Annotated in this window: 200 protein-coding genes, 6 tRNA genes and 2 pseudogenes (2 of these 208 cut by a window edge); 99 read left to right on the top strand and 109 right to left on the bottom strand. The window is 63.4% G+C overall.

From position 1 onward, the window contains the following. The 5 genes from M1R55_RS06130 to M1R55_RS06110 all read right to left on the bottom strand — a co-directional run. On the bottom strand, nt 1-843 hold the 5' portion of the coding sequence (locus M1R55_RS06130) for an ABC transporter ATP-binding protein (protein WP_249393811.1). The gene continues 117 nt to the left of window position 1, outside the view; the window shows 843 of its 960 coding nt (coding positions 1-843); its start codon is at nt 841-843; its stop codon lies beyond the left edge, outside the window. A 57-nt stretch (nt 844-900) separates the two neighbouring features. Then, nucleotides 901-2,106, bottom strand: a complete 1,206-nt coding sequence (locus tag M1R55_RS06125) for an ABC transporter permease (protein WP_371827162.1) — start codon at nt 2,104-2,106, stop codon at nt 901-903. A 73-nt stretch (nt 2,107-2,179) separates the two neighbouring features. Further along, nucleotides 2,180-3,094: a glycine betaine ABC transporter substrate-binding protein gene (locus M1R55_RS06120; RefSeq protein WP_249393810.1), complete on the bottom strand. Its 915-nt coding sequence runs from the start codon at nt 3,092-3,094 to the stop codon at nt 2,180-2,182. A gap of 281 nt (nt 3,095-3,375) precedes the next feature. Next, a complete protein-coding gene (locus tag M1R55_RS06115; RefSeq protein ID WP_249393809.1) occupies nt 3,376-3,756 on the bottom strand; it encodes an HU family DNA-binding protein in 381 nt (126 codons plus the stop codon). Between the two features lie 208 nt (nt 3,757-3,964). Then, a complete protein-coding gene (locus tag M1R55_RS06110) occupies nt 3,965-4,741 on the bottom strand; it encodes a HesA/MoeB/ThiF family protein (protein WP_249393808.1) in 777 nt (258 codons plus the stop codon). A gap of 114 nt (nt 4,742-4,855) precedes the next feature. Here M1R55_RS06110 and M1R55_RS06105 point away from each other — a divergent pair, with 114 nt between their 5' ends. Then, nucleotides 4,856-6,550, top strand: a complete 1,695-nt coding sequence (locus M1R55_RS06105; protein WP_249393807.1) for a dynamin family protein — start codon at nt 4,856-4,858, stop codon at nt 6,548-6,550. A 31-nt stretch (nt 6,551-6,581) separates the two neighbouring features. Here M1R55_RS06105 and M1R55_RS06100 read toward each other — a convergent pair whose 3' ends face one another. Then, nucleotides 6,582-7,184, bottom strand: coding sequence for a GNAT family N-acetyltransferase (locus tag M1R55_RS06100; RefSeq protein ID WP_249393806.1), 603 nt, complete (start codon nt 7,182-7,184; stop codon nt 6,582-6,584). A gap of 5 nt (nt 7,185-7,189) precedes the next feature. Next, a complete protein-coding gene (locus M1R55_RS06095; RefSeq protein WP_249393805.1) occupies nt 7,190-7,621 on the bottom strand; it encodes a ketosteroid isomerase-related protein in 432 nt (143 codons plus the stop codon). A gap of 293 nt (nt 7,622-7,914) precedes the next feature. On the opposite strand from M1R55_RS06095, the gene M1R55_RS06090 reads away from it, so the two are divergent. Then, nucleotides 7,915-9,459 (top strand): hypothetical protein, encoded by a 1,545-nt coding sequence (locus M1R55_RS06090; protein ID WP_249393804.1) that lies wholly within the window; start codon nt 7,915-7,917, stop codon nt 9,457-9,459. A gap of 81 nt (nt 9,460-9,540) precedes the next feature. On the opposite strand, the gene M1R55_RS06085 is transcribed toward M1R55_RS06090, so the two are convergent. Both M1R55_RS06085 and M1R55_RS06080 read right to left on the bottom strand, forming a co-directional pair. Beyond that, entirely contained in the window at nt 9,541-10,248 is a 708-nt protein-coding gene (locus M1R55_RS06085) for a hypothetical protein (protein ID WP_249393803.1), read from the bottom strand. Between the two features lie 73 nt (nt 10,249-10,321). After that, a complete protein-coding gene (locus M1R55_RS06080) occupies nt 10,322-11,413 on the bottom strand; it encodes a hypothetical protein (RefSeq protein ID WP_249393802.1) in 1,092 nt (363 codons plus the stop codon). Between the two features lie 306 nt (nt 11,414-11,719). Here M1R55_RS06080 and M1R55_RS06075 point away from each other — a divergent pair, with 306 nt between their 5' ends. The 3 genes from M1R55_RS06075 to recA all read left to right on the top strand — a co-directional run bounded on the left by M1R55_RS06075 (nt 11,720) and on the right by recA (nt 14,841). Further along, complete coding sequence (locus tag M1R55_RS06075; protein ID WP_249393801.1) at nt 11,720-12,976, top strand: CinA family nicotinamide mononucleotide deamidase-related protein; 1,257 nt, start codon at nt 11,720-11,722, stop codon at nt 12,974-12,976. Beyond that, on the top strand, nt 12,973-13,692 hold the full coding sequence (gene thpR, locus M1R55_RS06070) for an RNA 2',3'-cyclic phosphodiesterase (protein ID WP_249393800.1): 720 nt from the start codon (nt 12,973-12,975) through the stop codon (nt 13,690-13,692). The genes M1R55_RS06075 and thpR overlap by 4 nt, the downstream gene beginning before the upstream one ends. Nucleotides 13,693-13,758: 66 nt before the next feature. After that, nucleotides 13,759-14,841 (top strand): recombinase RecA, encoded by a 1,083-nt coding sequence (gene recA / locus M1R55_RS06065; RefSeq protein WP_249393799.1) that lies wholly within the window; start codon nt 13,759-13,761, stop codon nt 14,839-14,841. Between the two features lie 257 nt (nt 14,842-15,098). Here the strand turns inward: recA and M1R55_RS06060 are convergent, their stop codons facing one another. Both M1R55_RS06060 and M1R55_RS06055 read right to left on the bottom strand, forming a co-directional pair. Next, complete coding sequence (locus M1R55_RS06060) at nt 15,099-15,689, bottom strand: biotin transporter BioY (protein WP_249393798.1); 591 nt, start codon at nt 15,687-15,689, stop codon at nt 15,099-15,101. A gap of 62 nt (nt 15,690-15,751) precedes the next feature. Then, a complete protein-coding gene (locus M1R55_RS06055) occupies nt 15,752-16,687 on the bottom strand; it encodes a biotin--[acetyl-CoA-carboxylase] ligase (protein ID WP_249393797.1) in 936 nt (311 codons plus the stop codon). A gap of 178 nt (nt 16,688-16,865) precedes the next feature. On the opposite strand from M1R55_RS06055, the gene M1R55_RS06050 reads away from it, so the two are divergent. Continuing rightward, a complete protein-coding gene (locus M1R55_RS06050) occupies nt 16,866-17,753 on the top strand; it encodes a metalloenzyme domain protein (RefSeq protein ID WP_249393796.1) in 888 nt (295 codons plus the stop codon). Nucleotides 17,754-17,925: 172 nt separating this feature from the next. Here M1R55_RS06050 and M1R55_RS06045 read toward each other — a convergent pair whose 3' ends face one another. The 8 genes from M1R55_RS06045 to M1R55_RS06010 form a co-directional block, all read right to left on the bottom strand. Further along, a complete protein-coding gene (locus M1R55_RS06045; RefSeq protein ID WP_249393795.1) occupies nt 17,926-18,588 on the bottom strand; it encodes a phosphoribosylanthranilate isomerase in 663 nt (220 codons plus the stop codon). Then, complete coding sequence (locus tag M1R55_RS06040; RefSeq protein WP_249393794.1) at nt 18,585-18,836, bottom strand: hypothetical protein; 252 nt, start codon at nt 18,834-18,836, stop codon at nt 18,585-18,587. The genes M1R55_RS06045 and M1R55_RS06040 overlap by 4 nt, the downstream gene beginning before the upstream one ends. Nucleotides 18,837-19,129: 293 nt before the next feature. Then, nucleotides 19,130-20,242 carry a nicotinate-nucleotide--dimethylbenzimidazole phosphoribosyltransferase gene (gene cobT, locus M1R55_RS06035; protein ID WP_249393793.1) on the bottom strand — a complete coding sequence of 371 codons (1,113 nt, stop codon included), beginning with the start codon at nt 20,240-20,242 and terminating at the stop codon, nt 19,130-19,132. A 141-nt stretch (nt 20,243-20,383) separates the two neighbouring features. Continuing rightward, nucleotides 20,384-20,896 (bottom strand): bifunctional adenosylcobinamide kinase/adenosylcobinamide-phosphate guanylyltransferase, encoded by a 513-nt coding sequence (gene cobU, locus M1R55_RS06030; protein ID WP_249393792.1) that lies wholly within the window; start codon nt 20,894-20,896, stop codon nt 20,384-20,386. Continuing rightward, a complete protein-coding gene (locus M1R55_RS06025) occupies nt 20,893-21,693 on the bottom strand; it encodes an SDR family oxidoreductase (RefSeq protein WP_249393791.1) in 801 nt (266 codons plus the stop codon). Before M1R55_RS06025 ends, cobU begins: the two co-directional genes overlap by 4 nt. A 9-nt stretch (nt 21,694-21,702) precedes the next feature. After that, nucleotides 21,703-22,329: a histidine phosphatase family protein gene (locus M1R55_RS06020; RefSeq protein WP_249393790.1), complete on the bottom strand. Its 627-nt coding sequence runs from the start codon at nt 22,327-22,329 to the stop codon at nt 21,703-21,705. Continuing rightward, entirely contained in the window at nt 22,326-23,069 is a 744-nt protein-coding gene (locus M1R55_RS06015; protein WP_249393789.1) for an adenosylcobinamide-GDP ribazoletransferase, read from the bottom strand. Before M1R55_RS06015 ends, M1R55_RS06020 begins: the two co-directional genes overlap by 4 nt. Continuing rightward, entirely contained in the window at nt 23,066-23,797 is a 732-nt protein-coding gene (locus M1R55_RS06010; RefSeq protein WP_249393788.1) for a metal-dependent transcriptional regulator, read from the bottom strand. Before M1R55_RS06010 ends, M1R55_RS06015 begins: the two co-directional genes overlap by 4 nt. Before the next feature lie 164 nt (nt 23,798-23,961). Between M1R55_RS06010 and M1R55_RS06005 the strand changes: the two genes are divergently transcribed. The 6 genes from M1R55_RS06005 to M1R55_RS05980 all read left to right on the top strand — a co-directional run bounded on the left by M1R55_RS06005 (nt 23,962) and on the right by M1R55_RS05980 (nt 28,775). Then, the gene (locus tag M1R55_RS06005; RefSeq protein ID WP_249393787.1) at nt 23,962-24,549 is read left to right on the top strand and encodes an RNA polymerase sigma factor; all 588 of its coding nucleotides are present in this window, start codon (nt 23,962-23,964) and stop codon (nt 24,547-24,549) included. After that, a complete protein-coding gene (locus tag M1R55_RS06000; protein WP_249393786.1) occupies nt 24,546-24,908 on the top strand; it encodes a hypothetical protein in 363 nt (120 codons plus the stop codon). Before M1R55_RS06005 ends, M1R55_RS06000 begins: the two co-directional genes overlap by 4 nt. Beyond that, nucleotides 24,902-25,702: a transcriptional regulator gene (locus tag M1R55_RS05995; protein WP_249393785.1), complete on the top strand. Its 801-nt coding sequence runs from the start codon at nt 24,902-24,904 to the stop codon at nt 25,700-25,702. Before M1R55_RS06000 ends, M1R55_RS05995 begins: the two co-directional genes overlap by 7 nt. A 52-nt stretch (nt 25,703-25,754) precedes the next feature. Continuing rightward, nucleotides 25,755-27,035 (top strand): DUF1800 family protein, encoded by a 1,281-nt coding sequence (locus tag M1R55_RS05990; protein ID WP_249393784.1) that lies wholly within the window; start codon nt 25,755-25,757, stop codon nt 27,033-27,035. 64 nt (nt 27,036-27,099) lie between these two features. Further along, entirely contained in the window at nt 27,100-28,275 is a 1,176-nt protein-coding gene (locus M1R55_RS05985; protein WP_249393783.1) for a DUF1501 domain-containing protein, read from the top strand. Continuing rightward, a complete protein-coding gene (locus tag M1R55_RS05980; RefSeq protein WP_249393782.1) occupies nt 28,263-28,775 on the top strand; it encodes a hypothetical protein in 513 nt (170 codons plus the stop codon). Before M1R55_RS05985 ends, M1R55_RS05980 begins: the two co-directional genes overlap by 13 nt. An 83-nt stretch (nt 28,776-28,858) precedes the next feature. Here M1R55_RS05980 and M1R55_RS05975 read toward each other — a convergent pair whose 3' ends face one another. Next, nucleotides 28,859-29,053, bottom strand: a complete 195-nt coding sequence (locus M1R55_RS05975; protein WP_249393781.1) for a hypothetical protein — start codon at nt 29,051-29,053, stop codon at nt 28,859-28,861. A gap of 116 nt (nt 29,054-29,169) precedes the next feature. Between M1R55_RS05975 and M1R55_RS05970 the strand changes: the two genes are divergently transcribed. The 7 genes from M1R55_RS05970 to M1R55_RS05940 all read left to right on the top strand — a co-directional run bounded on the left by M1R55_RS05970 (nt 29,170) and on the right by M1R55_RS05940 (nt 39,234). Next, the gene (locus M1R55_RS05970) at nt 29,170-29,754 is read left to right on the top strand and encodes a TetR/AcrR family transcriptional regulator (RefSeq protein ID WP_249393780.1); all 585 of its coding nucleotides are present in this window, start codon (nt 29,170-29,172) and stop codon (nt 29,752-29,754) included. 147 nt (nt 29,755-29,901) lie between these two features. Further along, the gene (locus M1R55_RS05965; protein WP_249393779.1) at nt 29,902-31,398 is read left to right on the top strand and encodes a TolC family protein; all 1,497 of its coding nucleotides are present in this window, start codon (nt 29,902-29,904) and stop codon (nt 31,396-31,398) included. Beyond that, nucleotides 31,395-32,462 carry a TolC family protein gene (locus M1R55_RS05960; protein ID WP_249393778.1) on the top strand — a complete coding sequence of 356 codons (1,068 nt, stop codon included), beginning with the start codon at nt 31,395-31,397 and terminating at the stop codon, nt 32,460-32,462. The genes M1R55_RS05965 and M1R55_RS05960 overlap by 4 nt, the downstream gene beginning before the upstream one ends. Before the next feature lie 5 nt (nt 32,463-32,467). Then, nucleotides 32,468-33,781: an efflux RND transporter periplasmic adaptor subunit gene (locus M1R55_RS05955; protein ID WP_249393777.1), complete on the top strand. Its 1,314-nt coding sequence runs from the start codon at nt 32,468-32,470 to the stop codon at nt 33,779-33,781. Then, nucleotides 33,778-37,218, top strand: coding sequence for an efflux RND transporter permease subunit (locus tag M1R55_RS05950; protein WP_249393776.1), 3,441 nt, complete (start codon nt 33,778-33,780; stop codon nt 37,216-37,218). Before M1R55_RS05955 ends, M1R55_RS05950 begins: the two co-directional genes overlap by 4 nt. A gap of 388 nt (nt 37,219-37,606) precedes the next feature. After that, nucleotides 37,607-38,467, top strand: coding sequence for a neutral zinc metallopeptidase (locus M1R55_RS05945; protein ID WP_249393775.1), 861 nt, complete (start codon nt 37,607-37,609; stop codon nt 38,465-38,467). A gap of 119 nt (nt 38,468-38,586) precedes the next feature. Continuing rightward, nucleotides 38,587-39,234, top strand: coding sequence for an SRPBCC family protein (locus tag M1R55_RS05940; RefSeq protein ID WP_249393774.1), 648 nt, complete (start codon nt 38,587-38,589; stop codon nt 39,232-39,234). A gap of 52 nt (nt 39,235-39,286) precedes the next feature. Here M1R55_RS05940 and M1R55_RS05935 read toward each other — a convergent pair whose 3' ends face one another. Together M1R55_RS05935 and M1R55_RS05930 are read right to left on the bottom strand one after the other, a co-directional pair. Beyond that, complete coding sequence (locus M1R55_RS05935; RefSeq protein ID WP_249393773.1) at nt 39,287-39,601, bottom strand: hypothetical protein; 315 nt, start codon at nt 39,599-39,601, stop codon at nt 39,287-39,289. A 133-nt stretch (nt 39,602-39,734) separates the two neighbouring features. After that, nucleotides 39,735-40,403, bottom strand: a complete 669-nt coding sequence (locus tag M1R55_RS05930; RefSeq protein WP_249393772.1) for a TetR/AcrR family transcriptional regulator — start codon at nt 40,401-40,403, stop codon at nt 39,735-39,737. Nucleotides 40,404-40,537: 134 nt separating this feature from the next. On the opposite strand from M1R55_RS05930, the gene M1R55_RS05925 reads away from it, so the two are divergent. Continuing rightward, nucleotides 40,538-41,653: a histidinol-phosphate transaminase gene (locus M1R55_RS05925; RefSeq protein ID WP_249393771.1), complete on the top strand. Its 1,116-nt coding sequence runs from the start codon at nt 40,538-40,540 to the stop codon at nt 41,651-41,653. Between the two features lie 113 nt (nt 41,654-41,766). After that, nucleotides 41,767-42,102 (top strand): YkgJ family cysteine cluster protein, encoded by a 336-nt coding sequence (locus M1R55_RS05920; RefSeq protein ID WP_249393770.1) that lies wholly within the window; start codon nt 41,767-41,769, stop codon nt 42,100-42,102. On the opposite strand, the gene M1R55_RS05915 is transcribed toward M1R55_RS05920, so the two are convergent. From M1R55_RS05915 to M1R55_RS05905, 3 genes are all read right to left on the bottom strand, one after another. Continuing rightward, nucleotides 42,051-43,061, bottom strand: coding sequence for a hypothetical protein (locus M1R55_RS05915; RefSeq protein WP_249393769.1), 1,011 nt, complete (start codon nt 43,059-43,061; stop codon nt 42,051-42,053). The genes M1R55_RS05920 and M1R55_RS05915 overlap by 52 nt on opposite strands. A gap of 3 nt (nt 43,062-43,064) precedes the next feature. After that, complete coding sequence (locus M1R55_RS05910; RefSeq protein WP_249393768.1) at nt 43,065-44,471, bottom strand: 3' terminal RNA ribose 2'-O-methyltransferase Hen1; 1,407 nt, start codon at nt 44,469-44,471, stop codon at nt 43,065-43,067. A 409-nt stretch (nt 44,472-44,880) separates the two neighbouring features. Further along, the gene (locus M1R55_RS05905; protein ID WP_249393767.1) at nt 44,881-45,258 is read right to left on the bottom strand and encodes a hypothetical protein; all 378 of its coding nucleotides are present in this window, start codon (nt 45,256-45,258) and stop codon (nt 44,881-44,883) included. Between the two features lie 185 nt (nt 45,259-45,443). Between M1R55_RS05905 and M1R55_RS05900 the strand changes: the two genes are divergently transcribed. Next, nucleotides 45,444-46,619, top strand: a complete 1,176-nt coding sequence (locus M1R55_RS05900) for an MFS transporter (RefSeq protein WP_249393766.1) — start codon at nt 45,444-45,446, stop codon at nt 46,617-46,619. A 53-nt stretch (nt 46,620-46,672) separates the two neighbouring features. On the opposite strand, the gene bshB1 is transcribed toward M1R55_RS05900, so the two are convergent. The 8 genes from bshB1 to M1R55_RS05860 form a co-directional block, all read right to left on the bottom strand. Next, on the bottom strand, nt 46,673-47,401 hold the full coding sequence (gene bshB1 / locus M1R55_RS05895; protein WP_249393765.1) for a bacillithiol biosynthesis deacetylase BshB1: 729 nt from the start codon (nt 47,399-47,401) through the stop codon (nt 46,673-46,675). Beyond that, on the bottom strand, nt 47,398-47,943 hold the full coding sequence (locus M1R55_RS05890; protein ID WP_249393764.1) for a GrpB family protein: 546 nt from the start codon (nt 47,941-47,943) through the stop codon (nt 47,398-47,400). Before M1R55_RS05890 ends, bshB1 begins: the two co-directional genes overlap by 4 nt. 146 nt (nt 47,944-48,089) lie before the next feature. Beyond that, nucleotides 48,090-49,265 (bottom strand): cytochrome P450, encoded by a 1,176-nt coding sequence (locus tag M1R55_RS05885; protein ID WP_249393763.1) that lies wholly within the window; start codon nt 49,263-49,265, stop codon nt 48,090-48,092. Beyond that, nucleotides 49,255-50,673, bottom strand: coding sequence for an NAD(P)/FAD-dependent oxidoreductase (locus tag M1R55_RS05880; RefSeq protein ID WP_249393762.1), 1,419 nt, complete (start codon nt 50,671-50,673; stop codon nt 49,255-49,257). Before M1R55_RS05880 ends, M1R55_RS05885 begins: the two co-directional genes overlap by 11 nt. A gap of 73 nt (nt 50,674-50,746) precedes the next feature. Beyond that, nucleotides 50,747-51,859, bottom strand: a complete 1,113-nt coding sequence (locus M1R55_RS05875; RefSeq protein ID WP_249393761.1) for a glycosyltransferase family 2 protein — start codon at nt 51,857-51,859, stop codon at nt 50,747-50,749. Continuing rightward, entirely contained in the window at nt 51,856-52,536 is a 681-nt protein-coding gene (locus tag M1R55_RS05870; protein ID WP_371827161.1) for a lysophospholipid acyltransferase family protein, read from the bottom strand. Before M1R55_RS05870 ends, M1R55_RS05875 begins: the two co-directional genes overlap by 4 nt. After that, complete coding sequence (locus M1R55_RS05865) at nt 52,529-53,473, bottom strand: carotenoid biosynthesis protein (RefSeq protein WP_249393760.1); 945 nt, start codon at nt 53,471-53,473, stop codon at nt 52,529-52,531. Before M1R55_RS05865 ends, M1R55_RS05870 begins: the two co-directional genes overlap by 8 nt. Further along, on the bottom strand, nt 53,470-55,032 hold the full coding sequence (locus tag M1R55_RS05860) for an NAD(P)/FAD-dependent oxidoreductase (protein ID WP_249393759.1): 1,563 nt from the start codon (nt 55,030-55,032) through the stop codon (nt 53,470-53,472). The genes M1R55_RS05865 and M1R55_RS05860 overlap by 4 nt, the downstream gene beginning before the upstream one ends. Before the next feature lie 119 nt (nt 55,033-55,151). Here M1R55_RS05860 and M1R55_RS05855 point away from each other — a divergent pair, with 119 nt between their 5' ends. The 4 genes from M1R55_RS05855 to M1R55_RS05840 all read left to right on the top strand — a co-directional run bounded on the left by M1R55_RS05855 (nt 55,152) and on the right by M1R55_RS05840 (nt 59,966). Further along, complete coding sequence (locus M1R55_RS05855; RefSeq protein WP_249393758.1) at nt 55,152-55,355, top strand: hypothetical protein; 204 nt, start codon at nt 55,152-55,154, stop codon at nt 55,353-55,355. 76 nt (nt 55,356-55,431) lie between these two features. Beyond that, nucleotides 55,432-56,955 carry a uroporphyrinogen-III C-methyltransferase gene (gene cobA / locus M1R55_RS05850; protein ID WP_249393757.1) on the top strand — a complete coding sequence of 508 codons (1,524 nt, stop codon included), beginning with the start codon at nt 55,432-55,434 and terminating at the stop codon, nt 56,953-56,955. 242 nt (nt 56,956-57,197) lie between these two features. Continuing rightward, complete coding sequence (locus tag M1R55_RS05845) at nt 57,198-58,367, top strand: HD-GYP domain-containing protein (protein ID WP_249393756.1); 1,170 nt, start codon at nt 57,198-57,200, stop codon at nt 58,365-58,367. Between the two features lie 441 nt (nt 58,368-58,808). Then, entirely contained in the window at nt 58,809-59,966 is a 1,158-nt protein-coding gene (locus M1R55_RS05840) for a tetratricopeptide repeat protein (protein WP_249393755.1), read from the top strand. A 56-nt stretch (nt 59,967-60,022) separates the two neighbouring features. Here the strand turns inward: M1R55_RS05840 and ispD are convergent, their stop codons facing one another. Both ispD and M1R55_RS05830 read right to left on the bottom strand, forming a co-directional pair. Next, a complete protein-coding gene (ispD, locus tag M1R55_RS05835) occupies nt 60,023-60,700 on the bottom strand; it encodes a 2-C-methyl-D-erythritol 4-phosphate cytidylyltransferase (RefSeq protein ID WP_249393754.1) in 678 nt (225 codons plus the stop codon). Beyond that, nucleotides 60,697-61,251, bottom strand: coding sequence for a UbiX family flavin prenyltransferase (locus M1R55_RS05830; protein ID WP_249393753.1), 555 nt, complete (start codon nt 61,249-61,251; stop codon nt 60,697-60,699). Before M1R55_RS05830 ends, ispD begins: the two co-directional genes overlap by 4 nt. A 41-nt stretch (nt 61,252-61,292) precedes the next feature. On the opposite strand from M1R55_RS05830, the gene M1R55_RS05825 reads away from it, so the two are divergent. After that, complete coding sequence (locus M1R55_RS05825) at nt 61,293-62,549, top strand: cytochrome P450 (protein ID WP_249393752.1); 1,257 nt, start codon at nt 61,293-61,295, stop codon at nt 62,547-62,549. A 417-nt stretch (nt 62,550-62,966) separates the two neighbouring features. Here M1R55_RS05825 and M1R55_RS31985 read toward each other — a convergent pair whose 3' ends face one another. After that, the gene (locus tag M1R55_RS31985; protein WP_305880274.1) at nt 62,967-64,718 is read right to left on the bottom strand and encodes a S8 family serine peptidase; all 1,752 of its coding nucleotides are present in this window, start codon (nt 64,716-64,718) and stop codon (nt 62,967-62,969) included. An 80-nt stretch (nt 64,719-64,798) separates the two neighbouring features. On the opposite strand from M1R55_RS31985, the gene M1R55_RS05805 reads away from it, so the two are divergent. From M1R55_RS05805 to M1R55_RS05780, 7 genes are all read left to right on the top strand, one after another. Next, entirely contained in the window at nt 64,799-64,939 is a 141-nt protein-coding gene (locus tag M1R55_RS05805) for a hypothetical protein (protein WP_249393751.1), read from the top strand. 1,453 nt (nt 64,940-66,392) lie between these two features. Continuing rightward, nucleotides 66,393-66,683, top strand: a complete 291-nt coding sequence (locus M1R55_RS05800) for a hypothetical protein (protein ID WP_249393750.1) — start codon at nt 66,393-66,395, stop codon at nt 66,681-66,683. 433 nt (nt 66,684-67,116) lie between these two features. Beyond that, nucleotides 67,117-69,792 (top strand): DUF3987 domain-containing protein, encoded by a 2,676-nt coding sequence (locus M1R55_RS05795; protein WP_249393749.1) that lies wholly within the window; start codon nt 67,117-67,119, stop codon nt 69,790-69,792. After that, nucleotides 69,789-70,370: a hypothetical protein gene (locus M1R55_RS05790; protein ID WP_249393748.1), complete on the top strand. Its 582-nt coding sequence runs from the start codon at nt 69,789-69,791 to the stop codon at nt 70,368-70,370. Before M1R55_RS05795 ends, M1R55_RS05790 begins: the two co-directional genes overlap by 4 nt. Beyond that, entirely contained in the window at nt 70,367-70,597 is a 231-nt protein-coding gene (locus M1R55_RS05785; protein ID WP_249393747.1) for a hypothetical protein, read from the top strand. The genes M1R55_RS05790 and M1R55_RS05785 overlap by 4 nt, the downstream gene beginning before the upstream one ends. Next, a complete protein-coding gene (locus M1R55_RS31735; RefSeq protein ID WP_256566011.1) occupies nt 70,594-70,725 on the top strand; it encodes a hypothetical protein in 132 nt (43 codons plus the stop codon). Before M1R55_RS05785 ends, M1R55_RS31735 begins: the two co-directional genes overlap by 4 nt. Continuing rightward, complete coding sequence (locus M1R55_RS05780) at nt 70,722-71,102, top strand: helix-turn-helix transcriptional regulator (protein WP_249393746.1); 381 nt, start codon at nt 70,722-70,724, stop codon at nt 71,100-71,102. The genes M1R55_RS31735 and M1R55_RS05780 overlap by 4 nt, the downstream gene beginning before the upstream one ends. A gap of 1,458 nt (nt 71,103-72,560) precedes the next feature. On the opposite strand, the gene M1R55_RS05775 is transcribed toward M1R55_RS05780, so the two are convergent. The 3 genes from M1R55_RS05775 to M1R55_RS05765 form a co-directional block, all read right to left on the bottom strand. Continuing rightward, nucleotides 72,561-73,235, bottom strand: a complete 675-nt coding sequence (locus M1R55_RS05775; RefSeq protein ID WP_249393745.1) for a hypothetical protein — start codon at nt 73,233-73,235, stop codon at nt 72,561-72,563. Then, nucleotides 73,232-73,417 carry a hypothetical protein gene (locus M1R55_RS05770; RefSeq protein ID WP_249393744.1) on the bottom strand — a complete coding sequence of 62 codons (186 nt, stop codon included), beginning with the start codon at nt 73,415-73,417 and terminating at the stop codon, nt 73,232-73,234. Before M1R55_RS05770 ends, M1R55_RS05775 begins: the two co-directional genes overlap by 4 nt. Nucleotides 73,418-73,624: 207 nt before the next feature. After that, entirely contained in the window at nt 73,625-74,050 is a 426-nt protein-coding gene (locus M1R55_RS05765; protein WP_249393743.1) for a hypothetical protein, read from the bottom strand. A gap of 194 nt (nt 74,051-74,244) precedes the next feature. On the opposite strand from M1R55_RS05765, the gene M1R55_RS05760 reads away from it, so the two are divergent. The 3 genes from M1R55_RS05760 (at nt 74,245) to M1R55_RS05750 (ending at nt 77,091) form a co-directional block, all read left to right on the top strand. Next, nucleotides 74,245-74,409 (top strand): hypothetical protein, encoded by a 165-nt coding sequence (locus M1R55_RS05760; protein WP_249393742.1) that lies wholly within the window; start codon nt 74,245-74,247, stop codon nt 74,407-74,409. Nucleotides 74,410-74,671: 262 nt separating this feature from the next. Next, entirely contained in the window at nt 74,672-74,941 is a 270-nt protein-coding gene (locus M1R55_RS05755; RefSeq protein ID WP_249393741.1) for a hypothetical protein, read from the top strand. 926 nt (nt 74,942-75,867) lie between these two features. Next, on the top strand, nt 75,868-77,091 hold the full coding sequence (locus M1R55_RS05750) for a tyrosine-type recombinase/integrase (RefSeq protein WP_249393740.1): 1,224 nt from the start codon (nt 75,868-75,870) through the stop codon (nt 77,089-77,091). A 104-nt stretch (nt 77,092-77,195) separates the two neighbouring features. Here M1R55_RS05750 and M1R55_RS05745 read toward each other — a convergent pair. The 6 genes from M1R55_RS05745 to M1R55_RS05720 form a co-directional block, all read right to left on the bottom strand. Next, nucleotides 77,196-77,270: transfer RNA gene (locus tag M1R55_RS05745), tRNA-Thr, on the bottom strand. A 305-nt stretch (nt 77,271-77,575) separates the two neighbouring features. Then, nucleotides 77,576-77,651, bottom strand: a tRNA-Phe gene (locus M1R55_RS05740). A gap of 24 nt (nt 77,652-77,675) precedes the next feature. Further along, a tRNA-Asp gene (locus M1R55_RS05735) sits at nt 77,676-77,751 on the bottom strand. Between the two features lie 135 nt (nt 77,752-77,886). Then, a complete protein-coding gene (locus M1R55_RS05730) occupies nt 77,887-78,660 on the bottom strand; it encodes a metallophosphoesterase (RefSeq protein WP_249393739.1) in 774 nt (257 codons plus the stop codon). Nucleotides 78,661-78,742: 82 nt separating this feature from the next. Continuing rightward, nucleotides 78,743-79,348: a single-stranded DNA-binding protein gene (locus M1R55_RS05725; protein ID WP_249393738.1), complete on the bottom strand. Its 606-nt coding sequence runs from the start codon at nt 79,346-79,348 to the stop codon at nt 78,743-78,745. Nucleotides 79,349-79,816: 468 nt separating this feature from the next. Beyond that, nucleotides 79,817-80,728 carry an alpha/beta fold hydrolase gene (locus M1R55_RS05720; protein WP_249393737.1) on the bottom strand — a complete coding sequence of 304 codons (912 nt, stop codon included), beginning with the start codon at nt 80,726-80,728 and terminating at the stop codon, nt 79,817-79,819. 167 nt (nt 80,729-80,895) lie between these two features. Here M1R55_RS05720 and M1R55_RS05715 point away from each other — a divergent pair, with 167 nt between their 5' ends. After that, the gene (locus M1R55_RS05715; protein ID WP_249393736.1) at nt 80,896-81,141 is read left to right on the top strand and encodes a hypothetical protein; all 246 of its coding nucleotides are present in this window, start codon (nt 80,896-80,898) and stop codon (nt 81,139-81,141) included. 46 nt (nt 81,142-81,187) lie between these two features. Continuing rightward, a complete protein-coding gene (locus tag M1R55_RS05710) occupies nt 81,188-81,430 on the top strand; it encodes a hypothetical protein (RefSeq protein WP_249393735.1) in 243 nt (80 codons plus the stop codon). A 10-nt stretch (nt 81,431-81,440) separates the two neighbouring features. On the opposite strand, the gene purF is transcribed toward M1R55_RS05710, so the two are convergent. The 16 genes from purF to M1R55_RS05630 all read right to left on the bottom strand — a co-directional run bounded on the left by purF (nt 81,441) and on the right by M1R55_RS05630 (nt 96,078). Further along, complete coding sequence (gene purF / locus M1R55_RS05705) at nt 81,441-82,898, bottom strand: amidophosphoribosyltransferase (RefSeq protein WP_249394144.1); 1,458 nt, start codon at nt 82,896-82,898, stop codon at nt 81,441-81,443. Next, on the bottom strand, nt 82,898-85,129 hold the full coding sequence (gene purL, locus M1R55_RS05700) for a phosphoribosylformylglycinamidine synthase subunit PurL (protein ID WP_249393734.1): 2,232 nt from the start codon (nt 85,127-85,129) through the stop codon (nt 82,898-82,900). Before purL ends, purF begins: the two co-directional genes overlap by 1 nt. Next, nucleotides 85,126-85,602: a DinB family protein gene (locus M1R55_RS05695; RefSeq protein WP_249393733.1), complete on the bottom strand. Its 477-nt coding sequence runs from the start codon at nt 85,600-85,602 to the stop codon at nt 85,126-85,128. Before M1R55_RS05695 ends, purL begins: the two co-directional genes overlap by 4 nt. Beyond that, nucleotides 85,599-86,267, bottom strand: a complete 669-nt coding sequence (gene purQ, locus M1R55_RS05690; RefSeq protein ID WP_249393732.1) for a phosphoribosylformylglycinamidine synthase subunit PurQ — start codon at nt 86,265-86,267, stop codon at nt 85,599-85,601. Before purQ ends, M1R55_RS05695 begins: the two co-directional genes overlap by 4 nt. After that, complete coding sequence (gene purS / locus M1R55_RS05685) at nt 86,264-86,551, bottom strand: phosphoribosylformylglycinamidine synthase subunit PurS (protein WP_249393731.1); 288 nt, start codon at nt 86,549-86,551, stop codon at nt 86,264-86,266. The genes purQ and purS overlap by 4 nt, the downstream gene beginning before the upstream one ends. A gap of 142 nt (nt 86,552-86,693) precedes the next feature. Further along, nucleotides 86,694-87,437, bottom strand: coding sequence for a phosphoribosylaminoimidazolesuccinocarboxamide synthase (gene purC / locus M1R55_RS05680; protein WP_249393730.1), 744 nt, complete (start codon nt 87,435-87,437; stop codon nt 86,694-86,696). A gap of 511 nt (nt 87,438-87,948) precedes the next feature. After that, nucleotides 87,949-88,800: a peptide chain release factor N(5)-glutamine methyltransferase gene (prmC, locus tag M1R55_RS05675; RefSeq protein ID WP_249393729.1), complete on the bottom strand. Its 852-nt coding sequence runs from the start codon at nt 88,798-88,800 to the stop codon at nt 87,949-87,951. An 18-nt stretch (nt 88,801-88,818) separates the two neighbouring features. Continuing rightward, entirely contained in the window at nt 88,819-89,409 is a 591-nt protein-coding gene (locus M1R55_RS05670) for a R3H domain-containing nucleic acid-binding protein (RefSeq protein WP_249393728.1), read from the bottom strand. 42 nt (nt 89,410-89,451) lie between these two features. Beyond that, nucleotides 89,452-89,955 (bottom strand): low molecular weight protein-tyrosine-phosphatase, encoded by a 504-nt coding sequence (locus M1R55_RS05665; protein WP_249393727.1) that lies wholly within the window; start codon nt 89,953-89,955, stop codon nt 89,452-89,454. Nucleotides 89,956-90,100: 145 nt separating this feature from the next. Further along, nucleotides 90,101-90,682 carry a peptidylprolyl isomerase gene (locus M1R55_RS05660; RefSeq protein ID WP_249393726.1) on the bottom strand — a complete coding sequence of 194 codons (582 nt, stop codon included), beginning with the start codon at nt 90,680-90,682 and terminating at the stop codon, nt 90,101-90,103. Nucleotides 90,683-90,778: 96 nt separating this feature from the next. Next, entirely contained in the window at nt 90,779-92,044 is a 1,266-nt protein-coding gene (locus tag M1R55_RS05655; RefSeq protein ID WP_249393725.1) for an aminopeptidase, read from the bottom strand. A gap of 172 nt (nt 92,045-92,216) precedes the next feature. After that, on the bottom strand, nt 92,217-92,693 hold the full coding sequence (locus M1R55_RS05650; RefSeq protein WP_249393724.1) for a tRNA (cytidine(34)-2'-O)-methyltransferase: 477 nt from the start codon (nt 92,691-92,693) through the stop codon (nt 92,217-92,219). A 178-nt stretch (nt 92,694-92,871) separates the two neighbouring features. Then, a complete protein-coding gene (gene ispF, locus M1R55_RS05645; protein WP_249393723.1) occupies nt 92,872-93,381 on the bottom strand; it encodes a 2-C-methyl-D-erythritol 2,4-cyclodiphosphate synthase in 510 nt (169 codons plus the stop codon). A gap of 161 nt (nt 93,382-93,542) precedes the next feature. Beyond that, the gene (locus M1R55_RS05640) at nt 93,543-94,169 is read right to left on the bottom strand and encodes a YigZ family protein (protein ID WP_249393722.1); all 627 of its coding nucleotides are present in this window, start codon (nt 94,167-94,169) and stop codon (nt 93,543-93,545) included. 2 nt (nt 94,170-94,171) lie between these two features. Further along, nucleotides 94,172-94,789 (bottom strand): NUDIX hydrolase, encoded by a 618-nt coding sequence (locus M1R55_RS05635; RefSeq protein ID WP_249393721.1) that lies wholly within the window; start codon nt 94,787-94,789, stop codon nt 94,172-94,174. Between the two features lie 50 nt (nt 94,790-94,839). Continuing rightward, the gene (locus tag M1R55_RS05630; RefSeq protein ID WP_249393720.1) at nt 94,840-96,078 is read right to left on the bottom strand and encodes a BTAD domain-containing putative transcriptional regulator; all 1,239 of its coding nucleotides are present in this window, start codon (nt 96,076-96,078) and stop codon (nt 94,840-94,842) included. 693 nt (nt 96,079-96,771) lie between these two features. Here M1R55_RS05630 and M1R55_RS05625 point away from each other — a divergent pair. The 5 genes from M1R55_RS05625 to M1R55_RS05605 all read left to right on the top strand — a co-directional run bounded on the left by M1R55_RS05625 (nt 96,772) and on the right by M1R55_RS05605 (nt 99,659). Then, on the top strand, nt 96,772-96,999 hold the full coding sequence (locus M1R55_RS05625) for a hypothetical protein (RefSeq protein WP_249393719.1): 228 nt from the start codon (nt 96,772-96,774) through the stop codon (nt 96,997-96,999). A 1-nt stretch (nt 97,000) separates the two neighbouring features. Then, nucleotides 97,001-97,138 carry a hypothetical protein gene (locus tag M1R55_RS05620; RefSeq protein ID WP_249393718.1) on the top strand — a complete coding sequence of 46 codons (138 nt, stop codon included), beginning with the start codon at nt 97,001-97,003 and terminating at the stop codon, nt 97,136-97,138. A 214-nt stretch (nt 97,139-97,352) separates the two neighbouring features. Further along, the gene (gene def / locus M1R55_RS05615; protein ID WP_249393717.1) at nt 97,353-98,003 is read left to right on the top strand and encodes a peptide deformylase; all 651 of its coding nucleotides are present in this window, start codon (nt 97,353-97,355) and stop codon (nt 98,001-98,003) included. Between the two features lie 8 nt (nt 98,004-98,011). Next, nucleotides 98,012-99,016 (top strand): methionyl-tRNA formyltransferase, encoded by a 1,005-nt coding sequence (gene fmt / locus M1R55_RS05610; protein WP_249393716.1) that lies wholly within the window; start codon nt 98,012-98,014, stop codon nt 99,014-99,016. A gap of 25 nt (nt 99,017-99,041) precedes the next feature. Next, nucleotides 99,042-99,659, top strand: coding sequence for a hypothetical protein (locus tag M1R55_RS05605; protein ID WP_249394143.1), 618 nt, complete (start codon nt 99,042-99,044; stop codon nt 99,657-99,659). A gap of 80 nt (nt 99,660-99,739) precedes the next feature. Here the strand turns inward: M1R55_RS05605 and M1R55_RS05600 are convergent, their stop codons facing one another. Together M1R55_RS05600 and rpoZ are read right to left on the bottom strand one after the other, a co-directional pair. Beyond that, nucleotides 99,740-101,008 carry a sodium:proton antiporter gene (locus M1R55_RS05600; RefSeq protein ID WP_249393715.1) on the bottom strand — a complete coding sequence of 423 codons (1,269 nt, stop codon included), beginning with the start codon at nt 101,006-101,008 and terminating at the stop codon, nt 99,740-99,742. A gap of 180 nt (nt 101,009-101,188) precedes the next feature. Beyond that, on the bottom strand, nt 101,189-101,488 hold the full coding sequence (gene rpoZ, locus M1R55_RS05595) for a DNA-directed RNA polymerase subunit omega (RefSeq protein WP_019009125.1): 300 nt from the start codon (nt 101,486-101,488) through the stop codon (nt 101,189-101,191). A gap of 289 nt (nt 101,489-101,777) precedes the next feature. Between rpoZ and M1R55_RS05590 the strand changes: the two genes are divergently transcribed. Further along, nucleotides 101,778-102,323, top strand: a complete 546-nt coding sequence (locus tag M1R55_RS05590; protein WP_249393714.1) for a DinB family protein — start codon at nt 101,778-101,780, stop codon at nt 102,321-102,323. A gap of 73 nt (nt 102,324-102,396) precedes the next feature. Here M1R55_RS05590 and surE read toward each other — a convergent pair whose 3' ends face one another. Continuing rightward, entirely contained in the window at nt 102,397-103,191 is a 795-nt protein-coding gene (gene surE, locus M1R55_RS05585) for a 5'/3'-nucleotidase SurE (protein WP_249393713.1), read from the bottom strand. A gap of 379 nt (nt 103,192-103,570) precedes the next feature. Here surE and M1R55_RS05580 point away from each other — a divergent pair, with 379 nt between their 5' ends. Then, nucleotides 103,571-104,776: an NPCBM/NEW2 domain-containing protein gene (locus M1R55_RS05580; RefSeq protein WP_249393712.1), complete on the top strand. Its 1,206-nt coding sequence runs from the start codon at nt 103,571-103,573 to the stop codon at nt 104,774-104,776. A 93-nt stretch (nt 104,777-104,869) separates the two neighbouring features. Here M1R55_RS05580 and M1R55_RS05575 read toward each other — a convergent pair whose 3' ends face one another. Next, on the bottom strand, nt 104,870-105,118 hold the full coding sequence (locus M1R55_RS05575) for a hypothetical protein (RefSeq protein ID WP_249393711.1): 249 nt from the start codon (nt 105,116-105,118) through the stop codon (nt 104,870-104,872). Between the two features lie 320 nt (nt 105,119-105,438). Here M1R55_RS05575 and M1R55_RS05570 point away from each other — a divergent pair, with 320 nt between their 5' ends. Continuing rightward, nucleotides 105,439-107,316 carry an N-acetylmuramoyl-L-alanine amidase gene (locus M1R55_RS05570; protein ID WP_249393710.1) on the top strand — a complete coding sequence of 626 codons (1,878 nt, stop codon included), beginning with the start codon at nt 105,439-105,441 and terminating at the stop codon, nt 107,314-107,316. A gap of 146 nt (nt 107,317-107,462) precedes the next feature. Here the strand turns inward: M1R55_RS05570 and nth (M1R55_RS05565) are convergent, their stop codons facing one another. Further along, nucleotides 107,463-108,224 carry an endonuclease III gene (gene nth, locus M1R55_RS05565; RefSeq protein WP_249393709.1) on the bottom strand — a complete coding sequence of 254 codons (762 nt, stop codon included), beginning with the start codon at nt 108,222-108,224 and terminating at the stop codon, nt 107,463-107,465. Between the two features lie 10 nt (nt 108,225-108,234). Continuing rightward, nucleotides 108,235-108,450 carry a hypothetical protein gene (locus M1R55_RS05560; protein ID WP_249393708.1) on the bottom strand — a complete coding sequence of 72 codons (216 nt, stop codon included), beginning with the start codon at nt 108,448-108,450 and terminating at the stop codon, nt 108,235-108,237. Nucleotides 108,451-108,672: 222 nt separating this feature from the next. Here M1R55_RS05560 and M1R55_RS05555 point away from each other — a divergent pair, with 222 nt between their 5' ends. Further along, nucleotides 108,673-109,437 carry a transporter substrate-binding domain-containing protein gene (locus tag M1R55_RS05555; protein ID WP_249393707.1) on the top strand — a complete coding sequence of 255 codons (765 nt, stop codon included), beginning with the start codon at nt 108,673-108,675 and terminating at the stop codon, nt 109,435-109,437. Nucleotides 109,438-109,573: 136 nt separating this feature from the next. Further along, nucleotides 109,574-110,239 carry an amino acid ABC transporter permease gene (locus M1R55_RS05550; RefSeq protein WP_249393706.1) on the top strand — a complete coding sequence of 222 codons (666 nt, stop codon included), beginning with the start codon at nt 109,574-109,576 and terminating at the stop codon, nt 110,237-110,239. A gap of 75 nt (nt 110,240-110,314) precedes the next feature. Here M1R55_RS05550 and M1R55_RS05545 read toward each other — a convergent pair whose 3' ends face one another. Beyond that, nucleotides 110,315-110,752, bottom strand: a complete 438-nt coding sequence (locus tag M1R55_RS05545; protein WP_249393705.1) for a cytochrome c — start codon at nt 110,750-110,752, stop codon at nt 110,315-110,317. A gap of 130 nt (nt 110,753-110,882) precedes the next feature. Between M1R55_RS05545 and M1R55_RS05540 the strand changes: the two genes are divergently transcribed. Both M1R55_RS05540 and M1R55_RS05535 read left to right on the top strand, forming a co-directional pair. Next, nucleotides 110,883-111,587, top strand: coding sequence for an IclR family transcriptional regulator (locus M1R55_RS05540; RefSeq protein ID WP_249393704.1), 705 nt, complete (start codon nt 110,883-110,885; stop codon nt 111,585-111,587). Between the two features lie 75 nt (nt 111,588-111,662). Next, on the top strand, nt 111,663-112,301 hold the full coding sequence (locus tag M1R55_RS05535) for a hypothetical protein (RefSeq protein WP_249393703.1): 639 nt from the start codon (nt 111,663-111,665) through the stop codon (nt 112,299-112,301). 4 nt (nt 112,302-112,305) lie between these two features. Here the strand turns inward: M1R55_RS05535 and M1R55_RS05530 are convergent. The 6 genes and pseudogenes from M1R55_RS05530 to M1R55_RS05505 form a co-directional block, all read right to left on the bottom strand. After that, nucleotides 112,306-112,679, bottom strand: a pseudogene (locus M1R55_RS05530) (P1 family peptidase); the annotation flags it as partial. A 499-nt stretch (nt 112,680-113,178) separates the two neighbouring features. Next, the gene (locus M1R55_RS05525; RefSeq protein ID WP_019009140.1) at nt 113,179-113,847 is read right to left on the bottom strand and encodes a response regulator transcription factor; all 669 of its coding nucleotides are present in this window, start codon (nt 113,845-113,847) and stop codon (nt 113,179-113,181) included. 156 nt (nt 113,848-114,003) lie between these two features. Further along, the gene (locus tag M1R55_RS05520) at nt 114,004-114,318 is read right to left on the bottom strand and encodes a hypothetical protein (RefSeq protein ID WP_249393702.1); all 315 of its coding nucleotides are present in this window, start codon (nt 114,316-114,318) and stop codon (nt 114,004-114,006) included. Between the two features lie 138 nt (nt 114,319-114,456). Further along, nucleotides 114,457-117,012 (bottom strand): bifunctional diguanylate cyclase/phosphodiesterase, encoded by a 2,556-nt coding sequence (locus M1R55_RS05515; RefSeq protein WP_249393701.1) that lies wholly within the window; start codon nt 117,010-117,012, stop codon nt 114,457-114,459. Nucleotides 117,013-117,021: 9 nt separating this feature from the next. Next, on the bottom strand, nt 117,022-117,171 hold the full coding sequence (locus tag M1R55_RS05510) for a hypothetical protein (protein WP_249393700.1): 150 nt from the start codon (nt 117,169-117,171) through the stop codon (nt 117,022-117,024). Between the two features lie 61 nt (nt 117,172-117,232). Continuing rightward, nucleotides 117,233-117,538: a hypothetical protein gene (locus M1R55_RS05505; RefSeq protein ID WP_249393699.1), complete on the bottom strand. Its 306-nt coding sequence runs from the start codon at nt 117,536-117,538 to the stop codon at nt 117,233-117,235. 732 nt (nt 117,539-118,270) lie between these two features. Between M1R55_RS05505 and M1R55_RS05500 the strand changes: the two genes are divergently transcribed. After that, on the top strand, nt 118,271-121,114 hold the full coding sequence (locus M1R55_RS05500) for a 2-oxoglutarate dehydrogenase E1 component (RefSeq protein ID WP_249393698.1): 2,844 nt from the start codon (nt 118,271-118,273) through the stop codon (nt 121,112-121,114). Between the two features lie 626 nt (nt 121,115-121,740). Here M1R55_RS05500 and M1R55_RS05495 read toward each other — a convergent pair. Continuing rightward, the gene (locus M1R55_RS05495) at nt 121,741-122,475 is read right to left on the bottom strand and encodes a hypothetical protein (RefSeq protein ID WP_064013686.1); all 735 of its coding nucleotides are present in this window, start codon (nt 122,473-122,475) and stop codon (nt 121,741-121,743) included. A 370-nt stretch (nt 122,476-122,845) separates the two neighbouring features. Between M1R55_RS05495 and odhB the strand changes: the two genes are divergently transcribed. Together odhB and M1R55_RS05485 are read left to right on the top strand one after the other, a co-directional pair. Next, nucleotides 122,846-124,120, top strand: coding sequence for a 2-oxoglutarate dehydrogenase complex dihydrolipoyllysine-residue succinyltransferase (gene odhB, locus M1R55_RS05490; RefSeq protein ID WP_371827160.1), 1,275 nt, complete (start codon nt 122,846-122,848; stop codon nt 124,118-124,120). A gap of 242 nt (nt 124,121-124,362) precedes the next feature. Then, on the top strand, nt 124,363-126,141 hold the full coding sequence (locus M1R55_RS05485) for a C1 family peptidase (protein WP_249393697.1): 1,779 nt from the start codon (nt 124,363-124,365) through the stop codon (nt 126,139-126,141). A gap of 57 nt (nt 126,142-126,198) precedes the next feature. Here M1R55_RS05485 and M1R55_RS05480 read toward each other — a convergent pair whose 3' ends face one another. The 4 genes from M1R55_RS05480 to M1R55_RS05465 form a co-directional block, all read right to left on the bottom strand. Continuing rightward, nucleotides 126,199-127,281, bottom strand: a complete 1,083-nt coding sequence (locus M1R55_RS05480; RefSeq protein ID WP_249393696.1) for an ABC transporter ATP-binding protein — start codon at nt 127,279-127,281, stop codon at nt 126,199-126,201. After that, nucleotides 127,278-128,960 (bottom strand): iron ABC transporter permease, encoded by a 1,683-nt coding sequence (locus M1R55_RS05475; protein WP_249393695.1) that lies wholly within the window; start codon nt 128,958-128,960, stop codon nt 127,278-127,280. Before M1R55_RS05475 ends, M1R55_RS05480 begins: the two co-directional genes overlap by 4 nt. Nucleotides 128,961-129,117: 157 nt before the next feature. Beyond that, on the bottom strand, nt 129,118-130,116 hold the full coding sequence (locus tag M1R55_RS05470) for an extracellular solute-binding protein (RefSeq protein ID WP_249393694.1): 999 nt from the start codon (nt 130,114-130,116) through the stop codon (nt 129,118-129,120). A 149-nt stretch (nt 130,117-130,265) separates the two neighbouring features. Beyond that, entirely contained in the window at nt 130,266-131,285 is a 1,020-nt protein-coding gene (locus M1R55_RS05465; protein ID WP_249393693.1) for a D-alanine--D-alanine ligase family protein, read from the bottom strand. A gap of 262 nt (nt 131,286-131,547) precedes the next feature. Here M1R55_RS05465 and M1R55_RS05460 point away from each other — a divergent pair, with 262 nt between their 5' ends. From M1R55_RS05460 to M1R55_RS05450, 3 genes are all read left to right on the top strand, one after another. Then, nucleotides 131,548-133,266, top strand: coding sequence for an ABC transporter substrate-binding protein (locus M1R55_RS05460; protein ID WP_249393692.1), 1,719 nt, complete (start codon nt 131,548-131,550; stop codon nt 133,264-133,266). A 133-nt stretch (nt 133,267-133,399) separates the two neighbouring features. Beyond that, nucleotides 133,400-134,422 (top strand): ABC transporter permease, encoded by a 1,023-nt coding sequence (locus M1R55_RS05455; protein ID WP_249393691.1) that lies wholly within the window; start codon nt 133,400-133,402, stop codon nt 134,420-134,422. Between the two features lie 64 nt (nt 134,423-134,486). Continuing rightward, nucleotides 134,487-135,506 (top strand): ABC transporter permease, encoded by a 1,020-nt coding sequence (locus M1R55_RS05450; RefSeq protein ID WP_249393690.1) that lies wholly within the window; start codon nt 134,487-134,489, stop codon nt 135,504-135,506. 78 nt (nt 135,507-135,584) lie between these two features. On the opposite strand, the gene M1R55_RS05445 is transcribed toward M1R55_RS05450, so the two are convergent. The 4 genes from M1R55_RS05445 to M1R55_RS05430 all read right to left on the bottom strand — a co-directional run bounded on the left by M1R55_RS05445 (nt 135,585) and on the right by M1R55_RS05430 (nt 138,780). After that, entirely contained in the window at nt 135,585-136,040 is a 456-nt protein-coding gene (locus M1R55_RS05445) for a hypothetical protein (RefSeq protein WP_249393689.1), read from the bottom strand. Continuing rightward, nucleotides 136,040-136,918, bottom strand: a complete 879-nt coding sequence (locus tag M1R55_RS05440; protein WP_249393688.1) for a folate-binding protein YgfZ — start codon at nt 136,916-136,918, stop codon at nt 136,040-136,042. The genes M1R55_RS05445 and M1R55_RS05440 overlap by 1 nt, the downstream gene beginning before the upstream one ends. 114 nt (nt 136,919-137,032) lie before the next feature. Beyond that, a complete protein-coding gene (gene hemA, locus M1R55_RS05435) occupies nt 137,033-138,151 on the bottom strand; it encodes a glutamyl-tRNA reductase (RefSeq protein ID WP_249393687.1) in 1,119 nt (372 codons plus the stop codon). Then, complete coding sequence (locus tag M1R55_RS05430; protein ID WP_249393686.1) at nt 138,148-138,780, bottom strand: bifunctional precorrin-2 dehydrogenase/sirohydrochlorin ferrochelatase; 633 nt, start codon at nt 138,778-138,780, stop codon at nt 138,148-138,150. The genes hemA and M1R55_RS05430 overlap by 4 nt, the downstream gene beginning before the upstream one ends. Nucleotides 138,781-138,929: 149 nt before the next feature. Between M1R55_RS05430 and M1R55_RS05425 the strand changes: the two genes are divergently transcribed. Both M1R55_RS05425 and M1R55_RS05420 read left to right on the top strand, forming a co-directional pair. Next, nucleotides 138,930-139,151, top strand: a complete 222-nt coding sequence (locus tag M1R55_RS05425) for a hypothetical protein (RefSeq protein WP_249393685.1) — start codon at nt 138,930-138,932, stop codon at nt 139,149-139,151. Between the two features lie 127 nt (nt 139,152-139,278). Continuing rightward, a tRNA-Trp gene (locus M1R55_RS05420) sits at nt 139,279-139,354 on the top strand. 81 nt (nt 139,355-139,435) lie between these two features. Here M1R55_RS05420 and cutA read toward each other — a convergent pair. Together cutA and M1R55_RS05410 are read right to left on the bottom strand one after the other, a co-directional pair. Further along, on the bottom strand, nt 139,436-139,756 hold the full coding sequence (gene cutA / locus M1R55_RS05415) for a divalent-cation tolerance protein CutA (protein ID WP_249393684.1): 321 nt from the start codon (nt 139,754-139,756) through the stop codon (nt 139,436-139,438). A 116-nt stretch (nt 139,757-139,872) separates the two neighbouring features. Continuing rightward, complete coding sequence (locus tag M1R55_RS05410; RefSeq protein ID WP_249393683.1) at nt 139,873-140,352, bottom strand: cell division protein FtsB; 480 nt, start codon at nt 140,350-140,352, stop codon at nt 139,873-139,875. A 145-nt stretch (nt 140,353-140,497) separates the two neighbouring features. Between M1R55_RS05410 and M1R55_RS05405 the strand changes: the two genes are divergently transcribed. The 3 genes from M1R55_RS05405 to M1R55_RS05395 all read left to right on the top strand — a co-directional run bounded on the left by M1R55_RS05405 (nt 140,498) and on the right by M1R55_RS05395 (nt 142,315). Further along, nucleotides 140,498-141,025 (top strand): thioesterase family protein, encoded by a 528-nt coding sequence (locus M1R55_RS05405; protein ID WP_249393682.1) that lies wholly within the window; start codon nt 140,498-140,500, stop codon nt 141,023-141,025. After that, nucleotides 141,022-141,321, top strand: coding sequence for a hypothetical protein (locus M1R55_RS05400; RefSeq protein ID WP_249393681.1), 300 nt, complete (start codon nt 141,022-141,024; stop codon nt 141,319-141,321). Before M1R55_RS05405 ends, M1R55_RS05400 begins: the two co-directional genes overlap by 4 nt. A 97-nt stretch (nt 141,322-141,418) precedes the next feature. Continuing rightward, nucleotides 141,419-142,315: an ROK family protein gene (locus M1R55_RS05395; protein WP_249393680.1), complete on the top strand. Its 897-nt coding sequence runs from the start codon at nt 141,419-141,421 to the stop codon at nt 142,313-142,315. Nucleotides 142,316-142,427: 112 nt separating this feature from the next. On the opposite strand, the gene M1R55_RS05390 is transcribed toward M1R55_RS05395, so the two are convergent. Then, the gene (locus M1R55_RS05390; protein ID WP_249393679.1) at nt 142,428-143,690 is read right to left on the bottom strand and encodes an aminopeptidase; all 1,263 of its coding nucleotides are present in this window, start codon (nt 143,688-143,690) and stop codon (nt 142,428-142,430) included. A gap of 132 nt (nt 143,691-143,822) precedes the next feature. Between M1R55_RS05390 and M1R55_RS05385 the strand changes: the two genes are divergently transcribed. From M1R55_RS05385 to M1R55_RS05355, 7 genes are all read left to right on the top strand, one after another. Beyond that, nucleotides 143,823-143,899, top strand: a tRNA-Pro gene (locus M1R55_RS05385). A 227-nt stretch (nt 143,900-144,126) separates the two neighbouring features. Further along, on the top strand, nt 144,127-145,020 hold the full coding sequence (locus M1R55_RS05380) for an alpha/beta fold hydrolase (RefSeq protein ID WP_249393678.1): 894 nt from the start codon (nt 144,127-144,129) through the stop codon (nt 145,018-145,020). Beyond that, nucleotides 145,017-145,667 carry an NAD(P)/FAD-dependent oxidoreductase gene (locus M1R55_RS05375; RefSeq protein ID WP_249393677.1) on the top strand — a complete coding sequence of 217 codons (651 nt, stop codon included), beginning with the start codon at nt 145,017-145,019 and terminating at the stop codon, nt 145,665-145,667. Before M1R55_RS05380 ends, M1R55_RS05375 begins: the two co-directional genes overlap by 4 nt. 27 nt (nt 145,668-145,694) lie before the next feature. Then, nucleotides 145,695-146,519: an NAD(P)/FAD-dependent oxidoreductase gene (locus tag M1R55_RS05370; protein ID WP_249393676.1), complete on the top strand. Its 825-nt coding sequence runs from the start codon at nt 145,695-145,697 to the stop codon at nt 146,517-146,519. Continuing rightward, entirely contained in the window at nt 146,516-147,379 is an 864-nt protein-coding gene (locus tag M1R55_RS05365) for an SDR family oxidoreductase (RefSeq protein WP_249393675.1), read from the top strand. The genes M1R55_RS05370 and M1R55_RS05365 overlap by 4 nt, the downstream gene beginning before the upstream one ends. Before the next feature lie 344 nt (nt 147,380-147,723). After that, nucleotides 147,724-148,485 (top strand): AIM24 family protein, encoded by a 762-nt coding sequence (locus M1R55_RS05360; protein WP_249393674.1) that lies wholly within the window; start codon nt 147,724-147,726, stop codon nt 148,483-148,485. A 165-nt stretch (nt 148,486-148,650) separates the two neighbouring features. Then, on the top strand, nt 148,651-149,673 hold the full coding sequence (locus M1R55_RS05355; RefSeq protein ID WP_249393673.1) for a hypothetical protein: 1,023 nt from the start codon (nt 148,651-148,653) through the stop codon (nt 149,671-149,673). Between the two features lie 44 nt (nt 149,674-149,717). On the opposite strand, the gene M1R55_RS05350 is transcribed toward M1R55_RS05355, so the two are convergent. Then, the gene (locus M1R55_RS05350; RefSeq protein ID WP_249393672.1) at nt 149,718-150,656 is read right to left on the bottom strand and encodes a pseudouridine-5'-phosphate glycosidase; all 939 of its coding nucleotides are present in this window, start codon (nt 150,654-150,656) and stop codon (nt 149,718-149,720) included. Nucleotides 150,657-150,885: 229 nt separating this feature from the next. Then, on the bottom strand, nt 150,886-151,584 hold the full coding sequence (locus M1R55_RS05345) for a flavin reductase family protein (RefSeq protein ID WP_249393671.1): 699 nt from the start codon (nt 151,582-151,584) through the stop codon (nt 150,886-150,888). 40 nt (nt 151,585-151,624) lie between these two features. Here M1R55_RS05345 and xseB point away from each other — a divergent pair, with 40 nt between their 5' ends. The 3 genes from xseB to M1R55_RS05330 all read left to right on the top strand — a co-directional run bounded on the left by xseB (nt 151,625) and on the right by M1R55_RS05330 (nt 153,068). Continuing rightward, complete coding sequence (gene xseB / locus M1R55_RS05340) at nt 151,625-151,912, top strand: exodeoxyribonuclease VII small subunit (RefSeq protein WP_249393670.1); 288 nt, start codon at nt 151,625-151,627, stop codon at nt 151,910-151,912. Nucleotides 151,913-152,065: 153 nt separating this feature from the next. Continuing rightward, entirely contained in the window at nt 152,066-152,740 is a 675-nt protein-coding gene (locus M1R55_RS05335) for a 1-acyl-sn-glycerol-3-phosphate acyltransferase (RefSeq protein ID WP_249393669.1), read from the top strand. Nucleotides 152,741-152,992: 252 nt separating this feature from the next. Beyond that, nucleotides 152,993-153,068: transfer RNA gene (locus M1R55_RS05330), tRNA-Lys, on the top strand. Between the two features lie 43 nt (nt 153,069-153,111). On the opposite strand, the gene M1R55_RS05325 is transcribed toward M1R55_RS05330, so the two are convergent. Next, nucleotides 153,112-153,843 (bottom strand): HD domain-containing protein, encoded by a 732-nt coding sequence (locus M1R55_RS05325; RefSeq protein ID WP_249393668.1) that lies wholly within the window; start codon nt 153,841-153,843, stop codon nt 153,112-153,114. Nucleotides 153,844-153,914: 71 nt separating this feature from the next. Between M1R55_RS05325 and M1R55_RS05320 the strand changes: the two genes are divergently transcribed. The 3 genes from M1R55_RS05320 to M1R55_RS05310 all read left to right on the top strand — a co-directional run bounded on the left by M1R55_RS05320 (nt 153,915) and on the right by M1R55_RS05310 (nt 156,300). Beyond that, nucleotides 153,915-154,520 (top strand): 5-formyltetrahydrofolate cyclo-ligase, encoded by a 606-nt coding sequence (locus M1R55_RS05320; RefSeq protein WP_249393667.1) that lies wholly within the window; start codon nt 153,915-153,917, stop codon nt 154,518-154,520. A gap of 5 nt (nt 154,521-154,525) precedes the next feature. Further along, on the top strand, nt 154,526-155,116 hold the full coding sequence (locus tag M1R55_RS05315; RefSeq protein WP_249393666.1) for a DinB family protein: 591 nt from the start codon (nt 154,526-154,528) through the stop codon (nt 155,114-155,116). Between the two features lie 104 nt (nt 155,117-155,220). After that, nucleotides 155,221-156,300: a type IV pilus twitching motility protein PilT gene (locus tag M1R55_RS05310; RefSeq protein ID WP_249393665.1), complete on the top strand. Its 1,080-nt coding sequence runs from the start codon at nt 155,221-155,223 to the stop codon at nt 156,298-156,300. Between the two features lie 200 nt (nt 156,301-156,500). On the opposite strand, the gene M1R55_RS05305 is transcribed toward M1R55_RS05310, so the two are convergent. Together M1R55_RS05305 and dnaE are read right to left on the bottom strand one after the other, a co-directional pair. After that, a complete protein-coding gene (locus M1R55_RS05305; RefSeq protein ID WP_249393664.1) occupies nt 156,501-157,010 on the bottom strand; it encodes a hypothetical protein in 510 nt (169 codons plus the stop codon). Continuing rightward, nucleotides 157,007-161,017, bottom strand: a complete 4,011-nt coding sequence (gene dnaE / locus M1R55_RS05300) for a DNA polymerase III subunit alpha (protein ID WP_249393663.1) — start codon at nt 161,015-161,017, stop codon at nt 157,007-157,009. Before dnaE ends, M1R55_RS05305 begins: the two co-directional genes overlap by 4 nt. Nucleotides 161,018-161,146: 129 nt before the next feature. On the opposite strand from dnaE, the gene M1R55_RS05295 reads away from it, so the two are divergent. Continuing rightward, the gene (locus M1R55_RS05295; RefSeq protein WP_249393662.1) at nt 161,147-161,338 is read left to right on the top strand and encodes a hypothetical protein; all 192 of its coding nucleotides are present in this window, start codon (nt 161,147-161,149) and stop codon (nt 161,336-161,338) included. A 94-nt stretch (nt 161,339-161,432) separates the two neighbouring features. Here M1R55_RS05295 and tmpR read toward each other — a convergent pair whose 3' ends face one another. The 4 genes from tmpR to M1R55_RS05275 all read right to left on the bottom strand — a co-directional run bounded on the left by tmpR (nt 161,433) and on the right by M1R55_RS05275 (nt 165,360). After that, a complete protein-coding gene (gene tmpR, locus M1R55_RS05290; protein ID WP_249393661.1) occupies nt 161,433-162,179 on the bottom strand; it encodes a bifunctional dihydropteridine reductase/dihydrofolate reductase TmpR in 747 nt (248 codons plus the stop codon). A 2-nt stretch (nt 162,180-162,181) separates the two neighbouring features. Next, nucleotides 162,182-162,592: an NUDIX domain-containing protein gene (locus M1R55_RS05285; protein WP_249393660.1), complete on the bottom strand. Its 411-nt coding sequence runs from the start codon at nt 162,590-162,592 to the stop codon at nt 162,182-162,184. A 330-nt stretch (nt 162,593-162,922) separates the two neighbouring features. After that, the gene (locus tag M1R55_RS05280; RefSeq protein WP_249393659.1) at nt 162,923-164,446 is read right to left on the bottom strand and encodes an ABC transporter permease subunit; all 1,524 of its coding nucleotides are present in this window, start codon (nt 164,444-164,446) and stop codon (nt 162,923-162,925) included. Further along, nucleotides 164,443-165,360: a DMT family transporter gene (locus M1R55_RS05275; protein ID WP_249393658.1), complete on the bottom strand. Its 918-nt coding sequence runs from the start codon at nt 165,358-165,360 to the stop codon at nt 164,443-164,445. The genes M1R55_RS05280 and M1R55_RS05275 overlap by 4 nt, the downstream gene beginning before the upstream one ends. Before the next feature lie 205 nt (nt 165,361-165,565). On the opposite strand from M1R55_RS05275, the gene M1R55_RS05270 reads away from it, so the two are divergent. Next, a complete protein-coding gene (locus tag M1R55_RS05270) occupies nt 165,566-165,892 on the top strand; it encodes a hypothetical protein (RefSeq protein ID WP_249393657.1) in 327 nt (108 codons plus the stop codon). A 134-nt stretch (nt 165,893-166,026) separates the two neighbouring features. After that, nucleotides 166,027-166,881 carry an isoprenyl transferase gene (locus M1R55_RS05265; RefSeq protein ID WP_249393656.1) on the top strand — a complete coding sequence of 285 codons (855 nt, stop codon included), beginning with the start codon at nt 166,027-166,029 and terminating at the stop codon, nt 166,879-166,881. A 35-nt stretch (nt 166,882-166,916) separates the two neighbouring features. Here M1R55_RS05265 and M1R55_RS05260 read toward each other — a convergent pair whose 3' ends face one another. The 3 genes from M1R55_RS05260 to M1R55_RS05250 form a co-directional block, all read right to left on the bottom strand. Then, entirely contained in the window at nt 166,917-168,158 is a 1,242-nt protein-coding gene (locus tag M1R55_RS05260) for an MFS transporter (RefSeq protein WP_249393655.1), read from the bottom strand. Continuing rightward, on the bottom strand, nt 168,155-168,865 hold the full coding sequence (nth, locus tag M1R55_RS05255) for an endonuclease III (protein ID WP_249393654.1): 711 nt from the start codon (nt 168,863-168,865) through the stop codon (nt 168,155-168,157). Before nth (M1R55_RS05255) ends, M1R55_RS05260 begins: the two co-directional genes overlap by 4 nt. A 166-nt stretch (nt 168,866-169,031) precedes the next feature. Further along, nucleotides 169,032-170,228, bottom strand: coding sequence for a glutamate ligase domain-containing protein (locus M1R55_RS05250; protein WP_249393653.1), 1,197 nt, complete (start codon nt 170,226-170,228; stop codon nt 169,032-169,034). 213 nt (nt 170,229-170,441) lie between these two features. Here M1R55_RS05250 and purE point away from each other — a divergent pair, with 213 nt between their 5' ends. The 3 genes from purE to M1R55_RS05235 all read left to right on the top strand — a co-directional run bounded on the left by purE (nt 170,442) and on the right by M1R55_RS05235 (nt 173,308). Beyond that, complete coding sequence (gene purE / locus M1R55_RS05245; protein ID WP_249394141.1) at nt 170,442-170,927, top strand: 5-(carboxyamino)imidazole ribonucleotide mutase; 486 nt, start codon at nt 170,442-170,444, stop codon at nt 170,925-170,927. 47 nt (nt 170,928-170,974) lie between these two features. After that, nucleotides 170,975-172,045, top strand: coding sequence for a 5-(carboxyamino)imidazole ribonucleotide synthase (gene purK / locus M1R55_RS05240; protein ID WP_249394140.1), 1,071 nt, complete (start codon nt 170,975-170,977; stop codon nt 172,043-172,045). A gap of 87 nt (nt 172,046-172,132) precedes the next feature. Beyond that, a complete protein-coding gene (locus M1R55_RS05235) occupies nt 172,133-173,308 on the top strand; it encodes a VanW family protein (protein ID WP_249393652.1) in 1,176 nt (391 codons plus the stop codon). A 77-nt stretch (nt 173,309-173,385) separates the two neighbouring features. On the opposite strand, the gene M1R55_RS05230 is transcribed toward M1R55_RS05235, so the two are convergent. Beyond that, complete coding sequence (locus tag M1R55_RS05230; protein ID WP_305880273.1) at nt 173,386-174,642, bottom strand: PLP-dependent aminotransferase family protein; 1,257 nt, start codon at nt 174,640-174,642, stop codon at nt 173,386-173,388. Nucleotides 174,643-174,942: 300 nt separating this feature from the next. On the opposite strand from M1R55_RS05230, the gene fba reads away from it, so the two are divergent. The 4 genes from fba (at nt 174,943) to M1R55_RS05210 (ending at nt 180,320) form a co-directional block, all read left to right on the top strand. Then, the gene (gene fba / locus M1R55_RS05225; protein ID WP_249393651.1) at nt 174,943-175,860 is read left to right on the top strand and encodes a class II fructose-1,6-bisphosphate aldolase; all 918 of its coding nucleotides are present in this window, start codon (nt 174,943-174,945) and stop codon (nt 175,858-175,860) included. 247 nt (nt 175,861-176,107) lie between these two features. Continuing rightward, nucleotides 176,108-176,827, top strand: a complete 720-nt coding sequence (locus M1R55_RS05220; protein ID WP_249393650.1) for a hypothetical protein — start codon at nt 176,108-176,110, stop codon at nt 176,825-176,827. Between the two features lie 255 nt (nt 176,828-177,082). Continuing rightward, a complete protein-coding gene (locus M1R55_RS05215; protein ID WP_249393649.1) occupies nt 177,083-179,590 on the top strand; it encodes a S8 family serine peptidase in 2,508 nt (835 codons plus the stop codon). Between the two features lie 307 nt (nt 179,591-179,897). Beyond that, nucleotides 179,898-180,320, top strand: a complete 423-nt coding sequence (locus M1R55_RS05210; protein ID WP_249393648.1) for a CBS domain-containing protein — start codon at nt 179,898-179,900, stop codon at nt 180,318-180,320. A gap of 59 nt (nt 180,321-180,379) precedes the next feature. On the opposite strand, the gene M1R55_RS05205 is transcribed toward M1R55_RS05210, so the two are convergent. The 5 genes from M1R55_RS05205 to dnaK all read right to left on the bottom strand — a co-directional run bounded on the left by M1R55_RS05205 (nt 180,380) and on the right by dnaK (nt 185,211). Beyond that, nucleotides 180,380-181,015: a LysE family translocator gene (locus M1R55_RS05205; protein WP_249393647.1), complete on the bottom strand. Its 636-nt coding sequence runs from the start codon at nt 181,013-181,015 to the stop codon at nt 180,380-180,382. Nucleotides 181,016-181,067: 52 nt separating this feature from the next. Then, on the bottom strand, nt 181,068-181,997 hold the full coding sequence (locus tag M1R55_RS05200; protein WP_249393646.1) for a DnaJ C-terminal domain-containing protein: 930 nt from the start codon (nt 181,995-181,997) through the stop codon (nt 181,068-181,070). A gap of 159 nt (nt 181,998-182,156) precedes the next feature. Continuing rightward, nucleotides 182,157-182,405: a VF530 family DNA-binding protein gene (locus tag M1R55_RS05195; RefSeq protein WP_064013758.1), complete on the bottom strand. Its 249-nt coding sequence runs from the start codon at nt 182,403-182,405 to the stop codon at nt 182,157-182,159. A gap of 8 nt (nt 182,406-182,413) precedes the next feature. Beyond that, a complete protein-coding gene (locus tag M1R55_RS05190) occupies nt 182,414-183,073 on the bottom strand; it encodes a nucleotide exchange factor GrpE (RefSeq protein ID WP_249393645.1) in 660 nt (219 codons plus the stop codon). Between the two features lie 248 nt (nt 183,074-183,321). Next, nucleotides 183,322-185,211: a molecular chaperone DnaK gene (dnaK, locus tag M1R55_RS05185; protein WP_249393644.1), complete on the bottom strand. Its 1,890-nt coding sequence runs from the start codon at nt 185,209-185,211 to the stop codon at nt 183,322-183,324. 261 nt (nt 185,212-185,472) lie between these two features. On the opposite strand from dnaK, the gene ftsH reads away from it, so the two are divergent. The 3 genes from ftsH (at nt 185,473) to M1R55_RS05170 (ending at nt 188,400) form a co-directional block, all read left to right on the top strand. Next, on the top strand, nt 185,473-187,341 hold the full coding sequence (ftsH, locus tag M1R55_RS05180; protein ID WP_249393643.1) for an ATP-dependent zinc metalloprotease FtsH: 1,869 nt from the start codon (nt 185,473-185,475) through the stop codon (nt 187,339-187,341). A gap of 94 nt (nt 187,342-187,435) precedes the next feature. Further along, on the top strand, nt 187,436-187,909 hold the full coding sequence (locus M1R55_RS05175) for a helix-turn-helix domain-containing protein (protein ID WP_249393642.1): 474 nt from the start codon (nt 187,436-187,438) through the stop codon (nt 187,907-187,909). Beyond that, nucleotides 187,807-188,400, top strand: coding sequence for an IS630 family transposase (locus tag M1R55_RS05170; RefSeq protein WP_371827180.1), 594 nt, complete (start codon nt 187,807-187,809; stop codon nt 188,398-188,400). Before M1R55_RS05175 ends, M1R55_RS05170 begins: the two co-directional genes overlap by 103 nt. A gap of 182 nt (nt 188,401-188,582) precedes the next feature. Here M1R55_RS05170 and M1R55_RS05165 read toward each other — a convergent pair whose 3' ends face one another. Continuing rightward, nucleotides 188,583-189,356 (bottom strand): DsbA family oxidoreductase, encoded by a 774-nt coding sequence (locus M1R55_RS05165; RefSeq protein ID WP_249393641.1) that lies wholly within the window; start codon nt 189,354-189,356, stop codon nt 188,583-188,585. Nucleotides 189,357-189,438: 82 nt separating this feature from the next. On the opposite strand from M1R55_RS05165, the gene msrB reads away from it, so the two are divergent. Then, nucleotides 189,439-189,885, top strand: coding sequence for a peptide-methionine (R)-S-oxide reductase MsrB (msrB, locus tag M1R55_RS05160; protein ID WP_249393640.1), 447 nt, complete (start codon nt 189,439-189,441; stop codon nt 189,883-189,885). 55 nt (nt 189,886-189,940) lie between these two features. Here the strand turns inward: msrB and M1R55_RS05155 are convergent, their stop codons facing one another. The 3 genes and pseudogenes from M1R55_RS05155 to carB all read right to left on the bottom strand — a co-directional run bounded on the left by M1R55_RS05155 (nt 189,941) and on the right by carB (nt 194,835). Further along, the gene (locus M1R55_RS05155; RefSeq protein WP_249393639.1) at nt 189,941-190,342 is read right to left on the bottom strand and encodes an excalibur calcium-binding domain-containing protein; all 402 of its coding nucleotides are present in this window, start codon (nt 190,340-190,342) and stop codon (nt 189,941-189,943) included. Between the two features lie 103 nt (nt 190,343-190,445). Continuing rightward, nucleotides 190,446-191,297: pseudogene (locus M1R55_RS05150) on the bottom strand (DNA cytosine methyltransferase); the annotation flags it as partial. A 451-nt stretch (nt 191,298-191,748) separates the two neighbouring features. Continuing rightward, nucleotides 191,749-194,835: a carbamoyl-phosphate synthase large subunit gene (gene carB, locus M1R55_RS05145; RefSeq protein WP_249393638.1), complete on the bottom strand. Its 3,087-nt coding sequence runs from the start codon at nt 194,833-194,835 to the stop codon at nt 191,749-191,751. Between the two features lie 313 nt (nt 194,836-195,148). Here carB and M1R55_RS05140 point away from each other — a divergent pair, with 313 nt between their 5' ends. From M1R55_RS05140 to M1R55_RS05125, 4 genes are all read left to right on the top strand, one after another. Next, nucleotides 195,149-195,451: a hypothetical protein gene (locus M1R55_RS05140; RefSeq protein WP_249393637.1), complete on the top strand. Its 303-nt coding sequence runs from the start codon at nt 195,149-195,151 to the stop codon at nt 195,449-195,451. A 104-nt stretch (nt 195,452-195,555) separates the two neighbouring features. Further along, nucleotides 195,556-195,693: a hypothetical protein gene (locus tag M1R55_RS05135; protein ID WP_249393636.1), complete on the top strand. Its 138-nt coding sequence runs from the start codon at nt 195,556-195,558 to the stop codon at nt 195,691-195,693. A 14-nt stretch (nt 195,694-195,707) separates the two neighbouring features. Then, nucleotides 195,708-195,890, top strand: coding sequence for a diguanylate cyclase domain-containing protein (locus tag M1R55_RS31980; protein WP_305880272.1), 183 nt, complete (start codon nt 195,708-195,710; stop codon nt 195,888-195,890). Nucleotides 195,891-195,934: 44 nt separating this feature from the next. After that, nucleotides 195,935-196,075, top strand: coding sequence for a hypothetical protein (locus tag M1R55_RS05125; RefSeq protein WP_249393635.1), 141 nt, complete (start codon nt 195,935-195,937; stop codon nt 196,073-196,075). A gap of 128 nt (nt 196,076-196,203) precedes the next feature. Here the strand turns inward: M1R55_RS05125 and M1R55_RS05120 are convergent, their stop codons facing one another. Next, nucleotides 196,204-196,818 carry a LysE/ArgO family amino acid transporter gene (locus tag M1R55_RS05120; RefSeq protein WP_249393634.1) on the bottom strand — a complete coding sequence of 205 codons (615 nt, stop codon included), beginning with the start codon at nt 196,816-196,818 and terminating at the stop codon, nt 196,204-196,206. A 94-nt stretch (nt 196,819-196,912) separates the two neighbouring features. Between M1R55_RS05120 and M1R55_RS05115 the strand changes: the two genes are divergently transcribed. From M1R55_RS05115 to M1R55_RS05090, 6 genes are all read left to right on the top strand, one after another. Continuing rightward, nucleotides 196,913-198,043, top strand: a complete 1,131-nt coding sequence (locus M1R55_RS05115; protein ID WP_249393633.1) for a pyridoxal phosphate-dependent aminotransferase — start codon at nt 196,913-196,915, stop codon at nt 198,041-198,043. Between the two features lie 90 nt (nt 198,044-198,133). Next, nucleotides 198,134-198,604, top strand: a complete 471-nt coding sequence (locus M1R55_RS05110) for a hypothetical protein (RefSeq protein ID WP_249393632.1) — start codon at nt 198,134-198,136, stop codon at nt 198,602-198,604. A gap of 176 nt (nt 198,605-198,780) precedes the next feature. Next, the gene (locus M1R55_RS05105; protein ID WP_249393631.1) at nt 198,781-199,230 is read left to right on the top strand and encodes a hypothetical protein; all 450 of its coding nucleotides are present in this window, start codon (nt 198,781-198,783) and stop codon (nt 199,228-199,230) included. Between the two features lie 273 nt (nt 199,231-199,503). After that, the gene (locus M1R55_RS05100) at nt 199,504-200,748 is read left to right on the top strand and encodes an argininosuccinate synthase (RefSeq protein ID WP_249393630.1); all 1,245 of its coding nucleotides are present in this window, start codon (nt 199,504-199,506) and stop codon (nt 200,746-200,748) included. 3 nt (nt 200,749-200,751) lie between these two features. After that, the gene (locus tag M1R55_RS05095) at nt 200,752-201,189 is read left to right on the top strand and encodes a DinB family protein (RefSeq protein WP_249393629.1); all 438 of its coding nucleotides are present in this window, start codon (nt 200,752-200,754) and stop codon (nt 201,187-201,189) included. Then, nucleotides 201,186-201,428, top strand: the 5' portion of a protein-coding gene (locus M1R55_RS05090; protein WP_249393628.1) for a GNAT family N-acetyltransferase. Its footprint extends 228 nt past the window's final position; the window shows 243 of its 471 coding nt (coding positions 1-243); its start codon is at nt 201,186-201,188; its stop codon lies beyond the right edge, outside the window. The genes M1R55_RS05095 and M1R55_RS05090 overlap by 4 nt, the downstream gene beginning before the upstream one ends.

The raw sequence follows: 201,428 nt of genomic DNA, 5'->3' as shown, positions 1-201,428 counted from the left end.
TTCGCGCAGCATGATGCCCAGGGCGCTGCGGGCGTTGAGGTCGGCCTCGACGGTGGGCAGGCCAGTCGGATCGCCGGGGTAGGCAAAGTCGGCGGCGCGGCGGCCTGCCAGTTGGCGCAGGGCGGCATCCTCGCCCAGAAATTGCCGCACGAAGTCGGAGGCCGGGCGGTGAATCAGTTCGTCCGGCGTGCCGAATTGGGCCAGTTCTCCGGCAGTCATCAGGGCAATCCGGTCAGCCAGCCTCAACGCCTCGTCTATGTCGTGCGTCACCATAATTACGGTCTTTTTCAGGCGGCGCTGAATGTCGCGGAAGGCGTCCTGCAACTTGTCGCGGGCCAGTGGGTCGAGTGCGCCGAAGGGCTCGTCCATCAGCAGAACGGGCGGGTCGGCGGCGAGGGCGCGGGCTACGCCCACCCGCTGCGCCTGTCCGCCCGACAGTTCGGCGGGCTTTTTATGGCGGTACTCTTCCGGTTTCAGGCCCACCAAGTCCAGTAGTTCATCCACGCGGCGCTGGGTATCGCGTGTGGGGCGGCCCAACAGGTCGGGCACCGTCGCCACGTTCTGCGCCACGTTCAGATGGGGAAACAGCCCGATTTGCTGAATCACGTACCCGATGCCGCGCCGCAGGGTCTCCGGCTTCAGCGTGTGCGTATCTTGCCCGCCCAGCAGCACCCTCCCGCCCGTCGGCTCAATCAGACGGTTGATCATTCGGAGCGTGGTTGTTTTCCCGCAGCCCGAAGGCCCTAAGAGTGCGGTCAGTTCGCCCTCGGCAAACACCAGATTCAGGTCGCGCACGGCGAAACTGCCGCCGTAACGTTTCTCTAAGCCCTGCAACTCGATCATAAAAAACTCTGATTCTTCATGGAAACTCCGGGGGCGGGAAAGAACGGAACACGGGGATCAGCCCACGCGCCCGAAACGGCGGCCCAGCCAGCCTTCCAGCCTGCGCAGGGTTGCGTCTACGCCTATGGCCAGCAGCGCGGCGGGCACCGCTCCCAGCAAAATCAGGTCGGCGGCGGCACTTTGCAGGCCCTTAAAAATGTAGGTGCCCAGCCCGCCCGCGCCGATCAGGGCGGCCACCGACGCCACGCCCACCAGCAGCACAGCGGCCTGCCGAACCCCACTTAGCCAGACTGGGAGGGCCAGCGGCACCTGCACGCGCCAGAAGATCTGGCGGCCCGTCATGCCCATGCCGCGTGCGGCGTCCACCGTGCCCGCCGGAACGCCCCGCAGCGCCACCACGCCGTTCCGCAGGATCGGCAGCAGGGCGTACAGGGTCATGGCCGTCAGCGCCGGAGCCACCCCGATGCCCGAAATACCCGCCGCGCGCAAGGCCGGGAATGCATTGGAGAGGGCGGAAAGTGGCGCGATCAGCAAGCCCAGGAGGGCCAAGCTGGGGAGTGTTTGAATGGCGTTGGCGAGGCCCAGCACCGCCACAGCGACCCGCTCACGCCCCGCCGCCCAAACCGCCAACGGCACGCCGATCAGGGTAGACAGGCCCAGCGCCGTGCCCACCAGCCACAGATGTTGCGCCAGCTCCTGCACCCAGCGCGGGCCTTCGTTGCGGGCTTCGACCAGCACCGACCAGCCCGACAGGTGGCCCGCCAGCACCAGCGCCAAGACAACGGGCAACCATGCCCACGCCAGCACCCCTTGCCTCCCCGCCAACAACAGCCCCGCCCCGTAAACGGCGATCAGTGCGCCCAATCCGCTGAGCCACACGCCCGCCGCCGCACTGGCCCGCGCAAATTCGGCCTGACCTTGCAGAGCGCTGCGGGTTTGCAGGCCCAGCACCCAGAACACAACTACCACTGCCAGTCCAGTCACCAACCACGTCAGGCGCGGCACAAATCGGGCGGCCAGCAGGGGTAGCAGCGCCAGCACCACCATCAGAGCCAACAGCGCAGGGGGCAGCCGCAGATATTCGCCCGGTGCAAGGCGGTTGGGCCGCAGCAGCACCCAGGGCAACGCCGCGCCCGCCAGCATCGGCAGCGCGGCGAGGGCCAGCACTTGCAGCACGTCTCCTCTGGCCGCATTTTTGGCCGCCGACAGCAGAGGGGCGGAAGGCCGATCCACCCCCGCCCCTGCTGGATTGAGCTTGGTCACGCGGCGGCCTGAAGGCGCGGCTGATCCCAAGTCGGGAAAAAGCCACGCAACCTGCTGCCGCCAGTTTGCATGCTTACTTGATCAGCCCTTTGCTCTTGAGATACGTCTGAGCCACACTCTGCGCCGTGCGGCCTTCCAGCGCCACCTGCGCGTTCAGCCCTTGCAAGGTGGCCTGCGTCAGCGTGGCAAAGGTTTTGTTCAGTAGCGCCTCGATTTGAGGGTTGGCCTTCAGGATCGCCGTGCGCATGATGGGCGCGGGCTGGTACACGGCCTGTGCGCCTTTGGGGTCTTTGAGGGCCACCAGTTTCAGGGCCGACAGACTGCCATCGGTGCCGTAAGCCATCGCCGCATTCACGCTGTTGGTGCCGCTGGCCGCAGCCTGCTGCGTCTGGGGCGGGGTCGCGCCCGCCAGCGTCAGCTTCTGTTCGGCCTTCAGCTTAAAGCCGTACACCTGTTCGAAGGCGGGCATGGTGTCGGGGCGATTAAAGAATTCGGGGCTACCCGCGATCTTAAATTTGCCGCCGCCGTTCAGGTATTTGGCGAGGTCGGTGACGCTCGCGAGTTTCTGGGCACTGGCAAAAGCCTGCGGCACGGCAATGACCCAGGTGTTGTTCACATTGGCGGGCTTCAGCCAGGAAATGCCGTTCTTCACGTCGAGCTGGCGGGCAAAGCCGTAGATCACGCCGGGGCTACCTGCCTGCTTGGCCGTGATTTTGGCAGCGGGAAACAGGTATACGGCGTTCCCGGTGTACTCCGGATACACGTCGATTTCTCCGGCCAGGATCGCCTTACGGTTCACACCCGTATCGCCCAGATTGGTCTTATCGGTCACTTCCAGGCCCGCATTTTTAAGGGTCAGCACGATCATCTGGCCCAAGATTTGTGCTTCTGGATCAAGCTTGCTGCCCACGACAATTGGTTTGGCGGCGGCTGTAGTAGCGAGGGTGCTGGCTAACAAACTCAGGGAAAGGAGCAGGAACGTCTTCATGGGTGAGCCTCCGGTTTAAGTCACCGTACTGGGCAGTACAGGGCAGGGCATGTAGGACGAATGACAAAAGGGCCAGAAGTTGCGTCCAGATGAAGTCTGCATAAAGTTTCGGTCACGGTGCAAAGGTCTCCGTACTGGAACCTGAGTAGTATACAAGTTTTATAAACTGCTTTGTTAAACCCATCAGGGTGGAAGCAACTACAGTGGAGGTCGCCAAGAAGCAACAAAAAAATCACCCCCAAATGCTGAGGATGACTGAAGCGCAGGAAGAATGGTAAAGGTTAGAGTGTGCCCTTGAGCGTGCTGGCCACTTTAAAGCGTACTTTCTTACCTGCAGGAATGGTGATTTTGTCGCTGGTACCGGGGCGCACGCCCTGACGCTCGGCGGTCGCAGCCACGCTGAGGGTGCCTAAACCGGGGAGGCCTACGCTTTTGCCGTCTTTCAGGGCAGCAACGACCAGATCAAGCATGCTGGATACGGCTTCGGCAGCCTGCTTCTTGCTAAGGCTCGTGGCATCGGCGACCAGATCGATGATCTGTGTCTTAGCGACTTTGGAGGCGTCGGCAGGTGCTGTGGCCGTATTAGAAGCCTTGCCTGTCCCTTTGGGGGCAGTCTTGCTGGCAGCAGGTTTCTTGGCGGCAGGTTTGGTGCTTTTGGTCATGGGTAGGCCTCCGGAGGATGAATTGTGAGCAGTTGTTCAGCTCAAATGGACAGTAACACACGTTTGGGCTTAAGCAAATTCGGAAAGGTGCGCTGGCGGAGGTATTTCACGGTATTTACCTGCTGTTCCCGTGGCGACAAAAGCAGTGATAATGTGAAAAATCTCCCTTAAACTGGGAAATATAAGTGAGCAAAGAATGAGTAGATGATTAAGTCTTGGTTGCCCCCATCACGGAGGCGGCAGGGCGCAATTTCAGCACTCGCACGTCTGCGGAGAGGGCATCGAACGTCCAGATTCGCCCCCATAGCCTTTCGCCGATTCCACCCAGCACCTTCAGCGCCTCTAACGCCATCATTCCGCCCACGATCGTGGGCAGTGGCCCCAGCACTCCAGCTTCAGCGCAGGATTCGGCCCCTTCGGGTATGGGGAAGACGTCGCGGAGCCCCAGTGCTGCCCGACTTCTGATTGGATCAGGCCCGAATACACTGACCAGCCCAGTGCTGCCGCTGGCCGCCCCCCACACCGAGGTTTTCCCGGCCCGCGTGCAGGCATCTGCGATGGCATAGCGGGCCTCGAAATTGTCGGTGGCGTCCATGATCAAATCCACGTCGGCAATCAGGGCGTCGGCGTTGTCTTCGGTCAGCATGGGCGCAGTAGCTACCCGGACAAACGGGTTGATGGCCTGTGCCCGCGCCGCCGCTACCGCTGCTTTGCTGCGCCCCACGTCGGCCAACTCAAAGTGGGTCTGGCGGTGCAGATTGCTCACGTCTACAGTGTCGGCATCGGCCACCACGAGCCGCCCCACACCCGCTCCCGCCAGTTGCAGCGCCACTGGGCCGCCCAGTCCGCCCGCGCCCACTACCAGTACCGAGGCCGCCCTCAGCCGCTCCTGTGCGCCCGCTTCCTGCCATTCTGGAACCAGCAGGGGCCGGGAATAGCGGCGCAGTTCGGCGCGGGAAAGGGGAGAGGAGGCGTCGGGCGACATAGCAGGAGTCTAGCGGTGTGCCACCTCTGGTTTTGCAGAACGGAACCCCGTTTCATTCCCAATTCCCAACCTCCGGTCAGCTTTGCCCACCACCCTACGGCGTACCCTGTAGTCATGCTGGTTTCCGACCGGGTTCAAGACATCCTCACGCGAGAGCGCACGTTGCTGGCCGATCTTCAGGCGTTTCTGGAAACGCAGGGCGCACCGCCGGAAGCCGTGGACTACGCCCGCACCGCTACACGATCACTGGATGAGGTGTTTTTGCTGGTGGTGGTCGGCGAGTTCAATGCGGGCAAAAGCAGTTTCGTGAATGCCCTGCTGGGCGCGTCGGTGCTGCCTGAAGGCGTGACGCCCACCACAGACCGGATTTATGTGCTGGTACACGGCGAAAAACCCGGCGCGATGGAGCCTACCCGTGATCCGTTCGTGAGCCGCCTGACCTATCCGCTGCCCAGTCTGGAGGGCGTGGCGTTGGTGGACACCCCCGGTACCAACGCGATTATTCGGCAGCATCAGGCGCTCACGGAAGGGTTTTTGCCGCGTGCCGACCTGGTGCTGTTTCTGACCAGTGCCGACCGCCCCTTTACCGAGTCCGAACGCCAGTTCCTCAGTCTGGCTGCCCGCTGGGGCCGGAGCGTGATCATGGTGGTCAACAAGTCCGACCTGCTGGAAACGCAGGCCCAGAAAGCACAGGTGCGCGAGTTTGTAGAAGCGGGCGCACGCGGCGTGCTGGGCCTCACGCCGCCCGTGCTGCTGATCAGTGCGCGGGGGGAGCAGCGCGGCGGCGATCCGGGCTTTCATGCCCTGCGCGAAGTGCTGAAGCTGCGGCTCTCGGATACCGAGCGAACCCGATTAAAACTGGCTTCTCCGCTGGGCACCGCCGCCGAAATCCTGAGCGGCGAGGAAACCCGCGCCCACGCCGCCCGCCAGACCTTAGGCGAAGATGTGGCGATTTTGCGTGATCTGGAGGGCCAGCGCGAACGCCACCGCGAGACCATGCTGGGCGAACTGGACGGCCAACTGAACCGCATGGGCCGCCTGCTCAGCGAATTCGAGGTGCGGGCCGACAAATTCATAGATTCTAAGCTGACCTTCCGCAATCTGCGCGGCCTGATCAACAGCCGGGACATAGAAGACGCCTTCCGGCGCGAGGCTGTAGCTGACCTGCCTGACGCCATTGACCGCCAGTTCGGCACCATGATCGACCGCTTTGTCGAAGCCAATCTGCACTTCTGGGAAGACGTGCAGGCCTTCCTGATTCGCCGCCAGCCCAGCAACGAGGTGGCCCGCACGCGCTTCAGCTATGACCGGGGAGCCTTGCTGGAAGGGATTGCTGGAAGCGCCCGTGACCATCTGGAGACCACCACAGAGCACGAACTGGGCCGCCAACTTTCCCGCGACGCCGAAGACGCCCTGAAGGGTGCGGTGGGCGGCCTGGCGGGGGGCATCGGCATCGGCGCGGGAATCGGCGCACTCATTGGAGCCAGCGCCCTCGATTTTACGGGCGGCATCCTGGCGGGCCTGACGCTGGGCAGCCTCGGCCTGTTCGTGTTGCCCAACAAGCGTGTACAGGCCCAGCGGGGTCTGCGCCAAAAAATCGCCACCCTGCGTGCCGCCCTAGAACAGATCGTGCGCCGCGAATACGAGCGAGAGCAGGAACGCGCCGACGCGAGGTTGCGTGACGCTATCAGCCCCTACACTCGCTTCACCGAGCAGGAGCAGGCGAGGTTGGCAGGCGCGGAAGTTCGGGCCGCCCAACTGCGGGCCACGTTGGAGGGGCTGCAAACAGAGGTCAAAGCTCTGGGTTGAGGCAGAGTGCTGGACGCAACTGCCGTCCCCTCTACAACCGCTTCACCCAAAACCGCATTTCCTTCGCCGTCTCCTGCTCCTGCCCCACATCCCGCCACGTCATCTGCGTGTGCAGATCAGGCCGTTCGGTGTAGCCGCGTGCCGTCCAGAACGCATTCAGTGGGCGGTCATCGGCAGGGCGGGCCGGGTGAAACTGAGGGCGCTGCACCGCGCAGAACGCCGTCACGCCGAGGCCCAGAGCGCGGGCATGGGCTTCTCGCACTTCAAAAAACTGATGGCCTAGCCCGCGCCCCCTGAACTCTGGCAGCAGCACGCTTTCGCCCAGATACAGCACGTCTGCCGGGTCAAACTCCGGGGCCGTAAAGGGAGCCTGAATCTCTGGCGTTTCTTGCTGCAACGGGAGGGCGGTGCTGGCCCCCACCACTCGCCCGCCGGGTTCCCGCGCCAAGGCCACCACTGCGCCCGGCGCGTTCAGGTAGGTTCGCAGGTAGGTTTCTTCGTACTCCGCGTCGCCCTCGTACAGGTAGGGGAAGGCCCGGAAGACCTCTTGCCGCAGCCGCGCAAGTTCTGGCAGCGCGGCCCGCAAATCCTCACCTGTAGCGGGAAGAACCGTGATGGGTTGCTCAGAAAGCACAGGCCTCAGCCGCCCACCTGCCGTGTCCAGTCGGCCAGATTGTAGTAGTTAGTCACGCGGGAAATCCGGGGGCCATGCCCGCTGTCTCGCACCTCGAAAAACGCGCCCACAGGCAGCATGTAGCGTTGCCCGGCGGCCTGGGGAAGGCCCGCATCGGTCTTCAGGTATTCCCCGTGAATGATGAATTCGGCGGCGGCGCGGGTGCCGTCTGCGCTCGCCATGACCACCAGATCGGCGGCCTGCTCGCGGTAATGGGCGTCCATTTTGGCCAGGAAGGCCCGGAAGGTGTCGCAGCCAATCTGCGTCTCGCCCTCGTTGATGTCGTGGCGCACGTCCTCGCTCAGTAGCGCCAGCATTCCCGCTGGGTCGGCGGCATTGAAGGCGGCGTAGTACTGCTGCACCAAACTGAGGGCCGTCGCTTGTGGGTTGGCAGTCATGTGCCTACCATATCCGTTCCATATTCATTCTGTGCGTCTGTGGCAGCGTTTTTGGGGCCGTGAAGGAAGAAGGATGCCTGTACAGGGCCAGACTTCATGTACTTCATCTGAACTTGAGCTTAGATCTGTTCTAGAGGTCATGAGCAAAACCTCTCAACAGATTGCCCTGACTTACTGACAAACCCTGCTTCTGCGCTTGACAGGGCCATTCTTCTGCTAGTTTAAGAACAAATTAAATTGCATGATCTGCGACTCCGAGTCAATCGGGGCCGCTTGTAACGGAGGAACTCCGCATGAAATCAATGCGTTACATCATTACCCGGCCCTGTTTGCAAGAAGGCAGCTTACGCCTTGCCAAGTACATCGAAGGCCATTTTCCTCAGAGTGGCCCGGCGCAATTTGTAGATGACCGGGGCCAGGAACACGCGGTGCAGATTGACCGCGAGCGGGGCCGGGTATGGGGGTTGGGCGGCCTGTACCACGCCCAGCATCTGGGTGTAAACGACGTGCTGATGCTCACTGCCCTCGCGCCCTCGCGCTATCAGGTGGAAACCATCGTGAAGCCCCACGCCGCGCAGCCGCCACCACGCACGCTGCCCAAAACCCCCGAATCGCGCCGGGTGGTCGTGTCCTCTACGCCCCATGTGCGGGAAGTGCGCATGGAGCGAATCGACGCCGAAGCGGACGCGGCCAAACTGGAACAGGTCAAGACTGAGCAGGCCCGGACGGAAAGCCGCAGCGAAAGCTCTGAAGCCAGAACCGAGAGCCCCAGAACTGAGGCCAGGGGCGAAGCGAAAGCGGCAGCACAGCCAGAGTCGCGGGCAGACTTCAGAGAAGGGGCTGCCCCGGTGCAGCTTCCGGCCACCGAACGCCTGACCGCCCAATTGGTCACGGCCCAAGTTGGACAGGCACAGGCTGGACAGATGCAGGCCCAAGCGGTACAGGCCCAGGCCAGCAACACGGTCAGAATCACCCCCACCCGCAGCGGTCTGAACGGCGCGGTCATCGGCAGCAATGGCAGCGGGAACAACGGATACACGAACGGGTACGTCAACGGAAACGGCGTGCAGAGCAGCACCGACTCCAGCCCGATCCAGATCAAAGCGGCTCCAGCGGTGCAGCAGCCCGCGCCCTCCAGCTTGCCGCCCCTGCCCACCACTCCCGAAGGCATGGTCACGGAACTCGCCCGCCTGACCGGATACCGCCTTGATCATCCGGGCGGCGGCCTGTTGCGCCTGACGGCAGATTTGGGGCCGCAGCACAGCTACACGGTACTGATTGCACCTACGCTGGCGGCCATGGCTCAGGCCACCTGGAAGGAAGCAGCGAGGGTAACCGACCTGCACCGCGCCCTGCTGACCACCGAACAGGAACGCCCTCCCGCAGGTGTTCCCCGCTTGACCGAAGAAGCGTTGGCCGCCTTGGTCGAACACGCCCGCCTTGCGCCTATCAGCGCCATCGACCTGCGCGGCTACTGGCGTGCGGGCAATATGGATCTGGAAAGTGCCGCCAGCATTGCGGAACTGGTCAGCGCCCACCTCGCCCAGCGCGGCGCGTTTACCTTCGTGTTGCTCACGCTGTCTCAGCAGCCCCCGCACAGCATCGTCAGCATGAACCGCCTGGCCGAACGCCTCGGCAGCGGCGTGAATACCGCCGAACTGACCAGCATTCTGGACACGTTGACCCGCGCTCCCTTCCTAGCATTGGCCCCGTTGCCCGGTGGTCAGTACCTCTTGCGCGTAGGCGTCAGCGATTTGCTGAGTGATCTGACCGACTATTCGCAGGGCGTGCGCCGCCGCGTGCGTGCGCCTGCCCAGATCGATATCATCACGGCCTGAGTTCAAGTATTTAAATATAAGCCTGCCCGCTTTCCCTGAGAGGAGAGAGCGGGCAGGCTTATATTTCTGAACGCTGTTCTCCTAGCGCAACGTCGCGTAGGCCAGCGTCCACAGGGCGTCTCGGCGGCTGGGCAAGGTGCAGCTTTGACCGGGTGGGCAGCCCTGAAAGGGATTGGGAACGTCTACCGTGCCCGGAACCAAACTTCCCGTAATGGACAGTGTATTGCCCGCCTTACTGATCAGGGTCAGTTCGCTCAGCGGTTGCAGGGTATTCAGGGTCATCGGCACGGTGGGCACTCCACTTTGGCGCAGGCCAGTGGTTACGCTGATCGGGCCAGCATAGATTTTCACGCCGGGCGTGGTGCGGGCCGTAATTTCGTTCAGGGCGCTGCGCCAGCCTGCGCCGTTGGGGTTCCCGGTGCCTGCGCCGCCGTAAATGGTCGCCACCCGCGCCGCCGGATTCCAGCCGATGCGCTGGCCCGCCAATTGCACCAGAGAGGCCAGGGGCGTCATGAGTGCGCCGCCCACACGGGTCAGAGAGATGGCTTGGCCCGCAGCGGTCAGGGTCATGGCCTGCGTGGTGCAGGTCAGCGCCAGCAGGTCGCAGGCTTCGGCAGGCGGCACCAGCACGCGCCCGTTTTGCAGGGTGGGCAGCGCAGTCAGGGCGTTGACCCACGCCAGATTTTCAAAGCGCACGACGACAGGAGCCTGATTGAGGGGCAAGGGCGTGGCCTGCGCCGTTCCAGCCAAAGCGAGGGCAAGAACAGCAAAAAAAGGGTGTGCAGTCATTGGGGCACCTCGGAGAGAACAAAAGAAATGTGGTGTTCATGGCCTATAGCTCAGAGCCAGCTTGACCCTGCCCCTACTTCAGGAAAATACTGCCGGTTTCATTGCCCGCATCCTGAAACTGAATAGACCACTTCGGCCCCTGCCCGTCGCTGCGGAGGCTTTCTTCGGCCCCGGCATCGTTACTCGGAAAGGTGCAGTAGCCGCCGGTCTGCTCGGCCACCCAGGCCCCGGCGTCGGCTTCCGTTTGCCCGATTCGGCTGTCCTGCCAGCGCACGCCTTTCATGTAGCTGCCGGTGCTCAGGTTTTGCTGCCCGTACTTCTGCCCGATGGTGGTCATGCGCTTGAGGATATTTGCGCCGCCCTCGGCGCTCCAGCCGAATCGGGCATCTATCGGCGCACGCAGCGTCAGGGTGGCCGGCGCGCGGTCTTTGCTGGTCTCGCCCTGCATGCTCATGCTCAGCACGGTCAGGTCGGCATCCTGTGTGACCCAGAAGGTCAGTTGCGCTTCCTGGCCTGCCAGCAGCCGCCACGGTGCGCCCCCGGCCTGCTTTTCGTCCGACAGGGTAATGGCGCTGGGGCCGCCCATCTGCTGCACCAGAAAGAACGGTGCCCAGTCGTCCTGCGGCCCGCCCAGATAGCGCCCGTGCTGAAATCCGGCGTCCACCGCGCCGCCCTTGCTGCCCCAGCCGCCCACATAAATAAACGCCGTGTCGCCGTGCCCGGCCTCTTTTTCCTCTTTCATCTCGCCCTTCACGTCGCTGGGCAGGTACATCGTGCTGTCCTGGTAGGCATAACCAGGCTTGGAATACACGCGGCGGTACGGCCCACTCTTCTCGTCGCGGCAGTGGACGGCCACGCCTTTTTTGCCCGCTGCGTCGTCTTTGCCGGGGGTCAGGGAACGCACCAACCCGCCCAATAATCCAGACAAGCCGCCGTCGTCTGCCGCCTGCATGGGGAGCCCCGTTACTGGGTGCAGCGGGAAGCGGTGAAAGCGCAGGGCTCCGGCCAGCGCCGCGCTGTTGGCCGTGATGCCCTGCGGCGTCAGGATCGCCAGATGCTGCGCCCGCGTGGGCGTCAGGTCGCGGGTCAGGCGGTGCAGCAGGGCCGGGTCGGGGCCGAAAGCAGGCCAAAACGGTGGCGCGGGCGGCGGCGTCCAGAGGGTCATGGCGTATAGCCTAGAGCATCGGCCAAAGCGGGGGCGTGTTGCCGAGTGTGGCGAGTGGAAGAGAAGTCTAAGGGTCAAGGGTCAAGGGTCTAAGGGCAGGGCAACTGCTCTGGCCGCCTCAGTCCTTCATCGCCAGCTTTTCCTTGCTCGCCTGAACCCACAGCACAGGCACCAGCAACCTGCCCCGGCCTACACTCGTCGGGTGAGTCCTTGTTTCCCCCCCATTCCGTCTACCCTTGCTCCCTCATTGCAGGTGGCAGCACTGGCATCTCGTTTCGTTTTGACCTATACTTGCGTGAGGTGGTTATGCTGCTAGCAGAAATTATCAGTGTCGGAACAGAGCTGTTGCTGGGCGAAATCGTCGACAGCAATGCCGCGTTCCTGGCCCGCGAACTGGCGGAAAGGGGGGTCACTTTGCACCGCAAAACTGTGTTGGGAGACAACCTTGGCCGCGTGACGGACGCCATTACGTTGGCGTTGTCGCGGGCCGATCTGGTGATTCTGGGCGGCGGCCTCGGCCCCACCGACGACGACCTGACCCGCGAGGCTATTGCCGCCGCGCTGGGCGAGACTCCCACCGAAGATCCAGAGCAGATGGCGCACCTGCGCGGCCTGTACGAAAGCCGGGGCCGCGCTATGCCCGAAGTGAACCGCAAGCAGGCGTGGCTGATTCCCAGCGCGGAAGCGTTGGCAAATCCGGTGGGAACGGCTCCCGGCTGGTTTGTCCGGGTGCTGCCCGTGGGGGTCGGGGCCGCCCCCGACTCTCCGAGCGGAGCGAGTACGGGCAAACTGATCGTCGCCCTCCCCGGCCCACCCTTCGAGATGCACCGCATGTGGCGCGAGCAAGTCTTGCCGCGTCTGCCCTTGCCCGCCCGCGCCTTCCATGCCGTAACGCTGCACACGCAGGGCATCGGGGAAAGTAACGTGGCGGAACTGTTGGGGGCGCTGACCCGGCAGGCCAACCCCAGCGTCGCCACCTACGCCCGCAAAACGGGTGTGGATGTACGTGTGGCGGCCAGTGCGCCCACCCCGCAGGAAGCTGAAGCGTTGGCTGCTCCCGTGCTGGAACAGGTACGCGGCCTCCTGGCCCGCTGGACTTGGGGCGAGGACGGCGACACCTTGGCCTCGGTGCTCACCAGGGCATTAGGAACCCGCACCCTCGGCGTCATAGAGGCAGGCAGTGGCGGCACGGTCTGTGCAGCTTTGGCCGATGCCCCCAACTTCTTGGACGCTGCCGTGACCGTAGACCATGCCCGCCTGATTACGCTGGGTCTGACTCCGGTCACGCTGAATGCATACGGCGTGGTCAGTGAGCAGGCGGCCCGCGAACTGGCTGCCGGTGCGCGTGAGTATCTGGGGGCGGCGGTGGGCTTGGCGGTGGTCACAGCCACGGCAGGCGCACTGGCCGGACAAACTTACATTGCGCTGGACACGGGTGAACTGCAAAAAACAGCTCACCTGAACTGGCCTGGCGACGCCCCCCAGGTGCGCGAACGGGCAGCAATGGCGGCGCTGGCGTTGGCCCTCCGCAGTCTGCAAACCCGTGACGAGGTACAGGCATGACCCGGCCTGCTCCCAAGCGGGGGCCGCAAGCTTCCGCAGCCGTCAAGCCGCAATCTCAGAAACCGCAATCCCAGAATAAGAACCAACCCCGTCCAGACAGTCCTGCACGCATAGAGACTCCTGCGCCCGAACCCAGCCTGCGCCTGTTCTATGCGCTCACTCTGCCCCGCGAGATTTCTACCCCGCTGGCCGAAACGCAGGCCCTCCTGAAGGGCAACTGGCGGGCGGTGCGGGCCGACCAGATGCACGTCACGCTGGCGTATCTGCCTGCAGTGCCGCCCGAACGCCTGGGCGACCTGCGCAAGTTGGGGGCCGACCTGACGCTGAATGTGCCCACGCTGGACGTGCGGTTGCGCGGCACAGGCTACTTTCCCAATGAGGGCAGCCCCCGCGTGTGGTTCGTAAAAGTGGAAGCCGAGGGGCTGGCAGAACTGGCCGCGCAACTGCGCGAAGGCATTGCTGCGCTGGGCCTCGCCACCGACGAGCAACCCTTCAAGGCGCACATCACGCTGGCCCGCAAGAAAGGCCCGGCTCCGCGTGTGCCGCCCAAAACCTTCGATCTCGGCTGGCAGGCGAGCAGCGCAGTCTTGGCACGCTCGATTCTCCGTAAGACCGGGCCGCTGTACCAGACAGAAAGCACCTTCCGCTTCCGTGCTGGCGCGGCAGAAACAGAGCCGCCCCTGCCGGACGCACCCGATCAATCCGCCGAATTCTGATCCCATCCGTTAAATACCGCCCTTCCGCCCGCGCCCTTATCAGACGCAGCTCCCAAGGAGTACACCATGAGCAAGGACAGCAATAAAGACACCGTTTTGCACCTCCCCAACGACGCCAAAGAGCGCGCCAAGGCCATCGAAAATGCCATGACCCAGATCGAGAAAACGTTTGGCAAGGGCAGCATCATGAAGCTGGGCGCGGAAACCAAGCTGGACATCCAGACCATCAGCACGGGCAGCCTGAGCCTTGACCTGGCGCTCGGCGTGGGCGGGATTCCCCGTGGCCGCGTGACCGAAATCTACGGCCCCGAGTCGGGCGGCAAGACCACGCTGGCCCTCAGCATCCTTGCTCAGGCCCAGAAAGCGGGCGGCACCTGCGCCTTCATCGACGCCGAGCACGCGCTTGACCCCGTGTACGCCCGTGCGCTGGGCGTGAACACCGACGAACTGCTGGTGTCTCAGCCCGACAACGGCGAGCAGGCGCTGGAAATCATGGAACTGCTGGTTCGCAGCGGCGCCATTGACGTGGTCGTCGTGGATTCCGTGGCCGCCCTGACGCCCCGCGCCGAAATTGAGGGCGACATGGGCGACAGCCTGCCCGGTTTGCAGGCCCGCCTGATGTCGCAGGCTCTCCGCAAACTAACCGCGATTCTGAGCAAGACCGGAACCGCCGCCATTTTCATCAACCAGGTTCGCGAAAAGATCGGCGTGATGTACGGCAACCCCGAAACCACCACCGGGGGCCGCGCCCTGAAGTTCTATTCCTCGGTGCGCCTGGACGTGCGTAAGATTGGCCAGCCCATCAAGGTCGGCAACGACGCCGTGGCCAACACGGTCAAGATCAAGACCGTGAAGAACAAGGTCGCTGCGCCCTTCAAGGAAGTGGAATTGGCCCTCGTGTACGGCAAGGGCTTTGACCAGGTGGCCGATCTGGTGGGCCTCGCTGCCGACATGGACATCATCAAGAAGGCGGGCAGCTTCTATTCCTACGGCGAGGAGCGCATCGGGCAGGGCAAGGAAAAAGCCATCGCCTACATCTCCGAGCGCCCCGAAATGGAAGAAGAAATCCGCGCCCGCGTGATGGCCGCCATCAAGAACGGTGGCGTCAGTGCGCCGACGGTGGCGACTGTCGCTGCCGTAGCCGAGTAATTTCGAACTTTTAGCCCGCGCCTCTGCCCACCCTGGGTGGGGGCGCTTTTCGCCGCTGTATCACGTACCCTCTCCGCCTTTTGACGGATGCGCGGGCGGGGGGCCGCCACCTAAGCTGTACCCATGCTCGCGCTGGGGCACTCCCCACAACGGAAGGCATCGACAACCTAGCGCGAGACGCCCCCGCCTGCAATGCACAAGCGGGGGCTTTTTGGTGGTGGTTGCATGGGCTGAAACTGATGGCCCAACGCTTAGTTTTAGCCCTCTTTGCGCCCCGCAAAGGCCCAAGCCGCAGGCAGCAGCAACGCGGCCAGCAGCAGCTTGATGCCGTCTCCGATCAGGAAGGGCGTCAGACCGTATTCAAGGGCCTTGGTCGCCGATACGTTCAGCACGTTGCCCAGCCACAGCAGGCCGGGAATGTAAATCACAACGTTGCCCACCAGCATCGCCAACGCCGTGCCTGCAAATTTGCGATCCAGGGCGTAGCGCTCGGCCAGCCATCCCACCAACCCGGCAGCCAGGATGAAGCCCAGCAGGTAGCCGCCCGTCGGCCCCATGACCTTAGCCAGTCCTGCCCCGCCACCGCTCAGGATGGGCAGGCCAGCGGCTCCGGCGGCCATGTAGAGGGCCAGTGCCGCCGCGCCGCGCTTGCTGCCCAGCACCGCGCCCACCAGCAACACCGCGAGGGTTTGCAGAGTCAGGGGGACGGGCTGCATGGGAATTTCGACCTGGGCGGCGAGGGCCACCACCGCCGCGCCACCCACGACCAACAAGACATTGCGAATCAGGCTGTGGTGGGGGGCGAGGGTCTGGGCCAAGGTGGGATAACCGGGTGCAACGTGCGTCATAAGAACTCCTGTGAATCTGTCTGATGAATCCGAGAGAGGCTGAATTGGGGTGTAGATGAATCTTAACCGGGTGCGGGGGCAGGGGAGGCCAGTTGCCCAACCAACTGCACGTCGCCCGCGCTGATGGTCACGACCTCGCCGCCAGACACCTGCACCAACAGGCTCCCCTGCGCATCTATATCCAGCGCCGTGCCTGCTACCGGGCCACGCGGCGTCTGCACCTGCACGGGCCGCCCCAGCGTCACACTGGTCTGCCGCCAAGCCGTCAAAATCTGCGCGAGCGGTTGCGCCAGCCAATGCTCCAGCGCGGCCAACAGGTCGGCCAACAGGCGGTCGCGGGTCAGGTCGGGCCGCCATTCGGTCAGAAAAGCGGCCCCGCCTGGCGCGGCAGACACGTTGATTCCGATGCCCAGCACGGCCCGCCGGACTTCTTCGCCCCGTAGATCGGCCTCCAGCAGAATGCCTGCCAGTTTGCGGCCATCGGCAGCCAAAAGGTCGTTGGGCCATTTCAGACCACCTATTCGGGACGCCGCCTGCACCGCCACGCCCGCTGCCAACGGAATCAGTGCCAGTTCGGGCAAGGTCAGGCCATGCAGCAGCACACTAAAAACCAGCGTACCGTGCGTGGTGTCCCAGGCCCGGCCACGCCTGCCCCGGCCTGCGCTCTGCCGTTCGGCCACCACGACTGCGCCGTGTGCGGCTGGTGCAGCGGCGTCATCGGCCCAGGCGCGGGCCACATCCTGTGTGCTGGTGACAGTTCCGGCGTAGCGCAGGGCCTGCCCGAAGGTGTGGGTGGCCAGCAGCGGGGCCACCAGCATCGGCGCAGGCGTGCCCGCCGCCAGGGCGTACCCCTCGCGAGAAATGACCACGGGCACGCCGTCTGCTTCCAGCCGCCGCGCCAGCGTATTCACGGTGACGCGCCCCACGCCCAGCCGCGCCCCCAACGCCTCCCCAGATTGAGGAAGGTCGGAGAGCAGCGGCAACAGACGGTCAGGCACGTTCAGAGTTTTAGACTAAATGCTGAACGAAGGCAATGAACCCGGTTCAGTGTCGGTGTGGTAAGGCGGTGGCGGGCTGAGGAGAGACAGCCTGAGGTGCGTGAAGAGGTCAACTCAGCCTCTCGCTGTTTTCTCACCTTCTACAATCCACCCTCCACAATCCCTCTACACTTCCTCCATGCCCTCTGCCCTCCTCTGGCTCGCCCTGGACGGCGTGGGCCATCCTCTAGACGCAGTGGGGCCGGATTCCATCTGGGATCAGCCGTTGCCTGCGCTGCGGCCCCTGATCGACGCCGGGCAGGCGCTCGATACCACCTTGGGCGTGCTGGGACTGCCGCAATCGGGGACAGGGCAGGCGTGCTGGCTGACCGGGCAGGACGCCGTGCGCGTGATGGGCGAGCATTTTGGGCCGCATCCGGGGCCGACCTTGCAGCGCCTTCTGCGTGAATCGGCGCTTCCGGTGCGGCTGGCACAGGCAGGCGCAAGGGTGGCCCTCGCCAACCATTACCCACCGCCCTACTTTGAAGCGCAGGCGCGGCGACCCCGTATGGGCTGTTTTCCGTTCTCGTTTCTGGCCGCCGGAAGCCCACTGAACCCGCCCGGCGTGCCGCCTGTGCCTGCCACACTGGGCCTCAGTTACACCGAACCTTGGCAGCCCGTGCGCCCACTGGACGAGGTTTCTCGCCTGGGCGAGAGCCTGGCAACCAGCGCCCAAACCCATGATTTGTTGGTGGCAGACCTCTGGTTCAGCGACCCACTGGGCCATCTGGGGAGCCTGCCCACCCGTCCGGCGGTGGCAGCGGCGGCGCGGGCGTACCTTGTGCGGGTAGACGCGTTGCTGGCCGGAGCCTTGCAGGCCGGGGCACAGGTGCTGCTCACCTCCGATCATGGGAACGCCGAAAACTTGACCGTCAAGGCCCATACGCTGGCCCGCGTGCCCTTCGCGGCATCAGGTCTGAGCCTGCCAAACGCGAGCAATGTGGTGGAAGCTGGACAGGCCCTTGCCCACTGGTTTGGCTTACCGCCGCAGACGGCAAAATCTGACATTGACCACACGAGAGACTGAAAGTTATCCACAATTTTATCCACAGGCCTTGTGGACAACCTATGGATAGACCTGTGAAACACCCCCTGCAAAGAGGGGATTTTGACTGTGTGGGACGGCCTGCAAGCGGGTTTCCGAAAGGTCTCTGAAAAGTCCGAAAGTTATCCACAGTGAAACGCATGCCTGTGGATAACTATGCTCCGTCAGCAGAGGAGCCAGAACGTGCGGCCACAACGAAAGACCACACCAAATCATGATTTTTCACACCCGCAGAACTCTCTAGGCGGCTCACGGCGTCCACTCCCACCGGGTTCAGTGCCCGGATCGCGGCAGCCACGTTCTGCGGCCCCAATCCACCCGCCAGCCAGGCCCCTGCCGGAAAGATCGGGCGCAGGGCTTCCCAGTCCAGCGGCACGCCACCGCCCGGTTCCGGGGCGTCCAGCATCAGGGTCACGCCGGGGACTTCCGCAACCTCTTTCGCGGCTTCTAGCGCGTCTGCACCTGCCAGCAAATCGGCGGGGCGCAACACACGCAGAACGGGATGATAGCGGGCCACCTCGCTCACGTAAAGGCTTGACAAATCGCCGTGAAGCTGCACGGCACTCATCCGCGCCCGCTCTGCCGTTCTGAGTACCTCGTCTAACCCCTGATCCAAAAACACGCCGACACGCGCCACGACTGGCCCCACGCTCAGGCTGGCGGCCCGCGCCACTTCTGCCGATACCAGCCGTTTGCTGATCGGCGCGAAGATGAACCCAAGGGCATCGGCCCCAGCCTCAGCGGCCTGTACGGCGTCGGTAACAGACGTGGTGCCGCAGACTTTCACGCGGATACGGGGTGCAGTCGGGGCGGTCATTCGTCCTGCTGGCCCTGTTGGGCTTCCAGAATTGCCACCCGGTCTTCCAAACTCCGGGTGCGGCGGATCAGGGCCAGCAGCAGCAGGGCGTAATGGTCATACAGCTTTGGCCGTTCCATGCGGGCCTCACCCGACATCCAGTCGCCCAGGAGCCGCTCGGCCTGTGCCAGCACTTCATCGTCGGGCACGTCGCGGTAATTGCGCGAGCCTAGGATTTCGCGGGCAAAGTTCAGTTCGTGGTCGGACATAGAGCCATTTTGCGGGATAGCGGGGCAAACGTTTGGGCGAGGAGCGTCTAAGGGTCGAGGATCTTTAAGGTGCTGGGGCAGGAATGCGTCCGACTCTCCCCCTCACCCCACTGCTCATGCAGCGCCCCTCTCTGCTGCGCAGCTCTGCGAGTCCCACAGGGGCGAGGGCAACAGAACAAGGGCCGGAATAGGGGGCCGTGAGCCTCGTGACCCTTGAGGGGATGCGGGGAGGGGTAAATGAGCGTCAGCGATTGCCCTTCTTAGACCCTCAGACCCTCGACCCTGAGGCGCCCTCACGCCCCACCCGGAACCCCAGCCTCGGCAAAGGTCTGCATTTCCCGCAGGGTGGCCGCCGCTGCCAGCAACATAGGCGCGGCCAGCACGCCCCCCGTGCCCTCGCCCAGGCGCAGGCCTAGACGGAACATCGGTTTCAGATTCAGGTGCGCCAGTTGCGCCGCGTGCCCGATTTCGGCGCATTCTCCGGCGGCAAACAGGAAGTCGGCCAGGGCGGGGGCCAGCGCCACAGCCAGCAGGGCCGCGCTGCCTTCTACAAACCCGTCCAGAATGACGACCTTACCCAGCGCCACCGACTGAAGCATCATGCCCAGCATCGCCGCGATCTCGAAGCCGCCCAGATCGGCCAGCACGCCCAATGGGTCTGCAAGAGTGCTGCCGCCGCGTGCCAACGCCTCCCGCACGGCGGCCACTTTGCGCTCCAGCGTGGCGTCGTCTACGCCCGTGCCCCGTCCGGTTACGGCGACAGCGTCCTGCCCCAGCATCCGGGCAGTCAGGGCCGCAGCAGGCGTGGTGTTGCCGATGCCCATTTCTCCGGGCACGATCAGGTCTGCGCCGTCCTGCACAGCTTGGCGGGCCAGTGCCGCGCCTGCCAGAATCAGGGCCACTGCTTCATCCCGGCTCATGGCAGGCCCGGTTCTCAGGTCGGATGTACCGCGACGCCCCAGTCCCCCCAAGTCCGCTGCTCTCACCAACGCCGGGTGCTGCGGCAGGTCGGCATTCACGCCCGCATCCATCACGTACACCCGCGCTCCCACACTGCGCGCAATCGCGTTCACAGCGGCTCCGCCCAGTCCGGCGGGGGTGTCGGCCAAAAAGTTGGCGACCATGGCGGGCGTGACTTCGGGCGGGTAGGCGCTGACGGGGTGCGGGCCTGCCGCGACGCCGTGATCTGCCGCCGCCACCAGCACCGCCACGCCGCGTGGATGGGGTCGGTCTGACCCGAACACGCCCGCCAGCCGCACACTCACCTCTTCCAGATCGCCCAGCGCCCCGTGCGGTTTGGTCAGTTGGGCTTGGCGCGTGCGGGCAGCGGCCACCGCCCCGGCGTGGGCAGGCTGCACGGCGGCAATCAGGGCGGCAAGTTCGGTGGGCAGGGAAGGAGTGGGCATAGTGGGAGCTTAGGGTAGGGCAGGGGAAGGTGTGGCTTAAGCTTAAATCTGGCTTGGAAGGTGAACCCCCTCCGTTGCTGGCGCAATGCCCCCCTTGACTTCAAAAGCTCCGTAGGAGAGGGGAGGACAAGTGCGCCTTTTCTACTTCAGCTGCAGCGGCAGCCCGCTTGCCAGCAGATACGCTTCGGCTGACGCGGCGGCAAAACGCTGGTTGACCCGGCCCAGAATGTCGCGGTAGCTGCGGGCCAACGCATTGTCGGGCACGATGCCGCTGCCGACTTCGTTGGTCACGGCGATCAGCAGGCCGCCGCGCACGGTCTGAGCGTGGAGTACGGCGTCGGTACGCGCCAGAATCACCTCTTCATCCAGACCCGACAGCAGCAGATTGCTGACCCACAAACTCAGGCAGTCCAGCAGCACGGTGGGCGTGGGCGCGGCTTGCAGGGCGACCAGCACGTCCAGCGGCTCCTCTACGGTGTGCCACTCGGCGGGGCGGTCTGTGCGGTGGCGGGCAATACGGTCTTCCATCTCGGTGTCGAAAGCCTGTGCAGTGGCGAGGTAAGTCACGCTGCTTTCTGCCCGCTCCTGCGCGATCTTCTCTGCAAAACTGCTTTTGCCGCTGCGTGCGCCGCCTGTGACAAATATAAGGGTCATAGGATGGATTCGCGCAGGAAGTCGGCCCAACTGCGCCCCTGGTAAGCCGCCTGCGGTGCCGTGAGAACGCCGCGTCTCACCGCCTGCAAAAAGGGGTGAGGGGGCGCGAAGGGCAGTGGCAGCAACAGCTTGTGCTGGTGGTGAGCGGCCAGCCACGTCCGGGTCAGCTCGTGCAGGGTGATGATCTCTGGCCCGGCCAAGACCGCTTCGCCGCGTGTGCCGTGCAGGGCGTGGTCGGCCAGCACAGCGCCTACATCCGCGACAGCCACAGGTTGCAATTGACCCGGCAGCAGCGGCACCAGCGGCCAGCGCGTCAATCCGGTCAATATTTCGGCCACAAATTCCTGAAACTGGGTGGCCTGGAAGATCAGGTAAGGGAGGCCGCTGCTCTGTACCAGTGCTTCACCGCGCACTTTGCCCGCGTAATAGCCAAAAGCAGTGGCCTGAGCCGCGCCCACGATAGACACGTACAGCACCGCAGGGGGCGGGGTTGCGGTATCGCGGCAGGCTTGCAGCAGATTGCGGGTGGCGGTGACGTCCCGCATGGGGTCGGTGGGGTCGTGGGCAGCATGAATCACGGTGCCCACGCCGCGCAAAGCTCCGGTCAAGCCTTCACCGGTTGTGAGGTCGCCCGCGACGTAGGTCAGGCCCGCAGGGGGCGCGGCAGCGGGTATACGGCGCGTCAGCACCCGCACCTCGGCCCCATGCCGCAACAGTTCGGCCACGAGGGGGCGGCCCAATTGCCCCGTACCACCTGTGACCAAGAAGGGGGCCTGTAGAGTTTGTGTGGAATTCACTTTCTCAGCTTAGCCAGTGGGCGGGGCCAGATGCGAGAGCCACCAGTCCCCGCCCGCTGAAGTGGGATGTGCGGCGGCCCGGTGCAGCACCGCCCTGCCCCCCGGCGCAATTTCAGCAGCCCGCAAACCCACAGTCAGGCGCAGCAGGGCCAGCAGCGGGCCAGCATGGGTGAAGGCCACCACGGTTCCCGCGTGTGGCAGGGCGTCTAACCACTTCTGAAGGCGGGCATGGAAGGTGCGCCCCGTTTCGCCGCCCGGTGGCCCAGAGTCCGAACCAGGGTCGGAGAGGGCGTCTATCCATTCCCGTGGGGCAACACCATATTCGTCTTCCAGTTCGGCCCAGGTGTGGCCTGCCATCACGCCAAAACGGGCTTCTTGCAGGGCCGGCGCAGCCTGTGCGTGCGGAAACCCTGCCAGCGCCGCCGTTTCGCGTGCCCGCCGCGCCGGAGAGGTATAAGCCAACAGATAAGCGAGTGGCGAGGCTGGAAGTGTGCCCGCCAATCCTGCCGCCAATATCCGCCCCGCATCCGATAGGGAGGCGTCCTCGCCGCTGTGCGGATACCGCCGCTGGGCGTTGGGCAGCGTGGGCGCGTGCCGGATCAGGTACAGGGTCAGTGGCAGAGAAGTTTGGCTCAACCCTTCCCCCACGCAAACGCGCCCAGCGCCACCAGTTCGGCCACCACCACAATCATGCCGTAGATGTCGCCGCTGATGCCGCCGCCCAAGCGCCCCGACGCGAACCGGGCCACCAGCAGCGCCGCGATCAGGGCCGCTAAAAAGGCCAAGCCCGCTCCCGGCAGCAGCAGCGCGGGCACGGCCAGCAGCAACGCCAGCCCCCAGCGTCCCTCGCGTGAGCGTGCGCCCAGCGATTCCTGCCGCGCCGCCGGAAACAGGTTCATGGGGGCCAGCAGCACCAGCCGCGCTGCCACCGCTGCCACCACCACTGCATAGGCCGGAATATCCGAGGCCAGCAGGCTCCACAGTGTCAGCAGGCTCAGTGCCCCGGTCGCCAGCCCGAACGCGCCCACATGCACGTCATGGATGATTTCCAGACGGCGTTCCGGGCTTTTCATGGCGAACAGGGCGTCGGCGCTGTCCACCAGACCGTCAAAGTGCAGCATTCCGGTCACGAGCAGCCACGCGCCCACCGCCAGCGCCGCCCGCACGCCGTCTGGCAGCGGCAGGGGCAGCCACAGCGTCAGCGCCACCACGCCGCCCACCGCGTACCCGGCCAGCGGGTAATAGGCACTGGCCCGCGCAAAATCGCCATCTTCCACCTTCTGCACATGCGGCAGCGGCAGCGTGGTCAGGAAAGTCAGGGCGAGGTGGGCGGCGGCCAGTTGCTGCCGAAGGTGTTGCCCTAAAACCGTCTTCAAGCGGTGGCCTTTTCTGAGGCAAGACTGGTTCCGGCATAACTGGTGCCAGCATGAACGTGAACCTGTGCCGCTACGGCGAGGGCCAGCGTCAGGACATGATCTGCTGTGGGGCCAATCTCAACAGTCAGCGTTCCCAGCGCGGCGTCTACCACCCGCACGCGCAGGGCCGCGCCGGGGGTCAGGCCCGCCGCCACCAGTGCCCGCAACTGCTCGGCGTCGCCGTCTGGCACGCGGGCCACCATGCCGCCGTCGCCCACCGCCAGCTGGGACAGCCGCCGCTCGGCCCGTGCAGGCACCTCGCCCGCCAGCGTGGGAATCGGGTCGCCGTGCGGGTCGTGGGTGGGGTCGCCCAGCCACGCGGCAATGCGGGCCTCTAGGCGCTCGCTCAGGGCGTGTTCCAGCCGCTCGGCTTCCTCGTGTACCTCGTCCAGTGGCACGCCCAGCGCCCGGTGCAAAAACAGTTCCAGCAGGCGGTGATGCCGCAGCACTTCCAGCGCCACCCGCTCGCCCTCGGCGGTCAGGCGTGCGCCCTGATACGGCGCGTGAGACACCAACCCCTGCTCGCTGAGCTTGCGGAGCATTCCGGTTACGCTGGCCGGAGCCACGCCCAGCGCGTCGGCCAACGCCTGCGTACTGACTTTGCCGCCGCCTTTTTGCCCGCTCAGGCCAAGGGCGTACAGCTGTTTGACGTAATCCTCGGCAGAGGGAGAGAGCGTGCGGGCGGTCATGGCCCTATGGTAACGGCGGAAGGGGGGATTGGGGTGGAAGGTGCAGGGTGGATCGTGGTTTGGCTGTTTCCACGTCCTCCGATCCACGATCCGCTTTCCCCATATCGCACACCCCATAACGCAGTGCGGAACTTTTCCCCCGCCTCCCGCCTCTAACCTATGAGGTGACTTTGAATGACTCTGCTGACCTACATACGTGGCCCCAGTCTGACTGGACAGACGAGGCGCTGGTGCAGGCCTTCCGGCAGCCGGGGCCGCGCAGCGAGGGGGCGTTCGAGGTGCTAGTCACGCGCCACGCGCCGCGCATTCATCGCCTCGCCGCCAGCATGGTCGGCCCCGGCGCGGCAGACGACGTGGTGCAGGACGTGTTTATCGCGGTTCACGGCGGCCTGAACAACTTCCGGGCAGAGGCCGCCTTCTCCACCTGGCTGCACCGAATCGCCCTGAATGCCTGCACGCGGGCGCTGAAGGCCAGCCAGCCTGTGCCGCTGGAATCGGTAGCCGAACCCGCCGCGCCGCACGATCTGGTGTTGTCGGGAGAAAATACTGACTTACGCGAACGCTTGGCCCGCGCCATGCACACGCTGCCGCCCGATCAGCGCGAGGCGTTGGCCCTGCGCGAACTGTCGGGACTGGACTACGCCGAAATTGCCGAAATTACGGGCGCGGAACTGGGCACCGTGAAGAGCCGAATCAATCGGGCGCGGGCCGCGTTGCGCGTGCTGCTCACCAGAACAGGAGTCACCCCATGAGTCAGTTTGAGCCGGACATGTTTGAGTCAGGAATGGAAGCCAGCGACGCCGAACTGGACGCGCTCTTTGCGGCGGTCAGAGAGCCGAACGAGGCTGACGCGGGGGCGGCGGAGCGGTTTTTGGCAGGCCACCGCACGAGGCTGGCCGAAGCAAGGTCGCTCCAGGCTCAGCCGGTTGCCACTGCTGCGCGTCCGCTTTGGCCCACACGCGCTAAACCCACGAAATGGATTGCCGCCGCCCTCGCCTCAGCCGCCGTCATCGCTGGAGTCAGCGTGTTGCGGCCCGCGCTGATGTCCGCTGATCTGCCCGCCAGTGCCGCTTACGCCGTGTATCAGGATGCGTTGGGGGAAGGATGGTAAAGCTCCTTCCAGCGCTGGGCCTGCTGCTCCTGAGTTCTGCCCACGCTACCGACTCCACCTCTGCCGCCCACGATCTGTCCGCCGCCCTCAAAAAAGCCCGCCAGTGGACGGCACGCGGGCAGGTGGAAGTCAGCGTCTTTTTTCCGCCCCGAACCACACCCACGCGCACCGCGAACGCCCTGCCCGCCGTCCCGTTCCGTCCCGCGCTGTTGGCCCGCAATTTTACGGTCACGCGGGGCGACTCGGAGGCCGTTGCAGGCCGCCCCAGCACGCGCTTTGACCTGATGCCCAGACGGGGTGTGGCGGCCCGCTGGAGTCTGTGGATAGACCAGGCGTGGAAGGTGCCGTTGGCCTTCGAGGAACGCATGCCAGACGGCACGCTGGCCCGCCGCGCCGCGTTCGTGAAGGTGAATGGGGCGTTGGCCCGCGTCCCTGTGCAGCCACTCTCTTCTGGCATCGGCCTCGGCGCGGTTCTGAAAGCCGCCTTGCCGGGCCTGCGCCTGCCTGCTGGCTTTACGCCCGTCGCTGCCAGAGCCCGTGCCGAGGGTCAGGGCGGCACCGAAATCACGTTGTCGGACGGCGTGAATGTGCTGGCCCTGATCGTGGCTCCACGCAATGTGCGCCCAGCGGTGGGCGTGGCCTCGGTGCGCGTGGCGGGAGCGGGCGGCGTGCGCTTTGTGTGGCTGGTCGGCAACCTGCCCGAATCCGCGTTGAAAACGGCACTGGCGAACGTGCGGCAGGTAGATGAGGCGGGGCTGGGAACTTTTGCCGCTCCGGTTGACTCCAACAGATAAGAACCGTCCGTGTTGCCCTTCTCACCGCCCTTCACCTTCAGGAGCCACCTTCATGACCCTTGCCCCGTATTCCCGCCCGCTGACCGCCGAAGACGCCGCGCACCTGCTGAGGCGCACCGCGTTCGGGGCCACCGATGCCCAGATTCGGGCGCTGGTGGGAAGTGACGCCCGCACGGTGGCCCGCGACCTGCTCAGTTTTGACGGCGCTGTGGCCCCCGGCAATCCCTTCGACCCCATGCAGGCGGCCACCCCCGGCGCGGGCCTGCAACTGATTCGCGCCCGCTGGCTGTTCGAGATGCTGTACGGCCCTCACCCCCTGCGCGAACGCCTGACGCTGCTGTGGAGCAACCATTTTGTGGTGGGCACCGACAAGGTGAAAAACGTGCCTGCACTGACCGAATACCTGTCGCTGCTGCGGCGGCACGCGGCCACGCCCAGTTTCTCGGCCCTCGCGCTGGACATAGCCCGCACGCCCGCCATGCTGCGTTACCTCGACAACGATCAGAACCGCAACGGCAAGCCCAACGAGAATTTCAGCCGGGAAGTGTTAGAACTGTTCACCACTGGAATCGGCTCCCCAACTCAACCAAACTATTCGGAAGAGGACGTGCGGGAAGGGGCGCGGGCGCTGAGTGGCTGGACGTTTGTGGGCGGGCGCGGCAACCAGAAGTATCTGGAAACGCCCAAATTTGTGTTCAACCCCAAGCAGCACGACGGGGGCCGCAAAACGTACCTCGGCAAAACGGGCAATCTGACGGGTGAAGACGTGATCGGGCTGGCGGCGGGGCATCCGGCCACCGCCCTTTTTGTGGCCCGCAAGCTGCACCGCGCCTTTGTCGCCGATGCACCCGCAGAGGCTGCCGTACAAGGCAGCGCCGAAACCTTTGCCCGCACGGGCGGCAACATCCGCGCCGTGCTGGAAGAACTGCTGTCCAGCGAGGCTTTTTATGCCAGCCGCGCCAGCTTAATTCGTAGCCCGGTGGAGTTCATCGCCGCTGCCCTCCGCAGCTTTGGGAGCCCGAAAATGGAACCCAAGCAACTGCTGAATCTGGTTCAGACCGCCGGACGAATGGGCCAATTGCTGCTGCAACCCGACACCGTGAAGGGCTGGGACGGGGGCCGCGAATGGATCAACGACACCACCCTGCTGGGGCGGATGCAACTGGCCGCCGCCCTGAGCCTCGGCGGGAGCGCCCCCAAGCTGGACATGCCGCCCACACCGTTGGCCCTACTTGGAACAGAGCGTGCAGCAACAGCGGCGGCCTTGAAGGGCCTGAGCGCTAAACAGCGCACTTATTTGATGCTGATCAGCCCGGAATTTCAACTTGCCTAAAAGCTAACCCCTCCGTCCCTCCGGGCTACCTTCCATCTCAGTTCCACTCACAGAGGTTTCCCCCATGCCCCTACACCGCCGCGATTTTCTTAAATATTCGGCCCTTGCCGTCGCCGCCACCAGCGGCATGCCCGGTTTCTTGGCGCGGGCGGCTACGCAAGCCACCGGTCAGAAGACCCTCGTGGTCATTCAGCTCACGGGCGGCAACGACGGCCTGAACACCCTGATTCCCTACAGTAACGGCGCGTACTACGCGGCCCGGCCCACTATCGCCATCCCCAAAAAAGACGTGCTGACCCTCGGCCCCGACCTCGGAATGCACCCTAGCCTGAAACCGCTGATGGGCCTCTGGGACGCGGGCCAACTGGCCTGGATGGAAAACATCGGCTACCCGAATCCCAACCGCTCGCACTTTGCCAGTATGGCGATCTGGCACACCGCCGACCCCACGCAGGCGCACTCGGATGGCTGGATCGGGCGCATTGCCGAACAGATCGGCGACCCCTTCTGTGCCAGCAATATTGGCAGCAGCACGCCGCAGGCCCTCCGCGCCGCCGAGTTCAGTCTGCCCAGCATTGACGCCGTAGACAATTTTCAGGTCAAGCTGCCCGCCGGACTGGAGGGAGCGTTCGGGGCCATGCTGGACGCACCCCGAGGCGGCGAGGCCGACTATCTGGCGCGGGCCACCCGCCAGATGATGAGCAATACCCAGAAAGTGCAGGCCAATGTGGGCAAATACAGGGCCGGGGCCACCTACCCGGAAGGCAAATTTGCCACCCAACTGAAGGATGTGGCCCGCCTGATCGCGTCTGGCACGGGTCAGCGCATTCTGTATGTCAGTTTAGGCGGCTTCGATACCCACGCGGGTCAGCGCGGCGAGCAAGATGAATTGCTGGCAACTCTAGCAGCGGGCCTCGCCGCCTTCCAGACCGATCTGGAGCGGCAGGGCGTGGCTGAGCGTGTGGTGGTCATGGGCTTTTCGGAGTTTGGGCGGCGCGTGGCCGAAAACGACTCTGCTGGAACCGATCACGGGCAGGGGAGTGTGATGTTTGCGCTGGGCAAGGGCGTCAAGGGCGGCATTCACGGCGACAGTCCCGATCTGGAAGACCTCTCGCTGGGCGACATCAAATACAAGCAGGATTTCCGGGGCGTGTACGCGGGCGCACTGATCAAGTGGCTGGGCTTGAATGCCCGCGACATTTTGGGCGGAGACTTCACGGGGCCGCAGTGGCTGGCGTAAAGAAACCTGGCCTGAAGGTGCAGGAGAAGCACGTTCTGGGCGGCATTCTCACCTTCCTTGTCCTGGCGACTCCCGCCGCACTGGCCCTGCCCAAATACCGCTTACAGGCTATTGCCCAGTTTCATTTGGATGATGGCAGCGGTTTGGCGGCCCTGGATCGCCGCGTGATGTCGTGCAGCTATTGCCATGTGAAGGAGTCGGGCGGCGCACCCTGGAACCCCTTTGGCGAGGCGATTCGCGCCACATTCAAGGCCAACGCCGAGGCGGGGGGCAAAGCAAAATTCCCCGAAATCCTAGCCATCTTGCTGGAATCGGGTGCCGATGCCGACGGCGACACCTACCCCGACGCGCTGGAAGTCTGGGCCAAAACGTTGCCGGGAGACGCGGCCAGCACGCCGACAGAGCCGCTAGAGACCGTGCAGGCCGGGTTTCAGGCGGCGGGCGGAATGGAGCAGTTTGGGCCGGGGAAAGAAGCGCCGAGGAAAGCAGAGAGGAAATAGCGCAAGTATTAGAGCGTGGATCGTAGATCGTGGTTTGGCTGTTCCCACGATCCACGTTCCACGCTCTGCTGTCCTACAGCCTCTTACCCGTCCTCATCCTCCGGTTCCTGTGCCGGGTGCGCCAACGGTTGAAAGCGGGCGTGATCCTCGGTGGGCGTCCGGTTTTCGCGCTCGGCATCGGCGGGGCCGGTATCTACGCCGCTGATCAACACCTCACTGATAACAGCCTCGCCCTGCTGGGATTCGCCAGAGTGCGCCTTGCCGCTGGGTTGTGTCATGCCCCACAGTCTAGACCCGTTTTACCCGTGCTAGGTGTGCGCCCGCTCAAGGCCTTTGCCGCAATTGTCATTCTCCCTACGGTCAGGTCTGCCTATTAGCGAGTAAACACTCACTTATGGCCCGCCCCCGCATTATCAGCGACGAACAAATCACGGCGGCGGCCCGTGAAGTGTTTCTAGAACATGGTTTTTCGGCGACAACTGCCGAAATTGCGCGGCGTGCCGGGATTTCTGAAGGCACGCTCTTTAAACGATTTCCCAGTAAGGAGGACATTTTTGAGGAAGTGGTGGGGCTGCGGGAAGCTCCCCAATGGCGAGAACATCTGAATGCACAGGTCGGCTGCGGCGATGTGCGGCGCAATCTGGAACGCGCCGCGCTGGAACTTCTGGAGGCTGCCGCCCGCCTGTTGCCCAACCTGATGCTCATGTTTTCTCGCGGTCAGGCCAACCCGATGCTGATGAAACTCGACAACCCGATGCGCGAGGATACGCAGGCGGTGGCCTCTTACTTGCGGGCAGAAGTGGCGCTGGGACGCATTCGCCCGGTAGATGCCGATGTGACGGCGCTGCTGTGGATGGGCGCGCTGACGCAGTACTTGCATCTCGAACACCTGATGCCCGACCCCCACCGCCCGCCAATGGACAGCGGGCGGCTGGTGCGCGGCGTGATGGATGTGCTGTGGCCGGGGCTGGAGCCGTGACCCGCTGGGCCACTCCTGCGGAGGGTGAGGTGGGAACCTTTTGACCACCTTTCCCGTAAACTCTGCATGTAAGTGAGTCGGCACTCGTTAACTGTCCAGTCATCCCAGTTTTCCTCCTCCCTGTCCCCCTTGAGGTTGCCTGTTTCTATGCGATTTTCTCTAACTGTTTTGTTGTCTGTGACGCTGCTGGTGGGTCTGCCCGACGCGCATGCCCAGATCGCCCCTCCTCCTGCCCCGACTGAAGCTGCCCCCGCTGCTGCTCCAACCGCTCCCACTGGCCCCACGGCTCCGACTGCCCCCACGCTGACCCTCGCGCAAACGCTGACGCTGGTGCGGGCTTCTCCGGGCTGGCGCAGCGCCGATTTGCAGTACCGCTCGGCGCAACTGGCCCTCGACAGCGCCCGCGCCCGTGCCGGTTTGAGTGTTACGGTGGGCACCGACGCCAGTCTGGTCAAGGTGCCTTTTGATTCGGGAAGCTGGCTGAGCAATGCCACCCTGACGGCACAGATATCGGCCAGTGTGCTGCCCTGGTCGGCCACCTTCGAGGGCGTGCGCATTGCCGAACGCGCGCTGAACCGCGCCGGGGCCGACCTGCGCGACGCCCGTGTTTCGCTGATGGTGCAGGCAGTTCGGGCCTACGGTTCGGCGCGGGAAGCCACCGCTGGTGCGGCTTTGGCCGAGGTTCAGGCCGCGCTTGCCGCCCGCCAACTGGAAGTGGCCCGTGCCCAGCGTGCCGCCACCCTGATTCCAGAACTGGCCCTACAGGAGCGCGAAGGAGGCCTGCAAAGTGCCCAGAATGCGGTGGCACAGGCCCGGACTGCCGTAAATCTGGCGGCGCGTGGGCTGGCAAACCTGTTGGGCCAGAGCGTGACCCTGCCCAGTACGGCTGCCGCCTTCGATGCTGTGCCGCCCGTACCTGCCGCCCCCGCCGATGTCGATGTCCTCGTGACCCGCGCCCTGCTGGCCCGCCCCGAAGTGATCCGTGCCGCCGCGCAACTGGCCGATGCCGGAGCACAGAAACGCGCCGCGCAACTGGATATTTCCTTGCCTGACGTTTCCACTGGTGTGCAGTACGGCCAATTGGGAAGTACGACGGGCAGCGCGGGGCGCACAGTGGGCGGCAGCCTGAACGTCAAATCGGGCGTGGCGGCGGCGCAGGTCAGCTTTCCTTTGCGCGAACCTGCCACCGCGTTGCCGACAGGATTGGCCCTCAGCCTCAGTGCCAGCCTGCCTGTGTTTGGCAGCGGCAAAGGCACGGCCCTGACCAGTGCCGATGTGGGCCAGCAAGCCGCAGCCCTGGCACTGGAATCGGCCCGTCAAAGCGTTGACTTGGATGTGCGCCAGAAGGCCGCCGATCTGCTGACTGCCCTTGACCGGGTAGAGGAAGCAGCCTCGGCTTTGGCGCGCGCCCAGGCCAACCTGACCAGCACCCGCGCCCGCCTGGACGCCGGACTGGTGACCCCGCTGGATGTGGCGCAGGCCGAACTGAGCGCCGCGCAGGCCCAGAACGCGCTGAACGCTGCCACCTCCAACGCTTACGTTTCTTCGCTGCTGCTGGCACAGGCCAGTACCGAGCTTGATCCCACCCTACTCAATCCAAACCAGCCCAACCCACTTGCCCTGCCCACCGGAGGCCGCCCATGACCCGTACCATCAACACCCGCATCTCTTCCCTTCCCGCCCTGCTGCTGACCCTCGGCCTCTCGCTGGCGGCTTCCGCCTCTGCCCAGGCCGTCAGCCTGACGTTGCAGAGTGCCGTGACCCGTGCGCTGGCCAGCGGCCCCGACGTGACCACCGCCCGCGCCAACTTGCAAAAGGCTCAGGCCAACCTGAAAGCGGTGCAGGCCGATCCCACATCCATCATCACCACGCTGACGCAGGCCCAGCAGGACGCGGCGGCGCAGGCCGTGACGCTGGACGGCACCAAGCTGAACATTGCTCAGACGGTACTGGGGCAGTATGTGGGCGCGTTTGAAGCTGCCGGACGGGTCACACTGAACGCTTCCCAGGTGGCGCTGGATGAGCGCAATTTGGCGATTGCCCGCGCCCGGTTGCAGGCCCGCGTGGCCACCCAACTGGACGTGAACCGCGCCCAGACCAGCCTGAACCAGAACCGTCAGGAGTTGGCCGATGCCCGCGCCCAGCAACCCGTACTGGAATCGCAATTGGCCCGCACCCTCGGCCTGCCCACCGGCACCGACCTGACGCTCACCGCCCCGCCCGCGCCGCCCAAGCCCTCGCTGACACTGGCCAGCCTGCAATCGGGCCTGGAGAAACGCCTGCCCTCCTTGGTGCAGGCCGCTCAGGGCGTGGCTTTCGCCAACCTTCAGGTCAGCATTGCCAACAACGATTACACCCCGGTTCGCACCCTGCAAGACGCCCGAACTGCCCTCGCCAACGCGCAGCGCAGCCTGGACGACGCCACCCGCGCTGCCAATACGCAGGTGCGCGACGCCTACCGCAGCTTTCAGGACGCGCAGGAACGGGTAGACCTGGCCCGCCAGAGCGCCGCCAACGCCCAGACCAGCCTGACGCAGGCGCAGGCCCGCCTGAAAGCCGGAACCGCCGCCGCCGTAGAAGTGCAGCAGGCACAGGTGCAAAGCTCTCAATCGGCCTTTGCCGTCATTCAGGCCCAGAACAACCTGTGGCGGGCGCTGGCGGCGCTGTCTACGGCGTCGGGCAACGATGTCACCGGACTGGTGAGGTGAGCCGGATGGCAGAGAAGCGTCTTCCCCTTGCCCTGACCTTGCTGACCCTGACGCTGCTGGTGGCCTGCACGCCCCCCGGCGGCAACACGGCAGCGGCGGAAGGGGAAGCCAAACCCGCCGCCGCAACGACCAGCAACGATCTGGACGCCGCGCCCGCCAAAACCACCACCCTCAGTGTGCGCGTGGTGGCGGCCAAAACCGGAACCCTGAGTGTGCAGCGCACCTCCAGCGCCACCATTCAGGCTGACCGCGACAGCAAGGTGGCGGCCCAGAGCGGCGGCAACGTGGTGCGCGTGCTGGTCACCGAGGGCGAGGAGGTTCGCGCCGGACAGGTCGTGGTGCAACTCGACGATTCTCAGCAGCGGCAGGCCCTGGAAAATGCCCGACTTCAGGTGCAGCAGGCCCAGATCAACCTGAACCAGACCCGCACCACCACCGGGCAGGCCACCACGTCGCTGAATGCGGCGGTGCAGGCGGCTCAGGCCACGCTGTCTCAGGCGCAGCAAAATGCCCAGAGCAGCGAAAGCCTGTACGCACTCGGCGGGATCAGCTTGGCCGATTTGCAGAGTGCGCGGGCGCAGTTGGCCACCGCCCAGAGCCAGTTGGCGCAGGCCCGCAATTCTCTATCCCAGAACGGCCAGAATGCTCAGGGCAGCGTGCCGCTTCAGCAGGCGCAACTGAGCAGCGCACAGGCCGGAGTGCGTCAGGCCGAGGAAAATCTGGCCCGCACGGCGGTTCGCGCTCCCTTTGCAGGCACGGTGGCCAGCCTGAATGTGCAGGTCGGAGAGTTTGCGGGACAGGGCAGCACCGTGTTCAGGCTGGTTGACCCCGGCTCCATCAAAGTGCAGTTCAATGCCACCACCGCCGACGCCGCCGCCCTGACCGCCGGAACCAAACTGAATCTCGGCTATGGGGGCGTCAATTATGTTGCCACCGTGCAGGACAGCCCCCGAATCGCCGGAGCAGACCGACTCGTGCCTATTACGGCGCGGGTGCAGGGCGGCGCGGCCCTTCCGGTGGGGGCCAGCGCACAGGCCCGCTACCGCGCCACGTTGGGGCAGGGCGTCCTGATTCCCAGCGGGGCCGTGCAGGTCGATGGGGGAGAAAACGCCGTGTACCTCGCGGCGGGCACAGCGGCCCAGCGGCAGACGGTCACGGTGGTGGCCGAATCCGGCGGTCAGGTGGCGGTGCGCGGGCTGGACGCGGGCGCACAGGTCATTTCTCCGGTGCCGCCCAGCCTGCAAGACGGCGCGAGCATCCGCGTAGAAACGGCCCCGGCTGCAACTGGAGGAGCTGCAACCGGAGGAGACGCCCCATGAGCACGCACGACCCCGACGGCGCAGATTTGGCCTCACGCGGCACCCTCCCCGACGGCACGCCCGAACCGGCCATCAATCCGATCATCCGTTTCAGCGTCCGAAATTACGTTTTTTCTATCGGCATTTTTGTGATGCTGGTGCTGTTCGGGCTGGTGGCGACCCTGCGCCTGGGCGTGGAACTCCTGCCCAATTTCGAGGTGCCGATTCTGGCGGTCAGTACGGCCTATCCGGGGGCCAACCCCGACCAGGTCGACCGTGAAGTCAGCCGCCGCGTGGAGGACGCCGTGAGTACCATCGCGGGCGTCATCGACATCAACACGACCAGCGTCAGCAACCAGTCGGCGGTTGTTATCACCTTTGCCGACAGTGTGGACATCGACAGCGCCGCCAACTCGGTGTCTCAGGCGGTGGCAGCCATTCGCGGCATCTTGCCCGACGGCACCGAAGCGCCTGTGGTGCAAAAATTCGACCCCAACGCTACGCCGATTCTGACGCTGGCCCTGCTGGGTGGCTCGGCCCGCCCCAGTGAGGTGACCACCTTTGCCGAAGATACGCTGGTGCCGCGCCTGGAGCGTGTAGAAGGCGTGGCCGACGTGGGCCTGTCGGGTGGCCCGCAACGCCAGATTCAGGTGCTGCTCGACCCGGCCCGCCTGCAAAACTACAACCTCACGCCCGCCCGGATTACGGGGGCCATCAGTGCCTCGGCCCTCGATTTGCCCGCTGGAACAGTTACTCAGGGCGGCAGCACCACCCAGTTTTCCACCCGCAATACCCCCACCAGCGTCGGTGACGTGAGCCGGATCATCGTCGATCCGTCTACGGGCCTGCGTGTGGCCGATGTCGCCAGTATCCGCGACGGGGCGGCCGCCAGCACCAGCTTTGCCCGTGTAAACGGTCAGCCCGCCGTGCTGCTCGACGTTCGCAAGGCCAGCGGCACCAACAGTGTGGCCGTGACCGACAACGTGCGGGCCGCCATGCAGGCCCAGCCACTCCCCGCTGGCTACAGCCTCAGCCTCGCCAACGACACCACCCTGGAAACGCGTGGCAGTATCAAGGACACCTTCAAGGAGTTCCTGATCGCTGTCGGCGCGGTGGGCGTCATCTGCCTGCTGTTCCTGGGCCGCCTCAACGCCGCGTTTGCGGTCATTCTGGCGATTCCTATTTCCATCAGCGCCGCGCCGCTGCTGTTCAGCTTGCTGGGCTTCACCTTCAATATCATTTCGCTGCTGGCCATTATTGTCGCCATCGGCATCGTCGTGGACGACTCCATCGTGGTGGCCGAGAACGTGCAGCGCTACCGCGACATGGGCTATGACCGCGTGAAATCGGTGTTGCTGGGCGGCTCGGAAGTGTTCAGCGCCGTGACGGCTGCCAGCTTTTCGCTGCTGGCCGTGCTGATTCCGCTCAGCTTTATGCCCGGCATCATCGGCCAGTTTTTTAGCCAGTTTGCATTGGGCATTGCCGCCGCCATCGTGCTCAGTTGGCTGGAAAGTCTGCTGTTTCTGACCGTGCGAATGGCCTACACCGAAGAAACCAAGGCCGTGTCCTGGCGCGACCTGCCGCGTGTGCTGGCCCGCCTGCCCGAACTGTTCCGCCGCGCCTTGCTGGGTATTCGCAGCGTGGGGGGCTGGATTGGTCTGCTGCTGGCGGGTGCGGCGGCGGGCGCGGGTCTGGCCCAGGTGCTTCCGGTTCCGGTGGCGCTGGGCCTGTCGGTGCTGCTGGCTCCGGTGGTACTGGCCGTCGTCCGCTACATCCTGACCGTGCTGTACGCCGTGCTGGAAGCCCTCACGGGCACGCTGCACGGCATCACCAACCGCGCCGTCACTGGGGTGGCCCGCGCCTATGCCCGCAGTGTGGAGCACGTGCTAGACCGTTCCTGGATCGTGATGCTGGTGGCCGCCCTGTTCCTGTTCAGTGTGCCGCTCGCCATGCGCAACGTGGGCTTTGCCTTCACGCCTGCCAGCGACAGCGGCATTCTGACCGTGGATCTGGAGTTGCCTGTCGGCACCGATCTGACCACCACCAACAACCTCACCCGCCGGATAGAAGAGAACCTGCTGGCCCGCCCCGAAGTGCGGCTGGTGCAGACCAGTGTGGGCAGCGGCGGGGCGCTGGGCGGCAGCAACGCCAATTCCTCCAGCCTCACGATTACCCTGATTCCCAAGGCCGAGCGCGAGAACATCGAAATTCTCAGCGCCCGCTACCTGAAAGACCTCCAGCCCACGGTCAGCACCCTCCCCGGAGCAGAACTGCGTGCGGCGGCTGCACAGGGCGGCCCCGGCGGAAGCTCCGATATTCCGCTGGCCCTGACTGCACCCACACAGGCCCTGCTGATTCAGCGCAACCGCGACGTCGTGCGCCTGCTGTCTCAGGATCCCAATATTTCGACCCTCAAAAGCAGCCTGAGCGCCACCCGGCAGGAGCGGACTTTCGTGCCCGATCCGGCGCGTCTGGCGGGCAGCGGCCTGAGTGCCAGCGACGTGGCACAGGCCCTGCGGACCTACAACGACGGCTCCACCGCTGGAAGCCTGCGCGACGGAGACCGTTCTATAGACATCGTGGTGCGCCTTGACCCCGCCCTCGTGCAGGATGAACAGAGCCTCCTGTCTCAGACGGTGTATTCGCAGGCGCTGAACGCCAATCTGCCGCTGTCTCAACTCGGCGCGTTCCAGTTGTCGCAGGCTCCGGCCACCCTCAGCCGCCTGAACAAGGCCTACACCGCCACCATCGACATCGACCTGATCGAGAACGGCCCAAACGCCTTCGGCTACCAGCAGACCATCATCGACAACGTGACGAAAGCGGGCCTGCTCACGGGCGGCGTCACGCTGGGCAACGCCAGTGCGTTCGGCAGCGCGGGCCTGACCGGAGACCTGGTGTTTTACGGCCCCATCGTCCTGATCCTGGCCATTTTGCTCACGTACCTCGTGCTGGGCAGCCAGTTCAACTCGTTCCGTTACCCCATCTATCTGCTGCTGCCTGTGCCCATCGCCATCGTGGGCGCACTCTGGACGCTCAGCCTGTTCCGGGTCAATCTGGACGTGATCACGGTGCTGGGCATGGTCATCTTGCTGGGCCTGTCTACCAAGAACTCCATCCTGTACCTGGAATTCGTGACCGAGCGCGTGCGTACCATGCCGCTGCGGGAAGCCCTGGTGGAAGCCGCCGAACTGCGTTTCCGCCCGATTCTGATGACCACGCTGACCGTGTTGGTGATCAGTATTCCCCTGATCTTGGGCACGGGCGACGGCGCAGAATTCCGCAAGGGCCTCGGCATCGTGATTCTGGGCGGCGTGATTACCTCCACCCTGCTCACCTTCTTTGTCGTGCCGACCGTCTTCTGGACATTCGAGCGCAAGCGGATCAAGCCGCCGCAACCCAGAGTGCAGCAGCCCAAGCCTGATCTGGGCGGAGGCGTGCTCCCTGCGGGCGACTGACCATTCAAGCTCTCTGGCCCCCTTTCCTGTGTGGAGAGGGGGTTTTGCTTTCGAGCTTGTGTGTAGACCCCCCAGTCTGCTTCGCAGCCAGCCCCCCTTGACTTGCAAAGCTCCGCAGGACGGGGGAGCGCAAAAGCGTAGTTGTCCTCCCCTCAAGGGGGGGGCGTTGCGGAGCAATGGGGGTTCACCTTCCAACTCTGCCGTCCAACACTTCCACCCCACCGCTCCCCAGCTCAATCCAAAAGGCCAACCTAAAGGCGCGGTCAGCGTTTTCTTCCGCCCCCCGGCCTAGAATGCCGCTCATAGAGCCGCGCGGTGTCCCGGCCCCGCCGTCAGCGTGCGTGCAGGGACTTGGGTGCGCGGCAACCAGATCAAGGAGAACGCCGTTATGGACTGGAAAAATCTTCCGAGCAGTGGGGGCGGAGTGCAGGATCGGCGGGGCGGCGGTGGCCTGCCGGGGGGCGGCATCGCGGTGGGCGGCATCGGGGGTCTGGTCATTGCCCTGATCGCCATGTTCTTTGGCGTAGACCCCAGTGTCATTCTGGGCGGCGGCTCGCAAACTGCACCCACGCAGCAATCTCAGACTCAAAGTTCTGCGCCTGCCGACGATGAAAGCTTCCAGTTCGTAGACCGGATTCTGGGCAGCACCAATCAGGTCTGGACGGGAGTATTTCAGCAATCGGGCCGGGTGTATACCAAGCCCACGCTCGTGCTGTTCAGCGGCGGCACCACCAGTGGATGCGGCAACGCCGACAGCAGCGTGGGGCCATTTTATTGCCCGCTGGACAACAAGATTTATCTGGACACCAGCTTTTTTGCCACTATGCAGAAGCGGCTCGGTGGCGGCGGCGAGTTCGCGTACTCCTACGTGATCGCGCATGAGGTCGGCCACCACGTTCAGAACGAACTCGGCATCGCCGATCAGGTGGAACGCGCCCAGCGTCAGGCCCGCAGCGAGGCCGAATCTAACCGATACAGCGTGGCGCTGGAGTTGCAGGCCGACTGCTTTGCGGGCGTGTGGGCCAACAAGGTACGCGGCACTGAAGCCGCCAACCTGACCGACGCCGACATCATGCAGGCGCTGAATACTGCTGCTGCCATCGGCGACGACGCCTTGCAGCGCCAAGGCCGAGGCTACGTGGTACCTGACAGCTTTACGCACGGCAGCAGCCAGCAGCGCGTGACCTGGTTCAAGCGCGGCTTTACTGGCGGCGATGCGGCGCAGTGCGACACCTTCAAGGCCAGTTGAGCGTCTACTTACCTGACCGCACTGCCTCTCGCCCGACTTGGCCTTAATCTGTGTTGGGCAAGACTTCACCCGCCCCAATAGGCGGCGCACCTAGACTGCAACCCACGGAGGATTTACACATGACAAAAACTGAAGGCATGGATCAAGGCCGCATGATCAGCGGCGCGGCAGGCGGGGCACTCCTGCTGATGGGCCTTAAAAAACGCGGCGTACTCGGCCTGGGTATGGCCGCAGTGGGCGGTTACCTCGCCTACCGCGCCGCCACCGGCAACGATCCCGTGATGGCCGCCGCAGGCCTGAGCGGCAACGCCAGCGCCGCCAAGCCCATTTTCGTGGAGCACAGTGTGGTCATTGACCGCCCCGCCCAGCAGGTCTACGACTACTGGCGCAAACTGGACAACCTGCCCCACATCATGAGCCACCTGGAAACCGTGACCGTGCTGGACGACAAGCGCAGCCGTTGGGTCGCCAAGGCACCTCTGGGCACGCACGTCGAGTGGGAAGCCGAAATCGTGAACGACAAGCCCGGCGAGCGCATCGGCTGGCACAGCCTGCCCGGAGCCACCGTGGACAACGCAGGCAGCGTGCAGTTTGAGAGCATGCCCACTGGTGGCACGCGCATTCACGTGGCCCTCAGCTACCGCCCGCCCGCTGGCCCTCTCGGTGCAGCCGTCGCCAAGCTGTTTGGTGAGGAACCCAGCCAGCAGATTGCCGAAGACTTGCAGAAGTTCAAGGCCGCGTTTGAAGGCAGCAACCCTAAAAACTAAGGTTTGAAGTTGAAACAGGGCAGGCATTTCGGTGCTTGCCCTATTTTGTTATCTACTCTTCCGTCTCCGCCGCTTCCGCTACCACTTCCGACCCAGCCTCTACCACTGTCAGCGAGCGCAACGTGGCCCCCTGATGCCAGCCGTACTGCGGGTCTTTCAGGCCAAGTGTGGCGGCAATGGCGCGGGCGTTGGCCCCATCCGGTTCACCGTCAAGGCAAAACAGCAGAAAGCGCCGCCCACCGGGGGCAATGCGGATAAACAGATCAGTGCCGATTTCCAGTTGCTGGGTGCGGCTGAATTTCTCGGCGCGGGCCTGTGCGTACTTCAGGGCGTCGCGGATTTTGACGGTGACGGTGGGGTTGCTCATCGTTGCTCCGGTAGAGGTTGGGTGCCCTTCCGAACGCTGACGGGGTGGAGCGAGAGGGAGAAAAACTGGATTCCGCCGCATTCCTGCCCTGCATCAATCCCACACACAGGGCATCCACTCCGCGAAATCCAGTTCATGGACGCTCCAGTTTGGCCGGCGCTGTGTCAACCACCATCGGCGCGGCTTGCAGGCCCGTCAGCAGCATATCGGCGTACTGCTCAGCCACGTCACGCGGGGTCATGCTGCCGCCTGGGCGATACCACGTGTAGGCCCAGTTTACCGCCGACAGGATCAGGTTGGCCGTCATTTTGGGGTCGAGGTCGGGGCGCAGGCTGCCTTCGCGGATGCCCTCAATCACCAGATCGCGGTAAAAAGCGTCAATGGTGTCGCGCCAGTTGGTCACGCGGGTATAGGCTTCGGGCGACAGGTGCTTCCATTCATGAAAAAACACGGTGGCGCTCTCCATATTGTCGGCCACCACACGAATATGGCGGTGCATGGCTTCCCGGATTTTCTCGGGGGCGGGCAGGGGGTCGCCGCGCAGGGTAAACAGTGCGCCGTCAAATTGCCGGGCGGCACGGTCTACAATCCCGATCAACAGTTCATCTTTGGAAGCAATATGAGCGTACAGACTCCCCCCCTGCATCCCCAACTGGCCCGCAAGATCGCGCATAGAGGTCGCGTGATAGCCGCGCTCCGAAAACAGGCGGCTGGCGACCTCGTGAATCTGCTCGCGGCGCGGTTTGTTGGGCGCGGCGGGCAGTGGCGCGGGGGCTGGTGGGGGGCTGGAAGAATCCGTCATGGCATCTGTGAACGCGGCGGGCGCATTGGGAGCAGGGTAGCACGGCGCCGCGTTACCTAACGGGCGTTAGGTCTGCATCTACCCTGGCAGGACAGTTCACGGCAAAGCGGGGCGCAGGATGGTAAAACCCGTGTATGACTTCCACGCCTCTCCTGTCTCAAACCGGGACAACTCAGACCGACCTGACGCCGCCCGAATCTACCAGCGGCGTGCGGGCGGCGGTGCGTAACGTGCCCGCTTACCCGTTTACGCCCATCGACGCGCCCATCAAACTGGATCAGAACGAGAGCGCCTACGATTTCCCCTCCGAACTGAAAGCGCAGGCCCTGGAACGGATGCTGGCCCGCCCCTGGAACCGCTATCCCGACCTGCACGCCGACACGTTGCAGGCTGCCATTGCCGCCTACGAGGGCTGGGACGCGGCGGGTGTGGTGGTCACGCCGGGCAGCAACGTACTGATCAAGCTCCTGACCGAACTCGCGGGCATCGACCAGACCGTGCTGACCGTCAGCCCGACGTTTAGCGTGTATACCCTGGAAGCCCAGTTGTTGGGAGCCACGCTGGTACAGGTGCCGCTGAACCCCGATTTTTCGCTGCCCGTAGAAGGACTGAAGGCTGCCCTGAAAGCCAACCCGCCCGGCGTGCTGTACGTGACCCAGCCGCACGCGCCCACCGGATACGCGGACGCGGGGGCCGATGTGCGGGCTGTGGTGGAGGCCGCCGAGGGCTGGGTCGTCGTGATAGATGAGGCCTACCACCAGTACAGCGGCACCGATTACCGGGGTCTGGTGCAGGAGGGCGGCAACCGCCTGAGCCTGCGCACCTTCAGCAAAGCGTGGGGATTGGCCGGGGTGCGGCTGGGCTACGCGCTGACTTCCCCGCAACTGGCGACCCAACTGCAAAAACTGGTGTCGGCCTTCAATGTCAATGGCCTGACGCAAGCCGCGCTGGAAGTGGCGCTGGAGAACCCGGAATACGTGCAGCACCGCGCCGCTGAGGTGGTGCAGGAGCGCGGGCGGATGCTGGCGGCGTTGTCGACTCACCCCACCTGCACGCCGATTCCCAGTCAGGCCAACTTCTTCCTGCTGCGCACGCCCGACGCCGACGCCGCCTACCGTCATTTGCTGGAACGCGGAATAGTCGTTCGCCGCCAAGACCGCCTGCCCGGACTGCAAGGCTGCCTGCGCGTGGCAGTAGGCACTCCGGCAGAGAACGACGCGCTGATCGCGGCAGTGGGAGAAATTCAGTAAGTGGTGAGTGGGCCGTGGTGAGTGGGAATGACAAAAAGCAACAGAGCTGAAGCTTGGGCCAGGTTGTTCCTTTTGTTCCACTGACCACTCACTCCTGACCACTTACGGTTTTTATGGACGCTTTCACCGCGCCCCCCCCCTACCCCGCCCGCTCCGTGCTGGTGCGGGAATGCAGCGCGTGTGGGGCCTGCTGCGCCGCGCCGGATATTCACGCGCTGGGCAAGCCGTTGGGCGTGCCGTGCGTGAATCTGGGGGCCGAGAGCCTGGGGAGAGGCTGCCTGTGCGCCGTCTACGCCACGCGTCCCGCCGTGTGCCGCAACTACGCGCCCGATTGGGTCTGCGGTGAAGTTGCGCCGCTGCCGACATTGGCCGCCCGAACCCGCCGTTTTCTGCAAATCTACGGATTAGAGGCGGAAGCAGAAGCAGTTAACGCGACTCTTTTGCCCTGAAAACTCAGGCGCAGGGCGGGCCGGGCGTTCAGGGGCAGGCCCACGAACCCGCCCCCCGCCCCGCTGGCCGACGCTCCAGCCTGCAACTCCTCGGCCAAACGGAGCAGGGCCTGGGCCTGTGCTGCGCGGCGTCCCCGGTAAGCCTGTTGTTTCAGCACGCTCAGCCACACCACGCCGCGCAGGGGGTAGGCCCCAACTTCGCTGGCGGGTGGCAGGGGCCGAAAAGGGGCAACCGGCAGGGGAGAGCCAGACCCCGGATAGGGCGGCGGCACGTTGCCTAGGCCAAGACTCAAGGTCAGAGCTTCCGGCCCCACGAAGGCACCCCCCGGTGAGCGTAGTTGGGCCAGCTGTGCGCCGTCTGGCACGTCTCTCGGCCCCAGCAGCATCAGTACTCCGGGAATGATCAGGTCGGCCCGCTGCGGGGCCAGCGCCGCCCGCGTAAAGCTTGCGCCCGCGACCCAGTTGGATTTCAGCCACTGGGCAGGCCACACGCCTGCCTTCACGCAGGCTCCGGCGGCGGCCCAACTCACCCCGTTGCGGGTCACCCGCGCACTGACCAGCACGGGTAAATTGGGCAGGGCCGCCCCCGGATTCAGCGCCCGCACTCGCGCATGGTTCCAGACCTGCACCCGCCCCGACAGCATCAGGCACAGGGTCGGCAGGTCTAGCCGCAGGGCCACTTCCGGCAGGCTGTACACCACCGATACGGGAAACAGCCCCACCGGAATGCTGACCAGTTCACCCACACCTGCTGGGGGCCGGGGGCCGGGCAAGGTGCCCAGCACGCCGTCTACCCGCCCGCCGTACAACTCGCGGAAGGCGGCTTCGGGCAGTAAGGCCGTGAACGATGCGCCCGCAACCCAGGGCGGTGTGCTGCCCGCCAGTTTCAGTGGAGGGAGAGGTTGGGCCAAGGCTGAAGCTGCCGTCAGCATCGCTACCACCGTCGCATGGCGCAGCATCTTCTACCCCTTCTGGCGCACGAATATGGCCGCCTGCGTGATCGGCCCGTAGTCGGGATGCGTGTCGCTCAAACCGTGCAGCGTCAGTGTGTAGCCGTGCGCCTCGGCTGCCGCCCCTGCCCAAGCGCCAAATTCGGCCCGCGTCCATTCGAAGCGGTGATCGGCGTGTCGCATGCCCTTGTCTGCATCCTCGAACACAGCGTTGTACTCGCGGTTGGGCGTGGTCACGATGACGGTGCCAGGGTGGGCGTCCCCAAACACATGCCGGGTCAGCGGGCCGATCTGGTGTGGTTCCAGATGCTCTATCACTTCGACCAACGTGGCGGCGTCAAACCCCTTCAGGCGCGAATCGGGGTAAGAGAGGCTGCCGTGCAGAAGTGTCACGCGGGCAGCGAGTTCCGGGCGTTCGCGCAGATTCAGGCGGCGGGCAGCGATCTCCAGGGCGCGGGCGCTGACATCCATGCCCAGCAGTTGCCGAAATTGAGCCCTTTCCAGCAACAGACGCAGCAGTTTGCCTTCGCCGCAGCCAAGGTCAAGGACAGTGCTCGCGCCACTGGTCGCCACCTGTTCGGCCACCCACTGCAGGCGTTCGTCGTGCAGGCGAGGGCGGGGCAGAGCTGCGGTGGTTTCTCCTGATTCTGCCGTGTGGCTCTCCGAATACCCCTCTTCGGCCTGCCGCACCAGCGCCGCAAAGCGAAGATAGCGCCGGGTAATCAGGTCGCGTTCCGGGTGCGAGTCCAGCCAGCCCGTGCCGTGCCGTGCCAGTTTGTCCACTTCGGCTTCGTTCAGGAAGTAGTGGCGTTTGCCGTCCAGCACAGGCAGCAGCACATATAGGTGGGCCAGCAGATCGCGCAGCCTGATCTGCCCTGACAACCTCAACTCCACGTAAGGCCGCTCGCCCCATTCGGGATACAGCGGGTCGAGGGGAATGGGCGTGGCCTGCACCGCGTAGCCCAGCGGCCCAAACAGACGTTCTGGCAAGCCTTCCGGCCCGCGTGCGGTCACGCAGGGCAGATGCACCGAGAAGGCCAATGCCCTATCTGCCAGCGCTTGCCGATCCTTGCTGCGGCCTGTAAACGCCGTGCCGAACGCATCGCGCAGGGCCACCGCCAGAAAGCTTCCCGACGCATACGGGCGGTCATTCACATACGGTTCGAGTGGGGCACCTTCGCCGGGGCGGGCCGTGCGGGACAGGGCCACCGGATCGACTTCCAGCAACAGGGCCGCCGTGGTGCACTGGGCCGACACCTGCGGATAGAACACCGACGCCGTACCAAACGACAGCGTTTGCGTTTGCACGCGCTCCGGGTGCTTGTGCAGCAGGAATCCGAGGTCGGAAGCGGGCTGGAGGGGATCGGCTTGGGCAGCGTCAGATACAGCGGGTTGGGTCAGCGTCAGGGTCAGCAGCACGGCGGGGTCGATTCTCCTCTGCGGGTCAGCCTAACAGTCTGCTGCGGCCTGCGCCTCTGCCAAGCGGCTGATGCGTTCGTATGTTGTGGAGTTGCTGCTAGGTCTTCCCCCACCCCCCGCTCCCAAAGGGGTCAGGGGAGTTTGTCGCTCCGCTGAGGAGGATTGATCTTGTCGCGTCCATACTCGGCTAGATCGTTCATTTGAAGCGGAATCGCCAGTCATCTTTAAGATGGAATTGGCCCGCCCACTGCGTGGACGACGGCCTCACACGGATGTGGGCGGGAACGGTTTGAGGCGGCGGTGTGGTGGCTTTTAGCTCCTCCACCTTGAGGGGGAGGTTGGGAGGGGGTGAATGAGCGCAGCAATTGCCCCAGCCTTCCTTAGACCCTTAGACCGCCCTACATTGCCCCTAAAAAACTTCAGCCAGCAGCGACATTTGCGCCTGCAACAGGGCCGGGTGGCTGGGCAACTGTTCGGCCTGCACCAACAACTGCGCCACCGCTTCATGCGACAGGCCCGGCAATACGCTGGCGGCTACCGGTGTGCAGAAGGTGGGCTCGGGCGGCTGCTGCGTGCAGTCCAGCACACACAGTTCAAAGGCGTCGGCCAGCGTATAGCCGCTTAGGCGCACCACCAGTGCCCCGTAACCGTTGGCAAAACAGAAGGTATACAGTTCGCCTTCCGGTACGTATTCATGTGTGGGCAGCGCCAAGACCTGCGGAAAGACCACGGATTCCATAAGCAGAAACGATTGGTAATCGGAATCGATGGGATCGAACAAACTCATAGGCGGGGCAACTCCTTGACGCAGGGAATCTAGAGGGTGTGGGAAACGGCTGGCATAAACAACCGCTGCTCAGTGCACTGGCAGCTTTCTTGGCCTCAGCCTAACGAGATGGTCATTACTATTCCCTTACCGGAGGTCTGCCGTTTATCTGCCTGCTGCGGTGGATGCCGCTACAATCGCCCCTGATGCTCTGGACGCGCCCCCTGACTGTGTGGAGACTTTTGGCGCTGCTGCTGGCGTCCGAACTGGTACGCACAGGCTTCGTGGTGTCGGTGCTGCCTGTGGCTAGCCCCAGCCTCGGTTTTTCTACGGCCCTGATCGGGCTGATGGTGGGCATGCACTATCTGGCCGACGCCCTCGCCAAAGGCCCGCTGGGACTGGTCACCGAACGTTGGGGCCTGGGGCGCTTGCTGACCTTGGGCGCGGTGCTGGGCCTGGCGGTCATCGCGGGCACGCACTTTGCGCCTTCTCCGGCGTGGCTGGTGCTGGGCGGGGTCTTGTGGGGTGTGGCGTATGCAGCGCTCTGGCCGGGCGTCATGGGCGCGTCTCAGGCGTTTGCGCGGCCAGAACGCATGGCGCGGGCGTTATCGGTCAGCAATCTGGTGGCGACTCCGGCTATCCTGGCGGGTATTTTGCTGGTCGGCCCGCTGATGCAAACCCGCCCTGAGACCGCGTGGACGGTGCTGCTGGGCGTTCAGGTGGCCGCCCTGCTGTTGGCTCTCTCCCTCTGGCCGCTGCATCTGCCCCGGCAAGAAGGCGCGGAAACGGCCCGGAACCCCTGGGCGGGCTGGTCGCGGGTGGGGGTGCTCCTGCCTGCCGCTTTTGCCCAGACCCTCGCGCCAGGGCTGGTCATCACGCTGATTTATCCGTTGCTGGCTCGGCTGGAGTTGCCGCTGCCCGCTCTGATTCTGCCCGGAATCCTCTTCGGCGTAACTTTGGGGCTGAGCCTGTGGTTAGCCGGACGCCTCGCAGACCGCAGCCACCCCCGCCGCGCCCTCGCCCCCGGATTATTGCTGTTGGCACTGGCTTTTGCTTTGGCCGCGCTGCCCGGTCTGCCGCAGCGGTTGCCCTTGGTGGCCCTGATCTTGGGCGTGGGCTACGGCGCATTTATAGCGGGTTGGAATGGATTGGTGGCCCGCACCCTGCCCACCGGACACCGCGCCGCCGCGTGGGGCACCGTCATGGCGACCGAAAGTTTGGGCAATGCCATTGGCCCCATTCTGGGCGGCGTGGCGTGGCAACTGGCCGGCCCAGCCGGAGTGTTTGGCCTCGGCGCGGTGGTATTCGTGCTGACCGAGGCGTACTACCTGTGGCCGGGGCGCAAGTTGGGGGCCAAGGCGGAAGCAAGGAGTGGGTTGTAGGGCGTAAGAACAGCAGGAGTGTGTCTTTAAGCCTGCTTCCCCACACCCTCCAGCTATAGCCTCTCCGGGTCGACCAACAGCGGCTCCTCCGTCTCGAAGGCCTCAGCGTAGCGCACCCGCAGCAGGGTTCCCCAGTAGGTCAGGCGTCCTTTGCGGCGCTCGATGATTTCGGGCGTCACCGTTTCCGAGATGTACGCCCCGCTGAATTGGCTGGTGTGGGCGCGGATGGCGGCTTCCCAGTCGGCGATCACAGCGCCCACGTCGACCAGCAGATTGGCCCGAATATCGGCGTTGCCCTGATACAGCAGCACACGGGACACGCGGTGGGGGTCGCCCGCTACATTGGCTTTTTTCAGCGCAGCCAGATGCACGGCGCGTTTGGCAAGCGAATAGGTGCCGAAGTGGTCGGGGTGGCGGTCAGCGTGGTGCGGCACCACCAGCACGCGGGGCCGCACTGCCCGCAAGGTGGCGGCCAACGCCTGCGCTCCGGCGGGGGTATCGGCCAATCCGCCGTCAGGCAGGCCCAGTTGCCCACGCCAGGCCAGCCCCATGATTTCGGCGGCAGCCACGCACTCTGCCGCCCGCTCCTGCGGTGTGCCCTGCGTGCCGCTCTCGCCCCGCGACAGTTCCAGCACGCCCACCGCCTGCCCGGCCCGCGCCAACCGAATCAGCGTGCCGCCCGCGCCAATTTCGGCGTCGTCGGGGTGAGGGGCGAGGCACAGCCAATCGAGGGGCTGCACCGCGCCGTACACGGTTTCAAAAGGAGAGGTGGAAGGGGTCATGGGCGCAGGCTAGCAGGCGCAGTGGGGCCAAACTCTGCCAACACGCGCTGCACGAAAATTCCCTTTTGGGCTGTGTACTGTCTGCGGTTGTTTCCGTGTGCCTCAGCCAGCGCCGCTTTGATCTGATTGTATTTGTCGCGCAGGTCGGGCTGCCGCCGCAACACATCCCGAAACAGTAGATATTCTGCCCATTTCGGGTGACTGATGGGCAGCAGATGGATGTAATGCGTGCGGGCCTCGTCGTCACCCTTGGCAAAAAAGTATTCGCCCCAGCCTTCCCGGTCATCAAAAGACGTGTAGCCGATGGCTTGTAGGGGCGAAATGCAGGCGTCCATCTGCGCTGTGTTCTGGATGCCCACCGCGAGGTCGAGAATGGGTTTGCCTGCCAGGCCAGGAATGCTGGTGCTGCCCACATGCTGAATGTCTAAAGCCAACGCACCAAGCGCCTGCCGGACTCTGGCCCGTTCTTCTTCAAACAGCGCGGGATACTCGGCTGATGAGGGCTGCAGAGCAACAGTTCCGCGCTTGAGTCCGAGTGTCATGGGGGCAGTGTAGGGGTGGTCTAAGGGTCGAGGGTCTCAGAAAAGCAATCGCTTCGCTCACTTCGTCACGCTCACCATCAATAAAGAGAGCGCCCCGAAGGACGCTGATAGGGGGAAATATAGCGCGGTATGCAGGGTAAGTCAAATTATGCAGACCGATGCTTCAGCCGCTCCCGTACCACCAGCGGGCCTGCTGGCCCCAAAGTCACACCGGGGCGGGGGGTAGCTTTGCCGCGCACAGGTTCCAGCGCGGGCAGGGTCGCCAAGGCTTCCAGGATCATCAGGTGCGCCAGATGCATGCCCAGACAGATGCGCTCGCCGCCGCCAAAGGGCAGATATGCCCACGCGGGCGGCGCGGCCTGCCACCGCTGGGGCCGGAATTCGCCTGCATGGGGCCAGAGTGCCACGTCCCGGCCACTCAGGTAGGGGCTGTACAGCGCCAGCGTGCCGCGTGGCAGGCGCACGCTCTGACCGTCCGAGGTTGTCCAGCGCAGATCGCGCGACAGGCGGCGGCTGCCCATCCAGCCGGGGGGATACAGGCGCAGGACTTCTTTGAGGACGGCGGGGTGGTCGGCGGGTGTGTGCCATTCGGGGCTGTACGCCAGGTGCCACACCGCCCAGGCCAGCGCGTGCGTGGTGGTGTCGTGGCCCGCCGCGAGGCTGACCCGCGTTTCTTCCAGCCCGCCGGGAAGGGGGGCCAGCAACGCCAACAGATCATCGCCACCGCCAGTGGTCAGGCGCTTGTGGGCCAGCCGCCGCAGTTCCGCATCTACACGCGCAAACAGCAGCGGGCGCGGCAGGGCCGGAATAGGAAAAGGGTGGCGCAGCGGGGCCAGAAACGCGTGCAACAACTGGGAATCGAACTCGCCGCTGAAGTACGCCGCGTTGAGCATGTTCAGCGCGGCGGCATCGGCCCAGGCCAGCGCGTCCCATTCTCCGCTGGGGATCGCGGGCAGGACGGACCGCACCCGTTCGCGCAAGGTTTCCATGTGGCGTTTGCCGAAGCCCGGATTTACCATGCCGCGCCGGGGGGCGTGGGCGGGCGCGTCGGTAAGGATCACGCCGCCTGCCAGATAGGGCACCACTTTGGAGAAGCTTCCGGCGCTGCGAAAGGTGTGCAGATCGGTCAGGAGCGCCCGGTTCCACGCTGGACTGAACCCCACCACCGCCGGGATGCCCAGCCGCAACCGGAATAGGCCGCCCGCTGCGCTCCTTGTCGCGCCGTCTTCGATCAGGGCCAGCGGGTGCAGCGCCCAGTCTTGCAGGTGACCGTTGCCGGGGCGGGTGGGCGGTTCGGGCAACGCCGAGAGGTCAGTCCTCATCCAGCGCCGCCTTTCCACCAAGGTCGTCGTAAGGCAGGCCCAGCAGGTCGCCCGCACCGTTCCAGCCGCTCAGGACAGATAAAGGCACACCGCCGCCGGGATGCACCGTGCCGCCCACCTGCCGCAAGTTGCGGGCCTGCGGCAATGTCCAGCCGGGGCGCAGGCTGCCCGTCAGCCCGTGTGGGGCGCGGCCATACAGTGCGCCGCCCACGGCAGTCCGGGCGTAATCGGCAGGGGAGAGGGGCAGCCATTCGTCCACCTCCAGCGGGGGCAGGTGGGCCGGAAAACGCGGCCCAAGCTGTTGCAGCAGGAACGCGCCGTAGCCGTGTGGGTCGGTGGCAATCTCTGGGCGCGGTGGGGCATTCACCAGCAAGAAGGCCTGCCTGCCATCGGTGTGAAGGTACAACGTGGGGTCGGTGGGCAGCCGTCCAGCGCGGATGTCGGCCCACTCGCGGGCGTAGCGTTCCGGAAAAAAGACGTGGTGAGACTGGCCCGCGTGGGCCTTCAGGCGCAGTTGCAGGGCAAATCCGCTGACGCCGCGTGCGGTGGTTTCGGCCCCCAGCCCCAGCCATTGCCGCGTCAGTGCGCGGTCTGCGGCGCTGATCCAGCCGTCGGCAGCCACCGCGCCCCGGTTGGTATGTGCGCCCAGCACCCGCCCGCCGTGCTTGATCAGGTGAGTGACGGTGGTGCCGTACTCGAACTGCACGCCCAGCGCCTCTGCTTTGTCGCGTAACGTCTCGGCCAACTGGCCCAGCCCACCTTCCAGATGCCAGACGCCGTAACCCAGTTCTACCCAGGCGATGTTGTGCAGCACAGCAGGAGCGCGGTACGGGTCGGCCCCAAGGTAAGTGGCAAAGCGCAACCAGAACGGCGTTAGCAGCGGCCCACTCCTCACGTACTGCGCCAGTTTCGCCCAGGGTGCGGCCCGCGCTCCACGGGTCAGGGCGTAGCGGCCCAGCGCCAGTTTGCCCGGTGGCGGCCCAAAAATGAAGGTGGGCGCGGCGTCCTCGTACATCTGCCGGGACGCTTTCAGCAGACGCTTGTAGCTGTGTGCCTCGCGCTTGCTCAGTTGCTCCAACGTGGAGTCCAGGCCCGCCACGCGGACGGCTTCGGGGGCAAAGGTACGGCCCTTTACCGTACCGCTGTCGTAGTGGTAGGTGGTGGTGGGCCGCGCTGCAGTCAGCCCCGGCAGGGGCAACTCCACGCGCTCGTGCAGTGCCCGGAACAAGTGCGGCATGGTGACCACCGTTGGCCCGCTGGAAAACTCCCGATAGCCCAGTGCCGCCTTGCCACCGGGACGGTCTAGGCTGTCCAGCACGGTCACGCGCACGCCCGCACCCGCCAGGCGCAGGGCAGCGGCCAGGCCCGAGAAGCCGGAACCGATGACGATGACGTGTTTGGGCGTCATGGCCGCCTGGAACGCGGATCGTGGGGGGGAGAGGGAAGTGTTGTTGCCTTCCGATTACGATGAAAGGTGTACCTCATTGCCTGTACGCCCGTCCCTTCCAAGTCACCCGCCGCCGCATAGCGCGAAGATACACGGGCACGGCCAACAGCGGCGTCACTGGCCCCAGCAAGCCTTCGGCCAAATCTGCAGGCTTGCGTCGGCCTGTGAGCAGGTTGGTCAGCGGGCGTTCCAGCAGGCCCGCGAACCGGAGCAGGCGCAGAGCGGCCAATCCAGATGAACTTGATGGCAGCAGCCAGGGCAGCGTGTACACCGCCAGATGTCCGGCGAGGGCCACCGTCATCAGGGCGCGGGAGTTGAGGTGCAGCGGCAGCGAATTCTTACCGAAGCCGCGCACCGATTCCGGGTACGAGGAATACATCCGCACGCCGATGCAGTCGCCGCCCAGCGCCATAGCGAGCCTCCCCCCCTGCGCCTTGAGGCGGGAGGCCAGCAGGGTATCTTCCAGCACCTCGTTTTTGACCAGACGGTAGCCGCCCGCCCGCTCGAAGGTATCTCGCCGGAAGGCCATCAGTTGCCCGTTGGCCGCACTCGCAGCCGGAAAAGGCAGGCTCAGCACCGGGTAGGGCAGATACGACAGCACCACCAGATCCACCAACGGCGTCAGCAGGCGCTCGCCGGGCGTCTGGTTGTCCTGCTTGGGCAGGGCACTGAGCAGGTCGGCCCCGCTGGCTTCCAGTTGATGCACCACCGCGCCCAGCGCCCCCGGCCCCCAGGTCACGTCGGCGTCGGTAAAAATCAGGATGTCGCCCGTGGCAGCGCGGGCCAGTTGGTCGCAGGCCCAGGGTTTGCCGAACCAGCCTTCCGGCAAATCCTCGCCCCGAATGACCCGCGCCCCCAGTCGGCACGCCAGTTCGCCCGTGCCGTCGGTGCTGTGGTCATCCAGAATCAGGACTTCGTGTGCGCCCTGCGCCACCACACCGGGCAGCGTGCGCGGCAGGTTGTGGGCCTCGTTGCGTGCCGGAATCAGAATAGAGACGCGGGGGCCGCCCGCAGGCAGGGATCGGGGCCGCAGGCGCGGAAAGGTCACGGCATTGACCGCCATCACCACCAGTTTGCTCACGATGAATCCCAGGGCTACCGAACGATAAACCCGCGCCCAGTCCCGCTTTGAATGGGCAGCCTTCATCGGTCACCTGTGATCAGCGTCAGCATCCGCGCAGGCAGGCTCACCGGATCGTCCGGGGTCACGCGCCGCCCACACACGCGCAGGTATCCGGCCAAGGGTTGTTCGGGGTCAGCGTCGGCCAGTTCGGCGTCCAGCAGGGCCAATTCCCGCATCATCGCTTGGGGCAACAACGCTTCGGAAACAGGCGAGCCGAAGCGCAGGTAGGCTTCGGGCTGCTGGCCGCCGCGCATCAGCACGCGCAGGGCCACTGGAACCAGCGGCACGCGGGCGGTGCGGGCCACCCACGCCGCGCCTGCCCGGACGTCTTGCAGCGGGCCAGCGGGCCGAACCGCGCCTTCGGGGAACACCACCATCCAGCTTCCGGCGCGGGCAAAGCGGGCGGCCTCCCGCACTTGCCCGGCGGCCAACGCCCCCGCCCGCCGCAGAAAAGGAAACCGGCCCAATTGATGCGCTGTCATGAGTACCCGGAAGTCTGCCCCAGCCCACGCCGCCACTTCAAGCACGACATACCCGTCCCACCAAGAATGATGGTTGGGAGCCAGCACCGCACCGCCTGTGGGGCCAAAAGCAGGAAGAGTGCCGCGCACCCACACCCCCGCCAACTGGCCCTGCACGCTGCGCCTAATACTGTGCCTGACCATCCACGTCGCCCAAGCATGGGTTTCCCGCTCAGGCACGCTGCCCGCCCGCCGCCTGCCTGCCCTCTTGCCGCAGTAAACGGGCCAAACCCAACCCCAGCAGCATCGCCAGCAACGTCACGCCGGCCTCCAGATACCTGCCCACCAGCACCAGGCCACCCGGCAAAAAGAAGGTTTCGATGGGGTAGGCGAGGCCAAACGTGGATTTGTGTTCCTGCCGGCGGAACAGTGCAGGGGCGATGCGCGTAAATCCCCAGGCGATCCCCGTACCCACTGCCCACCAGCCGATGAAATTCTGAATGGGCGCTCCGGCCCACACGGGCGCGGGATCGTTCCAGAGCCAGTAACGCTGCGCGGTCATCAGCGGCTCAAGTCCCACGTCCCAGAGGGCCAGCAGCACCCCCGCCAGCCAGGGACGGCCTCCAGCCAGCAACGTTCCCGCCAGCGTAAAAGCGAACCAGCCCAGCGGCACGATCAGCGGCACCGTCAGCAGCGTGGGCGCAGGCGCAGTGGCGTAGGAATACACCCCGAACGGAACCCCGGTGCGGCTGCCCAGCACCTCCACGCCGAGGCCCACCGCGAAGGCCAGCGCTGCCATTGCCACTGCTTTGGCCGCGTTTTCCTTCTCCTGCACGTACAGCAACGCCGAAATAAACAGCGCCCCGGTACTCAGCAGGCCCAACAAAGAAAAGCCTTCGGGCCACAGTGGAACCGGCACTTTCAGCAGCACGTAGAGGGCGAGGAAGGCCATCCACGGGCGAGTTTGAGCGGCCAGTTCAGCGGCACGGGTTCGCAATGTCGGCCCAAACGTTGGCCCCAACTGATCGCCTGCCAATGCCAGCACGCCCGCCAGTGGCACGCCCAGTGCAATGCCCGCCCAGCCGCCCACGTATCCGGCCATGACTGCCAGCGCCCCGGCAAAAGCCACGCCCAGTGCGGCAAAAGCAAGCAGTCCGCGCCGAAGCAGCGGGGTCATTTTGAGGACAACCTCGCTCCCAGGTTCTGCCATTTGCGCTGCGTCAGATCCTTGACCACGATGCGGGCGGCATTGCGCCCCGACGCGCCCATAATGCCGCCGCCCGGATGGGTGCTGGCTCCGGTCAGATACAGCCCCTTCACGCCCGGCCAGCGGTACTGGCTGGCCTGCATCCACGGCCTGAACGAGAACATCTGGTCAAAGCTCATTTCCAGATGCATCACGTTGCCCCGGTGCAGGCCCAGGTTGGTTTCCAGCCACTGCGGGGTCTGCACCAGCTCGCCCACGATGGTGTCGCGGGTGCCGGGCGCGTAATGCTCGAAGGCGTTCAGAATGTTCTCGCGGGCCTCGGCGGTGCGCGTTTCCCAGCTACCGCTGGACAGTTGGTAGGGGTAATACTGCGCCCACAGCCACAACGCCTCGCCGCCCGGAGGGGCTAAACTGTCGTCCACAGCGCTAAAACTCATGGCGATCAGCGGCGGATCGGTGGTGGGTTCTCCGGCCAGATATTCGCCGTAGCCCTTCATCAGTTGCTGCTGGTTTTTGATGAGCAGGCCCAGCCCCACGCGGCTGTCGGGTTCGGTGTGGTTGCGGTATTTCACCTTCTCGCTGAGGGCGAGGCGCAGCACCATGCCGAAGCCGTTGCCCACGCGCACCTGCCGCGCCGCTGCGGGAACGTGTTCGTCGGGCAGGGCGGCGGCGGTGGTCAGAATGTGCGCGCCCGACACCACCGCGTTGGCCGTGTACATATCGCCGTTTTCCAGCTCAATGCCCTGCGCTTTGCCGCCCTTCACCACGATCCGCTTCACGGGAGCGTTCACGAACACCTGACCGCCCTCGGCTTCGATGGCCCGTCGCAGCGCTTTGGTCAGGCCACCGCTGCCGCCTTTGGGCCGGGCTACGCCGCCCTCGTGATACAGCGGGTGCCACAGTAAAAAGGGCGCACTGAGGGGGTCAGTCGGCGGCGGGCCACTCTGGGCGGCCATCCACACCAGCGGCGCACGCACCCGCTCCTCCGTGAAGTATTCGGCGGCCACATCGCCGTAGGGCCGCAGAATCCGCGAGAGCTGCGCCTGCCAGTCGCGCCCCTTGCCGCTGCTGACCATCATCTTGCCCATGTCCAGCGGCCCCGGCGCAGAGTTGAACAGGTCGGCCACGGAGCGGGCAAAGGGCGTCCATTCCTCTAAAAAGTGGCTGTAGGCCTCGCCCTGTCCCGGAAACAGATTCTCCAGTTCCCGCGCCGTGCGTTCGGGGTCGCGGTGAATAAACCACGGCGTTTCTCCATCCGAGGCGTGAAACATCGGGTCAACTTCGAGGTAATGCAGCCCGTGGCGGGTCAGCTCCAGCTCGCGCACCACGGGCGTCATGCGAATCAGGATGTGGGCGCTGCCGCCGTAGTCGAACTGGTAGCCGGGCACCAGTTCTTCGGTACTCACGGCCCCGCCCACGATATGCCGCCGCTCGAACACGCCCACGCGCAGGCCCGCTTTGGCCGCATACGCCGCCGTCACCAGCGCATTGTGTCCGGCTCCCATCACGATTACGTCAAAGTCAGGCATCTTTCGCGTCAGTTTGGCACGGCGGGCGGGGCCGAACGGTCAGGAATCTCTCAGCCACCAGAGGGCTGCTGCCCTAGCCAGACAGAGCACCGTGACAGTTGGCGCGGTACGCTGTCCCCATGTTCGGACGCCGCGTGCCGCCCCACCTTGTGTTGCTGTTCAGTGTGCTGCTGGCGCTCGCTTGCGCGATAGCAGCCTTCTTTGCCCTGCGTGCTGAAAGCTGGGTCACGGGCGCGATTGGCCTGATTCTGGCCGTGTGGTTCGCGGTAGACGCCGTGCGGGCGTATGGCTGGCAGAAGGCGAAGGAAGCGCAGAAGAAGTAAGCGGAATAAGTGGAGATAGAGCAGGCCCGCCCCACCCCGCATTTGTCCCGCCCCCACTCCTTTAGCCTGTAGGGATATGACTGCTCCCGCTCCCGCTGCTTCCGCCCGCGCCTTCGTGTCCCTGATCGGGGCCGGGCCGGGCGATCCGGGGCTGCTGACCATCCGGGGCATGCAGGCGTTGCAGGACGCCGATGTGGTGCTGTTCGACTACCTCGCCAACCCGGAGTTGCTGAACTACGCACCGCACGCCCACACCATCTACGTGGGTAAAAAGGGCTTTTCGGAGTACATCAGTCAGGAGCAGATCAATGCCCTGATCGTGGCGCAGGCGCAGGCAAACGGCGGGCAACGGGTGGCGCGGCTGAAGGGCGGCGACGTGTTCGTGTTTGGGCGCGGCGGCGAGGAAGCCGAAGCCTGTGCACGGGCGGGCGTGCCCTTCGAGATCGTGCCGGGCATCAGCAGCTCTATCGCGGCCCCGGCCTACGCGGGCATTCCGGTCACGCACCGAGAAGTGGCCCGCAGTTTTGCCGTGCTGACGGGCAATACCCAGGAAGGCGGGGCACACTACGCCACCCTGTCGGGGGCCGATACGCTGGTGCTGCTGATGGGTGTGCGGAATCTGGATCAGATTGCTGCTGACCTGATCGCTGCGGGCCGCCCCCCCGAAACGCCCGCTGCCACCGTGCAGTGGGGAACCACGTCCCGGCAGCGAGTGGCGGTGGGCACGCTGGCGACCATTGCCGCCGAGGTGAAGGCCGCTGGACTGGAAGCCCCTGCCGTGACCGTGGTGGGTGAGGTGGTGCGCCTGCGGGACAGCCTGAACTGGTTCACGCCGCCTGCCGAAACTGAACATTCAGAGCGCCCACTGGCCGGGCGGCAAGTGGTGGTCACGCGCACGCGGGAAGGGGCCAGTGCCCTGAGCGGTGTATTGCGGGCACGCGGGGCCAGCGTGCTGGAAGTGCCGCTGATCCGTTTTGCCGACACTGCCGATGAAGGAGGTCTGCACGCCCAACTGCGCGACCTGTCGGGCGTGTCGTGGCTGCTGCTGACCAGCAATCAGGCGGTGTCGGCCTTGTTTGAACACCTGGAGCAGTTGGGGCTGGACGGACGGCATCTGGCGGGCGTGCGCGTGGCGGCGGTTGGCCCCAGCACGGCGCGGGCGTTGGTCTTGCGGGGCATCCGGGCCGATTTCGTGCCCAGTACGCCGGGGGCGCGTCATCTGGGCGCAGAATTGCCGACCCAAGCCGGAGAAACCGCCCTGCATCTGACCTCGCACCTGGCCGAAGCCGACCTGCAGCACGCCCTGGAAGCACGCGGCCTGAGCTACACGCGGGCCGAGCTGTACCGCACCGAACCCGCCCCGCTGACGCCCAGAGCGCAGCAAGCCTTACTCCGGGCCGATGTGGTCACGCTGGCCTCGGGCAGTGCGGCGCGGTTTCTGGCAGAGGTAGCGGGCACCGACTTCCGGGTGGCGGCGATGGGGCCACAAACCGCCGATGCCGCCCGTGCTGCCGGATTTCTGCACGTCACGGTAGCGCACGAAGCCACGCTGGAAGCTCTGGCCGATGCCGCAGTCCAGGCCATTCTGACCGGAAGCTGATTTGATAGGTTAATGGTTTGGCCACCATGTCCGGACAACTGCTCATCAATGGGGGGTAAACCGTGCTGTACACCAAATTTCTCGCATTCAATCTGTAGCATTTCTGCCAAGCTCAGGCTTATGCAGCGGCTTGTTCTGCCTGGTTTTACGTGTGGGCAGGTGGAGCCAAAAGAGTTCTGTGAGTGGATTCAAGGCAGAGGTCACTCCCAATGACGTCCAATTTCTCTTCAGGAAGAACCCCAGTGAATGCGGATGCCTACGAGGTGCCGCCGTCTGCCGCTGCTGAACACGCGGCCCTGAGTGCGTTGCTGGAGCTGAACGCGGCCCTGTTGGTGGCCCGCACGCCGCCGCAGGTAGAGGAAGCGTTGACGCTGGGCGTGGTGGAACTGATGGCTGCCCGCTACGCCTATTTCCTGCGCTTCGACCCCCAGGCCGATACCCTGACCATTACCACCGTGTCCAGAGAACAATTCACCGATCCGGGAGCAACAGCGCTGGGCTGGGTGCTGCGGCGCGGCGCGGGACTGTCCTGGCAGGCCATAGAGCAGGCCGAGCGCCTGGCGACGGAAACGGCTGCGGTCGCGGCTGGCGAGCGGGCCAGGTACTTGGGCCGCGCCGTGCTCCACATTCCCGCATCAGACTTGCCTTCCTACGCCGTGCGGGTGGGCAATGCCCCCGATCAGGACGTGATGTTTGCGCCGCTGCTGACCCAAGACCGGCAAGTGTTGGGCGTGCTGACCTTGGGCCGCATCTCGCCGGGTTTTACCCCCCAGGACCGTGCACTGTTGGCCGCTTTTGCCAATGCTGGAACGCTGGCGCTGGAACGTGCCCACGAGGAACGCCGCGCCGCCGAGTCCCGCGAAGGCGCGATGCTGGCGCTGGGAATGGCGCTGGAAGCCCGCGACTTCGAGACGCAGGGCCACACCGAACGCACGGTGGCGTTGGCCGAACGCCTCGGCGCGGCCCTGAACCTGAGCGCCGCCAATCAGGATGCCCTGCGCCAGGGCGCGTATCTGCACGACCTGGGCAAACTGAGCGTGCCAGACGGCGTGCTGCTAAAACCCGGCCCCCTGTCGCCCGAAGAACGTGCCCTGATTTGTACCCACACCGTCATGGGTGAGGCGCTGGCCCGCCGCCTGCCCACCCTGCCCGCCGGGGCGCTGGCGATCGTGCGCTCTCACCACGAACGCTGGGACGGCAGCGGCTACCCAGACCGGCTGTGCGGCACTCAAATTCCACTGCTGGCCCGAATCTTTGCCGTAGTAGACGTGTACGATGCCCTGACGCATGACCGTCCTTACCGCCCCGCCTTCTCGTTGCTTCAGGCCAGAGCCATGTTGGAAGAGGGCGTGGGTACGCATTTTGACCCAGAAATCTTGCGGGCGTTTTTGGGGCTGCTGGACGGCCTTTGACAGGGCAATGTCTAACAGTTTAGGGGGCAGGTCTGAGGGTTTAAGGAAGGGCAGAAGGGCAACAACCGCCCCCTCACATCGTCCCCGCCCCTCTACGTGTGAGGCCGTCGTGCGTGCAATGCGCGGGCCAATTCCATCTCAAAGACGACTGGCGATTCTGCTTCAGATGAACGAGCCAGCCGAGTCTGGGCGCAACAAGATCAATCCTGCCGAGCGCAGCGACAAACTCTCCTGACCCCGTTGGGGGCGGGGCCTGGGGGAGTCCAACGTGGGAGAAGACCAACACCCCCAAGGCCCGGCAATCCTGACCGCAATTCCACCACAACCCCAAGGCCGCCTGAAGCTGAAGCATGGGCGGCCTCATCTGCGCTGCCTATGCTGACTAAAACAGTGCTGACCCGACTTTCATCCTCATCCCCTCAACGTTACGCAGGAGAACCCATGACCCCTACCCGAACCACACTGATTCTGACTGCCCTGCTGCTCGGCGGCGCACAGGCCCAAACCGCCACGCCCACTGCAACCCAATCCAGCACTTCCCAACCGACTCAAACGGCGGCCCAGGCTGCGGCAGAAGCCAGCGATCTGGTAGCCAAAGCACGCGCCACTTATCCCAGGGGCAGCGCCAGCATCGACCAAGACCTCTGGAAACGGGCCGCCGCTGCCGCCGAACGCGCAGTGGCCGCCGCGCCAAACAACCCGGACTATTTGCGTCTGCGTGCCCAAATCTATACCGAAGTGGGCTTCTGGCGTCAGGCCGAACTGGGCTGGGAAGCGTACTTCCGGGCCGCGCCGAACGGGGCCGGAGCGGCAGAGACGGCCAGTGCTGCCACCGTGCAGTACAACCTCGGATACTCGGCCTACACGCGCAATCAGCCCAGTCAGGCGGCGGCCTTTTTTGCCAACTGCCTGAAGCTAGACCCGGCCAGCGTGCCCTGCACCACCTGGGCCGCACGCACGGCGCTGGAAGCGGGGAATTATGCCCAGGCCCAGACCCTCTATGACCGGGCGTTGGTACTTCAGCCCGCCGATAAAACCCTGAACTATTTCCGGGCGCTGGCGCAGAGTGCCGGACGATATGGCCCCGCGGCCACACGTGCTTTTAGCCGCGCTTACGGGGAACTGGACGCGGGCCGTAAAGCCCAAGCCTTGGCCGGATTTCAGCAGGCCGCCGCCGCCGCCCCCAACTTTGCCGAAGCCTGGCGCGAGTCGGGCAAACTGGCCCTGGAACTCGGAGACGCGCAGGCGGCGTTGGCGGCCTACACGGGCGCGGCGGCTCTGCCCAATGCCACCGCCGCGGACCGTTACAACCTCTCGGTGGCGCAGGAAGGCGTGAGTGTGGGCCTGAAAGCAGTGCAGGCTTTCCGCGCGGCCTATGCCCGCTACACCGCAGGCGATAAAACGGCGGCTGAGGCGGGATTTCTGGGGGCCACCACCCTCAGTCCCAGGTACGCCAAAGCGTGGGCCTGGCTGGGCCGCACCCGCTACGAAGCCCGCAACTTTGTCGGCGCGGCAGAGGCCTATGCACAGGCCGTGCAGCTTGACCCGAACGACAAGAGCAGCGCCTACTTTTTGCGGCTGGCACAGCAAGGGAAGTAGGTTGGGGGATGCAGGCAATGCTGGTCGGTTTTCTCCACCAAACCTACCCCCGCTTCCTACAGCCTTTTCCCGTCCCACACCGCCGCCACTGCTTCTGCCAGCGCCAGATCCCCCGGCGTTGTCACCTTAAACAGGCGGGCGTCACCGGGAATCAGGGCCACACGTTGTCCCAAGCGGGCAATCAGTCCGGCGTCGTCGGTGGCGGCGTGGCCCTCTTGTTGCGCAGATTCGTGGGCGGCCAGCAGCGCTGCGCGGCGGAAGCCCTGTGGCGTTTGCACGGCCCAGAGACCCTCGCGGGGAATGAGGGTTCCCCAGTCGTTCCCTTCTTTGGCCTGCACCAATGTATCGGCCACGGGCAGGGCAGCGGTGGAGGCTCCCACGTCCCACGCAGCGGCGGCTACCCCATGAATTACGCGGGCGGGCAAGAAGGGGCGGGCGGCGTCGTGGATCAACACCACATCGGCGTCGGTGGCTTGCAGGAGGGCCAATACGCTGGCTTGGCGGGTGTCGCCGCCCACGATGGCCCGCGCCTGTATGCCGTCTGGAAGCGACATTCCGGTGGGCAGTGCCACCAAGACTTCATCCACATACGGGTGTAAGCAAGCCACACTGCGGGCCAGCAAACTGATGCCGCCGACTTCTACAAACGCCTTCGGCCCCCGCCCCAGCCGTGTGCCCGACCCCGCCGCCGGAATCAGGGCGGCTATTTTGGGTCTGTGTTCCTGTTCGGTCACTCTTTCCACCGCTTGAACCCCGGCACATCCAGCCGGAACTGATCCAGCACGCGGGCCGTTACAAAGTGCAGCAACTCCTCTACACTTCCCGGCGCGTGATAGAAGCCGGGGCTGGCGGTCATCACGGTGGCTCCGGCGTCGTGGACGGCCAGCAAATTTTGCAGCATGGGGCGCGGCAACGGGTCTTCGCGCACCACCAGCACCAGCGGGCGGCGTTCCTTGAGGGTCACGTGGGCGGCCCGTGACACCAGATTGTCGGCAAATCCGTGGGCGACTTTGGCCAGCGTTCCCGCGCTGCACGGCACGATCAGCATTCCATCGGTGCGGTAACTGCCGCTGGCGACGCTGGCCGCCAGATCGCGGTCTTCATGCACATGGGTCGCCAGCGCGGTCAGGTCAGGCAGTTGTGGCCCGCCTTCCGCACTCATGACCCGTTTTGCGCCGCTGGACACCACCAGATGCGTTTCGACGCCCAGTTCGTTCAGGGCACGCAACACGCCCACCGCATACGGAATGCCGCTGCCACCACTGACTCCTACCACCAAGCGCATGCGGTCAGGCTAGCAGGCGGGCGCGGGGGTAGCCTGTAGGCATGACTGCAACTCCTGACGGTGCAGAGAACGGTGCAGAGGAACTGATCGGCGCGTACTGGCAGGGCGCACACCTGCAAGACCCCCTGTTTTTAGAGAAAATGCGGGCCGTGAATCCGGTGCTGCTGTCGCCCACACACGGGCTGGCCGTGCTGACCGGACACGCCGAGATTACGGCGGCGCTGCGCCATCCCGATGTCCGTACCACCAAATTCGAGGGCGGCGAGGGCTTTAGCCATACCGCCAGTTACGCGGTCATGAGTCCCATGATGCTGTTCCATGACGGCGGCAGCCATACGCGCCTGCGTTCGCTGGCCCAGCGGGCTTTTACACCGCGTGTGCTGGAAGAAAGCCGGGACTTTATTGCCTCCCTGACCGACGATCTGTTGACCGAAGCTGCCGCTGCCAGCCGGAATTCGGATGGGGTAGACAAAAGTGGTGTAGATATCGTGCAGGCCGTCGCCTACCCCTTGCCCGTCACCGTCATCGTGAGGATGCTGGGCCTCACCGGAACCGACGCCGAACGCTTCCGGGTCTGGTCTGAAAGTGTGGCCGACTTGCTGGGCGGCGTGAACTTGCCCCCCGAACGCTGGGCGCAGATAGAAGCCGATGCCCAACAGATGCGCGAGTATTTCCGGACGCTGGCCGACGACTTGCGGGCCGAGCCGCAACCGGGCCTGCTGAGTGCGCTGGCCGCCGCCGAAGCCGAGGGAGGTGGGGGCCGCCTGAGCAGCGCCGAACTGCTGGCAAACGCCGTGCTGCTGCTGGTGGCAGGCCACGAAACCACCAGCAACCTGATCGCCGGAAGCTTTCACGCGCTGGCCGAATACCCGGAGCAGCGGGCGTGGTTGGCCGCCGATCCTGGGGGCCGCGCCGCCAACGCCACCGAGGAACTGTTGCGCTTCCTGTCGCCGGTGCGCGGCAGTGGCCGCCTCGCCACCGCGCCCCTCACGCTGGGCGACGTCAAGTTGCCCGCCGGAATCTTTCTGAGCCTCAGTTACGCCAGTGGCAGCCGCGATCCCCGGGTATATGCCGATCCACATGCGCTAGACCTGAGCCGGGCCAATGCCCGCACGCATCTGGCCTTTGCGGGCGGCCCGCATTACTGTCTCGGCGCAACGCTGGCGCGGCTGGAATCCACCACCTTCCTGACCCGTCTGATGACCCGTTTTCCTGAATATATGGTGCCGGAACAGGCCATTTCCCACCGGCCTAATTTTGCGCTGCAAGGGCTGGAGCGGCTGCGGGTAGTGTTCTAGGGCTTTTGCTTCTGCGGTTTGCTGAAGTGGGATTTTGGCGCTTGTCCCACAGTTTGCCCCACCCCCAGCTCCCTCTCCTGCGCAGCTCTGCAAGTACTCCACCGGGTAGGGGAGCGGCGCTGCGCTCAGCAGAATTCCTCATCAGAAGTGGAATCGCCAGTCGTCTTGACAGTGAAATTGGTTCGCGCGTTGCACGCACCTTGGAGCCTCATACGGATTCGGGCGGTGACGACTTGAGGTGGCGGTGAGTCGTGGTGTGCCCCCTCAGGTCAACGCCAACCAATAAGCCCGACTTGCCGCCAGGCAGGTGTCATCAAGCCACCTAGTGTTCCTAGCCCTTAGCTTGCGGCCCAGAGCCAAAAAGAGGCGCGACCACACCGGGCCGCGCCTCCGTTTAACCTAAATCTTGTTGCTGACTTACTTTTTGCCCGCTGCAGCAATGGCGGCGGTGGGGTTGACCAACCCGTAACCAAAGAAGTTGTCGCGGCCATTGGCTCCCAGGTCGGTGGCCGTCGCGTTCAGGAGGCTGCGGAGTTCGGCGTTGCTGAGGTTGGGCTTGGCGCTCCAGACCAGCGCGGCTGCACCGGCCACGTGGGGCGTCGCCATGCTGGTGCCGTTGTAGTACTCGTAATCGGCTGCATAGATCGATACGCTGCCCAGAACGGGCGAGGGAGAGGCGGCCTGCACAGCGGCCAGGGTAGCCAGACCGTCGGCCATGGGAATCCCCACGACCGCGATGCTCATATCGGCGCCCAGAGTGACGCTGTTCAGAGGGCCAGCAACGTTGTTGTACAGAATGACGGCAACAGCGCCGTTGTCCACTGCATTGGAGGCTTTTTCGCCAAAGGTACAGCCGCCACGCGAAATCAGGGCAATCTTGCCTGCCAGTTGCGCGTTGACCGCCGTGCCACCTGTTCCGCAGAATTGGTTGCCCGTGCCGCCTGCCTCCACGATGGCCGTTCCTATCACCGTCTGTTTGGCGCCTCCCTGGACTGCGTCTACACTCTGGTAGGCAGGCACGCCTGCTGCGCTTGCTTTGGCGGCCAATCCCTGACCCACAGGAACGCTAGAGAGAACCGCAACGCCCGGAGCCACGAGTTCCTGCTGAGCGTTGTAGTTGGAAAAATCGGCGAGGTTGCCGAGGTTGTCCACGGCCCCGACTTTCACGACGCTGGGGTAGTCGGAAGGGTAGTGGGGCAGTTTGTTGCCGTCGTTTCCGGCGGCGGCCACAGTCAATGCTCCGGCATCATACGCAGCCTGGAAGGCCCGTTTTTCGGTCTTGCTGCCTTCGCTCGAACCCAGGGACAGGCTCACCACGATGCGCTTTTCGGTGCCGCCTTTGTTCTGGCTGCTCAGCTGGTCTACGCACCACTGCACGCCCGCGACCACGCCTTCATCACTGCCGGTGCCGTCGTCGCCCAGCACACGGGCCACATACAGGTTCACGCCCGGAGACACGCCACCCACACCATTGGGATCCATGTCGCTGGGTTGGCTCGGCGCGCCCGTGCCTGCACCGTACTGGGCGAAAATGGTGCCCGAAACGTGGGTGCCGTGATGATTGACATCATTGAGGAGGGTCGCCGAGTCACGCCCATCGCCCATAAAGTTCTTGTAACCGGCCAGTTTGCCTGCAAATTCGGGGTGATTGGCATCGATGCCCGTGTCGCCTACACACACCGCGATTCCTGTGCCGGTACGGCCCGCAGCGTGCAGGGCAGGGACTTGGAGTGCCACGTCGCCGTAAGTAAACTCGCCCTGAGGTTGCCAGTTCACGGCTAGATTGCCCAGTGCGCCACCGGGTTTGCCCAAAGCATCGCCGTCGCCGACCACGTAGTTGGCCGCTCGCCTCGGTACGGTGGCCTCGACATATTCCACGCTGGAGTCAGCTGCCAACTTGGCCGCCTGGGCGCTGGTCAGGCTGGCAGAAGCCGCCTCGATCGTTGCAAAAGTTCGGCGCAGTTGCCCTCCGACCTTCCCAATGGCTGCTGCGTTGACGCCCTGACCGGATTTAAATCCGACCATGTAGGTTTTCTTGCCCCCTGCGCTCGCCGTGGCCTGAGCATTCAGGCTGCTCTGGGCCGCGAGGTCGCTCTGCGTCGGCTGCTGACCACAGGCTGCCAGAGTAAGAGACAGGACAATCAAGGAAAGAGTACGGGTATGCGACATAAGTTCCTCCAGAGGGAAATATACTTCCGGCCCTCGTGTTAAGACGGCGTGGATCTGACTTTATAGTCGGAAATCTGTAGATGAACCCGGCGAATATAGAGCGCTATCAAGGCATTCAGATGAGAGAAAAGATGAGCGACAGTGAAATTATTAAAGAATATGCTCTGGAACGGGTAAGCCTGGGGCCTTGCCGCGGTGTGAACCAGGCGCAACAGACGTGAATATATTGAGATGAATGTCCTCTGCGCCTCGCAAGTCACCTGATCTACAGCCGGACGCAGCGCCAGCCCTTTGCTGAAGCCAGCTGTTCAACCTCCTTACTGGTCGCCTGCTAACTCTGAACCGAATGCCTGGCTCAGCTGTAAATATTCGCTAACCCAAAAGCAAAAGCCCCGCGCGAGGCGGGGATTTTCCTTGGAGCCAGTGATCCGGGTCGAACGGACGACCTACTGATTACGAACACAATGCGCGGGCATCCGGGCGGAGGGTGAGGGGTACTCCCCTTAGGTTACTTTTAAGCGCTAGGCGAGCGTTTTTCCTATTTTCCTCTTACGCCCCAGACCGGGCGGCTCAGGGTCATTCTGCCCCATGCGTTTGACACCCGTTTGACACTCCGCCCCGCTGCACTGTTCAGGGCCGTAGCAGGGCGTAAGATAGGGGTATGAGTGCCCCCCTACTTCTTACCTCCTCACGGCTGAACACTCTGCCGTACCGGGTAACGGTGAGGGGGGAACTCTTGGGGAGGAGGCCAGGGGGGATACCTGAGCGGATTGAGCCGCTGCCCTCTGATGTACTCGCAAACCTTGATTTTTGGATGACTACTCCATATGTCGAATTTCTTCGCGTGGATAGACCGGGCACCGTCAGCTCTAACGGCTCGCTGAGCGTTGAGCGTGAATCCTGGCAGACACACCACTACCGCCGCGCTGTCATGGGCGGCGCTGGTGTGTACCGGTTGGGCCTGTGGGCGTTTCTGGCAGCTCGACGCCCAGCCGCTCAACCATCGCAGACCGGGGCCGCTCTGGGGGGGATGAACGGAGCCGCTCAGCTTAACGCGCTCAGCCGTGCCGCTCATGGGCGGGTCAAGCACTCCTTACGTTGGAAAACACCCCATAGGCGGTATGAGAGAGGTTTGGCCTCAGAGAGTGTCATAAGGCGGGCATTCTCTGAGGCCTTTACATCCTCGGCTGGATTCTCGTTCAGTGGCGTTGCTGACAACGTAGGCCGCTGGCTCAGTTTGTTCAGTCATCTTGAGGAACGGCCCCGCCCTCAATACACCGGCACCCCTGAAAGTCTCGCCCAGGTGCTCGCAGCGGCCCGTGAAGAGCTTCGATGGCTAGCTTTAAGGGATGAAGGGCAGAAGACAGAACATGAACGGGCTGCCCGTCAACTTCGACGCGCTCTGCGGCGCATGATCGCCCGCCGCGTCACCCCCCAGCGCTCAGCCGCCCGCCTACCCCTGCCCCTTCACGCTCAACCGAAACCCCCAGCGGCCCCACTCGCGCCCCCTCTCCTGGCCTGAGCTGGCAGCACTCGCCCTCACCGGCTGAGTCCATGCAGGCAGTCTGAGGCGCCCCCCCAGCGGTGCCCCGCCTTTCAGACCTCGCCTAGCTCTACCCCAGCCCCCCGCCTGACTTGGGGTGCGGCTGGGGTGTACCGCGAGGGCATGACCACATGACTATCCCCAGCATTCATGCTGAACCCCTAACCCGCTCGCCCAGAACCACGAACGGGCGGCAACGTACCACCCTCACCCCCCAGCAACTCGACACCCTGACCGTGTTGGATGTGGTCGAAACGGCGGCCCTGCTCCGCATCGGTCAAGACCTGGTAAGAAAAGAAATCCGGGCGGGCCGCCTGATTGCTGAGAACTACGGCACCCCGTCCCGCCCCATTTATCGCATTTACCGCCCCCAGCTCGACGCATGGCGAGCGGTGCGCTCGACGGCGGCGGGGGCTAAATGACGCCGCCCCGTGATACAGGCACGGGGCGGAATGAGCAGGCGGGCGGGCCTGTCCATATCCTACCAGCGAAGGCGATCAAGAACGCCGGTGCATTTTCACCCACTCTCAAAACGCCGCTAAAACCCCTAGAACCTCTGGGCTACTCACAAACACCGTCCAGCACGGCAAAAAAGAGTAGGAGTTTTGAAAAACCTTTCTACCCCCATAACCCCCTGATACTCCTGCCCTACTCCGCTACTCCCTCTGGCAGCGCTGGGGTGGGAGTCGAAAACCTCGCGCCCAGCGCACCAAAACCCCTCACCCTGCCCGTGCTGGGAGTAGAGAGTAGAGCGGGGGGTTATGGGGGGGTAGCTTCTTCCCTTCTTCTACTCACGCCCTCGCCTCAGCATCACACCCTGAGCGAGCAGAGGGCGGGCCGTGCTGGGGGTCAGGCATGACCGCTGTGATTGCTGACCGCACCGCTGCCCGTATCGCCCAAGTAGAAGCACTCGCGACGGGGGGATTTGTGCTGGTGCCGGTGCCTCACGGTACGAAAGGCCCCCGCGTGCCGGGCTGGAACACCGACCCTGCCCAGTGGATTACCACCCCAAGCGCGGCCCGTGAATATCTGAGGGCACACCCTGGGGCGGGTGTGGGCTTATTGCATTCTCAAAGTCAGACCGCCACGCTTGACCTTGACCATGAGGGCGCACGCCTCGCACTCGCGGCGGTGGGGGTTGATCTCGCGGCCCTGATCGCGTCGAACCCCTACCGGATCAACGGCAAGCGCCCAGATAAAACCCTCTGGCGCGTCCCTGACGGGCTAAGCCTGAAGAATGAGGCGCTGAGCTGGCCCGACCCTAACGGTAAGAAAGGCCCCGGCGGGCGGCCCGCCCCCGTGACTGTGTTTGAGTTGCGCGGTGGCCCCGTTCAGGACGTGCTTCCCCCCAGCATTCACCCCGGTACCGGGCAGCCGTACACCTGGGCGGCGGCAGTGCCTGAGCGCGTCGAAGACCTACCGGAACTGCCCGCTGAACTGTTGAGCCTCTGGCAGCGCTGGGGGGTACTCGTGCCGGTCATGCGTGCCGCGTGCCCCTGGGCCGCTGCTGAGTCGCCCGCCCCAGCCCCGCGTGACCTTGCCCGCCTGGGCGGGGCTACCTCGCGGGGCGGTGAGGGTGAGGGCGGGTCAGTCATTGACGCATTCAACGCGGCTAAAACGCTCGCTGAGGTATTGGGCGAGCAGGGCTACCGGGGGGGCGAGCGTGGCCCCTGGGTTTACCCCCATTCCTCAAGTGGGCAGGCGGGCGTGAGGTTACGCCCTGAGCGCACGCCTAGAGGGGCAGAGGTGGTGATGAGCTGGCACGCGGTTGACCCGCTGGGGGACGGCCTACCCCGTGACGCTTTCGGAGTGTGGGCGCTACTCGCTGAGGATGTGAACGTATACACGGCAACCCCGGAACAGCGGCGCGAGCTGGTGAAGAAAGCAGCCCGCGTGCTGGGGCTGCCTGAAACACGGGGCAGCGCTGGGGGGGCTGGGGCGGCCCCCGCCTTGAGCCTTCCTCCGGTGGTCTGGGGTGACGTGCGCCCCCTGCCCACACTGACTGAGCCGGTGCCCCCGCTGCCCGCTGAGCTGCTGCCCCAGCCCCTCAGCGAGTGGATACAGGCAGAGGCGCGGGCGGCGGGGTTGCCCCTGGAAATGATCGCGGCCCCCGTCTTGATCGGGGCGGGCGGGATGCTCGCGGCGGGGGTCAAGCTCAGGAACGCCCCCAACACCCCAGCGCTGCCCGCTAACCTCTGGGGCGCGGTGTGCGGCCCGCCCAGCGTCAAGAAAACACACGCGGTCAACCTGGGCGCGGCCCCGCTGAACCGTGCCCAGCGCCTCGCATTTGAACAGCTCGACGCCCAGCGCTCAGCCCTGGAAACGGAACAGGGTAAAGCGGCGGCGGTACTTGAGGCCCTTGAGGGGCAGCTTAAACGGGCCTTGAAGGGCGGGGCGCGTGCCCCGGAGATGCCCAGTGATGAGGAACTGACCGGGGCACGCGAGGCGCTACGCGAGGCTGAGCAGGCCCTCAAACCCGTGCGGCATGTGGTTAATGACCCAACGGTAGAGAAGCTGGGCGAGATTCTGAGAGACAACCCTCAGGGCGTCACAGTGGTACGGGATGAGCTGACGGGCTGGCTGGCCGGATTCGATAAGGCGGGCCGCGAGCAGGAACGGGCCTTTTATCTTGAGGCGGCAAACGGCACCGGCTCCTATACGTTTGACCGGCTCGCACGCGGCACCGTGCATATTCCCCTGATCTGTGCGGGGGTGCTGGGCGGCATTCAACCGGGGCCGCTCGCTGACCTGCTCGACGCCCAGCGCGGGGCGGGGGACGGCCTATTACAGCGCTTTCAGGTGTTCATCTGGCCTGACGCCTTTCCCGCGTTTGACCAAGCGGCCCAGCGCGAGCCGATTAGCGGGGCAGCGCGTGAGGGGGCGGCGGCGGTGCTCGACGCGCTGACCACGTTCACCCCTGAAAGTCTGGGCAGCACCTACCCCAGCGGTGGGGCGGCCCCACTGACCTACACCTCAGCGGCTCAGGCTGTGTATGACGCCTGGGAAGTGGAGCACGCCGCCCAGGTGCGGGACATGGGCAAGGGCGAGGCGTACCGGGCACATCTGGGCAAACTGCCGGGAACGTTTGCACGGCTCGCCCTGATTTTTCACGCCCTCGATGTGGCAGCGCTGGGTGGGGAGCACTCTTACCCCAGCAAGGTAGGGCAGGAATCTGCTTCGCTCGCTTGGCTGTGGTGCGATTACCTGACCACACATGCCCGCAAACTGTGGCGCGAGGGGCGGCGTATGGACGTGCTCGACGCCCGCGCCGTGCTGCGTTTTGTCGAACGGGGGCGCGTGTGCGATGGTCAGAAAGTGGCAGAGGTGAGGCGGGCACTCAGCGAGGCACGCGAGGCCATGACCGGCCCCAGGCTTGAGGCAGCCCTGAGGGTGCTTGAGGAATGCGGGGCGGTGCGGGTAGAGGTCAGCACGCCCCCAGCGGGCAAGGGCGGTGGGCGGCCTATCAAGACTCTGAGGCTTCACCCTGACGCGCTCACAGCGCTCGACGGCTCAGAAGGTGGTGAGGCATGAGCTTTACTTCGCCGGCTTTCGCCCTGCTTAGGGCTGCCCGCGCCCAGGCTAAATCTACCCCCGCCCCAGATACTGCCGAGCCTGCCTTACTCGAGGCCTTAAGCGGTGGGCAAAGTGCCGGGCACACGGCAAGCAACCATCTTACCCACACGGTTAACATGGTCATGCCTTCGCAGGAAGCGCGGCCCCCTAAGGGTGTGAGCGAAAGTCACACCCCAGGGGACTTAGCGGCTGCGCCCCCTGTTCCCGTTTCGGCAGATGAGGTGAGTGTCATTCACCCCACACGCCAGGACGCGGCGAAGGAAGATGCCCGGCCTGACTGGGCAACGCTGGGGGGGCAGCCGGGCCACTGTGGAAGCTGTACCCGCTGGGGAGACGCGCCGGACTGGGGGCCACTGATGGGGGAATGCATGGCAGGCAGGCGGGCGCACGGCTGGCCGGACGGCAACCCTTCCGCCCCCGTAGTCATTCACATGGGCCACAGATGCGCGGCTTATGACGGCACGGCCTACCGCTCGAAGACCGGGGGCAAGCGGGGCGGGTCACGTCTGCCCACTGCCGCACAGGTGGCCCCATGACAGGCGTTCAATGGGCGGTGCTGTCTGCCTATGCCCGCACACTTCCAGCCGGGCCGGAACGCCGGGCGCTGCGTGCTCTGATCTTGCAGCACACCCCGGCCCGGCAGGGGGTGGCCCTCGTGACGGCGGCAGGGCTGGGCTTCCTGAAGGCGGGCGAGTTGACCCCAGCAGGTGAAGTAGAAGCCCGCGCCTTTCTTCGCCGCCGAAGTGGGGGGCAGTGGACATGAACGCCGCTGCATACACGCGGGCGCTTACCCTCACCCGGCCTAAAGGCGCGGCCCCCTTGCCCGTCCGGGTGGGGTGGGTCACGCTGGGCTGCCTTGCCCGTGTAATGCTCGACGAGAGGAACCTATGAAAACGGCGAAGGACGGGGCAGCGCTGGGGGTCTTCACAGGTCGGGCCTCCCATCTGGGCTACCAGACGCCCGGCCCCACGCCTTACGCGGCCCGTGTAACGGTGCGGGAAGCGTGCGAAGCGCGGGGCCTCAGCGTGTATCAGGTCGCCATGAGCGGCTATGCACAGGGCACAGTTGACCCCGGCACGGTGTACAGGCTGGCCCGTGGGGACACCTCACGCATAGACCTGTACACGCTGGCAACCATTGCGGGCATTCTGCACACCCTGACCGGGCAGCGGGTGGACGTGGGCGAGTTGCTGGCCCTCGAAGTAGACGGAAAAGCGGTGCAGTCTTTCGAGATGGCAGACCTTTACGCCTGGAAAGAGGGGCGCTGATTTCCCGGTTTTCCCCGGTGTGACCTTAAAAGCCGTGCGCCGGGTGAGTAACGATCTGTTACGCAGTCATGCGCTCTCACACGCGCTCGAAGCCCTGTAGGTGGGCGTTTTCCCGTTCCTCTGCCCGGCCCGCTTGCTTAAAACTATAGTTTTTTTAAGTTGAACTAGCGCCCACTGTACCCATTAGATGCTGTGTGGGTGCGGTTTTTTTCTTTTCGCCTGTGTCCATTTTGTCCGGCGAAGGCAAACCGCACACGGGGATGATCTGAGGTTTAATTAGGGTGAATAAGCGCCCACTATGCCCTGTTTTGATCGTGTGGGCGCGGCTTTTCTGCCTTGCATTCATGGGGTGCAAGGTTAAGTGCTGGGCAGGTTGCTGGTTCTCAGCATGGACTAGCGCCTACCCTGCCCGCTCGAAGCCGTGTGGGTGGGCTTTCCCGGTTGTTTTCCCGTTTAGGGGGTATGCCAGCAAAAGAGGGTACGCATAGGGTGTGCCAGTCTGAGCGAGCCGAGCCAGTTTGAGAGCGGCGAAGGAAGGCCGTGTGGGTGGTTTCCTGTGGCCTTCGCCTGTCTTGGGTATCCGGTGAGAAAGGATGTCCACAGGGTTTCCCTTTTAGGGGGTTTCCCACGGATTGGGGGGCGGCATAGGGTTTCCCACGGTTGAGCGCAGGGGCCAGCCTCACAGCGGCGAAGAAAAGCCGTGTGGGTGGGCCATAGACCCTAACAGCCCCTAACACCTCAGAGCGTGGCCCCAGCGAAGGCATAGGCCGCGCTCTTCGCCCTGGTGTCTGAGGTTGTAGCACCCTCGAAGCCTTGCCCGCCGGACTGGGGAAGGGTAGCTAAGCGTGACCAATAGTCACGCCGGACTGGGGAAGACCCGCTAAGCGTTAGTCATACTCACGCCGGGCATGTAGAGATAAGTTGATAGTTGAGCCGGGCTGGGCAGGGCAACCGTCACCATATGGCGGCGTTGGGAATACCAACGGTGGGGCCACTGTGACAAAGAGTCACGCTGCTGTTGGCGCTGCCATAGGGCAACAGATGGGAAGAGTACGGGGAGGGGGTGAGCGGCGGCAGTCAAACCCTTTACTGCACAACCCAGGCACAGGGAAGACGTAGGCCAGTGCAGCGCCGTGGTTCTACTCAAATCTGAGTACAAGTCAGGGCACTCTCGTTTGAAACGGAAGTGTGTACCAGCGGGCTTATTTCTGGCGCTATGGCGTAAGTCAGACTTACCTCAGCACTGTTAGTTTTCCAAACAGTGCGGGTCAGACACGAGCGTGAAGCCCGGCGCAACTGAACAGCGGGGCCGGGCTTCATGCTGTAGGGCTTACTTTCTAGGTCGTTGCGCTTTCAGGCTGGGCAACTTCGCCCGGTGGGGGCGTACAGGTGGCAAGCGGTCAGGGGCGGGCCTGTGGGGTGAGCGCTCCGGCGTGCCCTGTCGGAAGGTGCGGGCCTTCATGCCGCGCCCGGTGCCGTTACGCCACTCAGAACCGCGTGCATGTGGGGCACAAGATGGGCCGGGATGTGGAAGCCGCACGGCAGGTAGGACAGGGCGTGAAAGTCAGTCTGTCCCTGATGCCCGGTGAAGAGAAACAGTGCGCCCCCACTGGGCAGGCTGACGGTCACTGTGTCCAGCCCCGCCGGAATGGTGCGGGCCTTGCCTGCACTGTCCAGAAAATAGGGGCCACAGTCTGCCGTGGCCGCATGAAAAGAGGTCAGGGTAGGCAGGTCTGCCGCGCTCAGATTCACATGGGAGACAGGGGGCGGGGCCACTTCCTCGAAGGTAGGCGCGGCGTATTGATCGCGCAAGACTTGAAGGGCGCGGGTGCGGTACTCCTGCCCGGCTTCCAGATACATCCATGCGCCGGACAAGTGGCTTGTAATCTCTTCCAGCTCGTCGAGGGGCAAGCCTGCCGCTGTCCACTGCGAAGCCCACGCGCCAATCATGGGGGCGGTCAGGTCTTTGAGGTGCGTTTCAGCAGTATTCCAGAGGGCTTCGCGGGCGGCGCATTTGGCGCAGTGATGCATGGGGGGCAGGTGGGCAGCACGTCCGGGGATCGGCAAGCCTGCCACTTCGCCGCACATTTCGCAGAGTTCCCACGGGGCGGGCAGGGGACGGGGCGAAGTCATGCGCTGGCCCCCCCTGCTTCCAGGGCGGCGCGGTGGCCCGCTTCGAGGGCTTCGAGCGTGTGCAGTTCTGCGGTGAGTTCTTCCTTTCGCCGGGCGATGTTTCGGAGGGCTTCGCGGCGCTCGGCTGCGTACAGGTCAGCGGCGCGGGTGTCTTCTGTGATCTGGGCAGGGGTGCGGTTCATGGGCGGGCCTCACGGTGGGTCAAGAGATACAGGGCGCGGGCAAGGGCAAAGCATCCACATAAGACGCCACAGACGGCGAAAGTCAGCGCGTGGGGGCTGTCCGTTCCAGTGAAGTGCAGGCAGACAAAGTACGCGGGGACAAGGAAACGCATGGGCGGGCCTCTCTTCGAGCCGGGCAAGGGGGCCGGGTGTGGCCCCCAGTGGGTCTTATGCGGCGAAGGAAGGCGCGTGGGTCTGGCACAGGAAGCGCCACACGTTCCGGGCGTCCGGCTCAGAGAGCAGCGCGAGGCTGTATACCGGGGCGTCTAAGGCAGCGCTGGCGAAGGCGTAATGCTCTTTGGTGGGCACGCCGTAACGGGCCATGAGGCGGTGCAACTTAGAGGCGCGGGCCTTGCCGATGGGGGCGAGTTCCAGCGTTTCAGCGGTGAGGGTCAGGGCGTCAGCGGCCCCCAGGATACGGACAGCGCGGGCCAGCTCCGATGCTTCGCCGTCTACGGTGGCTTCGAGTCCGGCAGGCGTGCGGGTCAGCGTAACGGTGTGGGTGGCCGTGCCAGTGATGACGCTGCACTCACGGTAGGTCAGGTGGGCTTCCCAAGTGCGGGTGATGGCGCGGGGTGCGGTGCTATCGTTCATGGCGATTCCTTCGATGCGGGGGAGTCAGGCGGGGGCGCTACTTTTCGACGGGAAGCGCCCTCTCTGCTGTCTGTAATACTAACAGAATCTGTTAGGTGTGTCAACAGTTACCGTTAGCTAACGGTATATGTTAACGTGGCCCTATGAATGATGAAATTAGGACAGCGGTAAACACTCGGCTAAGTGAGCGGCACATGTCACGGGCAGACTTAGCGCGGGCCATTGGCAAGCATCCAAATGCGGTTACACGCGCCCTAAACGGGTTAAAAGACGGTGGAAGCGTGCCGCCCATGTGGGCCTCTATCCTCGAAGCCTTAGACCTGGAACTGACGGCACAACCCCGGCAAGGCAAGGTTTGACAGGCAAGCAATCTCCCCTGACAAGTCGGGTGTTGTTGTGTCTCTCGTTAGAGGTTCAGGAGATCAACTACATTGACGACCGTGTGTTGAAGGCGGGCACACCCATTGACCGGGATACGCTCAAGAGCATTCTCAAGAAATTGGTGAGGCAAGGGCTTGCCCACAGGGAACAGCGAGGCCGCTTCCTCTACTTCCGCCTGGCTGTCGGGCCAGCCGTTGACCTGGCGCTCGATGAAGCGTGGGCAGCAATGGAAGCGAGCACATGACAGGCAAGCAATCTCCTCCGACAAATCGGGTGTTGCTGTACCTCTCATTGGAGGACCAGACCGTCAGTGACATTCAGTGGCGAGCGCGAAAGTCGGGCGGGCCAATTAGCCGGGAATGGCTGAAGAAAATTCTCAAGAAACTGGTGAGCCAAAACCTTGCCCACATGGGGCAAAAAGGCGATGCTCTTTCCTTCCGTTTGGCGGTTGGGCCAGCCGTCGAAGCCGCTTTAGATCAGGCCCGGGCAGCAGTGCAGGCCAGCGCATGAACCTTCCGGAAGGCGTGCCCTCATTTTTTGCGTCGGAAAAGGTCGGTATTTGTCGGTGAGAGGGCGGCGGTGGCCTGTGCTTCTTCTTCGCCGTGGAGTCTCCATGGGGTTTGCGGTCTTGTGGAGTCTCCATGGGGTTACAGCGGCCCGGCCCTTCGCCCGGCCCACGGCGTCACAGGTTGAGACAGTCTGGCGATCATCTTCCTGCTGTCAGGAAAGAGGTACAGCGGAGAGGGAAGCGGGGGAGTTGCTGGCCTGATTGACCTTTTTGCTGCTGTCAGCAAAATGCTATTTTTGCCGTGCTAGACGGTTCGCCCATTTTGGCGTAAGGGGTAGCGTTTGAAACGCGGCCCTTTCAGACTGCCGGGCACCTGGCGCTCTAAGGGTGTCCACCTGCCGGACGCCCTCAGCCTGACTTAGACCGTAGCAACTCGTGAGGGGAGCGGCACGCCTCAGCCGTTCCCTTTCGCCGGAACATTCTGCAAGGGGTTTCCCAGTGGGAAGATTCTGCAAGGGGTTCCCAGTTACAGCCCTCTCAGAGTGGCGAAGAAAGACGCGCCTTACTCCGGCAGGGGTGTGTGTTTGGGGCAGCGCTGGGGGTGAGTAGCCCAGAGGTTCTAGGAGGTATGTGTTTGGAGTAGGCCAAACATAACCCCCTACTGTTTTTCCCGTGCTGGACGACTTCCAGAGTAGCTCAGAGGTTTTAGGGGTTTTGGAGTGCTCCTCAGTGTAAATGTGTTTTACTCGTACCCCGTAGGGTTGAGATATGCCGTCTAGGATTGTCTAAATAGATAGATAGATAGGTTAAAAAAATGCCTTTAAGAAAGTACCCCCCCAGAACCCCCTAGAACTACTGGCCTACTCCCTCCACCCCCCCAGCGCTGCCCCAGTCTCTTACGCCCCAGCGGGGGGCGGTACGCTGGGATATGTCAAACGGTGAACCGGTGCGGGCCAAGCGGGGGCAGGGTGAGGGTAGCTTTACGCGGCTTCCCTCTGGGCGGGTCAGATGGCGGGTCATGGTGACCACTGAGGCGGGCGAGCGGCGGCACTTTAACGGCACGGCCCGGAACATGACAGAGGCGCGTCAGGCGGTCAGCGAGGCGAAGAAGTTCAAGGATTACGGCAACTTGCCCCCGCGTGACGTGCTGACGGTTGAGCAACTGCTGAGCGAGTACATAGACACCCGCGAGAGAAGCGGTGGGCTAAAACAGAAAACCGCGTTTGACTACCGCTACTCGCTCGCCCATTACGTCATGCCCAGCCTGGGGCCGCTCAAGGCCCAGAAAGTCAGCGCCCAGCGGCTCAAGGACTTTTACACAGCCCTGGGCGAGGGGCCGCGTGGTGAGCGCACGCGGGGCAAAATACACGCCCTGCTCAGGGCCGCGTACCGCTGGGGGATGCGTGAAGGTCTGATAGATGCTGACCCGACACTGAGGGGCCGCCCTGAACGGATGACCACACGCGGCCCCGCTCGGCCTCAAGCACTGACCCCAGAGGAAGCGGTGAAGTTCTATGAAGCGGCCCGCGCTGACCGCTGGGGCTGGCCTCTGGCCTTCATGCTGGCAACCGGTACGCGCCCAGGTGAGACACTCGCGCTCAGGTGGCCTGCTGTGTCCTTTCAGCTGGACGGCTCAGCGGTGGTCAAGATCGAGCAGACACGCGGGACAATGGGGGGGACAGTCTATGAAGACACCCCAAAAACAGCGAGCGGGCTAAGGGCGGTGAAGGTCACGGGCAGCGCTGCCCAGGTGCTCAGGGATTCTCAGGCCCAGCAAGTGAGAGAAAGTCAGGCACGGCTCAGGCATAACGGGCGAGAGTACACCGTGACGCCCTACGTGTTCACCTCGCGGGCGGGGACGCCCTGGCATCCTGACAACCTCCGGCGGCCTATGCGGAGACTCTGTGAAGCGGCGGGCGTGACGGTGCTTTCACCGCACAAGCTCCGGCACTCTTACGCCTCAGTTATGGCAGCGCGGGGGGTGCCGGTGGAAGTGCTGAGCGCTCAACTGGGGCACAGTAAGGCGAGCGTGACCCGTGACGTGTACCGGCATGTGTATGACGCTGAGCGCGAGGGGATGACGTTTGACCCCGCACCCCCAGCGCCCCGCGAGGTGAGGCGGATAACCCTCAAGGTCAAGCGGCCAAAGTAAAGCGGGCGGGGGGAGTTTGCAAGGCGTTTGCAATTTTGCCCTGTACCCTCTATCAGTGAGTCAAGGCGAAAACGAAAAACCCCGCGCTGGGCGGGGCGTTTTCTTGGAGCCAGTGATCCGGGTCGAACGGACGACCTACTGATTACGAATCAGTTGCTCTACCACTGAGCTACACTGGCCCGCTGTTTGCAGGCTCAAAAAGTATATGGATGTTTTCATGCGGTGTCAACACGGTTTTTTGCCAACTGCCGTGCGCCAACCCCTTTCCCAGCGCAGCGGCCAGATTCAGCGCTGGGACTTAACACCCTCATCCCAGTTGATGCAAGGGAGAAATCTCCCAAAAAGCAGCCATCCTCTTTACTCTGTGATGTTCTAGTGAACCGTGTGCAGTTTTGCCCAGAGCACACGATTCGCCCCATCTCATCTCACTCATGTACCCAGTACAAACACAAAAAACCCCGTACTAGACGGGGTTAAGAGTCCTTGGTGGCAAAGGCCGGATTTGAACCGGCGACCCAACGATTTTCAGTCGTTTGCTCTACCAGCTGAGCTACTTTGCCAAAATTCCCAAAGAGGGAAAAGGGTGGCGGTCCGGACGGGATTTGAACCCGCGACCTTCTGCGTGACAGGCAGATATGCTAACCGCTACACTACCGGACCAATCCTTAAACTGTACGCCGTTTCAGCCTCCTTCGGAAGAAGGCACTGAAAAGCAGCGGGGTTAAGGATAGCCGCGCCTCTGCGCCTTGTCAACCGGACTGTCGGTTGCCGCCCCCAAATCATCGTGGTGTGGGCCTAAAACGGCACAGCCCGGACACTCTGAACCGGCGTGCGAGCGTTCGCATCCAGCATCAGTTCTAAGTATTCGCGGCTTTGCAGGGCGTCAATCATGGCAAAGTCGGGGCGTTTGCCTCCCTCTGCATGGATATAAATGCCTTTTTCCAGCTGGGTGTGGCCGTACACGCCGAAGGCCAAGCCCGCCATCTGCACGTATTCCGGCGAGTCGCGGAACCAGCGTTTGGTGGAGTGGTCGGCATAAAACAGGTCGTCGTAGTAGGTGTGGGCGGGCATGGGGCTCACGTGCGCGAACTGCACCCCCGCCAAGCGCACCTCACGTGGGAAGCCTTGCATCCAGGTACTGAGGTGGTGCGGCAGATGGATGCCGCCGTGGGCTGGGTCGAATTCCACATGCACCATGCCCCCGGTTGTGCCCAACACATATGAGGTATTCAGTACGGCGTCATCATGGTTGCCCAAAATAATATGCACTGCGTGTGGCGCAGCCTCCTGATAGGCCTTGAGGCGCTCTAGCTGTTTGACCTGTTCCCGTGCGGCCAAAAACAAATGGTCGTGGTCGCGGGGATCAAAGTCCAGCAGCCCAGTGAGGCGGGCGTATTCATGCAGATTTTTGGGATGCACGAGGTCGCCGATCAGAATGACCTGATACCGGCCCATCCGCACGGGCGGCGTCGGCAGTCCTTCCATATCCACGCAACTCGCCGCCCGGAGTGCCCCCCACAGGCCGTCCCAGTCGGCGTGAACGTCTCCTATGGCAATAAACTTCTGCACGCGTCTGGCCTCCTCTCTGCTGGCTTATGCCGCTGCCCCTATTCTGCCCCAAGCCCAGGCGGCCCGCCGGAGAAATGCCAGATTAGCCCTTCAGAATCCCCTGAAGTTCCTTATAAATAGCCCGGCTCTCATCCACCGTTTCGCCGTAGCCGCGCAACACCACCCGCGCCGCCGCGCCGCCCTTGCCTGCTGCCTTCAGTTGCTCCATCAGGTCTTCTATATGCCGCCGCGCCTTTTCCATCTGGGGGTCGCGGGGCGGTTCAGGCGGCAGCGGCATTGTTCCGGACATGGTCACGCCCTCGCCGTCAGCCTCTACATCCAGATCAGAGGTGTTGGCTCCATCTTCGGCGTCGTATTCCACCCACTGCCCTTCGCTGCTGCTGCCCACCCCAAACAGGCGGCCCGCGTCGGCCAGGGCGGCCAGTTTGGCATCCGCCAGAGAGTGTGCCTGCGCCAGCCCTTCTCGCTGCACGCCCAACACGGTCAGGCGGGCACGCACCACAGGCGGCGTCATGGAGTCGCAGCCCCAGCCGATGCCCCAGGTCGGGTCTACCCGGTCAAGCAGCGCGGCCAGGGCATCGGGGTCGGGGGCGGGCGTCACGCGGGCCTGATCGCCCCGGACTTCCAACGTTGCCCAAGCGGTCATGCTGGCACGCAGCGCCTCACGTACACGGTCTAGGTCGGCCATAGGCCCTGAGTCTAGCGGCTGGGGTGCGGGTGTGCAGCCACAGGTTGGGGAAAGATGCAGATGGCGTTTGGGCTGCTGCCACGAATTGAAAAGCGCCCAAGCTTAGGGCCAAGCCTAGGGAGTTGCCCTTGCCTCTTGCCGGATTGGGAGAGCTTTTTGGTCAGAACAGACCCCTGACCGGTGCGGAGTGGGTTGCCGGGACAGCTTATCCGCCCCTACAAACAATTCGTTCCCCCTTCTTGCCTTCTCCCACGTTGGATTCCCCCACCCCCAAAGGGTGCAGGGGAGTTGGCGCTCTGCTTCGCAGCTCTGCGAGTCCGCTCAGGAGGATTGATCTTGTCGATACTTGGCCGGCGGTGGGGGTTTGGGTCTGCCAGACAGAAAAATGGAGCGCCGTATTTGCCCCAGCGCCCCGCTTTTCCCACGTTCCACGATCTACTTTCTACGATCTCGCCAACATTTGCCCACTTACCGCGTCAACGCCTCCTCCAACGCCTCTGCAAAAGCTTCTTCGTCGTCTATCCACGGGTAGTGTCCGGCGTCCAGCACGGTCACGTCGGCGTCGGCCAGGTCGGCCAGCCAGCCCACCTGTTCGGGGTAACTGGTACGGTCGTGTGCGCCCGCGATCACGAAAATGGGGCGGCGAACTTCTTGCAAAAAGGGCGTGTATTCAAACTCCCACATACCCTGGTACACCAACGCTTCCTGCACCTCGCCGCCGCCTGCCAACTGGCCCCCGGCATCGGCAAATTCAAGGTGCATGCGGCTGGGGGCGTCTTTAAACTGCATGGCGTTCAGCAGGTCGCGCCCGTTCAGCAGTTCGAAGGCGGCTTCTACGCGGGCGTTGCCTACCGCCGCGTACTCTCCTTCGGGCGTGTTGGTCCGCAGGTCGGCGGCGGGATCGTTCAGGGCTACTTTGCGGCGGGCGCTCGCCTCGGCCAACAGGGTCAGGGCCAATTCGGGAAAATGTACCCACGGATTGACCACCACCACCCGCGCCGTCGTTTGAGGATGCCGCCGCGCATATTCCAGCGCCACCAACGCTCCAAAACCGTGCCCCAGAGGGATAATTGGCCCCAAGTCCAAGTGATCGCGCAGGGCTTCCACATCGGCCACCAACGTATCCAGATCCAGTGCGGTGTCGCCCTGCTCGGTGTCTTCCAGCGGCCCGCTGCGCCCCGACCCCCGCTGATCCAGATAGATCACCCGGCGATGTTCCAGGCGTTCTCCAAATAGTGCCCGGAAGGAATAGCTGTTGTAGCCGGGGCCGCCGTGCAAATAGATCAGGGCGGGAGCATCGGTGTCTTCCGGGCCAGTCACCTCGAAATACAAATCCGCACCGTTCAGGCGCTGTTCAAAGGCATCGTCAGACCACGTCATGCGGCCATTCTAGGGCAGGGGCGAGCATTCAAAAGCGTCAGAGGGTCGGGGGCTGAGGGGCTGAGAAAGGAGTTGAGTTCAGAGCCTGCTGCCCTCTGTACCGATTCCCAGCGAACCTTTAGCCTGCCGTCACGCATAAGCCAGAGGCGGACGCTATGACTGGAGGCATGACCAAGAGCGATGACGGCACTCTGGGCGGCCTGCCCAACGATGCGGGCAACGGCATGAGCGAACGCGCCGGATACACAGACGAGTCGGGGAGCGGCATGACCGACACGCCCACCGTCACGGGCGGCCCCACGCACACCCGCGACCCCGATGGAGCCGTACCCCAGCAACCCGGCCAGTCGGACAGCGCAGCCAACACAGACACCAGCTTCGGCACCACTCCGGGCGACGACAAGGGACTGTAGAGTCGCTTCACTGCCGCCACTGGCCTAAGAGTCCTATCATGTCGCTATGAATCTTCTTCCCCGTCTGATGGGTGTGCTGGGCGTCCTGCTGATCGTGGGCGCACTGGTGCTGCTGTTTGCCAACGTGATTTCCATTAACCAGTTGCACGCGGTGGCTTCGGCCCTGCGGAACAACACCACCGCCAACCCCGGCCTCAGCGTCATGCTCACTGTTGGCTTGGCGGCCATCGGCGGGCTGCTGGCGGGCGCGGGCAGCGTACTGGCCTTGCGCGGGCGGCACAACAAGTAGCAGGGGGCGTTTAGACCTCCAGCGCCAGCTTATCCACATCGTTCAGCAGCGGCGTCCCCGCCGGATAGTTGCCGTTGAAACAGGCCAGGCACAGGCCGGGCCCGCTGACGGCTTCGGCTAGCCCGCGCTCGCTGATGAAGGCGAGTGTATCGGCCCCGATCAGTTGCCGGATTTGCTCCAGGCTGTGCGTGCTGGCCACCAGTTCCTTGCGGGCAGCGGTGTCGATGCCGTAAAAACAAGGGTGCTTGATCGGCGGGCTGGACACCCGGAAATGCACTTCTGTGGCCCCGGCGTCGCGCAGCAGGTTCACGATCAGGCTGGAAGTGGTGCCGCGCACGATGGAGTCGTCTACCAAAATCACCCGTTTGCCGCGCACGGCGCTGGTGGGCGAGAGCTTCATCCGCACTTTCAGGTCACGGGCTTCCTGTGTGGGCGCAATAAAGGTGCGGCCCGCGTACGGATTCTTGGAAAGGCCGTAGTCGAAGGGCAAGCCACTTTCGCGGGCGTACCCGATGGCTGCGCCGATGCCGGAATCGGGTACAGGCACCACCACGTCGGCCTCGACTGGGTGTTCGCGGGCCAGTTGCATGCCCATGCGAATGCGGCTGGCATAGGTGTCCACGCCGTCCAGTTCTCCGTCGCTGCGGGCAAAATAGATCCACTCGAAGGCGCAGGGAGTCGGCGCGGCGGGATGCACCATCAGGCTGTGTAGGCCACCCTCGTCTACCCAGACCAGTTCTCCGGGCAGCACGTCACGCAGGAGCCTCGCGCCCACCGTGTACAGGGCGCAGGGTTCAGAGGCGATCACGTATGCGCCGTCATCGCGCTGCCCGATCACCAGAGGGCGCACGCCGTTGGGGTCGCGGAATCCGATCAGGGCCGTGCGGCTCATCAGCACACAGGCATAGCCGCCTTTCAGTTGCTGCATGGCCCCGGCGGTGGCTTCCACCAAGTCCATGTGCGACTCGCGGGCGATCAGGTTCAGCATCACTTCAGAGTCGTTGGTGGTGGCGAACAGTGCACCTTCCATCAACATCTGGTTGCGAACCTCGCGGGCATTCACAAAATTGCCGTTGTGTGCCAAGCCCAGAATGCCCTTGTTGGTGCGGGTCGTGAGGGGCTGGGCATTGAAGCGTAGATTGCTGCCGGTCGTGGAGTAGCGCACATGTCCGATGCTGACGCGGGCATTGGGGAGCCGTACCCGCTCCAGCCGCCGCTCGTCGAAGACCTGCGTGACCAGTCCGAGGTCTTTTTCCACGTGGAACTTGTCGCCGTCGCTGACGCACATGCCCGCCGCCTCCTGCCCCCGGTGCTGCAGGGCAAAGATGCCGAGGTAGGTCAGCCACGCCAGATCAAGGGCGTGCGGCGAGTACATGCCGAACACGCCGCATTCCTCGCGCGGCTTGTCGAGGGCGGGGTCGAAGTCGGCGTCCATGTCCGGGCTATCCGTCCAGTTGTCGCCCACCATCATCCCAAGATCTCCCGCAGGGGCGCGTCGTAGGCTGCTTTCAATTCCGAGAGCTTCACGCTCAACTGTAAATCTTGCGCGGGCAGCGAAATGGTCACGCTGTTACCGCCGCTGGTGCCGAGGCGGGTAAACGGCACGTTCATTTCCGTGAGGGTACGTTCGGCGGCGTCCGTGTCTGTTACCGCAACGATGACGCGGCTGTGGGCTTCCCCATACAACAGGGCGTCGGCGCGGGCGCTTCCGGGCAGGGTCACCTGTAACCCCACGCCACTTGCCATGCCCATTTCGGCCAGTGCCACGGCCAAACCACCCTCGGCGCAGTCGTGGGCGGTATCGGTCAGGTGCGTGCGGATCAGGGCCAATGTTCCGGCGATCACGCGGGCTTCCAGATCAAGGTCTAGGGCAGGTACACGGCCCGCTTCCAGCCCATGCACGGTTTCCAGATACTGGCTGGCTCCTATGGAATCTCCGACCTCGCCCAGCAGATACAGCGTCTGGCCCTCCGCCTTAAGGTTCAGCGTGGCCCGCACCCTCACGTCGGGCAGCACGCCCACCATGCCAATCGTGGGGGTGGGATGAATGGCAACGGTGCGGCCTGTGGTCTGGTCTACGTACTGGTTGTACAGGCTCACGTTGCCGCCCGTGACCGGGGTATTCAGGGCGCGGCAGGCGTCGGCGATGCCCTGCACAGCCTGTTGAAGCTGGTAATACACCTCGGGGCGGTGCGGGTTACCAAAGTTCAGGTTGTCGGTAATGGCGAGCGGTGTCGCGCCCACGCAGGCCAGGTTGCGGGCAGCCTCGGCCACAGCGGCGGCGGCCCCGGTATACGGATCTAGTTGCACAAAACGCGGGTTGCAGTCCGAGGTGGCGGCCACACCCTTATCTGACCCCTTCACGCGCATGACGGCGGCGTCGGCGGCTCCGGGCACGACGACGGTGTTGGTCATCACCTGATGGTCGAAACGCTCGTGAATAGGGCGTTTGCTGGCAATGGTGGGGTGGGCCAGCAGTTGCAGGAGCACGCTTCCCAGATCGGCAGGCACGGGCAGGCCCGTCAGGTCGCGCTCGCGGGCCGCCTTGATGTCTTCCGATTCCACGCCCTCGCGGGTGTATTTCGGCGCTTCGTTCAGCAGGGCGACGGGCAGGTCGCACACCACCTCGCCGCGCCAGGTCAGGCGGTAGCGGTCATGGGCTTCCACCTGTCCTATGTCGATCACGTCCAGTTCCCACTTGTCCAGCAGGGCGTGCATCTCGTCCTCGCGCCCCGGCACCGGCACCAGAATCATGCGCTCCTGAGACTCACTCAGGCACAGTTCCATCGGTACCATGCCCGATTCGCGGGTGGGCACGCGGTCTAAATCCATCGTGATGCCGAGGCCTGCGCGGTAGGCCATTTCGCAGGTCGAACTGACCAAGCCCGCCGCGCCCATGTCCTGCACGCCCGCCACTACGCCCGCGTTGATCACGTCCAGCGTGGCTTCCAGCAGCAGTTTTTCCATGAAGGGATCGCCCACCTGCACGGCAGGGCGGTCAGCCTGGCTGGCGTCGCTCAGGTCGGCAGAGGCGAACACCGCGCCGCCCAGCCCGTCGCGCCCGGTTTTGCTGCCTACGTACACGATCCGGTTGCCCACTTCGCCCATCGTGCCCTTCGCCAAGTCTTCGTGCCGCAGCAGGCCAAGGGCCATCACGTTCACCAGCGGGTTTTCCTGATAGCTGGGGTGAAACGTGACCTCGCCGCCCACGGTGGGCACGCCAATCGCGTTGCCGTAATGGGCAATGCCGTCTACCACGCCGTTGACCAGGAAGCGGGTGCGGGGGCTGTCGGGGTCGCCGAAGCGCAGGCTGTCCAGCACCGCAAAGGGCCGAGCGCCCATGGCAAAGATGTCGCGCAGGATGCCGCCCACGCCCGTCGCTGCGCCCTGCACGGGTTCCACGGCGCTGGGGTGGTTGTGAGATTCCATCTTGAACGCCACACCCCAGCCGTCGCCGATGTCCACCACGCCCGCATTCTCGCCGGGGCCTTGCAGCACCTGCGGCCCGGTGGTGGGGAAAGCGCTGAACAGCGGCCGGGAGTTTTTGTAACCGCAGTGTTCAGACCACATCGCGCCTACGATGGCGGCTTCCAGGGCGTTCGGCTCGCGGCCAATGCCTTCGACGAGCAGGTCATATTCGCTTTCGCTGAGGCCAAAAGTTCCGGCCCGGTCGCGCAGGGATGGAACGCTTGCGGTCATGCTTGCTCCTTGCGGCTCAGCGCCACTTGCCCTCGGTGGTACGCGATGTGCCGCAGATGCAGCCCCACCGCGGCGAGGCGGGGACGCTCTCCAGTCGGGGCGCTGGGGGAAAAGGTCATGCCCTGTAGGTCAGCGTCACTTGCGGCGGCCAGATAAGCCACGGCTTTTGCGCCTGTATCGTCCAGGTGGGCCAGGATCTCGGCCTTGGCTGCGGTTTCGGCCAGAGGCGCGGCGTCGGTACCCATCGGCGCGACCCAGGGCTTGTCTTCCCAGCCCAGAAAATGATAATTCGGCGTGCGGTCTTGCAACACGGTCAGGCGCACCCATTCGGCGATGTGGAGGGCGTGCCAGGCGGGGCTGTGGCCCAGGCCAGGGGTAGCAAAATTCCCTTCGGGCACCGCGTCCAGTACAGCTCGGAAGGCCGCGATTTCGGCGGTGTACTGCTCAGCCAAGAATGTTTGCAGATTCGTCATTTGACCAACACTCCCTTCAGGGATTCGAACAGCCCGCGTCCGTCTTCGCTGCCCAGCAGGGCTTCCACGGCGCGTTCGGGATGCGGCATCATGCCCAGCACATTGCCTGAGTCGCTCAGAATCCCAGCGATGTCGTTGAGAGAACCGTTGGGGTTGTCCACGTACCGAAAGACCACGCGCCCATCGCCTTCCAGCCGCGCCACGGTTTCGGGGTCGGCGTAGTAGTTGCCCTCGCCATGTGCAATCGGAATTTCTATGATCTGGCCCGCTGTGTACGCGCCCGTGAAGGCGGTGTCGGCGGTTTCGACGCGCAGATGCACCGGGCGGCACAGGAAGTGCAGATCGGTGTTGCGGCTCAGCGCTCCCGGCAGCAGGCCCGATTCGGTCAGCACCTGAAAACCGTTGCAGACGCCCAGCACGTAGCCGCCGCGTTCGGCGTGGGCCTTGACCGCATTCATGATCGGGCTGCGGGCCGCCACTGCGCCGCTTCTCAGGTGGTCGCCGTAGGAGAATCCGCCGGGCAAAAAGACCAGATCGGTTCCGGCGGGCAGGCCCTCATCGGTGTGCCACACGAACTGAGCGTCTGGGTCAAGGGTCAGGCGGGCCGCGTGCAGGGCGTCGCCGTCGCAGTTGGAGCCGGGAAACTGGATGACGGCAACGTTCACGCGCCCGCCACCGCCTGCACGGGGGCTTCTTCCAGCTCCCAGCGCACGTCTTCCATCACGGGGTTGCTCAGCACGTTCACGGCCATGTCTTGCAGGCGGGTTTCCACCTCGCCGCGCTCGCCTTCCAGTTGCAGTTCGATCAGTTTGCCCACGCGCACGCTGCTGGCCTGCTGCCCCAGATGAGACAGGGCGCGTTCAACGGTGCGCCCCTGCGGATCGAGGATGGACGGCTTGAGGGTCACGAACACTTTGGCCTGGTACGTCTTGGTGGATTCGGGGGACATGGTGGCTCCTAACAGGTTCAGGGGGCGGGGAGTCTAAAGGTCGAGGGAAGGGTCTAAGAACGGCAAAAAGAAGGCTGTGGGTGGGTTGGGGTCAGAGGCAAGGCCAGCGGCATTTCGGCCCATTACCTTAGACTCTTGATCCTCAGACGCCTTGTGTCACGCGCTTCAGCATCTCGGCATAGGCATCTTCCACGCCGCCCAGATCGCGCCGGAAGCGGTCTTTGTCCATCTTTTCGTTTGTTTCGGCGTCCCAGAAGCGGCAGGTGTCGGGGCTGATTTCATCGGCCAGCACGATGGTTCCGTCGGCCAGCTTGCCAAATTCCAGCTTAAAGTCGATCAGTTTGATGCCGCGTGCCAGGAAAAAAGGCGTCAGGAACTCGCGAACCTGCAGGGCCAGTTCACGGATGCGGGCCAATTCGGTTTCGGTGGCCCAGCCGAGGCTGATGGCGGTATCCGTGTTGATCAGCGGGTCGCCCAGCGCGTCGGATTTGTAGCAGTACTCCACCACGGGCCGGGGCAGGGGCGTGCCTTCCTCTATGTTCAGCCGCTTGGAAAAACTGCCCGCCGCCACGTTCCGCACGATCACTTCTACGGGTACGATCTCCACGGCTTTCACGCGCTGCTCGCGCTCGCTCAGCTTTTCTATGAAGTGGGTGGGAATGCCCGCTGCCTCCAACTGCGGATAAATGGCCGCCGTGATCGCGTTGTTGATGGCTCCCTTGCCGCCAATCTGGGCCTTTTTCACGCCGTTGAAGGCGGTGGCGTCGTCCTTGTATTCCACGATGTACACGGCGGGGTCGGGTGTGGCATACACGCGTTTGGCCTTGCCTTCGTAGCGCAGTTCACCGAGGTCGGGATGGGGCTGAAAGTGGGCAGGCTGGGTCATGGTTGCTCTCCTGATAGGGCTGTTACTTTGGCGGCAGTTGGTTTGGCGGCTAAGCACCGGGGCATCAAAGTAGAACGGGCGTCTCCCCAGGCCTGACCGGGGCAACGCTCGAAGGTTGCAGTGCTCAACATGTGTGGAACCCCCATCACCGTCTCTCGGACAGGCTTACCAACCCGTGCATCAGGTTGGGGCGTCTCGCGGGACGCAACTGGAAGAACTGCCTGAGGCAGCGGGAATGTACAGAAACGCGCCGAAAACGCGCACTGCCGTACACCACCTTAACACCCCTAGCCGGGGCCGGGGCAGGGTTGTTCATGCGGGCTGGACGGGAAGGGAAGTGGGGCGAAATCGCACACCTGCCAACGCCGCCGCACTCTATTTAAGCTGCGTCTCGTTTGTCTCATTCGGTGAGAAGCTTGCATCAACCGTTTCAGTCCCGCCCGGCTGACTTACAGACTGGGGCCGTGATACAGCCGCAGTTCGGTGTCGAAAACGCGAAGGCAGTATCAGCTCAAGTGGTCAGGACATCGGGCGGCCAGCTGGCCTGCACAAAGCGTTCACGGCCTGCCAGATCGGGCAACACCTCCGTCACCGCGCCCAGACTTCTGGCTTCGGCGGCCAGCGTGGGCGCATTGCGGGGGTCGAGTTCCAGCAGCAACACGCCGCCTGCCACAAGTGCCGCCCGCGCCTGCGCTAAGAGGGGCCGCGCCACGCTGAGGCCATCGGCTCCGGCGTACAGGGCCAGGTGGGGATCGTGGCGCACCTCCGGGTCGGCACTGTGCTGGTCGGCGTCGGGCAAGTAGGGCGGATTGCTGACGATCAGATCGTAGGGGCCAGATAAACCGTGCAGCAAGTCGGCCTGCACAAACTGCACGTTCAGCTCGTTCAGCGCGGCGTTCTCCTGTGCCAATGCCAAAGCATCCGCGCTGATATCGGAGGCGGTCACGGCGGCGTCGGGTCGGGCAACTTTGATGCCGAGTGCCAGTGCACCTGTGCCTGTGCCCACGTCCAGCACGCGGGGGTTGGCTGTGCCGCGCAGGGTTTCCAGTGCCAGATGCAGCAGCCATTCGGTTTCGGGCCGGGGAATCAGCGCCCGCCCGTCCGCTTTCAGGCGCACGCCGCCCCATTCCACTTCACCCAACAGGTGTTGCAGCGGAATGCGGGCGGCTCTGGCGTCTATCAGGGCCGACAGTTGCGCCGCCTGAGCCTCCGGAACTTCCCGGTCAGACGACAAAAACAGGGCCGTATCGTCCAATCTCAAAACGAATTTAAGCAGTTCCCGCGCATCGGTTTTGGAGGAAGGCAGGCCCACCTCTACAAAACGCGAGATGGCCCGAATTTCCCAAATTTTGACGGTGGACAAAGGCAATGCTAAAGCGCCCTAGCCGTGCCGGGGCCGAATCATCAGGCGGCGGGAAGCGCCTTCGCCCACAGATTCGCTCATCACGTCCGGGTGTTCCTTAAGGGCAATGTGAATCACGCGGCGCTCGGAGGCGGGCATGGGCTGAAGCTCGTGCGCCTCGCCGCTTTTGGCCACCTGAATGGCGAGGCGTTCGGCCAATTTGGTCAGGGTGTCAGCCTGCCGTTTGCGGAAGCCGCCCACATCTATTCGCACGCGCAGGTCACTGCGGCCAGCCTGTTTCGCCAGCACCGTATAGGCGATCACTTCAATTGCTCCCAGCAAGCGCCCGTCGCGGCCTGCCAGCTTGGAAGCGTTTTCACCCGTAATTTCGGCTTCCAGCGCGTCTTCGGCCTGCTGCACCGAGACGCTGAGGGTGTCGTCCATCCGGCTGGTCAGGGCGTTCAGGAAGCGTTCCAGCACCTCTTTGGGGTCTTCGTTGGGGGTGCTCTCGGCGGGCAAAGCGTCTGCCGAGGCGTCCGGGGCAGGCGGCGGCGGCGTGACCTCGTCCTCGTCCGCCTCGCTGATCCCTAAGCCCGCGAGATAGTCGTCGAGGTTCGTGCGGTTGTCCATACGATCAGTTTACTGCGGAATTCTCACGATTCCCTCTCAGATTCAGATTGGATCAGCTTGGGCTGTGTTTTGTGGCTGGGCGGCCTGTCTCGCAAATTCTCTGGCGCTGCGTTCCAGCATCTTGAACATGCTCTCAAAGCCTTCTTTACCGCCCATGTACGGGTCGGGAACATCCGCACCGGGGGCCAGTGGGTCAAAGTCACGCATCAGGCGCACGCGGGCGGCGGCTCCGGGTGATCCAGCCAGAGCGCGGGCTTCCGCTGCATTCTGGGAATCCATCGCCAGAATCACGTCATAGTCGGCAAAATCGCGCCGGATCAGTTGCCGGGCCTTGCCCCCCAGCCTCAGCCCGTGCCGCCGCGCCACGTCTACGCTGCGTGGGTCGGCGGGCCTGCCCACATGCCAGTCGCCGGTGCCCGCGCTGTCTATTACGGCGTCTACTCCAGCCGCCGCCAATTCCCGCCGCAGCAACGCCTCGGCCACCGGAGAACGGCAGATATTGCCGAGGCACAGCGCCAGCACGCGCAGGGGGACAGGGTTGGTCATGAGAGTATTGTGCCCGAATCACTTCTCTACAAACAAAGCCCACAAACCCACCAAAAAAGTGAACCGTAGCCGCAGTTGCCCACGCGCCACGATCCACCTTCTTTTGGTCAACCGTTCAGGTTGTTCAGCTGGGTAAGTGCCGTGATTACTGGCTGCGCTCGATCAAAAACGCCTTCTCAATGATGTCGGGCGTGCCGGGGTAGCCGGGCTGAATGCGGGTCAGGCGATCCAGCACGTCCAGCCCTTCCACGATGCGGCCAAACACGGTGTGCTTGCCGTTCAGGTGGGGCGTGGCAGTGAAGGTGACGAAGAACTGACTGCCGTTGGTGCCGGGGCCACGGTTGGCCATGCTCAGCACGCCTTTGCCGTCGTGGCGGTGGTCGCTGCCGAATTCGTCTTCAAAGTCGTAGCCGGGGCCGCCGCTGCCCGTGCCGGTGGGGTCGCCCGCCTGCGCCATGAAGCCGTCGATGACGCGGTGAAACTTGATGCCGTCGTAGTAGTGATGACGCAGCAGGTAGGCGAAGGAGTTGACCGTCACGGGGGCGTCGTCGGCAAACAGATCGACGATCAGGCGGCCTTTGCTTGTGTCCAGCACGGCGCGGTAGTCCTTGCCGGGCTCGATGCCGTCGCCGAGTTCGGGGGCAGCGGTGAACTTGATCTGGCGCTCGGCGCTGAGTTCGGGTGTTGCGGTAAAGCCTTGGGGCAGGTCGGTGTAAGCGTCGCTCATAGGGGCATTGTAGCGGGCGTATTCACACAGTCGGCTTTCAGGATGATGAAGAAAACCGGGGGTTTGACATTTGAGGCCAGCAGGTTTAATCGCTTCTCAAATCACCCATTCGCCGTCCCGCATCAGCGCCTCGCGGCTGCCGTCCCCGCGCACGCCGTCCACGTTCATGCCGGGGCTGCCGATCATCCAGTCCACGTGAATCAGACTGTGGTTGCCGCCCAGATCGGCAAAAGAGGTCGGAGATTCAGTACCCCCGATCAGGTCAGGCCGAACGGTGGTGGGGTAGGCGCGGCCCAGCGCGATGTGGCTGGCGGCGTTCTCATCGAACAGAGTGTTCAGAAATAAAGTTCCGGTGCGGGACACAGGCGCACTGGCGGGCACCAGCGCCACTTCGCCCAGGCGGGCCGCGCCCTCGTCGGTGGCGATCAGTTGGCGCAGGGTATCTTCGCCGCGTGTGGCCGTCACTTCTACGGCGCGGCCTGCCTCGAACCTCACCCGGATGCCTTCGACCAGTTGCCCGCGCACGCTCAAGGGCTTGCTGGCCACGGCCACACCGTCTACACGGTCACGGTGCGGGGCCGTAAAGACCTCATCGGTAGGGAAGTTCGGCACGCCCACCACGCCGTTTTTGGCCCGTTCTGCCCCACCCTGCCAGAAGTGTCCGTCGGCCAAGCCCACCGTCAGGTCGGTGCCCAGTTCGCCCTGAAAGTGGAGGGAAGTAAATCGCTGCTGATTCAGGCGATCCGTGCGGGCTTGCAGACCTGCGAGATGCGCTTGCCACGCGCCCACCGGATCGGGGGTATCTACACGGGTCACGGTGAAAATGTCGTCCCAGAGGCGGGCTACGGCGTCGGCTTCCGGCAGGCCGGGGAAGATGGCCCGCGCCCAAGCTGGGGTCGCAATGGCCGCCACCGTCCAGCTCACCTCAAAGTTGCCCGACGCCTCGCTGACCTTCTGGAAGGCCTGCGCCATTGCCTTGCTGCGCCGCGCTACCCGGCCACCGTCCACGCCTGCCAGGAGGGAAGGGTCTTCTCCCAGAATGCCGATAAAGGCGTACCCATCGGCCACCATCGCCTCACGCTCCTGCGCCTGCCACGCGGGAAGGAAGGCGACGGCCTCATCGGAGCCTTCATCGTAGAGGGCCAAATCGGTGTGGGCGTCGACGTAGTTGACGCGGGCGTCCAGCGCCCCGGCGCGGAAGGCGGCCCGCTGCACCAAACGGGCAAACGGGGCAGCCTCGACGGGCGCAACAATCCGTACTTTGCCGCCAGCCGTCAGGCCCACGCCCACACGCACCAGCAGGTCAGCGTAGCGGGCAAGCTTGGCCTCAAAGTCGGGGGTAGCTGGGGTAGGAGAAGACATGTACAGACTTTATGCGTTTTGGGCTGCACTGGGGGAGGGTCTGAGGGTCTAAAGGTCTAGGGTCTAAGGTGCTGGGGCGGTGGTGATTCAGGGTGTGGTCGAAAGTTGAAAGCGCTGCACCCAATGCCCTCTCTTAGACCCTTAGACGCCTTTCCTACGCCCCACACCCCCATCACCATCCCTCAATCTGCCGCCCCGCCTCGAACACTGCCACACCCGCTGCCACCGCCAGATTCAGGCTGCGGCCCCCACCGGGTTGCGGTAGCCTCAGCCGGGGCAGGGCGTCACGCAGCCACACGGGTAGGCCGCGCGATTCGGGGCCAAACAGCAGATGATCGCCGCGCTGAAAGCCTGCCTGGGTGTGTAGTTGCGTGCCGTGCGTGGTAAAGGCCCACACCCGCGCCGTGGGGGAGAGGGTAGCCGCAAACGCCGTCCAGCTCGCGTGTTCGTGCAGGGTCACGCCTTCCATATAGTCCATCACGGCCCGCCTGAATTCGCGGTCATGCAGGTGGAAGCCGAAGGGCCGGATCAGGTGCAACTCGGCCCCCAACACCGAACAGGTGCGGGCCACGTTGCCCACGTTTCCAGCCTTCTCGGGCTCGAACAGGACGACGTGCAGGAGCGGGGGGGAGGGAAGTTCTGTGGTCATACGGACTTGCTCCGATTCCCGTTCATCCGGCCCATGCTACTCAACAAGGCCGCCGGATGCCCGTCCATCTCTGCCAGCCCGTACTTTTTGTTACTCGCTCTCCTGCGGAGCTTTACAAGTCTGCTCTGCTGCGCAGCTTTGCAAGTCGGATGCGTCTTCGACTCATCGCAGTTCCTTCTCATGGAGAGCGCACCAGCAGCAGCGTGACCCGCGTTTGCACATGCTCGGGGGCCAAGCCTTCCGAGGTCTTGAAGCTCACGCCCACCTCCGCCTCTGGCAGTCCCAGCAGCGCCGCCACATTCTGCGCGATGGCGGCCCGCAGTGGCCCCAGCTTGGGCCGATCTAGCGTGACTACCAGCGCTACATTTGCAGGCACGTAGCCGCGCTCCCCGACCAATTCCAGCGCCCGCGCCACGATCACCGCCGAATCCAGCCCCCTGTGTGCCGCGTCGGTATCGGGAAAATACTGGCCGATGTCGCCCAGCGCGAGGCCGGAGAGCAGCGCGTCGGCCACGGCGTGCAGCACGGCGTCTCCATCACTGTGGGCCACCGCGCCCTTTTCGGCGTTGGGAATCGGCACACCGCCCAGAATCAGCGGGCGGCCCCCGGACAGTCGGTGGGCATCTTCTCCAAATCCGACGCGGTAGGGCAGCGGAGGGGAATGGGTCAGGTGGGCGGGAACGGTCATGGGGGGAGTGTAGAGCGTGCCGGAGCAGAGTCAGAGTGACAATTCGTGTCAACCCCTCCGTCGCTCCGGGCCGTCTCCCCTCCGAGAGGAGACAAACAGGAGTGCTTCTCCATCTCTGAGGGAAAGGGCATCGCGTGAGCAACGGGGGTTCACCTTCCAACTCAATCCTCCACCACCTCCAGCGTCGCCGCGCCGCTCGTGGCGTCCGTTATCGCCTGTGCAAAGGCGGGCGCGTCTTCTGGATAGAGGCTGACCGGCAACAGCACGCCCGCCGCCGTGAATTCTTCCTCGCCGCGCACGGCGTCCACGCTGCCCAGCAGGTGATATAGGGCGCTGAGGTGGCCGAAGCCTACGCCCACGCGCAATGTGACGCGCCCGCGCACCAGCACACGCGGCGCGGTTCTGAGGCACTCTGCCGCCGCGCCCCCGTAGGCCCGCACCAGCCCGCCCGTGCCCAGTTTGGTGCCCCCGTAATAGCGGACAACCACCACCATCACGCGGTCTACGCCCTGCCCGCCCACAGCCCGCAAGATGGGCGCGCCCGCCGTGCCGCCCGGTTCGCCGTCATCGCTGAAGCGGTACAGCGGGCCGATCTGGTAGGCCCAGCAGTGGTGCGTGGCGTCGGAATACTTGGCCCGCAACGCCGCCGACTGCGCCAACGCTTCCGGCGGCGAGTCGGCGCGTTCAGCAAAGGCCAGGAATTCACTGCCCTCTATGACGGCGCTGTGGCGGTGCGGGGCGGCCAGTGTGGTAAACGGGGGCGGCAGTTCGGGCAGTTCCAGCGGCATGCTTACAACATTCCCCGCTCCATAAGTAGCCGCCGTGAGTGCCACAGCGTCAGGCTGCTGGGGCCGTCCAGAATCTGGCCCGCGTCCAGCAGAGCGTAGATGTCGGGCAGGGGCAGCACCACACGCTCGATCACTTCGGTTTCTTCGTGTGCCATGTCACCTAATGTCACCCCCAGCGCCAGAAACGGATAGAACACCACGCCGCTGATACTGGGTTGAGGATAAAACCCCGGCAGGGCCACCCACTCGGCAGCCACGCCGCCCACCTCTTCGCGCAGTTCGCGCACGGCTGCCGAGTGCAATTCCTCGCCTCGCTCCACGCCGCCCGCGACCACTTCCCATACGGTGGCCCGCAGCGGGTAGCGGTACTGCCGGATCAGCACGCCCTCACCCTCGGCGGTAATAGGCAGCACGAAAATGGCGCGTGGGCCGCGTGGCCGGTACTGATACTGGCCTTCCAGCCCGCCGCCCATATCGACCCGGTCAAGCACCACCGAGCGCGGCCCCGGCACCAATTCCCGCGATTCCAGCGTTTGCCAGGGCTGAGCCTCATCGGGCACCAGCTTGGGCCAGTTGGCGTGCATGGTCGTGCCGTTGTTGTCTTCGGGGTTGCCCGTCATAGGCTCAGGCTACGCGGTTTCGGGGCCGGGGTTTGGAAGTGGGGCGCGGCTTAGGCCCCCATGCGCTGCATTTCCACCACATAGCGGGCTATTTCTTGGGGCGAGGCCACCCCGCGGGCCACTTCCACGCGCTCCACCAGCACTTCGGGGTCATACGGGTCTACGCGTAACAGTTGATTTGCCAGCAGCAGGGCGCGTTTCAGGTCGCCTGCATCCCGCGCCCGGCGCATTTGTGTGCGAATGGCCCCCGTGACCGCCCGTTGCAGTTGTTCACGCAAATCGTCGGCCCACTCGCTGTCGGTCACAGTTTTCAGAAACGGCCCCCGGTACAGCGCCAGCATCCGGGCCATATCACCGCGCTCCAGGGCCTGCGCTACTTCCTGCACGTCTATGGTCAGGCTGATGCCCGGCCCCAGCGAGTAGCGCGGCATATTGTGCGGCCCCGCGTGAACCACAGCGCCCTTGCCCAGCGCCTCACGCAGTTCCCGAATCACGCTGCGGATGTAGTTCGATCCGGCCACCGGGTCTTTGTCGGGGTACAGATCCAGCTGGATTTCTTGGCGGGTACGCCCCGGATGCCGCGCCAGATACACCAGCATCAGGGCGCTGCCGTGCAGGGTTAGCGCCACGGGCTGCCCGTCGCGTACCACGCGGGTTCGCCCCAGCGTTTCCACCTGAGCATGAATCAGGCGTTCTTCATCCAGCGGGACACTTCCGGTCAGAGCCGCAATTTTTTCGATGACCGCTTCCATAAACGGGGCCACGTGGGGTTCCAGCATGGCGCTGTGCGTCAGCTCGCTCAGTTCCTCCAAGTCAGGCCGGAAGCGGGCCTTGTCTTTGTCTTGCAGCAATCTCTCCAGCCCTTCACGCAGCACTTCTACGGACTCCTGCCCTCTTCCTGCACGCCGCAACGAATCCGATAGGTGCAGCAGCGCCCGCGTCAGTAGATGCGAGTCGCCCGATTCGCGCACGCCGGGGAGGGCAGCCTCGAAATCCAGCAGGGCCAGTTCTATCTGCCCGCGCCGCCGGAACACCACGCCACGTGTGACCAGCAGAGCAGCGGGCAATTCCTCGCCTGCGTCTACACCCGCATGCAAGGCTTCTAGCGCCTGTGCAAATTGGCCTTGCTCGCTGTGAAACTCGGCCAAGCGGGACGCCACCCAAATACGGGCTTCGTATTCGCTCGAATCATCAACCAATTCACGTAGTTCTAAAAGTGCCCGGAGTGTACGGGGACGATCTTCCTTCAAGCGATAGATGTCAGCCTCATTGGTAAGTACCGGAATCATCCATTGAAGGGAGTAGTATTCTGAGTTTTTTAGAATTTGCCGGGACTCTCTTACATAGACCTCCGCTTCCTCAAACAGACGTGCTTCAATATAAATTGCAGCAATGCTCTGCAATGTAGAGAGGCGTGGATAAGGAACTGGATCCACGCTCAGTACACGCAAGGCTTCTTTATTAAGCTGTAGAGCACGTGACACATTTCCTAAAACGCTATACATTTGTGCCAAGGTTTGGGTTATTCGGCCGGTCAGTTCGTCATCACCCAATGAAATATAGCCATGCCAAGCCTTTTCACATCGCGCTAGGCCAGATTCCACTTGCCCCATTTGGAATTCTGTCGTGCCCCACCACCGCTGTAACCGGAGGCTCAGTTCCCCGGCAGGCATCGGCCCCAAGTGTGCAAAATGTTGAGCTGCATCTTCAAAACGTCCCATCAGACGCATCAAATTTCCCAGTTCAACCATTGCTTCATGGTCGCCCAAAATTGAAGCTCGGGTTAACGGCGTCTCAGCAATTTCGAATTCGCGTAAGCGAAGATGTGACAATCCCAACATTCGCCAAGTAGCAGCATTCATCTGCTGCAACTCGGTAGCAAGTGTGATGACAGTCCGGTAATTTCCCGTCTCAAAAGCGGTTTCTATTTGATTTGGGGGGTTCATCGGGTCACCTCACGGCCTCCTCATTACTCTTTGGTCATGAACTTCAGCCATAGCACAGACGATCTGACAAACCTCTTACAAGACACTGTGATCATTTTCACTCCAATCACAGCTAAAACTATGCAGGCTGGAATGCGGGACTACGGCGTGATGCAGGCTGGAATGCGGGACTACGGCGTGATGCAGGCTGGAATGCGGGACTACGGCGTGATGCAGGCTGGAATGCGGGACTACGGTGTGATGACCACCGGAAAGGCGGCTTGAGATGACACACGAAAAAGTAACGCCCGCCCCCGCTCCTAAACCCGCCCCTGTGGTCAACACTGCCCCACGCAACGACAAGCCACGCGAAGTGAACTTGCCCGTCATGCGGGGAGCAGCAGCGGATTTCGGAGTCATCTGAATGAGGATGAATATAGTGCAAAACGTTTTCAAAGAAGAAGTCACCTAGTCGGTGGCTTCTTCCTTTTGGTTCGTCTGACAAGACGCCTCTGGCCCTCTGCCACTCTTCCGGCCCGCAGCTTTGGAAAGCACACACCGTTTATGGGCCTGGCGTCTGGTAAAACTAGCCATTGTGAAGGTGCCCCGATGAACGTATTGCTCTGGCAGGTGTTTCTATGACTGCCCCCCGTATCTATCCTATGCGTCTTTACGGCGATCCCGTACTCAGGCGCAAAGCCCGCGTGCTGAAGCCGGATGAGCGCCTGACGGTGCCGGGATTCGATTCCCAGTCGCTGCGCGAGGTGGCCGACCAGATGTTGGAAACCATGTTCGAGCAGCGGGGTGTGGGATTGGCTGCGCCGCAAGTGGGCCTGTCGGTGCGGATGTTTGTGGCCGTGGAGTATGAGGACGACGAGGAAGAAAACGAGGGCGGCGAGGAAAATCTGCGGTCAAGGGTGCTGCGCGACTTCGTGATGATCAACCCCGTCATGAGTGTGATCGACAAGAAGAAAGACCGCTCGTATCAGGAAGGTTGCCTGAGCATTCCCGGCATCTACGAGGAAGGCGTGCCACGTGCCCGTGCCGTGCAGGTGCGTTACACCGACCTGGACGGCAAAGACCGCACTATAGAGGCCGACGATTACCTGGCGCGGGTCTTCCAGCACGAAATAGACCATTTGGACGGCGTACTGTTCCTTGATCACCTGCCCACCGACATTATGGAAGACCACCGCAAGGCACTCACGGGGTTGCAGCGGCAATCCAAAACCTTCCTGAGCGATCTGGCGGAACACGAGCGGCGCAGGCAATTGGAGCGCCAGGGTTGACTGGGCAGTTGACGGGTTCCGGCGATCTGGCCCGGCCCCGCGTGGCCTTCTTCGGATCGCCCGCCTTTGCGCTGCCGGTGCTGGACGCCATTCGTGCCGAATTTGAAGTGGTGCTGGTGGTGGCCCAACCCGACAAACCGGTGGGGCGCGGCCTGAGGCTGACGCCGCCGCCGGTGGCTGCACACGCCGCCGCACTTGGTTTGCCGCTGGCGCAACCCCGCAAGTTGCGCGGCAACGCGGCCTTTGAAGCCCAACTGCGCGGGTGCGGGGCCGATGTGGCCGTGACCTGCGCTTACGGCAAAATCCTGCCGGGATCGCTGCTGGCCGTGCCTCGTTTCGGGTTCCTGAACACGCACACCAGTCTGCTGCCCGCCTACCGGGGCGCGGCTCCGATCCAGTGGGCGCTGATCCGGGGCGAGACGGTCACGGGAACCACCATCATGCAGACCGATGAGGGCATGGATACCGGGCCGCTGCTGGTGCAAGAAGCCCTGCCTATTGCGCCCCACTGGACGGCATTGGAACTGGCGGGCGCACTGGCAACGCAGGCCGCCCGCCTGATCGTGTCGGCGCTGCATAGTCTTCCAGACCTTGTTCCCACCGTTCAGGATGAAAGTCAGGCCACCCACGCGCCCCTGTTGGTCAAAGAAGACGGCTTCGTGCGCTGGCAGGAGTCGGCGCAGGCTGTGGTGAACCGCTACCGGGGCGTGGCCGCGTGGCCGCAGACCACCGCATTTGTGGGCGGCAACCGCCTGAAACTGGCGGGCCTGAGCGTAGCGGTGGGAGAAAACGCGCGAGAAGCGGGCCAAATAGAGGCAGGCCAGATCCTACGGGCCGATGGCGACGCCCTGATCGTGGCCTGCGGCACGGGCGCGGTGCGAATAGAAACGGTACAGCCCGAAGCCCGTAAACCTCAGGCGGCGGCGCAGTGGTGGCAGGCGCAATCAGCACAGGCGCAATCTGGGCAGAGCCAGCCTTCACACTTTGGTCTCTGGGAACCCGCGCCGGGCTAAGACCGTAGTAGAGAACGTGACTTCCTTGCCCTCCGCGCAGTATCCGCTCACTCTGCAATTCAAGTTCAGCCTCTTTACCGAACTGCGCGTGACTGACGCGGGCGGGCAACTCGTGGCGGTGGTGAAGGAGAAAACCTTCAGTATCCGCGACGAGGTGAAAGTGTTTGCCGACGAGGGCCGCACCCGCCAGATTTACGGCATGCGGGCGCAGGGGCTGATGGCCGGGGCGCTGGACTGGCGGGCCAAGCGCCTGATTCGCCGCGTGGACGGCAGCGATGTGGGTGCGCTGCAAGCTCAGGGTATGCGAACCTTGTGGGCCGCCAGTTACGAGTTACTGGACGCACCGGGCCATGTGCGCTTCACCATCCGCGACGATCAGCCGTGGATGGGCATCATCGAGGGCGTCATCGGGGCCATTCCGTTCATCGGCGACCTGATCGCTATGGGCTTCGATTACCTGATCAATCCCACCTACACCGTCACCGATGCGGGCAGCGAGCCTACCCTGCGCGTTCGCAAACGCCGTAGCCTGTTTTCGCGCCGCTTTGTGGTCGAGGCGTTGCGCCCGGTGCAACCAGAGGAAGAAGAATTGCTGACGCTGGGGCTGGTGCAATTGGTGTTGCGCGAGCGCGAGCGGGGGTAAAGGGACTGTAGGACGTAGGGTGTAGGGCAAACAGAAGGCCAGCCAAACGTTATGAATGGCTGGCCTTATTTTCTTATTGCCTACACCTCACTGCCCAGATCCTTTTCCCCGCTGCCTGCCACCGCCCGGCGCACCACCGGCATAATCGTCAGCCCCTGCACGGCAATCGTAAACAGCACCACCGCATAGGTCGCCGTGACCAGCAGCGAGCGGTCAGGGGTATCGGGCAGGCCGAGGACGAGACTGATGGCAATGCCTCCGCGCAGGCCACCCCAGGTGAGCAAACGCGCTGTGTACGCGCCGTAGCCATCGCGCCGCCGCACAAAATGGAACGGAATGACCACGCTGATCCAGCGGGCCGCCAACGATACCCCGATCAGCAGCAGGCTAGCGAGGAGTTGCACGCCCGTCACGTCGGTCAGCAGCACATCCAGTCCGATAAAGGCGAACAGCACGATATTCAAGACCTGATCCAGTGTTTCCCAGAAGCCCTCCACGTACTCAAAGGTGTGGGCGGTAAAAATGTCGTGTTTGAAGGCAGAGATGATCAGTCCGGCCACCACCATCGCCAGTGGCCCGCTGATGCCCAAGGACGCGGCCAGCACGTAGCCGCCGATCACGAGGGCCAGTGTCAGCAGCACCTCCACGGCGTGAGATTCGATGGTTTTGAGCATGGCGTAGCCGAGCCCGCCCAGCGCCGCTCCCAGCAGCACGCCGCCGCCCGCTTCTTTCACAAACAGGGTCAGCGCCCCCAGTGCAGTCGGGGCGGTGTGGGAATCACCGATTCCGGCCAGCCCGGCAATCACCAGAAAAATAACCACACCCACGCCGTCGTTAAACAGGCTTTCTCCGGCGATCAGGGTTTCGATGCGTTTGGGCACCTTGGCCCGCTTGAGCAGATCCAGCACCGCCACCGGGTCGGTGGGGCTGATGAGTGCGCCGAACAGCAAGGCCCACAGCAGCGGCACGCCGAGGCCCAGCGCCCCAAAAATGCCGTAGGCGGCAAAGCCGATCAGGAAGGTGCTGATGATGGTGCTGACCACCGCCAGCGTCAGGATGCTGCTCCGCTGCTTCAGCATCTGGCGGGCGTCCAAGCCCAGTGCCCCGGCAAACAACAGAATGCTCAGAATGCCGTTCAGCACGAACTCTGTAAAGTTCAGCGTCTCTAGGAGTTCGGAAGCCCAACTGCGTGCCCCGCCGATGCCCGCTGCGTCCAGCGCGATCAGAATAATGCTCGCCAAAGCGCCTGCCAGAGTGACGCCTACCGTCGTCGGGAATTTGAAAAACCGTTCGTTGAGGTAGGCCAGTACCGCCGTGACGCTCAGCAACACCGCAAACGCCGTCAACATAGAACCGCCAAAATCGCTGAACGCGGGAGAGCTTGCTGAGTCATAGAGGCCACTGTAGAGGACGCACCCACTGACTATCCCGCCCCCATCTGAACCGCTGTTTCCCCAACAACCAAAAGTGGGCCTGCCAGAAGATTTGGCAGGCCCACTCTTTTATTTTTTTCCGCTCACCAAAGGGGTTTAGTCCCGCTCCCGCTCGCGTTCGGCGTTCAGCATGGCCTGAAGCTGTGCCTGCCGCTGGCGCACGTAATCCTGATGAAACCGGGCCTCATCCATCAGTTCGGTGCCCACGATCAGCTTGCCGGTGGCGAGTTCACGCATGGCCTGAGTCACGAGATTATGCGTTTTCACGCGCTGCTCGGTCGGCAATACGCTGGGCGCACCCGAACGCAGTTGCAGGGCGCGTTTTGCCGTCACTACCGACAACCGGTACTTGCTGTCGGTCATCGAAAGCAATTTATCAATGTCTTTTTCTGCCATACTCCACACCCCTTTTGTCACTTGCTCCGCGCCTTTCTGGCCTACATAGGCGCGGCAGCCAGACACTCAGCCAGTCAGTCTAGCCCGCCGCAGCCAGGGAGGGCAATCTGTGAAGGCACGTTTGGGGCGGGGCGTTGTTTGCGGCGTGGTGGGTGGTCTAAGGGTCAAGCGTCGAAGAACGGAGTTTGGCACTGGCTTTTGCTGTTGCCCTTGACCTGCCTTAGACATTGACAGCCTCAACACTTAGACCGCCCTTCCCCCGGCTTGAACTCGGTCTAAACTGGCAGCCATGACCGACAATTCAGCCAGCCTTCAAGACCAGCAGGCCGAGCAACGCCAATTGCTGCGGGCTTTTGCCCCCACGCCCGCTGAGGTACAAGTTCGGCTAGCGCGCGAGCTTGACGCCTTTGAACGGGTTGTGGAGGCCGTGCAGCCGCACTGGAACACCACGTTGCCGGGGCGGGAGTGGACGGCGGCGCAGGAAAGCGATCACATCATCCGCGTGAATGCGGGCACGGCCCGGATTGCGGCCCTGTTGCTGTCTGACAAGCCGCTGCGTCCCACCGACCAGACCCCTGGCGTCATGGTAGACGGCAAACGTAAGGCTCCCGCTGGACTGGAACCCGGCCCCGATCAGGCCTGGGCCGACCTGAGCGCCGTGCACGCCCAGACCCGTGCTGCGCTACTGCACGCCGCCGCTCACGCCCCCGAAACCTCTGAGCGCACCTTCTTTCACCCGTATATGGGCCAACTCACGGCGCTGGAATGGCTGAAAATGGCCGCCCTGCACATGCGCCAGCACCGCAAGCAACTGGAAGCGTTGGCACGGGGCTAAGGCTTTTGTCCTCACCTCTAAGGGGGGGCATTGCGTGAGCAACGGGGGGGTTTACACGCGACTCAAATGTCCCTTACCTCCCAATCACCTCGGCTCCCAGCGCGGGCAAATACCCCTCCACTTCGCCCATCAGGTCGCGCGCAGTGAGGTCTAGGCGCACCGGCGTTACGCTGATGCACCCGGCCTGTACCGCGCCGTAGTCGGTGGTGATGTCGGCGGCGTCGGCGGCGCGGCTGATTCCGGCCACCCAGTGATACTCGCGGCCTTCGGGATCGGTGCGGGTCACGATACTGTCTTCCCAGCGGTGGTCGCCTACCCGCGTCACGCGCACACCCTCGAAAGCGCGGGCCGGAAAATTGACATTCAGCAGAGTGCGGGGCGGCAGTCCACGGGACAGGACTTCGCGGGCGAGGCGGGCGGCATAGGCGGCGCTGGCGGCGAAATCGTACTCGCCCTGCGCCGTGGCCTGCTGGCTGAAGGCAATCGCGGGCAGGCCCAACGCCATCGCTTCTATCGCCGCCGCCACCGTGCCGGAATGGGTCAGGTCGTCGCCTAAATTGGGGCCAAGATTGATTCCGCTGACCACCAGATCGGGCCGCCCGCGCAGGTGGACGCCGAGCACCACGCAGTCGGCGGGGGTGCCGTCGACCCGGTAGGCCGGAATATCGCCAAAGCCCGCCGAAGCCGTGTGCTTGAAGCGCAGCGGGCGGCGAATGGTGATGCCGTGCCCCACCGCCGACTGTTCTACATCGGGCGCGACAACGGTTACATCGCCCAATTCGGCCATTGCCAGAGCCAGCGCCTTGATGCCGGGCGAGAAAATGCCGTCGTCGTTGGCGACCAGAATAGATTTGCGTCCAGAAGTCATGGCAGGCAGTCTAGCCGCCCTTTGAATGGGCACGGTCACAGAAATCCCACTTGAACGGCTTGGCCTGTTGCTTGCGTGATACACGGCCGCTCCATTCCGCCGCCCTCCCAAGACGAAGCTTAGACCCCAAACTAAAGACTGGCTCAACCTTCATGAATGCTGTGTCTGACGGCAAATTTACGTTTGTCTCCCGGCGGGTCAACTACAATTGACTCTCTGTCCAAAGTGCGTTTTCGCCTGTGGAGGAACATCTATGAACCGATGGTGGTGGCGGCCCCCGCTGATGCTCTTGACCCTTTCTCTCGCCGCCTGCGGGCAAGCCCCGGACTCTGCCTCAGAAGCAGAGTTGAATGCAGACCCAGACCAAAGCAATAGGGCCTTGACCTCCCCTTTAGAACCCCAAGCCCTGATGCCCGACGGAATCAATTCGCTGGCCCACGAGCGGGCGTTGGTGGCGGCCAACGGCTGGGGGCCGGTAGAAACAGACCGCAGCAATGGACAGCAAGCGGGCGGTGACGGCAAGCCACTGACCCTCAACGGCGTCAAGTATGCCAAGGGATACGGCGTTCATGCGCCCAGCGAACTGAAATACAACCTCGCCGGGCAAGACCGGGCCAAATGTGTGCGCTTCAAGGCCCAGATTGGTTTAGACGATGAAGTGGGTAGGCAGGGCAGCGCCGTATTCCAGGTGTGGGGCGATACAGACAAACTCTTCGACAGCGGCCTGATGACCGGGGCCAGTGCCACCCAGCAGGTCAGCGTGGACTTGCGCGGGCAATCCAGCTTCCGGATGGTCGTGACCGATGGCGGCAACGGCAACAATCTGGATCATGCCAACTGGATCAATCCGGCGTTGGTGTGTGTGCCCGACATGACGATCAGCGCCCCCGCCGAGGTCAGCATTTATCAGGATACGCACGGCACAGTGCCGCTGACCATGACCAACAACAGCCGGTCATTTCGGGGAAGCGTGACCTATACGGTGCAGGCCAGATTCGACACCGATCCCTACTTTCAGCTCAAAACAGGCGCGACCCGCCTGACCGGAGCGGCCCAGCAGACAGAGAAGTTGAGTGTGTACATGGATCGCCAGTACACCGACGACTCCTTTGCCGCCGAGTTGGTGGCGTGGTACGCCGGAGAAGAAGTGGCCCGCACGCCCCTGAACCTGGTGCCGCTGGAGCAGCAGATCACCATGCACTTCCCCGATCTGCCCCTGGAGTTGAAGGTCGGGAAATCTGTGGTTGTCAGTGTGCCGGTTTCTGTGGAACCGGGGGGCGAAACCACAGGGGCCAGATTTTTGTTGGGGCCAAATATCGGACAAACCCCCGACTGGCTGACCGCCGAGGTCGTTGGCCGTGGAGAAACCCCCAAGCGGGGTGGGCAGATTCAGGTCAAGTTTACGGCCCTCCGCAACGCATTTGCAGACGAACTGACCGAAACCGACGCGCAATTCCGGCTCTATGAACAGAACTTCGTCCACCATCATCCCATTCAGATCGGCACAGTTCCGGTGCGCCTGATTCCCGACGATGTGTGGGTCGGCGTTCCGGTGCCGACGCCACTTCAGGCCAGATTGCCCTGACCAGCCTGGGGAGGCAGCGGCGTCAGGTGCCGAAGAGAGCGACATGAACGCAGCCCCCAGTTTGATCTTGGGGGGCGCGTTCATGACAACTCTTTAGTCGCTAGAGCGCGATATTTCGGAGTTGCCCGCAGGCTGATCGGTGCCGCTCTGCACGTGTTCCTCTATGTATTCATCCGAGGCCTCTGCGCCCGGGTCGCTTCTGGCTCCGCGCCGTGCCCCTGCGCCCATCTGCTGCGCTTCGGCACTGCTGAGGCTCTCGGCCTCTGCGTTCATATCTCCGGTGTCCGCGTTGGATTGATCTCCGTTGACTTGGTCATTGCTGTCGCCGCTGCGGTCAGTCATGGTCGCACCTCAATTCGTCCCAGCAGGATGTCCGCTTTGGCCGTTCCTCGCGGTACATCCGGCGGTGGCTGAAGAACTGAAGCATACGCGGGGGCAAGAGCTACTCCCTATGTGGTTACGAAAGCCTCAACTTCAAATGCAAGTTTTCTGAAGGCCGGGCGATAGTTGTGGAAATGTGTGCGAAGTCATTCATTACCCGGCATAGTGTGAGGCGTACTTCACACCCAGAGGCACACCCACTTCATGAACATGCATCAGATGGGCTTAATGAGCGCCATGACAGTGTTTCTCACGCCCCTGCCGTTAAAGTGGGTGAATCCATGAAGAAGCCTGCCATCTTCCTCTCATTTGCCTTAGCGTGCGGCGGAGCGGCGGCCCAAGGGGTTTCCCCGGCTGACCCCTTTTTGCGGCAGGCTCCGGCCCAAACCTCACCCACTCTGCGCGGCCTGACTCCCGCGCCCCCAAGTGCCCCCACCAACAGCCTGAACCTGACTGGGGTGCAAAACGCAACCTTCGGTAACCCGCGCACCAGCAACAGCGGCTCGCAAACCCGCGTGGTCTTTGACCTTGCGCCGGGCGTGACCTATACGCTGATGCCCACGTTTACGGGGCTCAGAGTGGATGTGCAGGGCGCACGGGTTCTGCCCGCCGTGACTGCAGCGTTGGGAAGCAGCGTCAGCGAATACCGGGCAGGTGGCGGCCAGGTCACGGTGGGCACGCCGTTTCCACTGTCGTTTACCGAAGGTTGGCGGGCCAGTGAAGCCACCTTGGCCACCGGAGGACGCGTACTGATTCTGGAGTTCGGCGCGGTGGTCACGGGCGGCGCCAGCGAGTCTTTGCGGGCAATGGTACGCAACTCTGCACCTGCCGCGAGTGCCACCACTGCCGAGGCCAACGCGGTTCTGAATGCCCCGCTGGGCCTGAAGGCAGCGACTGGAAGCGCCGCACCTGCGCCTGTCTCGGTCACGTCTAGCGCTCCCAACCGCACCACCCCGGCATCTGGCCCGGCGGCCAACACGCGGCCTACTGCTGCCAATCCCGACCAATTGCCCCCCGGCGACATGGTGCAGCCCAGCAGGCAGTTTCCGCCCGCGCCCGCGCTGCCCGACGCCAATGCTGCCCGCCCCAGCGCCCTGACAGGCCGTGTGGCTGGGCAGGCGCAGCCCGGCGCCCTGCTCACGGCTCCCCGAATTGGCAAGAACCCTGGAATGACCCGCGTGGTTCTGGATCTGCCGCCCGGCAGCAGCTACACGATTCAGCCTACTGCGCTTGGCCTCCGCATAGAACTGACTGGTCTCGGCGTGGTGCCGCAGAGTGGTCAGAACGTCAGTCCCGAAGTGCGAACTTGGCGCTTTGAAGCGACCAACGAGGGTGTAGAGGTCACTCTGGTCACGGCCACACCGACCACGGCCCGCAGTGGGTGGCGTGCCCAGGTATTGCCGCCTACCTCTGGCAGCGACCGCGCCCGGCTGGCTCTTGACCTCTCGCCCGCGCTGGCCAACCTGACGCCGCTGGCCCCCAGTGAGCGCCTGATCGCCGCCGTACCGCCTATTCCGGCCACGCGGGGCACTGCAATTCTGGCCCTGAGTGCCAACTACGTGCAGCCGCGTGTGGTGCTTGATCCGGGGCACGGTGGACGTGATCCGGGCGCAGTGGGCAGCGTCATAGAAAAAGAAGTGACGCTGGGCGTGGCCCTGCGTGTGCGCGATCTGTTGCGGGCGGCAGGCGTAGACGTGGTACTGACCCGTGACAGCGACCGCGCCCTGAACAGCGTCAAGAACACCGATTTGCAGATGCGGGCACAGATGGGCAGCCCCGGTACGCAGCTGTTTGTCAGTATTCATGTGAACGCGATGGAAGCCAACACTGCTCTGCGCGGCTACGGCGTAGAAACGTGGTGGAACCCCAACCACCCGATGTCGAACAGCCTCGCCACCATTTTGCAGCGGCAACTCGTAGAGACCACCGGGGCTTTCTCGCGGGGCCTGAAATCCAACCAATCCTTGTCTGTTCTTAGGAACAGCCGGATTCCTGCCGCACTCGTGGAAATCGGCTATGCCAGCCACCCGGTTGACGGCCTGAATCTTCAAGACGCCAACTACCTAGACCGCGTGGCGGTGGGCATCGCGCAGGGCATTCAGCAGGCGCTGACAACGGGCGTCACGGCGGGCAATGCGGTGGGCGGTGGTGGGAAGTAAGGCGCAAACTGGAAACCGGCATTGGTGGGGTGCTATCTAAGGTGCTGGGGCGGTGGTGTTCTGGGGTGTGTAATACAGCCTAAAAATGCCCCGCCCAACGCCTTTTTAGTTCCTTCGACCCTCGCCCCTTAGACTTCCCGCCGCCGCTACTTCCCAAAGCTGGGAACCCGGTCGCCGTAAATCGCGTGGGCGTCGCAGCGGTCCTTGAGGATGCACACCGGACACTTGGGCGCTGTCCAGTGACACACCTTTTGCCCGTGCCGCAGCAGGTTTACATGCAGTTCGTACAGGTGCGGGGCGTCGGGTGGCAGCAACGACAGCAGGGCGCGGTGGGCCGCCTGCTCGCCCATGCGCGGAATAGCCCCGACGCGGGTGGTGACGCGGTGAACGTGCGTATCTACGGGAAACACGGGCCGCGCGAAATTGAATAAAAGCACCAGAGAAGCTGTTTTCACCCCGACGCCCGGCAAGTTGGTGAGCCATTTCAGGGCGTCGGCCACCGGCAATTCGGCCAGAAAGTCCAGATCGTAGCTCCCGCGTTCGGCCTTAATGGCGCTGAGCGTGGCCTGAATGCGCGGCGCTTTGCTTTCGGGGTAATTGCTGCGGCGAATGGCGTGGGCCACTGCTTCCACCGGGGCGGCAATAATCTCGTCCCAGTCGCCCAGCAAACACAGTTCCCCATAGGCAGCTTCCTCGTCGGCGTGCGTGGTGCGCTGAGACAAAATGGTGCTGATCAGCTCGTGCATGGGCGCTCGCCGTGGAATCAGCGGACGCTCACCGTATTCGGCCCGCAACAGTCCCGCCATCCAGGCCAGCAGTTCGGCCCGCACTGGGGCAGGCTGCGTGGCGTTCAGGGCGTCGGCTGGGGCGGGCGCAGGAAGCTGAGGAAAAAGAGAGCCGTCAGTCATGCGGAGGCGCTCAGCCTTTGGTGGTGTTCAGGCCCGGCTCGGCTCCCGTGTCTGCGCCGCCGCCCTCTACCTCGTCGCGGCCACCCTCGGCAGGTGCATCTTTGGCGGCTGGGTCGGTGTTGGGAGCCTTGCCTTTTTCCTCCTGAGAAATGTCTTTGCTCTGGCCCTCGGCAGGAGAGGTGTTGGCGGGGTCGTAGCCGGGGTTGGACTGGCCGTGGTCGGTCATGGCTTCAGCCTGCGCGGGCTGCCGCCGCTTTGGGCGAGTGCCAGGTAAAGAGGTGTTTAGACCGGGCTGCCTGTGCTGGACTGGGTGTCTAGCTGAGCCTTGAGCTTTTCATTACCAAGTAGTTTACAAAACAGGTCAACAGGTTTAGACTCTGGAGCCGCGTGGGCAAACTGCCTGTTCAGTTGCCGCGCCTGATCTCACCACTTCCTGGAGGAATTCCTGATGAAACGCACCCTGATCCTGTCCGCCCTTGCTCTGAGTCTCGCCACCACTGCTGCTGCCCAGCGTCCCACCACCCTGACGCCGGGCGTGCTGAAAATCGGTATGGAAGGCACCTACGCGCCCTTCACCTTCAAGGATGAAAAGGGCCAACTGGTGGGCTTTGACGTGGATATTGCCAAAGCCGTCGCCGCCCGCCTGGGCCTGAAGCCCGAGTTCGTGCTGACCGAGTGGAGCGGCATTCTGGCCGGACTGCAGGCCCGCAAGTACGACGTGATCGTGAATCAGGTGGGCATTACCGCCGAGCGCCAGAAAGCCATCGGCTTCAGCAACGCCTATGCGTACAGCAGCCCACAAATCATCGTCCGCAAGAATGCCGCCACCGCCTTCAAAAATCTGACTGAACTGAAGGGCAAGCGCGTGGGTGTGGGCCTCGGCAGCAACTTTGAAAAGCAGTTGCGTGATGCGGGCGGCATCAATGTGGTCACGTACCCCGGCGCTCCTGAATACCTCAGCGACCTGATTTCGGGCCGCATCGACGCCGCCTTCAATGACCGCCTGCTGGTGGGCTACCTCATCAAAAAAGACGGTCTGCCTGTGAAGGGTGCGGGCGTGATCGGCGCAGCGGAGCCTGTGGGCATCGCCTTCCGTAAAGACAACACCAGCCTCAAAACTGCCATTGACCGCGCCCTGTTGCAGATCAAGGCCAACGGCACCTACGCCAAGATCAGCCGCCAGTGGTTTGGTCAGGACGTCAGCAAACCTTAAAACTCCTGTCACTGCAGCGCCAGTTCTCCCGTTTGCCCGCCTTTAGGGCAAACTTTTTATGGGGGCGGCGGCTTGGTGCCTAGGCTGTCTGCTTGGCCCGGTTCCTTGATGCTGAGACTGCGAGATACTTGACTCTATGGACATAACCCTGATCCTGAATAGCGCCGTGCAGTCGCTGCCCGTGCTGGTGCAGGGAGCCGGAATTACCCTGGGTTTTGCGCTGGCCGCGATGGTGCTGGGGCTGCCGCTGGGCTTCGCGGTGGCATTGGCCCGCCTGTCCCGCATTGCGGCGCTGCGCTGGATCACGAGTATCTACGTGTCGTTTATTCGCGGTACGCCCTTGCTGGTGCAGATTTTCGTGATTTATTACGGGCTGCCCAGCTTTGGCGTCACGCTCAATCCAGTGGTGGGCGGCGTACTCGCCCTGACCCTGAATGCCGGGGCGTACCTCTCAGAAACCATTCGCGGAGCCATTCAGAGTGTGCCGCGTGGTCAACGTGAGGCGGCCACCAGTTTGGGCCTGAACGGGGCACAGACCATGCGCCTGATCGTGTTGCCCCAGGCCATGCGGGTGGCCGCGCCCAGCCTCGGCAACAGCCTGATCGGGCTGGTCAAAGACACGTCGCTGGTCAGTGTGATTACAGTGGTCGAGTTGCTCAGAAGCGCTCAGCTGGTCATCGCCCGCACCTTCGAGCCGTTCGGCCCGTACCTGATGGCGGCCCTGCTGTACTGGATCATGAGCCTGCTGCTGGAAGGCGTGCAGCGCAGCGTAGAGCGGCGGCTGTCACGGGGCGTGGCGTAGAGAAATCAGACTATCAAACGTTCGTTTCTCCCCTGAATGTCTCCCGGTCTCGGGGGATATTTCGTCTGGTGCGTCCTACTTGATCGTCGCCGCACGTTCTGGCACCACATCCAGCCCTGCTTCCACCAGTTCCCTGTTCAGCGGCAACCCATTGAAATTCAGAATAAATACCGTCACATCCAGTGCCTCCTGCTTGGTTAGGGGTGGCAGGTGACCGTGCAGCCCAGCAATCAAATGATGGATGGCACGCGGCGGCAAGCCCTGATAAGTAGCCCGGAAATTGTTCCCGGCCAACGCTTCGGCGCTTCCACCCTCCAACTTGTCGCCGTGACACATGGCGCACGCAAGGCGGTACAGCACGGCTCCACGCTCTGTTTGTACGGCGGCAGGGGAGATGCTGGTTGCCGTTGCCAGCGCTCCGGCTTGCTGTGCGCTGGCGGTAAGTACGGCTGTGCCTATCAGCAGGGCAAGAGCAGGCAAACTGAGGAGCAGCAGCGGAGTAGAGCGAAACACAGGCGTCAATCTAGCGCCGTACCCATCTGCGAACCGTGTTCAAGACATTCTCAAGGTGCGCGGAGGGCTGCAACCGATTACAGGCTCGGCGGTTGTATACATCCTCGCCGCGTCTGTGTAGGCTGGACGGGTGCTGTCATTGCAAAAGGCCGCGAGCATTTTGGGGGCGTTTAGCGCCGAGCAACCGGAGTGGGGCGTGCGTGCGTTGGCGCTTCATCTGACCTTGCCCCGCGCCACCGCCCACGCCTATTTGGCGGGCCTCACCGACGCCGGATTTCTGCGCCGCACCCCCGCCGGAAAGTACCGCCTGTCCTGGCATCTGGCCGAAATGGGCGGGCAACTGACTGCTGCTTTGCCCTGGTTCCCCGACGCCCGCAGTCTGATTACCCGGCTGGCGCTGGAGGTTCGGGCGGTGGCCTTCCTGTGCATTCTGGAAGGCGAGGAGGTGGTCTGTGCCATCCGTGAACGCCACCCCGACGCCGACATAGACCTGCCGCTGGACATCTATCTGCCCGCTACGGCCACTGCTAGCGGCAAAATCTTGTATGCCCACGCCGACATTTCCCCGCGCACCTTTAGTGCCTGCACCGACAGCAGCATCACCACGCCCGACGAGTGGCGAACCGAGGTGGCCCGCGTGCGCCGCCGGGGATACGCCTATTCCATAGAAGAATGGATTCCGAATCAGTGCACGTTGGGCGTGCCGTACCACTATGCAGAGGGCGTGGTGGCGGCCATTGGCGTGCAAATGAGCGCCGAACGCTACCTGCGTGAGGAACGCAGCATTCGGGAGCGAGTCCTCGGCATCGTGCATGAGGCAGAGGCACTGGGGTAGAGGTGCTGGGTTAAGCGGGGTGGAGTAAGAGCTGGGTTTTAGGTTCTGCCCTACGCTGATGCCGGAGGCTTTTCTATGCCCAAGATTCGAGCCGCGTCGTTCCTCACTTTGGTGCTGCTTTCCGGCGTTGCTGCCGCTGCCCCGCCACTGGCCCTGACCACGCAAAACGGCGTCACGACTCTCAGCGGCAAGGTGGCAGGCTGGAGCCTTGGCGCACGCGGCCTTGCTTTTTTGGACAGCCGAGGGCCACTAACACGCGGCAAAATCGATGCTGGGGGCATGTTTCAGATTGCCCTGCCTTCTGCTGCCCAACTGACAACCCTGACCCAAAATGTGGGCGACATGTACGGCGTGGTGGGCTGCGACGAGCAATCGTCCGACTTTGACATCGTAGGGCGTGACGCCGCGCTGTACTGGCTGCCACACATCTCGGTGATGAAGCCCCGGGCCAATCCCAAACTGCCCGACGAGCGCGGCCAAATATATAACCTGACCGCCGATGGCAAAGACGACCTGCGGCTGCTGTATTCCACCGACTACACCACCATTCGCGTAGATATTTCCTGCACCAGTTTTGGCAGTGACCGCGACGTGGCCTACAACCTAAGTGTGGCCCCCGGCTGGAATATGGTGCTGAGTGGCGTGGGAAACGGCACCGATATTCGGGATGCACCGACGAGCCTGGAGACACGCTGGCTGTATGGGGTGCGGTAGGAGCTTAGGCTTCTCCCGCCGCCATCCTCACCGCGTCACGCACAACGGCGCAGACAGCTTCCTGTGCCAGTGCGCCCAGCAGCATTGGGTCGGCAGGCGGGCGGGTACAGGCGCTGTGCACAAAGGCCGCGTCGCCGTCCCAGTAGGTGTGGCTGGGGTGAATCACGCGGGCTAAGGCCGTCTGCGCCGCGTCGGCCAGGCGGCGGGCGTCGTTTTTTGTCAGGGTGTGTTCGGTGGCAATGGCAATCAGTGTCGTGTTGGTTACGTCGGCGGGGCAAAGGCCGACGCGCCTACACCTGTGCCGGGGCCAGCCAGAATGCCGCCCACTTCGTCCAACACGTCTCCAATCGGGTTCACAACGGCCAGTGCCGCCACCTGGCCGTAAGGGTGTGGTTGGGGATCATGGGGAAAGTCTAGGCCGGGGACGCTGTAGGGCGAAGGGCGTCTCGGGGTATAAGGAAGGGCGGAAGGGAAATTGCTGACGCTCACTCATCCTTGAAGGGAGAAGCGCTGAGGGGGCTAAACCCACGACACCACTCCCCCCGATCGTTCTCGCCCCAGCCGTGTGAGACCGTCGTCCACGGAGTGGGCGGGCCAATTCCATTTTAGGGACGACTAGAGATTCCGCTTCAGATGAAGGCTTGGGCCGCGGGTGTGGACGTGACAAGATCAATCCTCCCGAGCGGACTCGTAGAGCTGCCAAGCAGAGCGACGAACTCCCCTGACCTCTTTGAGAGCTGGAGCTGGGGAAGTCCAACGTGGGCCAAGCCCAAAAAGCCGACCTCGACGCGGAAGCTTCAAGCAGAAGCGTAGCAGTCGAACGCCCAAAACGAAAAAACCCCACATGGGGCCTTTTCAATCAAATTCAGAACTCAGCTCAGGGCGTCTTCAGTGCGTAGCCAATCCCGCGCACCGTGCGAATGATGCCATAACCGTCCAGGTCTCGCAGTTTGGCCCGCATATTCGCCATATGCACGTCTACGACGTTAGAATTGCTGGGCAATTCGCCGTTCCACACTTCCCGCTCGATTTCTTGGCGGGAGTACACGCGCCCCGGCTGCCGTGCCAGAAAGGTCAGCAAATCAAATTCTTTGGGCGAGAGACGCACTTCATGGCCGTTGTAGTGGCACAGGCGTTTTTGCGGGTGGATTTCTAGCGCCCCGATCTGAATCACTTCGCCGTGCTGCTGGTGGCGCAGCTGCACCTTCACGCGGGCCACGAGTTCTTCGGGGTGAAACGGCTTGGTCATGTAGTCGTCTGCGCCCGCTTCCAGCAGGTTCACTTTGCGGTCTACTGCGTCCATCGCCGTCAGAATAATGATCGGCACAGAGCTGGTTTTGCGGAGGCGACGGGCGATTTCTGCGCCGTCAAAGTCGGGCAACCCGAGGTCGAGAATGACCAGATCGGGCGCATTTTCGCGGGCGCTGGTGAGGCCCGTCACGCCGTCTGGGGCGGTCAGCACACGGTATCCGGCCTGCTCGAGTTCGTACTGGACGACTCGGGTAATGTCGGGGTTGTCTTCGATAAGCAAAATGCGTTGATCCATGAGGTTCGCGTGTCTCCCCGTTGTGATGTGATTGAATTGAAGCCGGCTGCTTAAACTAGAGGTTCTTCCGGCTGACTAACGTTCTCGCCATCGTAGGGGCGCAGATGGACTGGGCGGGGCAGGATGCGGTTTATAGAGTCTTAACAGCGTGGGAGTTCAGTTGTCTGCCTCGCCGGGAACCACGATGCTGTCGACCTGTACGCCGTAGCGCAGTAGCAGGGTTTTGAGGCGCTGCATGGCATTGAGGGCCAGTTCCCGGTCCGCAGGGAAAAAAGCCAGCGTCAGGCGGGCGCTGTGGCCGGGGCGGGGTTCTTCGGCCTGGACTTGCAGCGGGCGGCGGAAGGCCGGGTCGTGCATGAGGTCGCGCAGGATCCGGGTAAAGGTCAGTTCGTCGACGCCCGCCAGCGTAAAGGCGATGCCCAGCCGCGGCTCAGGGCGCCCGCCGGGTGTGCCGGAGAAAGGAGAAGTCATGCTGCACAGCCTAAGCCGGAAGGCTCCCCCGCCGTATGGGAAGGTATTTTATGCTTTGGCTACCGCCGAACACCCCAACGCAGGCCAGACCGGAAATCAGGGCAACAACACCCGCACTGGAATCAGCTTAATTCCGGATCATTTGGCCTGCGAGGGCGGCAGGGCAGGCTGCAACACTTGGCCCAGCGGCGTGGCAAACAGCCGCGGAACCTGTCCAGCCGCGGCAGGACGAGCATAAAAATAACCCTGTGCGTGGTCGCAGCCCAACCGTTTCAGCACCTCGGCCTGCCAGTCTTGCTCTACGCCCTCGGCCACCACCTTCAGATCTAGGTGGTGTGCCAGCGTCACGATCGTTTCGATGATGCGCTCAGCTTCGGGGCCGCTTCTGAGGCCCATGACAAACGAGCGGTCAACTTTCACGGCGTGAATGGGTAAGCGGTGCAGGTAGCTGAGGCTGCTGTAGCCCGTGCCGAAATCATCGACCCACACCCTCACGCCGTGGTTGCTGAGTTTCATCAGGTGGGTGTGGGCCGCCGAACCGGGCGTCCCGTCCATCAGCAGAGATTCGGTGACTTCGAGGGCCAGGGCGGAGGGCGGCAGGCCGTTGTCTTCGAGGGCCGCCTTGACCTGCACCACAAAATTGGGCGTCAGCAGTTGCACCGCGCTCACGTTGATGGCCACATGGGTTTCTATCCCCTGACTGCGCCACGCCGCCAGTTGTGTGGTGGCCTCGCGCAGCACCCAGTCGCCCAGTAGACCGATCAGTCCAGCATCTTCGGCAATAGGAATAAAGATGCTGGGGGGCACGGGGCCGCGCAGCGGGTGAATCCAGCGCAGCAGGGCTTCCAGACCCTCTGCCCGTCCTGTACTCAGGTTCACGAGAGGTTGATAGGCCAGCGTGAGGCCGCCAGTGCGTAGCGTTTCGCGCAGGTCGTTTTCTATTTGTACCCGGTCAAGCAGCGCGTCTTCGAGGTCGGGGGTAAAAAAGGCCACCCGCCCCGGCCCACGCGCTTTGGCATGAACCATCGCCAGATCAGCCAGGCGCAGCAGTTGTTCGGGGTCGTGGCCGTCGCGGGGGGCCAGCGCCACCCCGATGCTGGCGGTGGGCTGGAAGGCGTGTCCAAACACTTCAAAGGGCGTCTCCAACGTGGTTACGAGGCGTTGGGCAATCTGCGCGACTTCGGCTTCTGTTCCTGCACGCGGCAACACGATCACAAATTCGTCTCCGCCCAACCGGGCCGCCTGATCGTTGGGGCAGCATGCCCGCCCAATCCTTGCGGCCACCTGCCGCAACAGTTCGTCTCCGGCAGCGTGGCCCAGCGTGTCGTTCAGGCGCTTAAAACGGTCTAGGTCCAGATACAGCACCGCTACGGGCGTGCCGCGTTCCAGCGCGTCGGGGACGGTGCGGGCCAGGGTTCTGAGCAGGCCCCGGCGGTTGGGTAGTCCAGTCAATTCATCGTTGTAGGCATGAAAAGACAGTTGCCCGCGCAGGCGCTCCTGCTCGGCGGCTACGCCCAACAGTTCGGCCATCCACGCGGCTTCGCTGGCAATATCTTCGGGCAGCACGCCCGGATAGGTCAGGCGCAGTTGCCCGTAACGGTCTCCGGCACGGCCCCGCACCGACACGGCCCAGATGGTGGGATCCATGTAGTTCATACCAGCCAGGGTGGGCGGCCCAAAACTCTGCAACTCGGCCGGGGCTCCCGGCGATCTGCGCTCCAGTGCGGCCTGAATCACGCGCAGCACGTCGTCTACGTTCCCGTTTTCGGCAATCAGTCGCAGGGTCTCACCCTGCGCCCGCATGATGTTGTGGTCGCCCGTCACGCGGTCTAGCGTCAGGTTCAGGGCGCGGGCCACCAGATGCAGTTCGTCTTCGCCCTGTCCCAGATGCAGGCGGGCCGCCGTGTCCGGTTCCGTTTCTATGCGCTGCACGAAGCGCCGTAGGCGGGCCAGCCGTGCAAACACCAACGAATCCAGCAGACACAGAGCCATCACGATACAGGCCAGGATCAACACCAGCACCGTGAGGCTGGCCGTTCTGACTGCCCTGACCCCCTGATCGTGCAGCGTACGCGGCTGCGACACCCAGACTTCCAGGGCGCGGCCCCCCTGCCCCTTCGCAAATGTACGCACACTCTGAACACTGGTGTTGCTCTGCACGCTGACGATTGGGTTGGGGTTGGCTGAGTTGCTTGAACCCAAGCGGGCTGCATCATCGTTTACTGAATTGAGATCGCGCGGGTCTGCGGCGGCTATGCTCAGGTCGTCAGGCGCACTTATTGTCGCTTGTCCGGGCAACAGCTTCGCCGGTTCCGAGGCGACACTGACCCGCGTGACGAAGGGTGCAGGAGACAGCACCCCAGCGTCAATTTGGCGCATCAGCAGCAGTTCTGTGTCGCCCAGCCGTTTGGCACGGGCCAGCAGCCAGACCCGGTTGCCCCGAATGGCAAAGCGTTGGCGCGGGGCCACAGCGCCGGGTTGCCAGTCGGCGGGCGGCACGTCAGAGGCGATCATGGCGGTGGTCACGCGCCCGCCGCTGAGTAGCGCCATGCCCTGCAGGTCTCCGGTACTCAGCAGGTCTGCGGCCATGAGTAGCGGATCAGGCAGGGCGGCCCAAGACCGGGTGCGGGTGTTCAGCTGGCTTTGTTGGTCTTGCAGCCAACCCACCACCGTTTCGGCCTGTTGGCGGGTCATGCGGCGTTCCTAGCTGTCCAGCGGCCACACGATCAGCATGGTCAGCAGCCCGATCCCGCCCAGCAGCGCCGCGAGTCCTAGGCCCAACAGCGACCACAGCACCCGCGTCCGCAGGGGTCTGGAGGAAGAGCCGCCCGTCAAGAGAGCAGTTAGCGGCACGGCGGCACGTATTGCCTCTTGGCGGCGTTGGATGGGGGGAAGGTGGGCATCCACATGGGGTTTAGGCGGCGGGGCGAGGGTGCAGCAAGGAGACTGGGCTGCTGGTGCGGTTACCGCACAGAAGACGGGCGATGACGTGTGGACGATGTAGGGCCAGCAGGAGGGTGAGAGGTTCGTATTCCAAGTGCGCCGTATGCATTGTTATGCCGTTCAGCACGCCTTTCAAAGACCCAATGAGCTTCAGCGTCAGTACGGGCAAGTCGTGGCAAACCCCGAGATTCAGGGCGAAGTCGGGGGCAGGCGTCACCTCTGTCGGCCCGCCGCCTTGCCCACTCTCATTTGTTGCGAATTTCTGGGGCGCTTCCAAAAGGGCTGCTCCTTGGCGTGCTCTGTAGATGTGTTCTGTGAGGATGTGGTGTTCCGCTGCAGTTGCCATCAAGAGTCTGGACTCAACTCAGGTCTGGACTCATCCAAGGTCTGGACACAGCCAGTCCCATCATATCTGACACCCTTACCACATCCCCAGTGGCAGTCAACCCCGCCGCCCCTTACATCAGCCTTACGGCCGAGGTTAATTTGGATGTGAATAGAACAGAGATTTGCCCGAGGTTCTGCTCTCACCAATGGTGCGGACAGTTTGGAAATCCCCGTATGGCTAGTTCAGTGAACATGGGGCATCAGTCCCTCCTTACCTTGCGGGAGAGTAGGGGAGGGCAGAACGGGGAAGACCTTCTAGACGATGTTTTTCTTTAGTCCTCTGTTCTCCAACAACGCTGCCTGTCACCAGTGTCCCATACGGATTCTGCGTTACGAAGCTTATACGGATTGCGATTGAAAGCCGTACTTTCTAGCTTTCAATCGGAATGGAAGGAGGAGGAAAAGTACGAACTCCGTATTTTTATTTTTCTCCTCGCTCTGCTGCGCAACTCGGCAAGGCCGCCCGGATTGAAGCACAAACGGGAGCGCTTTCAAGTCGGTGAAGCCAGGCTGACTTGAGACGGGTACGCGGCCAGGAACAGTTCTGGTAGACCAGTGGCGCAGGAATGGAAGGTCGGTCACCGCCCCCTGCCCAGACTCCGGGGGTATGCTAGGGAGCGTTATGACACTGTCGCAGACCATCATGTCGGGCGGGAACGCAGCCTTTATCGAAGGGCTGTATGAGGCGTATTTGGCTGACCCGCAGAGTGTGGACGCCGAGTGGCGCGTTTACTTTGACCAATTGCGCGGCGGGGCCACCGAAACCGCCCATTCGCCCGTGCAGCGTGCTTTTTATGAACTCGGCACCCAGCGCCGGGGGAATGCTGTGTTGCCAGTACCGCAGGGCGTCAGCGGCGCGGCGCAGGCAGCGGGCGCACTGATTACCGCCTTCCGCGTGTACGGCCATATCAGCGCCCACACCAATCCCCTGAAGATGCGCGGCCTGCCCGTGGTGCCCGAACTGACCCCGGAATACTACGGCCTCAGCGCCGCTGACCTGAACGAAACCGTGCGTGACGGCGCGTTCGATGCGCCCCTCAAGCAAGTCATCACCCAACTGCACGAAACGTACTGCGGGGCCATCGGTTTCGAGTTCAACTACCTGCCCTCCAACGAGCGGGCCTGGTTTCAGGAGCGCGTGGAGGCCGGGCGTGGGCGCGGCAGTTACACCGCCGAAGAACGCCGCCGCCTGATGATCAAGCTCAACGCCGCCGAAGGGCTGGAGTTGTACCTCAAAAACCGCTACCCCGGCGTCAAGCGGTTTGGTCTGGAAGGCGGCGAGAGCTTTATTCCCTTGGTAGACCGGATTATTCAGCAGGCGGGCAGGCACGGCGTGAAGGAAACCGTGCTGGGCATGGCCCACCGGGGCCGCCTGAACATGCTGGTCAATATTTTCGGCAAGAAGCCCAGCGCCCTGTTTGATGAATTCGACGGCAAAAAGAAGATCAGCGACAACCCCGACGTGGCGGGCGACGTGAAGTACCACATGGGCTATTCCAGCGATGTGCGGACTCCCGGCGGCCCGATGCACCTCGCGCTGGCCTTCAACCCGTCGCACCTGGAAATCGTGTCGCCTGTGGTGCACGGCAGCGTGCGTGCCCGTCAGGATCGGCGCGGTGACGCCGAGCGCAAGACGGTTCTGCCGATCACCATTCACGGCGACGCTGCTGTGAGTGGGCAGGGCGTGGTCATGGAGACGCTGAACCTGTCGCGTCTGCGCGGCTTTTCCACGGGCGGGGCAGTCCGGATCGTCATCAACAACCAGGTCGGCTTTACCATCTCCGACCCGCGCGACACCCGCAGCAGCCGCTACTGCACCGATGTCGCCAAGATTGCCAACGCGCCCGTGCTGCACGTCAACGGCGACGATCCCGAAGCGGTGGCCTACTGCGGCGACCTCGCGCTGGAATACCGCCAGACCTTCGGCAAAGACGTGTTTATCGACCTGATCTGCTTCCGGCGCAACGGTCACAACGAGGGCGACGAGCCGCGCATGACCCAGCCGATCATGTACCGCGAGATCGACACGCACCCCGGCACCCGCGCCCTGTACGCCAAGCAACTTGAAGAAGCGGGCGTGCTGGGCGCAGGCGAGGGCGACGTGCTGGTCAACCATTTCCGCGATCTGCTGGACGCAGGCAACGAAGTGGTCGAGGAAATGGAGAACCTGGAACAGAGTAAGTTGGCGGTGGACTGGAGCGAGTACCTGCACACCAACTGGAAAGACGAGGTGGCGACTGCCGTACCGCAGGCCAAGCTGACCGAAATCGGCCTCGCGCTCAATGAAGTTCCCGAAGGCTTCGTTGTTCACCGCACTGTGCAGCGCGTTCTGAACAGCCGTAAAGCCATGTCGCGCGGCGAGCAACCGCTGGACTGGGGCATGGGCGAAATGCTGGCCTACGCCACCCTGCTCGACGAGGGCTACGGCGTGCGCTTGGTGGGTCAGGATTCGGGGCGCGGTACATTTGTGCACCGCCACGCCGTGCTGCACGACCAGAATGCCACCGATCCCATGCACGGCGACTATCTGGGGCTGGCCCACATCGGGCCGCATCAGGGCCGCGTGGAAGTCATCGATTCCACCCTCTCCGAGGAAGCGGTGATGGCCTTCGAGTACGGCTACAGCACCTCTGAACCCAAAGCTCTGATCGCCTGGGAAGGTCAGTTTGGAGACTTTGCCAACGGCGCTCAGGCCGTCATCGACCAGTTCCTGAGTGCGGGCGAGAGCAAGTGGCAACGCCTGAGCGGGCTGACGTTGCTGCTGCCGCACGGATACGAGGGTGCAGGCCCGGAACACAGCAGCGCCCGTCTGGAACGGTATTTGCAGTTGTGTGCCCAGAAAAACATGCAGGTGGTGGTGCCCAGCAGCGCCGCCCAGATGTTCCATTTGCTGCGGCGTCAGGTTCTGCGCCCGTACCGCAAACCCCTGATCGTGATGACGCCCAAGAGCCTCTTGCGGAACAAGCAGGCCATGAACCCACTGAGCGACTTTACGGGTAGCCGTTTCCATGAAGTCATTGGCGACGACACCGTGGAGAAGGCCCGCCGCGTGGTGGTCAGCAGCGGCAAACTGCACTGGGAACTCGTCGAGGCCCGCAACGCCGACGCTGAAGGCTACGCAGGCACCGCCCTGATCCGTCTGGAGCAGCTGTATCCCTTCCCTGCCGCCGCCCTGAGTGCCGAGCTTGCCAAGCACCCCGGCGCACAGGTCGTGTGGGCACAGGAAGAACCCGAAAACCAGGGCGCGTGGCTGATGATCTGGGAAGACCTGGAAGCCAACCTCGCCCCCGGACAGGTTCTCTTGCACGCCAGCCGCGCCCGCAGCGCCAGCACCGCCGCCGGATATGCCAGCGTGCATGCCACCGAGCAGGCCGCCGTGATCGCCGCCGCACTGGGCGAAAAAGTAAGCCGCCAAGTGGTGCAGGAGCAAAAAGAACTGGCGCAGGAAGCCAAAGCGCAGGGCTGAGACTCAGCACACTTCTACCAAAAGGGGCGCTTCGGCGTCCTTTTTTGCTGTCGGTTTTGCTGATGCGGGCACAAAAAAAGACGGAAGACATATCCGGTCTTCCGCCTCAGGTGTACCGCCCAATTGCACAGGCCCACACGTTTAAGCTCTGGGTTCATTTCTTATCAGCCGCGCGCTCCCACTGCGCCACCGCTCCGGGTTGGAGGAGCGGAACGGATTCGAACCATTGGCCTCGGCTGGCTTCGACCCAAAGCGTGCGATTGAGCCTTGAGCGGTGAATACTCAGTCTGGAGCGAGAATCTGAGTTTGTGTCTTGGGGCAGGGCTGCCTCTCCCATTGGGCTACCTCGCCGCAGTCCAGAACATGCGTTCCGAAAAAACTGTGGTGGCGAGGGCAGGAATCGAACCTGCACTGGAACCCTGCCCCCGTTCAATCTGAAGCTGAGCCTCAGCGTGGTACTCCGCTGCACAGAGTAGGCGTGTGGGGCGGGCAGGGCAATGGGCCGGGTGGCTTAGGCATTGTGGGCAGAGGATTGGAATAGGGCGGGGCCGGAAGTCGCATTCTCTTCCGGCCCCGCCTTGTTGGGTTTAATCTGATCTGGGGCGCTCTGATCCGGGACACTGCCCTCAGCTTTCCAGCAGGTAGGCGAACACCTGCTCGCCCACTTTGCGGTCAGTCACCTCCACGCCGTTGGCTTCCTCGCGGGCAAATTTCACGGCCTGCTGCAATTTCTGCACGCGGGTCAAGAGGTCGTTGACACGTACGGCGGGCAAGGCCCCGGAAAACTTCAGGGTGCGCCAGTAGCCCACCGTCACGTCCTCGTAGTACACCTCCACCTGCGCGGGGTGCTTGTCGGTGGCCTCGGCCTTGACGTGGTTGCGTGGAATCTTTTTGGTGCGTACCGTCTGCACGGGGTCGGTGGCGTAAGTGTCGGTGCTGGGATCGAACGTCCAGCTCTCGCTGGCGTCCAGCACGGGCAGTTTGCGAATAAAGGTGTGAAGGTCGGTCAGTTGTTTTTCCAAAAACAGCAGGTAGGTTACGGGCACCTGCCGCAGCAACACGCGCTCGCCCACCACTACGTCTGCTTTGGCTTCGTTGTTGGCCCAGTCTTTGGTGGCGGTCACGTCAAACAGGTTGCCCATGATCTGCGCCGTCTGCCGGATGATTTCTTCGGCCTTGGCCTGCACGCGGGTCGATTCGGGCGGCAGGGTCTCGCCCTCCTCATCTTTTGGACGGTAGGTGCGCGAAATGCCTGACAGCAGCGCAGGCTTTTGCAGCGCGTGGTGCGCCTCGGTGAGTTCCTGAAAGGCGCGGCTCTTGACGCTCTTTTCCACAGCAATAATCTGATTCAATTTGGGCATGATGATGACTCCTTGTCGGCTTCTCCTGACCGCCTAAGTGGGGCCGGGGAAGAAAAAATTATGATGAGGCGCAGCCGCATCCAAGCAGAGCGAGTAACAAAAGAAACGGGCTGGCGCAGATGGACGACTTTTCGGTGCTGTTCCGGAGAGTCGGGAATCGGAGCAAGTCCGGCAAGGCCAATCTAGGCCGCCGCCCCAGCCGCCGCACAGCGCAAAGTGGCCTAAGCCAGTGGCCCAGTTCAGAGACGTTCGGGACTGACCCACAGCCCTGGACTTCCCGCCCCAGCCGCCGCTTTTGCCCTTGCGTGCATTGTGTGCTTGGCCGTTCCCCGCCCAGAGACGCCCCGTGAGGGGTATAAAGGGTGAGATTATGGCAGACATCAAGGTTCCTGTTTTTAGTGAGTCGGTCAGTGAAGGCACGCTGCTGACGTGGCACAAGAAACCCGGCGACGCTCTCAAGCGCGGCGAGGTCATCGCAGAGATCGAAACCGACAAGGTGGTGCTGGAAGTCACCGCCCAGCAAGACGGCGTGCTGCAAAGCGTGCTGAAAAGTGAGGGCGATACCGTTCTCAGCGAGGAAGTGCTGGGCACGGTAGGCGAGGCAGGGAGCGCACCAGCGGCAACCCCAGCCCCCTCCGCAGATCAGGCGGCTGGCCCGGTGGCGAATGAGGCCAGCGCAGGCGGCACGGCTACCCAACCTGACGGCCAGAGCAGTACGCCCGAGCGCCGCGAAGACCTCTCGCCCGCCGTGCGGAAGGTCGTCGTAGAGAACAATCTCAACCCCGCCCAGATTCCCGCCACTGGCCCCAAAGGGAACATCACCAAGGCCGACGCGGTGGGCGCGATTGGCAGTGCCAGTGCTGCAAACACCAGTGCTGCGGCGAGTGCCCCGGCTGCTGTTTCTGCCCCCACGCCCGCTCCCGCTGCCACCATTCCCAGCGGCCCCCGCACCGAACAGCGCGTGCCCATGACCCGTATCCGCCAGCGCATTTCCGAGCGCCTAAAAGAAGTGCAGAACACCGCAGCGATCCTGACCACCTTCAACGAAGTGAACATGCAGCCCGCCATGGATCTTCGCAAGAAGTACCAGGATCAGTTTGTCGCCAAGCACGGCACCAAGCTGGGCTTTATGAGCCTGTTCGTCCGGGCCGCCACTGAAGCTCTGAAAGCCTTCCCGGTGGTCAATGCCAGTGTGGACGGCAAAGACATCATCTACCACGGCTTTTACGATATCGGCATTGCGGTGGCCTCCGAGCGCGGCCTGGTCGTGCCCATCCTGCGCGACACCGACACCATGAGCCTCGCCGGAATTGAGAAGGAAATCGCGGGCTATGCCCAGAAGGCCAAGAACGGCAAGCTGACGATGGACGACATGAGCGGCGGCACCTTCTCCATTACCAACGGCGGCACCTTCGGCTCCATGATGAGCACGCCGATCATCAACTCGCCCCAGAGCGCCATTCTGGGCATGCACAACATCATCGAGCGGCCTATTGCCCAGAACGGTCAGGTGGTCATCGCGCCCATGATGTACCTCGCGCTCAGCTACGACCACCGCATCATCGACGGCAAGGAAGCCGTGCAGTTTCTGGTCATGATCAAGAACCTCCTGGAAGACCCGGCCCGGATGCTGCTGGAACTGTAAAGCCAAGATTGAAAGAAGGCGCTCTGGCTTTGGCTGGGGCGCTTTTTTGGTGTCTGTCACGCCAAGAGTCGGGAGTTTTCGACAGACTGACCGCCGCCTGATGGGTGTACCCCCGCCGATCATGGGTTGATCATGAGGCCTGGAGTGTAATGCTTGCACTGAACCGCGCATCCACAACCTTGCCAGTGCCTTTGTTAGGAGTCACAGAGTTGGGCGTCACGGTGTCAGATGGAGGGGTTTATATGAAAGGGAATAAGAACCGTCCGGTCTATTCGTCTCTTACCCGCACGTTGGCCGCCCTGACTGTGGCCCTGGCCTGTACTGCCTCGGCTCAGGGCAATACGGTCAATACGATCCAACTGAACCGCCTGCAACTCCAGCCCATCACCATCCAGAATCAGCAACTTTCGCGCCTACAACTCGATCCGGCCCTGTTTCAAAAAACACTTCAGGCTCCCAACGTGTTCCAGTTCAATCTGGACGAACTGCCCGCCCGCCTTCAGGCCCGCGACGCCAATATTCGCAGCAGTTTGGCCCTCACCAACCAACTGGCAAACGTGGCCGATCTGCGCTCCGATATTGCCCGCATGACCCTGAAGCTGCCCGCCGGATTGACCGTGCCCGCCATCGTGAATCTGCGCGGCGGCCAGCAACAGGAAGTCATGCTGTATGGCCGCGACACGGTGGCCCGCAGTGTGGCCGACGCCGAAGCCAAAGCCGCCGTGAACCGCGCCGAGATTCTGCGTTCCTTTGGGCTGGACGAGCAAACGCTGAGCCAGACTGCCTCGCCTGCCACGACTGCTGTGCTGGTCAATCCTGCTACTACGCGTGTGGCTATTACCAGCGGGGCCGCCACCCGCATCAGTGCAGCTGCACAGGCTCAGGCCGCACAGGTTCAGATTCAGCCCAGCAGCCGCATCGACCTGTCTTCGGCCCAGATCAAGGTGGCGACGGGCATCACCGACCTGCTGAAGCTGCAAACCCTCGTGCAGCCCAGCCAGCCACCCTCTCAACCGGGGGGAGAACTCGGCGACGGCTTCACCAAAACCCCCACCGATGGCGCGTGCCGCTTTACGCCGACCAACGCGCTGTTCGGGCAGATGCGCGGCGGGAACATCGGCAACATCACCACCATCAAGAATCAGGGACGGCGCGGCACCTGCATGGCCTTCGGCTTCGTGAGTGCGCTGGAAAGCCAGATTGCGCGGCGGATAAAAACCCGCTTTAATCTGTCGGAGCAATACGCCTACTACTGGCTGCGCGGCGACGACGGCGTGCTGGGCGACGGCGCAGGCTGGGGCGACTACGACGACGCCGTGAGCCGCCAGCGCATCATTCCCACCGAAGTGCGCTGGAAGTACAACCCCAGCTTCAGCCGCCAGACGCTGCCGGGGGGCGACAAGCCCATCACGCAATTCAAGAATTCCTGCACCAATTACGCCGATCAGGCGTGCAGCGACACCACCGCGCAGGCCCAACTGGTCTGTCAGGGCAGTACCAACAACTGCGCCTGGAAGCCCGAATGGGAGATTCAGGAAAACGCCGCTTTCAATTTCCGGCCCACCAAGGGCAATGAGGTCTGGCACTCCTTGGGCACGCTGCCCTTCAATTCCACGCAGGTCACCCGCGAATACCGCCGCCTGATGATGAAAAAGATGCTGGACAGAGGCGATCAACTCGTGCTGGGCTTCGGCGTGGACGCGGCCTTCGACTCCATCGGCGCGGCGGGCACGCCCAATATGAACCTCGTGGGCCAGAACTACCGGGGCGGCCACGCGGTGCATCTGGTGGGCTACGTGAACACGGGCAGCGTGACCATCAACAACGTCAAGATTGGCCCCTTCATCAACCTCGGCAGCATGACTTTCCCCACGGGTGTCTGGATCATCAAAAACTCCTGGGGCTGCGGCTTTGGCGACGGCGGTTACGCCTACCTGCCCGACTCGTTCCTGGATCAGGAAACCAACGGCGTGTACAACCTGCCCAACAATGCGGTGGCCTCAGATATGAGCAGCTTCTAGCCTGGGCGCGGTTTACCTCGGCAGCCGGAAACGTGTGGGAGGCGTTTCCGGTTTGTTCTATGCCTGCCCGCCCAGTTCCCGTACCACTGTCGCCGCGTGCGTGACCCGCACATGGGCGAGGCTGCCTTCGGGCCTGAGCAGGCCGCCCGCCTCGTGTACCAGCAGTTCCTGGCTGCCCAATTGCACAGTATAGCTGGCATCCCGGCCCCGGAATTCGCGGGACAGAATCCGCACTTCTGCGCCCTCTGCGGCGTCGCAAAAGGCCAGATGTTCGGCCCGGACACTCAGCAGCACGGGGCCGGAAGCGGCCTGCATCAGCGGCAGCAGGCCCAGCGCGGTGCGGGCCGTTTGCCCCGAAGCCGTGCCCGACAGCAGGTTGCTGCGGCCTAAAAAGTTGGCAACAAAGGCAGTGCGGGGAGCCGCATACACCTCTTGCGGCGTGCCAATCTGCTCGATGTGGCCGCCGCGCATCAGCACGAGGCGGTCACTGAAGGCCAACGCCTCTTCCTGATCGTGCGTGACCAGAATGGCGGTGGTGGCGCTCTGGCGCAGGATAGCCCGGACTTCCTGGCGGGTGGAGTGGCGCAGTTGGGCGTCCAGATTGGAGAAGGGTTCGTCGAGCAGCAGCAGGGCGGGGCGTGGGGCGAGGGCACGCGCTAAGGCCACCCGCTGTTGCTGCCCGCCGCTGAGTTGGTGCGGCAACCTCGAGGCGAACACGGTGAGGCCCACCAGCGCCAGCGTCTCCTGAGCGCGGGGCAGGCGTTGGGTGCGTGGTAAGTGGCGCAGGCCAAACAGCACGTTGCCCAGCACGTTCAGGTGAGGAAACAGCGCGTAATCCTGAAACACGAGGCCCACGCCCCGGCGTTCGGGCGGCACAAACGGCGCGGTCATAGAGTGGCCCAGAATCTCGATGCTGCCGCTGTCGGGCTGTTCCAATCCGGCGATCAGGCGCAGGGTGGTGGTTTTGCCGCAGCCACTTGGCCCCAGCAGGGTCAGCAGTTCTCCGGCCCGCACTTCCAGCGACACCCCGCCCACCACCGCAGGCAGCCCCGGCGCGTAGCGTTTGGTCAGGTCGGTCAGGGTCAGTGGCCCAGCTTGGGCGGTGGGCGTGGGCCGAACGGGTTCCAGAGTGGCAGTCATAGCGGGGTTCCTTGCGTGGGGTGGGGTTCAGGGGCCGAATTCAAGGCAGAGGAAGCCGCGTTCAAGGCAGGAGATGGAGGCCGTCTGCGCGGCGTTCTCTGCTGGCCTATTCCATCCTCGCCGCCTGTTTCGCGCCGCAAGATCAGCCCGGTCAGCAGCGCCCCACTGAGGGCTAAAGCCAGCGCGTAGGGAGCGGCGGCGGCGTACTGGGCCTCTTCGGTGTACGTCCAGACATTGCGGGCCAACGTGTCGAATCCGGTGGGCGAGAGCAGCAGCGTCAGCGGCAATTCCTTGAGGACACTCAGGAACACGAACGCCGCGCTGACCCACAGCCCCGGACGAATGAGGGGCAGTGTGACCCGCGTCAGTGCCCGCAGCGGCGACAGCCCCAGCACCCGCGCCGCTTCCTCTAGCCGGGGGGTGGCTCTGGTCAGGCTGGTGCGAATCGGGCCCACCGCCTCGGCCACAAAATGCAGTGTGTAGGCGGCAATCAGGAGCGGAAAGGTCTGATACAGGCTGGGCGTGACCTGCAACGAAAAGAACACCAGGGCCAGTGCAAACGCCAGCGGCGGCGTGGCATATCCCAGATACGCGGCCCGCTCGGTCAGGCGTGCCCAGCGGCTGTGCTGCCCATAGCGGCTGCCGATGTACGCCAGCGGAAAGGCCAACAACGTGGTGGTCACGGCGGCTACTGCAGCGGCTCCCAGCGCGGTCTGGGCGGCCACCCACAGGTCGGCCAGCGCCCCCGGATCGAAGTCGCGGGTGAGCCAGTACACCACCGTGCCCAGCGGCACCACCAACGCCGCGCCCGCCAGTGCTACCGCAAAGGCCCAGGCCGGAACCACGGCCCAGCCCAGGCGCACCGTACCGGGCTGCCGCGCCCCACCCGGAGACACCCGCGACAGGGAAACGCCGCGCATCAGGCGGGCTTCCAGCCACAGCACGGCGGCGGTCAGCACCAGCAGGAGCAGCGCCAGCCATGCCGAATACACCCGGTCATAGGCGGCGGTGTACTGCTGATAAATGGCCGCGCTGAAGGTGGGATAGCGCATCAGGCTGACCACACTGAAGTCGCCCAGCACGTGTAGCCCGGTCAGGAGTGCTCCTGACAGCCACGCCGGGCGCAGATGCGGTACGGTCACGGCCCAGAAGGTCTGCCACGGCGTGCGCCCCAGCAAGCGCGCCGCATCTTCCAGCGCCGGGTCTTGTGCCCGCAGCGCGGCGTGCAGGTTCAGGAACAGGTACGGAAAGGTAAACAGAGTCAGCACGCCCAGCGCTCCCCAGAACCCACTCGGCCCCGGCCAGTTGATGCCCGTCAGCGCCTGAATCGTGCCGCCGAATCCGCTGGCGGCGATCAGGGCATACGCGCCCACATAGCCCGGAATCGCCAGCGGCAACACGCCCAGCAGCATCAACAAGCGCCGGGGACGAAAATCGGTGCGGGTGGCGAGGAAGGCCAGCGGCAGGGCAACGGCGGTGGTACAGGCCAGCACCGCCGCCGTGAGTCCCAGCGTATTGCCCGCCAACTCCAGATTGCGGGTGCGGAACACGATTTCCTGCAGTTCGCTGGCCTCTGCCCCAAACGCCCGCAGCACCAGATACCCCAGCGGCAACAGCACGCCCAACACCGTTAGCACGGCGGGCAGCAATAACAGCAAGGGAGGGCGGCGAGAATTCACAGGGATTTAAGCTATCAGAGCGGGTTAGTCGGGAATGGGGGCGGGATGTCCCGCTGGGCCGGGGAATAGGGAAGGCAGCCCTGTCCTCCGAAGAAGACAAAGCCGCCTGTGGTTCAAGGTGTGGTTGAAGGACTGCTGTCATTGCAGCCCACTTTGTTTACAACAGTCCGGCGTCGCGCAGCAGCTTTTGCGCCTTTTCGATGTTCTTGGGCAGCACGGTCGGGTCAATGCGGGGGCTGCGCTTGATGATGTCCGCGTAGGGCAGCATGGTCGTGGGCTGCAAAATGTTGCCGATCACGGGGTACTCGAAATTCACGCTCAGGAAGAAGGTCTGGGCATCTTTGGCGACCAACGCTTGCAACAGGCGCACGGCGGCCCGCTGGTTCTTGCTGGTCTTCAGGATGGCCGCGCCCGTGGCATTGCCGAGGTTGCCGATATCGCCGTTTTTGAAGAAGTAGGTGTCGATGGGGTAGCTCAGGCGGTTCACGCGCTGGATGTAGTAGTGGTTGGTGAGGGCCACGTCGATTTCTCCGGCCCGCATGGCTTCCAGCATGCCCACGTTGCTGGTTTTGTAGTCCTTGGGTTGCAGCGCCTTCATGCCCTCAATCCACGTTTTGGTGGTCGCCTCGCCGTATTTGGAGATCATGGCGGCCAAAAAGTCCTGAAAGCTGGGGTAGCTGACCGTCCACCCGATGCGGCCTTTCAGGCTGGTCATCTTGGGCAAGTCCAGCACGCTGTCGGGCAGGTCGGCAGGTTTGATTTTGGCGGTGTTGTAGGCCAGCGTCCGGAAGCGAACGGTGGTGGGCAGCCAGGTGCGGGTTTCGGGCAAGTAGTCGTCCGACACGTTGCGGGTCAGTGCCGCGCCCAGCTTCACAAACTTGCCATCGGCGGCCAGTTCGCCCAGTGCGCCCACCGAGTTGCCCCAGTACACGTCGGCGGGGCTGCGTGCGCCCTCTTCCCGAATGGCGGCCACCAGTTGCGCGTCGGTGCCGTAGCGCACATTCACCTTGATTCCCGTCTGTTTTTCAAACTGCTGCACGATAGGATCGACGAAGGTTTTGGCGCGGCCCGAGTACACAGTCAGGCTGGTGTTCGTCTGGGCAATGCTGGTTCCGGCCAGCAGCAGGGCAGTGGAGGCAATCAGGGCAAGCTTCATGGCCTAATCCTAAGTAAAACACTCGGATTAATAAGGGATGAATGTCCCGGTCAGGCGTTGTGGGAAGTGGCTTGTGAGCAGCAGGAAAAGCAAATACGGCGCGTCGTCTATCTTTTCCTGCATTCAACACCCCACCTCCTACATCCCAATTACCGCTTTTCCAGCGCCAATCCCACCAGCCGCGTCACCAACTCGCTATAGCTGATGCCCGCTGCCTCGAACAACTTGGGATACATGGAGGTGGTAGTAAAGCCGGGCATGGTGTTGACTTCGTTCAGCAGCAGCTCGCCTGTTTCCTCTACATAAAAGAAATCCACGCGGGCCAGCCCCGCACAGTCCAGCGCCCGGAAGGCGGTCAGGGCAATGGCACGCACCCGCTCCGACACGTTTTCCGGCAGCGGCGCGGGAATGTGCATGGTGGCGCGGCCCTCAGTGTATTTGGTGTCGTAGTCGTAAAACTCGGCGTCAAATTGCAACTCGCCCACCGGACTGGCGATGGGATTGTCGTTGCCCAAAATGCCCACCTCTACTTCACGCGGCTTGTAACTGGTCATGGCTTCCAGAATCACGCGGCGATCCAGGCCAAAAGCCAGATCCAGCGCCGCCGTCAGCTCGCCCGCGCTGCTGACCTTGCTGATGCCCACGCTGGAGCCGAGGTTGGCAGGCTTGACGAACAGGGGAAACCCGAGATTGGAAGCCCGCACACGCACCGCGTCAGGCGTGCTGCGCCATTCGTGCCGCAGGGCCAGCGCCCACGCCACCTGCGGCACGCCCGCCGAGGCCAGCACCTGTTTGGTCATCACCTTGTCCATGCTGACCGCAGACCCCAGCACACCGCTGCCCACAAACGGAATTCCGGCCAGAGTGAGCAGGCCCTGAATGGTGCCGTCTTCGCCCATTGGCCCGTGCAGCAGCGGAAAAACAGCGTCGTAGCCCTCGGCACTGGCAGCCCGGTGCAGCACCAGGTCGCCGCCCTGTGCGCTGACGCCCGATTCGAGTGCACGGGCCGTATCGGTAGGCGGCAGCCAACGCCCCTGCTTGCTGATCACCACAGGCGTCACGTCGAATTGATCGCGGGGCAGCGCCGCCAACACGCTTTTCGCACTCATCAAGCTCACTTCATGTTCCCCGGATTGACCGCCTGCCAGCAGCAAAATGCGCTTTTTCACGGGTCGCAGTATGGCACGCCGCAGGGAATGAGTGCTGGACGTCAGGTGAGCAAGTTACACACGCTACTGTTAAAAAGGCTGTCCGGCACGCCAGGATTTACCTTTTCTTCAGATGAAACATCCTGCAAGACTTCACACATCCGCCAGTTGGCCTACGCTATGATGCCGCACGACTTACCCCCACACCGGTGCTTGGAACAGATATTTTTACCGCTCTTACGGGAGTTTTTCTGTGCCAACCCACTGCCTTTCAGGAGGCCCAATGAAGAAATTAGCAATTCTTAGCACCCTACTCGTTGTCAGCACCGCTCTTGCCGCTTCCCCCAAAGACACCCTCGTGTACCAGTGGTCTTCGGACATCCCTACCCTTGACCCCGCTGCCACCTACGACACCGGCTCCGGTGCAATCGTCGAGAACCTCTACGAAACCCTCCTGACCTACAAGGGCGCGAGCATTTCGCAGCTCGAAGGCCTGCTGGCCACCAAATGGACGGTCAGCAACGCGGGCAAGACCTACACCTTCGATCTCCGCAAGAACGTCAAGTTCCACAGCGGCAACGCCATGACCTGCGCCGACGCCGAGTACTCCTTCGAGCGCATGTTGGTCACCAACGAGGGCAGCAGCGCCAACTACATCCTGGCCGAGAGCCTTCAGGGTACGGGCGCGAACGCCAACGACGACAAGACCATCACCTGGGCACGCATCGACCGCGCCGTAGAGTGCAACGCTGCCGGACAACTGGTGTTCACGCTGCCCAAGACCGACCCCACCTTCTTGGCCCGCCTGGCCTACACCGGATTTGCCGTTGTAGACAGCAAGTACGCCATCGGGTTGGGCGAGTGGAGCGGCAAGGAAGCCGACTGGAAAGCCTGGGTCGCCAAAGACCTGACCAACTCCAAACTGGACAAGGCTCCCAGCGGCACGGGCGCTTTCAAGTTCGTTCGCGAAGACGCCAACGCCTTCCTCGCCACCGCGTTCGACGGCTACTGGGGCAAAAAGCCCGCCATCAAGAACGTGATCTTCCAGCGCGTCGATGAACCCGCTGCCCGCCAGCAGGCCTTCTTGCGCGGCGACGCCGACATCATCGAAGGCAGTGGACGCGCCACCGATACCGCCCAGCTGAAAGGCAAGCCCGGCGTGGCCTGGGTCGACGACCTCCCCAACGTGGTCGCCCAAGCCCTGTTCATGAACCAGAACATCACCGACAAGGGCACCCTGGGCAGTGGCAAGCTGGACGGCAGGGGCATCCCCGCCAACTTCTTCAGTGACGTGAACGTGCGCCGCGCCTTCAGCTACGCTTTCAACTACCAGCAGTACATCACTGACTTCCAGAAGGGCGCAGGCAAGCAGCGCACCACCCTGATGCCCGAAACCTTCCCCGGTTATGACGCCAAGGTTAAAAAGTACACCTACAACCGCGCTCAGGCCACCGCCTACTTTAAGAAGGCATGGGGCGGTCAGGTCTGGAAGAACGGCTTTACGCTCACCGCGTTCTACCGTGACGGCAGCGCCTCAGCACAGACCATCGCCGAAATCCTGAAGCGTGAAGTCGAAGCCATCAACCCCAAATTCAAGGTGAACGTGGCCGCCAAGCAGTGGAGCGAAATGGTCGCTTCCGGCAACGAAGGCAAGAACCCCTTGATCAGCATCGGCTGGGCACCTGACTTCGCCGACGCCGACAACTTCATGTACACCTTCTACTCCTCCAACGGCTACTATGCCAAGCGCAGCTCTTGGAAAGACGCTTCTGTAGACAAGTGGCTGGAGCAGACCCGCACCACCACCAACACCGCCGAGCGCAACCGTCTGTACTCCTTGGTCGCCAACCGCGCCTACGAGCAGGCTTCTCACATCCTGATTCCTGCCGGAGTGAACTACAGCTTCTTCCGCGACAGCATCGTGGGTGCAGGTAAGGCCAACTACAACCCCATGATCTCGTTCACGCTGGGAACTTACTGGAAGGAACTGAGCAAGAAGTAAGTTAGCGACATTGCAAGTCCCGCTTAAGCGGGCGGGGTGGCCGAATCTGGCTGCCCCCCCGCTTCCGCATTTGGAACTGCCCCTAGTTAACGCGCTTTCAACCCTTCCGTTTCCTTTCCTTCCGAGGCTCCTTATGTTCAATTTCATTGTGCGGAGACTGCTTCAGATTCCCGTGGTCATGCTGGTCTTGTCCCTCATGATCGTGGGCCTGACCCAACTCCTGACCCCCGAGCAACGGGCCGCACCCTATATCCGCACCGAGCAGCAAGCCGCACGCATAGAGCAGATCATCGAAGCACGCGGTCTGCGCGAATCTTTTCCGGTGCAATATGGCCGCTGGCTCAGCAGTACCCTCCAGGGCGACCTCGGGTACTCCAGAGCCAGCGGCGACGACGTGATAGACACCATTAAAGAACGCCTGCCCGCCACCGTAGAACTGACGATCCTCACGGCCATTCCCATCATGCTGATCGGGATTTGGTTGGGGACGTTGGGCGCACTTCACAAAGATAAGTTCTTGGATCAGTTAATCCGGGTGTTTGTGGTGTTCGGGTACAGCCTGCCAACCTTTGTGCTGGGCATCTTGTTGCTGGCAGTGTTCTATGCCTACTTCAATATCTTGCCGGGTGCTGGGCAAGTCAGTGTGCTGAACCAATTCGCCCTCAGCGATCTGCGCCGCTACACCGGTATGCTGTCCATTGACGCCATGCTGAACGGGCGCTGGGATATTGCGTGGGACGTGATCCGGCATATGATCTTGCCCGCCCTGACCCTGATTACGGTGCTCTCGGCCCAGATCGTGAAGGTCATGCGGAACAATATGTTGGAAGCCCTGACCAGCGATTACGTGCGGACGGCCCGCGCCAAAGGCTTGTCTGACCGTGTAGTCAACGGGAAGCACGCCCGCCGCAATGCGCTGCTCAGCATCATCACGCTGGCCGGATTCCTGATTATCGGTCTGCTGGGCGGCTCCCTGATTACCGAAACCATCTTTGCCTATCCCGGCGTGGGTCAGTGGGTGGTGCAAGCGGCGCTACAAACCGATCTGGCCGCCGTACTGGGCTTTGCCATGATGTCGGCTGTGGTCGTGGTGGTGGTCAGCACCATCGTCGATATCCTGTACGGCGTCGTCGATCCCCGCGTGAGGTTCGACTGATGATCGATGCTGTTTCCATTGCTGCTGCCCAAGCTGCCCCTGCCCACTCCATCTGGGAGGCCTCATGACCACTGTTTCCGCCCCTATTGCCACCAACAAACGCAGCCGGTTTCAGATGTTCTGGACAAGTCCGGCCATGCGCAAACTGCGGCGCAACCCGCTGGCGATTACAGGCCTGATCATCACACTGATCTTTGGTCTGATCGCCCTGTTCGCGCCCCTGCTCGCCAAGCCCACCGGCAACTGCCTGCGCGACCTGAACATGACCAGTTCCAATCAGGTCTACACGCCGGGTGGAGCCTTCCGCGCCATTCTGTTTCCGCCCAACAGCTGCTACCGCACCGAGCGCCTCAGCTTCGAGCAGGAACCCAAGCCGCCCACTGCGGGCGTGCCGTTTGGTACCGTCAACGGCTACAACATCTATTACGGCCTGATCTGGGGTACGCGCACCGCCCTCAAAATGGCCTTCATCATCGTGGCGATTACGCTGGCGTTGGGCATCGTCATCGGGGCCATCAGCGGTTATTACGGCGGCTGGGTCGATAACCTGATTCAGCGGTTCATCGACGTACTGTTTGCGCTGCCGCCCCTGATTCTCACTGTGGTTATCCTGACCATCATGCGTGCCCGATTCCAGAGTGGGGGCGGAGATTATGACCCGACCGTGCCCATGATTTTCGCGTTCTGTGTGGCAGGTTGGGCCGGATACGCCCGCATTATTCGCGGTGAAGTGCTGCGAACCCGCCAACTGGAATACGTAGACGCGGCGCGTGGCCTCGGTGCCCGCGACCTGCGCCTGATTCTTAAACACATCGTGCCCAACAGCGTGGCGGCCGTGCTGACGCTGGCTGTCCTCGATCTGGCAACCGTTCCCCTCGGCGTGGCTGGCTTGTCGTTCCTCGGCCTCGGCTTCGAGCGCGGCTTCTCCGAATGGGGCCAACTCGTAGACTCCGCCCGCTCCTGGCTGAAGCCCGAATACTGGTACGTACTGGTCTATCCCGCCGCCTTTATCGTCACGTTCAGCCTCGCCTTCAATCTCTTTGGCGACGGCCTGCGCGACGCACTCGATCCCAAGAGTCGCTGAGTCGCTCCTCGTTTGAATCGCCCCCGCTTGTCCTTGCGACGGCGGGGGTTTTTATTGGTGTGGTGAATAGTCCATAACTCACGGCCCAGAGTTTGCTTTCCCAACCCCAGCCGGACGCATCCACCCCGCGATCAGTCGCCATGCCAGCGCGTACAGCACGGCAGCAAGCATCCACAGGCCCCCCGTAACCGCGGGTTGCGAGAAGGTGGCGCAGCCGAGCAGAAAGGGGACGGCGGGGGCGGTTCCGGCCTGCATGGCGGCGCTGAGGGCGGTGCGGCGCGGGGGCAGCAGCGGATCGCGGGCGGCGCGGCGGGCCAGATACAGGGCGGCACAGGCCAGCGCCAGCGCCACCACCACGAGTCCTACGATTCCGGCGGGCGGGGTAGGCATGGGGCGGGTCAGCAGATACAGAGCCCCCAGCGGCAGCCCCGGCGCGGCTACAGTCACAAATGCCAGCGTGTAGGCGCGGCGGGCAGCACGCAGCAAGTCGGCCCCCTGCCCGCTGCTGAGGTCTTGGGCCAAAGCTTTGAGCATCAGGTCGTGTGCGGCACGTTGAGGAGATGCACGGTGGCAGGGAGGCCGCCCACTTCCACCTCTGCACCGTCTGCCACTTCTTTTCGCAGCCGCACCAAGCTAAATCCGCCCGAGTTCAGGCCCGTTTGTCCCACCACTTTGCCGCCGTGCAAGATGTCTGCGCCGCGTGTCAGGCCAGCCCCGGACAGTCGCGCCAGGTGGTAGCGCGTGTTGCCGCGTGCTTCCAGCCGGGCCATGATCTCTTGCCCCACATAGCAGCCTTTGCGGTAGCTGATGGCCGGCAGCGGGCCGCCGATGTCCAGCCCGACTTCCTGGGGCAGCGTGCCCGCAAAGTCGTCGCGGGCAATGTCGGGAATGCCTGCGGCGATCCGGGCGGCGTCCAGTGTGGCCAATGGGGTTTCCTCGCCTTCCAGCGCAACCAGCACTGCCGTCTCGTGCCGTGTAAGGTAATGTAAATCAAGGCCCGCCGTACCCGTGCGGTTCACGCGTCCCACCAAAACTACGCCGCCGCCCAAATCAAACGTCTGCACGTCCGGCCCTTCAGCGTTCCAGCCCGGCACGCTGGCCCCCGGCCACACATGCACGCAGCGCAGGTCGTCCGACACGTCCTTCACTTCCACCTGATCGAAGATGATGTACCGCTTCAGGCGGGCGGCCAAAGCTTCGGCCTCGTCTGCGTCTACGTGCAGGTACACGTCGTCGGTGCGGCGGTAGGCCCGTGCAAAGGTTTCGATCTGGCCGCGCACGTTCAGAAAGGCGCAGGCCACCAGCCCCGGCGTGGGTGCGCCGCGCAGGTCGCCAGTCATCTGGCCCTGTACAAAATCAACCCGGTCTGCCCCGGTAATCCGCAGCCCGCCTGAAGGAAGTGAAGTCCACATGGGTCTTAGGGTAAGGCAAAGAAGGGAGATGGATAGTGGTGGGTGGGAAGGGCTACAGCACCAACACTGCACGCCCTTAGCTCCCAGTCTTTCAGACCCTTAGACGGACGTTCCTCAGTCGCTGGCAACGGCCAATGCCCGCCCCGCCCGTTCCCGCCCTGCCAATTCCCGCTGGGCTTCCCGTGTCAGATGCCAGCGGTACAGGTCGGCGCTGGCCTCGCGCAGCAGGGCGTCGGCGTGCGGCAGGGCGGCGCGGCGGCCCTCCAGATTGCGGTTCACCACTGCCGTCAGGTCATCAAGGTTGCTCAGATGTGCGCCGGGCACGTCGGCAATATCGGGAGAGAGGATACGCGGCACGCTGATGTCGATGAGCAGCATGGGTCTGCCTGCCCGGTCTTGCAGGGCTTCGCGCACGCCGCTGCCGTGCAGCACGTAATGCGGGGCGCTGCTGGACGCGATCACCACGTCGGCTTCGGGCAGGACTTCGTGCAAGTATTCGGTGGCGCAGGCCCGGCCTCCCACCCGCTCGGCCAGGGCGCGGGCGCGTTCGGCGGTGCGGTTCACCACGATCACGTCTTTCACCCCGGCAGCCCGCAGGTGGGTCAGCGTCAGCTCGGCGGTTTCTCCGGCTCCCAGAATCAGGGCAGTACGGTGCGTCAGGTCGCCCAGCGTGGCTTCGGCCAGCTGCACAGCGGCGCTCGATACGCTGACCACACGGTCAGATAAGCCTGTATCGGTACGAACGCGCTTTCCTGCGGCCAAAGCACCCTGCGCCACCTTGTTCATGACCGTGCCCGCGAGGCCCTGCGCGTGGGCGGCCTGCCATGCCCGTTTTACCTGACCCTGAATCTGCGTTTCCCCGATGACAAGGCTGTCCAGGCCCGCCGCCACCCGGTACAGGTGGTCTACAGCGGCCTCGCCCCGGTACACGTACAGGTGAGAGGCCAGCGCGTGTCCCCAGGCGCCCTCGAAGGCGGCCACAGGATCGCCCAGCACGCCTGCCAGATACACCTCGGTGCGGTTGCAGGTCGCCAGCAACATCACTTCGCGGGCATGCAGCGACAGGTGACTCAGAATGGCTTCCTCTTCAGAGGCCCGCACTGCCGCACGCTCGCGCACTTCTATGGGCGCGGTCTGGTGGTTCAGGCCCACGACAGCAAAATCCAGCGGCGTGGGGTGCGGCGCGTGTGGCTGGGCCAGGAAGGCGCGGGCGGTGGGGCAAGCCAGCGTCATGCGGCTCCCCCGGACAGAGGGCTGAAGGGCTGTGCTTGTGCCTTGAGGTTCACCTTCTGATCTCCTGATTCTGAGAGGCCCAACCCGGCGCGAATATCGGCCCGTAACGCGGCGAGGGCGGCGGCTTTCTCGCCTGCTTGCAGTCCCAGCGCCCCTTCCCTCTGCGCCGTCCAGCCGTCCAGTTGCGCCTGCGTAGGCAACACCTCCGCGATTCGTTCGGTCAGGGCTTGCGTCAGCATCGGCAATTCGCGCCCGCTGGAAACGGCCACCTGCACGCCTGCCCGCGTGGTGGTGGCCGCAAACCTCAGCGAACCCTGCCCCGCGTGGCCCGCATGGTTCACCAGTGCGCCTGCGGCCCGTGCATCGGCGGTCACGGCGTCGTTCACGGCAGAGCTGTCGGTGGCAGCCACCACGATTCGCTGGCCCAACACGTCGCCGCTGCGGTAGGCGCGTTGCGCGGTTTGCACGCGCAAGGCGGCCAGATCGGGGTGCAGTTCGGGCGCAACTACGGTCACACTCAGGCCCGCTTCCAACAAAGTTGCCACCCGGCGCAGAGCCACCGCGCCGCCGCCCACCACCAGGGCAGATTCTCCATGCAGGTCTAGGAACACAGGCAGCAGCACACTCACACCGTGCAGAATAGCGCCCTTTGCCGGGTCAGGCGTCCCCTACCGAGCGGTAAGACAAAGCCAAGAGAGAGCCGACCAGGACAGCATTTGGATGTCGTCTGCTGTACCCCGCCAGCAACCTTTTCCCTCGCACCCGCGTACTGGCCTCTATGAGAGTCCTGTCCTTGATCTTCGGCATTCTGGCCGCATTGGGCCTGTTGCTTGGTCTTCTTCCCTTTTTTGGTTGGCTGAACTGGCTGTTCGTGTTGCCGCCCGCCGTCCTCGGGCTCATCTTCGGGGCACTGAGCCGTGACCGGGGAGCCGTTACCCTGAGTGCCGTGGTGGCTGCGCTCGGTGCGCTGCGGCTGATGCTGGGCGGCGGCGTGCTGTAGTCATTCTGTCTACTCATAAGCCAATCGGCCCACTCGATCGCGCGCCTCTACCCTTGCACGTCCGGCCTCTCTCTGGTACTCTGCGTGGGCCTGTTTCCGCCCATGCGGGAGCAGCGGCACACTCGATGGGTTCTTAGCTCAGTTGGTAGAGCATCGGTCTCCAAAACCGAGGGTCGTAGGTTCAAGTCCTGCAGGGCCCGCCATCACCGCAGTCGTGTAACGAAAGTCCCCGCCCAGTGCTTAAGCTGAGGGCGGGGATTTTTGTACTTCTTGCCTCTTGTGGCTTAACCCCGCGTCGGCTCCAGGGCGTCCCTCAGCCAGAGTTGAAATTCGGGCAGAGCACGGTCAAAGGGGAGCGCGATGATTTCCGGCACTTCGTAGGGGTGCAGCGACTTGATCCGGGCTTCGAGTTCGGGGTACCTCTCCCCAGTGGTTTTAATCATCAGCAAGGTTTCGGGGTCTTCGACCACGTCGCCCTGCCATCGGTACACGCTATGAAGGCCGCCCACCACGTTGACGCATCCGGCAAGGCGCTCATCAACCAGGGTACGGGCCAATTCATGTGCGCGTTCGGGGGGAACGGTAACCAGAACGACAAGTGACATACGCGGCCCAGCATACGCCGCCCTCTGACACCGGGCAGTGAGGAAACACACCGAGCTGTGTGGTTTCTTACATTGTGTTGACCTACAGTTCAGCTTGGGCAGGTGCGCTCTGACGGTCAGGGCAGGCGGCGTGCCGTGCAGTTTTCGCTGGGGGTGCTAGGTGCAGCGGGGGAAACGACCACGGTTTCTTTGGCCCCCACAAAGCCCTGACAGCGGGCCAACTGCTCCAGGTAAACGGGATCGCTGGCCGCACGTTCGGCGTCTTGCAGCACCCTGACGTCCCGTTCCAGGCCTTGCACGCGGCTCTGGGTGGCATTGGTTTCCTGCGTCCAGGTGGTGGTGCGGTATGCGATCAGGCCCAACTGGAAGCTGAGTTGCACGATGCCGAGGCCCGCCAGCAAGCTTGCCAGCATGAGCGTAACGGGCAAGCGCTGCACAGAGCGCCAGCGGGCAGCCAGCGTGCGGCGGCGCGGCGGCGTGGGCGTGCTGGCGGTGTCCTGCGCGGTGCTGCCGCCCTTCAGCGTGGGCACGAACGGCTCAGGCCCCAGCTGTTCCGGCGCGGGTGAGGGGGGCGTGGGGGGCGGCGCGGCGTCCATATCTTGCTCGCCAGCATAGCGTGCCAGTGGTGAGAATCAGCCGTGAGAATCGTTGGTCAGAAACGGGGGCGAGCCAGGGCTGTAGAGCTTGCTCTTCTTCATGGCGCTGTACCTCAACACACGGGCCGCCTGTCAGACTGGGGGTATGACGGCCGAACAGACCCAGACCAAGCAGCACAGCCACACCGGGCACAGCGATACTGGGCAAAGCCATACTGGGCGCGGTGATCCCTTTTCGCAGCCCAGTGGCCTGGCCCCCGATTGGGCGCGGGCGCACCGGGCCGGAATCCAGATGCGCTACGGCGACATAGACACGATGGGTCACCTGAACAACGCCGTGTACGTGCAGTACCTGGAGACCTCGCGCATTCTCCTGATGCGTGATCTGGGCGTGCCTGACGATGAAGACCGCTCGGTGATCGCGCGGCTGGAACTGGACTACCAACGCGAAATTCGGCTGGGGCAAGACGTTTTTGTGGAAACGCTGGTAGAGCGGCTGGGGAATACGTCGTGGACGCTGCTGTCCCGCGTAACCGCCGACGGCGTGCCCTGCACCTACGCCCGCACGGTACAGGTGCGGGTAGACGCGGCGCTGAAGCCCACGCCGCTGCCCGCCGTGCTGCGCGAACAACTCCAGACCCTGTTGGCCTTTAGCCCGGACATTCAGCCATGACCGCCGCTGCCAGCTACGAAGACCGCGTGATGTATCAGGGCGACGTGTGGGTGCGGCTGGACACCCTGCCCCGCCTGTTGGCCGAAGGGTGGCGGCGCACCCTGTCTGACGGCGGCGTGGTCAGCGTGATTCGCACACCGTTTCAGTGGGCGATGGTCAGCCCGGTCATAGAAATCGAAACGGGTGGGTACTTGGGCGACGTGGGCCTGTACGTGCCCGAAGTGATGCTGGAAGAGGCGCTGCACCTGCTGAGCGCGGGTGAGGAAGAAGGCGGAACGGAGGCTGGGCAGGAATAGACGGGGAGTTCATGCGTGTTGGGAAGCCGGGTTACAGTGCTGACCTATATTCTCCAGCGTTTCCCGACCCCATTCCTAGTCTTCCGGAGGCACCACCATGACCACAGAACAAGTCAGTATCGGCGTAGATGTCGGCGGCACCAAAATTGCGACGGGCGTGCTGCGCGGCGATCAACTCCTGAGCCGCCATGTGCAGCCCACGCCCGAAACCGGCTGGGAAGCGGTGCTAGACGCCATTGCTACCCAAGTGCAGGACTTGCAGACGGCGCACCCCGACGCCCGCTTGGTGGGTGTGGGTATTCCCGGCCCGCTGAATGCTGACCGCACCCGCGTCAAATTCGCGCCCAATATCTACGGCTTTACCGATGTGCCGATGGTCGACGGCCTGCGAGACCGCCTCGGCCAGCGCATCATTCTGGAAAACGACGCCAAAGCCGCCGCCCTGGCCGAAGCCCACATGGGTGCGGCGCGGGGTACCGAAAGCAGCATCTACGTGACGGTCAGCACGGGCATCGGCGCGGGCATCGTGCTGAATGGCCGGATCTGGCGCGGACGGCACGGCATAGCGGGCGAAATCGGGCACATCACGGCCATGCCCGGCGGCCCGGTCAGTGGCGCGGGTCTGGATGGGGCGCTGGAAGCCGTTGCCAGTGGTACCGCCATTGCCCGCGACGCCAGTTACGCCCTGAACCGCGACGTGTCTACCGCCGAGGCCTTTACGCTGGCCGAGCAGGGCCACCCCGCCGCCCGCCGCATCATCGGTCAGGCGCTCCGGCACATCGGGATTGCGCTGGCGGACCTGCAAAAAACCATAGACCCGGAAGTGTTCGTGGTGGGCGGCGGCGTCGCCAGCGTCGGAGATTACTTCTTTCAGGGCGTGCAGCGGGCCGCCGACGAGTACGCCGCCGGATTCGCTCCCGTGACCATCCGCCGCGCCCAACTGGGGCCAGATGCAGGCGTGATCGGGGCAGCGTTGGCAGCGCGGCACGGGTAAAGAACCGTCAGTGGTGAGGAGTGAGTGAAAAGAGAGCGGGCCTGCAACAGAATCGTGTTGCAGGCCCGCTCTCCTAGCTTTTTCTGCTCACGGTTTTAAATTACAAACGGTTTCAAATCACAAATTCGCCCGCCCGCATCACGGCTTCCCGCTCGCCCGACGCGCTCAGACCGTCTACATCCATATCCGGGCTGCCGATCATCCAGTCCACATGCACGAGGCTATCGTTGCCGCCCGCCGCGTTGAAGTCTTCCAGGGTCATATCTACACCGCCCGCCACGTTGAAGCGGTAGGCGGTGCCAATGGCAATGTGCGACGCGGCGTTCTCGTCGTACAGGGTGTTGAAGAAAAATAGCCCCGAACGGCTGATCGGGCTGGAATGCGGCACCAGCGCGACTTCTCCGAGGCGGTGGCTGCCCTCGTCGGTGGCGATCATCTGGGTCAGGGCGTCCTGGCCCTGGGTGGCGGTGGCCTCCACGACGCGCCCGCCCTCAAAGCGAATGCGGATTCCATCGACCAGCACGCCGTTATAAGACAGCGGTTTGGTGCTGACCACCATGCCGTCTACACGTTCGCGGTGCGGCGCAGTCCAGACTTCCTCGGTGGGAATGTTGGCCGTAAAGGTGATGCCGCCGGGCGTGTCTGCCGAGCCGCCGCCCCAGATATGGCCGTCGGCGAGGCCCACCGTGAGATCGGTTTCGCCACTTCTGAAGTGCAGGGCGTGGTACTGCCTGGCCGTCAGGGTGTCGCGGCGGCGCTTCAGGTCAGCCAGGTGCGTTTGCCACAGCGCCACCGGGTCGGGCTGATCGGCGCGGGTGGCGGCAAAAATAGCGTCCCACTGCTTGGAAATGGCTTCTTCAGCGCTGGCGTCGGGGAACATGACCTGTGCCCAGCCCGCAATCGGGGCGCTGATCAGGTTCCAGTTCAGGCGGTTGGTCATGACCTGCGCCGTGTAGGGCTTGCGGTAGGCGGCCAGCGCCCGCGCATGGGCCGTCACGCGGGCCGCGTCTACGTTCGCCAGCAGCCCCGGATTGGCCGCCCGAATCGCAATGACCGCGCCGCCTGCTTCGGCCACCTCTGTTTCGGCATTCACGCGCCACTTGCTGATGGTTTCGAAGGTGCCTTCTGGGGCCAGCTCGAAACGGGCCAGCACCACGTCGTCATCGTCCCAGCGCACGTCTACGAAGCTCGCACCCGCAGCGTAGGCCTCGCGCACCAGCAAACGGGCCAGCGGAGCCGTATCGACTGGAGCCTGCACCAGCACGCGCTGGCCGGGGCGAATGCCCAGTCCGACACGAACGGCCAGCCGAGCGTAGTTCTGCAACTTGTCTTTAAAGGTCAGGGCGCTGCTGGGGCTGCTAATTGAATTGGTCATGCTCTGCAAGATACCGTGCTGTGCGCGTTGCAGTGAGGCAGGTGGGCAGCAAGCGCCTGTGCCCGGATGCCCCCATTGGCGGGCCGCACTTGACCGCACCGCCTATAACGTCTATATTCCTGTGGCTGGCAGCGAGGCGTAGCGCAGCCTGGTAGCGCACTACCTTGGGGTGGTAGGGGTCGCAAGTTCAAATCTTGTCGCCTCGACCAGCAGAAGCCCGCTCTGATTCAGTTCAGGGCGGGCTTGTTTTGTTGGGCGTGTTCCCCCGTCTATGCCGAGCGCGCTGAAGAGCTGTTTACTGCTGTTAAGGAAGCTGCCTCTGCCAAGGAAGAAGGGGGTGGGCCTGCGTCTGGGTGGCCACCACATGGCACACTATGAGCTGTCCCCTGACTCCTTTCTTGCCCCGGTACTTGCCTCACCGTTCTGGAGGGCCACCGTGTCCCGTCTCCCACCTGCCGTCCCCCCAATGCCCACCTTCCTGAGTGTCTCCGGCGTTCGCACCCGTCATGTCGCCCTCGGTGACGGCCCGCCTCTCGTGCTGCTGCACGGCATCGGCCAGAGCTTAGAGGACTGGCATGAGGTGCTTGCGCCGCTGGCTGAGCGTCACCGGGTGTACGCCCTCGACCTGATCGGCTTTGGCCTGACCGACAAGCCCGACGTGCCTTACTCGCTGGCTGGCCTCGCCCGCTTCGTCCAGCATTTCCTCGATGCTGTGGGCGAAACGCGGCCTGCCACCTTGATCGGCAATTCTCTGGGCGGCGCGGTGGCCCAGCAGTTCGCGGTGATGTACCCGGAGCGCGCCGCCCGTCTGGTACTGGTCAACAGCGCGGGCTTCGGCGCAGAAGTCACCCCCTTGCTGCGCCTGCTGACCGTTCCGCGCCTCGGTGAGCGGCTGCTGCGCCCTCATCCCCGCTCGACTGCCCGCGTCGTGCGTTCCATTTTCCGCGACTCAGCTTTCATGACCCCAGAGCGCCTGCAGCACGCCGAACTGGTAGCGGAACAACCCAACCGCAGCCGCGCCTACCTCAGCGTCGCCCGGCATCTCGGCACCTGGCGGGGCATCCGGCCAGACTGGCGGGACACGTTGATTCGGCAACTTGCAGCGCGTCAGCTTCCGACCCTGCTCATCTGGGGTGAATACGACCAGATTCTTCCGGCCCACCACCTCCGCGCCGCCCAGAATGCCTATCCGCACGCCCGCAGTCACCTGTTCAAGAACACCGGGCATCTGCCGCAGGTCGAACGGGCCGGAGAATTCAGCGCCCTCGTCCTCGGCTTCATCAACGTACCCAGCCTCCAAGAGACCAGCCTTCAGGAGAACTCCACATGACCACCCACACAGACATCGCCATTCTCGGCGCGGGCTTTGCCGGACTGGGCATGGCGATCAGGCTCAAGCAGAGCGGCGTAGAGGATTTTGTGGTGTTCGAGCGTGCCCATGAGGTCGGCGGCACCTGGCGCGACAACACCTATCCGGGCTGCGCCTGCGACATCAAGAGCGACCTGTATTCCTTCTCGTTCGCCCCCAATCCCGATTGGACGCACAAATACGCCCGTCAGGCGGAAATCCTCGCCTACCTGAAGGCCACCACCGACCGCTTCGGGGTGCGCTCCCATATCCGTTTCGGGCACGAGATGCAGCGGGCAGAGTGGGACGCGGGCGCGGCGCTGTGGTGCATCCAGACCAGTGAGGGAGCCTATACCGCCCGCGTGCTGATTTCCGGGCACGGCCCGCTGATTCAACTCAAATGGCCTGACATTCCCGGCTTGGAGGGCTTTGGGGGCCAGAAGTTCCATTCGGCCCGCTGGGATCATAGGGTTGACCTGACGGGAAAGCGGGTCGCGGTGATCGGCACGGGCGCGTCGGCCATCCAGTTCGTGCCGGAAGTGCAGAAGGTGGCGGGGCAGCTCACGGTGTTCCAGCGCACCGCGCCCTGGGTGATGCCGCGCATGGATCACCCCACCAGCGAGGGCTGACGCCGCCTGTTCCGGCGCTATCCGCTGGTGCAGCGCCTTCAGCGGCAATGGCTGTTCGGTGTCGCGGAGGCGCGGTTCCTGTCGTTCACGAACGAACGGTTTCGCAAGGCCGCCGAGTCCATCGGGCGCAAGCATCTGGCAGCGCAGGTAAGCGACCCAGCCCTGCGTGCCCGGCTGACCCCGACCTACCGCGCAGGCTGTAAACGCATTCTGGTCAGCGACGACTACTACCCGGCCCTCACGCAGCCCAACGTGGCACTCGTCACCGACGCCATCAGGGAGGTACGCGGCAGCCGCATCGTCACGCAGGACGGCAAAGAGCGCGAATTCGATGTGCTGATCGGCGGCACGGGCTTCGACGCCACGCATCCCCCGGTGGCGAGGATTATTTTCGGGGCGGGTGGGCGCTCGCTGATGGAGGGTTGGAACCCGCATATGCAGGCGCTGCACGGTACCACCATCGCGGGCTTTCCCAACCTGTTCATGATCGTCGGGCCGAACACCGCGCTGGGGCACAACAGCATCGTGTACATCGCCGAGGCGCAGATCGGGTACATTCTGGACGCTCTGACGTATATGGACGCTTCTCACCTTGCCAGTTTGGAGCCGACCCCACAGGCGCAGGCGGCCTACAACGCAGCCCTTCAGGACAAGCTGAGCAAGTCGGTGTGGGTGCAGGGCGGCTGCACGTCCTATTACCTCGACGATACGGGCCGCAACAGCACCCTCTGGCCCGAACGTGCGGCGAGCTTTCGCAGGGCGCTAAGGCACTTCGACCCAGCGCTGTACCGGGGGCAGCTGAGCCCGGTGCGCCTGCTGCCGCTGCTGTCCAGAGCGCGGGCCAGAGCATGAACTTGCCGCCGTACACGTTTGAGGGGGGAGTCGCTGTCGTCACGGGCGCGGCCAGCGGGATTGGCCGGGCGCTGGCCCTGCAACTGGCTGGGCAGGGCAGCCACCTTGCCCTCATTGACCGGGACGAGGCGGGCCTGACTAGGCTTGCCAGCGACCTAGGGCAGGCCCACCCCCGGCTGCGCGTCACAGCGCATACCTTCGACCTCAGCCGCACCGCCGAGATTCCGCAGCTTGCCGACGACGTGTTGCACGTTCACCGCCGCGTCACGCTGCTGATCAACAACGCGGGCGTGGCCCTCGGCGGCACCTTCGAGCAGATCACGCTGGAGCAGTTCGAGTGGGTGCAGAGCGTCAACTTCCGCGCTCCGGTGGCGCTGGTCAAGGCCTTTCTGCCTGCCCTGAGTGCGGAGCTTTTCCCGCAGATCGTGAATGTGTCCAGCCTGTACGGGCTGCTTGGCCCGGTGGGGCAGAGTGCCTATGCGGCCAGTAAGTTCGCGGTGCGGGGCTTTTCCGAGGTGCTGCGGCATGAGCTGGCCCCACGCGGCATCGGTGTGACGGTGGTGCATCCGGGGGGCGTCCGGACAAACATCGCCAACAACGCCCTGACTGCGCCGGGGACGAGTGCAGCGGAGGCCGAGGCCGGAAAGGAGGCCATGAACCGGGTGCTGAGCCTCGACCCGGCGGTAGCCGCCACCATCATCCTGCGGGCTGCCGAGCGCCGGACGCCGCGTGTGCTGGTCGGCAGCGACGCGAAAGTGCTGGACGTGCTGACGCGGCTGTTGCCCGGCACGTACTGGGGAATCTTAGGTTCACTGATGGCCCGCCGCAGTGGGGCGGATGTCAGGGGGGAGACTAGGTAGGCGTCACGGGCAGGAAGCTGAGAGCCTCAAAGCCTAGATCCACAAATTTTGAACTATAGGCTGTCTTTTCAGATTCGGAATGCTGCCTCTTTCGCGTGCCAGTCGCTCTTTTTGAGCACAGTGTCGCTTGCTACAGGACTGGGACAGAGCAGGGCAATCGGGGAAAGGCCTGTAGAGGCAAGCGTCAAAGAGTGTGTCTCAGACGCAGATTGAGCAAGAACAGGCACAGACCGTGACGGCTCCGTCTAGGTTGGTAGGGGCCGCAGGTTCAAATCTTGTCGCCTCGACCAGCAGCAATGTTGGCTTCCCGTTCCTCCATTATCTCGCTGCGTTATCCTGGCCGGGTGAGCTACCGCATCAAGATCAGTGAGGAGAGTTACGGGGGGCTGAAGGCCGAGCTGTACGCCATATGCCGCGTCACCGATCAACTCGTGCAGAGTCCGGAACCGCACTTCCGCGAAATCTATGCCGACACGGGGCAGCGACAGGTCAAATTTACGCTGAACAACGACAGTGTGACGCTGGAACCGGGCATCCTGTCCTATGCACAGGGCCGCCTGAGCTTTAGCGTGGTGCAGCAGCAGCAGGGCGGCTTTCTGAGCCGTGCCGTGCGGGGAGCAGGCAGCGGCGAATCGGCCTTTGGCACGCGGGTCAGCGGTACGGGTGAAGTGTGGACAGAGCCGACGCACAAGCATTTTATTTTTGCCACCATGGAAGGCCAGGACAGCATGCTCATTGATGACCGCGCCTACTACGCCGCGCAGGGATCACTAAAACTCAGCACCCACACGCATAAAAAGGTGCAAGGTGCCATGAGCGGCAACGGCCTGATGCAGCCCCGGTTGGACGGTGAGGGCCTGTTTGTGATCGAGTGCCCGGTCAGCGTGCATGAAGTAGAAGTATTGGACGTGCAGGCGGGCGAAACCGTGACCGTAGACGGCGACATGATGCTGATGTACACGGGCACGATGAACCCGCAGTTGGGCGCACTCGTAAAGGGCCTTCGTAACGCCGCCCGAAGCGGAGAAGGCTTCGTGTACACCTTGCAGGGGCCGGGGCAGGTGTTCCTGACACCGACCCACATCAGCGCAGGTAGCTTGGCCTGAACAGAGCCTTAAGTACGGCGCACTTAACATTGCGCGTTTCCAGAACATCACCGGAACCGCTCCATTCCCAGGGCACCGTACTTTCTTCGTTTCTCGCTCCGCTCGGTAAAGCTAAAGCTTTACGGCGAGGAACTTAGTTCAGCAGGCAGGCGCTACGCTTTCAGCATGCGCCGTTTCCTGTTGCTCCTGTCTGTGGCCCTGTCGTTTGCTTCGGCCCCGCTTGCTCCGGCAGTGGCCCAGAGCAGCATTCCTGCCACGCCGCCTAGACCCGTTCGGCAGGCATTCACATTACCCGCTGCATCAACGCTGCCCACCATGCCCATCACCCTCACGGCCCCAGTCGGCACGGTGCGCGAATACCGGGGCAACGAGGTCACGCGGGTCACGTTTACCGGCGGCGACTTTGTCCTGACGGGCGTGCCGGAAGCCGAGGCCAAAGACGCACAGGCGCAGTTTCAGACGGCTCTGAAATCGCGTTCGGGCGAGACGGTGCAGCCGTTCAAGCAGTTTGTGAAGGTGCTGCCCGCTGCGGGGACGCCCGGCAAGTTGCTGTATACCTCCATTCTGACCGATGAGGGGGCAGAGCCATTGACGCTGCGCTCCGTGAGAACGTTGGGAGCGAGTGCCACGCTCATCTTCCAGCCCGACGAATCGCCCGAAAATGCCGACCCGTTGGCGGGCATTCTGGGCAATCTGAATACGCTGCTGGCCGCCCTGCACGCCGATCTGCTTGCCAACTTCGATCCGGCGGCATTTGGAATTCTGGGCAAACCCCTGACCCCCGGCACAGTCTTTACGCGCACCAAAACCCTGAAGCCCAGCAATCCGTTGGCAGGCCTGGGCACGGGCAACCGCGAAACGCAGGCCATCAGCGTGGAGCAGCAACTCCGCTTTGAAGGCGTACAGAGCGGGCTACTGGTCTTCAGCCGCACCGCCCGGATCGTGCAGGGCCAGCAGATCGTGACCGGGCAGAGCGCCAACCTGACCACGACCCTCAGCAACTACAGCCTTTCCGGAGAACTGCGCGTGCGGCCCGATGGGTTGCCTGTCAGTGCCACCCGCACCGAAAGCTACGCCGCCGAAGTGAAGGGCAAATTGACGGCTCCGGAAGGGCAGGACGCCGGAGAAGTCAATTTCTCGTTGCAATTGGGCGGGAGCAGTGTACTGACCTTGACCTCTGTGCGCTGAGCTTTTCAGGTCTGACTCCGTGTTAGACGCTTTTGCGTTCCGCCTCAGCGCAGAGCCGCATACGCCCGCGCCACCCGCGCCGCCACTGCCGCGTTATGGCGTACCAGCGCAATATTCGTGTCCAGGCTGCGGCCCCCGGTAATTTCCACGATGCGGCCCAGCAGATACGGCGTGGTGTCTTTGCCTGTGAGCCCCAGCGCGTCCATGTCGGCCAATGCCTGCTCTATGTGCGGGGTGATGTCGGCGGCGGGAATCTCGGCGTCCAGAGGAACCGGATTTGCCAGCAGCACGCCTCCGCCTATGCCCAGCGACCATTTGGCGTGCAGCACGCGGGCGGCTTCTTCCTCCGTCTTCACGGTCAGGGGCGAGCGGAAGCCGCTGGAGCGCGAGTAGAAGGCCGGGAATTCCTCGCTGCCCAGCGTAATGGCCGGAACGCCCTGCGTTTCCAGATATTCCAACGTCAGGCCGATATCCAGAATACTTTTGACACCCGCGCTGACCACACAAACGTCGGTGCGGGCCAGTTCCATCAGGTCGGCGCTCACGTCCAGCGTTTGGGTGCCGCCCCGGTGGACGCCGCCTGTACCGCCCGTGGCAAACACCCGGATGCCCGCCAGCGCCGCAATTCGCATGGTAGACGCGACGGTGGTGGCCCCATGCCCGCCCAACGCCACCGTGACCGGCAAGTCGCGGGTGCTGATTTTCTGCACGTTTTTGTCGGTGGCCAGCAGTTCCAGTTCACCCGGCGTCAGGCCCACTTTCAGGCGGCCCCCCAGCACGGCAATCGTGGCTGGCACGGCTCCCCCGGCGCGGATCAGGTCTTCCACGCCGCGTGCCATCTCCACATTGCGCGGGTAGGGCATCCCGTGACTGATGATGGTGCTTTCCAGCGCCACTACAGCTTTTCCGGCGGCCAGCGCCTCGGCCACTTCGGGGTGAAGATCGAGCAGGGGATGGGTGGTTCGGATGGGGGAGGAAGTCATAGGGGAAGTGTAGAGGGATCGTGGATCGTGGATCGTGGATCGTGGATCGTGGATCGTGGATCGTGGATCGTGGATCGTGGATCGTGGATCGTGGATCGTGGATCGTGGATCGTGGATCGTGGATCGTGGAGATGTGAAATGAATCTCTAGGGTTGCTTCAAAGTTCAGAACTAAAAAGTCTGATCTTTCTGCCCACCCGCGCTTTTCCCACGTTCCACCCACCATGTTCTTACTGACGCTTCTCCCACTCCGCGTAACTCACCCGGTCTAACACGAACGTTTCCCGCGTGAGGGCGTAGCTGCCGCGCCCGCCCATGCGTCCGATCAGGTCTAGGGCATTGGTGTCTACGTGGTGGCGTTCGGCGTCCTGCACGGCGTCGCTGCGGAGGGTGACGCCCAGTACCACGCCCAGAATAATTCGGGTGCGGCCAATCAGGATGGTCTGCACTTCGCGGCATTCCAGCGCGGCGGGACTGGCAGCCACACGGGGCACACGCACCTTCACGCCGTCTGCTAGCGGCACATTCAGCGTGTGCGCCTCTCCCACTCCGTGCGGAAAGTCGGTGGCGGTGGCGTTCATGGTGGCGGCCAACTCCGCCGACACCAGATTCACCGTAAATTCGCCGCCAGAGCCAATATTCAGCGCGGTGTCTTTGGGCACGCCGTCTGCTCTGTCACCGGGGGCGAAGGCGACGACGGGCGGGTCTGACCCCATCAGGCCGAAGAAGGAGTAAGGCGCGAGATTCACATGCCCGCCCTCGCCCAACGTGCTGACCCACGCAATCGGGCGCGGCACCACGACCCCTGTGACCAGCTTGTAGCAGGCAGCGGCAGGCAGCGCGGTCAGGTCAAAGTGCGTGAAGTCTTCGGGTGTGAGGTTGCTGAGTGTGTAGTTGGGGGGCACGAAGTCTTGAGGATCGGCGGACATAGCGTTCAGCCTAACCCCCTGCGGCGCTAGAATCTGGCCTATGCCTGACGTTTCTTCCCCTCTGGCCTACCGCGACGCCTACGCGAAATTGTCGCGGATTGCCGCCGAACTGGAATCGGGCGAGGCCGACTTAGACCGTGTACTGCCGCTGTTAGAGGAAGCCAAAGCCGCCTACGCCGCCTGCCATGAGCGCATAGAGGCCGTGCGGGCGGTGCTGACCGGAAGCTGGGGCGCGGAAGTGGCCGGGGCAGATGCCGATGAGGACAGCCCAGAGCAAGAAAGCTCAGAGCAAGAAGACCCGGACGACGCTAGGGATGATCCTTACTGAACGCTTCCTGTGTTGAGTTTTTAGACCAACTGGCAAAGTGGGGAGAAAAAATACGGGCCAGGCGGTGTGGAACCCCCAGCGTTACTCCAGGTCTGGGTGGAACGCAGTCCGAATAAGGAAGACGAAACCGCCTAGCACGGGTATGCTGCCCCTATGAGCGACGCCGCCCCTTCTCAACACTTGGGTGCTGACCGCGCCCATCCTGCGCCCACTGCTTCATCCCCGGCCCCCAAGCCCAAAGAATCGGAATTGACCCCGGTGGTCAATCCCCGCGTGTACCGTTTTGTTGTCGACATTACTTATTTGCCCGTACTGCTCAGCGGCATGCGCCTAGAGGTGCACGGGCGCGAGCATGTGCCGCCGCCCGGAACGCCGCTGGTGGTGGCCGCCAATCACCGTTCTGGCCTAGACCCGTTCCTGATCGCCCGCGCCCTGCCGCCGGGCCGCTATATGCAGTTCATGGCGAAAAAAGAACTGTTTGGCCCCATTACCGGGCCGCTGATCACGGCAGGTGGCAGCTATCCGGTAGACCGAAATATCAGCGATGTCAAGGCCGTGCGAACCAGCCTACGCATTTTGGCGGCAGGCGGCACAGTCGGCATTTTCCCCGAAGGCACACGCGGCGGCGGGGAGCTTCACGGCGGTGCGGCGCTGATCGCCGCCAAAGGCCGCGCCCCAATTTTGCCTGTCGGTATCAGCCGGGTCGGGCGGCGCTGGATCGTGCGCTTTGGCCCGCCGTTGCCATCGCGTGGGGGCATCAAGGCACTGACTGTAGAGGTGGGCGAAAGGCTGGCAGAGTTGGCTCAACCGGTGGGGGAGAAGGTTTAGGGCAGTTTGGGGCGCTGGGGCGTCGTGTCTGTTCTACGGATTCCCCATGATTCCCGTACCGTCGTCTCGGCCCTGCCGATCAACACAGCCACCGCCCGTCCGTTGGCCTCGGCCTCAGCGCCGCCGTGCTGGGCACCCCGCCGAAATAGAGTAGACGCTGTTTAGGCCGCCTTGACAGGGCTGGGGGCAATCCTTATACTCCCTTTCGCCCTGTCTCTTTTTAGACAGTTCCTGTGCAAAGCAAGGTTTTCTGGATCGTTAGCTCAATTGGTAGAGCAGCTGACTCTTAATCAGCGGGTTGTAGGTTCGATTCCTACACGATCCACCACCGATAAGCCCCCGTCAACGCTATGACGGGGGCCTCTTTCTAGTTAGATGAACCCTAGTGCGTCGTCAGAACTGGCAGGACGCAGCAGCGCATATCCCCGAACCTCATCCGGCGTGACACCGCACGCCACCTCCAGCGCCGATACCGTACGTTCCAGTTCGGCAAAGAGGGCTTGTAGACGGAGTCGCCCCGCCGCACCCTCCGCCTGCCTGTAGGCGTCGGCCAGCAGGCGGTAATACTGCAACGTTCCCTCTCGGCCCTGACTGAAACGGCTAAAGAAGGCTTCCCGCGCTTCAGGCGTCGTGCCTTCGGTCAGCACGTCGGTCAGGATGGTGCGGGCGTTATGCAGCTTGTCGGCGGCACTGACCAAGAGCGAACTGGCTCCCTCATGACCCAGTTTGGCGAGATAATCCAGTTTACGCTCAGCCCAAGGCGGTTTCTGGCCGTTTACCAGCGGCGTTTCTTCCGTGGCTCCGCGCACGAGGGCAGCTACTTCAGCACCAAATTTGGCCTGAATTTGAGTCTCCAAATCCTTGCGAACCTTCTCCCGGTCGTTCTTATCCGCCGTCAAATTTTCCGGCCCATCTTCCAGCGCGTCGTGTAACAGCGCGGCAATAGCTTCGGCTTCCGTTGCGCCAAATTCCAGCGCCACCGACGCTACGCCCAGCAGATGCGACAAATAGGGCGTCTGCGTGCCTTTGCGATTCTGGCCAAAGTGCCATTTGTGCGCCAGTTGCAGGGCCTCGGTAAATTTTTCTGTCAGAGGAAAAGTCACGGCTTTACCCTACGCAATCTTGCTGGGGGCAGGGTGCAGATTTGCCCCGGCCCGCTATGCTCCCTGTACCGATGACCGCTTCCACACCCACCACGACAGCGGGCGCACACCGCACCGCTGTTTGGGACGCGCTGGAGCGGGCACGGCTGTGTGCGTTTCCGCTGCCGCGGCACGGCCACCATCCCAACTTTACCGGGGCGCGGGAGGCCGCCAAACATATGCTGAAGCACCCAAGGGTTGCGCCGCTGCACACGTTGATCGTAGGGCCAGACCGGGTGCTGATGCCGCTGCGAAAGCTGGCGTTGCAATCGGGCATCACGTTGTATGTCCCCAACCTGAAAAAAGACGGCTGGTACTGGAGAATCACCGATGTTGGGGGCGCGAACCTGTCCAAAATGGCGGTACACGGCGAGCCGAAGCTAAAACCGGAAGGCGCACAGGCGGCGGTGTTGGCGTGTGTGGCCGCAGACCACAGCGGCGGCAGAGTGGGCAGAGGCTTCGGCTGGGGCGCACGCGGCCTGCATCTGGACTTGCCGGAGTTCACCCTGGCGCACGGGTTGATGCTGCGGGGCCAGTTGCCCTGCCCCGGTGACTCGCACGCGGCGCTGATCGGGACGCCGGGTGGGGTAATAGACACGGCGGAGTCTTCCGCGCAGGGGGCAGACCGCCTAGACTGACAGGCATGACCTCCAAACCCACTCCTACCCTTCCCATCGTTCCTGTCGTGGTCACGGTGGCGGCCGTGGGTGTGGCGGCGCTACTGGCCCGCAGCCGCAGCAAAGACGGCGAAGGCGTGGGCCAGCAGGTCAAGGGCTTGGTGGCCGCGCAACTGATAGAACGGCCCGCCCGCAATGCCAGTTACGCCGGTCTGGGGCAGGGGCTGGAGCGCGGCGGCATGATGCTGACCGGGCGGGCGAGCCGCGCCGCCGATACCGCAGGCAACCGGGACGTGTTGGCGCACATGATCGGCATCGAACGCTGGGGCCAGAACCGCCTGCGCGTGGCGCTGGGCCAGCGTCCCTACGAGCGCGACGAGTACAGCCCCTACCGCCCGCCCAGTGAGGCCACCCTCAGCGAACTGCAAGACCTGTTGTCTCAGACCCGCGCCCGCAGCGTGGAACTGGCCCGCGAGTTACATACGGCGGCACCCGACGACGACCTGAAAATAGAACACAACGATTTTGGCCCCCTGACCGCCAAAGGTTGGCTGCAATACCTGACCCAGCACGCTGACATAGAGAGCCGGAAGCTGAAAGCAGGCCGCCCCAGTTAGGACAGAGCCAAGGGAGAGTGTGGAGAGAGGAGGACTCAAATTTACCCCCCTCACCCCTCTAAGTGGGGGAAAGCTGTAAGACGCCCGCCGCTACTGTGCAGGGCATGACTGTGCTGAAGGAACTGCTGGGCGTGATGGTTCGTGAGGGGGCCAGTGATATTCACTTGCGGGCCGGAAGTCCGCCTGCTGGCCGCATCAACGGCGAAATCCGGCGTTTTGGTGAGAGCCGCCTGACGCCCGAACACGTGGAGGGGTTCGCCACCGAAATGATGCCGCGTCCCGGCATGTGGGAAGACTTTCAGACCCGCCGCGACGCCGATTTTGCTTACGGTGTGCCCGGTGTGGCCCGTTTCCGCGTGAATGCCTACCACCAGCGCGGTTCGGTGGGCCTGATCATGCGTGTCATCGAGAACAAGCCGATTCCCAGCTTTGCTGAATTGGGCCTGCCCGCCGCCACCTTCGAGGCTCTGGCAGGCCACGAGCGCGGGCTGGTGCTGGTGACTGGGCCAACCGGAAGCGGCAAAACCACCACGCTGGCCAGCATCATCGACTACATCAACGCCACCCAGCCCGTGAACATCGTGACGCTGGAAGACCCCATCGAGATCATGCACAGCGATAAATTAGGCCTGATTTCCCAGCGGGAATTGGGCAGCGACACCCTCAGCTTTGCCGCCGGACTGCGGGCCAGCATGCGCCAGGACCCCGACGTGATCCTGATTGGCGAGATGCGCGACAAGGAGACGGTAGAAGCGGCGCTGAGCGCGGCCCAGACCGGGCACTTGGTCTTCTCGACGCTGCACACCCAGGACGCCGTGCGAACCGTGAACCGCATCATCGACTTTTTCGCCCCCCACGAGCGCGAGCAAATCCGGCTGGGCCTGTCGGAAACGATTGTGGGTGTGGTCAGCCAACGCCTCTTGCCCAAGTTGGGCGGCGGACGTGTGCTGGGCATGGAAATTATGCTGGGTACGCCCACCGTGCGCGAGTGCATCAAAGACCCCAACCGCACCGAGGAAATCAAGCAGGCCCTGTTAGAGGGCGGCATGCGCGGGATGCACACCTTCGATCAGCACCTGGCTGAACTGGTCTCCACAGGCCTGATGAGCGAGGAAGACGCCATGCACACGGCGACGAGTCCGCACGAGTTGAAATTGCTGCTGATGACCCGGCAGTTTGCCTAAGAGTGGAGGGGAGTTTTCAAGCTGTTACGCTGTCGTATGACCGGCGACTCAATCTACTCTGCCCTGATTTTGATGCAAGGCCCGATTAAGCGCGAATAGCCACCGCAACAAGAGCGGGATTTCAGCAGTTAGGATGAAATGCCAGGAGCTGAAAGTATAGGTGAGCCAGCTGAAAATATAGACTCAGACGTGGATTTGAGTTAAATCAACTTTGAGACGACTGACTGTGCCTCTTGTCTAAGCCAGAGCGTATCTATTTCAGCATTTCTTTGCAGCCAGCCGTGTTCAGGGTCGATACTCTCACGGTGATGGTCTAAACCATAGATGGCGTCGCTGAATTCTTCGGGCAGGAGAGCGTAGGGCCGTTCAAACTCAGACATTAATTCCATCTGGCTTAATTGATAGAGGCGGTAAATCAACTCATGAGGGTTGTCACTCGCATCAAGCCGCGTCAACATCCGCTCCACCAGCAATTTAGCCGCCTCTTCTGGCTGTCCAGCCCGCGCCAGATCACGGAGCGCCTGAGCCGTATCAGAGTCATGGGCGCGGGCATACAGACTGATTTCGGTAAGTTCGTCCCGCCCATGCTCAAGCTGCATGATCCAGCCATCGGCCCAAGGAACAATGTCCGTCCACGAGGCCAAGCCCACCCACATCATCCAGCCCCACGTCAGGGCTTCATCGGCCAACTGCTGATTTATTTCCCTCAAGCCTGCATGCCCCGCCCGCCGCCCTGCTTGTTCATCCATGCGGGCGGCTTGGGCGCGAACCGTCCCAGAATCGTTTGCTGATCGTAGGCAAGATAAGCATCGGCCCAGGGAAAAGTCTGGTTCAGCACCTTAATGGCCTGCGGGCTGCCCATCGCGTGATCTAACTGATAGACCACGAACTGTTCAGGCGTCTCTAAACGCAGGTAGGTCGGCATATTACCCGCGTGTTCGTCCAGCACGCTCTGAAACTCACCCACTGCGTCGGGGCTAGCAGTTTCAAGGTCTATGGTCACGTACATGACTTTGGGCACTTCGCCCAGTTGCTCCACGCTCACCACTTCTTCGGCAATCGCCCGCAGGCCGCCGTCTTCCGACTCCAGTTCCACGATCACCAGCGCGGGCATATCGTTCACCAGTTTGTCCTGAATGCGGTCATAGGCGCGGGAAAAGGCCACCAGTTCGGTCTGCCCGGACTCGTCGGCCAAGATGAAGCGGGCCATCATGCCGCCTGATTTAGTGGGCTTCTTGACCACACTCTCGATCATGCCCGCCAGTACAGCCTTGATGCGTTTGCCGGGGGCCACCTTCTGCGTCGTAAACCAGGCATCTAGGTCGCTGATGCGGCAACTTGCGGCCTCGCGCAGACCCTCGTGCTGCTCCAGCGGGTGGCCGGAAATGTACAGGCCTAACGCTTCTTTCTCGATGGCGAGGCGCTGAAGGTCGGTGTAGGCATCCACGCCCGTCCTGAGGGGGCGCTCCTTTTTCACTTCCTCGGTGCCGAACATCATGCTCATGCCGCTCTGGGCGCGGGCGTTGATTTCTGCTGTGCCAGCCGCGTCTTCCATCGCGTCTTCCAAGCTTTCCATCAATTGCCGCCGCTCGCCAAACAGGTCGAAGGCCCCCGACTTGATCAGGCTTTCCAACGCCTTGCGGTTGCACACCTTGCTGCCGAGGCGCGAGCAGAAATCGGCCAGAGATTTGAAGGTTCCGGCCCGCTCGCGCTCGTCCAGAACCCTGAGCACCGCCGCTTCTCCCAAGCCCTTGATGGCGTACATGCCGAAGTAGATTTCCTCGCCTGCCACCGCAAAATCGGCGTTAGACCGGTTGATGTCTGGTGGCAAGACCTTCACATCCATCTTGCGGGCGTCAGACACGTACTCGGCTACCTTGTCGGAATCGCGGCGCTCTACCGTCAAGAGGGCTGCCATAAACTCGACGGGGTAGTTTGCTTTCAGCCACGCGGTCTGGTAACTGATGACGCCGTAAGCCGCTGAGTGTGACTTGTTGAAGCCGTAGTTTGCAAACGCATCCAGCAAGTCGAAGAGTTTATTCCCTTCTTCCTTCGGTACCTTATTAATTTCTGCGCCATCTACAAAAATCTGGCGCTGCCTAGCCATTTCCGCCGTATCTTTCTTGCCCATCGCTCGGCGCAGCAGGTCGGCTCCGCCCAGACTAAATCCGGCCACTTCCGAGGCGATCTGCATAATTTGCTCCTGATACACAGGAATGCCGTAGGTCTCCGCCAGGATTTTCTCTAGCCACTGAGCGCTGTTGGGAAAGCCGTCGCGCACATAATCCACCTGCTCCAGACCGTGATGGCGGCGCACATAGGTCGGAATGTTTTCCATCGGGCCGGGGCGGTAGAGAGCGCTCAGGGCGATAATGTCGGCCAATCGCCGGGGCTTCAGGCGGCGGCTCGCGTCGGCAATGCCCGCGCCTTCCAATTGGAATACGCCTTTGGTGTCGCCCCGACTCAGCAACTCAAAGGTCTTTTCGTCGTCGAAGGGAATGGCGTCGAAGTCGATCTCGATCTTCTGTGATTCCCGCATGATGCGCTTGGCTTCATCCAGAAAAGACAGGGTTCGCAGGCCCAGAAAGTCCATCTTGATCAGGCCGATGTCTTCCACGGCCTTCATGTCGTACTGGCAGACCATGCCCACGCCCGACGTGTCGCGCATGACAGGCACGAGGTCGGTCAGTTTGTCGCGCCCGATAACCACCCCCGCCGCGTGAACCGAGGCGTGACGGGTCAGGCCTTCCAACTTCTGCGCGAACTCGTAGGCTTCCAGCAGTTGCGCGTCGTCGACCAGCAGTTGCTGAATGTCGGGCACCGATTCGCGGGCCTGCTCCAGCGAGTAGCTTTTGCCGAACTTGATCGGAATCAGCTTACTCACCTTATCGACTTTGGCGTATTCCAGCCCCATCACGCGGGCCACGTCTTTCAGGCAGGCCTTACTCGCCATCGTCCCGAAGGTGGAAATCAGCGCCACCTTATCCTCGCCGTACTTGTCCTGCACGTACTGAATGACCTCAAAGCGGCGGGCGTCGTTGAAGTCGATATCGAGATCGGGCATGGAGATTCGGTCAGGATTCAGAAACCGCTCGAACAGCAGATCGAATTCGAGGGGATCGAGGTTGGTGATCCGCATGGCGTAGCACACCAGTGAGCCTGCGCCCGACCCGCGCCCCGGCCCCACGCTGATGTCCTGATCCTTGGCCCAGTTGATGTAATCGGCCACGATCAGCAGGTAATCGGGGAAGCCCATGTTATTGATGACGCTCAGTTCGTACTCGGCCCGGCGCAGGATGGTCAGTGCGTGCTGGTGGTGGGCGCGGGTGGTTTCGGAGTCGTCGGCAGTGGGATCGAGCTCTATGGACGTGTCTGAATTGCGGTTTTGGGCTCTGCGGCAATCCTCGTGCGCGTACTGAGGCAACGTTCCCGCCCCGGCTTCAGCTTCCATCCGTTCCAGCGCCAGATAGGGCGTGTATTTCTCGCCTGCCGCCTTGCCGCGTGCTTCCCACTCGCTACCCAGAAAGGCAATCAGCGTCAGCAGGGTTTCTAGGTCGCAGGTGGTGGCGTCGCAGCCGTCTACACGGGCCAACACTCGGGCCGCATCCACCGTTCCCAATTCGGCCAGAGACCGCACCGCGTAATCTCGGAGCAAACTTTCGGTGGCGTGCGCCGGGTAGCGTTTGACCGTGCCCCGGTAGGTCTGCACCCGCAGTTCCTCGGACATGGTGCGGCCCTGCGGAATGGGCAGGGCGGGCATCTGGTACACGCGCTTGTTGCCGACGGGCAATTCCACATCACACATGGCGGCGATGCGGGCGGTGTTGTCGAAAGGTTCCTCGCCCCATTCGGCCACGGGGAGGGCCACCTGCATTTCAGCCAGAGTCTTGACGTAAAAGTCGTCGCACTGAAAACGGAAGCGGTTTTCGTCGGCCAGCATGGCCTTGGTCTGAATCGCCAGCAGCGTATCGTGGGCCGAGGCATCTTCCTTTTTCACGTAATGGCCGTCATTGGTGGCGACCATGCCGATGCCGAGTTCCTGCGCCCAGGCCTTCAGAATCGGGTTGATGCGGGCCTGATGGTCGATGCCGTGATTCTGAATCTCGATGTAATAGTTTTCGCCGAACAGGTCGCGGTACCACAGCATCCGCTCCCGCGCCTCGGCCTCGCGCCCGTGCATCAGCAGTTGCTGAACCTCGGAACCCAGGCAGCCGGAAAAGGCGATGACGCCCTTGGAATGCTCCTGCAACAGTTCATGGTCAATCCGGGGCTTGTAGTAATAGCCCTCGGTGTAGCCGCGAGAGCTGAGGCGGCAGAGATTCTGATAGCCCTCGAAGGTGCGGGCCAGCAGCGTGAGGTGAAAAATCCCTTTCTCGCCGCTGACACCGGGTTTCTTGTCGCGGCGCGTGCCGAAGCCGGGCACCACGTAGGCCTCGTAGCCCAGAATCGGCTTCACACCCATGCCCACCGCGTAGTTGTAAAAATGCACCGCGCCGTGCATGTTGCCGTGATCGGTCATGGCGCAGGCGGGGTCATTCGGCGTGATCTCCTTGACCCACTTCAGCAAGTCCTTCAGCTTGGCGGCCCCGTCCAGCAGGCTGTATTGCGTGTGCTGGTGCAGGTGTGCGAACCGGGGCAGTTTAGGTGTCTCGGGGGTGCAGCAGGAGCCGTCCGGCAGGTGGATGTGAAACTTAGGGGCCAGATCGGGCGCGGTCATGCGGCGAGTCTAGGCGCAAGGCGGGCGCGGTTTCAGTGGCGTGGGAACTTGACGAACGCCCAGGCCAGTTCAATTGCCATGAATTCGGTTCACATCCCGCCCAAACCCCGGCCTGCTTATGCTGGAGCCATGCCCGCCACCCACCGCGTGCGAGAAAAACCCTGTGCCCAGTGCGGCCAACCGTCGCCCGTGATGTACCGAGTTATTCGGAAAGAGGAAGAAGGCTGGGTCTTCCTGTGCCCGCCCTGCCGCCGCGCTGCCGAAGAAGGGAATTCGGAATATAGATACGGCGGGACTTGGAAGGCAGAGAAGGGACGCTGAGGGCGTGCGAGGGGAGAAGAGCTAAGAGAATAAATGGCGTTGCAGTTTTTTTCTTAGACCCTCAACTCTTAGACGCCCTTCCCACTCACCGCTCTCAGAGATTCCAGCCCCCCGCCACTTCCAACTCTTGCCCGGTCACGTAGTCGCTGGCCCGCACAAAATACAGCGCGGCGTCTACGAGTTCGGCCACTGTGCCGGGGCGTCCGGCGGGAATCTCGCGCAGGGGTTGGCTGATGCTGGTTTCGATGACCCCCGGCGACACCACATTCACGCTGACGCCTGTGCCCGCCAAAGTGACGGCCAACGCCCGCGACAGGTGCAGCACGCCCGCTTTGGCGATCACGTAGGGCACGATGCCGGGGCGGGCCACCAGATTGCTTGCCCCCGCGTAACCCAGATTGATGATCCGGCCATAGCCCGATTCGCGCAGCAGCGGCGCGGCGGCCTGACAGGTGGCAAACGTGGCGGTCAGGTTGCTGCCCAGCATGTCGGCCCAGTCGGCGTCAGTGGTGTCCAGCAGAGGCTTATGTACGTAGTTGCCCACGTTGTTGACCAGCACGGCCAGCGGCGAACCGGGCAACGTGGCGTGCGCCCGCTGCACCAATTCCCGCGCGTGCTGGGGCTGGGTCAAATCGGCTTGAAGAATGACAGCCTGCACGCCAGCCATCTCACCCGCCAGTTCACACAGCTGCGCCGTTTCCTGTGCATCGGATTCGCTGCCCCGGTAATGCACCGCTACGTTGAAGCCCTCGGTGGCCAGCGCCACTGCCAGCGCCCGCCCAATTCCGCGTGCCGCACCCGTGACCAGCGCCGTACCTGTGCGGGCAGTTGTTGTGGTCACAGTCACACTTCCCTCTGCTGAAGCGCCAGATCAATCAGCGTGCGTGTAAACGAGTTCAGCGGGTAGGTGTGGGCCTCGGCCAGTTCCACCCATGCCCAAGCCTCTATTTCTTCATTAGGCGCAATATCGAAGGTGTCGGCCCGCGCAAAAAAATCGATCAGGAGCATGTGCGAGGGCTTGTGAAACTCCCCGGACAACACAGCTTCCTGCGTCTGGGCGTAGCGCACCTCCTGCAAAACGAGGCCCGTTTCCTCTAAAAACTCGCGCCTGGTGGCAGTTTCCAGCGTTTCGCCCCACTCCAATTTGCCGCCTGGCACGCCCCACGCGCCCTGCCATTTGGTGGTTCTCACCAGCAGCACCCGGCCATCTGGCCCCCACACCAACGCACCCACACACACCAGCGGCCTTTCCATGCTGCTTAGGGTAGCCGCATTGGTGGGGCGGTCTGTCGGCAATGTGGCTATCTGGGGCTAGGTCTAAGGGTTTAAGGGTCTAATACCAAATTGCGATGATTCGTGAGAATCATCCGAGCGGAGCGAGTGGCAAAGAGTACGAGCTGGCAGCGATGGACGAACATCCAGTGCCCTTACGGATGTTCGGGAATCAGAGCAGGTTCGTATGGGGGGGTTCAGTTGCTGGGTGGCCCCTTTCTCACAGAGGAATGGCGTGAGTGAGCGCAGAGGCTTGCCCTTGCGCCCTTCCTTAGCCCCTCAGCCTCTTGACCCTTAGTAAAACCTGACCGCCTACCCCACCCGCCCCCGCCGACGCATCACCCGGCGTTCCAGCGTTGTTACACCTAGATACAGCGCCACACCTAGCAAGATCAGGAGGGCAATGGCCGCAAACTGCCGGGGCGTCTGGTAGTAGGCCCGCGCCTGATTGACCAGAAAGCCCAGCCCCGGCTTCTGGTTGCTCACAAATTCCCAGACCACCGCGCCGATCAGGGCGAGGCTCAGCGAGAGGCGCAGGCCGCCTAGCATCACGGGCAGGGCTCCGGGCAATTCTAGGCGGGTCAGGCGTTGCCAGAAGTTGGCCCGCAGGCTCAGAAACAGTTCCTGATAGGTGCGGTCTACCTCGCGTACGCCGACAATGGTGGCGATCATGATGGGATACAAGGCGCTGAGGGCGCTGACCAGCACGGCGGGAATGAGGGTAAAGCCGAACCAGGTGATCAGCAGCGGGGCCAGCACCACGATGGGTGTACTTTGCGAGGCGATGACATACGGACTGAGCAGCCGCTCCAGACCGGGCCGTTTGCCCAGCGGATAGCCGATCAGAATGCCCGCTACGCCGCCCACCAACGCCCCGAGCAGAGCAATTCGGGCCGTGCCCCACGTCGCTTCGGCAAATTCGGCGGGTGTTTTGAGAAGCTCGCCCCAGACATGCGCGGGCGCGGGCAGCAGCAGCGGCACCCCGATGGCGCGGGCCGCGATTTCCCACACCAGCAGGCCCACCAGCAGCGCGGCGGCGGGTGCCCAGGGAAAACGGGGTTTGGGTGGTGGGCGCTCGGCGCGAATCCGGGTGCTGTCTCCGGTGCCCAGCAAGTCGCGCAGGCGGCCCTCTGTGGCAGTGGGGGCGGGCGGCACGGCTTTGATGCGGGTGTCCAGAATATCCACGATGCGCCCATCCCTGAGCACGGCCACCCGGTCAGCCAGTGTGGCGGCCTCGCGGATGGAATGCGTGACCAGCACGGTGGTGCGGCCCGTTTTCTCGTGCAGATGGCGCAATTCGGCGTTGAAGCGTTCTCGTACCAGTGCGTCCAGGGCGGCAAACGGTTCGTCCAGCAGCAGCACATCGCCGCTCTGGGCCAACGCCCGTGCCAGCGCCACCCGCGCCCGCATGCCGCCCGACAACTGCGCCGGAAAATAGTCGGCGTAGGCGTCCATGCCCACCAGATGCAGGGCTTCGCGGGCGCTGAGGCCGCCCTCCTTGCCCAAGTCTCCCACGCCCAGATCGTGCGGTAACTGCACATTCCGCAGCGCAGAACGCCAGGGCAGCAATCGGTAATCCTGAAAGACCAGGGCAGGGGCCGACGACACCTCGACCCGCCCGGATTGCGGCTTCAGCAGGCCCGCGATCACGCGCAGCAGGGTACTTTTGCCGCCACCGCTGGGGCCGATGATTGCCAGAAACTCGCCGCGCCGCACATCCAGCGTGACGCCCGACAGCACAGTTTCGCCGCCGAGGCGCACGGTCACATCCTCTAGCTGAATGGGTGCGGTGTCGGTAGACACTGTGTGGCTGGATGGGAACGCGGACACGCTCATGCCTTCCTCGGCTTGCCCAACGTATTGACCAAAATCACGCCCGCAATGGAAATCGCGCCGCCCACCAGACTGATAACTCCAGGCACCTCATTCAGCCACAGCCAGCCGATCAGGATGGCCAGCACCGGGCTGACATACAGGAACGACGCGGTGGTATTGGCCCCCACCCGCGACAGCGCAAACGACCAAGTGATATAGGCCAGCGCCGCCGGAAACAGCCCGATGTAAATGACGGCCACATGCGCGGCCAGCGGTGCGCGGGCCAACTCGGAGCCGAATCCGGGCAGGAAGATCAGCATGGGAATGGTGCCCAGCATCAGTGACCAGACCGTAAAGTGCAGCGGTTTCATGCGGGCCAGCAGGGGTTTCTGGAACACGAAATACAGGCTGGTAAACAGCGCGGCGGCCAGAATCAGCAGGGCGCCCTGCGTAAAGTTCACGCTTTCGCCCTTGCCCAGCACGATCAGGGCCACGCCCGAAAAGCTGATCAGGGTGCCGATCCAGCCCACCAGATTCAGCCGCTCGTTGCCGAAACGGGTCGCCAAGAGTGCCGTGATGACTGGCCCCGCCGCAATAATCAGGCTGGCGGTTCCGGCGGGCACGCTGACTTCTCCGTAATTCAGGCAGATGTGGTACAGCGTGATGCCCGAAAAACTGAGCAGGGCGATGCGGGCCAGATCAGGCAGGGGCGGCAGCGGAATGCGCGTGAATAGCGCGAATATGCCCAGTGCAGCACTGGCGACCAAGAAGCGGTACAGCGTGAGATGCCCCGGCGAAAACGCCTCCAGCCCTGCGCGAATGCCCGCAAACGACGACGCCCAGAACACGATGGTGACCAGAATGGCGGCCAACGACAACGAATCCAGGGCCGGAGACGGACGAGCAGGAGCAGTGGGCGGCACGGGAACAGTCACGGCGTCAGCCTAGAGCATAGGCGCAAATCCGGGGGCAGCGGGCGTTCCGGTTGGGGGGACGAGCCAGTTGATTGGACATGTGGGGGCGGCTGCGTAAGCACCTCATCAATGCCGCCCCCATCCGACGCGCCGCCGCACGCGCCAGACTGCCAAGACCACCAACTCAAACAGCACGATTTCAAGCAACACATAGGAGGCACCACTCATGGGCGAAGGCAAACCGAGCAGCACCCCAAGCACCACCAGCAGCACTCCCGAGACGATGGAGAATCACACCGGAAACGCCACCAGCACGCACGGGGCCAACACCAACCTGGATCCCAGCATGCAGGGCGGCGCGGGCACGGCGGCAGATGCGGCGGCCACCGAGAACGTGGTCGAGCAGCACCAGCAGGGCTTGCCCACCGGAATCGCGGGCCAGAGCGACCCCGCCAAGCAGATGGACAACAGCGGCATGCTGAACCCGACCGGAGAGGGCAGCGACGCCGATCAGATGGGGGCCAGTGGCGTAGACCGCAATTCCGACACGTAAACCAGGCCTTCATCTGCCCCCCTTTTGGCGGACGGTTGTAGGCGGGCGGCGGCGGTAAACTGCGGAGCGATGTCTGGTTCCTGCACGCCCCCGGTTCTTCACTCTCGGTTTGCCTCCTCTCCCGTGACCTGCCTATGAGCAACGGCACGGACGGCAAACCGAAAAACAGCGCCCTCACGATGGCCCTGACCACCGCCCAAAAAGGTCGGAGCGCGGCGCGTGGGGCCTTACTGTGGGGTTACGAACAGCGTCTGGCACGCGAAGTGAAGGCGCATGGCAAGCTGCCGCGTCATCTGGGCCTGATCTTGGATGGCAACCGCCGTTTTGCCCGCGCCGCCGGAGTTCAGCGCGAGGTGGGGCATTCCTTCGGGGCCGACAAAGCCCATGAAGTGCTGCAATGGTGCCTGGAGTTGGGCATTCCCGCCGCCACCATCTGGGTACTAAGCACCGACAACGCCGGGCGCGACGCAGAAGAACTGGCTCATATTCTGAGTCTGCTGGAGCGAGAGGCCCGCAACCTCGCTACAGACCCGCGCATTCACGCCAACCGCGTGCGTGTGCGGGCCATCGGGCAGCACCACGCGTTCCCGGCGCAGGTGCTGGACGCCCTGAAAGACCTGGAAGAAAAAACCGCTGGCTACGACGGCATGCGCCTGAATATCGCGGTGGGCTACGGGGGCCGGGAAGAGATCGTGGACGCCGTGAAGTTGCACCTGCAAGCACAGGCCGCAGCTGGACTGACGCTGGAGCAGGCCGCCGACGCTCTGGAGCCGGATCACATCAGTGCCCATCTGTACACCGCCGACACGCCCGACCCCGATTTTATTATTCGTACCAGCGGTGAGATCCGGCTGTCGGGCTTTATGCTCTGGCAGAGTGTATACAGCGAATATTACTTTTGCGACGTGTACTGGCCGGGGTTCAGGCGCGTGGATTTCCTGCGTGCCCTGCGCGATTTTCAGGGGCGGGAACGGCGGTTTGGGCGCTGAATAGAGGTATTGAGACGGGAGCAACGTGGCCCTGCTCAGTCCCCCACACCACCCACCGGTTTCTGCCCCAGCGTGCCTGCCCGCTGTGCCGGACGGTATAACCCCAGATAAATAGCCAGCACACTGCCCGCGTACATGGTCAGTGTCCACCCGAACAGCACGTTGAAGGCGACACTAAAGGGCAATGCCCCGCGCACCACGCCTGCCAGAATGCTGCTGATGGCCCAGCCCATGTCCCAGGCAATCACGTTGACGGCGGAATACAGCGGGCGGTCTCTTTCGCTCAGAACCGTCATGGCGTGCGCGGAATAGACCGGGCCGGCCGCGTTCATCAGTGCGCCGCGTGTAAACAGGGCCACCGTGACCATCCACAGTTCGGGGGCAAATCCCAGCAGGGCCAGAAACGGCAAACTGCTGGCCTGCACCACCAGCACGGCCCGCAGCGGCCCCAAACGGCGCACCACCCACGGCTGAATCAGGGCAGTGGCGGCAGTGGCAAGGCTGGCCCACGCGAACAGCGTGCCGAGACTGGCATAGCTGATATTGAATTTGCCCTCGATAAACACGTTCAGAAAGGGAATGGTGGCCCCCGCACCCAGCCCGACCAGCACGTTGGGTGTGACCAGGCGGGTCATGGTGCGGCGGTCTTGCACGGCGAGGGTACGGCCCCCCGGCTCCGGTGTGTGGTTGCCTGCCCGCAGACTGAGCACCGGAATCAGGCCCAGCGCTTGCAACCCTGCAGCCACCAACAATGCCGCCCGCAACGCGCCCAGTCCATCGGCCTCGGTTCCGGTGCTGACCGCGTACAGGTCGGGAATGCGCCCGCCCAGCAGGTTGCCCAAAAAGCCCGCTCCGGTCATCAGGGCGCTCTGTACGCTAAACAGCGTGACGCGGCTTTGCGGCGTGGAGTGCGCGGCCATAAAGGGCGACCCGGCCACCACCAGCGCCGCCGTGCCCGCGCCCTGCACCACTGCGCCGATCACCGCCATCAGTGGGCCGGATGCCGAGGCCAGCACCACCGCCCCCACCAACCCCAACACGCTGCCCAGTTGCAGGGCGCGGGCATTGCCGATCCGCCGCGCTAGCCCTGCCGCCGGAAGCGCCAACAAGGCCAGAGTGAGGGCGGGCAACGCATTCAGAACGCCCTGCCACTGCGCCCCCAGCCCCAATTCCCGCAGGTAAAAATTGAGGAACAGCGCCGCAAAAGCCTGAGAAATGCCGAAGCTGAAGCTGGCGGCCAAAAACAGCCACACCTGATTGGAAAAACGGACTTTCATAGGGTTGATCCAACGTAAAGGACGCCCACTTTGGGGCAAAAGTCGCGCATGGGGCAGGCGGGGCAATCCGGTTTGCGGGCCGTGCACACGCGCCGCCCGTGCAAAATCAGCGCGTGGTGTAAGAATACCCAGCGGTCACGCGGAAACAGCCGCCCCAGATCGGCCTCTACCTTGTCGGGGTTGGTCTGCACGCTCAGACCCAGACGCCGCGCCAGCCGTCCTACATGGGTATCCACGGCAATGGCGGGGTAGCCGTAGGCGTTACTGAGGACGACATTGGCCGTTTTGCGCCCCGCTCCCGGCAACGCCACCACCGCCTCGAAGTCGTTGGGCACCTCGCCGCCGTGCCGCTCCAGCAGCAAGCGGGCCAGCGCCGCCAAGTTTCGTGCCTTGCCCCGGTACAGTCCGATGGTGCGAATCAGCGGTTCCAGATCGGCGGGTTCGGCCAAGCTCATGGCCTGCGCGTCGGGGTAGCGGGCAAACAGGGCGGGCGTGGCGGCATTCACGCTCACGTCGGTGGCCTGTGCGCTCAGAACAGTCGCCACCAACAGTTCAAAAGGGCTGGAGAAATTCAGCTCGGTGCGGGCATCGGGATACACCATGTGCAGCGTCGCCAACACCTGCGGAGCGCGGCCTTTGGCCCCGGCGGGTAGCCGCGCCGCAGCTTTGGCTTTAGGAACGGAGGGGCGGGAAGGCGGCACAGTCACACCTTTTAACCTACACCCGCGCACCGGGAGCTGTCCGCGCAAGTCAGACGGGGAATGTTCATGGTTGGCGTGGGAGGAAGATCTAAGGGTCTAGGGTCTCCGGTGCTGGGGCGGGTGCATACCGCGTTTGATAAGACGGTGAAGGACAGAATTTCAAACGCTGTGGCTAGCCGTCACTCGGTTCTGTGAAACCAGAACTCAGCCACTCGCACACACTTCCGGCCAGATACAGGCTGCCTGCCACCAACAGCGTGCCGCCCGCCGGGGTGAGGGCCAACGCCCGCGCCAACGCCCGAGCGGAGTCATGGATGCCCTCACCGCCGTACTGCTCGGCCAATTCTTGCGGCGAAGTGGCGAGGTCGCCGGGGGCCGTGAATACGCGCACCGGGGCCACCGCCAGCAGCGGCGCAAGCGTGGCAGCGGTGTCTTTGCGGGCCAGATTGCCGAACAGCAGCACGTCGGCACGCGGCACGGCGGCGGCGAGGGCGTGGGTAGCGTGCGGGTTATGTGCGCCGTCTATCAGCACCGTTTTGCCTTCCAGCCCGAACTGTTCCAAGCGGGCCGGATGAGGGGCGGCAAGGGCGGCTTCTGCCCCGGCTTCATATCCCAGCAGGCGCAATGTTGCCAAAGCCAAAGCCGCGTTGCTGTGCTGGTGTGCCCCCAACAGCGCCGGAGCGTGCGGCAGCGCAAACAGGGTAGGATGCGTGGTGGGCGTGTAAAGCGGTGCATTCTGCTCCTCACACACGTCACGGATGACTTCTAGAGCTTCTCCGGAGGCGGTGGTCAGCAGCGGCACGCCGGGGCGGGCGGCCAGCGCCTTGTCGCGGGCGATCTGGGCCACTGTTGCTCCCAGCACACCCACATGATCGAGGGCCACGTTGGTCAGCGCCACCGCCGATACGTTGTGTAGCGCCTGCGTCGCGTCACTCACGCCGCCTACGCCCGCTTCCATCACAGCCACGCGCACGCCTGTTTCGGCAAAGACGGTGCAGGCCAGCAAGAGCGACAGGTCAAAAAACGCGCCGTCCCAGCTTTCCCGCCGCGCCAGCCGGATAAAGGCCGCCACCCGCGCCGGGGCCACTTCCTGCCCGTTCACGCGCACCCGTTCCTCGAACCGGATCAGGTGGGGGCTGGTAAAGCGGCCTGCAGGCACGCCCGCTGAGATCAGTCCGGCTTCCAGCATGGCGCAGGTGCTACCCTTGCCGTTGGTGCCCACCACCCGAACAGAGGTGAATGCGGCGTCGGGCGAGCCTTGAGCGTCCAGCAGCGCCCGCGCCACTTCTGGCCCCCGCGTGCGCCCATTGCGGGTGCGGGCATAGAACCAGTCGTAATCGGGCAAGTCGGGATCGGCTAGAGCGTCCATCACCCCGACTGTAGCGGGTCTGAGCCGTCCTGCGAACTCTGCACCCCGACATTCAGGCCGATTCCGCGTTCCCAACGCGCCCTGGCCCGCCCACCTCCAGACAGATGCTTTAGGATGCCCCCTGACATGGACACGGCAACCGGGACAGAGGGCACAGAGCAATTGGAAGGGCAGCACACTGAACCGCAGACTGGGCCACAGGTGGGCGTGGTCATGGGCAGCCGCAGCGATTTTGACACCATGCAGGGCGCTCTGGACACCCTGGCGGCGCTGGGCGTGGGCTACGAGGTGCGCGTGCTGAGCGCCCACCGCACGCCCGGGCTGCTGCCCACCTACGCGGCGCGGGCCGAGCGCCTGAACCTGACCTGCATCATTGCGGGGGCGGGCGGCGCGGCGCATCTGCCCGGTATGCTGGCGGCGTTTACGCGGGTGCCAGTGCTGGGCGTGCCGGTGCAGTCGCGTGCCTTCAGCGGCCAGGACAGCCTGCTGAGCATCGTGCAGATGCCCGCCGGGATTCCAGTCGCCACCTTTGCGATTGGCGTGGCGGGGGCCAAAAACGCTGCCCTGTTCGCCGCTGCGATGCTGGCCGGAACCGATTCGGGCGTGCGGGATCGCCTGCAAGCTTACCGCGACGCCCAGACGCGGGCGGTACTGGACGACCCCTGGTTTGAAGGCCACCCACAGGCGGGGGAAGCGTGAGAGAGGGGCTGACTCTGGGCATCCTCGGCGGTGGCCAACTGGCCCAGATGCTGGCCCTCGCCGCCCTGCCGCTGGGTGTGCGCGTGGTGGTGCTGGAACCCGACCCCAACGCCCCCGCCCGCCTCTGCGCTGAACATTTGCACGCCGCCTACACCGATGCCGAGGGCCTGGCAAGGCTGGCCGAATGCAGCGCCGTGACGCTGGAATTTGAAAACGTGCCCACCGAGGCGTTAGAAGCCCTGGCCGGACAGATTCCGGTGCGTCCGGGTGCGGCATTGCTGGAACGCACCAAGCACCGTGCCCGCGAAAAAGAGGCGCTGCGGGCGGCGGGCGTGCAAACCGCCCCGTTTGTGGTCATCGAATCCGACGCCGATCTGCAAGGTGCATTGGCGACGGTGGGTGGGCGCGGCATCCTGAAAACGTCCGAACTAGGCTACGACGGGAAGGGTCAGGCGCGGGTGAATACAGACGCGGAATTGAGCGAAGCATGGGCGGAAACGAATGGCGCGGCCTGCGTGCTGGAAGGCCTGGTTGCCTTTGTGCGAGAGGTCAGCCTCAGCGTGGCCCGCACCGCTGCCGGGCAGGTGGCGTTTGGCCCCCTCATCGAAAATGTCCACCGAGACGGCATTCTCCGCACCAGTGTTTTTCCGGCCACAGGTGCGGCGACGCTGGAACCGCTGGCCCGTGAGTTGGCCCGCGCCTGTGCCGAGGCTTGGGCGTTAGAAGGCCTAATGACGCTGGAATTCTTCGTGCTGGAAGGTGGAGAGCTTCTCGTGAACGAGGTGGCTCCCCGCGTGCACAACAGCGGCCACCTGACCCAGGACGGCGGCGGCCTCAGCCAATTTGAAGCACAGGTACGGGCCGTGCTGGGTCTCCCGCTTACCGACTGGCGGCCCCTGCACCCCACCGCCATGGTGAATATCGTGGGAAGGGACTATGTGGAGGGCCAATCTCTGGATCCCGACTGGGACGCTATAGATGCCCTGCCCGGTACGCATCTGCACCTGTACCACAAGACGTGGCGGGCGGGCCGTAAGCTGGGGCATGTGAATCTGGTGGCGGCAGATGCCGGAGCGTTGGCGGCGCGGTTGGCGGAGTTGGAGGGGCTGATTCCTTAACCTTTTCTCCCGGCCCCCCGACAGTTAAATGCCGCCCCAAGCGGGCCTCACGCCGCGTCAGCTGCTCGGCCTCAGCATCAGGGATATATGACACGCCTGCCCTTCTTTCTGACCCTCGGCCTGTGCCCTGTTTATATGAGCGCAGGGGCCTCAGCTCAGGCTGCCGACGCTCCATTCAAATTGATTTTGCGTGCTACAGAGCAAAAGATTCATAAGGGCGAAGTCAAGAACGCCAGCATCGTCAAATCTTGGAAATTGCCCGTCGCCGGAGTTGCGACCAGCAGGAAAAACGGCAAGGTCAGCACCACGCTCAGCCCCGTGCTGGACAAGATGTTTGACCAGATCAATGCCCGCGCTCCCCGCCCGGCCAGCTTCCGGAACGTGGGCGGCTCGTGGGTGGCGACCCAGCAAACTGGATGGATTGCCGACAAGGACGCCACCAAATCCAACCTGCTGAAGGCGATTATGGCGGGCAAAGACAGTGCCGAAGTGGTGTTTAAGGCCGTGGTGCCCGAACGCAGCGTGAAAGTACTCGCCGGGCGCGGGGTGCTACGGCATGTGGCGAGCGGCAGCAGCAGCTACAAGGGCAGTCCCGATTTCCGTGTCAAGAACGTACTGGTAGGAGCCAGCAAACTCGACAATTTCTTCATCGCGCCGGATCATGAGTTCAATTTCAATGAGGAAATCGGTCAGATCGACGCCAGCACCGGGTTCGTGAAGGGCTTCGTCATCAGCGGTGGCACCCTGACCAAAGAGGACGGCGGCGGCATCTGTCAGGTCAGCACCACCATTTTCAGGGCGCTGTATCAGGCAGGTTTGCCGATTACCGAGCGCCACGAACACAGCCACCGCGTGTCCTATTACGACCCCGTGGGCTACGAGGCCACCGTGTACGCGCCCAGCAAGAACCTGCGAATGAAGAACGACACGGGCAAGCACCTGTTCATTCAGGCCGCGTGGGACACCAAGGCCCAGACCCTGCGTTTCGACGTGTTCGGGGCCAACACAGGGCGCACAGTTGCCGTCAGCAAACCCGTGATCAGCAACTTCAAAGCGCCCGCCAACCCCAGTTACAGCCCCGATGACCGCGTGGCGGTGGGCAGCCGCCGCCTGCTGGATACGCCGATGCAGGGCATGACCAGCCTGATCACCCGCACCATCAAATCACCTAGCGGGGCCGTGCTGAGCAAAGACACCCTAAAAAGCGTGTACAACCCGTGGGGCGCGGTGTACGGCGTGAATCCGAAGGACGGAAGGCTGTAAGCAGAATCAAACAGAGGGTGGATCGTGGATGAAGGCTTGTGTGCCCTTCCCACGATCCACCCTCTACGCTCAGGAACTCACTTCACAGTTTCTGAAATCGTCTCCGCCAACGCCTTCACTCCGCGCGCTATCTGCTCTGGTGTGGCGTTGCTGTAGCTGAGGCGCATGGTGTTCTGGCCGCCGCCCAGCGCAAAAAACGAAGCGCCGGGCACGAAGGCCACTTTGCGCTCCACGGCGCGGGCCAGCATCGGCAGGGTGTCCACGCCTTCTGGCAGCGTGACCCACAGGAACATGCCGCCCTGCGGAACCGTGTGGTGTACGCTCGCTGGAAACTGCGCCTTGATGTGCCGGGTCATGTCCTGTGCGCGTTCGCCGTAGGCCTTGCGAATCAGTTCGATCTGGCGGGGCAGCACGGTGGGCAGCAGTTCGGTCACGATCATCTGATTCAGCGTGGGCGTATGAAGGTCTGCGCCCTGCTTGGCCTGCACCAGCTTTTCTATGATCGGCTGGGCGGCCTGCACCCACGCGTCACGCAGGCCGGGCACCAGCGTTTTGCTGAAGCTGCCACTGTAAATAATGTGGCTGTGGTCGGGGTCGCCGCCCACCCGGTCTAGCGCGATCTGATACAGGCTGGGCGCGGGTTCGCCCGAAAAGCGCAACTGGCCGTAGGGATCGTCCTCGATGACCAGCAGGCCGTGTTCGGCGGTCAGGTTCACGAGGCGCTCGCGGCGCTCCTTGCTGAGGGTGCGCCCGGTAGGGTTCTGGAAATTGGGGATGGCGTACAGCAGTTTGGCCCGCTTGCCGCTTGCCTTCAGTCCCTGGAGTAGCCCTTCCAGCGCGTCTACGTCAATGCCTTCCTCGTCGGTGGGCATTTCCATGTACTGCGGGCCATACGGCTGGAAGGATTGCAGCGCCCCCAGATACGTCGGGCTTTCGACCAGCACGATGTCGCCCTCGGAGATCAGGATTTTGCCCAGCAAATCTAGCCCCTGCTGGCTGCCCGTCATGATCTGCACATGCCCCGGCGTGATGCCTGCACGCTCGGCCAAAAACTGGCGCAGGGGCAGGTGGCCTTCGGTGGTGCTGTATTGCAGGGCCGCCGCGCCGTAGCGGGTCATCACGGCGTCCATTGCAGCCCGCACGTCATCTAGCGGAAACAGTTCGGGGGCAGGTAGGCCGCCCGCAAAGCTGATCACATCGGGTTCCTGCGTAATTTTCAGAATCTCGCGGATCGCGCTGGCCGTCATCTTGCGGGCACGGTCACTCAGCATGGCAGTGAAATCCAGCGGAGCGGTAGTCGGCGTGGGCACAGATGGAGGCACAGTCGCGGTCATGCCCTCTATCGTAGCGCCCCGGCAGGCTGGCCGTCTGTGCGGAGTCCGGGTGCAGTGGCGGGAAAAGGCGCGGCTGTCTGAGTGGGGTGGACGCCGCACCTTTTCTCTTGAACGCAGTCCAAATCTCTAAGTGGGCTGGTCAAGTCGCACACAGGCCAGCTTAAGGCGGTTACAGTGCTAGCCGTACAGTGTTGGTGAGTACATTCGGGCCGGGCGTTCTCTTTGCTCAGACCAGGCCCAGATGAAGTTTCCGCTCAAGTTCATTCAGGCCACTCCCGGCCACCTTCAGGAGGCACCACCATGCTCGTTACCGGTTCAGACATTCTCGTTCCCGCCCGCGCAGGCAAGTACGGCGTGGCATCGTTCAACACCAACAACATGGAAATTACGCAGGCGATCATTCACACCGCCGAAAAGCTGCGCTCGCCCGTGATGGTTCAGATGAGCGAGGGGGCCATCAAGTACGGCGGCCAGGATCTCGCCAACATCGTCAAGGATCTGGCGACCCGCGCCTCCGTGCCCGTCGCCCTGCACCTCGATCACGGTTCCTCCTACGAGTCGGCCCTCAACGCCATTCGCATGGGCTTTACCTCCATCATGATCGACGCTTCTCACCACTCCTTTGAAGGTAACGTGCGCGAAACCCGCCGCGTCGTGGAAGCCGCGCACGCCATGGGGATCAGCGTGGAGTCGGAACTCGGGCGCTTGGGCGGCATCGAAGAACATATCGTCGTAGACGAAAAAGACGCCTTCCTGACCGATCCCGAAGAAGCCGTGCAGTTTATCGAGCAGACCGGAACCGATTACCTCGCCATCGCCATCGGCACCAGCCACGGCGCGTTTAAGGGCAAGGGCCGCCCCTACATCGACCATGCCCGCATCGAAAAGATTGCCAGCCTGACGGGAATTCCTCTGGTGGCACACGGCAGCAGCGGTGTGCCAGCCGACATTATCGAGCGCTTCCGGGCAGCGGGCGGCGTTATCGGAGAGGCAGCGGGCATCGCCGACGAAGATCTTCAGAAAGCCACGCAGCACGGCATCGCCAAAGTGAACGTTGATACTGACTTGCGCCTTGCCAGCACGGTGGGCATCCGCGAAGCCCTGGCCGCCAACGCCAAGGAATTCGACCCCCGCAAAATCTTCGGCCCCGCCCGCGACGTGATGAGCCAGGTCATCGAGCACAAAATGCGCGTGCTGGGTAGCGTCGGCAAGGCGTAAGCGCACCAATAAGAGAGGTGGGGCGGGCCGGTGGGTTTAGCCCCTTTCCCCCCAGAAGGACACCCCAACGGGTCTGGTTTCCGTACAATTCCCGGCCAGCTATCCCCTTTCCCGCTCGCTCTGCTCTGCTTCGCAGATTTGCAAGTCGGAGTGAATCCCGTGTGTATGGGATTCACTCCGAGTCTGAGGGGTGCGTCAGGCTGGCGCGGGAGAATTCTCACCCACGCGGCTTATTCTGGCGGTTGGCATGAAGGCCGCCCGCCCCCTCCTTCCTTTCCTCCTGACCAGTCTGGTGGCCGTGGTTGCCCACGCCGCTACCACGCAGGGGTCAACGCCGCTGCCCGCTGGGTGGCAGGCCAAACTTGCTTCACTTTTACCACAGGCCGGACAGGCGACCCAGATTCTGGAGCGCCGTTCGAGCCTGTCGCTGTTTGAACTCCAGCGCCGCGTGACCAACGTAGGCGGCAGTCCCGATGCCCTGCGGACGGTCATCGTAACTGTGTCGCAGGGCAAAGCGCCTGCCTACGATGCACGCCTCGGCATTACACAGGATGAATTCAAGCGCTACCTGGTGTTTCAGCAGTCGCTCGCACCCAGCGGCAAAAGCCTGAAATTACCGGTGACCCGAGACAATGGCCGCCTGACTTTTGGCGACACGGCGGGCATGAACGGGGTGCTAAGAGGCGTGAGCATTGACCTCAAAACGGGTGAACTGCGCGTAAGAGAAGGTTTCAGCGCTCGCCCCAACGCCGTGACGCCCAGCAGCAGCAGCGCAGACCGGCTGGATGTCAAGCTGGGCTACCAGTGGAATTTAAGGGCCAACGATCCAGTGACCCAAAACGGTATTCGTGGTCAATTCACACTGCTGCTGCTGAACAGTGGGCAGATTATTTTGAGTTATGACCGGTTCAGTATGTTCAAGGGCAGCCTCAATGAGGGCGAATTGATCTTGGGCTATACGCGCTGATTGGGACGCCTGTGCGCTATGGGAAGTTCGGGAGGCGTGTTGCTTGGTGAAACTACGCTTTGGCCGAGCCTTAAAATCTCTGTGCTCCTGCACTTGGCACTACAACAGGGGACCCCTCCGCCCCGCGCACCCGCGCACTTTCCTTCATGTTCCCCGTCTGCCTTCCCCATTTGCCTGATGAGTCTCTGACCTCACCTCAAGGGTTCCTCATGACTGCTTCAGGGGGCGTCACGTCCGGGCCGTTAGGCTGCAATCATGAATAAGTTGACCCGAATGATGATGCTCGGCACGGCCCTTGCTGTAGGCGGCGTTTCTACAGCAGAGGCGGCGGGCCTGTCTCCGACGTTGCTGGCCCGTGCCAAAAAAGGCGACCAGACCCAAGTGGGCGTCATCGTGCGCTTCAAGGTCGTGAACGACGCACGGGGCCGCGCCCTGTTCAAGAACCTGCGCGGCCAGTTGGGAGCCAAAATTGCCCAACTTGGCCCTGCTGCTGGGTTCCTGAATCAGGCCATCGCGTCGGGCCGGGCCACCCAACTGTGGCTTGACCAGAGTGTGTACCTGCCCATGACCCCAGTGCAGGCACGCCAGTTGGCCCTGTTGCCCTTCGTGTCAGACGTGTTCGAGAACTTTAAAGTTCAGATTCCCAAGGCCGTGGCTCTCAGCGCTGCTTCCGCGCCTGCGGGCACGCCCTGGCATCTTCAGAGCATCGGTGCACCGCAGGCCTGGGCCGCCGGATTCAAGGGTCAGGGCATCCGCATCGGGCACCTCGACAGCGGCGTAGATCCATCTCACCCGCAACTGAACGGCAAGATTTCCGCCTTCGCCGAATTTAATGCCGAGGGTGACCGCATTGGTACGCAAGCACGCGATTCCTCTAACCACGGCACGCACACGGCGGGCCTGCTGGTGGGCGACACGGTGGGCGTGGCCCCCAGCGCCAAAATTATCAGTGCGCTGGTGCTCCCCAACAACGAGGGCACATTTGCACAGGTGATCGCGGGCATGCAGTACGTCCTCGACCCCGACAACAACGCCGACACCGATGATGGAGCCGACGTGGTGAACATGAGCCTCGGCATTCCCGGCACCTTCGATGAATTCATCGTGCCTGTGCAGAACATGATCAAGGCGGGCGTGGTTCCGGTGTTCGCCATCGGGAACTTTGGCCCCGCCAGCGGCAGCACGGGCAGCCCCGGCAACCTCCCCGACGCGGTGGGTGTGGGCGCAGTCGACCAGAATGGCCAGGTCGCCAGCTTCAGCAGCCGTGGCCCGGTGGCGTGGCAGGGCGCGATCAACGGCGTGTTCATCAAGCCAGATATTGCCGCCCCCGGAGTCGCCATTACCAGCGCCTTCCCCAACGGACAGTACGGCGCACTCAGCGGGTCTTCTCAGGCCAGTCCCATTGCGGCGGGCGCGGTGGCCGTGATGCTGAGCGCCAAACCCGGCACGGGCGTAGACGCAGTTAAAAACGCCCTGTACACCAGCGCCAGCAACGCGGGTAGCAAGAACAACAACGTGGGCTACGGCGTCATCAGTGTGCCCGGTGCACTGGGCAAACTGGGCGTGAACGTGGGCGCTCCTGCACCGGCTCCCACGCCTACGCCGACCCCAACGCCGACCCCCACCCCCACGCCAACTCCGACCCCCACCCCGACGCCTACCCCGCCCGCAGCCGCCCCCACTGGGCCTGCCGGATACACCCTCTGCGCTATCGAAGGTTCCAAGTGCAACTTCAGCGGCCAGAAAGACGCGGCGTTCGGCAACAACGGCAAATACATCACGGGAGTCGCCACCGACGGCTTCAACTGCACGGTGGCCGAGTGGGGCACTGACCCCCTGGTAGGCGTTCGCAAGGGCTGCTTCATCAAAGACCGCCCCGGTACGGCCCCCGCTCCCACGCCTGCCCCGACCCCGGCTCCTGCACCCGCACCCAGTGGCGGCGGCAAGAAGCCCACAGTCCTGCTTGTCGATGACGATATGGGTCAAGGCGCTGATGTCACGGGGGCCCTGCGCGACGCGATCAAGGCCAATGCAGCCTCTGCCTTCCTCTGGAATACCCAGACGCTGGGAGCCATTCCCCTCAGCGAAATGAAGAGTTATGACGTGGTGGTGTGGGCCACGGGTGAGCAGTACCAGAACACCCTGACCGCCGCCGACCAGAACACCCTGCGCCAGTACCTCGCAGGCGGCGGCAAGTTGCTGCTGACTGGCCAGGACGTGGGCTACGACATCGGGGGCAGCGACTTTTACCGCACGACCCTGAAAACCCGCTTTGTGGCCGACAGCAGCGGCACGCCCAAGTTCGTGACCACCGGAGCCTTTGGCAGCACCGCCTTTACCCTGAACGCTCAGGGCAGCGCCGCCAACCAGTTCTACCCCGACGTGATTGCCGACCTGAACGGCAGCAGCACCGTAGCAGGCTGGGGAACCGCTGGAGCGACCGCCGGAACCATTACCGCCCAGAGCATCCGCGTCGACCAGAACCGCACCCGCGCCACCCAGAAGGTGCAAGACCCCCGTGGACTCGTAGAAAAACTGGCAGCCAACATCATCGGCGGCATTTTGAACCAGGTGCTCGGCGGCCAGCAGCCTACGCAGCGCCCCCGCGTGACCGCTCAGAACACCAACGAGAATGCCGGAGCCATCGTCATCAACAATGCAGGCGCATACCGCACTGTGAACATGGGCTTTGGTCTGGAAGGCCTGACGCCCGGCAGCCGCAGCGCCCTGATCAAGACCAGCTTCGACTGGCTGATGAAGTAATTCCGATTGAATCCCGGTTTTTGGGATTCAATCCGAGGGGAGCGAGTGGGAATGGATACGGAGTCCGGGAATTGGACGGAATCCGTATAAGGGAGCACCACTCTAGGTTCATCCAAATCAGCAAGTAGAGGCCAGCCCCAGCGTTGGCCTCTGCTGTTTTTGGTTCGCGCCGCGCTGGCTGGAAGACCTGCCCTTAACCCGTTTTGAGACTGCTCTGAGCCTTCCCTTTGCGCCCGCTTCAGCCTGCCCAAGACCGCCTTTAGGTTGCTCCCATACCCTCCACTGGCCCGGAGAGTACGGTACGGGCATGACGCAACTGACCTTACGAGACATCATGACCCGTGACCTGACCACCGTAGACGGCGGCGCAACCCTGAAGGAAGTAGCCAGCCTGATGCGTGAGCAGGACATCGGCAACGTGCTGGTCATGGACGGCGAACGCCTGGTTGGAATCGTGACTGACCGCGACATCGTGATTCGGGCGGTGGCGTATGGGCACGATCTGGGCAGCGCCATTACCGACTATGCCAGCGGCAACGTGTTTACGATGGATGCCAGCAGCAACGTGCAGGACGCAGCAAAGGAAATGTCGAACCGCCAGTTGCGCCGCCTGCCGATTACCGAGGGCGGCAAAGTGGTGGGCATCGTGGCTCTGGCCGACCTCGCCACCAACGCCACAGGCCGCGCCGATGAGCAGGCGCTTCAGGGCATTAGCCAACCCACGACCTAAACCAGATACCAGAAGGGCCACTTCTCCGCTGTAGAGAAGTGGCCCTTTTTGTCGTGCCTTTACTTGTGTCCTGCTGTTGCCGTTCCCATACCCAGCGCAACGTAAATGCCGCCGGTCACGTATTTCTGCCGCCGTGCCGCCAACGGATTCCCCCGTAGGCGAGTGCCGAGGCTGCCGCCCAACAGGGCATACAGACCGTCACTGCACACAGCCAAACAGATGAACAGCAGGCCAAAGGTCAGGGTTTGCAGGGCCACCGGGCCGCGCTCCGGGTGAACGAACTGCGGCAGGAAAGCCAGAAAAAACATCGCCGTCTTGGGATTCAGCGCGTTGATCAATGCGCCTTGCCAAAACAGCTGCGACATAGATTGAACTTTGGGCAGGGGCAAGCTGCTGTCGGCAACTTCATCCCTCGCAAGCAGTGTGCGAATGCCGATGTAGATCAGGTACGCGGCCCCTAGATATTTGAGGGCGCTGAACAGCACCGCCGACGACAACACGATGGCCGATAGACCGACAGTGGCCGCCAGCACATGCACCAGCCCGCCCGTCTGGACTCCCAGTACCGACAGCAACCCTGCCCGCCGCCCCTGATGCGCCGAACGCGCCACGATGTACAGCACGGCGGGGCCAGGAATAATCAGCAGCGCGAGGGCGGCGACGGCAAACAGAGCCAGCGTGGACAGTTCAGGCATGGCGTTCAGTTATGCAGGTGCGGGGCCAAGAGTCAAGCCTCTTGCTGTGGGGTCAAGCCCCTGACCCTTCTTTGCGCAACTCCCGCAACTTCCGGTACAACTCTTTTTCCTCATCGGTCAGCGTTTTGGGCAGCGTGATGTTCAGGCGCACGTACAGGTCGCCGCGCCCGCCATCTTTTTTGGGCCAGCCCTGCCCGCGCAGACGCATGCGTTGGCCGCCGCTGCTGCCGGGGGGCACGCTCAGTTTGCCTTTGCCGTTCAGCGTTTGCACGGTAATGTCTCCGCCTAGCGCGGCCACAGGTGCAGGCACTTCGGCGTTGGTGGTCAGGTCGTCGCCGTCCAGATCAAAGCGGCCATCTTCCAGCACCCGGATGGTCAGCAGAATATCGCCGCCGCCCGGCCCTTGCCCTGCCAGCCGCAGCCGAGCGCCGTCGCGGGTGCCGGGGGGAACGCGCAGGCTCAGGCGTTTGCCGTCCACGTTGATCACTTCGTCGGAGCCAGAGAACGCCTCGGCCAGCGTGACCTGCAACTCGCCTTCCACGTTTTGCACGAATCTTCTGCCCTGAGTGCCGCCCACGCCGCCCAACAGGTCTTCCAGATTCACCTGAGCGCCGCCGGGAAAGCCTGCCCCGCCCGCACCGGGTCGCCGCCCACCCGTGCCGCCAAACAAGCCCTGAAAAAAGTCGCTGAACTGGCTGGCATCGAAACCCCCGAAATCTCCGCCCTGAAAGCCACCGCCGCTCCCGTAGCCGGGGGGAACCTGTCCGGTGTGCCCGAACTGGTCATACACCTTGCGTTTTTCGGGGTCGCTCAGTACGGCATACGCCTCGCCAATTTCCTTAAACTTCTCGCCAGAAGCCGCGTCCCCCGCATTCTTGTCGGGGTGAAACTGCTTGGCCATCTTGCGGTAAGCAGTTTTGATGTCAGCGTCGGACGCACTGCGGGACACGCCCAGCACGTCGTAATAGTCTTTGTAGGCCATGTGGGGCGTCTCCTTTTAAAGTCTGAGAGCGTCTAAGGGTGCTGTGCCTAAGGGCTAAAGGGTCGAGGGTGCTCGTGCTGTTCGAACCCTCTAGCGTTCCGGCGCGGGGGGTTCTTAGACCCTCGACCCTTAGACGTGTTGTTGTGGGAATCCCGGAGCCTACCGCCCCGTAAACCCAGCCCCGCCCAGCACCAGTTCCAGATACAGGGCCTCTACTTTGGCCCGCGCCCAGGGTGTGCGGCGCAGGAATTTCAGGCTGCTCTGCATGCTGGGGTTCAGTTCGAAGCAGCGCACGGGCACGCGGTCTGCCATACCTTCCCAGCCATAAGCGTCCACCAGCCGCTCTAGAATCTGCGCCAGCGTAACGCCGTGCATGGGGTCGGAAGGCATGGAATCAGGGGCAGTCATAGGTGGCCTCAGCCCTGCTTGCTGACCACCACGCGGGCGGGCCGCACCAAGCGGTCACCCATGCGGAAGCCCAACTGATAGACCTGCACGATCACGTCGTCGTCGTCGCCGGGAACCACTTGCAGCGCCTCGTGCCACTGGGGATCGAAGGTTTCGCCCTCGCGCCCGGTCACTTCCAGACCCAGCCCGCCGAACACGCGCAGCATGGTGGCCTGCACGGCCTGCATCCCCGGAATCAGTTTGGTGGGGTCGGCCACGCCCATGCTTACGGCGCGGTCAAGGTCGTCGTACACAGGCATCAGGCTTTCGGCGGCCTTGGCAATGCCCTGTCCCTGCGCGGCGTCCACTTCGCCCTGTAGGCGGCGGCGCTGGCTCTCGAAGTCGGCGGCAAGGCGGGCGAGGCGGCCCTTCAGGTCGGCATTTTCCTTCTCCAACTCGTCGGCCTGTTGTAGTTTCGCCATCATTTCCTGCACCTGCCCGAACATATTTTCGTCCATCCCGGGGAAGCCGCCGTCCTCATCCATCATGTCGGCACCGAGTTCCAGATCTTCTTCCATGTTGTCAGTGTCGGTTTCTGGAATATCCAGCCCGTCCATATCAATCGTCTTGGCGTCTTTCTGGGCCGCTTCGGCCTGCTTGTTATCTCTGGTGTCGTCGTTCTGGGTCATGGGTTTACCTCGTCTGCGGAACATTGGGGGTCAGTTTAGGGTGTGGCGGCATCCAATAGGGGAGAGGGTGGCGTGTAGGCCGTCCTCTCCCCGTTTCAGGTCTTGCTTTCTGGAGTGGGACGCTTGAGTGCGCCGCAGTTGACATTGCGATTTTTCGGAAAATCACCGAAAACTCTCCATTCTCACTGCGGCGCACTCTGTTCGGTACTCGCTCCGCTCGGTCAAGCTCAGGCTTGACTCCGAGAATTTCAGTCAGCCGGTTTGAAATCGGCGTCGATCACGTCGTCGTCTTTCTTGTCTTTGCCCAAGTCCACGCCGCCGCCGTCTGCTGCGGGCGCGGCCTGCTGAGCCGCCGTCATGAATGTGCGGAGTGCTTCTTCCAGGTTCTTCTGGGCGTCGGCAATCTTGGTGTCGTCATCGGTGCGGATGGCTTCTTCGGCCTCGTCGGCAGCAACCTTCAGTGCGTCTTTGGCGCTCTGCTCTGCTCCAGCGCTCTCCTCAATCTGGCTGAGGGCCTGCACGCGCAGGGAGTCGAGGTTGTTGCGCTTCTCCACCTTCTCTTTGCGAACCTTGTCGGCGGCGGCGTTCTGCTCGGCTTCCTTTACCATCTTCTCTACATCGTTCTTGTCGAGAGTCGTGGTGTTGTCGATGCGGATGCTGGCTTCCTTGCCGCTGGTCTTCTCTTTGGCCGTCACGTGCAGAATGCCGTTGGCGTCGATGTCGAAGGTCACTTCGATCTGCGGGCGTCCGGCGGCCATCGGGGGAATACCTTCGAGGTTGAAGCGGCCCAGGCTCTTGTTGTCGCTCGCCATCGGGCGCTCGCCTTGCAGCACGTTGATTTCTACGCCGGGCTGATTGTTGGCCGCCGTCGTGTAGATCTCGGTCTTCTTAGCGGGCACGGTGGTGTTGCGCGTGATCATCGGGGCGATCATGCCGCCCTTCACTTCCACGCCCAGCGTCAGCGGGGTCACGTCCACCAGCACGATGTCGCCGAGGCTACTGTCGCCCATGATGATGCCCGCCTGCACGGCAGCGCCCAGCGCCACAGCTTCGTCGGGGTTCACGGACTCGTTGGGTTCCTTGCCCGTGATGTCCTTCACGATCCGCTTGACGGCAGGAATACGGGTCGAGCCGCCCACCAAGATCACTTCGTCGATGTCGCTGGCGGTCATTTTGGCATCCGCCAACGCCTGCTCGACCGGATGACGCACGCGGCGCAGCAAATCAGCAGTCAATTCCTCAAACTTGGCGCGGGTCAGCGTGCGCTCCAGGTGCTGAGGCGTGCGCGTTTCGGGATCGAAGGTGATGAAGGGCAGGGACACGGTGGTTTCAGAGCCGCTGGACAGTTCGATCTTGGCCTTCTCTGAGGCTTCGATCAGGCGCTGCAACGCCTGCGGGTCTTTGCGGAGGTCGAAGCTGTTTTCCTTCTGAAACTCGGTGGCGAGCCAGTCCACGATGCGCTGATCGAAGTCCGCGCCGCCGAGGTGGGTGTCGCCCGAAGTCGATTTCACTTCGAACACGCCGTCGCCCAGTTCCAGAATCGTCACGTCGAAGGTGCCGCCGCCGAGGTCGAAGACCAGCACGGTTTCGTTGCCCTTGCGCTCCAGTCCGTAGGCCAGAGCTGCGGCGGTGGGCTCGTTGATGACGCGCAGCACGTTCAGGCCTGCAATTTCGCCCGCCTGCTTGGTGGCTTCACGCTGGCTGTTGTCGAAGTAGGCGGGCACGGTGATGACCACGTCCACGATTTTCTCGCCCAGTTTGGCACTGGCGTCGGCCACCAGCTTCCGCAGCACTTCCGCGCTGACCTGTTCGGGGGCGTATTCCTTGCCGTTCACGTCCACCCGCACGCTGCCGCCCGCTCCTTCTTTCACCTTAAAGGGGCTGCGGCCCGCTTCCTGAGACACTTCATCCCAGCGGCGGCCAATAAAACGCTTGATTTCAAAAATAGTCGCCTGCGGGTTCAGCGCGGCCTGACGGCGGGCAATCTGACCCACCAGACGCTCGTCGCCCTTGAACGCCACGACGCTGGGGGTCGTGCGTGCGCCCTCGGCGTTCACGATCACTTCGGGGCGTCCGCCTTCCATCACGGAAATAACGCTGTTGGTGGTTCCCAAATCGATTCCGACTGCTTTTGGCATGTATTTGACTCCTTGAATGGATAAGATTCTGCCGCTGCAAGAACAGCAGTTCTAAACTTGGATCATCATAGGGCCACAGTTGAGAACAGTCAATAGAGTTGAGTGTGGTGCGCTCAACTTCAAGACGGTATGAAGGCAGAGCCTCGGCCCGAACTTTCCCCCTTTTCTTCCATATTCACTCTGCGCTGTCGGCATAGACTGATGCATGTCGCCTGTGGTCAGCCAGCAGATGTGCAGCCCAAGCTCTCAGAGGCCGCACCCATGAAACGTCCCAACTGGATGTGGGGACTGGCGGCCAGCGTAGTGGCTTTGCTGCTGCTCATCAGTGTTGTTACGCCGCGTGGCCGGGGCACCGAACTGCCGCTCACCGAATTTACCGATGCCCTGAACAACAGTACGGTGCAGACGGCGGTGGTGTCGTTCCAGAACAATACGGCGGCCATCAGTGGCGTGCTGGACGACGGGCGTGAGTACCGCACCCGCACCGTAGCCGCTGATCCGCTGATTGCCCTGACGGCGTTGCAGTCGGCAGGCGTCAACGTGACCTACGCGCAGGCGTCCCGCATCAGCGCCCTCACGGTCATCAGTGCGCTGCTGACTTTGGCTCTCATTGGCGGCCTGATCGTGCTGCTGCTGCGTGGGCGGCAAGGCGGCGGCACCGATGCAGCCAGCCAATTTGGGAAGTCCAAAGCGGCGGTGATCGCGGAGGGCCAGATCAAGCAAACCTTTGCCGACGTGGCCGGGTGTGACGAGGCCAAGCAAGATTTACAAGAAGTCGTCGAATTCCTGCGCCACCCCGAGCGCTACCACCAACTCGGCGCACGCATCCCACACGGCGTGCTGTTGGTTGGCCCTCCCGGAAGTGGCAAGACCCTACTCGCTAAGGCTGTCGCAGGCGAAGCCAAAGTCCCCTACTACTCCATCTCCGGCTCAGACTTTGTGGAAATGTTCGTCGGCGTCGGTGCGGCCCGTGTCCGTGACCTGTTCGAGCAGGCGAGGAAGAGTGCGCCCTGCATCGTGTTCATCGACGAGATTGATGCTGTTGGACGCAAACGTGGCGTGAGTTTGCAAGGCGGGAATGACGAACGCGAACAGACGCTCAATCAACTGCTCGTCGAAATGGATGGTTTCGGCAGTGGACAGGAAGTCATTATTCTCGCGGCCACCAATAGGCCGGATGTTTTGGACGCCGCCTTACTTCGGCCCGGACGTTTTGACCGTCAAGTGGTGGTGGACGCGCCGGATGTGCGGGGGCGGGAAATGGTGCTGCGGATTCATGCCCGCAAGAAGCCGTTGGATGCCAGCGTTGATCTAGCATTGGTCGCCAGAAGAACGGCGGGGATGGTGGGGGCTGATCTCGAAAACCTGCTCAATGAAGCGGCATTGCTCGCCGCACGGGAAGGGCGCACGCGGATTACGGGGCGGGATGTGGACGAGGCGCGTGACCGGGTGCTGATGGGGCCGGAACGCCGCAGTCTCGTTGTGCGCGAAGCAGACCGCAAGGTGACCGCCTACCACGAAGTTGGACATGCCCTCGCCGCTCAACTGTTGCCCCACGCAGACAAGGCCCACAAGCTGACCGTCGTGCCGCGTGGCCGTTCTCTGGGTTCGGCCCTGTACACGCCCGAAGACCGGATGCATCACACCCGCGCTGCCCTGCTTGACCTGATTTGTGTGGCGCTGGCAGGACACGCCGCCGAAGACGTGGCCACCGGGCAAGTGACCACCGGAGCGGCCAACGATTTCCAGAAAGCGACCTCCATTGCCCGCCGCATGGTCACGGAATGGGGTATGTCGGGCGCGGGGCAACTGGCGCTCGCGCAGGACAGCAGCAACTACCTCGGCTTTGGCCCCCAGCCCAGCAACTACAGCGATCACACGGCCCAGACCATCGACACCGAAACGGCCCTGATTCTGAATTCGCAGTATGACCGCGCCCACGCCCTGCTGACCGAGCATGCCCACGTGCTGCACCGCCTGACCGACGAACTGATGATCCGCGAAAGCCTCAGCGGAGACGACGTGCGAACCGTGCTGGCAGGCGGCCTACTGCCGGAATTGGAAGCGCCGCCCATCAGCGGTGGCGACGGCCCCGCGCCCAGTGGAGAATTAACACCCGGCCCGGCGTAATTGTTCATCTGACACAAGAAAAAGCACCTGTCGTCCAGTGGGAATGACAGGTGCTTTTTCTAGTACAGCGTTTTGCAATTTAGTAGAGTTAGTTATGCCTCGCCCTCTGCTGTACAAAGTGGATTTGAGCCCTGAGCAGGAACAGACTCTCAAAGCCATCACAACGAAAGGGACCCACAAGGCGCGGGTCATGACCCGCGCTCAGATCTTGCTGATGGCCCATCGGCAACTGGGTGATCTGGCGATCAAGGAAGCCCTGGGGATCAGTGTGCAGATGGTGCAGTCGATCCGAAAACACTTCGTGCTCGGAGGGTTGGACGCGGCGCTCTATGATGCCCCGCATACCGGCCGACCCGCGAAATTTACGGGCCAGGATCGGGCGGCCATCACGGCACTGGCGTGCCGTGAGGCCCCGACAGGCCATGCCCAGTGGAGTATTCGCCTGCTGGCTGAAAAAGCCGTGGAATTGAACGTGGTGGACGGCATTGCGCCGTCCACGGTGTTCTACATCCTGAAAAAAACGCGGTCCAGCCGCACCGCAAAAGGCAGTGGTGCATCGCGCAGCTGACGGCAAAATTCCTGTGTGAGATGGAGCGTGTCCTCGACGTGTATGTCCGGCCCTACGATGAGTGCTTCCCGGTGTTGTGCTTCGATGAGCAGCCCTGTTTCCTGATCGGCGACGTGATGGCCCCGGTTCCAATGGAACCGGGACGAGTTGCAAAGCAAGATTATGAATACGAACGATTCGGGAGCGGCGCGGTGCTGCTCGCGGTGGAGCCTCGGACGGGTCGACGGTTCGTCAAGGTGTGTGCCCGACGAACGGCCGAGGAATACACGGCATTCATGGAGGAGCTGGAACGGGCCTACCCAGCAGCGGTACAGATCACCCTGGTGCAGGACAACCTCAATACCCATCATGGGGGCAGCTTCTACAAGTGGATGTCCCCAGAACAGGCCCACCGGTTGATGGGCCGATTCGAGTGGATCTACACGCCGAAACACGCCTCTTGGTTAAACATGGCGGAGTTGGAATTCAGCGCTCTTCAGCGGCAGTGTTGACATCGGCGGATTCCTTCGCTGGAACGACTTCGTTCCGAAGTCGAGGCGTGGGTGGCCGCGCGTTCACGCGCGGCCATCACGCTCAACTGGCAGTTCTCGACTCAGGCCGCCCGACGAACCCTTGGATGCCACTATGAAACCATTCGTATTAATTGAACGCTGTACTAGGTGCTTTTGACTGCTTAGGCTTTCTGTGCCACTTCCCGCTCTGGCACCGCGCAGGAGCCGTCTTCGCAGCCTTCCGCCACCACAGCCCCAGCCACCGGACTGAGCATGGTCAGGGGAGCGGGGTTCAGTTCGGCCCACAGTTGCTCCAGTGCGCTGCGGAGCACTTCGGCGGGTTGTGCGCCACTGACGCCGTATTTGCCGCCCAGCACAAAGAACGGCACGCCACTGATGCCGTAAGCCTGCGCCTGTGCCTGATCCTGCCGAACCTCGGCGGCGGCCACGTCGGTGTCCAGGGCGGCCCGCACCGCTGCCCCGTCCAGCCCCACTTCGGTGGCCAGTTGCGCCAGCGTATCGCGGCTGCCCACATGTTTGCCCTCAGTAAAATACGCGGCCATCAGGCGTTCTTTCATGGCGTCCTGCTTACCTTCATGGCCGGCCAGATGAATCACCCGGTGGGCATCAAAGGTATTGGTGGGCACCAACCGTTCAAAGTGGTATTCCAGCCCCTCTGCCGCTGCGGTCTGGGTCATGTTGTCCAGCATGGCCTGCGCTCCCGCCGCGCCCTGTCCGTACTTGCTGCCCAGAATGTCGCGCATCAGCCGGGTTTCTTCCACTGGGGCAGAGGGATCAAGCTCGAAGGCGTGCCAGACCACTTCTACGGCGTCCCGGCCAGCAAAACCTTCCAGCGCCGCCTCGAATCGCCGCTTGCCCACGTAGCACCAGGGGCAGGCGATATCCGACCAGATATCCATGCGCAGGGGTTGGGGGCCAGCAGGAAGGGCAGTCATACATTCAGTCTGGCACGTCCGCACAGCCCCGGCAGAGAGCAGGCTTACGAAGCGGATTTGGCCCGCCCCGTACACTGATTTCATGACCTATCAGAAGCCGACAGATGCAGAACTGCGCCAGAACCTCACGCCAGAGCAGTACCGCGTGACCCAGCACGAGGGCACCGAGCGGGCCTACACGGGCGAATACTGGGATCACGACGGCGCGGGCATTTACGTGGATGTGGTATCGGGCGAAGCCCTGTTCAGCAGCCTCGACAAGTACGACGCGGGGTGCGGTTGGCCTTCCTTTACGCGCCCCATTCCCGGCAAGGCCCTGACCGAAAACACCGACTACAAGATCGGTTATGCCCGCACCGAAGTCCGCTCGACTGCCGCAGATTCTCACCTCGGCCACGTCTTCCCCGACGGCCCACAGGAGGCGGGCGGCCTGCGCTACTGCATCAATTCGGCGGCCCTGCGCTTTGTGCCTGCAGAGGAGTTGGAAGCGCAAGGCTACGGAGAATTTGCGGGTCTGTTCAGCAAATAAAGCACCATCGAGAAGGCCGCCCACATCATCGGGGCGGCCTCTTCTCAGCTTGGTGTTACTCGCCGCGTTCGCAGGCGATGCTGTTCTGGTTGCGGTCTAACGCCGTGCGGTAGGCAGGCTCGCCCAATTTGACCGGGGCCACGCCTGCCGCGCGCATTTGGGTACAGGTGCGGTAATACACGGTTCCGTTTCCGGTCAGGCGGGCGCTGCCAGTCACGGGTTTCAGCAGTGACCGGGCCACATACCCTGCCGTGCCTTTATAGGTCGTGCGGCACCACTGGGTAGACCCAGAGCAGGCCACCAGCACCAGCGTGTTTTTGGGCACGGTTCCCAGTACCGCGCCTGTGGTGGTGGGCGTGCGCCGCAAGTTTGCAGTGGCCGTGGTCAGCGCTGTCGCCGCCTCGGACATTCCCATCAAAGCTGCCGCCAATGCCACCATTCGGACGTAAGTTCTCATGAGAGAAAGATGTCACACCCAGATGAAGTGGGGCTGATGGGACGCATTGGGGGAATCTGAAGAGAAGGGGAAGAGGGGGTTGGGCAGGACGTCAATCAGTGAGCTACGCCGGAATTTCAACCCGTGGTGCGCCAGCCTGCGCTGATGCAGTTTCCCCACGTGCAGCAACCATCAGCGCCGTGCCAATCGCCTGTCCAAGCTGGGTCGGCACGGCGTTTCCGATTTGGCGGTATTGGTCGCTGAGGCTGCCGCAAAATTCCCAGTGATCGGGAAAGCCTTGGAGCCGGGCCGATTCGCGCACGCTGAGGGGGCGGTCTTGCATGGGGTGGCACATGTCGGTGGCCTTCTGTGCCGGACTCGTCGTCACGGTGAGCGCGGGTTTATCCCAACTTAGACGGCGGTAAAAGCCGACCTTGCCACCGCCGGAAGAGTACGCGCCGCCCATCGCTTCCATCTGCAGTTCGGGGGGCAGGCTGCGCCAATTGCCGCCTTCAGGCACGAGGCGCAGAAACTTAAGGCGGGCCTCGCTGTACGGCTGAAAGCGGGGTTCCGGGTCGTGCAGGTCGTGCAGGGCGTCACGCAGGGTCAGCCACTTCGGAAGATGCAGGCCGACTTTGCTGTGGGTGGGCGCAGGCAAACTCAGCGCCTCTCCGTCGCGGCTGCCCAAAATCACCACGCGCTGACGGGTCTGGGGCGTGCCGTAATCTGCCGCGTTCAGCAGGCCATATTCGAAGCTGTAGCCGATGCGCCGAAACTCACTAAGAATGACTTCAAAAGCCGAGCCGCGCTGCTCTTCGGGCGTCAGGATTGGGGAGGCCTGGGCCGGGCCGCGTTCGGAAATCGGGCGGTGCTTGAGGGTAGCCGACAGCAGCCCGCGCACATTCTCCATCACGAAAAAACGGGGTTGCAAGCCGTCCACGAGGCGCAAAAAGTCTCTGAACAGGCTGCCGCGTGGGTCGTTGAGGGCTTCCCGGCGTCCAGCAGTGCTGAAAGGCTGACACGGTGGCCCGCCACACCCCGTTCAGGGGTAGCACGGTGTAGGTTTGCCCGCCAAAGCTCTGGCTCAGCGTCGTCCAGTGCACATGAAAAAAGATCACAGCCTCTGGGTAAAGCCGCTCGTAGTGCAGCAGGTCTTTGAGATTGAATGTGACTGTGCGGCCCGGATTCTTGCCCTTGCGCCCCGCTGTAAAAAAAGGCGTGTTCTGGGTCTTCAGGTCGGCGGGCAGCGGCTGATTCCTTGTGGCCCCATAGACAAAATCGATGGCTTTGGGGTTGTCCAATTTGGCTGGATTGATCTGGAGATCGAGGCCCAGTCGTGGGGCCAAGTGGGTCACGAAGGCGTGCTCTTTCTCCAGACCCAGCTTGAACCAATACTGCCGATCTTCGGTGTCATGCAAGTTGCGGAGTCACCCGACCCACTCCTGCAGGCTCTTAACTCCCAACTCTGCCCCCTGTGCCACGACTGTTCGGGCCGCTGCAATCGCCTTCGCTGTCCACTCCGCGCCTTCCCGCGTGGACACAATCGGCACACCGCGTTCTAGCGCCAGTCGCAGCAATTTGGATTCGGTCACGTCAATGAGCAGGTCAGGCAACTTCTCGCCGTCGCGTTCCCTGATGATGCTCAGGCCCGCACCCCCCAGCGTGGCAGCCACCTCATCCAGCCCGCTCCCCAGGAGCAGCGCCGTGCCCGACAGCGGCAGGTAGTTCTTGGCCCCCAATTGCGCCCGGTAAAACGCCAGATACGGATCGGCGTCTATGCCCATACTCTCGCCCGTGCTCTTCATTTCTGGCCCCAGAATGGGCTGCACGCCTGCAAATTTCAGGAACGGCAGGTGAACTTCCTTGACGCTGTACATGTCAGGCGTCGGCGTTTCGGTAAAGCCGATCTGCTCCAGCGTGTGGCCCACAGCGATCCGGGCGGCACTTTTGGCCAGCGCGTGATCGATCGCCTTGGACACGAACGGAACAGTCCGGCTGGCGCGGGGGTTGGCTTCCAGGATGTACGGCAAGCCGTCTTTAATGGCGTACTGCACGTTCATCAGGCCGCGCACGCCCAGCGCGAGGGCCAGTCGTTCCGTCGTCGCCTTCACTTCCGCCAACAGTTCAGCGCTCAGGCTCACCGGGGGCAGCACGCAGGCGCTGTCGCCGCTGTGGATTCCGGCAGCTTCCACGTGTTCCATGATCCCGGCCACCACCGCAATCTGGCCGTCACACAGCGTATCTACGTCCAGTTCCAGCGCCCCTTCCAGAAATTGATCCAGCAGGATGCTCGGCTGGCCTTCCACCGCCGCATACACCTCGTCCAGATAGGTGACCAGTTCTTCCATGCTGCGAACCGTGCGCATGGCGCGGCCCCCCAGCACGTAACTGGGGCGGGCCATCAGCGGGAAACCCAGTTCGGCGGCCAGTGCGCGGGCCTCGGCGGGAGTGGCGGCCACTTTGCCCAGCGGTTGCCGGATGCCCAGTCGCTCGCACAGCGCATTGAAGGAGGCGCGGTCTTCGGCCTCATGAATCGTTTCGGGCGACGTGCCGATAATCGGCGCACCCGCCGCTGCCAAACGTGCGGCCAGCTTCAGCGGCGTCTGCCCGCCCAGTTGCACGATCACGCCCACCGGTTTCTCGTGCTCCACGATGTTCATCACGTCTTCAAAGGTCAGCGGCTCGAAATACAGGCGGTCTGCCGTGTCGTAGTCGGTACTGACCGTTTCCGGGTTGGAATTGATCATGATGGTCTCGTAGCCCGCGTCCTGCAAGGCCCAGACTGCATGAACGGTGGCGTAATCGAACTCCACACCCTGACCGATCCGGTTCGGCCCGCTGCCCAGAATCACCACTTTGGGCTTGTCGGTGTGCGTCACCTCGTCTTCCCATTCGTAGGTGGAGTAGTGATACGGCGTGTGGGCCTCGAATTCGGCGGCGCAGGTGTCCACCGTCTTGTACACGGGCGTCGCTTTGGCTTCCTTACGAATATGGCGCACGTCCAGCTCGCTCAGACCCACCAGTTCACCCAGACGCGCATCGCTGAAGCCGAGGCGTTTGATCTCGCGCCACAGCTCGTATTTCCACTCGGCCATCGGCCCCAGCGCCGCAATTTCACGTTCGGCGGCCACGATTTCGGCCAACTGAGCCAAGAACCAGGGGTCAATCTTGGTGGCGTCGAACAGTTGCTCTAGGGTTTCGCCGCGTCTAAAGAGTTCGATTACCGCTTCCAAGCGGCGAGGATTGCCGTAGAGCAGGCCGCGCAATTCCTCAATGCTCATGGCCGCGAACGCGCCACGCACATCGGATTCTACCGAGCGCATGGCTTTTTGCAGGCTCTCCTTAAAAGTGCGCCCAATCGCCATCACCTCGCCCACGCTCCGCATCTGCGTGCCCAGCGCGTCCGAGGTGCCGGGGAATTTCTCGAAGGCAAAGCGCGGAATCTTGGTCACCACGTAATCGATGCTGGGTTCGAACGACGCGGGCGTGACGCGGGTGATGTCGTTGGTCAGTTCGTCGAGATGGTAGCCCACCGCCAGCAGCGCGGCAATCTTGGCAATCGGGAATCCGGTGGCCTTGCTCGCCAGCGCACTACTGCGGCTCACGCGGGGGTTCATCTCGATCACGATCACGCGGCCATTGGTCGGGTCTACGGCAAACTGAATGTTGCTGCCGCCCGTCGCCACGCCAATTTCCCGAATAATGGCGAGCGACTGATCGCGCAGGCGCTGGTATTCCACGTCGCTGAGGGTCTGCGCGGGGGCCACCGTGATGGAGTCACCGGTATGGACGCCCATCGGGTCAAAGTTTTCGATGCTCGTGATGATGATCACCGTGTCGGCGGTGTCGCGCATCACTTCCAGCTCGTATTCCTTCCAGCCCAGAATGCTTTCTTCCAGCAGCACGGAAGTCACGGGGCTGTCGCGCAGGCCGCCTTCCGTGATCGCCAAGAATTCTTCGTAGGTGTGCGCGATGCCGCCGCCTGTGCCGCCCAGCGTAAAACTGGGCCGAATCACGATGGGCAGGCCGATCTGTTTCTGGTACTCCACAGCCTCTTCCATGCTGTGAACCATCTGGCCGCGTGCCGTTTCTATCCCGATTTTCTTCATGGCGGCCTGAAACAGTTCGCGGTCTTCGCCCTTCTTGATGGCTTCTACGCCCGCGCCGATCAGTTCCACGCCGTATTTTTCCAGCGTGCCGCGCTCATGCAGTTCCATCGCCAGATTCAGGGCGGTCTGGCCGCCCAGCGTGGGCAGCAGGGCGTCCGGTTTTTCTTTGGCAATCACGCGCTCCACGAATTCGGGCGTCAGCGGTTCTAGGTAGGTCGCGTCGGCCAGATCCGGGTCGGTCATGATGGTGGCCGGGTTCGAGTTCACCAGCACCACGCGGTAACCCTCTTTTTTCAGGGCCTTCAGCGCCTGCGTTCCCGAATAGTCGAACTCGGCGGCCTGCCCGATCTGAATAGGGCCGCTACCGAGAATAAGAATCGTCTGGAGGTCAGTTCGCTTAGGCATTCCAGAGAAAGAGTATGGCATGGTTGAGGGCAGAGCGGATGGGAGCAGCATGCAAGGTTATGCAGCGGGCAAGTATTCCTCCGCACTGTTAGCTCGGTCATATAATGAAGGCTGAAATCGGAAATTGAGCACAAGCGTTGGCACGGCTCCCTACGACTCAGGCCCTACACGGCTGAGGCACAGAAAGGTGGGTGAGTGAGAAGAACCGGGAGCGTACTCGTCTGGCTCGCAGAATAGTCGTCCCTTCGGCGACAGTGAAAAGATACCCCGCAACTTCACAGTGCTAAGCGGCGCATTCACTGCGTGTCTGCTGATGTCGTTGCTGATGCTGGTGATCACGGCCTTTTTGCCGCAGATAGATCCGCGCATCTCCGAGATTCAGCTGTTTATCAATGCCTTCGGCTTCCTGGTGGCGCTGATCGCCCTGCTCTGTTTGCACTGGCCTAACTGGGTTCGGCTGATTGAACCGCTGATGGTCACAGGGGTCTTTGCGTACACGATCTTGTGGGACTCTCTGTACCTCATCCTTGCTGTGTTGCCCAGCTGTGAGTTCTTGATCACGCCCGGCCCAGTGTTTTTGCTGGGGGCCGTAATGCTCAGCCTGATGGTGCTGTAGCGGGCGCTCCCTTCCCTGCTCGCCATCCCTTTTCTCTGCATATCCTGCTGACTTGGCTGCTGCTCTCCCGCTTTCCGTGAAGTGAGATTCATTCCGCCCTCCTCGTGACCGAACTGGCCACCCTGACGACCCTGATCCCGCTGATGTTGGTGGGAGAGTATCAACGGGTAGTGATGCTGGCCGAACAGGCGACCCAGTCGGTGCACAATTGGCCGAAACGGATCCGCTCACAGGTACTCTGAGCCGCCGGGGTCTGATGTTGCAGCTCGAACAGGGAGTTGCGCTGATGGCCCTGCTGGATATCGACCATTTCAAATCCATCAACGATACCTACGGGCACGAGCAGGGTGACGCGGTATTACAGGGGCTCGGAGAGTATCTGGCGAGCCTGACGAGCGCCCCTGCGTCCAACCACCAGAGTATTCAGGTCGGGCGCTGAGGGGCGAAGAACTTCTGGTTCTGCGGCACTCCCCCGATGAAGGCGTGGCGGTGTGGGCCGAGCAACTGCGGGCGGGTCTTCAGCGGCTCTATCCCAATGGCCTGCCCATTACGGTCAGTATTGGGGCTGCGGTGCGGTTGCCAGAAGAACCCGCCGCGCAGACCCTAAACGGGCAGATCAATTGATGTATCAGGCCAAATTCGGGGCCTGTAACCGCGTTGCCGTGGCCGCTGAAGAGAGCGGATAAAACGAACTGGCTAGAACGAATCGGCTAGAACGAGTCAGAGTAACTTGGAGTGCTGGCGCATCACACTTACTTCCCCTGCACGGCCCCCCATACCAGCCCCGCCGCTATGGCCCACATCATCACGCCTATCAGCACGTCCAAGACCTGCCATGCACGCGGGTTGTTCATGACGGGGGCGAGTTGCCGCCCGGCCAGTGCCAACCCGAAAAACCACAGCCACGACGCCAACAGGGTGCCGCCCAAAAAGCCCATGCGCCCGCTGTCGCTGAGGCCCGCGCTGGCTCCGCCGATCAGCACGAGGGTGTCGAGGAACACGTGAGGATTGAGGAAGCTGAAGGCAAGAGCAGTGGCCAACACGGCGCGGGGCGACTGCTGCGCCTGTCCTGCCGTTTCGAGGGCGACTGGCTTCCGCGCCGACAGAAAGGAGCGCCAGCCGTACCACAGCAAAAAGGCCGCGCCCGCCAGCGTGCCTACCAACGTCAGGGCCGGACTGCGGGCCAAGAATGCACCGACGCCCAGCACCCCCAACGTGATCAACAGCGAATCGGCCAGCGCACACACGAAGGCGGCCAAAAGCCCATGTTGCCGCGTCAGGCCTTGCCTGAGCACAAAGGCGTTTTGCGGCCCAATCGCCACAATCAGGGAGAGACCGAGGGTCAGACCGCGCAGGAAGGGAGGCACGTCATCCAAGATAGCTGACCGCTACAACTCGGTTTTCTCCCCCTTGTCTGAACTACCCGGCTCCCCGCGCCCCACTTGCGCCCAGACTGCACGTATGCCCGAACTCTTGCCCCGCGCCCGCAATTCTTCGGAGAGTATCTTCTCTCAGATGAGCCGCCTCGCCCTGCACTACGGCGCGGTGAACCTGGGGCAGGGCTTCCCCTCCGACGCGCCCCCGCCCTTCCTGCTGGACGCGGCGCGGGGCGCACTGGGCCGCTGGGATCAGTACGCGCCCCCGGCAGGTTTGCCCATTTTGCGGGGTGCGATTGGGGCCGATTTGGGCATAGATGGTGCAGACGTGGTGGTGACTTCGGGCGCAACCGAGGCGCTGAATGTGCTGGCCCTGTCGCTGTATGGCCCCGGCAATGAGGTGCTGATGCTGGAGCCGGTGTTCGACGTGTATCTGCCTCAGGCGCGGTTGTCAGGAGCCACGCCCGTCACGGTTCCCATGCGCCTGGACGATGTGTCCGGCTGGACGCTGGATCTGGACGCCCTCAAAGCCGCCGTGACGCCCAATACGCGGGCGCTGCTGCTGAACAGTCCGTTCAATCCCACTGGCACGGTCTTCAGCCCTGCCGAATGCGCCGAACTGGTGGCCCTCGCCCGCGCCCACGACCTCTGGATCATCAGCGATGAGGTCTACGACGAACTGTATTTCGGAGACAAGCCCACGTCTTTCCGTGACTTGGCCCCCGAACGCACCTTTACGGTAGGCAGCGCGGGCAAACGCCTGGAAGCGACAGGCTGGCGCGTGGGCTGGATCGCCTGCCCGCCGGGGCTTGCGTCTCTGCTGTCGGCCATTCGCCAAAATGGGTCGTTTTGTGCGCCCACGCCGTTTCAGGTGGCGGTGGCGGCGGCGCTTCCGGTGGCCCGCGAGTCGGGGTTTTATGCAGGGCTGCGGGCAGGGTACGGCCAGCGCATGAACCTGCTGGCCTCCGGGCTGCGGGAATTAGGGGCTACCGTATTTTTGCCCAGTGGTACGTACTTTCTTACGGCCCGGCATTCCCACTGGACAGCCGAAACATTGGTGAAAGAAGCAGGCGTGGCCGTTATTCCCGGCGCGGCCTTTTATGCCCAGCACGCCGCGCCAGAGGGTCTGTTGCGCCTCGCCTTCTGCAAGTCTCAGGCCGAAATAGAGCGGGCGCTGGACAGCCTGGGCAAGTACGCCGTGCAGACCCCTGCCTAACTGTCCCACCCCACCTGGCCACCAGAATGTACAGGCTTCTTAAAGGTTCCCGGCTTTCACAACATGGCGAGCGTCGTTACACTTGCGTTTATGAAGAAGGCTCTGATCGGACTTGCTCTCCTCGCTGCCGCCTCCTCTGCCTCGGCAGCCACGTATGTTGGTGGCTCCATCGGCACAGGCCTGACGGTTCACCTCCAGAACGACCTCGACGCGACCTCGGCGGTTCGGTACGGCCTGAACCTCGACGCCGTGAACCTGTTTCAGGGTGGCGCACTCGCTATCGGCGGCGACGTGGCTTACCTGAACGACATCACTGGTCAGGACTTGGGCGGCCTCAGCCCTTACTACGGCCTCGGCCTCGGCGCGTATGTCTCCTTGGGCAGCCCTACCGGGGTGTCGGTCTACCCCAACGGCATCCTCGGCCTGAAATTCCAGGTCGCTGACCCCATCTCGATCTTCGTGGAGGGCTCGGCTGGCCCCCGCGTCACGATCTCGAGCGGCGGCACGGGCATCGGCTTCGGCTTCGGCGCACGCGTTGGCCTGAACTACCAGTTGCCCTGAGTCTTAGATTCTGATCTGGCCGCCCTGCTTCGTGGGGCGGTTTTTTTGCTGCTTTTGAGCCAAGGATCTAGACAGGTCATCAACCCGATGCTCAATGTCTTCTCACCTTTTTTTATGAAGGCCGTTAGAGTGCCCCAGTGAACAAAACACTCTTGAGCTTGTCTATCCTCGCTGCCTTGTCTGCGGCCTCTCACGCCAGCGCCGCCGAAAAAATCGGGTTCTTTTTCGTGGGCGGCCAATACGAGCGCGACATCAACGCCACCGATTCTTACCGTGTGGGCGTGGGCCTGCCTCTGATCGGCCTGTTCGGTTCCAGCGGTGCTATTGCCTTGTCCGGCGACCTGTCTTACTTGCGTCACACCGCCCCCCTGACGACGGGCGCATTCCAGCCCTACTACGGCGGCGGCCTGGGCCTGGGCGCAGCTCTCGCCACCAACGGCAGCGCTTCTGCCGCTGCTGTTTCTCTGTATCCCAACGTCCTGGGCGGTGCAAACTACGCTTTTACCGATCGGTGGAGCGCCTTTGCAGAGGCTTCGGCTGGCCCCCGCGTGATCTTGGGCGGCGGCGGGGCGAGTATCGGCCTGGGTTTCGGCATCCGCCTGGGCGCAAACTATAAGCTCCGCTAAGTCAGTCCTTCCTTCCCCAAAGAGGCCGCCCCGTGCGGTCTTTTTAATTTTCACCCCGTCCTGTGGCTTGACCCCTCCCCCTGCGCCTGCTACCCTCTGCATACCTATGCGTTAAACGCGCATAACCATACGCTATGACCTTCCTTTCCCCCCGACGCTAAAGCCCCGGCCTTCCTGAATCTAGGATTGGCCGGACGCGCTGCGCCGGGGTTGTCGTGTTGCCCGCTCAATCAACTTCGCCCCCGCCCTGCCCCAAACCGGAGACAATAAGCCATGACCCAAGACCCTGCCCCCACACAAACTGCGCCCAAGCAAAAGATCGTTCTCGCCTACTCCGGTGGGCTGGATACCTCCATCATCCTGAAGTGGCTGCAAACCGAGCGCAACTACGACGTGGTGTGCTTTACCGCTGATCTGGGGCAGGGCGACGAGGTAGAAGAAGCCCGCGTGAAGGCGCTGAATACAGGCGCGGTGGCTGCCTACGCGCTGGATTTGCGCGAAGAATTCGTGCGCGATTACGTGTTCGCCATGTTCCGGAGCAGCGCCTTGTATGAAGGCTATTACCTCTTGGGCACGTCTATTGCCCGCCCTCTGATTGCCAAGAAAATGGTGGAAATTGCCCAGAAGGAAGGCGCGGTGGCAGTGTCGCACGGCGCGACGGGGAAGGGCAACGATCAGGTGCGCTTTGAAATGACGGCCTACGCGCTCCAGCCCGACATCGTGACGGTGGCTCCCTGGCGAGACTGGGAATTTCAGGGCCGCGCCGACCTGGAAGCCTTTGCCCACGAGCACGGCATTCCGGTGCCCACCACCAAAAAAGACCCCTGGAGTACCGACGCCAACATGCTGCATATCTCCTACGAGGGCGGCATTCTGGAAGACCCGTGGACTGAGCCGCCTGCCCATATGTTCAAGCTGACGGTGGCCCCCGAAGCCGCGCCCGACGAGGCGGAATACGTGGAAGTGGAGTTCCTGAACGGCGATCCCGTCGCCATCAACGGCGAGCAACTCAGCCCCGCCGCCCTGCTGACCAAAGCCAACGAAATCGGCGGCAGGCACGGGATTGGCCGCCTTGATCTGGTCGAAAACCGCTTTGTGGGCATGAAATCGCGCGGCGTGTACGAAACGCCCGGTGGCACGCTGCTCTATCACGCCCGCCGCGCCGTTGAAAGCCTGACCCTTGACCGCGAGGTGCTGCACCAGCGCGACGCATTGGCCCCCAAATACGCCGAACTGGTCTACAACGGCTTCTGGTTTGCGCCCGAGCGCGAGGCGCTACAGGTCTACATGGATCACGTGGCCCAGAGCGTCACCGGAACTGCGCGCATCAAGCTGTATAAGGGCAACTGCATCGTGGTGGGCCGTAAAGCCCCCAAGAGCCTGTACGACAAAGACCTGGTGAGCTTTGAGGCGGGCGGCGACTACAACCAGCACGACGCCGGAGCCTTCATCAAGCTGAACGCCCTGCGAATGCGCGTGCAGGCGCGGGTCAAGGCGAAGGCCGCCAAAAAGGACTGACCCATGATCCTGACTGATCTGGTGGCCCACACCCTGCCCCGCCTGCAAGCCCTGACCGACGCGCAGGCCAGCGCCAAAGCTATGCCCGACGTGTGGAGCGCCAAAGAAGTGCTGGGCCACCTGATCGACAGCGGCGTGAACAACCACGCCCGTTTTGTGCGGGCCAGCGTGCAGGACGGCCTGGAGTTGCCCGGTTACGCCCAGAACGACTGGGTGACGGCGGGCGCTTACGGGGCGCGGGCCTGGGCCGATCTGGTGTCCCTGTGGGCGGCCTATCACCTCCAGTTGGCGCACGTCATCGCGCATCTGCCGCCGCCTTCGCTGGCCCATACCCTGCGTGTGGGTGGGGGAGAGGCCGTCACGCTGGGCTTCTTGACTGAGGATTTCGTGGCCCATCAGGTGCATCACCTGAATCAAATCTGGGAGCGCACGGGCGGATGACCTTGCCTGTTGGATACGTATTGCGCCCGGCTGTCCCTGCCGACGCCGCCCTGATCGCGGCCCAGCGGGCAGCCATGTTTGCTGATATGAACGTGGAATACAGCGAAGACACCGCGCAGTTTGCGCCTTGGGTGGAGGCGCGGCTTTCGGCAGGCACCTATCTGGGCTGGATCGTAGAACATGACGGTGTGGCTGTGGCAGGCGCGGGCCTGATGATTCTCGACTGGCCGCCGCACTTC

Source organism: Deinococcus sp. QL22 (genome assembly GCF_023370075.1).
In the GTDB taxonomy this organism is placed as follows: domain Bacteria; phylum Deinococcota; class Deinococci; order Deinococcales; family Deinococcaceae; genus Deinococcus.
Note: the sequence above shows the minus strand (reverse complement) of the source record. Positions and strands in the feature narration are given on the sequence as shown.

What these genes read in the sequence shown, in the direction of transcription:
- ispF (WP_249393723.1), bottom strand. Translation starts at nt 93,381, where the DNA reads ATGACCGTTCCCGCCCACCTGACCCATTCCCCTCCGCTGCCCTACCGC.
- M1R55_RS05590 (WP_249393714.1), top strand. Translation starts at nt 101,778, where the DNA reads ATGACCGACAATTCAGCCAGCCTTCAAGACCAGCAGGCCGAGCAACGC.
- M1R55_RS05885 (WP_249393763.1), bottom strand. Translation starts at nt 49,265, where the DNA reads ATGAGGACTGACCTCTCGGCGTTGCCCGAACCGCCCACCCGCCCCGGC.
- M1R55_RS05220 (WP_249393650.1), top strand. Translation starts at nt 176,108, where the DNA reads ATGAAGGCCGCCCGCCCCCTCCTTCCTTTCCTCCTGACCAGTCTGGTG.
- M1R55_RS31980 (WP_305880272.1), top strand. Translation starts at nt 195,708, where the DNA reads ATGTTGCAGCTCGAACAGGGAGTTGCGCTGATGGCCCTGCTGGATATC.
- M1R55_RS05195 (WP_064013758.1), bottom strand. Translation starts at nt 182,405, where the DNA reads ATGACTGCCCCTGATTCCATGCCTTCCGACCCCATGCACGGCGTTACG.
- M1R55_RS05205 (WP_249393647.1), bottom strand. Translation starts at nt 181,015, where the DNA reads ATGCCTGAACTGTCCACGCTGGCTCTGTTTGCCGTCGCCGCCCTCGCG.
- M1R55_RS05805 (WP_249393751.1), top strand. Translation starts at nt 64,799, where the DNA reads ATGAACCCGGCGAATATAGAGCGCTATCAAGGCATTCAGATGAGAGAA.
- M1R55_RS05830 (WP_249393753.1), bottom strand. Translation starts at nt 61,251, where the DNA reads ATGCGCTTGGTGGTAGGAGTCAGTGGTGGCAGCGGCATTCCGTATGCG.
- M1R55_RS05840 (WP_249393755.1), top strand. Translation starts at nt 58,809, where the DNA reads ATGACCCCTACCCGAACCACACTGATTCTGACTGCCCTGCTGCTCGGC.
- M1R55_RS05365 (WP_249393675.1), top strand. Translation starts at nt 146,516, where the DNA reads ATGAACTTGCCGCCGTACACGTTTGAGGGGGGAGTCGCTGTCGTCACG.
- M1R55_RS05875 (WP_249393761.1), bottom strand. Translation starts at nt 51,859, where the DNA reads ATGAAGGCTGCCCATTCAAAGCGGGACTGGGCGCGGGTTTATCGTTCG.
- M1R55_RS06000 (WP_249393786.1), top strand. Translation starts at nt 24,546, where the DNA reads ATGAGTCAGTTTGAGCCGGACATGTTTGAGTCAGGAATGGAAGCCAGC.
- M1R55_RS05750 (WP_249393740.1), top strand. Translation starts at nt 75,868, where the DNA reads ATGTCAAACGGTGAACCGGTGCGGGCCAAGCGGGGGCAGGGTGAGGGT.
- M1R55_RS05215 (WP_249393649.1), top strand. Translation starts at nt 177,083, where the DNA reads ATGAATAAGTTGACCCGAATGATGATGCTCGGCACGGCCCTTGCTGTA.
- M1R55_RS05925 (WP_249393771.1), top strand. Translation starts at nt 40,538, where the DNA reads ATGACTTCCACGCCTCTCCTGTCTCAAACCGGGACAACTCAGACCGAC.
- M1R55_RS06085 (WP_249393803.1), bottom strand. Translation starts at nt 10,248, where the DNA reads ATGACTGCACACCCTTTTTTTGCTGTTCTTGCCCTCGCTTTGGCTGGA.
- M1R55_RS05395 (WP_249393680.1), top strand. Translation starts at nt 141,419, where the DNA reads ATGACCACAGAACAAGTCAGTATCGGCGTAGATGTCGGCGGCACCAAA.
- purL (WP_249393734.1), bottom strand. Translation starts at nt 85,129, where the DNA reads ATGACCGCAAGCGTTCCATCCCTGCGCGACCGGGCCGGAACTTTTGGC.
- M1R55_RS05550 (WP_249393706.1), top strand. Translation starts at nt 109,574, where the DNA reads ATGGACATAACCCTGATCCTGAATAGCGCCGTGCAGTCGCTGCCCGTG.
- M1R55_RS05355 (WP_249393673.1), top strand. Translation starts at nt 148,651, where the DNA reads ATGCGCCGTTTCCTGTTGCTCCTGTCTGTGGCCCTGTCGTTTGCTTCG.
- M1R55_RS06045 (WP_249393795.1), bottom strand. Translation starts at nt 18,588, where the DNA reads ATGACCGCCCCGACTGCACCCCGTATCCGCGTGAAAGTCTGCGGCACC.
- M1R55_RS06080 (WP_249393802.1), bottom strand. Translation starts at nt 11,413, where the DNA reads ATGACCCTCTGGACGCCGCCGCCCGCGCCACCGTTTTGGCCTGCTTTC.
- M1R55_RS05115 (WP_249393633.1), top strand. Translation starts at nt 196,913, where the DNA reads ATGCCCGAACTCTTGCCCCGCGCCCGCAATTCTTCGGAGAGTATCTTC.
- M1R55_RS05230 (WP_305880273.1), bottom strand. Translation starts at nt 174,642, where the DNA reads ATGACCGCGACTGTGCCTCCATCTGTGCCCACGCCGACTACCGCTCCG.
- M1R55_RS05520 (WP_249393702.1), bottom strand. Translation starts at nt 114,318, where the DNA reads ATGACTTCTCCTTTCTCCGGCACACCCGGCGGGCGCCCTGAGCCGCGG.
- M1R55_RS05725 (WP_249393738.1), bottom strand. Translation starts at nt 79,348, where the DNA reads ATGGCCGACCTAGACCGTGTACGTGAGGCGCTGCGTGCCAGCATGACC.
- msrB (WP_249393640.1), top strand. Translation starts at nt 189,439, where the DNA reads ATGACCTATCAGAAGCCGACAGATGCAGAACTGCGCCAGAACCTCACG.
- M1R55_RS05620 (WP_249393718.1), top strand. Translation starts at nt 97,001, where the DNA reads ATGACACACGAAAAAGTAACGCCCGCCCCCGCTCCTAAACCCGCCCCT.
- M1R55_RS06115 (WP_249393809.1), bottom strand. Translation starts at nt 3,756, where the DNA reads ATGACCAAAAGCACCAAACCTGCCGCCAAGAAACCTGCTGCCAGCAAG.
- M1R55_RS06095 (WP_249393805.1), bottom strand. Translation starts at nt 7,621, where the DNA reads ATGACTGCCAACCCACAAGCGACGGCCCTCAGTTTGGTGCAGCAGTAC.
- M1R55_RS05280 (WP_249393659.1), bottom strand. Translation starts at nt 164,446, where the DNA reads ATGAGCGTGTCCGCGTTCCCATCCAGCCACACAGTGTCTACCGACACC.
- M1R55_RS05950 (WP_249393776.1), top strand. Translation starts at nt 33,778, where the DNA reads ATGAGCACGCACGACCCCGACGGCGCAGATTTGGCCTCACGCGGCACC.
- M1R55_RS05455 (WP_249393691.1), top strand. Translation starts at nt 133,400, where the DNA reads ATGTTCAATTTCATTGTGCGGAGACTGCTTCAGATTCCCGTGGTCATG.
- M1R55_RS05650 (WP_249393724.1), bottom strand. Translation starts at nt 92,693, where the DNA reads ATGACCACAGAACTTCCCTCCCCCCCGCTCCTGCACGTCGTCCTGTTC.
- M1R55_RS06060 (WP_249393798.1), bottom strand. Translation starts at nt 15,689, where the DNA reads ATGACGCACGTTGCACCCGGTTATCCCACCTTGGCCCAGACCCTCGCC.
- M1R55_RS05175 (WP_249393642.1), top strand. Translation starts at nt 187,436, where the DNA reads ATGCCTCGCCCTCTGCTGTACAAAGTGGATTTGAGCCCTGAGCAGGAA.
- M1R55_RS05825 (WP_249393752.1), top strand. Translation starts at nt 61,293, where the DNA reads ATGACTGCAACTCCTGACGGTGCAGAGAACGGTGCAGAGGAACTGATC.
- M1R55_RS05665 (WP_249393727.1), bottom strand. Translation starts at nt 89,955, where the DNA reads ATGACCAACCCTGTCCCCCTGCGCGTGCTGGCGCTGTGCCTCGGCAAT.
- dnaK (WP_249393644.1), bottom strand. Translation starts at nt 185,211, where the DNA reads ATGCCAAAAGCAGTCGGAATCGATTTGGGAACCACCAACAGCGTTATT.
- cutA (WP_249393684.1), bottom strand. Translation starts at nt 139,756, where the DNA reads ATGTCACTTGTCGTTCTGGTTACCGTTCCCCCCGAACGCGCACATGAA.
- ftsH (WP_249393643.1), top strand. Translation starts at nt 185,473, where the DNA reads ATGAAACGTCCCAACTGGATGTGGGGACTGGCGGCCAGCGTAGTGGCT.
- M1R55_RS05155 (WP_249393639.1), bottom strand. Translation starts at nt 190,342, where the DNA reads ATGAGAACTTACGTCCGAATGGTGGCATTGGCGGCAGCTTTGATGGGA.
- xseB (WP_249393670.1), top strand. Translation starts at nt 151,625, where the DNA reads ATGCCTGACGTTTCTTCCCCTCTGGCCTACCGCGACGCCTACGCGAAA.
- M1R55_RS05390 (WP_249393679.1), bottom strand. Translation starts at nt 143,690, where the DNA reads ATGACCAATTCAATTAGCAGCCCCAGCAGCGCCCTGACCTTTAAAGAC.
- M1R55_RS05445 (WP_249393689.1), bottom strand. Translation starts at nt 136,040, where the DNA reads ATGCTCAAAGCTTTGGCCCAAGACCTCAGCAGCGGGCAGGGGGCCGAC.
- M1R55_RS05640 (WP_249393722.1), bottom strand. Translation starts at nt 94,169, where the DNA reads ATGCCGCTGGAACTGCCCGAACTGCCGCCCCCGTTTACCACACTGGCC.
- M1R55_RS05710 (WP_249393735.1), top strand. Translation starts at nt 81,188, where the DNA reads ATGAATCTTCTTCCCCGTCTGATGGGTGTGCTGGGCGTCCTGCTGATC.
- M1R55_RS05400 (WP_249393681.1), top strand. Translation starts at nt 141,022, where the DNA reads ATGACCGCCGCTGCCAGCTACGAAGACCGCGTGATGTATCAGGGCGAC.
- M1R55_RS05535 (WP_249393703.1), top strand. Translation starts at nt 111,663, where the DNA reads ATGCCCAAGATTCGAGCCGCGTCGTTCCTCACTTTGGTGCTGCTTTCC.
- M1R55_RS05315 (WP_249393666.1), top strand. Translation starts at nt 154,526, where the DNA reads ATGACCTCCAAACCCACTCCTACCCTTCCCATCGTTCCTGTCGTGGTC.
- M1R55_RS05775 (WP_249393745.1), bottom strand. Translation starts at nt 73,235, where the DNA reads ATGACTTCGCCCCGTCCCCTGCCCGCCCCGTGGGAACTCTGCGAAATG.
- M1R55_RS05720 (WP_249393737.1), bottom strand. Translation starts at nt 80,728, where the DNA reads ATGACGTGGTCTGACGATGCCTTTGAACAGCGCCTGAACGGTGCGGAT.
- cobT (WP_249393793.1), bottom strand. Translation starts at nt 20,242, where the DNA reads ATGCCCACTCCTTCCCTGCCCACCGAACTTGCCGCCCTGATTGCCGCC.
- M1R55_RS05660 (WP_249393726.1), bottom strand. Translation starts at nt 90,682, where the DNA reads ATGAGCGACGCTTACACCGACCTGCCCCAAGGCTTTACCGCAACACCC.
- purF (WP_249394144.1), bottom strand. Translation starts at nt 82,898, where the DNA reads ATGGTGGGCGACAACTGGACGGATAGCCCGGACATGGACGCCGACTTC.
- purS (WP_249393731.1), bottom strand. Translation starts at nt 86,551, where the DNA reads ATGTCCCCCGAATCCACCAAGACGTACCAGGCCAAAGTGTTCGTGACC.
- M1R55_RS05770 (WP_249393744.1), bottom strand. Translation starts at nt 73,417, where the DNA reads ATGAACCGCACCCCTGCCCAGATCACAGAAGACACCCGCGCCGCTGAC.
- M1R55_RS05975 (WP_249393781.1), bottom strand. Translation starts at nt 29,053, where the DNA reads ATGACACAACCCAGCGGCAAGGCGCACTCTGGCGAATCCCAGCAGGGC.
- purK (WP_249394140.1), top strand. Translation starts at nt 170,975, where the DNA reads ATGCTGGCCCTCGCCGCCCTGCCGCTGGGTGTGCGCGTGGTGGTGCTG.
- M1R55_RS05780 (WP_249393746.1), top strand. Translation starts at nt 70,722, where the DNA reads ATGAAAACGGCGAAGGACGGGGCAGCGCTGGGGGTCTTCACAGGTCGG.
- M1R55_RS06110 (WP_249393808.1), bottom strand. Translation starts at nt 4,741, where the DNA reads ATGTCGCCCGACGCCTCCTCTCCCCTTTCCCGCGCCGAACTGCGCCGC.
- M1R55_RS05755 (WP_249393741.1), top strand. Translation starts at nt 74,672, where the DNA reads ATGACAGGCAAGCAATCTCCTCCGACAAATCGGGTGTTGCTGTACCTC.
- M1R55_RS05985 (WP_249393783.1), top strand. Translation starts at nt 27,100, where the DNA reads ATGCCCCTACACCGCCGCGATTTTCTTAAATATTCGGCCCTTGCCGTC.
- M1R55_RS05760 (WP_249393742.1), top strand. Translation starts at nt 74,245, where the DNA reads ATGTCACGGGCAGACTTAGCGCGGGCCATTGGCAAGCATCCAAATGCG.
- M1R55_RS05860 (WP_249393759.1), bottom strand. Translation starts at nt 55,032, where the DNA reads ATGCCTGACTTTGACGTAATCGTGATGGGAGCCGGACACAATGCGCTG.
- carB (WP_249393638.1), bottom strand. Translation starts at nt 194,835, where the DNA reads ATGCCTAAGCGAACTGACCTCCAGACGATTCTTATTCTCGGTAGCGGC.
- cobU (WP_249393792.1), bottom strand. Translation starts at nt 20,896, where the DNA reads ATGACCCTTATATTTGTCACAGGCGGCGCACGCAGCGGCAAAAGCAGT.
- M1R55_RS05960 (WP_249393778.1), top strand. Translation starts at nt 31,395, where the DNA reads ATGACCCGTACCATCAACACCCGCATCTCTTCCCTTCCCGCCCTGCTG.
- M1R55_RS05995 (WP_249393785.1), top strand. Translation starts at nt 24,902, where the DNA reads ATGGTAAAGCTCCTTCCAGCGCTGGGCCTGCTGCTCCTGAGTTCTGCC.
- nth (WP_249393709.1), bottom strand. Translation starts at nt 108,224, where the DNA reads ATGACTGACGGCTCTCTTTTTCCTCAGCTTCCTGCGCCCGCCCCAGCC.
- M1R55_RS05285 (WP_249393660.1), bottom strand. Translation starts at nt 162,592, where the DNA reads ATGGAAAGGCCGCTGGTGTGTGTGGGTGCGTTGGTGTGGGGGCCAGAT.
- def (WP_249393717.1), top strand. Translation starts at nt 97,353, where the DNA reads ATGACTGCCCCCCGTATCTATCCTATGCGTCTTTACGGCGATCCCGTA.
- M1R55_RS06075 (WP_249393801.1), top strand. Translation starts at nt 11,720, where the DNA reads ATGCTGCTAGCAGAAATTATCAGTGTCGGAACAGAGCTGTTGCTGGGC.
- M1R55_RS05450 (WP_249393690.1), top strand. Translation starts at nt 134,487, where the DNA reads ATGACCACTGTTTCCGCCCCTATTGCCACCAACAAACGCAGCCGGTTT.
- dnaE (WP_249393663.1), bottom strand. Translation starts at nt 161,017, where the DNA reads ATGACCGCGCCCGATCTGGCCCCTAAGTTTCACATCCACCTGCCGGAC.
- M1R55_RS05515 (WP_249393701.1), bottom strand. Translation starts at nt 117,012, where the DNA reads ATGACCCGCCAACAGGCCGAAACGGTGGTGGGTTGGCTGCAAGACCAA.
- M1R55_RS06010 (WP_249393788.1), bottom strand. Translation starts at nt 23,797, where the DNA reads ATGACCGCCCGCACGCTCTCTCCCTCTGCCGAGGATTACGTCAAACAG.
- M1R55_RS05470 (WP_249393694.1), bottom strand. Translation starts at nt 130,116, where the DNA reads ATGAAGCTTGCCCTGATTGCCTCCACTGCCCTGCTGCTGGCCGGAACC.
- M1R55_RS05210 (WP_249393648.1), top strand. Translation starts at nt 179,898, where the DNA reads ATGACGCAACTGACCTTACGAGACATCATGACCCGTGACCTGACCACC.
- M1R55_RS05575 (WP_249393711.1), bottom strand. Translation starts at nt 105,118, where the DNA reads ATGACTGACCGCAGCGGCGACAGCAATGACCAAGTCAACGGAGATCAA.
- M1R55_RS05940 (WP_249393774.1), top strand. Translation starts at nt 38,587, where the DNA reads ATGACAAAAACTGAAGGCATGGATCAAGGCCGCATGATCAGCGGCGCG.
- M1R55_RS05970 (WP_249393780.1), top strand. Translation starts at nt 29,170, where the DNA reads ATGGCCCGCCCCCGCATTATCAGCGACGAACAAATCACGGCGGCGGCC.
- M1R55_RS05265 (WP_249393656.1), top strand. Translation starts at nt 166,027, where the DNA reads ATGAGCAACGGCACGGACGGCAAACCGAAAAACAGCGCCCTCACGATG.
- M1R55_RS06090 (WP_249393804.1), top strand. Translation starts at nt 7,915, where the DNA reads ATGAAATCAATGCGTTACATCATTACCCGGCCCTGTTTGCAAGAAGGC.
- M1R55_RS05375 (WP_249393677.1), top strand. Translation starts at nt 145,017, where the DNA reads ATGACCACCCACACAGACATCGCCATTCTCGGCGCGGGCTTTGCCGGA.
- M1R55_RS05920 (WP_249393770.1), top strand. Translation starts at nt 41,767, where the DNA reads ATGGACGCTTTCACCGCGCCCCCCCCCTACCCCGCCCGCTCCGTGCTG.
- thpR (WP_249393800.1), top strand. Translation starts at nt 12,973, where the DNA reads ATGACCCGGCCTGCTCCCAAGCGGGGGCCGCAAGCTTCCGCAGCCGTC.
- surE (WP_249393713.1), bottom strand. Translation starts at nt 103,191, where the DNA reads ATGACTTCTGGACGCAAATCTATTCTGGTCGCCAACGACGACGGCATT.
- M1R55_RS05935 (WP_249393773.1), bottom strand. Translation starts at nt 39,601, where the DNA reads ATGAGCAACCCCACCGTCACCGTCAAAATCCGCGACGCCCTGAAGTAC.
- M1R55_RS31985 (WP_305880274.1), bottom strand. Translation starts at nt 64,718, where the DNA reads ATGTCGCATACCCGTACTCTTTCCTTGATTGTCCTGTCTCTTACTCTG.
- M1R55_RS05260 (WP_249393655.1), bottom strand. Translation starts at nt 168,158, where the DNA reads ATGAAAGTCCGTTTTTCCAATCAGGTGTGGCTGTTTTTGGCCGCCAGC.
- M1R55_RS05495 (WP_064013686.1), bottom strand. Translation starts at nt 122,475, where the DNA reads ATGCCCAAATTGAATCAGATTATTGCTGTGGAAAAGAGCGTCAAGAGC.
- M1R55_RS05560 (WP_249393708.1), bottom strand. Translation starts at nt 108,450, where the DNA reads ATGACCGACCACGGCCAGTCCAACCCCGGCTACGACCCCGCCAACACC.
- fba (WP_249393651.1), top strand. Translation starts at nt 174,943, where the DNA reads ATGCTCGTTACCGGTTCAGACATTCTCGTTCCCGCCCGCGCAGGCAAG.
- M1R55_RS05915 (WP_249393769.1), bottom strand. Translation starts at nt 43,061, where the DNA reads ATGCTGCGCCATGCGACGGTGGTAGCGATGCTGACGGCAGCTTCAGCC.
- M1R55_RS05900 (WP_249393766.1), top strand. Translation starts at nt 45,444, where the DNA reads ATGCTCTGGACGCGCCCCCTGACTGTGTGGAGACTTTTGGCGCTGCTG.
- hemA (WP_249393687.1), bottom strand. Translation starts at nt 138,151, where the DNA reads ATGACGCTGGCTTGCCCCACCGCCCGCGCCTTCCTGGCCCAGCCACAC.
- M1R55_RS05460 (WP_249393692.1), top strand. Translation starts at nt 131,548, where the DNA reads ATGAAGAAATTAGCAATTCTTAGCACCCTACTCGTTGTCAGCACCGCT.
- M1R55_RS05715 (WP_249393736.1), top strand. Translation starts at nt 80,896, where the DNA reads ATGACCAAGAGCGATGACGGCACTCTGGGCGGCCTGCCCAACGATGCG.
- M1R55_RS05110 (WP_249393632.1), top strand. Translation starts at nt 198,134, where the DNA reads ATGAAGAAGGCTCTGATCGGACTTGCTCTCCTCGCTGCCGCCTCCTCT.
- M1R55_RS05345 (WP_249393671.1), bottom strand. Translation starts at nt 151,584, where the DNA reads ATGTCCGCCGATCCTCAAGACTTCGTGCCCCCCAACTACACACTCAGC.
- M1R55_RS05945 (WP_249393775.1), top strand. Translation starts at nt 37,607, where the DNA reads ATGGACTGGAAAAATCTTCCGAGCAGTGGGGGCGGAGTGCAGGATCGG.
- M1R55_RS06120 (WP_249393810.1), bottom strand. Translation starts at nt 3,094, where the DNA reads ATGAAGACGTTCCTGCTCCTTTCCCTGAGTTTGTTAGCCAGCACCCTC.
- M1R55_RS05190 (WP_249393645.1), bottom strand. Translation starts at nt 183,073, where the DNA reads ATGACCCAGAACGACGACACCAGAGATAACAAGCAGGCCGAAGCGGCC.
- M1R55_RS05635 (WP_249393721.1), bottom strand. Translation starts at nt 94,789, where the DNA reads ATGACGGGCAACCCCGAAGACAACAACGGCACGACCATGCACGCCAAC.
- M1R55_RS05335 (WP_249393669.1), top strand. Translation starts at nt 152,066, where the DNA reads ATGAGCGACGCCGCCCCTTCTCAACACTTGGGTGCTGACCGCGCCCAT.
- M1R55_RS05310 (WP_249393665.1), top strand. Translation starts at nt 155,221, where the DNA reads ATGACTGTGCTGAAGGAACTGCTGGGCGTGATGGTTCGTGAGGGGGCC.
- M1R55_RS05350 (WP_249393672.1), bottom strand. Translation starts at nt 150,656, where the DNA reads ATGACTTCCTCCCCCATCCGAACCACCCATCCCCTGCTCGATCTTCAC.
- M1R55_RS05930 (WP_249393772.1), bottom strand. Translation starts at nt 40,403, where the DNA reads ATGACGGATTCTTCCAGCCCCCCACCAGCCCCCGCGCCACTGCCCGCC.
- M1R55_RS05890 (WP_249393764.1), bottom strand. Translation starts at nt 47,943, where the DNA reads ATGACACTCGGACTCAAGCGCGGAACTGTTGCTCTGCAGCCCTCATCA.
- M1R55_RS05670 (WP_249393728.1), bottom strand. Translation starts at nt 89,409, where the DNA reads ATGGACAACCGCACGAACCTCGACGACTATCTCGCGGGCTTAGGGATC.
- M1R55_RS05955 (WP_249393777.1), top strand. Translation starts at nt 32,468, where the DNA reads ATGGCAGAGAAGCGTCTTCCCCTTGCCCTGACCTTGCTGACCCTGACG.
- M1R55_RS05790 (WP_249393748.1), top strand. Translation starts at nt 69,789, where the DNA reads ATGAGCTTTACTTCGCCGGCTTTCGCCCTGCTTAGGGCTGCCCGCGCC.
- M1R55_RS31735 (WP_256566011.1), top strand. Translation starts at nt 70,594, where the DNA reads ATGAACGCCGCTGCATACACGCGGGCGCTTACCCTCACCCGGCCTAAA.
- M1R55_RS05965 (WP_249393779.1), top strand. Translation starts at nt 29,902, where the DNA reads ATGCGATTTTCTCTAACTGTTTTGTTGTCTGTGACGCTGCTGGTGGGT.
- M1R55_RS05295 (WP_249393662.1), top strand. Translation starts at nt 161,147, where the DNA reads ATGCCCGCCACCCACCGCGTGCGAGAAAAACCCTGTGCCCAGTGCGGC.
- purC (WP_249393730.1), bottom strand. Translation starts at nt 87,437, where the DNA reads ATGACCCAGCCTGCCCACTTTCAGCCCCATCCCGACCTCGGTGAACTG.
- rpoZ (WP_019009125.1), bottom strand. Translation starts at nt 101,488, where the DNA reads ATGGCAGAAAAAGACATTGATAAATTGCTTTCGATGACCGACAGCAAG.
- M1R55_RS05630 (WP_249393720.1), bottom strand. Translation starts at nt 96,078, where the DNA reads ATGATTCCGGTACTTACCAATGAGGCTGACATCTATCGCTTGAAGGAA.
- M1R55_RS05165 (WP_249393641.1), bottom strand. Translation starts at nt 189,356, where the DNA reads ATGACTGCCCTTCCTGCTGGCCCCCAACCCCTGCGCATGGATATCTGG.
- M1R55_RS05410 (WP_249393683.1), bottom strand. Translation starts at nt 140,352, where the DNA reads ATGGACGCCGCGCCGCCCCCCACGCCCCCCTCACCCGCGCCGGAACAG.
- M1R55_RS05270 (WP_249393657.1), top strand. Translation starts at nt 165,566, where the DNA reads ATGGGCGAAGGCAAACCGAGCAGCACCCCAAGCACCACCAGCAGCACT.
- M1R55_RS05485 (WP_249393697.1), top strand. Translation starts at nt 124,363, where the DNA reads ATGAAAGGGAATAAGAACCGTCCGGTCTATTCGTCTCTTACCCGCACG.
- recA (WP_249393799.1), top strand. Translation starts at nt 13,759, where the DNA reads ATGAGCAAGGACAGCAATAAAGACACCGTTTTGCACCTCCCCAACGAC.
- M1R55_RS05200 (WP_249393646.1), bottom strand. Translation starts at nt 181,997, where the DNA reads ATGGCCTACAAAGACTATTACGACGTGCTGGGCGTGTCCCGCAGTGCG.
- M1R55_RS05235 (WP_249393652.1), top strand. Translation starts at nt 172,133, where the DNA reads ATGACACGCCTGCCCTTCTTTCTGACCCTCGGCCTGTGCCCTGTTTAT.
- M1R55_RS05785 (WP_249393747.1), top strand. Translation starts at nt 70,367, where the DNA reads ATGACAGGCGTTCAATGGGCGGTGCTGTCTGCCTATGCCCGCACACTT.
- M1R55_RS05250 (WP_249393653.1), bottom strand. Translation starts at nt 170,228, where the DNA reads ATGGACGCTCTAGCCGATCCCGACTTGCCCGATTACGACTGGTTCTAT.
- M1R55_RS05600 (WP_249393715.1), bottom strand. Translation starts at nt 101,008, where the DNA reads ATGTTGACGGCGTTTGCGGTGTTGCTGAGCGTCACGGCGGTACTGGCC.
- M1R55_RS05440 (WP_249393688.1), bottom strand. Translation starts at nt 136,918, where the DNA reads ATGTGGACTTCACTTCCTTCAGGCGGGCTGCGGATTACCGGGGCAGAC.
- M1R55_RS05525 (WP_019009140.1), bottom strand. Translation starts at nt 113,847, where the DNA reads ATGGATCAACGCATTTTGCTTATCGAAGACAACCCCGACATTACCCGA.
- M1R55_RS05625 (WP_249393719.1), top strand. Translation starts at nt 96,772, where the DNA reads ATGAACTTCAGCCATAGCACAGACGATCTGACAAACCTCTTACAAGAC.
- M1R55_RS05990 (WP_249393784.1), top strand. Translation starts at nt 25,755, where the DNA reads ATGACCCTTGCCCCGTATTCCCGCCCGCTGACCGCCGAAGACGCCGCG.
- bshB1 (WP_249393765.1), bottom strand. Translation starts at nt 47,401, where the DNA reads ATGACCCCTTCCACCTCTCCTTTTGAAACCGTGTACGGCGCGGTGCAG.
- M1R55_RS05655 (WP_249393725.1), bottom strand. Translation starts at nt 92,044, where the DNA reads ATGTCTTCTCCTACCCCAGCTACCCCCGACTTTGAGGCCAAGCTTGCC.
- M1R55_RS05140 (WP_249393637.1), top strand. Translation starts at nt 195,149, where the DNA reads ATGTCGTTGCTGATGCTGGTGATCACGGCCTTTTTGCCGCAGATAGAT.
- M1R55_RS05570 (WP_249393710.1), top strand. Translation starts at nt 105,439, where the DNA reads ATGAAGAAGCCTGCCATCTTCCTCTCATTTGCCTTAGCGTGCGGCGGA.
- M1R55_RS05905 (WP_249393767.1), bottom strand. Translation starts at nt 45,258, where the DNA reads ATGAGTTTGTTCGATCCCATCGATTCCGATTACCAATCGTTTCTGCTT.
- M1R55_RS05405 (WP_249393682.1), top strand. Translation starts at nt 140,498, where the DNA reads ATGACGGCCGAACAGACCCAGACCAAGCAGCACAGCCACACCGGGCAC.
- M1R55_RS05800 (WP_249393750.1), top strand. Translation starts at nt 66,393, where the DNA reads ATGACTATCCCCAGCATTCATGCTGAACCCCTAACCCGCTCGCCCAGA.
- M1R55_RS05855 (WP_249393758.1), top strand. Translation starts at nt 55,152, where the DNA reads ATGTTCGGACGCCGCGTGCCGCCCCACCTTGTGTTGCTGTTCAGTGTG.
- M1R55_RS05795 (WP_249393749.1), top strand. Translation starts at nt 67,117, where the DNA reads ATGACCGCTGTGATTGCTGACCGCACCGCTGCCCGTATCGCCCAAGTA.
- M1R55_RS05480 (WP_249393696.1), bottom strand. Translation starts at nt 127,281, where the DNA reads ATGACTGCCACTCTGGAACCCGTTCGGCCCACGCCCACCGCCCAAGCT.
- M1R55_RS05500 (WP_249393698.1), top strand. Translation starts at nt 118,271, where the DNA reads ATGACACTGTCGCAGACCATCATGTCGGGCGGGAACGCAGCCTTTATC.
- purE (WP_249394141.1), top strand. Translation starts at nt 170,442, where the DNA reads ATGGGCAGCCGCAGCGATTTTGACACCATGCAGGGCGCTCTGGACACC.
- M1R55_RS05425 (WP_249393685.1), top strand. Translation starts at nt 138,930, where the DNA reads ATGAGAGTCCTGTCCTTGATCTTCGGCATTCTGGCCGCATTGGGCCTG.
- M1R55_RS05695 (WP_249393733.1), bottom strand. Translation starts at nt 85,602, where the DNA reads ATGACGAATCTGCAAACATTCTTGGCTGAGCAGTACACCGCCGAAATC.
- M1R55_RS06105 (WP_249393807.1), top strand. Translation starts at nt 4,856, where the DNA reads ATGCTGGTTTCCGACCGGGTTCAAGACATCCTCACGCGAGAGCGCACG.
- M1R55_RS05100 (WP_249393630.1), top strand. Translation starts at nt 199,504, where the DNA reads ATGACCCAAGACCCTGCCCCCACACAAACTGCGCCCAAGCAAAAGATC.
- M1R55_RS05095 (WP_249393629.1), top strand. Translation starts at nt 200,752, where the DNA reads ATGATCCTGACTGATCTGGTGGCCCACACCCTGCCCCGCCTGCAAGCC.
- M1R55_RS06040 (WP_249393794.1), bottom strand. Translation starts at nt 18,836, where the DNA reads ATGTCCGACCACGAACTGAACTTTGCCCGCGAAATCCTAGGCTCGCGC.
- M1R55_RS05865 (WP_249393760.1), bottom strand. Translation starts at nt 53,473, where the DNA reads ATGACCCCGCTGCTTCGGCGCGGACTGCTTGCTTTTGCCGCACTGGGC.
- M1R55_RS05320 (WP_249393667.1), top strand. Translation starts at nt 153,915, where the DNA reads ATGACCGCTTCCACACCCACCACGACAGCGGGCGCACACCGCACCGCT.
- M1R55_RS05765 (WP_249393743.1), bottom strand. Translation starts at nt 74,050, where the DNA reads ATGAACGATAGCACCGCACCCCGCGCCATCACCCGCACTTGGGAAGCC.
- cobA (WP_249393757.1), top strand. Translation starts at nt 55,432, where the DNA reads ATGACTGCTCCCGCTCCCGCTGCTTCCGCCCGCGCCTTCGTGTCCCTG.
- M1R55_RS05880 (WP_249393762.1), bottom strand. Translation starts at nt 50,673, where the DNA reads ATGACGCCCAAACACGTCATCGTCATCGGTTCCGGCTTCTCGGGCCTG.
- M1R55_RS05555 (WP_249393707.1), top strand. Translation starts at nt 108,673, where the DNA reads ATGAAACGCACCCTGATCCTGTCCGCCCTTGCTCTGAGTCTCGCCACC.
- odhB (WP_371827160.1), top strand. Translation starts at nt 122,846, where the DNA reads ATGGCAGACATCAAGGTTCCTGTTTTTAGTGAGTCGGTCAGTGAAGGC.
- M1R55_RS06050 (WP_249393796.1), top strand. Translation starts at nt 16,866, where the DNA reads ATGCCCTCTGCCCTCCTCTGGCTCGCCCTGGACGGCGTGGGCCATCCT.